Genomic DNA, 194518 nt, shown 5'->3' with positions numbered 1-194518 from the left:
ATTTGTGACGGGCAAGGCTCGCCAGAGAAAGGAGGTTCACCGACGACAGCGCCACCATGACGGTTTCCCCGGTCAGGTGATGCACGGTGAGCGCGGTCGCATAGCCCTCCGCTATCCACAGCCGTTTTCCCGCCTCTTTTTTCCCGTCGAGAATATGACATGCCCCTTTCACCTGCCCCCCTTTCAGGGTGCGCTTGAGACCGTCAGCGTTAATGAGCTGGACGTTAACCAGTGCGCCGCTATCGTCATAAAGCGGGACAACCACATCCCCGGCGCGGTACGTCACACCGCCGGTTTTATGCAGGGTGGTGAGCGTCAGACATTCCCGGTCGGGGAAGCCCTTGCGGGTGAGGTAGGCATTGCCGGTGGCCGGGCGGGCTTTCTCCATCAGTTTTACGGCCAGCGCGGCGGCGGCTTTGCGGTCGGCCTCAGTTTCAGCGTCTGCGGCCACAGTCACCGCCGGGGAAACCGGCGGCAGGTTGCCGGTGACGGCGTTCACCTTCCCGGCCGCCTCTGACGGGGTCACGCCGAACACTTTCTCAACCAGTTTCAGGCCGTCCCCCGCGCCGCACTGGTTACAGAACCACGTCCCGCGCCCCTCTTTATCGTCAAAGCGAAAGCGGTCGGAGCCGCCACACACCGGACAGGCCTGATGGTGGTTTTTAATCACCTTCACACCCAGCGCAGGGAGAATGCGCGGCCAGTGGCCGCACGCCTGTTTTACGGTGTCCGTTACGTTCATTTTCATCGTTACTTTCTCCCTCAGTGCAGTGCCGGTGCGGTGATATGACGGGCGCAGAGTTCATCCATCACGGCCAGCCCGAGAAAGGACAGCGACGGCGCGGCTTTCAATGGTCCGGCTTCCATTAAATCTTCGAGCAGCGCACAGGCAATCTGGCGGCCTTTTTCCTCGCCATGCTGGCGCAGATAGAAGCCCTCCAGCTCGGCGGCAATGGCGCTTTCCAGCGTACTGAGCGTGAGCTGCGGGTAGCGGTGCTGACGTTCGCACAGGGTCAGCCAGGCACAGGCGACCGCCCGGCGGTAAAGTGCAGCGCGCAGAACGGGAGATAATGCGGTTTTCATACACTGCCCTCCCCGGTCAGCCAGCGCTGATTGCAGCGGTCGACCACGCCGTCGAGCCGGGCAGTCATGAGGTAAATCACCGAGGTGAGCTGTAGCTGCTGCGCCGGATTGTGGCGCAAAGAGGTGCAGCCCTGCACCTGCATCAGGTCGCCGACAAGCTGGCCGACATTGCGAAGATGTTCGAGACATTCAAGGTCTGCCCGGCTGATGGTGGGCTGGTTTATATTCTGCGGCCGTTCCGTACTGTTAACAGGCATTATTTCGTCTCCTGAGGACGTGCGTATCCCTGCGCAGATACGCACATTTTATTTTTTGGGTGTCATTTTTAATTACAGATAATGGCGGTAGCTGTTATCCGGTTTTATTTCCGTTTCCGGCCTGAAATTATTCCGCCATTTATGCGCCACCGGCGCCGGGCGTTTAACCGGGGGAATATCGTCAGGATAGTTATCGATATTCCGCGCCCGGTATTGCTGTAATGCCGGGTCAGCCGCTATTTCGCGTAATACGACGTGGCGGTTTTCAGGGTTGCGCTTAAATACATCGGGATGCTCACAGGTAAAGTCCCGCAAAAAACGACCGAGCGGAATTTCTGCCATACGGCCACCGGCAATTATACGAATGAGGATGGTGTAGGTGCGCCGGTACGGATTCCAGACCAGCCCCGGACAGCGGTACGGCATTTCCCACGGAATACCATCGGCCAGCACGCCCGACACCACCACATCAGGAAATCCTGTACAGCGATATGTTTCGCCCGGCTGAGGGAAATCAAACATGGTGCTCCCCTCCGTTTCCCGACGTCGTGGCGAGAAAGTCACGGCACAGGCCTTTGGCCTTGAGTTCTTCGAGCACATGGCTGATGTCCTCATGCACATAACTCAGGATTTGCGGGGTATAAAGCTGGCTGAGTCCGTTGATTTCATGGCGTCGTAAATCACTGCCGAAATACTGCAGGGTTTCACAGGCACGGTTGAGTTTATGGAATGATTCGAGGCTCAGGTGTTCACTGATGGCGTTGAGGTCATCACGACGCGCTGAGACGGTCTGAGGGGTGTTTTTATTATGCATGTGACACCTCCACAACCGGCAGACGGGCGGCAAGGGAAAGCACGTATTCGCGGACAAGGGTGCGGCGGGCGGCCAGTTCGTCACCGGCAACGGTGCGGAGCATACAGATACGGGGCTTACGGTCTGCGCGACGGACGGCGGCAAACACAAAGACAAACTGCGGGTGTGACGGGGTGAGGATCGTAGCCATAAGGCAACCTCCGATGGATAGCTGACAATTGCTATCGCCGGAGTTCTCACGCTCAGTGGCGATAGCCCAGACGGGGGTGAGAATACCGGCTCCATCGAGTACCGGCCAGCCCGAAGGCTGCCCCGCCTGAGCTACCATTGACATGACAGCATAATGTACGAATACGAACAGGGGACAAAGAGTCGCACCTGAACAAATGTTCGCACACCACACCATTATCTGGTGCTCTGTGGCGTTAATTGCGACACAAAAAAAGACGCATGGCGCGTCTGGTATCGCCGATGGATTGCTCGGGTTCTCACGCCCGGTTACCGATTTTGCGGCAACAGCAAAACTGTACCAGGAAACACACAACGGATGCAAGCCAGAAAAAGGGGCTTTGTGAAAACGGCTCTGATTCATGCGTCGTATTTCCGGTTGCGGTGCGCGACACGTTCTTCCATCCACGCCGTGATTTCAGACTGTAGCCAGGCGACATTTTTACCCCCGAGGGAAACCTGCGCCGGGAAAGCGTTACGGGCAATTAAATCGTAGAGCGTGGAGCGGGACAGGCCGCACTGATGAATGACTTCCGGGAGACGTAAAAAACGTTCCTGAGCCGGGGCTGAAACCGGCATCAGGTGCGCGGTGGTGGGGGACGATGGTACTGATGAAACTGTGTGCATAACGCTACCTCGTTAATATCCGCAGAGATCCGGACGTGTCCGTCCGGTATCAGGTAGCGCTCTATTTTGTGAATATTTTTCTTCAATGCAACAGAGGCATGTTGTGTCGTGGAGCAGTTTTGTCTGTTATTTAAGCAGTGACCTGAAAATATGAAAAATAATTGCCACATGACGCGCTGAGAAGTTCATAAATCACAGTTAATTGATATCGCCTATCAATAGATAAAAATATAATTATTAAAACAATGATTCTCTAAAAGGAGCTTGCCGAAACCAGTGAACAGTAGTGAACAGTTGGTGAACACTTCACTCTCAACTGTTCACTCTTTAATTTATTGTTTTACTTATATTTTTATTCTGAGTGAACAGTAGTGAATAGTTATATGTAAAAAAACAAACAGAGAGAGGGGTTTTCCTGCGACCTTTCTCTGGCCAGCCGGGTTTTTAAGTCCTGTTTGTGCCATGTCTGCTACAACGGCAATGAATCGAGTTGTTGTCTGAGGGACGGCAGAATGGCGTCAGGTTGATAACACAGAGAGAACCCGACGATGAAACCAGATTTGTTTACCGCAGTAATGAAAACCATCGGCAGCACGCAGGATGAGAACATCCGCACGGCCATTGACAGCGCACTGGATACCCTTAACGAGAAAGCAAACCAGAACGCAGAGGCCACGATAAATAACGCTCTTGATGCGTTCAGCAAGGCCAAATCCGCGCACACGGAAAATATGCTGAAACTGAATGATATTGATGCCGCCATTACCCGTAGCGAGAAAGAGCGTCAGAACGCCCTGAATGAAAGTGCCGAAGCCGAACAGAACTGGCGTACCCGTTTTCGCGAACTGCGCGGCATGATGACCCCGGAACTGAAAGCCGAACACAGTCAGCGAGTGGCCGGTCGGGAGCTGGCAGAGGAATTCACCGCCCTGATTGATGAACTCAACGATGATAAAGCCAGTACCATGCTGGCCGCCTGTACATCAGGAGATAAGTACGTCGGCACGCATTTTACGGTGTTCTCTGCCTACTCCCGGAATGAGTGGGCGACCGTGATGAAAGACATCCCTCCCTCACTGGTGCGCGCATTTGCGTTACGTCTGCGTGAACTCGAAATGAAGGGAGAAGAACACCCTCACAACGTTCTCATTCAGGAACTGGGGGAGAATGTACTGGCGCAAAGCAGATACTACACATTCAACATGGCGCAGGAGCCGGTAATTTCAAAAATTGGGCTTCACCGTCCGGCACTCACCGGCGTGGATATGAAGCTCTTTAAAAGCCCTGTTCTCAGAATGGCGCGGGCTAAGGAGCTGGCACAGAAGAAAAAATCGCGGGGAGTTAAGCCATGATGCGCTGCCCGTACTGCAAACAGGCTGCCCATGTTCGTACCAGCCGTTACCTGTCGGATAACGTCAAACAGAGCTACCTCCAGTGTGTGAATGTCTTTTGCTCCACGACCTTTCGCACCATCGAGTCTATCGACGAGGTGATACGGCCACCGGCAGAAGAAAAGCCCGAACCACCACAGACAGTACCAGAAACACCGACCCGAATTCTGGACTGCGCCCGGTCATCGCTGCGCCACTGATTCAGGAGAAAAGACAATGGCACGAGCACTACTGGAACAGGCCTTTGAAACCTGTCAGAAGAATAAATCGGACTGGATGAGCAGCAAATCAGCACTGGCACGGGCTGAAATGGCGCTGAAAGAGCTGGAGCTGACCTGTACCCGTTATGAACCGGAGGCTGCACAGGCGCTGCGGGATGATATTGACCTGAAAATATGGGCGGTAAATCAGTCGGCCGGGCAGTACATCCGGTCACATGAGGCCGTGCAGCGTATCAGTATCCGGCGTCAGCTCCACGCTTTTATGCAGGTAAGCGGCGATGCGCTGGCCGCCGCTCTGGCACCGGAATTAATGCATCTCTGCGAACAACCTGACATCGTCAGAGAACGGGCTCTCGACCGGGCGGCCGCCAGTGTTCGCGAAGCGCTGTCCGTTCATGTAACCCGCGGAGGAAATATTGATTACGCAGAGGAAGATTGCGACATTCTGACAACCATCGGTTTCCGGCCTGACAGAGCATCGAGAGACGACAACCGGGCAAAATATACGCCTGAACAGAGTCAGATTTTCATGCGCCGACAGGCCGCGCAGACCCGCAAAAAATCCGCATAAAACGTCCCGAAAATACCCGTCTTTTTAATAAAAATAGCCATGCATGCCTACGCTGCATGGCTTTGCATGTAAAAACCTGAATTTTCCACACCCCGCCGCACCAGTACTGGCGCGGCCTGAGCCACTTCATGCACCTGCATTAAAAGCGCCCCGGGAAGCGGGCAGGCGTGGCGGGGAGAGCATTGCGCGCTGGCCTTCCATCTAATAACTTTGGGTTAAAGTAAGTCACAAGGTCAATGAAAGCTTTGTGAGATACAGATAAGCTATAATTGCTGCGATTGTGAATTAATCAATCGGGATTAGCACCATTTTCTTGTGTAACATAAAAATTTCGGTAAACTCATTCTAAAAACTCGTGAAAAAATAATTATAACTCTATTCTTAGGAGGGTGTATTGTGTTGAATCCTGATGATTTGGATGAGGGTGTTTATCCAGATTGCTACTGGAGTTATATAGGGCAAAAGGATTATTTGAAGCCTAACACATACTTACAAGATGCAATTGATGATTTGAATTCAGGAAGTGAACGCCGAAATATGAATAATGCAGTGCGAAATGCAAAATCGGCATTACATATGAGAGTGGATATTCTTTGTCGAGCTTTTTGTGGCCGCGAATATTTCCAAAGGAATCTAAGGAACTTTCCAAAAAAGATGGATTTCCTAGAGGGAATTGGAATAGTTAGACCTAGAATAATTGATAAAATAAATAAAATAAGAAATGAAATTGAGCACGAGTATCGAGATGCAACTCTTGAGGAAGCAGAGGATTTCATAGATATAGTTTTATTGTTTATGGAAGCAACTAGATATTTAAATTCAAGGTTTCCATGTGAAGTTGACTTCCATGGGTTGGCAGTTTCTGATGAGGTTTATTTAAGGAGAGTAGTATGCAATTGGGAAGGTGGAGAATTACTTTTTTACTATTCAAAGCAAGAGTCACGCCGGCTTGATAACGTGCAAACCTACTCAATAAAAGTGGGTGATTATAGATACGCTCGGTGGGTAAAATTCATTCTAGATCATTGCGATTGATATACTATTTGTCCTAACTCACTAAAATAAGTATTTTAGACCGAGCTAGGCGTAGCCTCGGTCTAAGTGTTATCAATTTGCCAATGCAGCAACTAATCTTGCTAATTCATTGAAATTATTACTGAATTCTTTTCTGTTTTCTTTCATTGTATCCAGTATTACTCCATTTTGCTCTATTTGTGCATCTGAGAGGGCGAATACCGGCGTGCTATGTTTTTGAGATTGAGCAATTAGTGAGTTAAAGTCAGAAATATTCGCCAAATTAAAGGGCTCTTTTGAGGGACAGGCATTTTCAAAATCAGTAACCGAAATTGACATATTGATAGGATTTAAAGCTGGTATTAATGTATTAGTGACCTCATCTTTGATAATATCAATCCATCTTTGAAATGATTTTACTGGTAAATTATTTCTTGGACGATACTTCTGAGATATAAATCCGATGAATTTCGGCGGATCAATAGGGAATGGATATAATATTCCACTATCTCTAAAGTTATTTATCTCGCTGTTCCATCTAGGAAGAACTTTTGCGAGTGACTTTATTGCCTGAGCACAGAAAAAATCTGGTGATGTAGGAACTATAAAATAGTCACTGCACATTAAGAGACATTCATTTAATGCACCAACGCTGGGGCTCATGTCAATAAGGACATAATCAAATTCATGTTTGCGCGCAGTCTCACGCAAAAAAGCTCCGATGCTGCCGGGGATATTTCTAATTGCGGGAATAGCAGCGCTGGTTGTCAGCGCAACTCCAATCTGTGTTTCAATTTCTGATAAATAGATGCTACCACACAATAAACTTAAATTTGGATTTGTTGTGACTAATGGGTCGGATGGTATAACTTTTCCTAAAGAACCATCTACAACAGGTTTGATGCAACTATAAATATCACAGTTTGGATTGTTTTTATAGATTTCATCAAAGTCATCAGTGGTCGAATAGCCCAAAGCTAAGGCTGTCAAATTACATTGTGGATCAGCATCAACTATTAAAACTTTATAGCCAAGATTAGCTAGCATCCACCCCATGTTAAAAGTCGTGGTTGTCTTACTAACACCACCTTTATGATTAAATAAAGATATTATTTTCATTCGAAATCCTTAATAGAAATTATTACTTTAAAAGATAGTTGCTATACCACTGAAGCATTTCCCTTCTTCTTTCAAGGTATTGAGCATGATTATATGTTCCTCGAATACTATTCTTATCAACATGAGCAAGTTGCAACTCAATCCATGCACTATCAAACCCTTGTTCATGCAATATTGTCGACATTGTATGTCTGAAACCGTGACCTGTAGCACGACCTTTATAACCCAGTAGTTCAATTACTTGCGACACACTCTCCTTAGATATTGGTTTGTTACGGTTGTTTCGCCCAATAAAAATGTAAGGATAGTGTCTTGTAATAGGTTTTAGTTGGTTAAAAAGATCAACGACTTGTGTTGATAGAGGGATAATATGGGGTCTGCGCATTTTCATTCGTTCTGCGGGGATTTCCCATAAACCTCTCTCAAGGTCAACCTCATCCCATGCTGCAAAGCGCATCTCTTGAGTTCTCACACCGGTGAGCATAACTATCTTTGTTGCATTTTTCGTTATGATGCTACCGGTATACGCTTCGAGATCCTGAATAAAATGAGGCAATTCTTCGGCAGATAGAAATGGATGATGTTTTTGTTTAGGAACGGCCAGAGCGATGGCTAAATCAGGCGCAGGATTGTATTCAGCGCGGCCAGTTATGATTGCGTAGCGATAAACCTCACCGCACCTCTGACGCACCTTACGTGTTTTCTCTAGTGCCCCACGCTTCTCTATTCGTCGCAATACTTCAAGCAGTTCTAACGGTTTGATTTCACTGATAGGGCGTTTACCAATGAACGGGAACACATCTTGCTCAAATGTCTTAATGATTTCTTCGCGATAGGCCACTGTCCAGCGGTCAGCTTTGTTAGTGTGCCATTCTCGACATATGGTTTCGAATGAGTTCTCTGTTGAGAGTTGCTGTGCCAGTTTTTGGGCTTTACGTTCTCCCACTGGGTCTATGCCGTTTGCTACCTGCTTACGAGCGGTATCGCGTTTCTCACGTGCTTCTGCGAGGCTCACAAGGTTGTAGCTGCCAAATGACATTAGCCGTGCTTTACCGGCAAAACGAAAGCGGAAGCGCCAGCCCTTTGAGCCGTCTGGATTGATGAGTAATGACAGGCCTTGTCCATCGTTCAGTGTGTAGGGTTTGTTTTGGGGCTTTGCTCGTTTAATTTGTATATCTGTTAGTGGCATGTGTATAAGTCAAAAGTGTGTATAAAAAATCTATACACATCACTATACATATTTTTCATGGATTCAGGGAGAGCTTGTCGGACGGTTACGGATGAGTGATTTACTATATGCTTTGAAAATAAAGGATTTTTAGACTTTCTCGGATGGTGACGGAGGAATTTTGGCGGAAGATCACAGGAGTCGAACCTGCCCGGGAACGCTGGCGTCCCCAACTGGATTTGAAGTCCAGCCACCTCACCGGAGATGACGATCTTCCGCGCCTCGATTGCTACATGGAGGCGGGGCGCATTATAGCTACTTCCAAACGTTTCCACACCCCCTCACTCACTTTTTTAACTTCCGTTTCTCTATACCATGACCAGTTTCAAATAAATCCCCGCAAAATCCATTACTTACACTTAGACACATTTTTAGACGCTACGCTGATCACAGAAAACAAGAATCGTAATTTGATAACGAGATATCGGAATACCCGCGCTCACAGGGATGGTTTACAAGAACTGTAACCGGTATCAGGGCGTGTGAAAGTGCTAACAAGGATGCGTAATGAAAAGTGAAATTCTGTCTGTTAAAGAGAAGATTGGCTATGGAATGGGCGATGCGGCTAGCCACATTATCTTCGATAACGTCATGTTATATATGATGTTCTTCTATACCGATATTTTTGGTATCCCAGCCGGATTTGTCGGCACTATGTTCTTACTGGCCCGCGCGCTGGATGCCATCTCAGACCCTTGCATGGGGCTGCTGGCCGACCGTACCCGTTCTCGCTGGGGGAAATTCCGACCATGGGTGCTGTTTGGCGCACTTCCGTTTGGTCTGGTTTGCGTGCTGGCCTATAGCACGCCGGATCTCAGCCTGAACGGCAAAATGATTTATGCCGCAATCACCTACACGCTGCTGACCCTGCTTTATACCGTGGTCAATATTCCCTACTGCGCGCTGGGCGGCGTGATCACTAATGATCCAACGCAGCGTATCTCCCTGCAATCATGGCGCTTTGTGCTGGCGACGGCGGGCGGCATGCTCTCCACCGTGCTGATGATGCCGCTGGTGAATCTGATTGGTGGCGAGGATAAAGCGTTCGGCTTTCAAGGCGGGATTGCGGTGCTCTCCGTGGTGGCGTTCCTGATGCTGGCGTTCTGCTTCTTCACTACCAAAGAACGCGTGGAAGCGCCGCCGAGCACCACCTCTATGCGTGAAGACCTGCGCGACATCTGGCAAAACGACCAATGGCGCATCGTCGGCCTGCTGACCATCCTCAATATTCTGGCCGTCTGCGTTCGTGGCGGCGCGATGATGTATTACGTCACCTGGATTTTGGGTAAGCCGGAGGTGTTTGTCGCCTTTCTCACCGCCTATTGCGTCGGCAACCTGATCGGCTCTGCGCTGGCAAAACCGCTGACCGACTGGAAATGCAAAGTCAGCGTCTTCTGGTGGACCAACGCTGCGCTGGCGGTGGCGAGCCTGGCGATGTTCTTTGTGCCGATGCACGCCAGCATCACCATGTTTATCTTTATTTTTGTCATTGGTGTACTGCACCAGCTCGTTACGCCAATCCAGTGGGTAATGATGTCCGACACCGTTGATTACGGCGAATGGTGCAACGGTAAACGCCTGACGGGGATCAGCTTTGCGGGCACGTTGTTCGTGCTCAAGCTGGGTCTGGCGCTCGGTGGGGCGCTGATCGGCTGGATGCTGGCGGGCGGTGGCTACGACGCCGCAGCGAAAACCCAGAACAGCGCCACCATTAGCATCATCATCGCCCTGTTCACCATTGTCCCGGCGATTTGTTACCTGCTGAGTGCCGTGATTGCCAAACGCTTCTATACCCTGAAAACGCCTTATCTGACGGAAATTATGAGTCAGTTGGCTCAGGGCGCGCGCCGCAACCAGCAGGATTTCACGACGAAAGAATTACAGAACTAAGGAACTGACGATGAAAATTAGCGATGGAAACTGGCTGACCCAACCTGGACTGAATTTAATACACCCAATTCAGGTGTTCGACGTTGAACAGCTGGGTAACGAGATGATTGTCTACGTTGCGCCGCGCGATGTGCGTGAACGTACCTGGCAACTGGATACCCCACTCTTCACCTTACGCTTTTTCTCGCCGCAGGAAGGCGTGGTGGGCGTACGTATGGAGCACTTCCAGGGCGCGCTGGATACCGGCCCGCATTACCCGCTGAACGTGTTGCAGGACGTCAATGTTGAGATGCGAAACACCGCTGAATTTGCCGAACTGAAGAGCGGCAATCTGAGCGTTCGGGTGACCAAAGGTGAGTTCTGGTCGCTGGATTTCCTGCGTAATGGTGAACGTATTACCGGCAGTCAGCTAAAGAATAGCGGTTACGTGCAGGATACCCACAGCGGGCGTAATTATATGTTTGAGCGTCTGGATTTGGGCGTGGGGGAAACGGTGTACGGGCTGGGCGAGCGTTTTACCGCGTTGGTACGTAACGGTCAGACGGTGGAAACCTGGAACCGCGATGGCGGTACCAGTACCGAGCAGTCTTACAAGAACATCCCGTTTTATCTCACCAACCGCGGCTACGGCGTGCTGGTGAACCATCCGCAGTGCGTGTCGTTTGAAATCGGCTCTGAGAAAGTGTCGAAAGTGCAGTTCAGCGTTGAAAGCGAGTATCTGGAATATTTCGTCATCGACGGCCCAACGCCGAAGGCGGTGCTGGATCGCTATACCCGCTTTACCGGCCGTCCGGCGTTGCCGCCAGCCTGGTCGTTCGGTCTGTGGCTGACCACGTCATTCACCACCAATTACGACGAAGCGACAGTGAACAGCTTTATCGACGGCATGGCCGAGCGCAATCTGCCGCTGCACGTCTTTCACTTCGACTGTTTCTGGATGAAGGCCTTCCAGTGGTGCGACTTTGAGTGGGACCCGGTGACCTTCCCGGACCCGGAAGGCATGATCCGCCGCCTGAAAGAGAAAGGGCTGAAGGTGTGCGTATGGATAAACCCCTACATCGGTCAGAAATCCCCGCTGTTCAATGAACTGAAAGCGAAAGGGTATCTGCTCAAGCGGCCGGACGGTTCCCTGTGGCAATGGGATAAATGGCAGCCGGGCCTGGCGATTTATGACTTCACTAATCCACAAGCCTGCGAGTGGTATGCCAACAAGCTGAAAGGTCTGGTGGATATCGGCGTAGACTGCTTCAAAACTGACTTTGGCGAACGCATCCCCACAGATGTTCAGTGGTTTGACGGTGCCGATCCGCAGAAGATGCACAACCATTATGCGTACATCTACAACGAACTGGTGTGGAACGTGCTGAAAGAAACCGTTGGTGAAGAAGAGGCTGTCCTGTTTGCTCGTTCGGCCTCCGTGGGCGCACAGCAGTTTCCGGTGCACTGGGGCGGCGACTGCTACGCCAACTATGAATCGATGGCGGAAAGCCTGCGCGGTGGCTTGTCTATTGGCCTGTCCGGCTTTGGCTTCTGGAGCCACGATATCGGCGGCTTTGAGAATACCGCTCCGGCGCACGTCTACAAGCGCTGGTGTGCGTTTGGGCTGCTCTCCAGCCACAGCCGCCTGCATGGCAGTAAATCCTACCGTGTGCCATGGGCGTACGATGACGAATCCTGCGATGTGGTGCGCTACTTCACCGAACAGAAATGCCGCATGATGCCGTACCTGTATCGTGAAGCAGCGCGCGCTAATGCGCAGGGCACCCCGATGATGCGCGCGATGATGCTGGAGTTCCCGGACGATCCGGCGTGTGATTATCTCGACCGCCAGTACATGCTGGGCGATAGCGTGATGGTCGCGCCGGTGTTTAGCGAGGCGGGCGATGTGCAGTTCTACCTGCCGGAAGGACGCTGGACGCATCTGTGGCGTAATGATGAGGTGTCTGGTAGCCGCTGGCATAAACAGCAGCATGACTTCCTGAGTCTGCCGGTTTATGTGCGTGACAATACCCTGCTGGCGCTGGGTAGCAATAACCAGAAGCCGGACTACGCCTGGCACGAAGGGACAGCGTTCCAGCTGTTCCATCTGCAGGAGGGGCGGGAAGCACTCTGTGAAGTTCCGGCTGCTGACGGCTCGGTTATCTTCACGCTGAAGGCGGTGCGCACGGGTAATACCATCACCGTGCAAGGTAGTGGAGATGCGCGTAACTGGACGCTGTGCCTGCGAAATATTCAGAAAATTGGCGGCATTAAATGCGGTTCGCATATGGGCAGCGAGCTGGGTGTAGTTATTACTCCACAGGGCAGTGAGCTGACGATTACCTTGTAAGCATGTGTCGACGTGGTGCCGGATGCGTCTTATCCGGCCCACGCCGCGAGCAGCGTTCCAGATCTGAAAATCAAAAACATCCCGACTTAAATTTTTACCTCCCCATATTTGCGAGCGCTATCACTCTAATTCCCGCGAAAAATGTGATCTGCGCCGTAAATATCTTACTATTTCCTCTTTTTGTCTTATTTCTGTCCGGAATACAGGACACGATTTAGTATTGTTGGCGCATCGTAGTCCTCTTATATTTATCATCACGGATTACACGTGGAGCATAAATGCTTCTTTATTACCTAAATAATTCGAGTTGCAGGAAGGCGGCGACGCAGCGAATCCCCTGAGCGTACATAAGTACGTGACAGGGGTGAGCGAGGAAAGCCAACGCACATGCAGCTTGAAGTATGACGGGTATAGATATTTAATCTGGTATGTAATAAGGGTAAATAATGCAAATGATTACCTCGCGACAAAACAGATTATTAAAGTTTCTTCTGTCCCGGAAGGAATATGTTACGCTGCTAAAAATTGCCGAATATTTATCTGTTTCAGAGAAAACCGTCCAGCGCGATCTGCGGTTACTGGAACAATGGTTATCGGAATGGAAAATATCCATCGATAAACGTGCCGGTGCGGGCGTGATATTAAGTGCCGATAACATTACTGACCTTTTATATCTGGATCAGTTATTAGGGTCGGAGGGTGATGATGCTGACGGCATGATGAATAATTCACGGCGGGTTAAGATAGCCTCGCAATTATTAAGTGAAACGCCGCATGAAACATCGATCAATAAATTATCCGAACGTTATTTTATTAGTAGTGCATCGATTGTTAACGATCTGAAAGTGATTGAATCGTGGATTACCCCGCTGGGCCTGTCGCTGATTCGCAGCCAGAGCGGCACACACATTGAAGGCAGCGAGAGCGGGGTGCGCCAGGCGATGGCGTCGCTGATTAACGGTGTGATTAACCATAATGAACCTGGAAGCGTGATTTATTCACGACTTGATCCGGGCAGTTATAAAGCGTTAGTGCATTACTTTGGCGAAGAAGACGTTTTATTTGTCCAGACGCTGTTGCAGGAAATGGAGAACGATCTGTGCTGGTCGCTGGGCGAGCCTTATTACGTCAATATCTTTACTCATATTCTGATCATGATGTACCGCATTACGCGGGGCAATGCGCTACCGAGAAAAGAAGAAAGCATCACGTCATGTGATGAGAACATCTTTTCCATTGCCAGTCGCATGATTCAGCATATCGAAAAACGCATTGCCCATCCGCTGCCGGAAGACGAAGTCTGGTTTATTTATCAATATATTATCTCCTCCGGTATGGTGATTGAAGAGCATAACGATGTGAGCGTAATTGGCCATATGCACTCCAGCGACGAAGCACGCTTGATTACCCATCGGCTGATTGCCACCTTCGCCGAAATGGTTGACTGCGATCTTAGCCAGGACACTGCGCTGTATGACGGATTGCTGATCCATATTAAGCCGCTGATTAACCGCCTCAACTACCAGATCCGCATTCGTAATCCGCTGCTGGAGGACATTAAAGGCGAGTTGCAGGACGTCTGGCGTCTGACTCAGTGCGCGGTGAATCGGGTGTTTAGCGGCTGGGGCGAGCGGGCCGTGTCGGATGATGAGGTGGGATATTTAACCGTGCATTTTCAGGCCGCGATGGAGCGTCAGATAGCGCGTAAACGTGTGCTGCTGGTCTGCTCAACCGGTATCGGCACCTCTCACTTACTCAAAAGCCGCATTCTGCGCGCCTTTCCCGACTGGACCATCGTCGGCGTGGTGTCGGCAGGCAGCTTGCCCTCCGTCCTGACGGACGATATTGAACTGGTGGTATCGACGATCAATTTACCTGCCGTTGCCATACCGGTCGTGTATGTCACCGCCTTCTTCAATGATGCGGATATTAAGCGGGTAACAGAAACGGTTATTACGGAAAAATTACATCGGGCGACGTCGCTGGTCGTTGAAAATTAATGTCTGAACTCCATGAGGTATGATTTATGGACATCACGAAAATACTCAATACAAATCGCGTTATTTTGGACATGAAGGCCACAAACAAAACGGAGGTTATTGAGGAACTGACGGATATTCTGCAAAAAGATGGGGCAATTAGCTGTCGGGAAACGTTTATTCAGGATGTCTGGCAGCGTGAATCAGAAGGCTCGACCGGATTCGAAAATCATATTGCGATTCCGCACGGGAAATCCTCGGCGGTGGTCAATACCACGCTGGCGATTGGGCGTACCCGCCAGGATATTCCCTGGGAAACCCTGGACGGCAGCAACGTGCGCTGCATCATTCTGTTTGCCGTACGCCTTGAAGATCAAAACACCACCCATATTCGTCTGCTTTCGCAGGTTGCCGGCGCGTTGGCGGATGACGACATTATTGAACAACTGTTAGTCGAAAGCAGTCCACAGAAAATTATTGAGCTTTTTAGCCAATATGCTGAATCCAATGTCTGCTAAATAATACGTGGAGCATGTTATGAATATTGTTTGTGTTGCCGCCTGTACGGCGGGTATTGCGCACACCTATATTGCCCGTGAGAAGTTAATTAAAGGTGCTAAAGCGCTTGGTCATAATATAAGAGTAGAAACCCAGGGGACTATCGGCACGGAAAACGAACTGCTGACAGAGGACATTTCTTCTGCTGATGTCGTGATTCTGGCTGTGGATGTAAAAATAAAAGGGGAGGAACGATTTTTAAATAAACGTATTGTGCGAGTGAAAACTGAAATTGTCATAAAGTCGCCCATTCAGTTTCTTGAAAAGGTCGAAAAATCATTAGTTAATAATAACCAGTAGCGATCCCCATTCTGGAGGGATTTCACATGAGTGAAAATAAAATTCCGCTATCTCAGGAAATAAAAAGACATTTATTAACGGGGATTTCGTGGATGATCCCGTTAATTGTTGCCGCCGGGATCTGTATTGCTCTCGGGCAAATACTTGGCGGCACTAACGTGGGTGAAAAAACAGGAACCATACCCTGGATGCTCAACCAGATTGGCGGTTGGGGGATGGGGTTAATCGTACCGCTGATTAGCGCGGCGATTGCGTACTCTATTGCTGACCGCCCCGGATTCGCGCCGGGTCTGATTGTCGGCTTTGTCTGCGGTGAAATTCATACCGGTTTTATCGGCGGGATGCTGGGCGGTTTTCTGGTCGGTTATACCGTCCTGCTGCTCAAGCGCTATATCCGTTTGCCGCAGTCGATGCAGGGGTTGATGCCCATCATGGTGCTGCCGGTACTGAGTACCGTCATTGGCGGCCTGTTGATGATGACGCTCATTGGCAAACCGATAGCCTGGCTGCAGGACGCGTTGATTCATCTGCTGGAGTCCATGCAGGGCGGGTCACGCTTTTTAATGGGGGCCATCCTTGGCGCAATGGCGACATTCGACTTTGGCGGACCGGTGAATAAAACCATGTCGCTATTTGCTGACGGCATGTTAGTCAGCGGCGTGTACGGTCCGGAAGCGGTGAAGTTTGTCGGTTCGATAATCCCTCCGTTCGGCATTACGCTCTCCTTTTTGCTGACGCGTCACAAGTACACCCGTGCGGAGCGCGAGGCGCTGAAAGCGGCATTCCCGATGGGGATCTGCATGATTACCGAAGGGGTCATTCCCATTGCGGCGCGCGACCTGCTGCGCGTGGTGGGGTCCTGCGTGGTGGCCTCGGCGATAGCGGGCGGTCTGATTATGGTGTGGGGCGTCGAAAGCCCGGTACCGCACGGCGGCATGTTCGTGGTCCCGCTCTTTACGCATCCGCTGCTGTTTTGCATGGCGCTGGGGATCGGCACGGTGATTTGCGGCGTCATGCTGTCGTTGTGGAAGAAACCGGTGACCGAACGTGACGAAGAGTTTGATGAACTTAGCGATCAAAAGCTGAAAGACGAAGAGATCACCTTCACCCTGGAATAACAGGAGGCCGTATGTTTGCCGATATGAAAAGCATGGTGACGAAAGCCTGGCGCGAGCAGTACGCGCTGCTGGCCATCAACTGTATGAACCTGGAAAGCGCCCGTGCGGCGGTGCGGGTGGCTGAGAAACACCGTGCGCCCATCATTCTGAATCTGTATCAGGGGCATCTGGGCCATTTTCCTGCACCGATAGCGGTGGCGGTCGTCAAAACGCTGGCAGAGGAAGCGTCGGTACCGGTCGCGCTGGCGCTGGATCATGGAAAGGACCCAGTGCGCATTCGCCAGGCTTTTCGCGCCGGATTCAGCGGGTTAATGATCGACGCCTCCGCCTTTGCGCTGGAGGAGAACATTCGCCAGACCCGGGCGGTGGTTGAGCTCGCGACCAGCGTTTCTCTGTGCGTGGAAGGTGAGCTGGGGCATCTGGCCGACGCCCCGCGCTATGATCACGCAGCTAACGCTGATTTGATGACCAAGGCCGCCGATGTGGAGCCCTTTATCCAACAGACCGGTATCGATTTACTGGCGGTCTCGGTCGGCACGGCACATGGCATGTACGCGCCCGGTGTCATACCCGCCATTGATTTCCAGCGACTGGAGGAAATTGCCCGTTTATCAACGGTGCCGCTGGCGCTGCATGGCGGCAGCGGGACGCCGTTTGACCAGCTACAGCGCTGCCCGACGTTTGGCGTCGCCAAGATAAACGTTGGCGCGGCGGTTTTCGAGGCCGGAAAGGCTGCTCTGCTGCATACCCTGTGTCGCGACACATCCGGTGAACTCGTTGATGCCCTGGCCCTGATGGAGCAGGCCTGTGAGGAAGCCATTATTCCGTACCTGCAGGCCAGCGGCGCTATCGACAAAGCCTGATTCGTTTTCTGTAACGCCTTCTATGCCTCTGCGACGACGCACTGGCAGGGCTTTCTACACCCTGAAACTGGAGAATTAACATGTTAGTTTCGATGAAAGAATTACTGCAACCTACCCGTCAGCACGGTTTTGCCATCGGCGCATTCAACGTGGCGGACAGCTGCTTTGTACGTGCAGTAGTGGAAGAAGCGGAAGCAACCAATACCCCGGCGATTATCTCCATTCACCCCAGCGAACATGATTTTGTAGGCGATGCGTTTTTTAGCTACGTCCGTGATATCACTCTGCGCAGCCCGGTTCCCTTTACTCTGCATCTGGACCACGGCGCTTCGGTCGAGCATGTCCTGCGGGCGATTCAGTGTGGGTTTACCTCGGTGATGATTGATGGCTCGCTGTTGCCGTATGAAGAGAACGTGGCGCTGACCCGCGAAGTGGTCAAGCTGGCGCATGCGGTAGGCGTTTCGGTGGAGGGGGAACTGGGTACGATTGGTCAAACCGGGACGTCAGTGGAAGGCGGTGTATCGAAGGTCACTTATACCGATCCTGATCAGGCACAGGATTTTATCGCCCGTACCGGCGCGGATACGCTGGCGGTGGCGATTGGAACTGCACACGGCATCTACCCGAAAGGGATGCAGCCAGAGCTGCAAATGCACATCCTGCGCGAGATTGCCGGGCGAGTGGACATTCCGCTGGTGCTGCACGGAGGTTCCGCGAACCCGGATGCGGAAATTGCCGAATCCGTTACGCTGGGCGTTGGCAAAATCAACATTTCCAGCGATATGAAATACGCTTACTTCCAGAAAGTCCGCGAAATCCTGGCGAAAGAAACCTGGTGGGACCCGAACGTTATTTACCCGGAAGCCATTAGCGCCGCGCGAGATGTGATCCGTCACAAAATGAAACTGTTCGGCTCAACCGGCAAAGCGTCACTTTACTAACAGCATACAGGCGGGGTGACCCGCCTTTTTCGCAACAAGGAAAAGTGGAATGAAGCGTTCACACATTAATTATGCCGTCGATAAAGCGCATGCCATCGCCGAGACTTTTCGGGTTTGCCTGCCTGACTTTGCGTATTTTACGGCTGATGCCTGGCGGCAACAGGATCACACTCTGTGGCGTGAAGTGCTCGATCTCCAACTGGGCTGGGATATAACCGACTTTGGGCGCGGAGATTTTGCGCAAACGGGGCTGACGTTACTGACGTTGCGCAATGGTCAGTTAGGGTCAGCCAGCTACCCCAAACCGTACGCCGAAAAGATGCTGCAGATTCAGCAGGATCAGCAGACGCCATGGCATTTTCATCGCCATAAAATGGAAGATATCGTTAACCGCGGCGGCGGTGATTTATGTATGCAGTTGGCGTGGGCTACGCCTGATGGCGGGTATGATGCCCGGCGCATTGTTGAGGTTAGCGTCGATGGTCAGCGGCGTTCCGTTGACGCTGGCGAGACGCTGGTATTGAAACCGGGGCAGGGGGTATGCCTGCCGCCGCGGTTGTATCATCGCTTTTGGGCGGAGAAAGCGTTCGTGCTGGGCTGGGAGATCTCGATGGTCAATGACGACCTGCATGACAATCACTTCCTTGAGCCAGGCGGTCGCTTCCCGGCGATAGAAGAGGACGAGCCGGTGAAGTGGCTGTTGTGCAGTGAATATGCGCGCTTACAGCGATAAACGGCGACCCGGTCGGCAATTCGCCGCCGGGCCGTCAGATTTTACTGCGCAGCGGGTGGGGCGGTAACTTCACTACCGGATACCACGCCCGCCTGCATGGTTTGCGTTACCTGCTGTTTCTCCACGTTCACCGCATGCAACTTGCCGCTGACCGTTGGCTTGAGTGGCGCATCGGCTTGAATATTGCCGCTGGCGGTAAGCTGGATGTTACCGTCGCCGGAAAGCGGCAGTGCGGGCCATCCCCACTGCTGCAGAATCGTCATTGGCACGCCGCGCCCGTTCAGGCTGACCTGAGTTTGACGCTGAGGCAACTGTGAAATACTGGCAGTGGCCTCCAGCAACCCTTTTTCCGTATAGGCGCTTAGTTCGCTGATATTGATGGTGCTGCTGTTCGCCGTCAGCGCCAGCGAAGGACGACGCACGTCGGTGCGGTTAAAGGTGCCGGCAGCGGCGTTGAGGTTAGCGCTCCCGCTCCAGATCCCCCACTGATTGTTCTGCACCAGCCCGAGGTTAGCACCGTAGCCGTCCAGCGCGGTGAGCTGCCATGGGAAGCTCGGGTCGATATCAATCACCAGATTACGGCTGGCGCTGAATTTCTTCAGCGTCAGGCTGGCTAGCCAGGCTGGTAGAGGTTTCATCCACAGCTGTTTCCAGTTTTCCGGCAGCGTGTACTCCAGACCGGCAATGGCGGCATCATCGAGGACCAGCGCTTTGTTGTTGCGCTGCCAGTTTCCGGATGTTCTGACCATTCCCCCTTCCCAGCGGGTGGTGAACTGACGCAGCGCTATGCCCTGCGGCGAAAACTCGGCGTTCATAATCGGATCGAAAAAGTGCAGAGAGCCGTAGATAAACTCGCTGGCGTTCATCGACAGTTTTCCTTCCTGAGTTTGCCAGTCGTCCTTGCTGAAGGTCATGTTGCGCAAGCTCAGATCGAGATCCGTCACCGCCCAGTCAGGGCCTTGCAGACGGGCATCTGTTACTTCCAGACGACCAATTTGCAGGGAAGGAATAGTGCTTAACGGAGCAAAAAACTCGGCCAGCGATTTATCGCTTTGCAGCCGAATATCGTTCAGGCGCAGATTCTCCACTACCCAACTACCGTCGGCATTGCGTTGTGCCACGCCGGTTAATGCGCCACGCGCCACGTCTGCGCCAATATTGCTCAGCGTCACACGGTCATGGTCAATACTGCCTTCAATCAATACGTTGGTCGTGGGGACGTCGTTCAGCGTCAACGAACTGGCGCTGAGCTGAATTTGCGCTTTACTCCCGAGAATTTTACCCGCCTCAGGACTCCAGGGAATGACTCCGCCGTTAACGCGCTGCGCGCTCAGGGTCCACTCGCTACCGGGACTGTTAAGCGCCATATCTTGCAATTGCAGGCGATCGGCCTGGAACGGCAGCGGCGCAGTTTGCTGGGAAAGATTCAGCGTGCCGTTTTGCAAAAGGATGGTGTCTACGTGCAGCGGGTCGGTGATTTGGCGGCTGCTCAGTCCAATATCGACCGTTTTGGCGACCAGCGTTGCGGGCTGACCATCCCGGCCAAAGGTGACGTTTTCCAGCAGAATATGGGAAGGAGAAGAAAACCGGTGATCGATGGCATCAAATGCCAGATGGTAGCTGCTGTTCTGCGAAACCCAGGCGCTGACGTGCTCTGCGCCCCAGCGGGTTTGCAGTAGAAAATATAAGCCGAGGATCGCCACTGCAAGGGCGATCAGCACGTAAAGAAGCAGCTTTCCAATAAATTTCATGGTCTTCCATCCCGCGAAGTGCACATAGTCAAGTTATGCACGATTTAGGCGCAATGCTCAAGGCGGGAATGGTGAAAGAGCGTTACAGCGGCGTTGATTCAGAATCAACGCCGCATTTTGCTTATTGCTTCTCTGGTGGGAACACCAGATTCAGAACGATAGCGGTAATACCGCCTGCGGCAATGCCGGAAGAGAGCAGGTTTTTCACCCAGTCCGGAGCGAACTGCAGGATCAGCGGCTGCTGGGAAACGCCGAGGCCGACGGCCAGCGACAGCGCGATAATCAGAATTGCGCGGCGGTTCAGCGGTTCGCGGGATACGATACGCACGCCGGATGCCGCGATAGTACCGAACATCACCAGCGTAGCACCGCCGAGTACTGGCTCAGGAATATGCTGTACAAAACCGCTGACCGCCGGGAACAGGCCCAACGCGATCAGCATCAGCGCAACCACAAAACCAACGTAGCGGCTGGCAACGCCCGTTAACTGAATAACCCCGTTGTTTTGTCCAAAACAGGAGTTCGGGAAGGTGTTAAATACGGCTGAAACAAACGAGTTCAGACCGTTCGCCAGTACTCCGCCTTTCAGGCGTTTCATGTACAGCGGACCAGAAACGGGCTGCTCGGAGACATCGGAGGTGGCCGTAATATCACCGATGGTTTCCAGCGAGGTAATCATAAACACCAGCATCAGCGGCAGCAATAAGCTCCAGTCGATACCCAAGCCATAATACAACGGCGTTGGCACCATCAGCAGGTCCTGACTTACCGGCGCGGTATTTTGCGGCAGCATATCCATAAACCACGCCAACAGGTAACCTGCCGCCATCGCAATCACCAGTGACGCAACGCGTAGGTACGGGTTGCGCTGGCGGTTAAGCAGGATAATCAGCGCCAGCACGACGCCTGCCAGCAGTAAATTCTTTGGTGCGCCAAAGGTGTTGTCGCTCATTGCCGCATAGCCGCCGCCAATCGACGTCAGCCCCACCTGAATCAGCGACAGGCCGATAATCATCACCACCACGCCTGAGACCAGCGGGGTAATGATACGACGCGCCAGATGCAGTACGCGTGAGATAACCATCTCAGTGCAGCTTGCCAGCATCAGTGTACCGAACAGCGCCGCCATCATGGTTGGGACATCTGCACCACCGGTTTTTAGCGCTGTACCACCCATAATCAGTGGCGCAACAAAGTTAAAGCTGGTGCCCTGAATGGATAATAGCCCTGAGCCGACCGGCCCCCAGGCTTTGATCTGAATGATAGAAGCCACGCCGGAAGCGAACAGCGACATACTGATAATGTGTTGAGTATCCTGAGCCGGTAAACCGAGCGCCTGGCAAATTAACAGCGCTGGGGTGATTACCGCGACGAACATGGCCAGCAGGTGCTGACAGGCGGCAAACAGGGTCTGGGCTAGTGGGGGGCGATCTTCAAGACGGTAAATCAGTTCACTGTTGTGAGTCTGCGCAACCGGTTGCGCATTTGTTGACTCTACGGCGTTAACGGACATCAGAGGCAATCCCATGGTGGAAAAGCGGTGATTTTATCTGACCATGGCGGAAATGCAAACGTTTGCTACCAGGTGTTCTTAATATTTAAAACGGATAAACAAACATTTTTATATAACTTTTCATGATTTTCTGCTTAAAATCCACACCGAAAACTCAATAAGAGCTAAAAATCGGTCTGGAATGCATCGTGCGTGATTGTGCTAAACGCACTAATGGAGTTGTAAATGTTTTATCTCGATACGTTATCAACGCTGGTTGCGGCAACCCTTGTGTTGCTGCTGGGACGTAAGCTCGTCCAGTCTGTTTCCTTCCTGAAAAAATACACCATTCCCGAACCTGTAGCTGGCGGATTGTTGGTAGCGATTGCGCTGCTGGTACTGAAAAAAAGCATGGGTTGGGAAGTGAACTTCGATATGACCCTGCGCGATCCGCTGATGCTGGCATTCTTCGCCACTATCGGCCTGAACGCCAATATCGCCAGCCTGCGCGCGGGTGGCCGTGTGGTGGGTATCTTTCTGATTGTGGTTGTTGGCCTGCTGCTGATGCAAAACGCCATCGGTATTGGTATGGCGACTCTGCTGGGTCTGGATCCGCTGATGGGTCTGATCGCCGGTTCGATAACCCTCTCTGGTGGGCATGGAACCGGGGCCGCATGGAGCAAGCTGTTTATTGAGCGCTATGGTTTCGCTAATGCGACGGAAGTGGCGATGGCTTGCGCAACGTTTGGCCTGGTGCTGGGCGGATTGATTGGCGGCCCGGTGGCCCGCTATCTGGTCAAACACTCTACCACGCCAGACGGCATGCCGGACGATCAGGCTGTGCCTACCGCATTTGAAAAGCCGGATGTCGGACGCATAATCACTTCGCTGGTGCTGATTGAAACCATTGCGCTGATCGCCATCTGTCTGACGGTGGGTAAAATCGTTGCACAAATGCTGGTCGGAACGGTGCTGGAACTGCCGACTTTCGTCTGCGTGCTGTTTGTTGGGGTGATCCTCAGTAACGGCCTGGCGTTAATGGGTTTTTATCGGGTGTTCGAGCGCGCGGTTTCGGTGTTGGGTAACGTTAGCCTGTCGCTGTTCCTGGCGATGGCGCTAATGAGTCTGAAGCTGTGGGAGCTGGCTTCTCTGGCCCTGCCGATGCTGGCAATCCTGGTTGTGCAGACCATTTTCATGGCGCTGTACGCGATATTCGTCACCTGGCGCATGATGGGTAAGAACTACGATGCCGCCGTGCTGGCAGCCGGACACTGCGGTTTTGGCCTCGGTGCGACACCCACGGCGATTGCCAACATGCAGGCAATTACAGAACGTTTTGGACCATCCCATATGGCGTTTCTGGTGGTGCCGATGGTGGGGGCGTTCTTTATCGATATCGTCAATGCGCTGGTGATTAAGCTGTATCTGCTGCTGCCGATTTTTGCGCAATAATGTCTGTGCGGCGGAGTCACATCCGCCGCCGCTATGAATCTACTATGCGTTGGAGTAGCGCTCGGTTTCCGGCATCCAGCGTTCAATCAGCGCCACAGCCTGTTGCGGGTAACGTTCGTGAATATGACGGGCAATGCGCTGAACTTCCGGGATAATCGCCTGATCGCGCAATAAATCTGCGACTTTGAATTCTGCCGTTCCGGTCTGGCGCGTACCCAACAGCTCGCCGGGCCCGCGGATCTCTAAATCTTTTTGCGCGATCACGAATCCGTCGTTGCTGTCGCGCAGAACCTGCAGACGTTTTTGCGCGGTTTTTGACAGCGGCGATTTGTAGAGCAGGACGCAGTGGGAGGCCACCGCGCCACGACCTACGCGACCACGTAGCTGGTGCAACTGCGCCAGGCCCAAGCGCTCCGGGTTTTCAATAATCATCAGGCTGGCGTTAGGTACGTCTACGCCCACTTCAATCACCGTGGTGGCAACCAGCAGCTGCAATTCGCCCTGCTTAAAGGCCGCCATTACCGACTGCTTCTCTGCGGGCTTCATACGGCCGTGTACCAGGCCAATATTCAGCTCTGGCAGCACCAGTTTAAGCTCTTCCCACGTGGCTTCAGCCGCCTGAGCTTCTAACAAATCAGACTCTTCAATCAGCGTACAGACCCAGTACGCCTGGCGCCCTTCATGGGTACAAGCGTTGCGCACGCGGTCAATAATATCGCTGCGGCGGGTATCCGGAATTGCCACCGTGGTGACCGGCGTACGCCCCGGAGGGAGTTCGTCAATGACCGACGTGTCGAGATCGGCATAGGCGGTCATCGCCAGCGTACGCGGGATTGGGGTGGCTGTCATGATTAGCTGGTGTGGATGGAAACCCTGCTGCTGACCTTTCTCCCACAGCGCCAGGCGCTGATGTACGCCAAAACGGTGCTGTTCGTCGATGATAACCAGCGCCAGTCCGTTGAACTGCACCTGTTCCTGGAAAATTGCGTGCGTGCCGACAATCATCTGCACCTCACCGCTGGCGATAGCTTCCTGCTGTGCCAGGCGCGCTTTGCCTTTCTGTTTACCTGCCAGCCAGCCAACTTCAATACCCAGTGGCGCGAACCAGTTGCGGAAGTTATTGGCGTGCTGTTCAGCCAATAGTTCGGTGGGGGCCATCAGCGCAACTTGCTTACCATGTGCGATGGCACGTAGGGCGGCCAGCGCCGCAACCAGCGTTTTACCTGAGCCGACATCGCCCTGTACCAGACGCATCATGGGGACATCCAGTGCCATATCGCGTTCGATCTCAGCGGTAACGCGGGCCTGGGCGCCGGTGGGTTTAAACGGCAGAGCCGCCAGCAGCTTATCTTTCAGCGCGTTGTTTGCGATCAGCGGCTGGGCGTGGAAACGTTGCGCCCCGGCGCGTAGTGCCAGCATGCTGAGGTTATGCGCCAGCAATTCTTCCAGTATCAGACGTCGCTGTGCTGGATGCTGACCGGTTTCCAGATCGCTCAACTGCAGTGACGGCGGTGGACGGTGCAATGTGCGCAGAGCTTCTGGCAGGCTCATCATACCTTGCAACAACTCTGGCGGCAGCAGTTCGGCAATGGCGCAGGTATTGAGCAGGTCCAGCGCTTGATCGGTCAGTTTGCGCAGCGTGGCCTGCTTCACGCCTTCAGTGGTTGGATACACCGGTGTGAGCGTTTCCTGCAATTCCGGCGTGCTGAGATCGCCCTGCACGCGATACTCCGGGTGGATCATCTCTGCGCCGTATTTTCCGCGTTTGGCTTCGCCATAGGCCAGCACCCGGCGACCGGTGGCGAGACTATTTTTCATTGCGGCGCTGAAGTTGAAAAAGCGCATGGTGAGAATGCCGGAGCCATCACTGATCTGACAGGTCATCATCCGGCGTCCGCCGAAGGTGATATTGCAGTTCAGCACTTCGCCTTCTACGGTGGCGTAAACGCCCGGCAGCAGTTCGCCAATCGGGTACAGGTGCGTGCGGTCTTCGTAACGCAGAGGGAGGTGGAGCAGAAGGTCCTGCACGGTGTGCAGGCCAATTTTCGCCAGTTTACTGCTTTGCGCTGCGCCAACGCCGGTCAGAGAATTGAGTGGGATGGCATCCAGTAAACGGCCTTTCATCGCGTTTATCTCGCAGATTGCATAGCGGCCCACCACGTTGCATCGGCTTCAATTTCGCCCTGCGTGTTTACGTGGGGGTAGGGAAGACCTTTGCGCTTAGCGACATTCGCCAGCACCGGATAACCGCCTTCAAACAGCAAACGCTGCTGCTCATCTTGCGCCAGCATGCTGTTTTCTCGTCGGTACATGCCGGCGTTTTGCCGCTGGCGCTGTGCTTCGTACAGAATCAGCGCGGAGGCGACCGAAACGTTCAGCGATTGCACCATGCCAGTCATGGGAATGATGATGTCCTGATCCGCCAGATCCAACGCTTCCTGAGTGATGCCGGTTTTCTCCTGGCCCATCAGGATGCAGGTGGGGCGCGTGTAATCAATCTCGCGAAAATCTACGGCTTTATCTGACAGATGTGTTGCCAGAACCTGCATGCCCTGGCTTTTTAAATGTGTGACCGCATCGCCAATAGTGCGGTGAGTCTTCACCTGTACCCAACTGTTGCTGCCTGCGGCAGAAGAGGCCATGGTGCGCATACGGCTACCAGGCCAGACGGCGTGGACTTCATGCACGCCGACCGCGTCTGCAGTACGAATGATTGCAGAAACGTTATGAGGTTTGTGGACCTGCTCCATGCAGACGGTCAGATCGGGCTGACGACGTGCGAGCATCTCGCAAATACGTGCATAACGTTGAGTATTCATAAAACGTGTTCTAGTTACGGTTACGGGTGACTTTTATCACGTCCGGCATGACGCGGATTTTGCGCATGATATTCGCTAAGTGCACGCGATCGCGAGCGGTCAGGCGAATAAAGGCGCTATAGACGCGGCCATCTTTCTCTTCCGTATTCAGACTTTGAATGTTGGAGGTGGTCGTGTTGATTGCCGCCGTCAGGTTCGCCAGAGCACCCTGGTGGTTAAACATATCCACCTTAATCTCGGTGATGAACTCCTGCTCTGTCTCTTTATCCCATTCCACCGCCATAAACTTCTCTGGCTCTTTTTGATAGCCACGAATGTTACGGCAGGATTCATGGTGAATCACCAGACCTTTACCCGGACTGACGTGGGCAATGATTGGATCGCCAGGAATCGGACGACAGCATTTCGCGAAGGTGATCAGCACGCCATCTGCGCCTTTGATCGGCAGATGACCGTGACCAGATTGTGCTGGCACGTTTGCCATTGCTTCGCCCTGCTGGAGGTTTTTCGCTACCACCACGCTCATGGCGTTACCCAGACCGATTTCCGCGAGCAGATCGTCAAGCGTGGCGAGCTTCATGCGCTCAAGCTCACGCTGGATGCTCTCTGGCGGGATCTCAGCCAGTTTACGGCTACCGCCTAAGGCATGGTTGAGCAGTCGACGACCCAGACTGACGGAATCATCGCGCTTGAGGTTTTTCAGCAGTTGGCGAATTTTGGCGCGCGCTTTCGAACTGACGACGAAGTTGAGCCACGCTGCATTCGGACGGGCGCCCGGAGCGGTAATAATCTCAACGGTCTGTCCGCTAAAGAGCGGCTGCGAAAGTGGGTAAGGTTGTCTGTCGACGCGTGCGCCGACGCAGGCGTGACCGATATCGGTATGCACGGCGTAGGCGAAGTCGACAGGCGTTGCACCGGCAGGCAGTTCGACAATGCGCCCTTCCGGTGTGAAAACATAAATCTCATCCGGGAAGAGATCAGATTTGACGCTTTCAATAAATTCAAACGAGCTACCGGCGCTCTGCTGCAGTTCCAGCAGGCTTTGCATCCAGCGTTGAGCGCGGATTTGTGCGGTGGTGCTGCTTTCGCCGCCGTGCTCTTTGTAAGCCCAGTGCGCTGCTACACCCATTTCTGCCATCTGGTCCATGTCTTCGGTACGAATCTGTACTTCAACCGGGACGCCGTGAGGGCCGATCATTGAGGTGTGCAAAGACTGATATCCGTTCGCTTTCGGAATGGCGATATAGTCTTTCACGCGACCAGGACGAGGTTTGTACAGGCTGTGCATCTGGCCGAGTACGCGATAACAGGTATCGGAATCATGAACGATAACGCGAAAAGCGTAGATATCCATGATGGAGTGAAAACGCTGCTCTTTGAGCACCATTTTGCAGTAAATAGAGTACAGGTGCTTCTCGCGGCCACTTACGCGACACGGAATGCCTGCCTCCTGTAAACGCCCTTCGATTTCCGAGAGGATTTTTTGGATCATCTCTTTGCGGTTGCCACGAGCGGCTTTAACCACTTCTTTAATCACGCGATAGCGGTTCGGGTACAGCGCTTCAAAACCCAGCTCTTCCAGCTCGGTTTTAATGTGATGAATACCTAAACGGTGTGCCAGCGGACTATAGATTTCGAGGGTTTCACGGGCGATGCGGCGACGCTTGTCCGGGCGTAATGAGCCCAGCGTGCGCATGTTGTGGGTACGGTCAGCGAGTTTGATGAGAATGACGCGGATATCCTGCACCATCGCCATAATCATCTTGCGAAAGTTTTCAGCTTGCGCCTCTTTCTTGTCGCGAAACTTAAGCTTATCAAGTTTCGACACCCCTTCTACCAGTTCAGCAACGCTTTTACCAAAAAGCTGTTCCATGTCCTGGTAGGTGGCAGGGGTATCTTCAATCACGTCATGCAGCAGCGCAGCCATCAGCGTTTCATAGTCGAGTTTCATCTCGGCCAGAATGCAGGCTACCGCTACCGGGTGCGTGATATAGGGTTCACCGCTTGAACGTGTCTGGCCCTCGTGAGCGTCACGTGCAACGAGATACGCCTGCCGAAGACGCTTAATCTGGTCTTCCGGCAGGTAGTTTTGAATCAGTTGATTCAGGCTTTCAAACAGATACAAGGGCGACCCGCTTTGTGATTAACGACGACCTTCAGCAATAGCGGTAACGGCTTGTAATTCAGCGGCTTCCTGCTCTTGCTGTTCCTGGCGCTCACGCACGTCGAGGATCTGGTTGTTGATCAGACCTTCTTCGATTTCGCGCAGCGCGATAACGGTAGTTTTATCGTTTTCTTCCGGTACGAGCGGATCCTTTCCGCCTACCTGCATCTGACGAGCGCGACGCGCGGCGACCAGTACCAGGTCAAAACGGTTACCAATTTTCTCTACAGCGTCCTGAACAGTTACGCGTGCCATACTTAAAATGCTCCACAGGTGAAGAAATGACTGGGCATGATACTGAATGTGGGTTCAGTCTGCCAACAGTTTGCTGATTAAAGCGTCATGACGCTGCTTTTGGCGGCTCATGCGCAGACGTTCGGCGCGAATGATAGTTTTCAAATCGCCCAGGGCGGTATTGAAATCATCATTCACAATAAGATAATCATATTCGGCGTAATGGCTCATTTCTGCAACAGCTTGCGCCATACGTTTTGCGATCACGTCTTCGCTATCCTGACCGCGGCCACGAAGACGGCGATCCAGCTCAATCTTAGATGGCGGCAAAATAAAAATACTGCGCGCATGCGGCATTTTTTGACGAATCTGCTGCGCACCTTGCCAGTCGATATCTAAAAAGACGTCTACGCCGGATGCTAATACTTGCTCAATGGTCTCACGCGAGGTGCCGTAGTAATTACCGAAAACCTCAGCGTGTTCCAGGAACGCGTCTCTGCCAATCATGGTTCTGAATTCGTCATGGTTCACAAAAAAATAGTGTTCACCGTGCACTTCCCCCGGGCGCGGTGCGCGCGTGGTGTGCGAAACAGAAACCTGGGTGTCATACAACGGTTGGGTCTTTAATAAAGCCTGAATCAGGCTGGATTTACCCGCGCCACTGGGGGCAGAAACAATATAAAGCGTGCCTTGAGCCATGAGTATCTTAATGTATGTGATTGTCGAAAGAGAGCCTACATACGGGCTTATTATACACGTAGCCGCTATGTGACGTAGCCCTTGTCACACTTTTTGCGCATGTTTATTGCGTTTTGCGTACCAGTTTCCTGTTTTATCCGCGATTTGCAGCAATTCGTGCAAATGTCAGGAACGTTGCGCGCAGGATGAGTTTTTGCCGCTCTGTTTCCATTTTAATTCGCGTTATATCTGCCGGGAAACGTACTGTTCAGCGGAGATAGCATGGGATTATGGAAATGCATAGGGCTGGTTTTGCTAATGTGGTATCTACCCTCATGGGCGGTATGCCCCGTCTGGTCGCCTGCCAGGGCACAAGAGGAAATTTCACGACTACAGCAGCAGATAACACAGTGGAATGACAGTTACTGGAAACAAGGGGAAAGTGTCGTAGACGACGCCGTTTATGACCAGCTCAATGCGCAGCTCATCCAGTGGCAGCGCTGTTTTGGCGATGAAGCCCCATCAGATCTATCTGCGCCCCCAATAAGTGGAACCGTCTCGCACACCGTTCCCCACACGGGAGTTCGAAAACTTGCCGATAAGCAAGCGCTACAACAATGGATGCATGCTCGTAGCGATCTCTGGGTGCAGCCGAAGGTGGATGGCGTGGCGGTCACGCTGGTTTATCGCAATGGCAATCTGATACGGGCGATTAGCCGTGGTAACGGTCTGAAAGGCGAAGACTGGACGCAAAAGGTTCTTCAGATCCCTTCCGTTCCACGTACTACCAGCGGGCTGCTTTCTAACAGTACGTTGCAGGGGGAGATATTTTTGCAGCAACAAGGGCATATTCAGCAGCAGAGAGGGGGAATGAACGCCCGCTCAAAGGTTGCTGGAATGATGATGCGCCAGAGCAACCCGGAAATGTTACGCTCGCTGGCTATTTTTATCTGGGCCTGGCCTGATGGTCCAGTTGCCATGTCGGAAAGACTTGAGCAACTCACTGCTGCCGGGTTCAGTTTCACGCAACGATATACTCAGGCCGTGAAGAGTGCGGATGATGTCGAGCAGGCGCGCGCCGGGTGGTGGACTTCAGCATTACCTTTTGTGACGGATGGTGTGGTGGTGCGAACGGGAAAAGAACCGCGGGCGCAATACTGGCTACCCGGACAGGGAGACTGGCTGGCTGCGTGGAAATATCCTCCCGTGGCCAGGGTATCTGAGGTGACGGGTATCCAGTTCTCCGTTGGCAAAAGTGGGAAAATTGCGGTGGTTGCATTGCTGGTCCCCGTCATGCTGGATGATAAGCGGGTGCAGCGCGTCAATATTGGCTCAGTACGGCGCTGGAATGAATGGGATATTGCGCCTGGCGATCAGATTCTGATAAGTCTGGCTGGACAGGGGATTCCCCGTATAGATGAGGTGGTCTGGCGCAGCACCCAGCGTAATAAGCCAGCGCCACCTGAGGGGCGCTTCAATTCACTAACTTGTTTTTATGCCACAGCGGAGTGTCAGGAACAGTTTGTTGCCAGGCTCGTCTGGCTGGGGGCCAAAGATGTGCTAGGGCTGGAGGGTATGGGCGAAGCGGGATGGCGGGAGTTACATCAGACGTATCGCTTTGAACATATCTTTTCCTGGCTTGGATTAACGCAGGAGCAGCTACAGTCCACATTTGGCGTGAACAAAGGGGGGAAGCTGTGGCATCAGTTCAATCTGTCACGCCATCTTCCATTTACGCGCTGGGTGATTGCCATGGGAATACCGTTAACACAGGCAACGTTGAATGCCAGTCGGGATGGATCGTGGCAGCAGTTACGGGAACGCAGTGAACAAAGCTGGCGGCAACTTCCTTTCATGGGGGAGCGACGGGCACGACAGGTTATTCAGTGGCTGGAGGATAAAGAGATCACAGCGCTGAGCAACTGGTTAGCTGCTCAGCGGATCACGGGCTTTATGCCTTAATGGCCTTCATGGCGATAGTAAAATACCGGCAGCCCCAACTTCAGGCGCAGCGCCAGCAGTCGGGCGGTAAAGCCAAAGAGCAGGGTAGAGATCACCACCACATCGTGGCTGGAGACATAATGTTGCAGCACGATATACAGCACAGCAGCGGCAAATGAAACGCCGGCATACAGTTCTTTCTGGAATACTAACGGGATGCGTTTGCAGAACATGTCACGTAATACACCACCAAAGACCCCGGTAGTGACCGCCGCGACCACGGCAATAATCGGTCCATGACCCATATCCAGCGCCACCTGGGCGCCAATAATAGAAAAGACCACCAGGCCCAGCGCATCCAGGACGAGGAATATTTTACGCAGATAGGGCATGACGGGGGCAATAATGGTGGTTAGTACCGCAGCGGTCGCCACGATAATGACGTATTCAGGGTGCTTTACCCAGCCGAGCGGATAGTGGCCGAGAAGAATGTCGCGTACCGAGCCGCCGCCAATGGCCGTCGCGGTGGCAATGATAATGACGCCAAATGTATCCATACGACGACGCCCAGCCGCAAGTGCACCGGTCATGGCTTCGGCAGTAATACCAATTAAATATAAAACGTGTAACAGCATGTATTCCCCCTGATTTGCTGGGGCTAAGGTTAACGATTTGTGCGCATTGTCACGATTGAGATTTTCTAAGGTGAAGTGATTTTAATAACTACAGCTAATGTGAGTTTTTTGTAAATGCGTTATGGCATGGGCTTTACTTTATGAATGGTGACAATAAATGATGAGAAAATATAATTCGAACTGGATGGGTCACAACCGAAGTGTTGGGAAAAACACGTAGCCCCGTCGTTTATGGGTGGGCTACGTGGAATGGAGTTTACTCGATATTCTGAATTTGCTCGCGCATTTGCTCGATCAATACCTTCAGTTCAATTGCGGAATTAGTCACCTCGGCATTGATAGACTTGGATGCAAGAGTGTTCGACTCACGGTTGAATTCCTGCATCATGAAGTCCAGACGACGGCCAACAGCCTCTTTTTTCTTCAGAATGTTGTAGGTTTCTTTGACGTGGGCTTCCAGACGATCTAACTCTTCTGCTACATCTATGCGCTGCGCCATCAGCACCAGTTCTTGCTCAAGGCGGTTATTCTCCAGTTGCACCTGGGCGTCTTCCAGTTTGGCTACCAGACGCTCACGCTGCCATTGCAGAATTTCCGGCATATGTGCACGCACTTTAGCGACTTCAGTGCTGACGCCTTCCAGACGCTGCTCGATCAGCGCTTTCAGCGCCTGACCTTCGGTTTCACGCGCGACGATGAAGTCATCCAGCGTACCGTCAAGCGCGGCGAGGATCTCGGCGGCAATGGCGTCCAGATCTTGCTCCTGGGCAGCCATTACGCCTGGCCAGCGCAGGATATCAACTGGGTTAATTTCACCTTCATCACTCTGCATTTTGACCCAGTTAGCAGCGCTAACGAGCTGTTTAGCGAGCTTTTCATTTAGAATCAGCTCGCCCTGGGCGCTGGCATCAGGCTCAAAACGCAGCGTACACTCGACTTTACCGCGCGTCAGACGCGTGCGAATACGTTCGCGAACAACGGGTTCAAGACTACGGAACTGTTCCGGCAGGCGAAAATAAGTTTCCAGATAACGCTGGTTTACCGAGCGCATTTCCCAGGTAGCGCTACCCCATTCACCCTTGATTTCACGCCGGGCGTAGGCGGTCATGCTGCGGATCATAGACGTTCCTGTTTTTAAAGATGAGATGGGAGGATTATAGCCATCCACGTCTTGTCAGGATAGGAATAACAGTCGGAAGTCCGTATAATGCGCAGCCACATTCGTTTCAAGCCGGAGATTTTATCATGCGTCCAGCAGGTCGTAGTGCCAACCAGGTGCGTCCCGTCACCCTGACCCGTAATTATACAAAACACGCTGAAGGCTCCGTGCTGGTCGAATTTGGTGATACCAAAGTGCTGTGTACTGCCTCTATTGATGAAGGCGTACCGCGTTTTCTGAAAGGTCAGGGCCAGGGCTGGATCACCGCAGAATATGGCATGCTGCCACGCGCCACGCACACCCGTAACGCCCGTGAAGCGGCGAAAGGTAAGCAGGGCGGTCGTACCATGGAAATCCAGCGTCTGATCGCTCGTGCGCTGCGCGCCGCCGTTGATCTGAAGACGCTCGGTGAATTCACTATTACGCTGGACTGCGATGTTATTCAGGCAGATGGCGGTACGCGCACTGCATCAATTACCGGCGCATGTGTGGCGTTGGCTGATGCGCTGAACAAGCTGGTTGCGAGCGGTAAACTGAAAACTAACCCGATGAAAGGGATGGTCGCCGCGGTTTCCGTGGGCATTGTGAACGGTGAAGCGCTCTGTGACCTCGAATACGTTGAGGACTCTGCCGCAGAAACCGACATGAACGTGGTGATGACTGAAGACGGACGCATTATAGAGGTGCAGGGTACGGCAGAAGGCGAGCCGTTCAGCCATGAAGAACTTCTCACCCTACTGGCGTTAGCCCGAGGGGGAATCGAATCCATTGTAACGACGCAGAAGGCGGCGTTAGAAAATTGATTTTAAAGGCGACTGATGAGTCGCCTTTTTTTTGTCTGTAATAAAGTGAGATGAGGAGCGAATCCATGAAACCGTATCAGCGCCAGTTTATTGAGTTTGCGCTTAGCAAGCAGGTACTAAAGTTTGGCGAGTTTACGCTGAAATCAGGGCGTAAAAGCCCCTATTTCTTCAACGCCGGGCTGTTTAATACCGGGCGCTGCCTGGCACTGTTAGGCCGTTTTTATGCCGAAGCGCTGATGGATTCCGGTATTGAGTTCGATTTGCTGTTTGGTCCGGCCTACAAAGGTATCCCGATTGCGACCACCACGGCTGTTGCACTGGCGGAACACCACGATAAAGATTTGCCGTACTGCTTTAACCGTAAAGAGGCGAAGACCCACGGTGAAGGCGGTAATCTGGTAGGTAGCGCACTTGAGGGGCGTGTAATGCTGGTGGATGATGTTATCACTGCAGGTACGGCTATTCGTGAGTCGATGGAAATTATTCAGGCTAACGGCGCCACGCTGGCGGGGGTACTGATTTCTCTCGATCGTCAGGAACGCGGTCGCGGCGAGATTTCAGCGATTCAGGAAGTGGAACGCGATTATGGCTGCAAGGTGATTTCTATCATTACTCTGAAAGATCTGATTGCGTATCTGGAAGAAAAACCAGAAATGGCAGAACACTTGGCCGCAGTACGGGCGTATCGCGAAGCGTACGGCGTATAAGAACTGCCGGATGGCGCTGCGCTTATCCAGTCTACGCACCGCAGGGTTCGTAGGCAAAATAGGCGAGGTCGCCATCCAACAACGGTGTTACTGCAATTGAGCGGCAACCAACGGCCAGCGGATGTCGAAATCATCCGTTGGGCGGTATTTAAATTCGCTACGTACAAACCGGGACAGCATACCTTCGCAGAAAGCCAGTAGCTGGCTGGCCAGCAGCGTTTCATCCACGGTGTAGCCTTCACCTTCACGCATTCTTTTTTCTCGCAGAACCTGGCGTAACTGCGCCTCAATTCGCTCAAAAAGCTGGTTAATACGGCCTTGCAGACGGTCTTGCTCGAACATCAACGCGTGTCCGGTCAGAATTCGCGTCAGGCCAGGATTACGTTCACCGAACCCTAAAATCAGCAGTACGATCAGACGCAATCGCGCGTTAGTGTCCTTTTCATCTTTCAAAATCAGATTGATACGGGTAATCAGACTATCTTCGATAAACTCAATCAGGCTATCGAACATGCGGGTCTTGCTGGGAAAATGGCGATACAAGGCCGCTTCGGAAACGCCCACAGAGGCCGCCAGTTTAGCTGTCGTGATGCGTTGGCTACCATCGCTGGACTCAAGCATCAGTGCCAGAGACTGAAGTATTTCTTCGCGACGATTCCTTTTCGCAGTTTGCTTTTCTACCATGTTACAAAATACCCCTGAAAATAAGCTCTTGCCAGGCAGGCATCCACACAGCGACCGCAAACTGGTGTTTGCGGTGTGTTATTGCGTTATTACGCTGTGAGATACTTTTCTGCGGGTTACTTGCGCCCGGAATGGCCGAAGCCACCTTCGCCACGATCGGTGGCTTCGAACTCTTCCACCAAATTAAATTCAGCCTGGACGACCGGTACAAATACCATCTGCGCGATACGTTCGCCCGGTTCAATAGTAAAGTTGTCCTGACCACGGTTCCAGATTGAAACCATCAGCTGGCCCTGGTAGTCGGAATCAATCAAACCGACCAGATTGCCCAGTACGATCCCGTGCTTATGGCCCAGCCCGGAGCGCGGGAGCATCACTGCCGCAAGAGAAGGATCGGCAATGTGGATAGCTAACCCGGTTGGCACCAGCGTTGTTGCGCCAGGCGCCAGTTCTACGGCGTCATCAAGACAGGCACGCAGGTCAAGTCCGGCAGAACCAGAAGTGGCGTACGTCGGGAGCGGAAATTGTTGCCCTACGCGCGGGTCCAGAATCTTAACGTCGATTTTTTTCATCATAACGGGTCACGATCTCGTCGAGTAATAATTGGCCCAGGAGTTCTTTGCGCTCAAGCGGTAAGACTTTATCTCCATCCTGCCAAAAAAGGTGTAATGCGTTGCTGTCGCTGTTAAATCCTTGAGTGGACAGCGAAACGTCGTTCGCACAGATCACATCAAGGTTTTTGCGGATGCGTTTTTGCCGGGCATATTCTTCCACATTATTTGTTTCGGCGGCAAACCCAACGACAAAAGGACGATTAGCATCCAGTGCGGCAACACCAGCGATGATGTCCGGGTTTTTGACCATTTTTACTGTTAATTCATCACCCTGCGTTGCCTGTTTTTTGATTTTTTCACTGGCGACAGTTTCAGCGCGATAATCAGCGACTGCGGCGCAGCCGATAAAAATATGCTGTTGTTGCACCGCAGATTGCACGGCGGCTTCCATTTCCAGCGCGGTCATCACATCAATGCGCTGGACAAAAGGTGGTGTAGGTAACGAAACCGGACCTGATACCAGCGTGACGTTTGCCCCGCGTTTTGCGGCAGCGGCCGCGATAGCAAATCCCATTTTCCCGGAGCTGTGGTTGGAAATATAACGCACGGGATCAAGCGGTTCACGCGTCGGGCCTGCTGTAATCATGATGTTGAGATGTTGCAGATCTTTGACAGGTGAAAAATGTTCTGCCGCCATATCCACAATTGTTAACGGATCCAGCATACGTCCAGGACCGACATCACCACATGCCTGACTACCGCTGTCAGGACCCCAAATGAGCAAACCGCGCGAGGCAAGAATGCCCAGATTGTGTTGGGTAGCGGCGGCGCGGTACATCTGCTGGTTCATAGCCGGCAGCACGGCAACAGGCGCTGGCGTTGCCAGACAGATCGTAGACACCAGATCGTTGGCCATACCTGCGGCAACGCGGGCAATCAGATCTGCCGTCGCTGGGGCCAGTATAACCAAATCGGCCCATTTCCCCAGTTCAATATGGCCCATCGCGGCTTCGGCTGCGGGGTCAAGCAGGCTGTCGGAAACGGGATAGCCCGAAACCGCCTGTAAGCTCAGAGGAGTAATAAACGCTTTTGCTGCTTCGGTCATCGCCACGCGGACGTCTGCGCCGCGTTCCCGTAAACGACGCACCAGCTCAGGGGTTTTGTACGCAGCAATCCCGCCACTGACGCCAAGTACGATTTTTTTACCGGCCAGACTCATCATGATCTTTCCTGTTGGGTTTCACCAGAAGGCGGATATTTTATCACAATCCGCAATGTGTCGTGCTTTTGCCCGCGCTCCAGTTTGCGAGGCTCTACGAAGAAGTGAAAACAGAGCGTCGATTCGCCGCTGGCGTTATGCCATTATGCGGACGCGAAAGGAGGGGAAAAGCATGGAAAATACAGGACGTATAATGCCTCGGGAAAAGCTGTTGGCGCAGGGGGCCAGTTCGCTGACCGACGTAGAGCTACTGGCTCTTTTTCTACGCACCGGGATACTGGGTAAAGATGTGCTTACGCTGGCGAAAGAGATGCTTCAGCATTTTGATTCGCTGTATGGCCTGTTGTCTGCTGATTACATGGATTTCAGCTATGTTCAGGGTATCGGTATCGCGAAGTACGCACAGTTGAAGGGAATAGTGGAGCTGGCAAGGCGCTACTACAACGTACAGGTGATAGAGGAGCGTGCGATACTTAGCCCGGAAATGGCGCGTGAATTTCTGCAAAGCCAGCTTTCGCAAGAGGAACGCGAGATCTTCTATGTGATCTTTATGGATTCTCAACATCGCGTGATTAAACACCGTAAACTTTTTTCTGGAACGCTAAGCCACGTTGAAGTGCATCCGCGAGAAATTGTCCGCGAAGCGATAAAAATGAATGCTTCTGCGGTGATCCTTGCACATAATCACCCTTCGGGGTGTGCAGAGCCGAGCAAAGCAGATAAACTCATCACCGAGCGTGTTGTGAAATGCTGTCAGTTCATGGATATCCGGGTGCTTGATCATCTGGTCATTGGGCGCGGAGAGTACGTTTCTTTTGCGGAACGCGGTTGGATTTAACGCACTTTACGCGATCCATCGGGATCTTTGTCTGTTCGGGACTTGAGCACATCGCTGACTCAGCGTATACTACGCCACCTTTGAGAATCTCGGGTTTGGCATTTGGGCCTGGCAATCGAGAGTTCGCAAATACGCAAAATCATTCTTGTTGCGTCCAATGACGAGGCAACGATGAAAGATTTAGTGTATTGAACTGCGATAACCGGGCTGAGAAGCCTGACGAGGCGCCAATACCCCATACGAAGCTCGAGCTAATTTGATTTTTGGAGAATAGACATGTCCCGAGTCTGCCAAGTTACTGGCAAGCGTCCGGTGACCGGTAACAACCGTTCCCACGCACTGAACGCGACTAAACGCCGTTTCCTGCCTAACCTGCACTCTCACCGTTTTTGGGTTGAGAGCGAGAAGCGTTTTGTCACCCTGCGTGTATCTGCTAAAGGTATGCGTGTTATTGATAAGAAAGGCATCGAAACAGTTCTGTCTGAACTGCGTGCCCGTGGCGAAAAGTACTAAGTACTAAGAGGAAATAAATCATGGCTAAAGGTATTCGTGAGAAAATCAAGCTGGTTTCTTCTGCTGGTACTGGTCACTTCTATACCACCACGAAGAACAAACGTACTAAGCCGGAAAAACTGGAGCTGAAAAAGTTCGATCCAGTTGTTCGTCAGCACGTTTTATACAAAGAAGCGAAAATCAAATAATTTCCGCTTTGATGTAAAGAAAAACCCTGCCTCGGCGGGGTTTTTTGTTTTCTGGCCGTCCCCATATTAATGAGACCTGATACACAGCCGGAGATACTATGCCTGAATTACCTGAAGTCGAAACCAGCCGCCGCGGTATTGAGCCGCATCTGGTGGGGGCAACGATTATGCACGCGACTGTGCGTAACGGTCGTTTGCGTTGGCCAGTATCAGAGGAAATCTATCGTCTGAGTGATAAACCTGTCCTGAGCGTACAGCGGCGCGCGAAATACCTGCTGCTGGAGCTATCAGATGGCTGGGTAATCATTCACCTGGGGATGTCGGGTAGTTTGCGTATCCTTTCTGAAGAGCTTCCGGCAGAAAAACATGACCACGTCGACTTAGTGATGAGTAACGGCAAAGTCCTGCGCTATACCGATCCGCGTCGTTTTGGCGCCTGGCTGTGGACTAAAGAGCTGGATGGGCATAATGTCCTCGCCCATCTTGGCCCTGAGCCGCTGAGCGACGATTTCAATGCTGGTTATCTGCAGCAGAAATGTGCGAAGAAGAAAACTGCGATTAAACCCTGGCTGATGGATAACAAGCTGGTCGTGGGGGTGGGAAACATCTATGCCAGCGAGTCGCTGTTTGCGGCTGGTATCCACCCTGACCGTCTGGCGTCATCTTTGTCGCAGGATGAGTGCGAACTGCTGGTGCGCGTTATCAAGGCGGTTTTGCTGCGTTCTATCGAGCAGGGCGGGACCACGCTGAAGGACTTTCTGCAAAGTGACGGTAAGCCGGGTTATTTTGCCCAGGAGCTGCAGGTCTATGGGAGAGAAGGTGAACCCTGTCGCGTATGCGGCGCGCCAATCATTGCGACAAAACACGCTCAGCGCACAACGTTTTATTGCCGTCGCTGTCAGAAATAACACCATTATCGGCCGGACGTAGCGTATGCCTCATCCGGCCAGACGCATTACTTCAGTTTACTCAATAATGCCTGATGAACGTTTTCCGGCAGAAAGTGCGCTACGTCACCCTGGTGGCGGGCAACTTCTTTCACCAGTGACGATGAGATAAATGACCACTCTTTAGACGGCATCAGAAAGACGCTTTCCAGTTGTGGCATCAGATGACGGTTCATATGGGCCAGCTGCATTTCATACTCAAAATCGGCTACCGCACGCAGGCCACGGATCAGAATGTTAGCCTGATTATCGCGGGCAAAGTTTGCCATCAGGTCGCTGAATCCCAGAACCTCCACATTACCGAGATGCGCCGTTGCCTGTTGTGCCAGCTCAACGCGCTCTTCCAGAGTAAACATCGGTTTTTTACTGGGACTTGCGGCAATCGCCAGGATTACGTGATCGAACATGCTTGTCGCTCGTGTCACGATATCGAGGTGGCCGTTAGTAATGGGATCAAAGGTTCCTGGATAAATCGCCCGTTTTTGCATGACTTGCCTCAATGCGTTTTGGGTGGCAGATAAGGTTCCAGCAGCTGCAGCAGACGCTGAAGCGCGCCCTGATTTTGATACAGAACTTCAACTGCGTGACGGCCATAAAAATTACGATAATCGGCATCGGTCAGTAAAGAAGAGACCTCTTTCACCAGCGTAGTTGCGTCGGTGACGGTGATCAATCCGCTTGCCTGTTCGAGGCGGGCGCAAATATCTTTAAAATTAAAAGTATGTGGCCCCATCAGTACCGGAATGGCGTGCGCCGCGGCTTCCAGTGGGTTGTGTCCACCGCGCTCAACCAGCGAACCGCCAACAAAAGCAAGGTCAGCAATGCCGTACAGCAACATCAACTCGCCCATGGTGTCGCCGATTACGACCTGGGTTCCTGATGATGGAACTTCGCCCGAAGAACGTGTCGTATAGCTTAGCCCAGCCTGGCGTACGAGGTTAATGGCATCCGGGAACCGTTCAGGATGTCTGGGTACCAGAATCAGTAAAAGATTAGGGAACTGGTTTAATAACGCCTGATGGGCGGCAATGATAATGCTTTCTTCGCCGTCGTGCGTGCTGGTTGCAATCCATACCGGGCGGTGAGGTGCCCATTGACGACGCAATGTAATTGCTTTTGCGGCCAGCTGCGGCGTGACGGAAATATCAAACTTCAGGCTACCGGTAACGGTGACCTGATTGCTTCTGGCACCAAGCGTGATAAAACGATCGCCATCTTCTTCGTTCTGGGCGGCAATCAACGTAATTCGGCGCAGTAGCCTGCCAACAAATTTACCTAATTTAGCGTAGCCAGCAGCTGAGCGAGCAGAAAGACGTGCATTGGCAATGACCAACGGAATATGGCGCTTATGCAGTGCTGCAATCAGATTCGGCCACAGCTCGGTTTCCATAATTAACACCAGTTTGGGGTCAACTTTATTCAGGAAACGATTTAGGGCATCCGGTAAATCGTACGGCAGATAAATATGCTGAACGTCAGGGCCAAAAGCGGATTGTACGCGCTCGGAACCGGTTGGCGTCATGGTGGTGACCGTGATCGGCAAGTCGGGGTAACGATGTCGCAGAGCGCGGACTAATGGGATAGCTGCCAGCGTTTCGCCCACGGAAACCGAATGAAGCATGATGCCGCCTGGTTTTAGCGGACGGCGGTAAAAGCCGTAGCGTTCACCCCAGCGTTTACGGTAGGCCGGAGCCTTACGTCCGCGCACCCAAAGCCGTACCCAGATCAAAGGCTGAATAAGGTAGAAAAGGGCGGTGTAAAGCAATTCGAGCATAATGGTAGCTGACTTATGAATGTGCTGGGGATTCTATGTATTTAGCTGTGGCTTTACCATCATTTTTATCCAGGTTGTCTCAAAACGATGGAATTCGTGAGGCATTGTTTTAACCGGTAGCTATTTCAAAAATGTCTATTGGTACATTTACATGACTTAACGTCTTGTGCGGCGTGAGTTTTCTCGTGAATTGCTTCATTTTATATCTTAATGTTTTTAATAGGTTATTTTAAAGTTTGTTCAAAAAATATTCATTTCGGAATGCGTGATAATAAATGATATACTACTGCGCAATTTCAGGTAGCTAGCAGGCAGAAACCTTTCGAAAACATGGGAAGTAATCTTTGGTCGGTTCATGCAAGGATTACATGACTCTGATGTCGCAGATCGGGTATGTCTGGCGACGCGATGCGGATATTAATGCATGAATATTGCTTTTTGTTTGTACAAATATTTTCCCTATGGCGGGTTACAGCGTGATTTCTTGCGGGTAGCGCTTACGGTTGCTGCTCGTGGTCATCATGTCCAGGTGTTTACCCAGTCATGGCAGGGCGAGCGTCCGGAAGGACTGGAAATTATACTCGTCCCCGTCACATCCAGAACGAATCATGGGAAAAACGAGCAATATTATCAGTGGGTTCAGGGTTATTTAAGTCAGCATCCCGTCGATCGTGTCGTCGGGTTTAACAAAATGCCTGGGTTGGATGTGTATTACGCAGCCGACGTTTGCTACGCGGAGAAAGTTGCCCGTGAGAAAGGCTTTTTCTACAAGTTGACGCGTCGGTACCGGCATTACGCTGCATTTGAAAAAGCCGCATTTCAGCAAGGTGCTGGCACCATGCTGTTGATGTTAACCGATAAACAAATTGGTGACTTCAAACATCATTACCAAACTGAGAGCCAGCGTTTTCGTATTCTGCCACCAGGCATCTACCCTGACAGAAAGTATAGTCAGCAACCTGAAAACAGCAGGCAGATTGTCAGAGAAAAAAACGGTATTGGTTTCGATCAGTTCCTGCTCCTGCAGGTGGGTTCTGATTTCAAACGTAAAGGCGTGCCAAGAACATTACAGGCATTGGCTTCGCTACCTGAGGTTATACGTCACCGTACGCGATTGATGGTTGTTGGTCAGGATAAGGCCGATCGTTACCGTTCTCTGGCTTGTCAATTGGGTATCGAAGAACAAGTACAGTTCTTCTCGGGGCGAGATGATGTCGCTGAATTGATGTCTGCTGCTGATTTATTGCTTCACCCTGCTGTTCAGGAAGCTGCTGGTATTGTCTTGTTGGAGGCTGTAGTTGCCGGGCTGCCAGTATTAACTACAGAAGTATGCGGCTATGCGGGTTATATTAATGCCGCCCGATGCGGAGTCGTGATTCCTGAACCTTTTGAGCAGGTAAATCTGAATACAGCACTTTTCGATGCGCTGCAAAATAATGAGCAGAGAAGTCGTTGGGCCGAGAACGCTCGGCATTTTGCTGATACAGAAGATCTCTACAGCCTGGCGGATAAGGCTGCTGATATCATTTTAGGCCTTGATAATGATTGAATTAAAAGAACCATTTGCCACGCAATGGCAAGGAAAAGACCCGTTTACGGAAGTTACAAAGCTGGATGGGGAAGTTTTTCGCGCGCTGGAAACACGGCGTACCCTGCGTTTTGAGATGATGGGTAAGGGTTATTTTCTTAAATATCATCATGGAACCACACTTAAAGAAGTGGTGAAAAACCTTATTTCTTTACGTATGCCAGTACTGGGTGCAGATCGGGAGTGGCTGGCAATTCATCGCTTACAAGAACTCAATGTTGACACAATGACTGGTGTTGCATTTGGGCAGAAAGGACTGAATCCGTTAGCGCGAACCTCATTTATCATCACTGAAGATCTCTCTCCTGCCATCAGTCTTGAAGATTTTTGTGCAAGGTGGGGAATTGAGCGTCCTGATTTTGTATTAAAACGGACCATTATTACCCGCGTGGCTGAAATGGTGGGTAAAATGCATCGGGGCGGAGTAAATCATCGGGATTGCTATATTTGCCATTTCCTACTCCAACAGCCAATGCCGGCAGATGTTGCGGATATCAAACTCTCTGTGATTGATTTGCATCGTGCACAAATACGTCAGCATGTACCGCGACGCTGGCGGGATAAGGATTTGATCGGACTCTATTTCTCTTCACTGGAGATCGGTTTGACGTCCAGAGATATCTACCGTTTTTTACGTGTCTATTTTTCGATGCCACTGCGCGAAATCTTTCGTCAGGAAGTCCGGTTGTTTGAACAGGCTGTCACAAAAGCGCAAAAAATAAGACAAAGAACAATAAGAAAAGCGCTATAAATACCATATGAAGTTTGAGGCTATTTTATTATGAACATTGATTTCCAGAAGCTAATCATTCAAAAACACGTTATCGACAGCTCTGCGCATGAGAAGACTAAAAAACTAAGTGTTGCGTATGGTGTCGATCGTAATTTTTTATTTGGATCCGGCATTTCTATGACCTCAGTATTAGTGAATAATCCTGATATTGATATTCACTTTTATATAGCAACAGACTATATAGATGATGATTATCTGGAGAGCGTAAAACGCCTGACACAAATGTACAGTACGACGGTGACTGTTCTTGTGTTCGATAATGCGGCATTTCGTGAGTTGCCGAGTACGAAAGCATGGACTTATGCAATGTATTATCGTTATTTCGCATTTGAATATTTAAGTACCGAGTTAAGTTCTGTACTGTATCTTGATGCTGATGTCATTTGCAAAGGTTCTCTACGCGAACTTACCGAGGTTAATTTCTGTGGGGAATATGCTGCTGTTATCAATGATATTGATGAAGTGCGTATTCAGTCCGGTAACAGGCTTGGTATTCCTGAGCTGAGTAACGGTTATTTTAATTCTGGTGTGGTATTTGCGAATCTTGGAGTTTGGCGTGAACAGCAGTTGTTGACGAAGGCATTTTCTATCTTAGATAAACGCCAAAAGGAACTTCTGTATTTTGATCAGGATGTTCTAAATATATTATTTGTCGGTAATGTGATTTTCCTGAGACGGGATTTTAACTGCATTTATGGCGTGGATCAGGAACTAAAAAATAAAAACGATAAAATTTACCAGGATTATATTACAGATGATACTGTTTTAATACATTATGTCGGTGTCACTAAGCCATGGCATACTTGGGCAAAATATCCGGTGGCTAAATTCTTCATCGACGCATATAAAAAATCTGCATGGGCAGGAAAGTCTTTATTAAATGCAAACACTGCAAAATTGTATAAGCGTAAATCCCGGCATGAGAGAGTGCAGCGTAAATATATCCGCTCGGTGCTTAGTCATGTTATGTATATAAAGAACAAACTACATAATGCACGGTCTCATTAGTTAATAGAAGTGCAAATAATTTCCAGATAGCATATTAAAAAGGTGTAGTACATGAATTTTGATTGTAATCAGTCTATTAAAGACATCATTGAGGTTTTTGGGGCTCCAGAGACTCAAACCCCACAACTCAATATTGCATGGGGGGTTGATCAAAACTTTATGTTTGGAGCGGCAGTTTCGATGTCGTCCGTTTTACTACATAACAAAGATATCAGCATACATTTTCATCTTTTTACTGATTATCTTGATTCAGATTACCGCAAAAGATTAGAAAAACTAGCAAAGCAGTTTTCGACCAATATAACTGTATATGTGATGGATGCAGAAGGATTAAAGATCCTTCCGTGTGGGAATGCATGGTCACATGCGACCTACTTCAGATTTATCGCGTTTGAGTATCTTAGCGAAAATATTGATAATCTTCTCTATATTGACGCTGATGTTGTATGTAAAGGGTCACTTGTTGAGTTAACACAAATCACCCTGGAACATCATGTTGCAGCGGTTATTCAGGATGTTGAATATAGTCGGGTGTATGCCGCGCAGAGGCTTAATACTCCTGAATTTAACGAACAATACTTCAATGCTGGTGTTATATATGCAAATTTAAAGGAATGGAAAAAACAAAAATTCTTTACTAAAGCATTTTCGATCCTCCTGGATAAGACCAGGAAATTCGCTTTTCTGGATCAGGATGTCTTAAATATAATGTTTTTTGGTAAGACAATTTTTTTACCAAGAATTTATGATGCAATTTACGGAATTAAACAAGAACTTAAAAGTAAGGACACATCAAGTTATAAAGAATATATAACTGATGATACGATCCTTATCCATTATATTGGCGTAACTAAACCCTGGAATTCATGGGCAAATTACCCTTCAGCACAGTTTTTTGTTGATGCCTGGAAAGCTTCACCTTGGACGGATGTTCCATTGCTGCCAGCTAGAACGCCAAAACAGTATAAAAAGAAATCACGTCATGAAAGATTACAAGGGAAGTATTTCAACTCGATAATTAGCTATATTGGTTATTTGCGGGAAAAGTTAAAGAGTAAGTAAAAAAAACTCCCGTAAGGGAGTTTTTTTTAACGTAATTTAGCCTTAAGGTATTTCATATACCATTTGAGAGAAGCGTAGTAATTTCCCTTTTTGGATTCCTGGCGCGAGTAAACCCGGTAATCAGTAGGCCTCATACGCGGAGCATAAGAGCGCATTTCAGCGTCTCGCCATGGTGTGAAGTGATGGTAGAAAAGAAAAAGTTGCTGTGAAAGCCCAGTATGTTCTTTATACCAAGGTTTTCTTCCACCAGTGAAATGAATGATGCGAGGCAAGATATCTTTTTGATAAAAAAAGGTGTCTTTTTGCTGATCTGTGAACCAGTTAAATAAGAAATTCCATCGTTTATCAATAAACTTAACGTTGCCGTCAATTGCGATATTCAGAGCATCTTGGTCAAAATAAGGCAAGGATTTACCTTGTTCAAATAACACTGTATTTGCTTTATTTTCAATATCAAACTTGATCCAATTTTCAATGTTAATATATAAAAAGCCAGCATTAAAATAATGATCAGTACTAAGGCCCAAGCGTTTAGCATTTTTTGTATCATGAATATCGAGGGAGTCGTGGCTGACTGCGCAAATGACGTTGCTGATATCAATGCTGTTAATATCATTGAGCTTATCAAAACATAGTGTATCAGCATCTAAATAGATAAAATGCTCTATTTTATCTTTTAGTAAGCGCGGTACGGCCAGACGCATATAGGTAGAGCGGTTCAGGTGTTTGATTGCAAAGTCATTATTATACTTTTCAATCTCTTCTTTATCGATATTGATAACCTGAATTTTATCACTGGTTGAACGTAGTTTATTGATTTCTTCGTCAGTAACATCATAGACAAAGACGAAAAATGACAGGTCTTGCTCTGGGTTGTTCATTATGACCGACATAATGGACACTGCTACATATTCCAGATAATTGGCATCTGTACAGTAAGCAATATTAATAACGTTATTTTTGCTGTCCATTTATGCTTTCTCATTACCTTTAACATTGTCACTATCATGAAGTACCGTATCGATAGCGTCAATCACGACCTGTTCCGGAATCCAAGTTAGATATTTTTTTGACCGATCGAGTTCATCTCGCGAAGGCATCGGATGGTACTCGCCAGCCCAAATCAATACGGCTTTATCAGACCACGGCTTCCATTGTCGGTAATTGGTGGCGCCAAACAGGCATACCTGCGGTGTCCTTAGCGCTGCGGCCATATGCATAGGTGCAGAATCGACACCAATGTACAAAACAGCATGGTCAATCAACGCGGCCAGTTGCAGAAAGGTCGTTTTACCTGCCAGCGTCAGGTCAGGAGACGATTGACACAGTGCAGCAATACGCTGGACCTGTTGCTGCTCACTCAATGCAGGCCCACAGGTAAGATAAACATGTAAACCACGCTGATGCAGATGGTCTATAACATGAGCGAATTTCTCATCATCCCAGCATTTAAACTCTTGTCTGGCAGTGGGTTGAATAACGACATATTTTTGCGCAGGCAGTGTAGGCAACAGAGATACCAGATGTTGATAATCCTCCTGAAGATAACTCAGTGACATCTCTTTCTTGAGTTCTGCTTCGCTAAACCCAATGCCTTTTAGAATAGATAGGTTTTGTTCAACAATATGCGTCCCAACGGATGGCGTTACTCGCGTAAAAAGTCGGTTCCACTGCTCTTTATCGCGCTTAAAGGCAATTGAAGGAAGGCGTAAAGAGGCGATAAGTGCTCCAATTGGCCATTGTTCTGTGAGGTTAATAATCAAGTCATAGTGATTTTTCTTCAGTTGTTGACGCACTGAAAGATAATTTTTTACTGTTGCCAACAGGCCTTGTTTTTTCTCAATGAGATAAAAATTATTGATATCTTTATGGGCGGCCAGAATTGCTTTGGTATCTTTATAGAGGAGCAGATCGATCTTAGCCTGTGGATAACGAGCCCGAATGCTGGCAATGACGGGCGTGATTAACAGAACATCCCCATAAAACTTGAGCTTGCAAATAAGCACATGGTCAATTTTTTCAAACATGTTAAATTCCTTTTCGAAAAAATAAGCTCTTGCAAGCAGATAATACCTTATATCTCATTTCTGAAATGGAGCGGTCAATATGGGGATATTTCATCTTAAGAATTATTTTTTTATTAACAATTTTTGTGTCACAGGATGCAAGCGCATTATGAATATCATTCAGCATACCTTCACTATAACGATAATAACCTTTTTTCTTGCGTAATAGTTTGCGTCCTTCCAGAAAACAGTTGATGATCATTAGTGTGGCAACAGTACGTTTTGCGTTATTTTTATTTATATAATTATACATTTTCCGCATAGCAAAAAAGATACTATCCGCATCGCTATCAATAATATTCTCGGTAATGCTCTTATCATTTAACCGGTAAAAATATAGTTTATTCTCAATCTTTAATATTTTATGGCATTTAAAGTATTGGAAAGGGCAGAAAATCATGTCTTCATACCGACGATGTTCTTCGAATCGATCGTTACCAATAACGTTACGATGGAAGATTTTTGTCATGAGATGCCATTGTCCTGCCCGGAATATTGGAAGTAGAGGGGTATAATCATCATCCGATAATATAATTTCGTGCTGATTAATATCATTTTTTATACCAGATGAATTCTGATACAGATTGTTCATATCTCTGGTTAGATTAAATTCGAGAATATCATATTTTTCGTCTCTCAATTTAGGAAGAAGGATAGTGAAATAATCTGTGCAGACAATATCGTCACTGTCAATAAACCCAATATATTTCCCTGTCGCATGGGTAAGGCCAACGTTACGAGTGATTGCAACGCCTTGATTTTTTTGGCTAATATACTTAACGTTGTGGCATTTCTGCTCACGATAAAATGCCTTGATACGTTCTTCAGTTAAGTCTGTTGAGCCATCATTAACAATTATTATCTCCACATCATCAGTGATGCTCTGATGGATCGACGCCAACGTCGCCGTGATGAGTTCAGCATTATTGTATGTAGGTATAATAATGCTCAGTAAATAACCTGAAGCGCTATTCATAGCATGATTCTCTCGTTGGATTCGAGCTCAGCACTGCTGCAATACATAACGCCAGCATGCTGCTCAAGGCTTCACCCTTGGCATACAATAATAAATCACTCAAGCCATAGATAGCGATAGCGCCTGAGATGACGAACAATAGAGGACTACGTTGCCAGTAAGCTCTTAAAAACATAGCGGTATAGAGCAAGAGTAGCACAATAACCCCGGAGATGCCCTTTAGCGAAAAGGTATCAATAATTTCGTTATGCAAATGTACGTTAATGAACTTAAGCGTCCCTTGTAGGGAAGTATCCTGGACGGCAAGTCGCTGAATTTCCGCCCCTCGTTGTTCAAGTGACTGCCCCCAGTGATGACCTTTCCCTGCTTCAATTCCTGCCCGTTGCATCGCAAGTCGCGCACCAATAGAGGTATTGCTGTTGTTTTGATTATAAGAGTGCAGATCGATCAGGAAGTTCTGGTAGCGACTTTCAATGACTGGTTTTAAGGGGATCGCAGCAATCCCGACCAGTATTACAAAACCCAGTAGCGCCCTTAACAGTATGTTGTGGTTGTGGCGGTAGTGGATGAAAAATAGTCCGATACTCAGGAGCGGATATACCAAAATCGCAGCCCGAGTTTGTGTGGTGATGATGACCGCCAGTGAGATCAAAAAATGTAACAAGTACAGTGAAACCGTATGTCTCAGGCGCAGATTAATGATCGCTTGCGAGGCTAATAATGCAATTAGTGTCAGAGAGTAAGCCGTGCCGGTTTGATGTTCAAAACCAAGAGCAACGCGGTATCTTAAAGGGTTTTGTGCTCCACTAAGTTGATAACCCGCGAAAAGATACAAACCGATTGCCGTAAGAATCACCCAGATACTGGTCAAGCGGATTTTATTAGCACTTGGTGCTTGTGATGTTAGTATGGTCATCACCAGCGCGGCAAAAATCATCACTTTGCCACCGTTCTGGTATGAACGGTAGGCGCCAGTAAAAGCTGAACCCGGTTGTTTAAATATTTCTACCCATATAATCTGGAGTAACCCGAAGAGCAGCAACATAAAAGGCAAAACCAGGTTTTGTTTGTTACTGCACACATGCTTTATGTTTTTTCCTATAAGCGGCAGAGACAGAGCTGTGGAGAAAATAAATACCTTCAGCGCTTCATCTGGATTGACCAGCACCATCGCAAGGGTTGCCAGGATCCCGGCATAAAATAAGAAGTATATAAAATCGAATGGATTGTTTTTTATACTACAAATAAAGCGAGAAAACATGTGTTGGCGAAGCATGGTTCATCTCTTAAAGTTAAAGCAAATTATTATCAACCAGCGATACGTTGACTAAGCTAGCGTCCAGATCCTGCAATTTTCCGGAATGGCTCAGCTGTGTGTATTGATTCTTCCCATACCCACCAATCAATCCTGGGTCCGTTGGACCGTACAACGTAATATTAGGGCGATCCAGCGCAGCGGTTAAATGACTCAGGCCTGTATCAACCGACACCACAAATTTTGCCCCCGCCAGTACGCGAGCGACCTCTCCCAAAGTCATCCGTGGAAGAACATCAACATAAGAAAAACCATTTGCCAGCCTACGGGCTCGTGCTTCTTCATGAGGAGCACCCCATGGCAGTTTAATACGTATGCCAGCGTTATTTAACAAGCCAATTAGCTCCCGCCAGTTGGCTTCTGGCCAGTGCTTATCATCACGCGTTGTGGCATGCAGAAATACGGCATACTGGCCCTTATCAGCATTACGTTCTTTCAGAAAATGCTGAGCGATAGCGTAATCACCCTGCGACTGGGGCCTGGAATATCCCAGGCTTTTGGCGAACAATTCACGCGTACGTTCTACCGCGTGCTGCTGTTTGGCAATGTGATGTTTGCGATTATAAAACAGGCTCGCCAATGGTTCGCGCGCCGTGCTCCAGTCCATACCATGCTTGATGCCACGTGCCAGACGCGTAACCAACGCCGCGCTTTTAACCAGACCCTGCGCATCAATTATCGCGTCATACTGATGTAAACGCACCGCATCGCGAAAGGCTTTACGCTCGGCTTTAATCGGCGCTGAAAACCAGGCTTTACGCCAGCGGCGGATCGCCACTGGAATAACCCGGTCAACGGCTGCATGCCAGGATGGGATCTGCGCGAAGCCTTCTTCCACTACCCAATCAAATTGAATATCCGGCATGACCTGCTGCGCATCGGTTAATGCCGGTAACGTATGCAGTACATCGCCCATAGACGATGTTTTAACGATCAGTACCCGCATCCGTCAGGCTTCCTCTTGTAACAACAGGTCGTTAAGTTCTTCCAGCACGCGCTGGGGTGTGATGTCAATCAGGCTCTGATGATAGCCTTCTGCTGCATCGCCCTTGCGTACTTTGTGATAACCCGTAATCAAGCGAATCACGCGCGCCTTGTGTGAAAGCGGCGGAGTAAAATCCGGGCTGCTGGGGCCATACAACGCTACCAGAGGTCGATTCAACGCTGCGGCAACGTGCATTAATCCAGAGTCGTTGGTGACCACCGCTTTGCAGGCGGCGAGCAGAATGACGGCCTGCTCCAGCTGTGTTTCGCCCGCCAGATTACGGCACCAGGGCTGCTGATCAACGCTCAGCGTCGCCAGGATCTCATTTCCGGCTTCATGGTCTTTTGCAGAGCCAAAAAGCACAATCTGATGGCCTTCATCGATCAGCTGCTTCGCCAGATCTGCGTAGTGGTAATGTGGCCAGCGTTTCGCTGGACCAAATTCCGCTCCAGGGCAAAAGCCAATGATGGGGCGTTCGGCAGAAAGGGAAAACTGGCGACAGGTCAGGGACTTTTCACCTTCGCTTACCTGCAACTGCGGCCATAGCAGAGGCTGCGGCAAATCTTTAGCTGACAGCATTACGCCTTTATCATAGGCCAGGGCTACATAGCGTTCGACCATCAGCGGCCAGGCATCTTTATCCAACACGCGCGCATCGTTTAGCAGGCCGTAGCGCATTTCACCACGCCAACCGGTACGATGGGGAATGCCAGCAAAGAACGGTACCAGCGCGGATTTAAACGAGTTAGGCAGCACATAGGCGCGGTCATAGCGTTTTTCACGCAGGCTATGACCGAGTTTACGCCGCTCACCGATCTCCAGCGCGCCGTGTCCAAGCGGCATGGCGATAGCTTCGTTAACTTCAGGCATGCGCGATAATAACGGACGGCACCATGCAGGTGCCATCACGTCGATTATCGCCTGGGGATAGCGCGCCTTAAGCGTGCGATAAAGACTTTGCGACATCATCATGTCGCCCACCCAGGACGGGCCTACCACCAAAATTTTCATACTTACGCGTCGCGGTTCAGCCAGGCCATATATTCCGTTACACCTTCAGCAACGGTTTTAAACGGCTTGTCATAGCCCGCAGCGCGCAGATTAGTTAGATCGGCCTGGGTAAACGCCTGATAGCGACCTTTCAGTTTTTCCGGGAATGGGATGTACTCAATGCTGCCTTTTTTGTGGTACGCAAGCGTTGCATCGGCAACGGCCTGGAAAGATTCCGCACGACCGGTACCAAGGTTAAAGATGCCGGAAACCCCGTTTTCCAGGAACCACAGGTTCACCGCAGCCACATCGCCTACGTAAACGAAATCACGCTTGAAGTTTTCACTGCCTTCGAACAGTTTTGGTGTTTCGCCATTATTGAGCTGGGTGTTGAGGTGGAAAGCGACGCTCGCCATGCTGCCTTTATGGCCTTCACGCGGTCCGTAGACGTTGAAATAGCGGAAGCCAACAATCTGAGAATTGGCTTCTGGCAGGATCTGACGAACGTACTCGTCGAACAGGAATTTTGAGTAGCCGTAAACGTTCAGCGGTTTCTCATATTCACGGGATTCGATGAAATCAGAAGTACGACCGCCGTAGGTGGCGGCAGAGGACGCATACAGGAACGGAATTTCACGCTCCAGGCAGTAGTGCAACAGCTCTTTGGAGTATTGATAGTTGTTATCCATCATATACTTGCCGTCCCACTCGGTAGTGGAGGAGCATGCGCCTTCGTGGAAAATCGCTTCGATATCGCCGAAATCTTCTCCGGCCATAATCTGGATCAGGAAGTCTTCCTTGTCCATGTAGTCAGCAATATTCAGATCCACCAGGTTAACAAACTTGGTGCCATCTTTAAGGTTGTCCACCACCAGGATGTCGGTGATGCCTTTATCATTCAATGACTTGACGATGTTGCTGCCGATAAAGCCCGCGCCGCCGGTAACGATGATCATAAATGTAACCTTCGAATTTTGGAGTCAGAGACAATCTCAGACACGAATACTTTCTATCATATCACTACATGGCTCTGGCTTCAGCCATTCACCGATAAGCCGTACGGGTACACGTGATTTATGCTTCATTTTGAAGAAGTGATGATGCGTCATCTCGTATCAGCGTATAGCTTTGGGTAATATGTGCTGAAATTTGCCCAGTCTGGAGAATTGAAATGCGTGGGGATTTTTACAAACAGTTAACGAACGATCTCGAAACCGCACGTGCGGAAGGATTGTTTAAAGAAGAGCGCATTATTACGTCTGCCCAGCAGGCGGATATCACCGTGGCGGACGGAAGCCACGTTATTAACTTTTGTGCGAACAACTATCTGGGGCTGGCTAACCACCCGGAACTGATTGCAGCTGCAAAAGCAGGTATGGATTCTCACGGATTTGGTATGGCTTCGGTCCGCTTTATTTGCGGTACCCAGGACAGCCATAAGCAACTGGAGCAAAAACTGGCGGCATTCCTCGGTATGGAAGATGCCATCCTTTACTCTTCCTGCTTTGACGCCAACGGCGGCCTGTTTGAAACGCTGCTGGGCGCAGAAGATGCGATTATCTCAGACGCGCTCAACCACGCTTCTATCATTGACGGTGTTCGCTTGTGTAAAGCAAAGCGTTTCCGTTACGCCAACAACGACATGGTCGAACTGGAAGCTCGTTTGAAAGAAGCGCGTGAAGCGGGAGCCCGTCATATCCTGATCGCCACCGATGGCGTGTTCTCTATGGATGGTGTGATTGCTAACCTGAAAGGCGTTTGTGACCTGGCGGATAAATACGACGCGCTGGTCATGGTTGATGATTCCCATGCTGTCGGCTTTGTCGGCGAAAATGGTCGTGGCTCACATGAATACTGTGACGTGATGGGGCGTGTGGACATCATCACTGGTACGCTGGGTAAAGCGCTCGGCGGCGCATCTGGCGGTTATACCGCAGCGCGCAAAGAGGTTGTTGAGTGGCTGCGTCAGCGTTCCCGTCCGTATCTGTTCTCCAACTCATTGGCTCCTGCAATTGTTTCTGCCTCCATTAAAGTGCTGGAGATGGTCGAAGCAGGCAGCGAGCTGCGCGATCGCCTGTGGGCGAACGCACGTCAGTTCCGCGAGCAAATGTCTGCCGCAGGCTTTACGTTAGCGGGAGCGGATCACGCAATTATCCCGGTCATGTTGGGGGATGCGGTAGTGGCGCAAGAGTTCGCCCGCGAGCTGCAAAAAGAGGGGATTTACGTTACTGGATTCTTCTATCCGGTGGTTCCAAAAGGTCAGGCGCGTATTCGTACCCAGATGTCTGCGGCGCATACCCCTGAGCAGATTACGCGTGCTGTTGAGGCGTTCACACGCATTGGTAAACAACTGGGCGTTATTGCCTGAGGATGTGAAATGAAAGCGTTATCCAAACTGAAAGCGGAAGAGGGCATTTGGATGACCGACGTTCCTGAACCGGAAGTCGGCCATAACGATTTGCTGATTAAAATCCGTAAAACAGCCATCTGCGGGACTGACGTTCACATTTATAACTGGGATGAATGGTCGCAAAAAACCATCCCGGTACCGATGGTCGTTGGACATGAATATGTCGGCGAAGTTGTTGGCATCGGCCAGGAAGTTAAAGGCTTTAAAATCGGCGATCGCGTTTCAGGCGAAGGTCATATCACCTGCGGGCATTGCCGTAACTGCCGCGGTGGACGTACTCACCTGTGCCGCAATACGACCGGTGTTGGCGTAAACCGTCCTGGCTGCTTTGCAGAGTACCTGGTGATCCCGGCATTTAACGCGTTTAAAATTCCGGACAACATCTCTGACGACCTGGCGTCTATCTTCGATCCGTTCGGTAATGCGGTGCATACGGCGCTGTCGTTCGATCTGGTTGGGGAAGATGTGCTGGTTTCCGGCGCGGGTCCAATCGGTATTATGGCGGCAGCGGTTGCCAGGCACGTTGGCGCACGCCACGTGGTGATTACCGATGTTAATGAGTATCGCCTTGAACTGGCGCGTAAAATGGGCATCACTCGCGCGGTCAACGTGTCGAAAGAGAGTCTGACCGACGTGATGGCTGAACTGGGCATGACCGAAGGGTTTGATGTCGGTCTGGAGATGTCCGGCGCGCCGCCAGCGTTTCGCACCATGCTGGACACCATGAACCACGGTGGCCGTATTGCTATGCTGGGTATTCCACCATCAGACATGTCCATCGACTGGACTAAAGTTATCTTTAAAGGATTGTTTATTAAAGGTATCTACGGTCGTGAGATGTTTGAGACTTGGTACAAGATGGCCGCATTGATTCAGTCTGGTCTGGATTTGTCACCGATCATCACCCATCGATTCTCCATCGATGAATTCCAGCAGGGCTTTGACGCGATGCGCTCGGGCCAGTCAGGGAAAGTGATCCTGAGCTGGGATTAACCCTATCCAATCAGTAGATTCTGCGTATGTCCCTGGGTGTTGATTATCATTACCATCCGGGGCGTTTTTATGCTTGCACGCTCGCTCCTGCCTGGCGCATTTTCTGCTAAAGAATTAATAATTTTTTCTGAAAATCTACCGCTTAATATGCTAAAAAGTGCCGATAACTCTATTGTTTGGCTGGATTTGATATGACCTATATCCCTGGTCTCCTGAGCGTCATTATGCCACTTTACAACACGGGTGAACCGTTCATTGCGTGTATGGATTCGCTGATTGCGCAAACCTGGAAGAACCTGGAGATCATCATTGTTAATGATGGTTCTACGGATAACTCAGCGGACCTTGCTCAGTCTTATGCGGATCGTTACCCGCACGTTCACCTGTTGCACCAGCCCAATGGAGGGGTATCCGCGGCGCGCAATACCGGTATGGAAGTTGCCAGGGGGGAGTACATCGCGTACGTAGACGGCGATGATATTGCCTATCCGGAAATGTATGAGACGCTGATGACTATGGCGCTGAAGGATAATCTGGATGTTGCGCAGTGCAACGCTGATTGGTGTATTGCGGAGACAGGCCACACCTGGGCATCCATTCCTACCAATCGAATTAGTTCTACCGGCGTGATGACCGGGCCAGACTGGTTACGCAAAGCGTTAGCCAGTCGCCGTTGGCGGCACGTTGTCTGGATGGGCGTTTACCGCCATCAGACCATCCGCGACGCAGGACTGACCTTCCTGTCCGGTCTGCACCACCAGGATATTATCTGGACGACAGAGTTTATGTTTAATGCGAAACGCGCGCGTTATACGGAAGTGCCGTTGTATAAATACTTCCTGCACGGCGCGTCCGTCAGCCGCCTGCCACGCACCGGGCTGAAAAATCTCGCCTATCAACGCCACTACATTAAAATTACCCGTCTGCTGGATAAGATGAATCACGACTATGCTGGACGCATTCCAATTTATCCGGAGTTCAAACAGCAGGTGATTTACGAAGCGCTACGCGTTTGTCATTGCATACGTAAAGAGCCGGACGAGAAAATCCGCCAACGGATGATTGCTGAAGTATTCGTATCGGGTATGTTTAAGCGCATGGTGAGCAATATCTGCAGCGTTAAGCTGGGTTATCAGGTGCTATTGTGGGCCATACGCTTTAGTCAGTGGCGCGATAAATCACTGACGCCGCGCCGCCTGGCCCATTTAACGCTGGATATTAAAGAGTAATTATTGCCAGCCCTGCCATTGCAGGCGCATGTACTGCACCAGCGTGCTTTGGGTGATGCTTTCACCGAGCACGCTGAAGAAGCGGCTGGCGTAAACTGGCTCTAACGGCTGCTTCGGTTTGCATAATCTCACCCCGCGGAAAGGATTACGTGGCGCATCAGGTTTACCATTCTTCGGCGGTGTAAGGTTTGGTCTGGAGGTGTCTACCTGTGGTTCATTGAGCAGGCTGCTTGGGCGAACCAGCGTAATGTCCGCAGGCAGGTTATAAAGCATTTGCTGCAGGACGCGAACCGTCGAAGGGTGAGGATGCCCAATGGCAATTGCTGAACCGTTGCGGCGCGCAAGCTCAACGGCACGATTAAACTGACGGCGAATATCGGCTTCGTTTTGCGTGTCATCCAGGAAGACTTTGCGTTTGATAACCTTCACGCCGGTTCCCGATGCTGCGCGCATTGCCTGACTGTTGCCGATGGTCATACTGTCCAGGAAGTAGAGATCGTAGCGTTCCAGCGCCTGCATCACCTTCTGCATGCCGAACAGGCTGGAGGTCATCGCGCTGCCCATATGGTTGTTCAGCCCGACCGCATTCGGTACTTTGCTTACCGCGTCGCGAATAATCCGCTCAATCTCTTCGCTGCTCATTTCCGGGCGCAAAGTATCTTTCTCTAACGGCTGTTTGCTCAGCGGCGCCATCGGCAGATGGATTAAAACTTCATGCCCGCTGTTATGCGCTTTAATCGCCATTTCACGCGCGTGTGGGGCATTAGGCAGAACGGCAACGGAGAGGGTGGAAGGCATCGCCAGAACCTGATTTTCGGTGTGTGGACGATAGCCGAAATCATCAATAACGATGGCAAGTTTGCCAGCAAAAACAGGTGTTGCGAAGGCCAGCACGCTGGCGAGAGAGAATAATAGACGACGAAATTGAGGCAAAACTTATCTTCCCAACCACGGCTGTGGATTGACCGCCTGACCCTGGCGACGAATTTCGAAATAGAGTGCCGGCCTGCCCTGTCCGCCGCTGCTACCCACAAGTGCAATAGGCTGCCCGGCGCGAACCTGCGTACCGACGCTGACCAGCGCGCTCTGGTTATAACCGTAAAGGCTCATATCGCCTTTACCGTGCTCAACGACGACCACCAGACCGTAGCCCTGCAACCAGTCCGCCAGAATGACGCGGCCATCGGCAATGGCTTTAACTTCGGTGCCTTCGGATGCGCCAATAACCATCCCCTTCCAACGTAGCTCACCTTGCAACTGTTCGCCATAACGATGTAGCGTTGGGCCACGAACGGGCCAGAATGCCTGGCCGCGTGGGGAACCTAAACCGCCGGTACGGGACATCAGTGATTTTTCGCTTTCGGTTGGCTTGTAGGTTGAGCCTTTCCGTGACGCATCCTTTTGTTTGTCGCGTACGGCCTGCGCCTCGCGTGCTTCACGTTCCGCACGTGCTTTGGCTGCGGCTTCGGCGCGAGCAATGCTGTTGCGCAGGCGTGATTCGTTGGCGCGCATTTCGCCCAGTTGCTGCTGGCCCTGCTGAATCGATGACTCCAGACCCGAGAGCGTCTTCTTGCGTTCATTACGCGCCTGCTCCAGCTTAGCCTGCTGAGCGCGCTGTTCGTACAGCAACGTCTGCTGTTCGCTCTGCTTATCTTCCAGCTCGGCTTTTTGCGAGTCGACTTCTTCGCGGGTTTGTTTCAACTGCGCGATGGTTTCCTGCCGCGCCTGGTTCAGATAGCCGAAATAGGCCTGCAGGCGTTGCCCGCGCTGGCTCTCTTCCCCGCTCAGAATGAGCTGAATACCGGTGTGTTCGCCCTGGCGAAACGCTGCGTCAAGTTGGGCTGCCAGGCTACGCTCTTGCGCAGCCCGCTGTTTTTCCAGCTTCGCGAGGGCGGCATTCATTTCAGTGATTTGCGCATTCAGCTGCGCCAGCGAGTTTTGCGTTTCGCGAAGTTGCCTGGCGGCAACGGCGATGGCCTGTTCCTGAGCTTTAAGTTGAGCGAGGAGAGTGGAGCGTTGTTGTTGTTGTTGGCGTACCGCGCGTTCTTTTGCCGCGATATCAGCCTGAATAGATTTGAGCTGATCGCGCTCGTCCGCGTGGGCGGAAAAGGCGCACAGCAATACGCCAGCGCTAAGCGCGCTGGCGTAGAACAAGGGCCTGACTGAAAGCTTTTGCAGTTTCACGGCCCAAGTGATGGTATTAATCGCCTTTCCCCTCATGGGGAGGGATTATTCCACGATGAACAGCGGCTTACCAGTCATCTCTTGCGGGATTTCCATACCCATCAGCGTCAGCATCGTCGGGGCGATATCAGAAAGTTTGCCGCCTTCAACTGCTTTGACGTTTTTACCACCGACATAAATCAGCGGAACGGGCAGGTTGGTGTGTGCTGTATGCGCCTGACCGGTGGACGGATCGCGCATTTGCTCTGCGTTACCGTGGTCCGCGGTGATCAGCAGTTGGCCGCCAACGGATTCAACCGCTTTAGTCACCTGCTCAACGCAGTGATCCAGCGCTTCAACCGCTTTAACCGCAGCTTCCATCACCCCGGTGTGACCAACCATGTCGCCGTTCGGGTAGTTACAAATGATGGTGTCGTATTTTCCACTCTGAATCGCAGCAACCAGCTTCTCGGTCAGCTCAGCAGAGCTCATTTCCGGCTGCAGATCGTAGGTCGCGACTTTCGGCGAGTTGATCAGGATGCGATCTTCGCCTTTGAACGGCTCTTCTACGCCGCCGTTAAAGAAGAAGGTCACGTGGGCATATTTTTCAGTTTCGGAAATACGCAGCTGCGTTTTGTCATTCTTCGCCATCCACTCGCCAAGGGTGTTGGCCAGAGACGCTGGTGGGTAAGCAACAGCAGTTTTGATGTCGGCTGCGTATTCGGTCAGCATCACAAAGTTGAGGTTAACGACTTTCTTACGGGCGAAGCCGTCGAAGTCTGCGTTAACAAACGCACGGGTGATTTCACGCGCACGGTCAGCACGGAAGTTCATGAAAATCAGCGTATCGCCGTCTTCCATGGCGGCTTCAGCCTGGCCTTCAGCACGGATCACGGTCGCTTTCACGAATTCGTCGTTTTCGTCGCGGGCATAAGCAGCCTGCAGGCCTTCAACAGCCGTAGCGAACTGGAACTCGCCTTTTGCCAGCGTCATCAGGTCATAAGCCTGTTCAACGCGATCCCAACGGTTGTCGCGGTCCATGGCGTAGTAACGACCGATGATGGACGCTACGCGGCCTTTGCCCAGCGCGGCAAATTTCTCTTCGAATTTCTGCAGCGAATGTTCAGCGCTGCGCGGCGGGGTATCACGGCCATCAAGGAAAGCGTGCAGATAGATTTTCTCAGCACCGCGTTCAGCTGCCATTTCGACCATCGCCATGATGTGATCTTCGTGGCTGTGAACGCCGCCAGCAGAGAGCAGGCCCATGATGTGAACCGCTTTGCCGCTATTTTTTGCCTGGTCGACCGCATCGGTCAGCACTGGGTTAGCGAAGAAAGTCCGTTCTTTAATTTCAACATCCAGACGGGTCAGGTCCTGATACACGATGCGGCCCGCGCCCAGGTTGACGTGACCCACTTCGGAGTTGCCCATCTGGCGATCGGGCAGGCCGACTTCCAGGCCAGAGGCATCAATCAGGGTATGCGGACGTTTTGCCCACAGAGCATCCATTACCGGGGTTTTGGCATTAAAGATGGCGTTATCCTGGCTGTCTTCACGATAGCCATAGCCATCCAGAATCACCAGTACCATAGGTTTTTTAGAAACCGACATTGCGACAACCTCACACTCAATAGACAAAAATAATTGCGTAATTTTACTACAGCTGAATCGATAAAATAGCCCCAGAAGATCAAATAATCGACCAGAGCGTGTCGCAGAGGGCGCGGATTTACGTTTTTTTTTCCGTAGCGCCCCGCAAAAATGCAATCCAATGCACGCTCTGGCTGTATTTGCGCCAACGCGCAGGTATACTCCTTTCCTGGTTTTTTAATCACTAAGTCGGGAGTTGTTACCCCCCATGCAAGAAATTATGCAATTTGTTAGTCGCCACCCTGTATTGAGTATCGCCTGGATTGCGTTACTGGCGGCTGTATTATTTACCACGTTTAAGAGCCTGACTTCGAAAGTGAAGGTAATTACGCGCGGAGAAGCCACTCGTCTTATCAACAAAGAAGATGCGGTGATTGTGGATTTACGTCAGCGCGACGACTTCCGCAAAGGTCATATCGCGGGCTCCACTAACCTGCTGCCGAGCGAAATCAAAGCCAACAATTTTGGCGAGCTGGAAAAACACAAAAACAAACCTGTTATTGTGGTTGATGGCTCTGGTATGCAGTGCCAGGATTCAGCAACTGCGCTGATTAAAGCCGGTTTTGAGCAGGTATCTGTACTGAAAGACGGCGTAGCGGGCTGGAGTGGCGAGAATCTGCCACTGGTTCGCGGCAAGTAATTTACCCGTCTTCTTTCATGCCGCAGGGTAAAAGAACACTGGAGATAAGTCATGGCCAATATTGAGATCTATACCAAAGCGACCTGCCCGTTTTGCCATCGCGCAAAGGCGCTGTTGAACAGCAAGGGTGTGAGTTTCCAGGAACTTCCGATTGACGGCGATGCCGTGAAGCGTGAAGAGATGATCAAGCGCAGTGGCCGTACAACGGTTCCGCAGATTTTTATTGATGCACAGCACATTGGTGGTTGTGACGACTTGTATGCGTTGGATGCACGTGGTGGACTGGATCCACTGCTGCGTTAAGGCGTACCGAAGTATTTAAAGGACAACACTAAAGGGTTTTCTCAACATGTCAGAACAAAATAACACTGAAATGGCTTTCCAGATCCAACGTATTTATACCAAGGATGTGTCTTTCGAAGCGCCAAATGCACCACATGTTTTCCAGAAAGATTGGCAGCCAGAGGTTAAACTGGATCTTGATACCGCATCTACCCAACTGGCAGATGATGTGTATGAAGTAGTGCTGCGTGTCACCGTAACGGCTTCTCTGGGTGAAGAAACTGCGTTCCTGTGTGAAGTTCAGCAGGGCGGTATTTTCTCCATCAGTGGTATTGAAGGGACTCAGATGGCGCATTGCCTTGGTGCATACTGCCCGAACATTCTGTTCCCGTATGCCCGCGAATGCATCACCAGCCTGGTTTCACGCGGTACATTCCCGCAACTGAACCTTGCGCCGGTCAACTTTGATGCGCTGTTCATGAACTATTTACAGCAGCAGGCTGGCGAAGGTACTGAAGAACATCAGGATGCCTGATGAACCAAAGTAATGCTTCAATGACTGTGATTGGTGCCGGCTCGTACGGCACCGCTCTTGCCATCACCCTGGCAAGAAATGGCCATCAGGTTGTCCTGTGGGGCCATGATCCGAAACATATCGCGACCCTCGAGCACGATCGCTGCAACGTCGCGTTCCTCCCTGATGTGCCTTTTCCCGAAACGCTGCGCCTGGAAAGTGATTTAGCCACTGCGCTGGCCGCCAGTCGTAATATTCTGGTGGTGGTGCCTAGCCACGTCTTTGGCGAAGTGCTGCGCAACATCAAACCGCTGATGCGTCCTGACGCGCGTCTGGTCTGGGCGACAAAGGGTCTGGAAGCGGAAACGGGACGCCTGCTGCAGGACGTCGCGCGTGAAGCGCTGGGGAATTCTATTCCACTGGCGGTTATCTCCGGTCCGACGTTCGCCAAAGAGCTGGCGGCGGGCATGCCGACGGCGATTTCTCTGGCCTCGACGGACGACACCTTTGCTGACGATCTCCAGCAGTTGCTGCACTGCGGCAAGAGCTTCCGCGTTTACAGCAATCCGGATTTCATTGGCGTGCAGCTTGGCGGCGCGGTGAAAAACGTTATTGCGATTGGCGCGGGGATGTCTGACGGCATCGGTTTCGGCGCGAATGCGCGAACCGCATTGATCACCCGTGGACTGACCGAAATGTCTCGCCTTGGCGCGGCGTTGGGTGCCGATCCTGCCACCTTTATGGGGATGGCGGGTTTAGGCGATCTGGTGCTGACCTGTACCGACAACCAGTCGCGTAACCGTCGTTTTGGCATGATGCTCGGCCAGGGGATGGACGTGCAGGGGGCGCAGGACAAGATTGGTCAGGTGGTTGAAGGCTACCGCAATACGAAAGAAGTTCGTGAATTGGCGCACCGTTTTGGTGTTGAGATGCCAATAACCGAGGAAATTTATCAAGTATTGTATTGCGGAAAAAACGCGCGCGAGGCAGCATTGACGTTATTAGGCCGTGCACGCAGGGACGAGCTGAGTCGCCACTAGCTGTAAGGAACTGTTGAATATAACGACCCGACCCGCGAAGAACGGGTCGGTCGTTTTGCTATCTTCTGGAGTACGCAATGCCGTGTGAAGAACTGGATATCGTCTGGAAAAACATTAAAGCGGAAGCCCGGGCACTGGCGGAATGTGAGCCAATGCTGGCCAGTTTTTACCACGCAACGCTGCTCAAGCATGAAAACCTCGGCAGTGCGCTGAGCTATATGCTGGCGAATAAACTCGCTTCTCCGATCATGCCCGCCATTGCCATTCGCGAAGTCGTGGAAGAGGCCTACGCGGCCGATCCTGAAATGATTGCCTCAGCGGCCTGTGATATTCAGGCGGTACGCACGCGTGATCCGGCTGTCGATAAATATTCCACCCCACTTCTGTATCTGAAGGGCTTTCATGCGCTTCAGGCCTACCGTATCGGTCACTGGCTGTGGCATCAGGGGCGTCAGGCGCTGGCGATCTTCCTGCAAAATCAGGTGTCCGTTAGCTTCCAGGTAGACATTCATCCGGCGGCAAAAATTGGCCGTGGGATTATGCTCGATCACGCCACTGGTATTGTGGTCGGTGAAACTGCCGTGATTGAAAACGACGTCTCTATTTTGCAATCCGTCACGCTGGGCGGGACCGGTAAAGCCGGCGGTGACCGTCATCCGAAAATTCGTGAAGGCGTGATGATTGGCGCGGGAGCAAAAATTCTCGGCAACATTGAAGTCGGGCGCGGCGCGAAGATTGGCGCAGGTTCCGTCGTTTTACAGCCGGTACCCCCGCATACCACTGCAGCAGGCGTTCCGGCACGCATCGTCGGCAAGCCTGACAGCGATAAGCCGTCCATGGATATGGATCAGCATTTCAACGGGATACATCATACTTTTGAGTATGGAGATGGTATCTGATTTCGAGCTATCTTACCTGGCAGATTGAACCTGAGCTGTGCTCGTCATCCTCACGTATTGCGTGTACGCTCCGGTGACTGTGCGCAGTCCGTGTTCAATCTGTCTGCGCCGATAACGCTCGAAATGAATTTCATCAAATTAATGTAGGTCGGATCAGGCGCTAGCCGCTATCCAACAATCATCAGCTACGCAGTACCGCGCCCGGATACCCTAGCTGGCGCCAGGCCTCATACACCACCACCGACACCGCATTTGACAGGTTCATGCTGCGACTGTCTGGCATCATCGGAATACGAATTTTTTGTTCGGCCGGCAGCGCGTCAAGGATGCTGGCTGGCAGACCGCGTGTTTCCGGACCAAACATCAGATAATCCCCGTCCTGATAGCATACCGCGCTATGCGCTGGCGTACCTTTGGTGGTCAGAGCAAACAGGCGCTGCGGATGTTCTGCGGCGACGAAGGCGGCGTAATCAGGGTGGCGTAGCACGGCGGTAAATTCATGGTAATCCAGCCCCGCGCGACGCAGGCGCTTGTCGTCCCAGGTAAAGCCCATTGGCTCTATAATATGCAGACGAAAGCCGGTGTTGGCGCAAAGACGGATAATATTGCCGGTATTTGGCGGGATTTCTGGTTCGAATAAAACGATGTTAAGCATACTGCCCCCTTGATAACGGGGGGCAGAATAGCAGAAAGAGCGGGTACTATGCGACGGTCAGCGTCTGCGGTTTATAGCGTTGCAGCTTGTAAATTGTCGCGGCAGCAGCGACCAGGGCCGGAAGGCTGAGGAACATTAAGATACTGTCTGCCTGCCATTGCAGGGAAAGCAACTGGGCGCTCATCATCGTTCCGGCTACGCCGCCGAAGCGGCCCACGCCCTGCATCCAGGCAATGCCCGTCGCACGGCAGTGGGTTGGATAAAACGTGGCGGCCAGCGTCTGCAGCCCGGACTGCGCGCCGTTCATGGTAATCCCCATCAGGAAGATCAGTGCGCCGAACAAGATGATGTGGTTATGTTCAAACCCGAGAGCGAGGGCAAACAGCATCGTCAGAATGAAGCCGAGTGAGACCACTTTATGGGCTTCCCAGCGGTCCATTAACCAACCGGCCAGCAGGATCCCCGCCGTACCGCCAAAGGTAAACAGCGATGTCAGCCAGGCGGATTCGGCCAGCGGATAGCCCATTCCCAGCATCAGCGTTGGCATCCAGCTCAGCAGCACGTAATAGATAACCAGCCCCATAAAGTAGGTCATCCAGAGCATCAGCGTACCCGGCAGCCAGGGCATACTAAATAACTGTGCCACGCTGCTTTTTTTGACCGTGATACGGTCTTCATCCAGATAAAACTGGGTAACCTGTTCCAGACTTCCCGACATAAAACGTTGAGCAATGCGTTTAATCTGTGCAACCCCTTTACCGCGGTGAACCAGATACTTAACCGACTCCGGCAGGAACAGCACCAACAGTACGGTGAGGACCAGTGGGGCGATCGCACCAGCAAGCAGAACACTGTGCCAGCCGTAGTTGGGGATCAGCCAGGAGGAGATCACGCCGCCGCCCGCAGCCCCTAATGGAAAGCCACAGTACATGGTGTTAATCGCCATTGAACGACAGCGTTTCGGGGCGAATTCTGACACCAGGGTGATGGCATTGGGCATTGCCGCGCCAAGCCCAAGCCCGGTGAGAAAGCGCCAAAACGTGAGCATATTCAGCGTCTGGGCATAGGCGGTTCCCAGACTGGCGAGGCCAAAGAACAGACAGGAAAAGACCAGGACGCGCTTACGACCCATACGATCGGAAATCGGTCCGGCCAGCAGGGCACCAAATGAGAGGCCCAATAGCGCGGCGCTTAACACCGGTCCAAGATCTTGTTTCTTGATGCCCCAGTCGGCTGAAAGCGTGGGGGCAATATAGCCCATCGCCGCCGTATCGAAGCCGTCAATGGCTAAAACCAGAAAACCCAGGACAATAATGACCCAGTGGAAACGCGAAAAAGCACTGTCATCTATCGCCTGCTGGATATTCACTTTTCCGGAATAAGCCATGTCACCCTCGCCAGTTATGATGATTGTTATATGTATAAAATGCTGTTGTATTAGCTTGTCTATACATTTGGCAGGTGGATAAAAAGTTGTCAAATATATTGGTTGTAAATGTTAACTAGTCGTTATTTTTGGATAAAAAATGGTCGGGCTGAAAACAGACCGACCATTCAGAAAATGGGGTTTACGGGGATGTTGTTACGCTGCGCTACCCTGGACCAGAGGTGCCAGCGCGGCAGGCAGGCTCTTACCCAGTTCCTGTACCAGCGAATCACGGCTGATTTCGCTAATCGACTTCGCACCGGTCAGGGTCATCGCCACCTTCATCTCTTTCTCGATCAGGTTCAGCAGATTCGCCACACCGGCCTGGCCGTGGGTCGCTAGCGCGTACAGATAAGCACGCCCCAGCAGCACGCTATCCGCGCCCAGCGCTATCATGCGTACAACGTCCAGACCATTGCGGATCCCGCTATCAGCCAGAATGGTGATATCGCCTTTCACCGCATCGGCAATGGCGGGCAGCGCACGAGCTGAAGACAGCACGCCATCTAACTGACGGCCACCGTGGTTAGAGACAACGATGCCATCCGCGCCAAAGCGTACGGCGTCGCGGGCATCTTCAGGATCGAGGATCCCTTTGATCACCATCGGACCATCCCAGAATTCACGGATCCACTCGAGGTCTTTCCAGGAAATCGACGGATCGAAGTTATTCGCCAGCCAGCCGATGTAATCTTCAAGGCCGGTGGGTTTGCCAAGATAAGTCGAAATATTGCCTAAATCATGCGGGCGACCGTTCAGACCAACGTCCCATGCCCACTGTGGATGAGTGACTGCTTGCCAGTAGCGCCGCAGTGCCGCATTTGGGCCGCTCATACCGGAATGGGCATCACGGTAGCGTGCGCCAGGCGTTGGCATATCGACGGTAAAGACCAGCGTGGAGCAACCCGCCGCTTTGGCGCGCTCCAGTGCGTTACGCATAAAACCGCGATCGCGCAGAACATACAGCTGGAACCACATCGGACGCTTGATGGTCGGGGCGACTTCTTCAATCGGACATACGGACACTGTGGAAAGCGTAAACGGAATGCCTTTGGCATCAGCGGCGGCGGCGGCCTGAACCTCGCCCCGGCGTGCGTACATGCCGCATAAGCCGACAGGCGCGAGGGCTACCGGCATGGAGAGTGTTTCGTTGAACAGCTTGGTTTCCAGGCTCAGGTCGGACATATTCTTCAGTACGCGCTGGCGCAGCGCCACCTCTGACAGGTCTGCCACGTTACGGCGCAAGGTGTGCTCGGCATACGCCCCGCCGTCAATATAGTGGAACAAGAAGGGGGGCAGGATGCGCTGGGCTGCGGCGCGATAGTCGCTGGCTGCTGAAATAATCATGTGTTGTTCTCCCTGCTATTCTCACCAGGATCACCGGGCAGGCGAGTAATACGCGCCTGCCGGGCCTGATCTTCGTCAAATCGTTTAATTGTGGTGTGGACAAAACTGAGGTGCGCCATCATGGCCTTACGCGCCCCGTCGGCATCCCCGGCAACAATGGCGTCCAGCACGGCCTGATGCTGCGCCGTCAGTTGAGAAAATACGGGCGGTACCAGGTACATACGTTGGCGGCTCTGTTTTACCGAAGACTGCAGGACGTCGAAGAAACCGCGCATGGTCTGCAACAGCACCACGTTGTGCGAGGCTTCCGCAATGGCGAGATGAAAACGAACGTCAGCCTGCGAGGCGAGATCCGGATCTTCGCTTTGCGTGGCCTCGAAACAGAGCCTGATTTTCTCTTTATCCGCGGCGGTGGCCCGCATGGCTGCGTGCCAGGCGGTACTGGCTTCGATGGCGTGGCGGGCCTCCAGAATATCGAAACTGTAATCAGGATCGTCAGCCAGCAGGGTTTTCAGCGGCTGAACGATGTTTTGTTCAGACCAGGCCTCATGCTGCCAGCGGATAAACGTCCCGCCGCCACGACGGCTAATCAGTACGCCTTCACTGACCAGCTTTGCTAACGCCTCGCGCAGCGAGTTACGCGATACGCCGAGCTGTACGGCCAGTTGGCGCTCAGCGGGCAACTTCATGCCCGCCTCCAGCTGTTGTTCTTCAATCAGCGCCCGCACACGAGATGCGACTTCGTCTGACAGGCGTCTGGGCATCACTATCATGGAATCATCCAGGTTAAGACATAGGCCTGCAGCGTGGTAATCACACCCACCATGCAGGTGAAAATCAGGCTGTGTTTCACGGTAAAGCGGAACAGGTCAGACTCTTTCCCCACTAATCCCACTGCCGCACAGGCGATAGCGATAGATTGCGGCGAGATCATCTTGCCGGTCACGCCGCCGGTGGTATTTGCCGCCACCATCAGCACATCCGAAACGCCGATTTGCTGAGCAGCCGTAGCCTGCAGGGCGGCAAACAGTGCGTTTGATGAGGTGTCGGACCCGGTCAGAAATACCCCCAGCCAGCCGAGGAACGGTGAGAAGAAGGTAAACGCGCTGCCGGTGTGTGCCAGGGCCAACGCCAGGGTTGATGAAAGCCCGGAGTAGTTTGAGATAAACGCGAATGCCAGCACCATTCCGATGGAGTAAATAGGTAATGCCAGATCTTTCAGCGTGCTGCCAAAAGTCTGCAGCGCTGCGGACGGCTTCATCTTCAACCAGACGATAGACAGCAGGGCGGCAAACAAAATCGCGGTACCGGTCGCGGAGAACCAGTCAAATTTATACACCGCCGCGTAGGCTGTGGCTTCGTGTACAACCGGCGGCATACGGGCAACCAGCTTATCGAGGAACGGAACCGGAATATTGACCACCCAGTGGTACATCGCGCCGCCTGGCGCAAACAGCGCTTTAAACGGCGGTACGCTCCACAGCGTGACGGTGGCGGTCAGGAACAGGAACGGAGACCAGGCGCGGACCACCTGTCCAGCGGTATAGTGGGTGCGAGCCAGCGTCTGATCGACCTGTGAAGCGCCCATATCGCCAAAGCGGAAGATGCGTACCGGCTGCCAGCGTTTCAGGAACAGCGTCAGGCAGACCAGCGAAACCAGAGACGAGATAATGTCCGGCAGTTCTGGCCCGATAAAGTTAGAGCTGAGGTACTGCGCGATAGCAAACGAGCCGCCAGCGACCATCACCGCAGGCCAGGTCTCTTTTACGCCGCGCCAGCCATCCATAATCGCCATAATCCAGAACAACACGATAATGGTCAGGAACGGTAACTGACGGCCCACCATCTGACCAATCTCGAAGCTATCCAGCCCGGTAACCTGACCGGCAACCAGAATCGGAATGCCCATTGCGCCAAAAGCGACCGGAGCGGTGTTTACGATCAGGCACAAACCTGCCGCGTACAGAGGATTAAAGCCCAGACCAACCAGCAGTGCAGCGGTAATCGCTACCGGAGCGCCAAATCCTGCCGCCCCTTCGAGGAATGCCCCAAAGGAGAAACCGACAATCAGCATTTGCAGACGTTGGTCCGGGGTAATCGAGAGTATTGAGGAGCGGATGATGTCGAACTGCCCGGTTTTCACCGAGATTTTATAGACGAATACCGCGGCGATAATGATCCAGGCAATTGGCCACAAACCATAGAAGAAGCCGTACACCACGGAAGCCAGAGCGTGATCGACCGGCATTTTGTAAAACAGCAGGGCGACCGTCAGAGCGATCACCACCGTCCATGACGCCGCAACATAGCCTTTCAGCTTGAGCTTAATCAGGGCGAAGAAAAAGAACAGGATAGGGAGCGATGCGATCAGACTGGAAAGCCAGATGTTACCGGCCGGGTCGTAGTTCTGTTGCCAGAGATTCATTGCAGGTCTCCTGGGGGCCGCCGACATAATGGAATGAGTCTGTGCTCATCTCCTGGTCACATTATGTGTAAAAGTGGCCCTGCCAATATTGTTGTGTAGGGGTAATGACAATGAATGGTTAATCAAATGTTATTTATTGGCAACGGTATTGTACTCACATTTTAATGAAATGTGAGGTGCTGGTAGGATCTGGCTAAAATTGGTAGGGCCAATTGCGGGTGAGGACAACAAAGAGAAGTGAAAAGGCAATGGCATGATGCCATTGCCTTTGATGTCGGGAGTATTGTTACTTCATTACCACTGGAAGCCAGCACCAATGGCTGCAGAGTAATCGCCCTGGCTGTTACTGGTTCCTTGCAATTTATAAACCCAGCCCCCGCTTTCACTCACCATAGACACGCCGAGTGCGACGGCACTTTCACCATTAAACGTACCCCCAGCAATCGAGGTCATGTTGGCTCCCGGTGCGTAAGCTTGTGGAAGACCGGCCATGGCCATTGCTGAGGCAATACCGCCGCTCATCTTGTTTTCTACTCCTTTGATTTTACTGTTCATTTCACCCATTTTTTGATCGGTATAGGTGTTTGCTTCTTCTACGCTGCGTTTCAATTGCGCATAGTTCACCGCATCCGTATCGTTCACCGCCGCTGAAACAGCGCCGATCCGAGTGGTACCGCCACTCCCGTCTCCCAGGTTGAGCACACTGTAGTTAACCGAGCCATCGGTATTGGTTTCATAACGAACGGAACCTGCTTCTGAGGCTTTCAGTTGCGCCACATTAACCGCGTCAGTGTTGTTCACCCCTGCGGCAACATTGGTAATACGACGTTGTTGAGTAGAAGAGCCGACAGACACCGTATTAGCTTCATCTGCGACGGAATTTGTGCCTAGCGCCACGCTGTTTTCAGCAGCCGCAATAGATCCGGAACCCATCGCGACGCTGTCTGCACCCTGGGCATTTGCATCGGCACCTGTTGAACTGGTCTTGAAGTATTTGGTGCTCCCCGTAGTGACAATATCGCCGACAGAGTTTTCGATATTGGTGACGCGAGTATCAAGGTTGCTAACCTGGGTATTCAGGTTATTGATGCTTTCGGTATTTGCGGCAACACGGCTGTCAGTGACTTTCAATTGACCAACGTTTACGGCATCGGTGTCTGCGCTTCCTGCTGCAACATTGGTGATCTGCCGCTGGCCATCGCCACTGCCTACAGAAACTTCGCCCACTGACGTTTGTGGCGTATCCATGTTGTAAGCGGTATAGCTGCTTTGTGCGCCGACGGTGGTTTGTGAATTGCTGCCGAGCGCGATGCTGTTGGCGTGATTTACCTGTGCGTTTGAACCAATGGCAATGCCGTTGAAGGCAGATTGATCTACGACTGCGCCATAGCCAATACCGACTCCCGAATCGCCATTGACGATGGTTTTCGCGCCGACGGCTATCGCGTTTTCACCCACCGCCAGGGAATCTTCCTCATCCGAGTTAGCGTGGAAATATTGTGTCGACGTCGTGGAAACGGCGGCGATAGCATTTTGTAACTGACGAACTGTTACCGCATCTTGCGCTTCAGAGCCGTCCGCAACGTTGGTAATTTGACGATAGCTTTCTCCATCCGTCCCCAATGACAACGCGCCCAGCAACTCTCTGTCTGTTGTATCGTAACCAATGACGACGCCATCGCTTGTTACGCTCGTTGCTTGTATGCCGGTTGTAATAGCGCGGTTAGAGCTGGAGCCACTGCCCAAGGCGATGCTGCCCTCAATGCTGCTGCTGCTGTTTTCTCCAAGCGCCAGACTCGAAGCACCGGATGCGACGGCGTTGTAACCCACTGCTGTTGCGCCCTCACCCGTTGCGTATGCATCCTGGCCTTCAAGCCCGTTATCGTTCGTGCGGATGTATTTCACGCCGGTACCATTTTCCGTGATATAGGTTTCGCTGGTATCACCGGTTATTTGGTTAATAGATTCATTATACTGAGAAATCAGCATGTTAGTTTTATGGAGCTGAGAGCCATTAACGGCGTCAGTACTGTCACTGGCGATTTCACCTGCTGCTACATTGGTTATCTTATTGGTACCGCTGGTACCGTGGCTGGCGCTGAACGCACCCTCTTCGTCATCCCAGCTCAGTGCATCGGTACCAAGGTTGGTGATGGACGTATTGATATCCGCAATAGCAGAGGTGTTTTGATCTACTTTCTGGTTGGTTTCATACAACTGTGAGCCGTTTACCGCGTCTGTACTGTCCTCAGAAAGCTCCCCGGTGGCGACATTGGTTATTTTACTGGTACTTCCACCGTGGTTTGCGCTAAAAGCCCCGATGTCTTCGTCCCATAACAGAGCATTATCAGTGAGGCCGGTAATGGACGTATTAATGTCGGTGACAGAAGTATTCAGGTTCTCAATTGCGGTGCTGTTCTGAGATATGTTGGTGGTATTGGCGGCGATATCGGTCGTGTTCTGATCCACTTTTTCATTGGTTTCGAACAGCTGCGAACCGTTAACCGCGTCGGTGCTGCTCTCAGAAAGCTCCCCGGCGGCGACATTGGTGATTTTGTTTGCCGTACTACTTCCGTGGCTGGCGGAGAACGAATTGGTTGCCTCATCCCAGCTCAGTGCATCGGTACCAAGATTGGTGATCGTCGTATTAATATCTGCAATATCTGATGTGTTTTGATCTACCTTCTGGTTGGTTTCATACAACTGTGAGCCGTTCACCGCGTCTGTACTGTCCTCAGAAAGTTCCCCGGCGGCGACATTAATGATTTTGCTGGCGCTTCCCGCGTGGTTAGCGCTGAATGCTCCAGAGTCAGCATCCCACAGCAGGGCATCATCGGTTAGCGTGGTAACTGAGTTGCTCAGGTTATTGATATTGGTGGTGTTGGTGGCGATATCAGTGGTGTTCTGAGACACATTTTCGTTGGTGGCAAACAACTGGGAGCCGTTAACGGCATCGGTGCTGTCTGCGGCCAGAGTGCCTGCCGCCAGATTGGTGATCTTGCTGGCGCTTCCCGCGTGGTTAGCGCTGAATGCGCCAGAGTTAGCATCCCACAGCAAGGCATCATTGGTGAGCGTGGTAACAGAGTCGCTCAGGTTATTGATATTGGTGGTGTTGGTGGCGATATCAGTGGTGTTCTGATTGATGCTGGTCGTATTAGCGGCGATATCGGTTGTGTTCTGGTTAATGCTGGTCGTATTAGCGGCGATATCAGTAGTGTTCTGATCCACTTTCTCATTTGTATCAAACAACTGGGAGCCGTTAACGGCATCGGTGCTGTCTGCGGCCAGGGTGCCTGCCGCCAGATTGGTGATCTTGCTGGTGCTTCCCGCGTGGTTAGCGCTAAAGGCACTGGTGCTGTCATTCCACAACAGCGCGTCTTCGGTTAATCCTGCGACAGAGGCACCTGTGTTAATGATAGAAGTGTTAAGTGCACTTAATGCACTGCCTACGTTATTGTAGATGCCTGTGCCTACCTCGTAGAGGGGAGCATTCACTGTACCATCAGAATTAACGGAAGCCCCTCCGCCGAGTCGGTTGGCGACGGATTGACTTAAAGAATGAATTTGCGCACCTGTGACGGCATCAGTACTGCTGGAATTGATGTCGCCTTTAGCAACATAGGTGATCTGCCGTTGAGTGGTGCTGTTACCCACGGCGACGGAATTGTCTTCCAGGGCGGTAGAGCCTGTGCCAAGGGCAACTGAGCTGGTGCCTATCGCTTTTGCGCCATTACCAAATGCAGTGCTGTCGTCACCGCTCGCAGTGGATTGATTACCTAATGCAACCGATTTTGCACCGCTCGAATTGGCATAAACACCCATTGCCATCGAATAATCTCCACTGGCTGAGGAAGAGGCTCCCATTGCAATGGCCCGGTCACCGGCAGAAACCGATTTTACGCCAAGCGCTAGCGAAGAGTCGCCGGAGGATTGGCTGTATGAACCAATGGCGGTACTCCATTTCCCCATCGCATCGGCCTTATAACCCATCGCGGCGCTTGCGCCATCTTCGCTGGTGTAAGTATTGGCTGTGGCATTGGTACCAATTGCAACCCACCCTGTTCCCGTTGTACCTGATACGGTAACACCGCTTCCGGTATCGTTCCCCGCGTTGGCCAGCGCATCCGCTGAGACCATAATACTGCCAAGACCGATGAGTGCGGAAACAGCCAGCTTTTTGCGACCGCTTTTTTTGCCGTGGCTTTTTGCGGTTTCGCTGGTGACAATAAATGTTCCCGTAGCGGCATTCCAGATGACTTTAAATATTTTGTTCATGGATAAGTGCTTTCCTTTTATAAAATAGTTGTATCAATGGCTATTATTTTTTTGATTTCTTTTTTGTATCTTTAATAGGTTGTATGCTGTCAAAAATAACATTTTTCATGTTAATGCCTATTTTTAGATACTTAAGATTATTGGGCGATACGCCTTTTAATGTCAGCGTGACGTTTGTCCATGCTCCCGGTAAGAGTTCTATTGTCGAATCCATTTGCGTGTTGAGCAGGAGCTGTTTCCAGCGAGGCAGATCTTTTGCCTCGGAAGGTTTTTTCGTACCCCATGTCATATTAAACGCCAGGTTTGATACGGGAATGCTGAGTAAGTTAACCAAATCAAGATGAATAACACTCCCATCATCTATTGGCTCAATAGATAGAATACGCCCGGCTAAGCCGATATTGCCGTTGTTAATAATAAAATAGTGCGTTTGTGATGGGTCCAGTTCTGTGTAGTCGAATAGCCGTTGTTTGCGTTCAATGCGTCCAACGACTTCGGCGACCTTTTGTGTCGCGTTAATAATCGTAGTTTGTTGTTTTTCTAGTAAATTTATCTTTTCTTCTTGTTCTTTTTGTTGTTTTTTTAGTTCTTCGACAAGGTGTTTATCTGCAAAGTAATCACAACCCGATAACAAGAATGTGAATCCCAAAACAAGCAGCGGAACAAATTTTCCATTATTGTTCATATAAAATATCCTTATTTATAATTTATATGGTGTAAATAGTTGTCTGTTATTTATACAGCTAACTCACCATTCTGCGGGCATTGCCAATAACCCATTAACGTATGGTTATAATGAAAATATTCATTGCTTATATGAAATTTTGAAAATACCCAATATTATTTATTAATTACCCATAGCAATGCCTTATAAAAATATAATCATAATATTTATATATAGGGGCATTGTTTTATAGATGATAATGTTATTTAATTTTGTGGGTCAATTATATTCTGCGGGTCATGAAAAAAGAGGATGGAAAAATTCATTGTATAAATACAAACAGACATGATGGTGGGATTTTTTTTCTGAAAAGCAGAGATTGCCGTTAAAAATGAACTTGTATATAAGCGGTGTAAATATTTACAAGAAAAAATTCGGAATATAGCCCGATGCTCTCAAGCCACCCGCCGTTCGACGGGTGTCTTGAGAGCCTGTGATGCGGGAGTGCTTAGAACTCGCTCTTCGCGAAGCCCGTCATCTCTTTCAGGCCCATTTCACGGCCAAGCTCGGTCATCGGGTGAACGACGATCAGGCCGCGCACGCTCTTCTTCAGCTTGCCCATGTCGGCCTGTTCTTTTTTGGTGATAGCACGACGGAAAGGAAGTTTCGCCAGCTTTTGCGCTTCTTTGCTCAGCTTCTGGCCGTGGACGTCACGCAGACGCGCGATCTCGGTTTCCAGCGTTTCTTTCTCTTGCTCCAGCTCGGCATATTTGTCGGCGGCTTCAACCAGGGACAGGTCTGCCTGCTGGTGGCGGATAGCGTCCAGACGATCGCTCAGGCGTTTAATTTCGTTTTTTTCGACTTCTTTCATAGGATAGCTTCTGATAAAAATAGGATGAATATCCTATAGTATGCGCGCAGAGCGGGATTATTCACAACTAATCGAAGATAAATAATCAAATGCTGCAAGTATTATTCAGCTAATGAAAATACTACTGTTTTGATTAATAAGGAATTTTAAGTGATAAGGTCGGCCGTAGTGCTTTTTATTGACGGGTTCATAGTGAAGCACGTTTTCCTCAATATAATCGCCCAACCGATCCTAAACTTAAATGAGCAACCGCGCAGGCTGAGCGCGGTTAATACATGGAGGAGGGAAGATTATGGCGAAAATAGGTGAGAACGTTTCGGCCCTTATTGATAAGACGGTCGATTTTATGGCTTCAAGCCAGGCTTTTCGCGAATATCTGAATAAAACACCACCGCGCAACGTTGTCCCTACTGAAATACCGCAGGAGAATGCGCAGCTGTATCTGCAACGTCTGGCGTATTATCGGCAGCTGTATCGACCGCAGCAGGAAGAGAAGTAAGCCTGCAGGGTCTTATTTTTGAAAGGCTTTTTTTAAGCTGATTTTAGAAATCAGCTCGGTCAGGGAAAGTACCATCGTGGAGCGTACCATCTGCTGGTAGCGCTGAATCTGCATTGCGTGCAAACCTGAGTCTGAGGTATCAAACTGCGGTGGCGGCGGGAGTGCCGTCACGCAGTGGAGTTCGCCAAACGGGCCAAGAATTTCGTCGTCGGTGAACGCGTATTCATTACCGTCATGGTTTAACTCTTCCCGCAGCGCCATCAGAAGCTCCGCATCTTCATACTCCGGCCGGCTGAGTACGCCCAGACCGTAAATTAGCTTCAGACGAACGGAAAGATCGCCCAGCGGACCGTCGCCGTCGAGCAGGGGTTCTACGGCATATTTTACCGCATAGTCGTCTTTGCGAAATACCTGAAGCACAAGGATATTCACCGCTTCGGTGAGCAGTTCTACGGCGGTGATGAGGAAGCTGCGTACGGTTTTGCCAGCATTCAGACGCTCAAGCACACGATTTTCAAAGGCCTGCGTTTGTTCCATTATTGCCTGCATATCTGACAATCTGTCATTTGGGCGCAGGCTGACCTGCGCCACATTCTCTATCATTTGGTTGCGTTATATGCGTTAACCGCCTCCGCCACCACATCACTGTTGGCATCCAGACCGGAAACCTGCGCCAGCGCGGCCTGTGGACCTTTTTCGTCAATCAGCGCGGCCAGTTCCTGGGCCTGCGGATCTTCTTCACTGCGATAGTGCATCGCTGCAGCAATACCGGTGACCAGATTCGCGTGCGGCAAGCCATACTCCAGCGTGCCTAGCAGCGGTTTAATCAGACGGTCGCCCGCGCTCAGTTTACGCAGCGGCTGACGCCCCACGCGCTCAACGTCATCTTTCAGATACGGGTTTTCAAAGCGACCGAGGATTTTCTGAATGTATGCCGCATGTTTTGCAGCATCAAAGCCATAGCGTTTGATCAGTACCGCGCCGCTCTCTTCCATCGCACCTTTTACCACTGCACGGATTTTCTCGTCGAGAATCGCGTCACGGATGGTCTGATGACCGGTCAATTTTCCGAGGTACGCGGTTATAGCATGCCCGGTGTTCAGCGTGAAGAGTTTACGTTCGACAAATGCCATCAGGTTATCAGTTAATTCCATTCCCGGGATGTTAGGCAGTTCGCCTTTGAACTGTGTTTTGTCGACAATCCACTCACTGAAGGTTTCGACGGTGACTTCCAGCGGATCGTTGGTCGCAGAAGCCGAAGGGGGAACAATGCGGTCCACGGCGGAATCGACGAAGCCAACATGTTCTTCAACCCAGGATTTGTCTTCATCTGCCAGCGCGTTCATAACGTGGCCTTTCAACTGGGTGGTTCCGCGCACCATGTTTTCACAGGCGATAATATTCAGCGGAGTGGCGATGCCCTGCGCCTTGCGTTTAACCAGCCCTTTGGCGATGGCCGGAGCGATACGCTCAAGCACGACCGGACCGACGGCGGTAGTGACTAAATCTACGTGGGCAATCAGGTCGACAACATCATCGCCGATGCTGCTCACGGCGTTGACGCCGGAAACGGTATCAACCTGCTCGTTTTCACCCACCACATGAACCTGATAGCTATGACGGGCATTCAGGGCATCGAGCACGACCTGGTTTACATCCGCGAACGTCAGTTGTATCCCCGCGTCCGCCAGCAGTTTGCCGATAAAGCCACGACCGATATTACCTGCGCCAAAATGTAATGCTTTCATAGTATTAACCTTCATTAATGTTTTTACCCAAGAGGGCTGGGGTGAGGCGTTTCCCTCAACCTAACCCTCTCCACAAGGGAGAGGATATCGCCTTCATATTTCGAACTGCAGATGCGTTGGCTCTCCTCGCTCACCCCAGTCACGTACTTATGTACGCTCCTGGGGATTCGCTGCGTTGCCGCCTTTCTGCAGCTCGAACTATTTTGGAGATACTTAATGGTTAAGCTTTTTTACCAGCCAGCAGTTCCAGAACTTCATCCACGCTGGTGGTATGGGCCAGACGTTCGATCACGGATTCGTCATCCAGAGCGTTGGTCAGGCTGGTGATCACCTGGATATGTTCATTGTTACGTGCGGCGATACCAATGACCAGGCGGGCAATATCGTCTTCTTCTTCACCGAAGCGCACGCCTTCCGGGTACTGGCAGAACACCACGCCGGTTTTCAGTACGCGGTCTTTGGCTTCAACCGTACCGTGCGGCACTGCGATGGACTCACCGAGGTAAGTCGGGGTTAGTTTTTCGCGGTCCAGCATTGCCTCGACGTATTCTGGCTCAACGTAGCCGCCTTTCACCAGTTGCTCACCGGCAAAGCGAATCGCTTCTTCTTTGTTAGTGGCTTTACGGCCGAGGAAGATATTCTCCGCACCCAGTTTGAACAGGTGGGTATCACCCTCTTCAAAGCTGTCTTTCAGGTGATCGCGGACTTTCTCTTCGTTCACGTTGTGGCGCTGTGCAGCAACCAGACGTTCGGTCAGGCTGGCGTACAGGCCGCTGTCGAGGAAGTTGGTCAGCGAAATGTGTTGTGCCTGAGGCACCTGGCGCATCGCACGTTCGGTCAGGTCACGGTGAGTAATGACCAGATCGACATCCGGCGGCAGATTGTTAATCGCGCTGTTGGTGACGGAAATCTGAGACAGACCGGCATCCTGCACTTTCTTGCGCAGTACGCCCGCCCCCATGGCGCTGGAGCCCATACCCGCATCGCAGGCAACGATGATTTTACGCACATGGCTCAGGTCGTTAGTCACGTCGCCAGCCGCCAGCGGAGATGCACCTTTGGATTCCGCTTTCATGTCGTGCATACGACGAGTAGCGGCATCAATGTCATCATCTTCTTTCACTTTGCTGGTTTTCAGCAGAATGGCTGAGACGACAAAGGAGACAGCCATTGCGGCACAGATAGCAGCGATGTTCGCGAAGTAAGCACCCTTCGGCGTCATTGCCAGTACGGCCAGGATAGAACCCGGAGAAGCCGGAGAAACCAGGCCGCCGTTCAGGATAGTCAGGGTAAATACGCCAGTCATACCGCCGAGGATAACGGCCAGGATCAGACGCGGGTTCATCAGCACGTACGGGAAGTAAATTTCGTGGATACCACCCAGGAAGTGGATGATAGCCGCGCCGCCTGCAGACTGCTTAGCGCTGCCGCGACCGAAGAACATGTATGCCAGCAGAACGCCCATACCCGGACCCGGGTTAGCTTCAATCAGGAAGAAGATGGATTTGCCCATCTCGTGGGACTGCTGAATACCCAGCGGTGAGAAAATACCGTGGTTGATGGCGTTGTTGAGGAACAGGATTTTCGCCGGTTCAACGAAGATAGACGCCAGCGGCAGCATGTCATGGACAACCATGAAGTTAACGCCTGCCGCCAGGATTTTGGACAGTGCTTCAACCAATGGGCCAATGCCAAGGAATGCCAGAATGGCGAGGATCATCCCGATGATGCCTGCGGAGAAGTTATTCACCAGCATCTCAAAACCGGACTTGATCTTACCGTCTACCCAGTTGTCGAAATGTTTGATAGCCCAGCCGCCCAGCGGACCTGCGATCATCGCGCCGAGGAACATTGGCATATCGGCACCGACGATAACGCCCATGGTGGTGATAGCACCCACCACGCCGCCACGCTCGCCGCCAACCAGCTTACCACCGGTATAACCGATCAGCAGCGGCAGCAGATAGGTGATCATTGGGCCGACAAGCTTCGCCAGCGTTTCGTTCGGCAACCACCCTGTCGGAATGAATAATGCGGTGATAATACCCCACGCGATAAACGCGCCGATATTTGGCATCACCATGTTACTGAGGAATCGACCAAAGCTTTGCACTTTGATCTTAATATCGGATGACATAAAAACACCCCTTCTTATGTTTGCTGTCGCGCAGGCTAAAAGCCCGAGGTTTGTTAATGTAGCGGCAGGAGGTAGCCGGACCCTGTAGATACTGCGAAATCTGGCACTGAATCGTTCAACTGTCCAGTCGACGACTTTTTATGTGACGTTTGTCACGTAAATATAGGGTGTATGGCGTTAGTTAATGTGATTTTCATCACAAAATATCGGTACAAAAAAACATCACAGGTCAAGAATTGGCTAAAAATGGGCGTTAAGTGTGAAGTTATTCACGTTTTTGCTTTGGCTGTTTGTTGGATATTTGTGATCTACTTCGCAATAAATATTTGTCTGGATTTCTCCTGGTGTGATCTGGAGCGGATTCTGTTTCATCACCTATTTCTTGCAACTACCCCGCAAGCCATCAACCTGAAAATTTATACCCTGGTGGTATGGCGGAAATGGCTAACTGCAATTATGTTCAAATTACCAGCCATGACTCCTTTCGGCTGCCTTCAATTGAAAGCTCTGATTAGCGTGAATACGAGGCGGGTATGTTTCTAAACTATTTCGCGTTAGGTGTGCTGATCTTCGTTTTTCTGGTTCTGTTTTACGGAATCATCGCCATCCATGATATTCCCTATAACATGGCTAAGAAGCGCAACCATCCCCATGCCGATGCCATCCATACGGCGGGTTGGGTGAGCTTATTTACGCTGCATGTTATTTGGCCCTTCCTGTGGATCTGGGCCACGCTCTATCAGCCAGAACGAGGCTGGGGAATGCAGTCACACATCACGCCGTCCGGGAAGGAACCTGACCCTGAAATTGCCGCGCTGGCCGCGCGCATCACCCAGTTGGAAAATAGACTGGATGGGGAGAAAAAAAACGATAACTCCACCTTTCCGGAGATTTGATCATGGACTTGTTGATTGTCCTGACCTATGTGGCATTCGCCTGGGCCATTTTTAAAATATTCCGTATTCCGGTAAATCAATGGACGCTTGCTACCGCCGCATTAGGTGGGGTGTTTATTGTGGCGGGACTGATTTTATTAATGAACTATAACCACCCGTATACCTTTACGGCGCAAAAGGCGGTTATTTCAATTCCTGTTACCCCACAGGTCACCGGAATTGTTAGTGAAGTGACAGATAAAAATAATCAGCTGATTAAAAAAGGCGAGGTGTTATTTAAACTCGATCCCGTTCGTTATCAGGCGCGGGTCGACAGGCTGCAGGCCGACCTGGTGACCGCTACGCACAACATCGACAATATGAAAGCGCAGCTGTCTGAAGCCGTAGCCAATACCACCCGCGTTTCCGCTGAACGAGATCGCCTGTATAAAGATTATCAACGCTATTTGAAGGGTAGTCAGGCGAAGGTTAATCCATTCTCTGAAAGCGACATCGACAATGCCCGGCAAAACTATCTGGCGCAGGATGCGCTGGTCAAAGGCTCCGTTGCTGAACAGACGCAGATTCAGAGCCAGTTAGACAGTATGGTCAATGGAGAGCAATCTCAGGTTGCGTCTCTGCGCGCCCAGCTCGCTGAAGCCAAATACAATCTTGAGCAGACTATCGTACGTGCGCCCAGCAACGGTTATGTAACACAGGTGCTTATCCGGCCCGGGACCTATGCCGCCGCGCTGCCTCTGCGCCCGGTGATGGTATTTATTCCGGAACAAAAACGGCAAATCGTGGCGCAATTCCGCCAGAATTCGTTGCTGCGCCTTAAACCGGGTGATGAAGCGGAAGTGGTCTTCAACGCGCTGCCAGGCCAGGTATTCTCCGGCAAGCTTACCAGCATTCTGCCGGTTGTTCCGGGCGGTTCTTATCAGGCGCAGGGAGCATTACAGTCCTTAACGGTGGTGCCGGGTACCGATGGCGTGCTGGCCACGATTGAGCTGGCTCCCAATGCCGATGTGGATGCGCTGCCGGACGGTATCTATGCCCAGGTGGCGGTCTATTCCGACCATTTCGCTCATGTTTCAGTGATGCGTAAAGTGCTGCTGCGCATGACCAGTTGGATGCATTACCTTTATTTGGATCATTGAGACCGTCATCACCTGCCATTTGCACTGACCTGAGCCATACTGATATTTTTGTTGGCAAAAAGGACCCGGCATGAAACTCATTGGCAGCTATACCAGCCCTTTTGTGCGTAAAATTTCTATACTGTTACTGGAAAAGGGCATCACCTTCGAATTTGTAAATGAACTCCCCTATAACGCAGATAGCGGCGTGGCACGCTATAACCCGTTAGGAAAAGTGCCCGCGTTGGTTACCGATGAGGGCGAGTACTGGTTTGACTCTCCGATCATCGCGGAATACATAGAACTGCTGGATATTGCGCCAGCGATGCTGCCGCGTGAACCACTGGCGGCGCTGAAGGTACGCCAGTTGGAAGCGCTGGCCGATGGCATTATGGATGCCGGTTTAGTCTCGGTACGCGAACAAGCTCGCCCCGTCGCACAGCAGTCAGAAACCGAACTGTTACGCCAGCGAGAGAAGATTACCCGTAGTCTGGATATGCTGGAAGGTTATCTGGCGGAGGGTACGCTGAAAACGGATACGGTTAACCTGGCAACCATTGCGATTGCCTGTGCCGTCGGTTATCTCAATTTCCGTCGGGTTGCGCCCGGCTGGTGTGTTGATCGCCCGCGTCTGGTCAAACTGGTGGAAACGCTCTTTCAACGCGAAAGTTTTGCCCGTACGGAACCGCCAAAGGCTTGATACACATTATACTCGCCTGAGCAAAGTCACGGTACAATCCTTGCTATATCGATATCCCTCTCCACGGTGGAGAGGGCCACCAACAGCCAGGCCCTTTCATGACAACCGACATGCGTTCACTCTACAGCCAGCTTCCTGCGATCGATCGTTTATTGCGCGATAGCGCCTTCCCAGCTTTACGTGAGTCTCACGGTCATACCCGGGTGGTTGACCTGCTGCGTCACATGCTCGACGAAGCCAGAGAAGCTATTCGCGACACGCACGCGCTCCCGGCATGGTGTGAGGACTGGGCGCAAGAGGCCTGCGCCCGGCTGGAACGAGAATCGCAAAGTGCGCTGCGTCCGGTGATTAACCTGACCGGAACGGTGCTGCATACCAATCTTGGTCGCGCATCGCAGGCCGAAGAAGCGATCGAGGCGGTGGTGCAGGCGATGCGCACGCCGGTGACGCTGGAATACAGCCTGGATGATGCCGGGCGTGGGCATCGGGATCGGGCCCTGGCGGATTTACTCTGCCGTCTGACGGGGGCGGAAGACGCCTGTATCGTCAATAACAATGCGGCAGCGGTTTTGCTGATGCTGGCGGCCACAGCTAACGGCAAAGAGGTGGTCGTTTCACGCGGAGAACTGGTAGAAATTGGCGGCGCATTTCGTATTCCGGACGTGATGTGTCAGGCCGGATGTATTCTGCGCGAAGTGGGTACCACCAACCGGACCCACACGAAAGATTATCGTCAGGCGGTAAATGAAAACACCGGTCTGCTGATGAAAGTGCATACCAGTAATTACAGCATCGAAGGCTTTACGAAGTCGGTGGATGAGGCAGAGCTGGCTACTATTGGCAAGGAGTTGGATGTTCCGGTAGTGGCGGATCTCGGCAGCGGCTCGCTGGTCGATCTCAGCCAGTATGGATTACCGCAGGAGCCGATGCCGCAACAGCTGATTGCCGCTGGCGTCAGCCTGGTGAGCTTCTCTGGCGATAAATTACTGGGAGGGCCGCAGGCAGGGATTATTGTCGGTAAAAAAGAGATGATCGCGCGCTTACAGAGCCATCCGCTGAAACGTGCATTACGGGCTGATAAAATGACGCTGGCTGCGCTGGAAGCGACGCTGCGGCTCTACCTGCACCCGGAAGCGCTGGCAGCGAAGTTGCCGACGTTACGCCAGCTCACCCGCTCGCAGGAGGCTGTCCACGCGCAGGCACAACAATTACAGGCACGGCTTGCTGATCATTACGGCGACGAATTCGCCCTGAACGTTATGCCTTGTTTATCGCAGATAGGCAGCGGTTCGCTACCTGTTGATAGGCTGCCCAGCGCGGCATTAACCTTTACGCCACATGACGGGCGCGGTAGCCGCCTCGAAGCACTGGCCGCCCGTTGGCGTGCGCTGCCCGTGCCGATCATTGGGCGAATTTATGATGGTCGCTTATGGCTGGATCTGCGCTGCCTTGAGGACGAGACCCGGTTTATGGAGATGATGCTGAAATGATTATTGCAACCGCCGGACACGTTGACCACGGAAAAACAACGTTATTACAGGCGATTACCGGCGTGAATGCCGACCGTTTGCCGGAAGAAAAAAAGCGCGGCATGACCATCGATCTCGGTTATGCCTACTGGCCGCAGCCGGACGGAAGGATTCTGGGATTTATCGATGTTCCCGGACACGAAAAGTTTTTGTCCAACATGCTGGCGGGTGTCGGCGGGATCGACCATGCGCTGCTGGTGGTGGCGTGTGATGACGGCGTGATGGCGCAAACGCGTGAGCATTTGCAAATTCTGCAACTGACGGGCAATCCGCAGATCACCGTGGCGCTCACGAAAGCCGATCGCGTGGATGACGATCGCATCAACGCGGTACGTACTGAGGTGCATACTGCGCTTGAGAACTATGGATTCGCCGATGCGGTTCTGTTCGTGACGGCTGCCAGTGAAGGTCGTGGAATCGAAGAACTGCGCGATCATTTACAGCAATTAACGTCGCGCGAGCATGCCCGCGATTGCAGCTTTCGCCTGGCGATTGACCGTGCCTTTACGGTCAAAGGCGCGGGTCTGGTGGTGACCGGGACGGCGCTTAGCGGTGAGGTGACTGTTGGTGACACGCTGTGGCTCACGGGCGTCAACAAACCGATGCGCGTACGTAGCTTGCATGCGCAAAATCAGGCCACCGATCGCGCGCAGGCGGGGCAACGTATTGCGCTGAATATTGCCGGTGATGCACAAAAAGAAGAGCTTAACCGCGGCGACTGGCTGCTGTCCGATGCACCGCCAGAGGCGTTTACCCGCGTGATTGTCTCTTTAGAGCATGCCGCGCCGCTGATGCAGTGGCAACCGCTGCATATTCACCACGCGGCCAGCCATGTCACCGGGAGAATCTCGCTGCTTGAAGGGACGCTGGCGGAACTGGTGTTTGATACACCGCTCTGGCTCGCCGATAACGACCGTCTGGTGCTACGCGATATTTCGGCCCGCACGACGCTGGCTGGCGCGCGCGTGGTAACGCTCAATCCGCCGCGTCGCGGGAAGCGTAAGCCGGAATATTTGCAGTGGCTAGCAGCGCTGGAGAAGGTACAGAGTGACGGCGAAGCTCTGGCGCTACATCTGACGCGCGGGGCGGTGAATATTCCTGACTTCGCCTGGGCGCGTCAGCTCAACGGCAACGGTATGCGTCCGTTGATTGAGCTGCATGGCTTTATTCAGGCGGGATACAGTCTGTTGAATGCTGCCGTTGCAGCGCGCTGGCAGCGGAAAGTCCTTGATACGCTGGCGACGTACCACGAGCAGCACCGTGATGAACCAGGACCTGGGCGAGAACGCCTGCGCCGTATGGCTTTGCCGATGGAAGACGAAGCGTTGGTCCTGCTGCTGATTGAAAAGATGCGTGAGAGCGGCGCCATCCATAGCCATCATGGCTGGCTGCATTTGCCGGATCATAAGGCCGGTTTCAGCGAAGAGCAGCAGGCTATCTGGCAAAAAGCAGAACCGCTTTTTGGCGATGAGCCGTGGTGGGTGCGCGATTTGGCAAAACAGACGGGCACAGATGAGCAGATGATGCGTGTGGCGTTACGACAAGCAGCGCAGCAGGGCATCATCACCGCGATCGTCAAAGATCGCTATTACCGTAACGATCGGATTGTGGCCTTTGCCAATATGATCCGCGAACTGGATCAGGAGAAAGGATCGACCTGTGCTGCCGATTTCCGCGACAGGCTTAACGTTGGACGCAAATTGGCTATCCAGATTCTGGAATATTTTGACCGCATTGGTTTTACGCGTCGACGGGGAAATGATCATTTATTACGCGATGCTTTGTTGTTTCCCGAAAAGTAATGAAACAATTAATTCAGGAATTAAATGAATTAATACAAAATAAATATTGATTGAAATAAGCACATTAGATTATGAACCTAATGTGCTTTTTAATTGTGGGTGTTATTAAAATAACAACCACGATCATATTTTGTTGGATATTTCACTCGTATGCTTCCTGACTCTTTAGAGTAATTAAGGATCGTACAATGGCTGCTTCAACATTTTTTATTCCTTCCGTGAATGTAATCGGCGCTAATTCATTAAAAGACGCAATGAATACAATGGCGGAATATGGTTTTCGTCGTACGCTGATTGTCACGGATGCCATGCTGACAAAATTAGGTATGGCTGGCGAGATTCAAAAAGCATTACAGGAACGTGATATTTTCAGCGTAATTTTCGACGGTACGCATCCTAATCCCACGACCAGTAACGTCGCTGCTGGCCTGCATATACTGAAAGAAAACGAATGTGATAGCGTTATTTCCCTCGGCGGCGGTTCTCCGCACGATTGTGCGAAGGGCATTGCGCTGGTGGCGGCTAACGGCGGCGATATTCGCGATTACGAAGGTGTGGACCGTTCTGCAAAACCACAGCTGCCGATGATCGCCATTAACACCACCGCGGGCACGGCATCTGAAATGACCCGTTTCTGCATCATTACCGATGAAGTACGCCACATTAAAATGGCGATTGTGGATAAGCACGTTACGCCGCTGCTGTCCGTTAATGACTCCTCGCTGATGGTCGGCATGCCGAAGTCCCTGACAGCGGCAACCGGTATGGATGCGCTGACCCACGCCATTGAAGCCTACGTGTCTATTGCTGCAACGCCGATTACCGATGCGTGCGCGTTGAAAGCGGTCACCATGATTGCGGAAAACCTGCCGGTCGCCGTTGCAGATGGCAGCAATGCTCAGGCGCGCGAAGCCATGGCTTACGCGCAGTTCCTCGCGGGCATGGCTTTTAACAACGCTTCTCTTGGTTATGTGCACGCAATGGCGCACCAGTTGGGCGGCTTCTACGATCTGCCGCACGGTGTATGTAACGCAGTGCTGCTGCCGCATGTGCAGGTCTTCAATAGCAAAGTGGCGGCCGCTCGCCTGCGTGATTGCGCTGCTGCAATGGGCGTGGACGTTGCTGGCTTGAGCGCAGAGCAAGGGGCGGAAGCCTGCATCGCGGCGATCCGCGAACTGGCGCAGAAAGTGAATATCCCGGCCGGTCTGCGTGAGTTGAACGTGAAGGAAGAGGATATTGCCGTACTGGCGACCAATGCCCTGAAAGATGCCTGCGGTTTCACTAACCCGATTCAGGCGACTCATGAAGAAATCGTGGCGATTTATCGCGCAGCCATGTAATTCGTGATACCTGTCGTAAAGCAGTAAATGGCTGGCGAATAATTCGCCAGCCCCGTCTACCCTTGTAGTACCCCTACAGCAAGGAGACGGTCATGACCAATAACCCCCCTTCAACGCGTATTTATCCCGGCGAGTATGGTTACCCTCTGAAGTTAAAAGCCCGATACGATAACTTTATCGGCGGTGACTGGGTTGCCCCGGTGGACGGCGAGTATTACCAAAACCTGACGCCGGTAACCGGGCAATTACTGTGCGAAGTGGCCTCTTCCGGCAAAAAGGATATCGATCTGGCACTGGATGCCGCGCACAAAGTAAAAGACAAGTGGGCACAGACATCCGTGCAGGACAGGGCAGCGATACTGTTCAAAATCGCCGATCGTATGGAGCAAAACCTGGAACTGCTGGCGACGGCAGAAACCTGGGATAACGGTAAGCCCATCCGCGAAACCAGCGCGGCAGATGTTCCGCTGGCGATTGACCATTTCCGCTATTTCGCTTCCTGTATTCGTGCGCAGGAAGGGGGAATAAGCGAGGTTGATAGCGAGACCGTGGCTTATCACTTCCATGAACCTCTTGGCGTGGTAGGGCAAATTATCCCGTGGAACTTCCCGCTGCTGATGGCCAGCTGGAAGATGGCGCCCGCGCTGGCGGCGGGTAACTGCGTCGTGCTTAAACCCGCGCGCCTCACGCCGCTGTCCGTGCTGTTGCTGATGGAAGTCATCGGCGATCTGCTCCCGCCAGGCGTGGTAAACGTGGTAAACGGTGCGGGTGGGGAAATCGGTGAGTATCTGGCGACGTCTAAGCGCATTGCGAAAGTGGCGTTTACCGGCTCAACGGAAGTTGGGCAGCAGATCATGCAATACGCCACGCAGAACATTATTCCCGTCACGCTGGAGCTGGGTGGGAAATCGCCCAATATCTTCTTCGCTGATGTGATGGATGAAGAAGATGCGTTTTTTGACAAAGCGCTGGAAGGTTTCGCGCTGTTTGCCTTCAATCAGGGTGAAGTGTGTACCTGTCCGAGCCGTGCGTTAGTACAGGAATCTATTTACGAACGTTTTATGGAAAGAGCTATTCGCCGGGTGGAGAGTATTCGCAGCGGCAACCCGTTAGACAGCGTGACGCAAATGGGTGCGCAGGTCTCGCATGGTCAACTGGAAACCATTTTGAATTACATCGATATTGGTAAGAAAGAAGGGGCTGATGTTCTCACCGGCGGGCGGCGCAAGCAACTGGATGGCGACTTAAAAGAAGGTTATTACCTCGAACCAACCATTCTGTTTGGCAAGAACAACATGCGGGTTTTCCAGGAAGAGATCTTCGGGCCCGTGCTGGCCGTCACGACCTTTAAAACCATGGAAGAGGCGCTGGAAATCGCCAATGACACCCAATATGGGCTTGGCGCTGGTGTCTGGAGCCGTAACGGAAATCTGGCGTACAAGATGGGCCGTGGGATTCAGGCGGGGCGTGTATGGACCAACTGTTACCATGCTTACCCGGCCCATGCGGCATTCGGTGGCTATAAGCAGTCGGGCATCGGGCGCGAGACGCATAAGATGATGCTCGAGCATTATCAGCAAACCAAATGTCTGCTGGTGAGCTACTCGGATAAACCGCTGGGACTATTTTAATTTCTCATCACTTATTGCCCGGTTTTGCGCCGGGCATATCTTTATTCTGCAGTTATATATAAACCCATATATCGTTATATAAATAAGACGATTGCATCCAATCTGGTCATTCCACTACTATTATCAACTCTATTGTGTAAATCAAATTGCAGCCGAATTTTTAATTTAAATCCCTGAGGCAAATATGTTCCTTAATTATTTTGCATTAGGAGTGCTTATTTTTGTATTCCTGGTCATTTTTTACGGGATTATTATTCTGCATGATATTCCCTATCTCATTGCAAAGAAACGTAACCATCCTCACGCTGACGCAATACATGTCGCGGGCTGGGTGAGTTTGTTTACCTTACATGTCATGTGGCCCTTTTTATGGATCTGGGCAACGCTTTATCGCCCGGAACGCGGGTGGGGCATGCAAAGCGCGGATTCTTCCCTGATCCAGTTGCAGGCCAGGGTTGCCGATCTGGAAAAGAAACTGGGTGAGGCGAAGACCTCTCCGGCGGAGTAATATCGATGGATTTATTGATCGTTCTGACCTATGTGGCGTGCGCATGGTCAATATTTAAGATTTTTAAAATTCCTGCCAATAAATGGACAGTACCCACTGCAGCATTGGGCGGTATATTCATTGTTTGCGGGCTTATATTACTGATGAATTATAACCATCCGTATACATTTAAGGCGCAAAAGGCAGTAATTTCTATTCCCGTAGTACCGCAGGTCACGGGGGTCGTGACGGAAGTGACGGATAAGAAGAATACGCTGATCAAAAAAGGTGAGGTACTGTTTAAACTTAATCCGGGACGTTATCAGGCACGAGTTGATCGCCTGAAAGCTGATATTGTCACCGCACAACATAAAGAGCAGGTGCTGGTGGCGCAGTTAGACGAAATGCAAGCCAACACGCAGCGGGCAAAGGCTACGCGTGACAAGCTAGCTAAAGATTACCAGCGCTATGCGCAGGGGAGTCAGGCGAAGGTCAATCCTTTTTCTGAACGCGATATCGATGCGGCGCGGCAAAACTATCTGGCGCAGGAAGCAGCGGTGAAATCCTCCGTTGCGGAACAACAGCAAATCCAGAGTCAGTTAGACAGCCTGGTGCAGGGTGAGAATTCGCAAATTGCCAGCCTGAAAGCGCAGTTAGCCGAAGCGGAGTTCAACCTGGACCAGACAGTGGTTCGCGCGCCCAGCGATGGTTACGTTACGCAGGTGCTGATGCGACCGGGAACCTATGCCGCCGCGCTGCCTATGCGTCCGGTGATGGTGTTTATCCCTGATCAAAAACGGCAAATTATCGCCCAGTTCCGGCAAAACTCGTTGCTGCGATTGGAGCCAGGCGATGAAGCTGAAGTGGTGTTTAACGCCCTGCCGGGTAAGGTTTTCAGCGGCAAACTGGCTGCCATCAGTCCGGCCGTACCGGGGGGAACATACCAGTCGAATGGGGCGCTGCAATCCTTAAATTCTACGCCCGGATCGGAGGGGGTGATCGCCACGATTGAGCTGAATGATAATGTGGATGTGAACGCTCTGCCTGATGGGATTTATGCGCAGGTCGCGGTTTATTCTGATCACTTCACCCATGTGTCAGTGATGCGTAAGGTTCTGCTGCGTATGACCAGTTGGGTGCATTATCTGTATCTCGATCACTAGGCGCAGGCTATTTTGCTTACCATTTTGAACCTGGTACCCTAATTCGCTTATTCAGGCTGCTGTTCCAGCGCCTGAGTAAGTTGCTGGCGGATCTCTGCCAACATCTCATCAAGAATAAACTGTACCCGCCATGGCTGATATTCACGTTTGCGGAAAATCACCACCAAATCCAGCCACCATTCATGTTGTTCTGAGAAACATGGAACCAGCGACCCGGATTCAATATCTTTTTGGATACTCGCATTTGGCGCAAAAACAATGCCCAGATGGTTACGTGCCAGCGCCAGTGCAGACTGTGTATTGTCGCAGACATAATTTCCGGTCACCCGATAATCGTGCATCTCCTTGCCTCCGGCAGAAGTGAAACGCCAGATATTAGCCTCATCTATCATCATGGAATCAATCAGGATACAGGAATGTTCTTCCAGTTCATCAGGGCTACTAATAGGATGTGCTTTGATATACTCAGGGCTGGCAAAAGCCGTCACCGCATATTTAGTAATGAAACTGGCAACCAGAGATTCATCTTTAGGATGCGCATAGGTAATTAAAATATCACAATCTTCAGGGAAGTCGACACCTTCAAAAAATGCCTTTCGTTCCAGGTTACATGTTTTAAGTGAGAGGCTAATTCCACCGATATCCTGAATTTTTGCGATCACATGTTGCGATAAATAAGCAATTATGCCCGTCGGTGCATATACGGTCACCCGGCCACGTTTTTCGTGCTTATAATCAGCAATGAAATTATTGAGCTGATCGTTTCTGTCCAACATGTCATTGATGTAAGGAAGCAGCGCTGTACCAAACGGTGTAAGGGTGAGCTGTCGAGTGGTGCGATCAAATACCTTTAGTCCAACTTTGGATTCAAAATCAGCAAGATACTTACTAACGTTGGCTTGTGCGATGCCGAGAACCGTAGCGGCATGACTGATGTTTTCACTGGCAGCAATTACCGAAATAATCTTCAGTTCCCGGTGTTTGAGTTGTAATTTGTTCATCGCCAAACCCAATATATATATGTTTGTATATATTACTATATAAATATGAATCTTGCACCGATGAAATTGTAAGCATTATTATGCACGCGTTTTGTATCTTATTTTAAAATGGAATGTGGGCATGTTAATTAAACGCAATATTGTGGCGCTATTCGCCTTTTCATTTATGGCGAGCGCAACTGCCGCGGAATTTTCTATTGGCGGCGGCGCTGTATATAACGAATCTCCTTATCGTGGATATAATGATAACGTTCACGCAGTACCGCTTGTCAGTTATGAAAGTGAATCATTTTATTTTAGGCAAACAACGTTAGGTTATATTCTTTCAAAAAATGAAAGTAATGAATTTAGCATTACTGCCTCGTACATGCCGCTTGAGTTTGATCCGGGTGATAACGACGATCAAGCGATGAAGCAATTGAACAAGCGTGACGCAACCGCGATGGCGGGTGCTGCATGGTATCACCATGAGAAATGGGGCAGCGTGAAAGTCTCCGCAGCAGCGGATGTGCTGGACAACAGCAACGGTTGGGTTGGGGAAATGTCTCTGTTTCGCCAAATGCCGATGGGCAAGCTGACGCTGACGCCGGCGATTGGCGTGCTCTACTATGACGAAAACTTCAACGAATATTACTACGGCATCTCTGGCAATGAATCCCGCCGTAGTGGGTTATCAAGTTACTCCCCTGGCGATAGCTGGACACCGTATGTTGGCCTGTCCGCTAAATACGCATTGACCAGCAATCTGACGCTGCTGGCCAGCGCCAACTATAGTGCGCTGCCAGATGATATTAAAAATAGCCCGATGGTTGACCGTGATGACAGCTTTACCTTTATGTCCGGTCTGACCTGGCGTTTCTGATTCTCACCCGTTTGTCCTCAGGGAGGAGGGCAATCTTTTCAATGTGATAGACCGGATAAGACCCGAAGCATCGTCATCCGGCTCATTTCCAATGAACTGGGCTTTACCGCTCGCGATTAGGCGGATCGCCATAGTTGTTCAGGCACCTGACAATATTTAACCGTTTCCCCTGTCCGATCAAGGCGTCAGGGGCAACCTCTCTGGCACTCTGTGGTTTTCACGCAGACGGAGGGAGCAATGAACGAGTTTATTATGGCGGATGCGGCAAAATGTATTGGGTGTCGTACCTGCGAAGTTGCTTGCGTCGTCGCGCACCAGCAAAACCAGGACTGCGCGTCGGTCTCTTCCACTGCGTTTACCCCGCGCATCCGCGTGATCAAAGACGACGCCTTTACGACGGCAGTCGCCTGCCATCAATGCGAGGACGCTCCCTGTGCAAATGTCTGCCCGACGCACGCAATTCGTCGTGAACATGGGCATATCTTCGTTGAACAGGCGCGTTGTATTGGCTGTAAAAGTTGTATGCTGGCCTGCCCATTTGGGGCAATGAATGTCGTCGCCCGCTCGTCACGGGTGCAGGCGATAAAGTGCGATTTATGCTGGTATCGTGATGCGGGACCCGCGTGTGTCGAAGCCTGCCCGACCAGCGCGTTGCAGTGTATAGATGCCGTCAGTATTCAGCGCCAGCGTCTGTGTTCACTACCACAGTAATGTGAGTCCCGACCTGTGGTTAGGTCGGGACTTGCGTTAGCCTTCCTGCCAGGCGCGTTCGATCTCTTCAGCCAGAATCTTCACTCCAGCTTCGATTTTCTCCGGTTCTGGCACGTAGTTCATCCGCATACACTGATGCGTATGCGGCCAGGGTTTATCCAGACCCGGGAAGAAGTAGTCACCAGGAACCATCAGCACGCCGCGCGCTTTCAGACGCTGATACAACAGTTCGGTACTGATAGGCAAATCTTTGAACCATAACCACAGGAAAATCGCGCCCTCCGGTTTATGAATAAGGCACCGATCTTCAGATAAATGGCGGCGAATGATCGCAATCGTCTCCTGAACGCGCTGATAATAAAACGGCTTAATCACCGTCTCGGACAGACGCAGAAGGTCGTTGCGCTTAATCATTTCGCACATGATTGCAGGACCCATTCCGCCAGGCGCGAGGCTGATAATGCCGTTCATGTTGGTGATGGCGGTGATGATTTTTTCATTCGCGATAATGATGCCGCAGCGGGAGCCTGGCAGACCCAGCTTGGAAAGGCTCATGCACAGCACAATGTTGGGATTCCACAGCGGGCGCGCTTCGCTAAAGATGATGCCGGGGAACGGTACGCCATAGGCGTTATCAATCACCAGCGGGATCCCATGCTGGTTGGCCAGCCGGTCCAGCTTCATCAGCTCTTCATCGGTGATCACGTTGCCTGTCGGGTTTGTCGGACGTGACACGCAGATCATGCCCGTCTCTTCACCGATGTGCAGGTGTTCAAAATCAACGTGATACTTAAACTGACCTTCTGGTAACAGTTCGATGTTTGGACGCGCGGAGACAAAAAGATCCTCTTCCAGCCCGGAATCAGCATAGCCAATGTATTCCGGAGCTAACGGGAACAACACTTTTTGCGTTGTTCCGTCGGCGCGGCGTCCGGCGAACAGATTGAATAAGTAGAAAAATGCGCTCTGACTGCCATTTGTCAGTGCAATATTTTGTGGCTCGATATCCCAACCCTGCTTCTCACGTAGCAGTTTCGCCAGCTCAGTCAGCAGCTCGGTTTTACCTTGTGGACCATCGTAATTGCAAAGCGCATCAGTGGCTTTGCCGTTTTCCAGCATATCTGCCAGCAGAGATTGAAAGTAATTTTGCATCTCTGGAATTTGCGCCGGATTGCCGCCACCGAGCATGATGGCGCCTGGGGTGCGTAAACCGTCGTTAAGGTCCTCCATCAGGCGTGTGATGCCTGAATGGCGGGTAAATTTGTCGCCAAAAAGTGAGAATGTCATAGCAGGTGGTCTGTCGAACTGAGTAGTAAAGTGGCTAACCATAGCGCTACCCATGGCAGGGTGCAAATCAGGGGTAGCAGGCCGGATTGAGATTTTGTGCTACTGATTTTTATTTGGCTGGTTTTTAATGTTGAGTAAGGCTTCCCGCTGCGTGCACAGCGAGAAGCCTGCCGGGATCAGGGCTGACCGGCCCACACCACCATCACCTTATCGTCGCCATGCTCACGAATAAATCCGTATCCCTGCGTCAGCGGCAGCGTGATTTGTTTACCGGCGCCAATGGCGGGATGTCTGGCCCTGAACTGACTGATTCGCTGCCAGTGGGCGACGCTGGCGGCAGATTTCCCGGTCACATCCTGCCAGTTCATCTCTGAGCGCGTACCCTGTAATGGGTCTGAGCCGGTTGGGCCAAAGGGGCGGGCCGACTCGTCGCCATAAAAGAGTTGAACCGCGCCAGGTGCCAGCAGCAATAGCTCGGCGGCGTTGTCTCCACCTTCGCGGAACAGACGTGTATCGTGCGAGGAGAGATAGCTCAGGACGTTGAAGTCCTGCAATTTATCCGCCATCTGCTGCCAGGTGGGGTCCATATTTGCCAGACAATCGACGGCCTTTGCCGCCTGCTCCTGGTAGTCGAAATTGATCATCGCATCGAAGCCGTGACGGTAATAGTCGCTTTGCATCACACCGTGACCCCAGGCCTCGCCGGTCATCCAGAAGGGGTTATCATCCAGCGCTTTTTCCGGATTGGCTTTCTTCCATTCGACCAGCGCCGCGCTGGCTTGTGTTTTTAGCTGCTGCCAGGCGGGAAGCTCGACGTGTTTAGCGGTGTCGACCCGAAAGCCGTCAATCCCATAATCACGCACCCACTGACTGAGCCAGTGCGTCAGATAATCCCGGGGCGTGTAACCGGCGATGGCTTTGGCGTGCGTATCCGGCTTGTGCTGATAAAAGTTTGGCAGCCCGGAAGGCGTGGTGGATTCGGTTTTCAGATCGGGCAGGAAAGCCAGCGACATCGTCAGGTCGTCAAAGCCAGGATTGTCGTAATCGCCAATATCGGTGCGGACCCAGTTTTTTCCCCACCATTTTTCCCAGCCAGCTTTATCGCTAAAGTTGATGTAATCATTGAAACTGTGCCAGCTTTGCCCGGCGGCTGGTTGCCAGTCCGTCCAGCGTTCCCCGAGCGTTTTTTTCAGTTCATCGCCCGATAGGTACAGTGCCCCAAACTGATACTCCTGCATATCCGCCAGCGTGGCGTAGCCGGTATGGTTCATCACCACATCAAACAAGACACGGATGCCGCGCTGGTGTGCGCCATCAACCAGCGCGCGCAGGTCCGCTTCGTTTCCCATATTGGCGTCAAGCGTGGTCCAGTCCTGGGTGTAGTAGCCGTGGTAAGCGTAGTGGGGGAAGTCCCCTTTGGCGCCACCGCCGACCCAGCCGTGGATTTGCTCAAACGGCGCGCTGATCCACAGGGCGTTGACGCCTAACTGTTGCAGGTAGTCGAGTTTGCTGGCGAGCCCGCGCAAATCGCCACCGTGGAAAGTGCCAATTTCCTGCATGCCGTCGTTGCGACGCCCATAGCTGTGGTCGTTACTCGGATCGCCATTCACAAAGCGGTCCGTCAGGACGAAATACACCGTGGCGTTATGCCAGTCGAAAGCGGCGGGGGCATCGGTTTCCGCCCGTTCCAGTAGCAACAGCCCGTTACTGGTTGCGGCGGGCTGTAGGGTAATCGACCCGTTTTTTACCGTTGCCGTTTGCTGGCTGTAGAAATCACGCACCACGGCACCTTCCGGGAAGGTCAGGCTCACGTCCAGCGTTAATGGTGAACCGTCCCATTTCGGGCATTGGCGAATCTGGGTGGTGACGGTGTCCTTAGCACTTTTTACCAACAGCATCAGCGTTGGCGTACCGGAGCGGGTATCGATTTCCAGCGTGTAATCGCCGTCTTTGAATAAACGCCACTGTGGCGGCGTGCCTTCACAAGGTTTTAGCGACAGCATCTGGTTGAGTTTTATCGCATCAGCAGGCTGCCAGCACTGTTGGTCAAAATTCAGGGTTAAAGGACGGGTACCCTTCGTCAACGCTGCATGGCTGACGAATTTACCCGTACCTTCCGCTTCGAAGGTGGGAAGTCCTTGAGACGTCCATGATGAGGCGATGGCAATGCCGGGCATTAGCGCCAGCGCAACGGCGGCAAGTTTCATAGTGCTGTCCTTGATGCTGCGATTTTCGCCAGTTTGCCAGTGAAATCAGGCCGGAAACTCCTCCTTTGAGTTGATTCCGCCAGGAGGAGAAGTGAGGGTGAGCGATCGCGCGCAAAAAATGAACTTATTTTGCGATAACCTCCACATTTTCTTCGAATTAATGGCACCCAGAACTGTTAATACGTGACATAGTTTCAGAATTGGACTATTCCTGAGGGTGCTCTTGACGGCTATTTTTGATATGATTTGAGATTCATCTCTCATTTTTGTGAAAAATATAAGGTGTTGGAATGTATAAATCCGACCAGGAGACCTAATGATATTGACTCCCATTCGACGATATGGGGCAATGATTCTTATGTTACTCACCGTTGCATTTTCGGGTGAGGTGCTGGCAAAGACACACACGGCGACAACGAGTCACAAGCCCCAGATAACCAAGGCAAGTAATAAACAGGTTAGCAGTAAACAAGAGTATTCTCGCAATAGTGCAAAGAGTAGTTCACTTCCTGATTTGCGAAAATACCCTTCCGGAACACCAAGGAAAAAAGCGTTTCTCCGGACAGTTATGCCTTATATTACCAGTCAAAATGCTGCCATTACGGCGGACCGTAACTGGCTGATTTCAAAACAGTACCAGAACCGCTGGTCACCGACTGAGCGTACGCGTATGAAAGACATCGCGAAGCGCTACAAGGTGAACTGGTCTGGTAACACGCGTAAAATTCCGTGGAATACGCTGCTTGAGCGTGTAGACATTATCCCGACCAGTATGGTGGCAACCATGGCTGCGGCAGAAAGCGGCTGGGGTACGTCGAAGCTGGCGCGGAGCAACAACAACCTGTTTGGCATGAAATGTGGCAAGGGTCGTTGTAACAATGCACCGGGTAAGGTGAAAGGCTACTCACAGTTTGAATCAGTGAAAGAGTCGGTGAATGCTTACGTCATTAATTTGAATACGCATCCGGCCTACTCTTCCTTCCGTAAGTCACGTGCGCAGTTGCGTAAAGCCGATCAGGAAGTCACCGCCACCGCGATGATCCATAAGCTGAAGGGTTATTCCACTAAGGGACAGAGTTATAACAACTATCTGTTCGCAATGTATCAGGACAACCAGCGTTTAATCGCCGCGCATATGTAATTTCGAGTGCCGGATGGCGACTTCGCCCTCCGGCTATCATCCTTATAGCAACACTTCACTGTTCACATCGCGATACTCTTTTGGCGTCGTGTCGTACTCTTTCTTGAATACCGAATAGAAATACTGCAGAGATGGGTAGCCGCACATCTGTGAAATTTCGTTGATTGAAAGCGTGGTAGAAATCAACAGGCTGCGCGCCTTTTCCAGCTTTTCGGCATGAATCACGGCGTGAATGGTCTCTCCGACCTCTTCTTTAAAGCGCTTCTCCAGATTCGAACGTGAAATCCCTACTGAGTCCAACACTTGATCAACCTTGATACCTTTGCAGGCATGGTTGCGAATGTAATGCATCGCCTGAATAACGGCAGGATCGGTAAGTGAACGATAATCTGTAGACTGACGCGCAACAACGCGTACAGGAGGAACCAGAATGCGCTGTAAGGGTATCTCTTCGTGAGCCAGCAGGCGGTGGAGTAGTTTGGCTGCCTGATATCCCATCTGTCTGGCCCCCTGAGCGACGGAGGACAAGGCGACTCGTGACAGGTAACGGGTCAGCTCTTCGTTATCGATACCAATGACGCACAGTTTTTCCGGTACCGGAATATGCAGATGTTCACAGGCCTGCAGAACGTGCCGCGCACGTGCGTCGGTGACGGCGATAATCCCAGTTTGTGGAGGTAAGGTTTGCAGCCAGTCCGCCAGCCTATTTTGCGCGTGCTGCCAGTTCTCCGGCGCGGTTTCCAGCCCCTGATAGACGACGCCGCGGTACTTCTCTTTGGCAACCAACTGGCAAAACGCATATTCACGTTCTGCGGCCCAGCGTTTACCGCTTGAAGCCGGAAGACCATAAAACGCAAAGCGGTTAATCCCTTTCTCTTTCAGATGCAGGAAAGCGCTTTCTACCAGCGCGTGGTTGTCGGTGGCAATGTAATGTACTGGTGGATAATCTTGCTGCAGATGGTAGGAACCCCCAACGCCAATGATCGGAACATCCACATCGACAAGTAATTGCGCAATATCATCATCGTCATAATCGGCAATAACGCCGTCGCCTAACCACTCTTTAATGTTATCAATGCGAGCACGAAAATCTTCTTCTATGAAGATATCCCACTCCGATTGCGACGCTTGCAGATACTCGCCAACCCCTTCAACCACCTGACGGTCGTAGGCTTTATTGGCATTAAATAACAACGTAATACGATGACGTTTATAAAACATGGTTCTTTTCCTGCTGAATCATGTAGAAAAGACAATGCCGGTTGCATTTACCGGCATTGAGATACACCCACTTCTTAAATTCAGGAACGACGTTTGGTTGCTGAGTCCATCCATACCGCCAACAACAATATCGCTCCTTTCACTATGTATTGCCAGAAGGTGGGGACGTCCATCATACTCATTCCATTATCGAGAGAAGCCATAATAAATGCGCCCATGACGGCGCCGGCAACACTCCCGACCCCTCCCGCCAGGCTGGTTCCCCCGATGACACATGCGGCAATGGCATCCAGTTCTGCAATGTTCCCTGCGGAAGGGGAACCTGCGCCAAGCCGGGAGCTAAGAATGAGCCCGGCAATGGCGACCATCAAACCATTAATAGCGAAGACGGCAAGTTTGGTGCGTTCAACGTTGATACCTGAAAGGCGGGCGGCTTCCAGGTTCCCGCCAATGGCGTAAATTCTCCGACCGAATGCAGTGCGCGTGGCCATAAACATCCCACCGAGCAGCAGCAGCGTCAGCAGCAGGACGGGCGTTGGAACACCACGATAATCGTTTAATAGCCAGATTGCCCCTAAGACGACAATGGCTGTGAATGCCTGGCGACCCACAGCCGACGTTGATGCGGGAGTGGCAAGGCCTAACGCCTGGCGACGCATACGGCCTCGCCATTGCCAGCCAACAAACGCCATTAAGCCGAGAGCACCGATGACAAAGCCTGTGCCATCAGACAAGTAGCTCTGACCAATCTGAGACATTGCTGCGCTGGTGGGGGATACGGTGGTGCCGTTGGTGATGCCAATCAGAATACCGCGGAAAGCCAGCATTCCCGCAAGGGTGACGATAAACGACGGAACCTTGCGGTAAGCAACCCACCATCCATTCCATGCCCCGAGGAGCAATCCCAGAGTCAGGGTTACGATCACCGTCAGCGGTAAAGGCCAGCCTAGCCAAACATCACAGATCGCCGCTACGCCGCCCAATAATCCCATCATGGAACCGACAGAGAGATCGATTTCAGCGGAAATGATCACAAACACCATACCCACGGCAAGAATACCGGTAATCGCAGTCTGTCGAAGCAGGTTCGAGACATTACGTGCGCTCAGGTATGCGCCATCAGTGGTCCACGTGAAAAACAGCATAATCACGATAATCGCCGCAATCATGACGAAGACTTGCAAGTTAAGCGATTTTATTGCTGGGAAACCACCTGTGATAGAGGGAGAAAGTTTCGCTTCAGACGGATTGTTTTTCGACATGATGTTCGCTCCTTAATGCGGCTTCCATCACCTGCTCCTGAGTCAGGTTATGATTTACCAGGTTAGCTTTCAGTTTTCCTTCATGCATCACGAGGATGCGATCGCTTAGTCCGAGCACTTCAGGTAATTCAGAGGAGATGACAATCACGGCAATGCCTTCCTGGACGAGCTGGTTGATGAGTTTGTAGATTTCATATTTGGCGCCGATATCAATACCCCTGGTGGGTTCATCAAGAATGAGAATCCGGGGATTTAACAGGAGGCAACGCGCGAGAATCGCTTTTTGCTGATTCCCTCCGCTCAGACGCCCGATCGCAAGGTCGGGAGACGATGTTTTTACTTTGAGCTGTTGAAGCGATTCCAGAATGCATTTTTGTTCAGCGGCATCATCAAGATGGCTCATGCCCCCGGTAAATTTATCGAGTGCAGCCAGCGTGATATTTTTCCCCACAGCCATCACCGGAACAATGCCATCTTTTTTTCTGTCTTCAGGCACCATGGCGATGCCATGAGCAATAGCTTGCTGGCAGTTATGGATATGCACCTGAGTGCCTTCAATAAAAATCTTTCCCTCCCAACGACCAGACCAGACGCCAAACAGACACTGTACGGCTTCGGTACGTCCTGCACCGACGAGTCCGGCAATGCCGAGAATTTCGCCCTGCTTGAGTGAGAAAGAAATGTCGTTGACGCGTTTTATATGGCGATTGACGGGATGCCAGGCTGTCAGATTCTCAACCCGTAAAATCTCTTGTCCCGTGGTATGAGGCTCGCTGGGGTAAAGTGCGGTGAGCTCACGACCAACCATCATGGTGATAATATCGTCTTCAGTCATGTTGGTTGCATCGCGTGTGCCGATGTGTTTACCGTCGCGAATAACGCAAATGGTATTCGAGATGGCCTTAACTTCATTCAATTTGTGTGAAATATAAATGCAGGCGATATCATGCTGTTGTAGGTCACGTATAATATTCAGCAGTATTGCAGTTTCCTGCTCGGTGAGGGAGGCCGTTGGTTCATCCAGAATAAGTAAGCGGACCTGCTTATTCAGCGCTTTTGCAATTTCTACCAGCTGTTGTTGCCCTAATCCTAAATCGCCCACGCGCGTATCTGGCGAAATAGACAAACTGACCTGATCGAGTAATTTTTGACAGCGTAACGTCATCATCTCGTAATCAAGAACGCCGTTACGGGTCATTTCGTTACCGAGGAAAATATTTTCCAGTATTGTTAACTCTTTTACCAGGGCTAATTCCTGGTGGATGATCGCAATACCCTTACGTTCGGTATCACGAATATGGCTGGCACGGATGGCTTCGCCAGCAAAAATGATCTCGCCTTCGTAGGTTCCATGCGGGTAAATTCCGCACAGAACTTTCATTAGCGTCGATTTACCCGAACCATTTTCACCGCATAATGAAATGATTTCGCCAGCATTGATCCTAAGGCTAACGTTATCAACCGCCTTCACTACGCCGAATGTCTTGGTAATGTTTTTCATTTCAAGAAGATATGGCATAACTGCTCCACATAAGCCAATAAGAGAACCCTGCGTGGACATTCACGTTTATCCGTGGCGAATTTGACACCACGTTTTATTGCCCTCTGATTTGCAGAGGGCACATGGCTTACAGATCGCTTTTCTTGTGGAATCCGTCTTTAATGACGGTCTCGTTAATATTGTCTTTGTTAACATCAATAGGTGTGAGTAGTCGGGAAGGGACATCTTTCAGGCCATTATTCAGCGAAGTATCTGCTTTAGGCTGTTGATCATTTCCCAGTTCGACGGCGATTTCCGCAGCGGTATTTGCGAGCAATGTAATAGGTTTATAAACCGTCATGGTTTGAGTCCCGGCGACAATGCGCTTGATGCCTGCAAGGTCTGCATCTTGTCCGGAAATAGCGACTTTTCCTGATAATCCTTGCGCACTCAGCGCCTGAATCGCACCGCCAGCTGTGGCGTCATTTGAGGCAACTACTGCATCAATTTTGTTATTGTTGGCGGTTAGCGCATTTTCCATAATCTTCAACGCATTCTCCGGTAACCAGCCGTCAACCCATTGATCGCCCACTACCTTAATTTTTCCGCTGTCGATATACGGTTTTAATACTTTCATTTGTCCAGCGCGGAACAGCTTCGCGTTGTTATCAACGGGCGAGCCACCCATCAGGAAATAATTCCCTTCGGGGACAATATTGACTAATGATTGAGCCTGTAATTCACCTACTTTTTCATTATCGAAAGAGATATAAAAATCGATGTCAGCATCATTGATCATGCGATCGTAAGCCAGCACCTTGATCCCTTCTTGTTTTGCTTCTTTGATAACATTGCTTAATACCTGGCCGTTGTAAGGGATTATCACAAGGACATCCACGCCCCGGTTTATCATGTTTTCAATCTGCGACATTTGGGTTTCTTCATTACCATTCGCCGATTGTACAAATACTTTCGCACCAAGCGATTCAGCTTTGTTGACGAAAATATCGCGATCTTTCTGCCAGCGTTCCAGGCGGAGATCATCAATCGCCATACCGATTTTTACTTCTTTGGCATGACCTGCGACGCTGGTGAGTAAAAGGGATGTGCAAACAGCAAGTAAAATGTTCTTCATCTTCATAATCGTGATGCCTTTTGTAGGGGGGGAACAGCAGTAAAAGTAACAATCACAGCATAAGACGTAGCAGAGTTTTAACAGGTAACGGCGGGAAGGCAATTATAGATTTTTATCTTCCAATTACGTTTTTTGGTTTATTTCTTGATTTATGACCGGGATCGTATTTTAAATGATTCGTTACCTGGGTTGCATTTAAGTTTGATAGGTAAAATTTTTTAAATTAGTCAGATTTTATTTTGAGAAGTAGCGCACACTTGTGAATTATCTCAATGGCAGTATGAAATAACATAATTGAGCAATAGGTGGGGAGTGCCCAATATTACGACATTATCCATCACCCGCCGCATTACCTGATTATGGAGTTCATTATGCCAGCCTATTTTGACCAGCTTGAGCGCGTTCGTTATGAAGGTACCAAATCAACTAATCCATTAGCATTTCGCCACTACAACTCTGATGAGTTAGTGTTAGGCAAGCGTATGGAAGATCACCTGCGGTTTGCTGCCTGCTACTGGCACACTTTCTGCTGGAATGGTGCAGATATGTTTGGTGTTGGTGCATTTAATCGCCCGTGGCAGCAGCCCGGTGAAGCGCTGGAATTAGCGAAGCGCAAGGCGGACGTGGCGTTCGAGTTTTTCCACAAGCTGAACGTGCCCTACTACTGCTTCCATGACGTAGATGTCTCGCCGGAAGGCGCGTCGCTGAAAGAGTACAAAAACAATTTTGCGCAGATGGTTGATGTACTGGCGGCAAAACAGGAACAGAGCGGCGTGAAGCTGCTGTGGGGAACGGCAAACTGCTTCACCAACCCACGTTACGGCGCGGGCGCGGCCACGAACCCGGATCCGGAAGTGTTCAGCTGGGCCGCCACTCAGGTGGTTACGGCTATGGATGCCACGCATAAATTAGGCGGTGAAAACTACGTTCTGTGGGGCGGTCGTGAAGGCTATGAAACGCTGCTGAATACCGATCTGCGGCAGGAACGTGAGCAAATTGGTCGCTTCATGCAACTGGTCGTGGAACACAAACACAAAACCGGTTTCCAGGGCACTTTGCTTATCGAGCCGAAGCCGCAGGAACCGACCAAGCACCAGTACGATTACGATGCGGCGACCGTATACGGATTCCTCAAGCAGTTCGGTCTGGAAAAAGAGATCAAACTGAATATCGAAGCCAACCACGCCACGTTGGCGGGTCACTCATTCCATCACGAAATCGCCACTGCTATCGCGCTGGGTCTGTTTGGCTCTGTCGATGCCAACCGTGGGGACGCGCAACTGGGCTGGGATACTGACCAGTTCCCGAACAGCGTAGAAGAGAATGCGTTGGTGATGTACGAAATCCTGAAAGCCGGCGGCTTCACCACCGGTGGCCTGAACTTCGATGCCAAGGTTCGTCGTCAGAGTACCGATAAATACGATCTGTTCTATGGTCATATTGGCGCGATGGATACCATGGCGCTGTCGCTGAAAATTGCGGCGCGTATGATTGAAGACGGTGGTCTGGATCAGCGCGTGGCTAAACGTTATGCCGGTTGGAATGGTGAGCTGGGCCAGCAAATTCTGAAAGGGCAGATGACGCTGACGGAAATTGCGCAGTACGCTGAACAACACAACCTGGCGCCAGTGCACCAGAGCGGTCATCAGGAATTGCTGGAAAATCTGGTGAACCATTATTTGTTCGACAAATAACGGGTCTGAGCATGTCCGTAAGCCCGGTCAGCTCGCGCTACCGGGCCTTTCTTTAAGGAACGATGCCCTATGTATATCGGGATAGATCTTGGCACATCAGGCGTAAAGGCCATTCTGCTCAACGAGCAGGGCGAAGTGGTCGCTTCGCAAACAGAGAAACTCACCGTCTCGCGCCCGCACCCGTTATGGTCAGAACAAGACCCAGACCAGTGGTGGCTGGCAACGGATCGCGCTGTGAAAGCCCTGGGTCGGCAGCATTCACTTCGCGAGGTGAAAGCGTTGGGGATTGCCGGACAGATGCACGGCGCGACGCTACTGGATGAACAACAGAAGGTATTGCGCCCGGCTATCCTGTGGAACGATGGTCGCTGCGCCGAAGAGTGCGTCATGCTGGAGAGCCTGGTTCCGCAGTCTCGTACCATCACCGGCAACCTGATGATGCCTGGCTTTACCGCGCCAAAGCTGCTGTGGGTACAGCGCCACGAACCGGAGATTTTTAGCCGGGTTGATAAAGTCCTGCTGCCGAAAGATTACCTGCGCCTGCGTATGACCGGCGATTTCGCCAGCGATATGTCTGATGCGGCTGGTACCCTGTGGCTGGATGTTGCGAAGCGTGACTGGAGTGATGTCATGCTGGAAGCCTGTAAGCTGACTCGTGCGCATATGCCTGCGCTCTATGAAGGCAGTGAGATTACCGGAACATTGTTGCCAGCAGTCGCCAGGGCCTGGGGAATGCAGGAGGTTGCGGTGGTCGCCGGAGGTGGGGATAACGCAGCGGGGGCGGTTGGCGTGGGCATGATGAATGCCGGTCAGGCGATGCTATCGCTGGGTACTTCCGGGGTCTATTTTGCGGTCAGCGACGGCTTTCTCAGCAAACCGGAAAGCGCGGTCCATAGTTTTTGCCATGCCTTGCCTGAACGATGGCACCTGATGTCCGTGATGCTAAGTGCGGCATCCTGCCTGGACTGGGCGGCAAAATTAACCGGACTGGCGAGCGTTCCTGCGTTGATTGCCGCAGCGCAACAGGCGGATGAACACGCTGAGCCGGTCTGGTTTTTACCCTATCTGTCCGGTGAACGTACGCCGCACAACAACCCGCAGGCAAAGGGCGTATTTTTCGGTCTGACGCATCAGCATGGTCCGGCGGAGCTGGCTCAGGCGGTGTTGGAAGGCGTTGGTTTTGCATTGGCTGAGGGTATGGACGTGGTACATGCCTGCGGCGTGCAGCCCTCCAGCATTACGCTGATTGGCGGCGGGGCGCGCAGCGAATACTGGCGTCAGATGCTGTCTGACATCAGCGGATTGCAGTTGGATTACCGTACCGGCGGCGATGTTGGTCCTGCTCTCGGTGCGGCGCGTCTGGCGCAAATTGCCATTAATCCGCAGCAGCCATTATCAGACCTTCTACCTCAGCTTACGCTGGAGCAGGCGCATTATCCTGATGTCGAGCGCCATGCCCTTTACCAACAGCGTCGGGAAACCTTCCGCCGAATCTATCAGCAATTACACCCGCTGATGTCCTGACCCTAAATCCCCTCTGGTAAACAGAGGGGATTTATCAAATATATATTTCAATCTAATTAATAATTGGCGCGCATGAATTTATTCTGAAAGTCCGGCGTAGTGACCTTTTCTGTGTTGTCTTTAGCGGGTTATTCATATTGTATCCATGATGGATAAGGAGGTCCCAATGAAGACGACAAGGCTGTTGCCATGGATATTATTCTTCTCTGGTGCATTTATTTACGTTATTGGCTTATGGCGGGCATGCCCGTTATTGAGTAGCAAAGGCTATTTTTTCGCCGTGCTGATGACGGGAATGTTTGTGACGTACGTTTATCAGCGTGCAGAAAATCTCAATCAGAACGATGAACACTTCGCCTCTGTATGTCAGATGGTGGCACTCATCACGGTAGGGGTGCTGTTGGTGGGCGTATTGAATGTCCCATTATCACCCCTCGAAAAGGGGCTGTTCCCGCTGGCATTCATCGTATGTTTACTGGGGCAAGTTTTACTCATGCGTTCAGCAGAATATTTATCTAAAGGACCGGAACTCTAAATGGAAAACAGGACATCAACTTATTCACCGGCATTTAGTATTGTGTCATGGGTCGCGCTTCTCGGCGGCATTGTGGTTTATCTGCTGGGATTGTGGAATGCCGATATGCAGTTGAACGAAAAGGGGTATTACTTTGCTGTTTTGGTGCTTGGTTTGTTTTCTGCTGCGTCGTATCAAAAGACGGTACGGGATAAATATGAGGGGATCCCGACTACGCCGATTTACTACATAACCTGTCTTGCCGCGTTTATTATTGCGGTTGCATTGTTGGTTATCGGTTTGTGGAATGCCACGCTGCTGCTAAACGAGAAAGGGTTTTACGGCCTGGCCTTCTTTTTAAGCCTGTTTGGTACCGTTGCGGTGCAGAAAAATATCCGTGATAGTGACTTTGAGCATCCAAAAGAAACGCTGGCAGTCGCAGACGATTTTACGGAGTGATCGTATGCCCTCGATGGTTACCGATCGAGGGCTTTTATTGTTAGCTCACCAGTCTGCGCGTATCGATGCGCTGCAACAATACAGACAACAGTAAACTTCCCGCCAGCGTGGCGCTAAAAATCCATAGCATATCCAGCGGCGGCCAGTTTTTGAGTTCTACACCGTTGGTGCGTAGCGCGTGAATGATCAGCGCATGAAAGCCATAAATGCCCAGGGAGTGGCGGGAAATAAGGCCCAGTACCGGCAGAGTGCGCGTACTGAGCGTATTTTTGACCAGCGTCAGGAGGGAGGCAGCACAAATAAACACCGCCGGGCCGCAATAGAGATACCAGGTATCGGCAAAATTGCCTCGCCAACGCAGTTCATGCAACGTGCCTCGAGAAATAATAAACACTGCGGTGATAAACAACGCCGCACAGAGCCAGGTAAGCGCGCGCTTGTGCGTATCCATCATACCAATCGCTCGGCCTAGCATACCGTACACGATGTAGTAGAACGTGTCGCCACTGATGTACAGGTTGATGGGAAGCCACTCAAAACCGCCAATTTTTTGTGAGACGGTATTGGGATTGGCAATCACCCCAATCACCACCATAAGCGCCAGCAGCATCTTGCCGCTGATATTTTTTACCTGTATCAGCGGGGAAACCAGGTAGATTACGGCGATCGCGAAGAAAAACCACAGGTGATAGAACACCGGCTTTTGCAGCAGGTTTTTCAGCGACAGCTCAGCGTTGATCGAGGTAAACAGCAGGATGTAGGCCAGCGCCACGCTGCTGTAAAACAGGATGCAGAGCGCAATGCGCATGAAATGGCGCGGTTTGGCGCTGCGCTCGCCAAAAAACAGATAGCCCGAAATCATAAAGAACAACGGGACGCTGACGCGAGAGGCTGAATTGAGCACATTGGCCAGATCCCAATTCAACGGGCTGACGCTTTGCGCATTGGTGATGTACCAGGTCGTGGTGTGGATCATCACAACCATGAGACAGGCTATCCCGCGCAGGTTATCAATCCAGAATATTTTGGGCTGCATCAGTTCCTCTGTATCCATTAAAAAAAGTCTGACCGAAAATTTGCGAGCGTAGCTCACTGGAAAAATCCGAGATCTTACGCTAAAGCTTGAGATGGTCTGATGAGATTCTCAAAATAGCATCCGTTTCCAGACACTTAATAATAAGACTGACCAGCAAACCAGGCGGTAATAAAATGATGATGAAGTATTTCTTTTCCGCGATCGTTACCCTTTTACTGGTTGCGTGCGCCGACACCCAGCCGCCTGCACCCGCGCAGAAGGCGCAAAAGATCAAAGTCAGTGCAACACGTTCGCTGGATATGGAGTCACTGTGTAAAAATGAGGCGGCACAAATCTACAACACTGGTGTGCAGAAAATTGATATCTCCGGTCTGGAACAATTTCAGGGCAGCTATGAGATGCGTGGTTCTACCTTCCGTAAAGAGAGTTTTGTCTGCTCTTTTGATGCAGACGGGCAGTTTTTACACCTTTCCATGCGCTAAGTTCCCCCTTTTTCCCGTTTCGTACTGTATATCTTGCAGCCAGCGGGTATACTGACCGCTTCCTTTAAATCCACACGTATCCAGCACGAAATAATATGCAAAAGTTTGATACCAGGACCTTCCAGGGCTTGATCCTGACCTTACAGGATTACTGGGCTCGCCAGGGCTGCACCATCGTTCAACCATTGGACATGGAAGTCGGCGCGGGGACATCTCACCCAATGACCTGCCTGCGGGCGCTGGGGCCGGAACCGATGGCGACTGCTTATGTGCAGCCTTCTCGTCGTCCGACCGACGGCCGCTATGGCGAAAACCCGAACCGCTTACAGCACTACTATCAGTTCCAGGTAGTGATTAAGCCGTCTCCGGACAACATTCAGGAGCTGTACCTGGGTTCTCTGAAAGAGCTGGGTATGGACCCGACCATTCACGATATCCGTTTCGTGGAAGATAACTGGGAAAACCCAACGCTGGGTGCCTGGGGTCTGGGTTGGGAAGTGTGGCTGAACGGCATGGAAGTCACGCAGTTCACCTACTTCCAGCAGGTTGGTGGTCTGGAATGTAAACCAGTGACCGGGGAAATTACCTACGGTCTGGAACGTCTGGCTATGTACATTCAGGGCGTAGACAGCGTTTACGACCTGGTCTGGAGCGACGGCCCGCTGGGTAAAACCACTTACGGCGACGTGTTCCATCAGAACGAAGTGGAGCAATCCACCTACAACTTCGAATACGCCGACGTGGACTTCCTGTTCACCTGCTTCGAGCAGTACGAGAAAGAAGCGCAGCAGTTGCTGGCGCTGGAAAATCCGCTGCCGCTGCCTGCGTATGAACGTATTCTGAAAGCCGCCCATAGCTTCAACCTGCTGGATGCGCGTAAAGCCATCTCCGTCACCGAGCGTCAGCGCTATATCCTGCGTATTCGCACCCTGACCAAAGCAGTGGCAGAAGCTTACTACGCTTCCCGTGAAGCCCTTGGCTTCCCGATGTGCAACAAAGACAAATAAGAGGCGGCCATGTCTGAGAAAACTTTTCTGGTGGAAATCGGCACTGAAGAGCTGCCACCAAAAGCACTGCGCAGCCTGGCTGAGTCCTTTGCTGCGAACTTTACCGCGGAGCTGGATAATGCTGGCATCGCGCACGGCAACGTGGAGTGGTTCGCCGCGCCGCGTCGTCTGGCGTTGAAAGTCGCTGCCCTGGCTGAAGCGCAACCCGACCGTGAAGTAGAAAAACGCGGCCCGGCTATCGCCCAGGCGTTTGACGCCGAAGGTAAACCGAGCAAAGCGGCCGAAGGTTGGGCGCGTGGCTGTGGCATCACGGTTGATCAGGCTGAGCGTCTGACCACCGACAAAGGCGAGTGGCTGCTGTATCGCGCGCATGTGAAAGGCGAAAGCGCTGAAGCGTTGCTGCCGAATATGATCGCCACCTCACTGGCGAAGCTGCCGATCCCGAAACTGATGCGCTGGGGCGCGTCTGACGTTCACTTCGTGCGTCCGGTTCACACCGTGACGCTGCTGCTGGGCGACAAAGTTATTCCGGCAACTATTCTGGGTATTCAGTCTGATCGCGTGATCCGCGGGCATCGCTTTATGGGCGAGCCGGAGTTCACCATCGATAATGCCGATCAGTACCCAGAAATTCTGCGTGAGCGCGGCAAAGTGATTGCGGATTACGCTGAGCGTAAAGCCAAAATCAAAGCCGATGCCGAAGACGCGGCGCGTAAAATTGGCGGCAACGCCGATCTGAGTGAAAGCCTGCTGGAAGAAGTCACCTCGCTGGTGGAATGGCCGGTCGTGCTGACCGCGAAGTTCGAAGAGAAATTCCTCGCTGTTCCGTCCGAAGCGCTGGTACACACCATGAAAGGTGACCAGAAGTACTTCCCGGTATACGCGAACGACGGCAAACTGCTGCCGAACTTTATCTTCGTTGCCAACATCGAATCTAAAGACCCGCAGCAAATCATCTCCGGTAACGAGAAGGTGGTTCGTCCGCGTCTGGCGGATGCCGAATTCTTCTTCAATACTGACCGTAAAAAACGTCTGGAAGACCATCTGCCGCGTCTGCAAACCGTGCTGTTCCAACAGCAACTGGGTACGCTGCGCGACAAAACTGACCGTATCCAGGCGCTGGCGGGCTGGATTGCTGGTCAGATTGGCGCTGACGTTAACCACGCAACGCGTGCTGGCCTGCTGTCCAAGTGCGACCTGATGACCAACATGGTCTTCGAGTTCACCGATACTCAGGGCGTGATGGGCATGCACTACGCGCGTCACGATGGTGAAGCGGAAGATGTCGCTGTGGCGCTGAACGAGCAGTATCAGCCGCGTTTTGCCGGTGATGACCTGCCATCTAATCCGGTTGCCTGTGCCGTGGCGATTGCCGATAAGATGGACACACTGGCGGGTATCTTCGGTATCGGTCAGCATCCAAAAGGCGACAAAGACCCGTTTGCGCTGCGTCGTGCCGCGCTGGGCGTACTGCGTATCATCGTTGAGAAGAACCTGAATCTGGATCTACAAACGTTGACCGAAGAAGCGGTTCGTCTGTATGGCGACAAGCTGACTAACGCCAACGTGGTGGATGATGTGATCGACTTTATGCTCGGTCGCTTCCGCGCCTGGTATCAGGATGAAGGTTACACCGTCGATACCATTCAGGCAGTACTGGCGCGTCGTCCGACTCGTCCGGCTGATTTCGACGCACGTATGAAGGCGGTTTCGCACTTCCGTACGCTGGAAGCCGCGTCCGCGCTGGCTGCAGCGAACAAGCGTGTATCGAACATCCTGGCGAAGTCTGAAGAGACGCTGAATGACCGCGTAAATTCGGCAACGCTGAAAGAGCCGGAAGAAATTGCGCTGGCGCTGCAGGTTGTGGTGCTGCGCGATAAGCTGGAGCCTGTCTTTGCAGCTGGTCGTTACCAGGAAGCGCTGGTTGAGTTGGCGGAACTGCGTGAACCGGTTGATGCGTTCTTCGAGAAAGTGATGGTCAACGTGGAAGATAAAGATCTGCGTATTAACCGTCTGTCTATGCTCGCAAAACTGCGCGAACTGTTCCTGCGCGTAGCGGATATTTCTCTGCTGCAGTAACGCTCCTGAACTGACTTAGAAAAAGCCGGATAAGCATTGTGCCATCCGGCTTTTTTGTATGTAGTTAGCGCAGCTGTAATTTTGTCAGACAGGTCTGGCTGTCTTCCATCGTCTTGATGGGATACTCCGCCGTTTTACCGTTGTAACTTACCGCGATTGTGCCTGCCATATTGCGCGGTAGCCATACCCCGACAAAGCCATTTCGACCACTCTTCATCACTTTTTGTACCACCACCTCACCCTTGTTATCCGTCACTTTGACATTGAATGCCTTCTCCGGCATTTCGCCCTGGCAGCCAGAAAGGCTGTGGTTGAAGCAAGGATGTGTTTGCCATTCATAGGGGGCAAATGACAGATAGAACTTGTCACCGAGCGGTAGGGTATAAATCTGATCGCCCGAAGAGAGCTTCAGTTCGGTACTGGTGATAGATGCTGAGTACGGCAGCGGGCGGTTCTGTGGCGACTGGTCAATGGTCTCGACGATTTGCTCGACGGATTTACCGCTGAGCCCGTGTTCCGCCAGAAAAGCAGCTTCCGGAGTTGCTGCGAACGCGCTACCGGTTGTGAGCAAACCTAAAACCAGCAGCAGTGAGGATTTCGACATAACTTCAATTCCTTGTGAATATTGTGGAATACAGACTGGCTCACTATAAAGCTTGCCCTTAGGGAAAGGTCAAAGGGAGGACGGGTAAAGTAATGCAAAGAAGCGTTTGGGCGGGGAGTCTTGCGAAGTACAGATAAAAAAAATCCCCGCCGTTTGGCAGGGATTCAGAATTTTGAGCTTTTTAAGCTTACAGGCTGGTTACGTTGCCAGCTGCCGGGCCTTTAGCGCCGCTTTCGATGGTGAAGGAAACTTTCTGACCTTCGTCCAGAGATTTGTAGCCATCGTTCTGGATAGCAGAGAAGTGTACGAACACGTCTTTAGAGCCATCGTCAGGAGTGATGAAGCCGAAACCTTTGTCAGCGTTGAACCATTTTACGATACCAGTCATTTTACCGGACATAGTGTATTACCTTTTAAAAAATAAGTGTGCCTTTCGGCGATATGGCGTGCTTTACAGATTTTTTAACAGTAAAGGAAATGCTCACTACGAAGGGTATCAACGATAACTCTTGAAGGGACTTGCCTTACTAACTGCTGTAATGGTCTGTACGTCAAACCGTTGAGGGCATTAACTCATTTTACGCATGTGGATGCAACTACTATTTTCTTTTTTGTGGATAACCCCCTTAAGGGAACGGCCCTTTTACAGGGCCGTTCATAAGTAAAATTGAAAAATAGTTCAATCCATCAGTTGCTTACTTAATCTTGGGTCTGCCTGAATCAGGCGCATTAACTTCAATTCGGTATTGGAAGGCTTTACGCGTTTAGACTCCCATTCATGAATCGTCGCGACCGTCACGCCCATCACCCGGGCAAAATCATCTGTTTTTAAACCTGTCCCTCGTCGTAGCTGTTCAAATTCGGTGAAAGGGTTGGTTTTTTGCGTCAGAGTAACCGTCTGCGATACATCTTTAAAAACAATCTGCTCCAGACTGCTCAGCAGTTCAAACATAGGATCTTTGTATTCCATTGAGAACTCCTACAAATCACACAGCGGGATCGTGAATTTCATCGAAGCTCATTAAGAGTAGTCGGAAAAAATGAAGCCGGATTTTAGGTTTGTGTGATGGATTCGTTTCAGCGGATCGTAGTCGACAATCTTTTGCAGGCTAACGAACTGATAAAGGTCGGGATCTGCGAACGATCGATCCCAATTGTAAAGATGACTAAAATATGACGTCGTGTGGTAAATGGCGCATTGTTTAGCAAAACGATGGGTGGCGGGAGCGGTTATTTTCCCCCACAAGATTACGCGGAAAGGGTATCTTGCGGGGCTGACCTGGACTATCCTTGTCAACGTCAGGCACGCGGGTGTCGTTGTGCGCATTTTTGGGTGAAAGGAGTATTAAAATGGCGACAGGTAAGTCCTGCTCTCGCTGGTTTGCGCCTGTTTTGGCGCTCTTAATGGTAGTTGGCCTGAGTGGGTGTTTTGATAAAGAAGGCGATCAACGCAAAGCGTTTATCGATTTTCTGCAGAATACTGCAATGCGTAGCGGAGAGCGTTTACCAACGCTGACCGCCGATCAGAAAAAACAGTTTGGCCCGTTTGTGTCCGATTACGCGATTCTGTATGGCTATTCGCAGCAGGTTAATCAGGCAATGGACTCCGGTCTGCGCCCGGTGGTTGATAGCGTAAATGCGATTCGTGTTCCTCAGGATTATGTGACTCAGCGCGAACCGCTGCGTCAGGCAAATGGTGCGCTGGGCGTGTTAGGGCAACAGTTGCAGAATGCGAAACTGCAGGCAGATGCTGCGCATGGCGCGCTGAAGCAGGGCGAGGATCTGAAGCCGGTCTTTGACCAGGTCTACAATAAAGTCGTCACTGTACCTTCAGAGGCGCTACAGCCGCTGATCCCTGCCGCGCAAATCTTCACGCAGCAGTTAGTGCAGGTCGGTGATTTTGTGGCACAGCAGGATACGCAGGTGAGCTTTGTCGCTAACGGTATCCAGTTCCCAACTTCACAGCAGGCAAGTCAGTACAACACGCTGATTGGCCCGTTGGCCTCTCAGCATCAGGCATTTAATCAGGCCTGGACTGCTGCGGTGAATGCCGCTCAGTAATGAAGGCGATGTAATACATAAAAGGCCGGGTAAGCGTAAGCGCTACCCGGCCTTTTGTTTATGGCGCGACCTGCGGGTTCACGCAATTCTTCTCAACGCGTCCTTGCAGCGCATCGATTAAGTTATCCACCGCACAGGCCGCCATGTTATAGCGCGTTTCATGCGTCGCTGAACCTATGTGCGGTACGGCTACCACGTTTGGCAGCGCCAATAACGGTGAGTCTGCCGGTAATGGCTCCTGCTCAAACACATCCAGGCCTGCGGCATGAATTTCCCCGCTTTGCAGGGCGGTAATCAGCGCTTTTTCATCGACCACTGGCCCACGCCCGGCGTTAATGAAAATGGCGGAGGACTTCATTTTGGCAAACTGTTCGGTACTAAACAGATGATGCGTTTCTGCGGTTAACGGCAGGATCAGGCAGACAAAATCGGACTCCTGCAACAGCGTATCGAGGTCGCAGTAACGCGCGTTGAAGCGTTCTTCCGCCTCCTGGTGATGACGGCGCGCGTTATAAAGAATCGGCATGCTAAAACCAAAATGCGCGCGTTGCGCCAGCGCCAGACCGATACGGCCCATGCCGACAATCCCCAGCGTTTTGTGGTGTACATCCGTACCAAACCAGTCCGGCCCGATACTTTTGGTCCACTCGCCAATTTTCACCCGTTCAGCAACTTCTACCACGCGGCGAGCGGTGCTTAACACCAGCGCCATTACCGTATCGGCGACAGTTTCCGTCAGCACGGTTGGCGTGTGCATCAACAGCACCTTGCGCGCGTTGAGGGCATCGACGTCGAAGTTGTCATAGCCTACGGAAATCGTGGATGTCGCACGTAGCCTGGGCATTTTCTCCAGTAGGGCGGTATTGACGGCTTCACTGGAACCCAGCATACCTTCCGCGTTGGCAAAAGCCTCGGCGTGCTGTGCGACCGTTTCCGGGCGCAGGTTAGGCACATGAGTCACAGTAAAATGCTCTTCCAGGCGATGCAGTAAATCGTCAGGTAACGCTTTATAGAGAATAATGGCCGGCTTCATGCGAATCTCCGTAAGTTAAAATTTAAGCGTGGCGTGCGCCAATAGGTAATTGCTGATTATTAGCAGGCTTAACAATTAAAGTTAGCCATACTGAGACAAAAAGCGCTACCCCCATAAAAATGTACGAGGCGGATGGGCTGCCGGTTGCGCCATTGAGGTAGCCGACAAACCATGAACCAAAGAATGAGCCTAGCGCGCCCATGCTGTTAATCAGCGCCATTGCACCCCCGGCGACGTTGCGCGGCAGCATTTCCGGGATGATGGCGAAGAAGGGGCCATATGGGGCGTACATTGCCGCACCCGCAATAACTAACAGCGTGTAAGAAATCCAGAAGTGGTCTGCACCCACGGCCCAGGAGCCGATAAAAGCGAAAGCGGCTATCAATAATAGCGGCCAGACAAACAGTTTACGGTTTTGCAGCTTATCGGAGGCCCAGGAGACGAGGATCATCGCCGCCGTCGCCGCCAGATAAGGTACGGATGACAGCCAGCCAACCTCTACCATGCCCAGATTTGCGCCGCCGTTGCGGATAATCGACGGTAGCCACAGGACAAAACCATAGACGCCAATACTCCAGGCGAAATACTGCATGCACAGCAGGATGACGTTACGTGAGCGGAAGGCCTCGCTATAGTTACGCACGGCTTTGATGCCTTGCTGCTCTTTTTCCAGTTGCGCCTGAAGGGCGGCTTTTTCAGATTCTGACAGCCAGCCGACCTGAGACGGTTTGTCTTTTACCAATACCCACCAGCAGAACGCCCAGATGATGGCCGGGAAGCCCTCGATGATAAACATTTCCCGCCAGCCCAGCGCCTGGATCAGATAACCGGAAACCACAGACATCCACAGGACGGTAACCGGGTTACCGAGGATCAGGAAAGTGTTAGCGCGCGAGCGCTCGGATTTCGTAAACCAGTTGCTGATATAAATCAGCATTGCGGGCATCACCGCGGCTTCAACGACGCCAAGAATAAAGCGGATGGCGGCAAGCATTGGAATATTGCTGACCATACCGGTTAACGACGCGCATGCGCCCCAGAGGATCAGACAGACAAAAATCAGTTTTCGTACGCTGCGCCGTTCTGCGTAAATTGCGCCTGGGATCTGAAAGAAGAAATAGCCGAGGAAAAACAGAGCGCCCAGCAGGGAAGAGATCCCTTTGGTAATGCCGAGGTCCTCGTTGATACCGGCGGCGGAGGCGAAGCTGAAGTTCGCACGGTCAAGGTACGCCAGGCTATACGTGATAAACACGATTGGCATAATGTACCACCAGCGTTTTGCTGCATTAGTTGAGCTATTCATAGACTGCCCTCTGGTTATGCTGATACGCCGCCTCTGTATGTAGGGTACAGAGACAGAGTTGGCCGGGAGTTTATTCCCCTAATTGTTCACGTGTGGGTAATCCTTCGCTGTCGCCCTGAACCTGAATGGCCAGTGCGCCGATTTTATTGCCGCGGGTCACCGCCTGATGCAGCGAACGGCCTTCCAGCAGGGCACTGATAACGCCCACGGCAAAGCCATCGCCTGCGCCGACCGTATCGACCACGTTGTCGACTTTTACCGGTGCAACGCAACCCTGTTCACCGCTGGCTGTTTTGTACCAGGCACCATCAGCCCCGGTTTTGATGATCACGGCCTTCACCCCGTGGCGCAGATAAAAGTCGGCGATGGCTTCAGGCGTCTGTTGGCCGGTTAAAATCATCCCCTCTTTTAATCCAGGTAAAACCCAGTCAGCCTGGAATGCCAGCCGGTTCAGTTTTTCCACCATCTCGGCTTCGCTTTTCCACAGCACCGGACGCAAATTTGGGTCGAACGAGATGGTCTTCCCCTGGGCTTTCAGCGTGCGGGCGGTGTGCGCCAGTAGTTCATAGGAGCTGGCAGAAAGCGCTGCCGCCACGCCGCTCAGGTGCAAGTGGCGCGCGCTGGCGAAATAGTCCTCGTGATAATCCTCAACGCTGAGGTGGCTGGCGGCGGAACCTTTGCGGAAATACTCCACAATGGGATCGGTTCCATTTTCGACCTTAGATTTAAGCTGAAAGCCGGTAGCGTAACGCCCGTCCTGGGTAACTCCCTGCGCATCTATCCCTTCTTTTTCCAGCGACTTAATGATAAAACGACCAAAACTGTCGTTGCCTACGCGGCTCACCCAGCCGACCTTCAGGCCCAGACGAGCAAGACCGGTCGCCACGTTGAGTTCAGCGCCTGCAACGCGCTTGATAAACTGCTCTACATCCGTCAGTTCGCCGGTTTGCGTGGCGACAAACATCGCCATCGCTTCACCAATAGTGACCGCATCCAGTGAATTTTTCATGTGTTACTCCTCGCGTAACAGCTCGACGTAGTGGCGGGTAACCGCCGTCAAATCCTGCCCTTCCAGGGGGAACTCAATACCGCGCGGAACATCGTTGGGCAGCGTTTTTAACAGCGCCAGCCAGCGTGAATCTGCTTCATCAGGCGGTACGGCACGGTAGCTATCGCGATGCGTAACTGCGGCTTTGACATGGATATATCCGACGGTTGGCGCCAGGTTCTGCGCGGCCTGTTCCGGGGAGTCGCCAACCCACAGCCAGTTGCCCATATCGAAAGTCAGAGATATCGGCAGGTTTTGCGTCTGACAGGCTTCATTAAAGCGTTGCATCGGCTGCAGGCGTCCGCAGGCGGTCTGATCGTTTTCCACAACCAGCTCCATGCCGCTGTTGTCCAGCCATTCACGTAAATCGTCGAACTGTTCGGTATGGGAAAAATGACCGAGAGAGACTTTTAACCACAGCGCCTGTAGGGCCTGCGCTTCTTCGAGGAGCTGCGGAAGTCGGGGATTCAGGTTCCCATCCTCAAGGAATAACGGTTCAGGCGCTGAATAACAGGCCAGCAGGCCGAAGAGTTCGATTGCAGAGGCCATTGTGGACAGCGTTTTCAGCTCGGCGTCGGTTAATAACTCGCGGCGGATTTCGACGCCGTCAGCACCGGCTTCGGCAATGATGGGCAACATTGCCGTTTGCCCGCCTGCGGCCCGCACCTGGTCGTAGCCGTAGGCGGCGGTAACCACCATAATTTTTCTTTTCATGGAAACTCCAGACTAGCATTCTTGTTATAACGCTAGATGGAACCGGTTCCAAAGAAAAGCTCATGATGTCGAATTTATGATCACCATCACGAAGGAAATTTAACGGGCGGTTGAGCCGCGCACGATCAGCTCGCCGGAGAATACCTGTTCCTGAATGGCAGCAGAACCGCCATCAATTCGGCGTACAACCTGCTCAACGGCGGTGTAGCCAATCTGCCATGTGGGTTGTTTCAACGTGGTGATACCGACGCCCGCCAGCTCCGCCCATTCCAGTTCGTCAAAACCGAGCAGGCCGATATCGCTGCCCCAGTTAAGGCCAATGCGCTTCAGGGCGCGGGCAACCTGCAGTGTGAGAGCGCCGTTGGCAGAGATAACGGCTTTGCGCATCCCCCGATGCTGCTGGTGAAACTGGCGCAGCGTGTCATCCAGTTGCGTATTGTCCGTTAGCGGGACTTCGGCATTTTGCGCGATAACGCCGGGGTACTGTGCGAGCGTAACGCGAAAAGCGCTCAGGCGTTCGCGGCGGGTATTCACCATGCCCAGCGGTTCGCTGAGGAACAGGATGGCTTCGAAACCTTGCTCGACCAGATGTTCAGTGGCAACCGTTGCCGCCTGGGTGTTATCCAGCCCGACCATATCACAGGCAAAATCGGGGATTTTACGGTCAATCAGTACCATCGGTAGCGCAGACTGTTGCAGGCGGTTCAGCCCCTCTTCGCGCATTCCAACGGCGTTGACCACAATCCCTTCGACCTGGTAGCTGCGCAGCAGGTCGAGATAATGCAGCTCCTGATCCACTTCGTTGTTGGTGTTACACACCAGCGGGGTAAAGCCCTTATCGCGACAGGCGGCTTCAATCCCGCTTAACACGTTGACGGAGTAGGGATTAGTAATATCGGCGATGATCAGACCAATCAGACGGGTACGACCGTGTTTCAGGCCTCTTGCCATCAGGCTGGGACGGTAGTCGAGATCGGCAATGGCTTGTTCAATGCGGGCCAGTAGCGCGTCGGAAAGCAGGTGCTTTTCACCGTTGAGGTAGCGTGAAATGCTGGTCTTGCCGGTTTTTGCGGCTTTCGCCACATCGCTGATGGTTGCCCGTGTTGATTTGCTCATCGCTGATTTCCCTAAATTTGGTGACAACACCTTAACGCGAAAATCAACGATGGCAAGTGCTTCATGCCGGATAAGACGCTGCCATTATCCGGCACAAAACGTTACTGGAGCGGGCTTAAGGTGATCTCTACGCGGCGGTTTTGTGCTTTACCTTCCGCCGTGCTGTTACTGGCGATCGGGTTTGCCGGGCCCATACCCTGAGTGCGGATACGGTTAGCGGCGACGCCTTGAGTGATTAAGGCGCTGGCCACGGAGTCCGCGCGCTGCTGCGACAGGCGCATATTCAGATCCTGACTGCCGGTGCTGTCGGTGAAGCCGAGCACGTTGACGGCGGTTTTATTGTACTCTTTCAGTACCATTGCCACGCCGGTCAGGGTGTTGGCACCCGCAGGTTTCAGATTGCTGCTGTTGCTGTCGAAGGTGACGTTATTTGGCATATTCAGGATGATGTTATCGCCACTGCGCGTCACGCTGACGCCCGTTCCCTGCATTTTGTCGCGCAGTTTTGCTTCCTGCACGTCCATGTAATAGCCGACACCGCCGCCAACGGCCGCGCCAGCCGCCGCACCAATCAGCGCGCCTTTGCCGCGATCTTTCTTCGAAGAAGAGAGTGCGCCAATACCCGCGCCAATGCCGGATTTACCCGCTTCGCGTTCTCCGGTGTAAGGGTTTGTTGTGCAGCCAGAAACCGCCAGGGCGCCGCTCACGATGGCAGCAATAACAAAAACACGTTTCTTCATCTTAATTCCTTAATGACTTTTTCTTCTTTGCCACAGCGACCGTGGCGGTTGATTATGACGTGTGAACATGAAGAAAATTCCAGGGAACACTCTGAAATTTGTAAGTAACATTGAACGGCATAATAAATAAGCCGTCACATCGCATTCAGGAGCGCCATCTTGGCTAATTCACCCGCACATTACTCGGTGTTAACCGCCGCCCACTGGGGACCTATTCTCGTCGAAACCGATGGCGAGACGGTTTTCTCCTCTCGCGGCGCGCTGCCCACCGCCCATCCCAACTCTTTGCAAACCGTGGTGCGCGACCAGGTACACAGTAAAACGCGGGTACGTTTTCCCATGGTGCGTAAAGGCTTTCTCGCCTCGCCGGAGAATCCGCAGGGGGTGCGCGGGCAGGATGAATTTGTTCGTGTCAGTTGGGACGACGCGCTGAATCTTATCCATACGCAGCATAAACGCATCCGTGACAGCTACGGCCCGGCCTCGATTTTTGCCGGTTCCTACGGCTGGCGTTCCAACGGCGTGTTACACAAAGCCGCAACCCTGTTACAGCGTTATATGGCGCTGGCGGGCGGTTATACCGGGCATCTGGGGGATTACTCGACAGGCGCTGCGCAGGCCATCATGCCGTACGTGGTGGGCGGTAACGAAGTTTACCAGCAGCAGACCAGTTGGCCGGTGGTGCTGGAGAACAGCGAAGTGGTGGTGTTATGGAGCGCCAATCCGCTGAATACCCTGAAAATTGCCTGGAACGCCTCCGACGAGCAGGGCCTCGCTTACTTTGAGGCACTGCGTGGCAGCGGGAAGCGGTTGATCTGTATCGATCCGATGCGATCGGAAAGCGTCGATTTCTTTGGCGAGAAGATGGAATGGATCGCTCCGCATATGGGGACCGACGTGGCGCTGATGCTGGGTATCGCGCATACGCTGGTGGAAAACGGCTGGCACGACGCGGACTTTCTCGCCCGGTGTACGACCGGATATGACCGTTTTGCTGACTATCTGCTGGGCAAATCTGACGATGTTGCAAAAACGGCAGAATGGGCCGCTGAAATTTGTGGCGTTCCGGCGACGAAAATACGTGAACTTGCGGCGATATTTCACAAAAATACCACCATGCTGATGGCGGGATGGGGTATGCAACGCCAGCAGTATGGCGAGCAGAAACACTGGATGATTGTCACGCTGGCCGCCATGCTCGGGCAAATCGGGACGCCTGGCGGCGGCTTTGGGCTGTCGTACCATTTTGCCAACGGCGGCAACCCAACGCGCCGTGCTGCGGTGCTGGCTTCAATGCAGGGCAGCGTTAAAAACGGTACCGACGCGGTAGATAAAATCCCGGTGGCGCGAATTGTTGAAGCGCTGGAGAACCCGGGTGGTTTTTATCAGCACAACGGTATGGACCGCCATTTCCCGGACATCCGTATGCTGTGGTGGGCGGGCGGCGCTAACTTCACCCATCATCAGGACACCAACCGCCTGATCCGCGCCTGGCAAAAACCGGAGCTGGTGGTTATCTCGGAGTGTTTCTGGACAGCCGCAGCGAAGCATGCCGATATCGTGCTGCCGGCGACGACGTCCTTTGAGCGTAATGATTTGACCATGACCGGCGATTACAGCAACCAGCATCTGGTGCCGATGAAGCAGGTTGTATCGCCGCAGGCTGAAGCGCGAAATGATTTTGATGTCTTTGCCGAGCTGAGTGAACGCTGGGAGAAGGGCGGATATGAGCGATTTACCGAAGGCAAAAGCGAGCTGGAATGGCTGGAGACTTTTTACAACATTGCCGGGCAGCGTGGGGCTAGCCAGCAGGTGACGTTGCCGCCATTCACCGAGTTTTGGCAGCGGAATGCGCTGATCGAAATGCCAGAAAACGCCGCCAGCGCGGAGTTTATCCGTTTCGCGGATTTTCGCCGCAACCCACAGGCGCATCCGCTGAAAACGGACAGCGGTAAAATTGAAATCTACTCCGCGAGGATTGCCGGTTACGGTTACGCGGACTGTGCGGGGCATCCGATGTGGCTGGAGCCGGATGAGTGGTTCGGTAACGCCGAGCCGGGCCAGTTACAGCTGCTTTCCGCCCATCCGGCGCACCGTTTGCACAGTCAGCTAAATTACAGCGCGTTGCGCGAACAGTATGCGGTAGCGGATCGTGAGCCCGTCACGATTCATCCGCAGGATGCCAAAGCGCGCGGTATTGCGGATGGCGACACGGTCAGGGTGTGGAACCAGCGTGGGCACGTTCTGGCGGGAGCGGTCGTGACGACGGGAATTAAATCCGGTGTCATCTGTATTCATGAGGGCGCCTGGCCTGATTTGGATCTCGCTGCCAACGGTATTTGTAAAAATGGCGCCGTCAACGTGCTGACCAAAGATCTCCCCAGCTCGAAGCTGGGGAATGGCTGTGCGGGCAACACTGCGCTGGCGTGGCTCGAAAAATACAGCGGACCAACGTTGACGCTTACGGCGTTTGATCCGCCTGCCAGCCCATAATCCACGTAGGATGGTGAGTCTCTTCCTGCCATGCGCCATCTTCAATGCGAAAACCCAGCGCATGGTAGAAGTTCACCGCTGATTGATTCTTCTGGTAGACCTCGAGGCTGAGTAACGAAAAGCGCTGCTGTACATGCTGCACCAGCGCTTTGCCGATCCCGCTTCTGATGGCGGCAGGCGCGACGAACAGCGCGCCGAGAAAGCGGTCGTCAATGACGCTGGCAAAGCCTTTGAGCACCCCTTCTTCTTCCCATACCCAGGTTTGTGCGGCTGGCAGATAAACATCCCGCACGATGGATTCACTTTCGCGCCAGTAGCGTTCTTCGATAAACGGATGGGCATGGATCGTGCTTTCCATCCACAGCGCCAGAATCGACGGTAGATCGTCAGCCTTTGATTCACGAATCATGTTGTTCTCCCGGGTAACAGATACAGCTGGTGACATGGTCATTGACCAGGCCGCATGCCTGCATAAAGGAGTAACAGATGGTGGTGCCGACAAACTTAAATCCGCGTTTTTTTAACGCTTTAGACAGTGCATCTGACGCAGGTGTAGAGGTGGGGATATCGCTCAGGTTGGCGGCGCGGGTCAGTTGCGGTTGGTTATCAACAAACGACCAGACGAACTCGCTAAACGATTCTCCGTTTTGCGCCATGGTCAGAAAGGCGCGAGCGTTGCCGATAATGGCCTGAATTTTTCCTCGATGGCGAATAATGCCGGCATCCAGTACCAGTCTTTCCACATCTTCTTCGGTCATGGCCGCCACTTTTTCCGGGTCAAAATGGTGGAAGGCGTGGCGATAATTTTCCCGTTTCTTTAGCACGGTGATCCACGATAAACCGGCCTGTTGGCCTTCCAGACAGATCATTTCGAACAGCTTGTTGCCATCTGTTTCGGGGACACCCCATTCCTTGTCGTGGTAGGCAATGTAAAGTGGGTCCTGACTGACCCATCCGCAACGCTGCATATTCTTCCTCGCTGTTTTTACTGGCGTAAAAATTTCATTCGGCCCGCCTTGACGCGCCAGCTAAAAAGACAATATTTAATACAGGGCCTGATGGGCCCGATATCCTTCACACAATGACAATAATATCGCCGAATTCGGCTCTTTTCTGGAGTCGCGTTGATGATTATAAGAAACAGTAGTGGTCGCCAAAGGTTAACTCTGGCGAGCGTCGTAGTTTGTGCGCTGTTCATCAATACAGCATATGGCTGGCAACAAGAATATATCGTTGATGCGATGTCAGGGCATACGGCTGAACGTTATACATGGGACAGCGATCACCAACCACGTTATAACGACATTCTGGAAGAACGTATTCGCTCCACTCAAAACGTGGCGGGTCCCGTGGTGAATCTGGCGGATGAAACGCCTATGGATGCGACCAGCGGCATGAGTATGGGCTGGAACTTTCCGCTTTCAAGGCAGGTGATGACCGGTCCGGTGGCTGCGCTGCATTATGACGGTTCGACTACGTCTACTTACAACGAATTTGGCGATAGCGTGACGTCGGTAACGCAGAACGATCCGCTGTGGCATGCCAGCGTCAGCACGTTAGGCTGGCGAGTCAATTCTCAGTTCGGTGATGTGCGACCGTGGGCGCAAATCAGCTATAACCAGCAGTTTGGCGAGAATATCTGGAAAGCGCAGTCGGGCCTCAGTCGCATGACGGCGGCGGGTCAAGACGGTAACTGGCTGGATGTTACCGTTGGCGCAGATATGCTGTTGAACCGGCACATGGCGGCTTACGCGGCGCTTTCGCAGGCGGAAAATAGCGCCAATAACAGCGACTATATGTACACCATGGGAGTGAGTGCTAAATTTTAACGCAAAAAATCATCAGCTAAACATCTCTGTTACATATTAAGATCAACAATCACACGCCCCTCAGCGATAGCGTGTACTAACTCTTACGATAAAATTCAGTAACCCGACTTTTTGTCTCGTCATTCATTCCGCATTCCAGGCATTTCATTCCGTCCTGGCGGCATTTCATGCCGTTTTCTCCTGGCCATAAAAGCGCTTCGGTATGGTTGTTGGCAGAGAATTTCCCATTTTGCTTATGCAGGAAGACTGCCATGAAAACTTCTGATTATCAGCGTACTCGCTGGCTAACACTGATCGGCACGATTATTACCCAATTTGCTTTAGGTTCTGTTTATACCTGGAGCCTGTTTAATGGCGCGCTCTCTTCTAAGCTCGATGCGCCGGTAAGTCAGGTGGCATTTTCCTTTGGCCTGCTGAGCCTCGGGCTGGCGATTTCCTCTTCCGTTGCCGGCAAGCTGCAGGAACGTTTTGGCGTGAAACGCGTCACCATGGCCTCCGGTATTTTACTCGGCGTCGGTTTCTTCTTAACCGCCCATTCCAACAGCCTGATTATGCTGTGGCTGAGCGCCGGTGTGCTGGTTGGTCTGGCGGATGGTGCAGGTTACCTGTTAACGCTTTCCAACTGCGTAAAATGGTTCCCTGAGCGTAAAGGGCTGATTTCCGCCTTTGCCATCGGTTCTTATGGCCTTGGCAGCCTCGGTTTTAAATTTATCGACAGCCAACTGCTGAGCACCGTGGGCCTGGAAAAAACCTTCATGATTTGGGGCGCAATCGTACTGGTGATGATCGTCTTTGGCTCCACGCTGATGAAAGATGCGCCGAATCAGGAAGTGAAAGCGAAGAATGGCGTAGTTGAGAACGACTACACCCTGGCGCAATCCATGCGCAAACCGCAGTACTGGATGCTGGCAGTCATGTTCCTGACAGCGTGTATGAGCGGTCTGTACGTCATTGGCGTGGCGAAAGATATCGCACAAAGCCTGGCGCATATGGATGTGGCGACGGCGGCGAATGCGGTTACCGTCATTTCTATCGCGAACCTGTCGGGTCGTCTGGTGCTGGGGATTCTGTCCGATAAAATCTCCCGTATTCGCGTGATCACCATTGGTCAGGTCGTTTCGCTGGTCGGTATGGCTGCACTGTTGTTCGCGCCGCTGAATGACGTAACCTTCTTTATGGCTATTGCCTGTGTCGCATTTAACTTTGGCGGCACCATCACCGTATTCCCGTCACTGGTCAGCGAGTTCTTCGGTCTGAATAACCTGGCTAAAAACTACGGTGTTATTTACCTGGGCTTCGGTATCGGTAGCATTTGCGGTTCCATTATCGCCTCGCTGTTTGGCGGGTTCTATGTGACCTTCTGCGTCATCTTTGCGCTGTTAATCATTTCGCTGGCGCTTTCTACCACTATTCGTCAGCCACAACGTAGCGTCTATACCGAGGCGCACGCCTAAATCTATTAGTAGTATGATTAATACCTGGCGCATATATTTACAAAAATTTATGCGCCATTTTCATTCTCTATAAGCACTTTTGCTCCCTCCTGTGGTCTACTTACCCGCGCCCGTAGACATTTCACCTCTGCTGTTGTCGCATTTTTCCTCTGTCAGGTCTGATTGATCGCTGCTCAGGGTTTTTTATCCCGATTTCCAGGGTTTGTTTGCATGAGATACATTAAGTCGATGACGCAGCAGAAACTCAGTTTCTTGCTGGCAATCTATATCGGTTTGTTTATGAACTGTGCTGTATTTTTCCGTCGTTTTAGCGGATATGCGCACGATTTTACCGTCTGGAAAGGACTTTCCGCGGTTGTTGAATTGGCCGGCACTGTGCTGGTGACCTTCTTTTTACTACGACTTCTCTCTTTGTTTGGCCGCCGCGCCTGGCGTGTCCTGGCAACCTGTTTGGTGCTGTGTTCTGCCGGCGCCAGTTATTATATGACCTTCCTGAACGTGGTAATTGGTTACGGTATTATCGCCTCCGTAATGACCACGGATATTGATTTATCCAAAGAAGTCGTCGGCTGGCATTTCATCGTGTGGCTGGTTTCGGTCAGTATTATTCCCTTGGTGCTGATTTGGAGTAACCGCTGCCGCTACACGTTGATGAGACAAATTCGTACGCCGGGCATGAGGTGGCGTAGCGTAGCGGTGGTTTTGTTAGCTGGCCTGATGGTATGGGTACCCATTCGCCTGCTGAGCATGCAACAGAGAAGCGTGGAGCGAGAAACTGGTATCGATTTACCCAGCTATGGCGGGGTTGTGGCGAACTCTTACTTGCCGTCAAACTGGCTCTCTGCGCTGGGTTTGTACGCCTGGGCACAGGTGGATGAATCCTCAGACAACAAATCGCTGATGAACCCGGCGAAGAAATTTACCTATGTTGAGCCTAAGAACCTCGACGACACCTATGTGGTCTTTATTATCGGCGAAACCACCCGCTGGGACCATATGGGGATTTTTGGCTATGAGCGAAATACCACGCCAAGGCTCGCCCAGGAGAAAAACCTGGCCGCGTTCCGTGGATATTCCTGTGACACGGCGACCAAGCTTTCGCTGCGCTGTATGTTTGTGCGTGAAGGTGGGGCGGAAGAAAACCCGCAGCGTACCCTGAAAGAACAAAATGTCTTTTCCGTGCTCGGTCAGTTAGGGTTCAAGACAGATCTCTACGCGATGCAAAGCGAGATGTGGTTCTACAGCAATACCATGGCGGAGAACATCGCTTACCGAGAGCAGATTGGCGCAGAGCCGCGTAACCGTGGCAAGAACGTTGACGATATGCTGTTGATTACCGAAATGCAGCAGTCTCTGCAACCGAATGACGATGATGGCAAACGTCTGATTATTCTGCATACCAAAGGTTCGCATTTTAACTACACGCAGCGCTACACCCGCGACTATGCGCAGTGGAAGCCGGAGTGTGTCAATGTGGATAGCGGTTGCTCGAAAGCCGAGATGATTAACTCTTTTGATAACTCGGTAACCTATGTTGATCACTTTATTACCAAAGTGTTTGATCAACTGCGGGATAAGAAAGCGATAGTGTTCTACGCCGCCGATCACGGTGAGTCGATTAACGAGCGTGAGCACCTGCACGGTACGCCGCGTAAAATGGCTCCGCCAGAGCAGTTCCGCGTTCCTATGCTGGTGTGGATGTCAGATAAATATCTGGAAGACCCAGACCATGCGAAGGCGTTTGCACACCTGAAGCAAGAAGCTGATATGAAGGTGCCGCGTCGTCATGTGGAACTGTACGACACTATCTTGGGTTGCCTCGGTTATACCTCGCCAAATGGCGGTATTAACGAGAATAACAACTGGTGCCGTATCCCGGACGCGAAGAAGGTTACGGCTCAGTAATTGGGCTGCTGACTTTCTCGCCGATCAAATGGCATTTTGATACTAAGGGATTGACGGGGGCGCGGCTGAGCAGTAAGATGCGCCCCGCATTCGGTGATTGGCGCAGCCTGGTAGCGCACTTCGTTCGGGACGAAGGGGTCGGAGGTTCGAATCCTCTATCACCGACCAAATTCAAAACCCTGCTCAACGAGCAGGGTTTTTTGCATTAGTGGCGAGTAATCCTCTCTCACCGACCAAAATTGACCTTCCTTTTATCTACAAAAATTGTGCACCACTTCCCACTGACTGTTAACGATTCTGTGACATATTCCATTGCCTTTTTTTATATTTGCTTGAAACTTTTTTTGCGCTACTTATGGCTGAACCTGGCATTTTCCGCTGTGCGCTTTAGCGTTCATGGCATTAATCGCTCAGATATGCAGCATTAATTTAGAAAGTTTTAATAATTTGCATAAATGTTAATCACCAAATGTTGCGAAATATGAAGATGTTTATTCTGGCATAGTGCGCGTAGCACAAATTTCCCTGCTGAAAATGTCCTTCTGCACTTTTTTTAATCTTTGTTTGCGAATTCTCACCGTTGGTGTAAATCACGGTTACCTGTATTGACGTTTTCACATTCTGTTGACAGATTGTAGGGCATGAGGGGCATTTCATGGAGAATCCGCACTGCAACTCAGTCGCTTATGTGAACGGAATCCCTATCCTCTTAACGCCGACCCGGCCGGGTAAAAACAAAAAAGGCCAGGCGGTGCAAACCCACTGCAAAGGGTAAAACAACAAACATCACATTTGGAGCAGAAGAATGAGTATTTCCTTGAAGAAGTCAGGGATGCTGAAGCTTGGTCTGAGCCTGGTGGCTATGACCTGCGCCGCAAGCGTACAGGCTAAAACTCTGGTTTATTGTTCAGAAGGATCTCCTGAAGGCTTTAACCCACAGCTTTTCACCTCTGGCACGACCTATGATGCCAGCTCCGTGCCGATCTATAACCGCCTGGTCGAGTTCAAAACCGGTACAACTGAAGTGATCCCGGGCCTTGCTGAGAAGTGGGAAATCAGCGAAGACGGTAAAACCTATACCTTCCACCTGCGCCAGGGCGTGAAGTGGCAGGACAACAAAGATTTCAAACCGACGCGCGATTTAAACGCCGATGACGTGGTGTTCTCTTTCGATCGTCAGAAAAATGCCCAGAACCCGTACCACAAAGTCTCTGGCGGTAGCTATGAATACTTCGAAGGGATGGGTCTGCCAGATCTGATCTCCGAAGTGAAAAAAGTGGACGATAAAACCGTTCAGTTCGTGCTGACTCGCCCGGAAGCGCCTTTCCTGGCTGACCTGGCGATGGACTTCGCTTCTATTCTTTCCAAAGAATATGCAGACAACATGCTGAAAGCCGGCTCCCCGGAGAAAGTGGATCTGAACCCAATTGGGACCGGTCCGTTCCAGCTGCAGCAGTACCAGAAAGACTCCCGTATTCTGTATAAAGCATTCGAAGGTTACTGGGGTACCAAGCCACAGATTGACCGTCTGGTCTTCTCCATTACGCCTGACGCTTCCGTGCGTTACGCCAAACTGCAGAAGAACGAGTGCCAGGTGATGCCGTACCCGAACCCGGCAGATATCGCGCGCATGAAGCAGGATAAAAACATTAACCTGATGGAGCAGGCCGGTCTGAACGTTGGTTACCTTTCTTTCAACACCGAGAAGAAACCGTTTGATGACGTGAAAGTCCGTCAGGCGCTGACCTACGCGGTGAACAAAGAAGCCATCATTAAAGCGGTATATCAGGGCGCTGGCGTTGCCGCGAAAAACCTGATCCCACCGACCATGTGGGGCTATAACGACGACGTTAAAGACTACACCTACGATCCTGAAAAGGCTAAAGCGCTGCTGAAGGAAGCGGGTCAGGATAAAGGCTTCACCGTTGAGCTTTGGGCCATGCCGGTACAGCGTCCTTACAACCCGAACGCCCGCCGTATGGCGGAAATGGTTCAGGCTGACTGGGCGAAAATTGGCGTTCAGGCCAAGATTGTGACCTACGAGTGGGGCGAATATCTGAAACGCGCCAAAGCGGGTGAGCATCAGGCGGTGATGATGGGTTGGACCGGTGACAACGGGGATCCGGACAACTTCTTCGCCACCCTGTTCAGCTGTGCGGCAGCGAAAGACGGTTCCAACTACTCTCGCTGGTGCTACAAGCCGTTTGAAGATCTAATCCAGCCGGCGCGTGCGACCGACGATCACAACAAACGTATTGAACTGTACAAGCAAGCTCAGGTTGTTATGCACGATCAGGCCCCGGCTCTGATTGTTGCTCACTCCACCGTGTATGAACCAGTGCGTAAAGAAGTGAAAGGCTATGTGGTTGATCCATTAGGCAAACATCACTTCGAAAACGTCTCTGTCGAATAATTAAAAGCAAGCCAGGCAGCGCTACGGACCGTTAAGTCGGGTCACCGTAGCGCCACCTGACAGTAATGCTTTATCTCCCTCTCGCTGGAGGGGGAGATAAGATTTGTGAGCAATACAGATTCACGGTTCCAGGCCGTGCGTCATTAGAGAGAATCCGGGTTATGTTGCAGTTCATTCTCCGACGTTTGGGACTCGTCATCCCCACGTTTATCGGTATCACTCTTCTCACCTTTGCTTTCGTTCATATGATCCCCGGCGATCCGGTAATGATCATGGCGGGTGAGCGTGGAATTTCCCCTGAGCGTCATGCTCAACTGTTGGCTGAACTCGGTCTGGATAAACCGATGTGGCAGCAGTACCTCCATTACATCTGGGGGGTTATGCATGGTGATTTAGGTATCTCGCTGAAAAGCCGATTACCGGTGTGGGAAGAGTTCGTTCCTCGCTTTAAAGCAACGCTGGAACTTGGCGTCTGCGCGATGATTTTCGCCGTTGCGGTGGGTATTCCGGTGGGTGTACTTGCTGCCGTTAAGCGCGGCTCCATTTTCGATCACACTGCCGTTGGCCTGGCGCTGACGGGTTATTCCATGCCGATTTTCTGGTGGGGCATGATGCTGATCATGCTGGTTTCCGTGCAGTGGAACCTGACGCCGGTTTCCGGTCGGGTGAGCGACATGGTGTTCCTTGATGATTCCAATCCCCTGACCGGTTTTATGCTGATTGACACCGCCATTTGGGGTGAAGAGGGCAACTTTATCGATGCGCTGGCGCATATGATCCTGCCGGCAATGGTGCTTGGTACCATTCCTCTGGCGGTAATTGTGCGTATGACTCGTTCATCGATGCTGGAAGTACTGGGTGAAGATTACATTCGTACCGCACGCGCCAAAGGCCTGACCCGTATGCGCGTCATCATCATTCACGCTCTGCGTAACGCGATGCTGCCCGTTGTGACCGTTATCGGCCTGCAGGTCGGTACGTTATTGGCTGGGGCGATCCTGACCGAGACTATTTTCTCGTGGCCGGGACTGGGACGCTGGTTGATCGATGCGCTACAACGCCGTGATTATCCAGTGGTACAGGGCGGGGTACTGCTGGTCGCGACGATGATTATCCTCGTCAACCTGCTGGTAGACCTGCTGTACGGCGTGGTGAACCCGCGTATTCGGCATAGGAAGTAAGGGGCCATCATGTCACAGGTTACTGAAAATAAAGTTATTGCTGCACCGGTGCCCATGACCCCGCTGCAGGAGTTCTGGCACTATTTTAAACGCAACAAAGGTGCGGTTGTTGGGCTGGTGTACGTTGTCGTGATGATCCTGATTGCGGTCTTTGCCAACGTCCTCGCGCCGTACAACCCGGCAGAGCAGTTCCGCGATACGCTGCTGGCTCCTCCTGCGTGGCAGGAAGGCGGTACCATGGCGCATCTGTTTGGTACTGATGATGTGGGCCGCGATGTGCTGTCCCGCCTGATGTACGGTGCGCGTTTGTCTCTGTTGGTCGGCTGTCTGGTGGTGGTGCTCTCCCTGCTGATGGGCGTGATTCTCGGGCTGATTGCCGGTTACTTTGGCGGGATTGTCGATAACGTCATCATGCGTGTGGTCGATATCATGCTGGCACTGCCGAGCCTGTTACTGGCGCTGGTGCTGGTGGCGGTATTTGGGCCCTCGATTGGCAATGCCGCGCTGGCGCTGACGTTCGTGGCATTGCCGCACTATGTGCGTCTGACGCGCGCCGCCGTCCTGGTGGAGGTTAACCGCGACTACGTTACCGCATCCCGCGTGGCCGGAGCCGGTGCGATGCGCCAGATGTTCGTCAATATTCTTCCTAACTGTCTTGCGCCGCTGATTGTTCAGGCGTCGCTTGGCTTCTCTAACGCCATTCTCGATATGGCTGCCCTCGGCTTCCTGGGGATGGGCGCACAGCCGCCTACGCCGGAATGGGGCACCATGCTCTCTGACGTGTTGCAATTTGCCCAAAGCGCCTGGTGGGTCGTGACCTTCCCGGGGCTGGCAATCCTGCTGACGGTGCTGGCATTTAACCTGATGGGTGACGGTCTGCGTGACGCGCTCGATCCCAAACTGAAGCAGTAAGAGGTTCGAGATGGCGTTATTAAATGTAGATAAATTATCGGTGCACTTCGGCGATGTGGGGTCCGAATTCCGTGCCGTAGACCGCATTAGTTACAGCGTGAACCAGGGTGAAGTGGTTGGCATTGTAGGGGAATCCGGTTCTGGTAAGTCCGTCAGCTCGCTGGCGATCATGGGACTGATTGACTACCCAGGCCGCGTTATGGCCGAAAATCTGGAGTTTAATGGTCGTGACCTGAAGCGCATCTCTGAGAAAGAGCGTCGCCAGTTAGTGGGCGCGGAAGTGGCGATGATCTTCCAGGACCCGATGACCAGCCTTAACCCGTGCTACACCGTCGGCTACCAGATTATGGAAGCCATTAAGGTGCACCAGGGCGGCAACAAAAAAACGCGTATTCAGCGGGCGATTGACCTGCTGACGCTAGTGGGGATCCCCGATCCGGCCTCGCGTCTGGATGTCTATCCGCACCAGTTGTCTGGTGGGATGAGCCAGCGCGTGATGATCGCGATGGCGATTGCCTGTCGTCCAAAGCTGTTGATTGCCGACGAACCGACAACGGCGCTGGATGTGACCATTCAGGCGCAGATCATCGAGCTACTGCTGGAATTGCAGCAAAAAGAGAACATGGCGCTGGTCTTAATCACGCACGACCTGGCGCTGGTGGCCGAAGCGGCGCACAAGATCATTGTGATGTACGCCGGGCAGGTAGTGGAAACCGGGGCCGCGCAGGATATTTTCCGCGCGCCGCGTCATCCGTATACCCAGGCGTTGCTGCGCGCGTTGCCGGAGTTCGCTCAGGATAAAGCGCGTTTGGCTTCGTTGCCGGGCGTGGTGCCTGGTAAATATGACCGCCCGACCGGTTGTTTACTGAACCCGCGCTGCCCCTATGCGACTGACAAATGCCGCGCTGAAGAACCTGAACTGAACCTGCTGGAAGGCGGTCGTCAGTCGAAATGCCACTACCCACTTGATGATGCCGGGAGGCCTGGGCTATGAGTACGCAAAAGGCCGCTTTGCCACAGCCGCTGTTGCAGGCAATTGACCTGAAAAAACACTACCCGGTGAAGAAGGGGATGTTCGCCCCGGAACGCCTGGTGAAAGCGCTGGACGGCGTCTCCTTTACCCTGGAACGCGGCAAAACCCTGGCGGTGGTAGGCGAGTCGGGCTGTGGGAAATCCACCCTTGGTCGCCTGCTGACGATGATTGAAGTCCCGACCGGCGGCGAGCTGTATTACCAGGGGCAGGATCTGCTTAAGCATGACCCGCAGGCGCAGAAGCTGCGCCGGCAGAAAATCCAGATTGTGTTCCAGAATCCTTACGGTTCCCTGAACCCGCGCAAGAAAGTAGGGCAGATTCTGGAAGAACCGCTGCTGATCAACTCCACGCTAAGCAAAGAGGAGCGTCGTGAAAAAGCGCTGGCGATGATGGCGAAAGTGGGGCTGAAAACCGAGCACTACGACCGCTATCCGCATATGTTCTCCGGCGGTCAGCGTCAGCGTATTGCCATCGCTCGCGGGCTGATGCTTGATCCAGACGTGGTGATTGCCGACGAACCGGTCTCGGCGTTGGACGTTTCTGTTCGTGCGCAGGTGCTGAACCTGATGATGGACTTGCAGCAGGAACTGGGGCTGTCATACGTCTTTATCTCGCATGACCTGTCGGTGGTAGAGCACATTGCCGATGAGGTGATGGTGATGTATTTAGGCCGCTGCGTGGAAAAAGGAACGAAGGATCAGATCTTCAATAATCCGCGTCATCCGTATACGCAGGCGCTGCTCTCCGCGACGCCACGCCTGAACCCGGACGATCGCCGCGAGCGTATCAAGCTGACCGGTGAGCTGCCAAGCCCGCTGAATCCACCGCCGGGCTGTGCGTTCAATGCCCGCTGCCGTCGGCGTTTTGGTCCGTGTACCCAGCTTCAGCCGCAGCTGAAGGATTACGGTGGACAACTCGTGGCCTGTTTCGCTGTAGACCAGGATGAAAATCCACAGCAATAAACGTGGGTTATGACCTGATAACCGGAGCCTTGTGCTCCGGTTTTTTTTATATTTTGTTTTTACGTCCACAATGTGAGTCCTCTGGCAGAACATTATTCCACAGCGTCTAAAATGTAGTCAGATTTCCTCTCGTCACAGAAATATCTATTTCGCAGTTGCTAACTGTCAGGAGCAAATGTGGTCACGATACGCTGGGATATTAAAACAATTGATCGTCTGTCGATGGTTGAGGATGTCCTGAAGGAATTTTCCTGCTGCGATATCAATATCATCTCTATGAAAGTCACGCCTGGACGGATCCTGATTAAATCCTGGTGCCGTCAGTTACAGGATATTTCCTGCGTGCAATCCTGTTTAGGCCGGCGCGCCGATATTATTAACGTCGCTTACCTGTGTGAAGAGATAAGCGAACTGTCAACGCCTGAGCCGGAACGCCCGCGCTATTTCTCTGACATTATTTGTAGCAGCCAGAGCATGCACTCGCTTATCGAAAAGGCGATAAAAATTGCCGACAGCAAATATACCGTTTTGATCCGCGGCGATACGGGTACTGGCAAAGAACTGCTTGCCCGGGCTATCCATAATTCCGGGCAGCGACGTTTTTATCCGTTTATTCCTGTCAACTGCTCTGCGCTACCTGAGTCGTTGATGGAGAGTGAATTCTTTGGCTATGAGAAAGGAGCTTTTAGCGGTGCAGATTGTAAAGGCAAAAAAGGGCTGTTTGAAATGGCCGATAAAGGCACCCTTTTTCTCGATGAATTTGGTGAAATGTCGCTGAGCTTACAGGCTAAATTACTGCGCGTACTTCAGGATGGCGGGATCCGTCGCGTTGGCGGGGCGCAAATTATTCCGGTCAATGTGCGCATTATTGTGGCAACCAACGCCAATCTGGAAGAGATGGTGGAACAACGTCTGCTGCGCGCCGATCTCTATTACCGCATCAATGTACTTTCACTGACCATTCCGCCCCTGCGGGAGCGCCCGCAGGATATCAGCCTATTGATTCGCCACTTTGTGCAGAAATACGCGAAGGAATTCCAACGACGGATCATTCTGGATAAAGCCTGCTTTGATACCCTGCATCATCACACCTGGCCGGGAAACGTTCGCGAACTGGAAAATACCATCATTCGCCTGATGCTGATGGCGGAATCCGATGTCATTACGCGGGAAGAATTAGGGATGGTGAATTTGCCTGCCGTTGAGCTGACGCCGACAGAGCGTCCTTTTAAAGAACAGGTTTTGTGTGCTGAACGCCAGCTTATTGAACAGATGGTGGAAGAGAATGTGTCGTCGCGGCATATCGCTAAAGCGCTGGGGGTGTCACATACCACGGTACTGAATAAAATTCGCAGCTATCAACTGGAGAGTGTGAGTTAAGCGCCGTCAGTGACTGACGGCGCTGTAAACGGATTATTCAATCAGCTTCAATAATGGCGACAGGCACAGCAGGATCCCGTACAACAGGATTAGCCAGGTTTTCAGCCCGCGTAGTTTTTCCAGTTGCGTTACTTTATAAATCAGGAAAAACGGAATAATACACGACACAATCCCGTAAAGTGGGCTACCCAACTGGAAGAACACCAGTACCGATACACGAAATGACACCCAGATTACCAGGGTGATAACAATAAAGGTGCAAATACCCAGCGTAAGCACCAGGGGATTAATTTTCTCCACATCAATAACGCGGCTCAGAACATTAAGAATAATACCCTTAATCGCCTCGTGGAACCCCAGATAAATACCAAAGAATGCGGTTAATACGGCGAAGATATTTAGCACCGTTGAGGTGATATGAATAATTTGCCCAGGAATGACTTGCGCTGCCAGCGCCAGTGCGGAAATATTTTGTTCGAAGGCCGAAACGGCCTCTTCATGACTAATAGAAAAGGTAAAAGAGAATGAGAAAAACAGAATGACCGCAATCAGCGTAATGTAACTGATGCGATGTGTGCGTATTGCCATGCGGGTGGCCAGAACCCGGTCCGCTACCCGCTTGCGGTAGGCGATGTTCATTGGGTTCAATACCTGAATAAACACCGCCGAGAAGAAGCAGAATGGGATGGTCAGCAGCACGTCGCGAAAGAAGACCGATGCTTCAGGGAATGCGCTGATATTAGAGAAGTTCCAGTGCGGAACCATCGCAAAACCAAACACGATGATGATCCCCACTTTGACTACCACCATCGGGCCGGAGATTTTAAACAGCAGCTTTTCTCCCCCGGAAGCAATGGCCACCAGCACGGCAAAAATGGCCACTTTATAGATTATCGATTGTGAAAGATCGGCATCGGTTAAGCCGAAGGTTTTGATATATGAGGCACTGTCAAAAACCACGGATAAGGAATAGATAAATATGCCGTGAATAATCATCAAAAAATAGATGACGCCAAGAAATACACCCCAGTTTTTTCCCAGGTAATGACTGATAATATCGGTATAGTCATTACAAGTTTCACTTTCTGATAATGTTTTTAAATAAATATCCTGCACAATATAGGTTGCTGGATAGGCAATAATAAAGGCGACGATAAATACCCAAATGCCTGTTAAGCCTATTTGTACCGGCATCAGTACCGTTCCGGCACCAATTGCCATACCGATACACAGTAATACCCAGCCAAAGTCGTATTTCGTAAACGGTATTTTCTTTGAGAATGGTACGGTGGTTGCTGTATTGTTGCTTAGTTGTAATGTGTCGTCCTGCATAGAACCCCCTGCCCAAAATACGCGCTCTCCCCGAAACAGGATTGCGCGTATTACCAGACTGTTGTGCCTTGATTCTCAACAACCTGAACCGATCGGCGTCGGTTCAGGTCATAATGGTCAGAATGTTGCCTTTCTGATGGCGTGTTCAAGGTCGTTAATAATATCTTCTGGATCTTCAAGACCCACAGAAAGACGGATAAGCCCGTCGGTAATACCTGCTTTAAGCCGTTCCTCTGGCGCAACGGGCGAATGTGTCATAGACGCTGGGTGCTGAATGAGGGTTTCGGTATCACCGAGACTGACCGCGAGGAGGCACAATTCTACAGAATTGATCATCCGTCTGCCAGCCTCGAGGCCGCCGGCGATTTCGAAGCTGATAATTCCTCCTGGCAGGCTCATCTGTCGCTGGCCCAGCTCATACTGCGGGTGTGAAGATAAGCCAGGATAATAAACGCGGGTAATGGATGGATGCCCCTCGAGGAAGCGGGCGATTTTCAATGCGTTTTCACAGTGGCGTTCCATACGTATACCCAGTGTTTTAACGCCGCGTAGAGTCAGCCACGCATTGAAAGGACTCATGCAGCCGCCGGTGATATCTTTCAGACCAACAAACCGCGCCTGGTCAATAAACTCCTGCTTACCAACAATGATCCCGCCAATCACGTCTCCGTGACCGTTGATATATTTAGTGACGCTGTGTACCACAATATCCGCGCCTAACTGTAAAGGCTGCTGGCAGTACGGTGACATAAAGGTGTTATCCACCACCAGCAATGCGCCTTGTTGATGGGCGATACCGGCTACCGTTTCAATGTCGACCAGCGACAGCGTCGGGTTAGCGGGCGTTTCGATATACACTACTTTGGTTTCCGGGCGCATGGCGGCGCGGATTTCTTCAGGCTTTGCCGCATCGACGAAGCTGACGTTAATCCCAAACTTCGGCATGCTGTGCGACAAAAACGCGTGGGTGCAGCCGTAAATCGCGCTGGCGGAAACGATATGGTCGCCCTGCTGGCACAACGTCAGCAGCGTGGTGGTGATGGCAGAAATACCGGATGCGGTTGCCAGCCCGGCTTCACCTCTTTCCAGTACCGCCAGCTTTTTCTCCAGCGCATCGGTGGTGGGGTTACCCAAACGGGTGTAAATGTACCCGGACTCCTCGAGCGCAAAGCGGGCGGCACCTTGTTCGGCGCTGTCAAAAACAAACGTTGAAGTCTGGAAAATAGGCGTACTGAGCGCGCCAGTAGAAGGGTCGGGTTGTTGCCCCGCGTGAACGATCTGGGTGTTGAATCCGTAAGTACGACAGTCAGACATGATATCTCCTTTGATTCGGAACAGAACAGCTCACAGTCAAATAGCAATCGCTGTGCCAGAAAATGAAAGTATAGATATCAATGAGATATGTCTTTTTCTGTATTGAGGAGCGGCAGGAATGTTGCCAACTGGCAAGAATCTTTCCAGCGTAATGGTGAGAAAACAGGTGAAATGCGAGGCGCTACGCAGAGCCGTATATTGCGCAGTGATATGGCAAGTAGGCTACCGTAGAATCAGCGGCAAGCCGGGAATTCCCGGTGAGGCGCAATGTTGCGGGGGCTTGATCCCCGGCGGCATCGGTTGCTGGAAAGAGAAAACCCCCGCACGTTGTTAGGTATAAACCTGGCAACAAGACGGGGGCTAACTTGACTCCAGACAAGTTAAGAATAGCCGCGAACAGTTGCCATTGCAACACAGGCGGCTATATGACGCTCGCACAGTTAGGCGTGGCCTTCTGGCACGATTTAGCGGCTCCGATCATCGCTGGCATTATTGCCAGCCTGATTGTGAGCTGGCTGCGTAACAGGAAGTAATGCATCTTGCGGGCGTCTGTCTGCCGTGATGGCAACATGCGCCCGAACCAGGCCGCAGGGGGGAACCTTGCGGCCTTTTTCGGCTTAAATGCAGATAAATCTCGTCGCCAGGTGCCTATCCTGTCGGGATAATGCATGCTGGGAAGTTTTCAGATACCGCCTCTCTTAATACCGCTACGATCGGGTATACTCTGACGGCAGTTTCGTCTATCCGTGGAGAGTCAGTTTGCGTGTCAGTCGCTCGTTAACAATTAAGCAGATGGCAATGGTTGCGGCTGTTGTCATGGTGTTTGTATTTATTTTTTGTACCGTTTTGTTGTTCCATCTGGTCCAGCAGAATCGCTACAACACGGCTACGCAACTGGAAAGTATCGCTCGCTCCGTCCGTGAGCCTCTGTCGGGCACGATCCTGAAAGGGGATATTCCCGAAGCAGAAGCTATTTTAAGAAGTATTCGACCAGCAGGCGTGGTCAGCCGCGCCGATGTGGTGCTTCCCAATCAGTTTCAGGCACTGCGGATGAGCTTTATTCCTGAACGCCCGGTTCCGGTTACTGTGACTCGCCTGTTTGAACTTCCGGTACAAATTTCGCTGCCGGTCTATTCTCTTGAGCGTTCAGCGAATCCGCAACCGCTGGCGTATCTGGTGCTGCAGGCAGATTCGTACCGTATGTACAAGTTCGTGATGAGTACGCTCTCCACGTTAGTGACCATTTACTTACTTCTCTCGTTAATACTCACGGTAGCCATCTCATGGTGTATTAACAGATTGATTTTGCATCCATTACGTAAAATAGCGCGTGAGCTGAACGACATTCCCCAGCAGGATCTGATTGGCTATCAGCTGGCATTGCCGCGTCTGCATCAGGACGACGAGATTGGCCTGCTGGTGCGTAGCTACAACCTCAATCAGCAACTGATTCAGCGCCGCAGTGAAGAGCAAAGCGACCATTCAATGCGGTTCCCGGTTTCTGAGCTGCCCAACAAGTCGTTTCTGATGGCGCTGCTGGAGCAGGTTGTGAACCGCCAGCAGACAACGGCGTTGATGATTGTCACCTGCGAAACCCTGCGTGATACCGCGGGTGTGTTATCCGAGACCCAGCGGGAAATCCTGCTGCTTACGCTGGTTGAAAAGCTGAAGTCAGTATTGGCCCCCAGAATGGTGCTTACCCAGGTGAGCGGCTATGACTTTGCCATCATCGCACATGGTGTGAAAGAACCCTGGCACGCTATTACGCTAGGTCAGCAAGTGCTCACTATCGTTAACGAGCGATTACCGATTCAGGGCATTCAACTCCGTCCAACATGCAACATTGGGGTGGCGATGTTTAATGGCGATTTGACCGCAGAACAGCTTTACCACCGCGCACTCTCAGCCGTGTTAACGTCGCGTCACAAGGGTAAAAACCGGATTCAGTTCTTTGACCCGTTGCAGATGGAAGAGGCGCAACAGCGTTTGACGGAAGAGAACGATATTCTTACCGCGCTGGATAACCATCAGTTTGCGCTCTGGATGCAGCCGCAGGTGGAGATGTCCAGCGGTAAAGTATTGAGCGCAGAAGCATTATTGCGAATGCAGCAGCCAGACGGAAGCTGGGAGTTGCCAGAAGGGTTAATCGACAGGATTGAGTCCTGTGGCCTGATGGTGACGGTCGGTTACTGGGTGCTGGAGGAGACATGCCGCCAGCTGTCAGCCTGGCAGGAACGCGGCCTGATGCTGCCGCTCTCGGTGAACCTGTCTGCGCTGCAGCTGATGCACCCGAGTATGGTGTCGGATCTGCTGGAGTTGCTAAACCGCTATCGCATCAAGCCTGGGACGTTGATTCTGGAAGTGACCGAAAGCCGGCACATTGATGATCCTAATGCCGCTGTGGCTATTTTACGCCCGCTGCGCAACGCGGGCGTGCGTATCGCGCTGGACGATTTTGGTATGGGGTATGCGGGCCTGCGGCAGCTGCAGCACATGAAGTCGCTCCCGGTGGATGTACTCAAAATCGATAAGATGTTTGTCGATGGCGTCCCTGAAGATTGCAGCATGATCTCCGCCATCATCCAGTTAGCACATAGCCTCAATTTGCAGATGATCGCTGAGGGCGTCGAAACCGAAGCGCAACGCGAATGGTTATCACAAGCGGGGGTAGAAGTGGCACAAGGGTTCCTGTTTGCCCGGCCGGTTCCGGCGAATATCTTCGAAGAACGTTATCTGACGCCGAAAAACGCTGATTACAAAAGTTAAAAAAGGTCTCGCTTGTGCGAGCCAGCTCAAAATTTTTAACATTTCTGTATCAATTATGATCCAGGCGCATTTCTGTCATGTTGTGTGGGTGTTACTTTAAGGCCGCAGGTTAAACAAAACCTTACAAGACCTGTGGTTTTTACTTTAAGGACACCCTATGAAAACCTCTATATTCAAAAGCCTTTACTTTCAGGTCCTGACAGCAATTGCCATAGGTATCCTCCTTGGCCATTACTACCCTGAATTAGGCGCCCAAATGAAGCCACTTGGTGATGCTTTCGTGAAGCTCATCAAAATGGTCATCGCACCTGTCATCTTCTGTACTGTCGTAACCGGCATTGCAGGCATGGAAAGTATGAAAGCCGTAGGCCGCACCGGTGCGGTTGCACTGCTTTATTTTGAAATTGTCAGTACGATTGCGCTGATCATCGGCCTTATCATCGTCAACGTGGTGCAACCCGGTGCCGGTATGAACGTCGATCCGGCGACGCTGGATGCCAAAGCGGTTGCGATTTACGCCGAACAGGCAAAAGACCAGGGGATCGTAGGCTTCCTGATGGATATTATCCCGGGTAGCGTCATTGGCGCGTTCGCCAGTGGCAACATCCTGCAGGTATTGCTGTTTGCGGTTATGTTTGGTTTTGCGCTGCATCGTTTGGGTAGCAAAGGCCAGATGATTTTCAACGTGATTGAAAGCTTCTCGCAGGTTATTTTTGGCATCATCAACATGATCATGCGCCTTGCGCCGATCGGTGCTTTCGGTGCCATGGCCTTTACCATCGGTAAATATGGCGTCGGGACGCTGGTGCAGTTGGGTCAGTTGATCATCTGTTTCTACATTACCTGTATTCTGTTTGTGGTTGTGGTGTTGGGCTCGATTGCGCGCGCAACCGGCTTCAGCATTTTCAAATTCATCCGCTATATCCGTGAAGAACTGCTGATCGTTCTGGGCACCTCTTCTTCCGAGTCCGCGCTGCCGCGTATGCTCGATAAGATGGAAAAACTGGGCTGTCGCAAGTCGGTTGTCGGGTTGGTTATACCCACGGGCTACTCGTTTAACCTTGATGGGACATCAATCTATCTGACGATGGCGGCGGTGTTTATCGCTCAGGCCACCAACAGCCATATGGATATCTTCCATCAGATAACCCTGCTGGTGGTGCTCCTGCTCTCTTCAAAAGGTGCTGCGGGTGTGACCGGGAGTGGCTTCATTGTTCTGGCCGCGACTATCTCCGCTGTGGGCCATTTACCGGTTGCTGGTCTGGCGCTGATTCTCGGTATTGACCGCTTTATGTCTGAAGCCCGTGCGCTGACTAACCTGGTCGGTAACGGTGTGGCAACTGTTGTAGTAGCGAAATGGGTGAAAGAACTGGACCATAAAAAGCTGGATGATGTGCTGAATAATCGTGCGCCGGATGGCAAAACGCACGAAATATCCTCTTAATCTCTCCACTTATGCCCGTAGTCCCTTCCAGGACTGCGGGCGTTTGCGCATAATTAACCCCTGTGCCTGAAACCGCCGATTCGGCGGCGTCGGGATTTTTTCACTTCCTCCGTGACATTTTTATGTTCTTGCGGTCTAACACGAAGTGTTTTTAACGTCATATTCAGAGAGTCCTCTCGCGGGCTGTCTTTTTATTTCCAGGATAGTTGATCAGGGGTTCACATGCAGGGCACAAAAATTCGACTTTTAGCGGGCGGCTTGCTGATGATGGCCACTGCCGGCTATGTGCAGGCAGATGCGCTCCAGCCTGACCCGGCGTGGCAACAGGGCACGCTGGCAAATGGGTTACAGTGGCAAGTTTTAGCCACTCCCCAGCGCCCCAGCGACCGTATTGAGGTTCGCCTGCTGGTCAATACCGGTTCACTCACCGAAAGTACACAACAGAGTGGTTTCAGCCATGCGATCCCGCGTATCGCGCTGACGCAAAGCGGTGGCCTCGATGCTACGCAAGCCCGTTCTCTGTGGCAGCAGGGGTTCGATCCCAGTCGTCCCATGCCGCCCGTTATCGTTTCCTATGATTCCACGCTGTATAACCTCAGTCTGCCTAACAGCCGCAACGATCTGCTGAAAGAGTCACTTTCTTATCTGGCGAATATTTCCGGTAATCTGAGCATCACCCCTGAGTCGGTCAATCATGCGCTGAGTAGCGAAGATATGGTTGCAACCTGGCCGTCAGATACCAAAGAGGGATGGTGGCGCTATCGTCTGAAGGGATCGACGCTGCTGGGTCACGATCCTGCCGATCCGCTGAAAACGCCTGTTGATGCGACGAAAATCCAGTCCTTCTACCAGAAATGGTATACCCCGGATGCGATGACGCTGATTATCGTCGGTAACGTAGATGCGCGCAGCGTGGCTGATCAAATCAATAAAACCTTTGGCGAATTAAAAGGTAAACGTGAAACGCCTGCGCCGGTACCCACGCTCTCTCCGCTGCGTGCAGAGGCCGTAAGCATAATGACCGATGCGGTACGTCAGGATCGCCTGTCTATTATGTGGGATACGCCGTGGCAGCCGATCCGTGAATCTGCCGCGCTGTTACGTTACTGGCGCGCTGATTTAGCCCGTGAAGCGTTGTTCTGGCACATTCAGCAGGAGCTCACCAAAAACAATGCCAAAGACATTGGCCTTGGCTTTGACTGTCGGGTGCTGTTCCTGCGCGCGCAATGTGCCATTAACGTTGAATCACCGAACGGTAAGCTGAACGCGAACCTCAGCACGGTTGCGCGTGAGCTGGCCAAAGTGCGCGATAAGGGGCTGCCGGAAGAAGAGTTTAATGCGCTGGTGGCGCAAAAGAATCTGGAACTGCAGAAGCTGTTTGCCACCTATGGTCGCACCGATACCGATATTTTGATCAGCCAGCGTTTGCGCTCGCTGCAAAACCAGGTCGTAGATATTGCGCCTGAACAGTATCAGCGTTTACGTCAGAGCTTCCTGAACAACCTGAGTGTTGAGATGCTGAATCAGGACCTGCGTCAGCAACTGTCGCAAGATATGGCGTTAATTCTGTTGCAGCCGAAGGGTGAGCCTGAATTCAATATGAAGGATCTGCAGGCGACGTGGGATAGCATTATGGCGCCGGTTACCGCCGCGGCAACGTCGGTAGAAACGGATGAATCACATTCTGAAGTGACGGACATCCCGCCGGTGCAATAAGGGAATCGTGACCTGCAGGCCGGACGCGACGTTAACGTCTAATCCGGCCTGCCAGAACGCCAGATTATTGCGGCATGGCGTCGCGAGGAATAATCGCCCCGCGATGCTGAATAACGGTGCTTGCCGTCAGGTGCCCACGTTTTGCGGCATCAGCGGCATCGCCACCGGTCAGACGTACCGCCAGATACCCGGCGCTGAAGGAGTCTCCCGCAGCGGTCGTATCGATAACCTTCTCTTTCGGTAGTTTTACGGCCGGAACGTCGATGAGTTCTTCGCCTGCGATGGAAACCAGGCAAGAGTCTGCACCGCGTTTCACAACCACTTCCTGTACGCCAGCCGCGTGAGTACGGGCAATCACCTCGGCAACCGGTTTTTCACCCCACAGCGCGTCTTCATCATCCAGCGTCAGAAACGCGATATCGGTGCATTCCAGCATTTGCTGATACACCTGCTGGGTCTCTTCTTTACTGCTCCACAGACGTGGGCGGTAGTTATTGTCAAAAATGACCTTTCCACCGTTGGCGCGGCATTCTTGCAGCAGCGACAGCAGCTTGTCACGACTTGCCGGGCTTAAAATAGCCAGGCTGATTCCGCTCAGATACAGATAGTTAAATGTCGCCAGTTCTTCGCAAATAGCGGCGGACTGTTCGCTCTCAAGCCAGAATTTAGCAGCGGCTTCATTACGCCAGTAATAGAAGGTGCGCTCGCCGGTGCTATCGGTTTCAATGTAATAAAGGCCCGGCAGACGGTTTTCCATGCGTTGGGTTAATGAGGTATCCACATTTTCGCTCTGCCAGGATTCCAGCATTTGTTGGCTAAAACTGTCGGTACCCAGCGCAGTCACATAGTGTACGGAAAGTGCCGCAGCATCGACCTGACGGGCGATATAAACGGATGTATTCAACGTGTCGCCACCGAATCCGCGCTGAACGTCAGCGCCTTTCTGTGACAGTTCAATCATGCATTCGCCAATCACGGCAATCTTTCTGGACATAGTCGTAACCTGCTCTGAAAAAAATTAGCGTTAGTGTGCGCTGTGGGTGTTAAGTGGTCAACTATATTAAAACATCGTTCCATTATTTTTTTGAGCCAGCACGTGTTCTGCGTCGTTTTTTGCCGCTTAGTTTCTATTTTGCGTAGGGCTGAACGTAAAGTTCTTCGCCTGAGCGCCGATAACCTTTGACGAGTCCGGTCAGTCACACTCTTATTTACAGGACATCTCAGATGATAAAGCAGGTTACCCAGCAGCTAATTACGCTCGATGCGAGTATTGAAAACTTGCAGGAGAGACGCTATTGGCTGCAGTGCGAGCGTGCTTACACCTACCAGCCGATTTATCAGACCAACGGACGGCTGATGGCCGTTGAGCTGCTGACCGTCGTGAGCCATCCTGAAAACCCCTCCCAACGTATCGCACCAGACCGCTATTTCGCCGAAGTGGCCGTACGACATCGTGTAGATGTGGTGAAAGAGCAGCTTGTACAGCTTGAACAAAAAGGGGCGTTTTTCAAAGCCCACGATCTGCTGGCATCCGTGAATGTCGACGGGCCAACGCTGATTGCAATGCGCCAGGATCCCGAAATCCTGAAAATCATCGAATGTCTGCCGTGGCTGCGCTTTGAACTGGTGGAGCATATTCGCTTGCCGAAGGGATCGTCGTTCGCCTCAATGTGCGAGTTTGGCCCGCTCTGGCTGGATGATTTTGGTACCGGAATGGCAAACTTCTCGGCTCTGAGCGAAGTGAGTTACGACTATATCAAAGTGGCGCGGGATCTGTTTGTCATGCTGCGCCAGACGCCGGAGGGCCGCAATCTCTTTACGCTGCTGTTACAGCTAATGAACCGCTATTGCCGCGGTGTGATTGTCGAAGGCGTTGAAACGCTGGAAGAGTGGCGTGATGTGCAAAACTCGCCGGCTTTCGCTGCGCAAGGCTATTTTCTCTCTCGTCCAGTGCCTCTGGATACCCTTGAAGACGTGATTCTGTCGCTTTGATAAGGATGTAGAACGCCTCCTTTTCCTCTGCTGGACTATCTTTAGGACAGGCAAGGAAGAAAGTAAGGAGGTTAAACATGACGAGAACAGGCAAAATAACCACTTCAGTAATAGGGGTTTTCTTGTTGTTGATCGTCGTACTCATCATCGTGATTGCGACATTTGACTGGAACCGGCTCAAACCGACCATCAACCAGAAAGTCTCTACAGAACTCAACCGTCCCTTCGCCATACGGGGTGACCTGGGCGTGGTTTGGGAACGCCAAAAACAGGAAACCGGCTGGCGTAGCTGGGTTCCGTGGCCGCATGTTCATGCTGAGGATATCATCCTCGGCAACCCGCCGGGCATTCCTGACGTCACCATGGTGCATCTCCCGCGCGTTGAAGCCACGCTCGCCCCACTGGCATTGCTGACAAAAACCGTCTGGCTCCCGTGGATCAAGCTGGTAAAACCCGATGCACGGCTTATCCGCCTGTCGGAGGAAAACAATAACTGGACCTTTAACCTGGCAGGGGATGAAAACCGCGATCCCAATGCGCCGCCATCAGCCTGGTCTTTCCGGCTGGATAACATTCTGTTCGACCAAGGGCGCATCGCCATTAACGATAAGGTGACGAAGTCAGAGATTGAGATCCTGGTCGATCCGCTGGGTAAGCCGTTGCCCTTTAGCGAAGTGACTGGCGCAAAAAGTAAAGAGAGCAACGCCCACATTGAGGACTACGTGTTTGGTCTGAAAGCGCAAGGCCGATATAACGGCGAACCGCTAAGCGGTCGCGGGAAGATAGGCGGAATGCTGGCGCTGCGCGGTGAAGGAAACCCTTTCCCGATTCAGGCTGATTTCCGTTCGGGTAATACGCGTGTGGCGTTTATCGGTACGATAAACGATCCGATGAATATGGGCGGGGCTGATCTGCGGCTTAAATTCTCGGGAGATTCGCTAGGGGATTTGTACGATTTGACCGGCGTGCTGCTCCCGGATACGCCGCCGTTTGAAACCGACGGACATCTGGTCGCGAAAATTGACCCGGAAAAATCCTCTGTTTTTGATTACCGCGATTTTAATGGCCGAATTGGCGACAGCGATATTCACGGAACGCTGGCCTATACCACCGGTAAGCCGCGCCCAATGCTGAAAGGGGATGTTGAGTCACGCCAACTGAGGCTGGCTGATTTGGGGCCGCTGATCGGTGTGGATTCAGGCAAAGGGGCCGAGCGGGCCAAACAATCTGAACAGCGCAAAGGTGAGAAGAGCGTCCAGCCCGCGGACAAGGTCTTGCCGTATGACCGTTTTGAAACCGACAAATGGAACGTGATGGACGCTGACGTACGTTTCAAAGGACGGCGTATTGAGCACGGCAGTAGCCTGCCAATCAGCGATCTCTCCACCCATATCATCCTGAAAAATGCCGACCTGCGCCTGCAGCCGCTGAAATTTGGCCTCGCGGGAGGCAGCATTGTCTCCAGCATCCATCTGGAAGGGGATAAAAAGCCGATGCGGGGGCAGGCGGACATCCAGGCTCGCCGCCTGAAGTTAAAAGCGCTGATGCCGGATGTGGAGGTGATGCAGAAAACGCTCGGTGAAATGAACGGTGACGCCAGGTTTAGCGGGAGCGGAAACTCGGTAGCGGCGCTGCTTGGTAACAGCAATGGCAACCTGAAGCTGCTGATGAACGACGGTTTGATCAGCCGGAATCTGATGGAAATTGTTGGCTTGAATCTGGGCAACTATCTTGTTGGACAGATATTTGGTGATGACGAGGTGCGGGTGAACTGCGCGGCGGCGAATCTGGATATTGTTAACGGCGTAGCCCGCCCACAGATTTTTGCCTTCGACACGGAAAACGCGGTCATTAATGTCACTGGTACGGCGAGTTTTGCGTCGGAGCAACTGGATTTAACCATCGATCCGGAGAGCAAAGGCATTCGTATTATTACCCTGCGTTCGCCGCTGTATGTTCGCGGCACCTTTAAGAATCCGCAGGCCGGCGTGAAGGCCGGGCCGCTGATTGCGCGCGGTGCGGTTGCTGCCGCGCTGGCAACGTTAGTGACGCCCGCGGCGGCCTTGCTGGCGCTGATTTCACCTTCTGAAGGAGACGCTAATCAATGCCGGACCATTTTGTCGCAAATGAAGAAGTGATTTTTGCCGTTGTCGGATGGCGCTAACGCTTCGCTTCTGCGGCCTACATTTCATGCTCAACGTAGGCCGCAGACGGTGGTTACAGCCAAAAAATCACAATGACTGATGGCGGGTTTCGTGGGTTAACAGCAGCGCAATCAGCGTTAACGCCGCCATTGATGCCAGATACGTACCGACCGCCGCCAGGCCGTAATTCGCCTGCAGCCATGCGGCAATGTAAGGGGCAACGGAAGCACCAAGAATCGACGAAACGTTGTACGAGAACGACGCCCCCGTGTAGCGCACTTCGGTCGGGAACAGCTCCGGCAGTAGCGCGCCCATCGGACCAAATGTCAAACCCATCAGGCTCAAACCAAGCAACAGGAAGGCGAACACCAGCACCGGATTGCCAGAGCCGAGCAGCGGTTTAAAGGCAAACAGCGCAAACAGAATAATAAGCGTGGTGATAATGAGCATGCTCTTGCGACGACCAAACGCATCGGCCAGCAGGCCCGCCACCGGCACCATGACGCCAAAGCCAATAACCGCCATCATCAGCATCCACAACACTTCATTACGCGGCAGGCCAAGCCCTACAGGCGCCGCGGCGGTGCTGAACGTCATGGAATAGACGGTCATGATATAGAACAGCGTATAGGTCGCCAGCATGATGAACGTGCCGAGGATCGTCACGCGGACATGTTTTGTCAGCAGGGTACCCAGCGGGATTTTCACCTGTTTTTTCGCCGCTGCCACTTTGGCAAAGACCGGGGATTCATGCAGCGAAACGCGAACGTACAGACCGATAATCACCAGCACCGCAGAGAAGATGAACGGTACGCGCCAGCCCCAGCTCATAAACTGCTCGTCGGTCAGCAGCCAGGAGAGCAGCAGGAAAGTGCCGTTGGCGAAGAAGAAGCCGATAGGTGCGCCCAACTGCGGGAATGATCCGTACAGCGCGCGTTTACGCGGCGGTGCGTTTTCCGTCGCCAGTAACGCCGCGCCGCCCCATTCCCCGCCCAGTCCTAAACCCTGACCAAAACGCGCCAGCGCCAGCAGCAGCGGGGCGAAAATACCGATAGTTTCATAGCCCGGCAGCAGGCCAATGACAACCGTCGAGATCCCCATAGTGAGCAGTGAGGCAACCAGCGTGACTTTACGCCCTACGCGATCGCCAAAATGCCCGAACACAGCAGAACCGATAGGCCGTGCCACAAAGGCGATAGCAAAGGTGGCAAGGGACTGCAGCGTTGCCGCGGTCGGATCCCCCTGCGGGAAGAAGATATGGGGGAACACGATCACCGCGGCGGTGGCGTAGATATAGAAGTCGAAGAACTCAATGGCAGTGCCAATGAGTGAGGCGACGACAACTTTATTGCGCGAGTTGACCGGGGTGTGTTCCTGTTCGTTGTCGAGCGTTGTGGCTGTTGCTTGCATAATATTTTCTTATTTTTGGTCGAACGAAAGGTCATATTACGCACAGCAAAAGAGACATTTCAATCTGTAACAAACCTTGCGATCGGTCAAAAATAGAGCAAAAAGGGGATAATTTTTAGGCTGGAGATTTCACTTCCATGAAATGCTTCACATAATTTAAAACTTGGATGATAAAACTGGTTTTTGGTTAAACAAAAGTTACGGGCTGGATTTTAATTCTGATAATGCGCAGGATTTCGACGTAAGCATTGGGTTGGCCGGATAAGCGCAGCGTTATCCGGCAGTTAACAAAGATTAGCGGTGGGTTTTCCCCGGCATACGCGGGTCGTCTTTGTATTCTGCTGTGGCAATCCAGGCAGCGCAAAACAGAGTCAGACGGGCGAAGAAGTAGAAGAACGCCATCAAGCCAAGTACTGAACCAAACGCCGCGCCTGACGGCGATTGCACCAGTGATGGCAGCGTGTACGTCATGATCATTTTGATGACTTCAAACCCCAGTGCCGCGATAAACGTGCCGCGAATGAGCGCTTTTTTGCGCGGTCGGTGACGCGGTAGCCGCCAGAAAATCCAGAAGAACAGCAAGTAGTTGGCGAAAATAGAGATGGTCAGGCCGATCAGCCGCCAGGCGGGCTTCAGCCATTCGATGCCGTCGAGATACAGCGCAGAGATAATCATCTGCTGGGCGGAACCGGCGATGGAGGTAATGGACAGCGTAACAATCAGCGCAATCAGTAAGCCAATCAATGAGACAAAATCACGTAGATATTTGACCCAAATTTTTTCCTGATCCTGTGGGGTCCGCTCCCAGACATCCCGCGACTGGGCACGAATAGCTTCGCGCAGGTTTCCCATCCAGTTAATTCCGGAATAGAGCGCGATGGCAAGACCCACCAGACCGACGGTGGTGCGTTGCTGAACGGCGGTATTGATGGTGTTTTTCAGCGTGGAGGCGAGCGTCGGATCGCTGACGTTGAGCAGGATTTTGCTGAAGATATCCTGCAACAGCGTAGGGTGCGAAGCGAGAATAAAACCCGCGGCGGCAAACGACACCATCAGGATAGGGATCATCGACAGAAACGAGAAGTAGGTAATGGCGGCGCCAAACTGATTTCCCATACGATCGTTAAATCTCTCCGCGGCGCGAATCAGATGGGCAATCATGGGCTGGCGTTGAATTTTATCGGCGAAGGTCAGGGCGGTTTTCAGCGCCTGGTTGGTCTTACCGTTGGTTTCTGTATTTTTACGCTCCAGGGTCTCAATTTTTGGGATTGGTGCGTGCTCAAGTTCCTGAATGGGGCGTTTAATCTCTTTTTCCTGCGTCATCAGGGCAGTAATCCTTGTTCTGTTCATTCTCAGGACAGTATAGCTTGTCAGTCCACATAGTCTTTCATCACGCCGGTCAGCCATTCCATAAACAGATGTACGCGGCGGGAGAGGTTACGGCGATGCGGATAGAGCAATGAAACCGGTAATGGTTCGGCGCGATATTGCGGCAATACTTCAATCAGCGTACCGGCGCGCAGGGCATCACGCACGCCCACGCGCGGTACCTGAATAATGCCCAGACCGGCAAGACATGCTGCATGATACGTTTCGGTACTGTTCACCGTCAGCATGCCGCCGGTTTTAACCCATTTAGCACCGTTGTCTGTCGCCACTTCAAAGCCTTGCGCACGTGTTCCCAAATTGACTGAGTAGTGCACCACCGCATGCGAGGCTAAATCCTCCAGGCTTTCTGGATAACCAAATCGGGCGAGGTATTGCGGGCTGGCGCAGTTAATCTGCGTGAGTTTCCCCAGCGGGCGCGCAATCAGCCCTGAATCTTTCAGCGTCCCCACGCGTACCACACAGTCGAAGCCTTCGCGGATCAGGTCCACCAGGCGGTCGCTGCTGCTAAGTTCGAGCTCAAGCCCCGGATACTGATGCAAGAAGGCCGGTAAGCGGGGCATCACCAGATTTCTCGCCACACCAACCGGCATATCGACGCGCAGCTTGCCGCTGATGCTGGCCGGGTCGTGATGGAATAGCCCATCCAGTTCATCGAGATTGCTCAACAAATCTTTCGCTCGTTCGTAATAGATCATGCCGTCTTGCGTGAGCTGAACGCGGCGGGTTGTGCGGTGCAACAACTGTGTGCCCAGGTGATTTTCCAGGGCCTGGATTTGACGCGATACGCTACCTTTAGGAAGTCCGAGGGTGTCTGCCGCGCGCGAAAAGCTCTCCAGTTCTGCGACGCGGATGAACAACTGCATTGCGTGAATTTTATCCATTCTCATGCCCTATTGTTGTTCTAAATGAAACAGTAATGCGCAGTTAGCGGTATTTATTGTTTTTCTACCACCTAATAAGCTTTGTCTCAATCTTCACAACACCTGAAATGAGGTTTCTTATGACGCAACGTATCGCATTGGTGACCGGCGGCGGCCGTGGACTCGGTAAAAACGCGGCGCTAAAGCTGGCGAGTAAAGGCATTGGTGTCATCCTGACGTGGAACAGCAATGAAAAAGAAGCGCAGCAGGTTGTAGATGAAATTCGCCAATCTGGCGGTAAAGCTGCAGCATTACCGTTGAACGTCGGAAATATTTCCACTTTCCCTCAGTTTGTCAAACAGGTGCAGGAAACCCTACAAACGCACTGGCAAAGCGACACCTTTGATTATTTATTGAACAATGCCGGAGTTGGCATTAACGCGCCTTATCCGGCGTTCACTGAAGCGCAATTTGACCAGCTTTTGGACATCCATTTTAAAGGACCTTTTTTCCTGACACAGAACCTGCTGGCGCTGATCAACAACGGCGGACGCATTCTTAATGTCTCGACCGGATTGTCGCGCTTTGCGCTACCGGGTTACAGCGCTTACGCTGCCATGAAAGGGGCGATGGAGGTGTTAACCCGTTATCAAGCGAAAGAGCTGGGAGAGCGCGGCATTACGGCGAATATTATTGCGCCTGGGGCAATCGAGACGGATTTTAGCGGCGGAAACGTGCGGGATAATGCGCAATTGAATGCCTATATTGCATCGCAGACGGCGCTGGGGCGTGTTGGGTTACCGGACGATATTGGCGACGCCATTGCTGCGTTGCTCAGCGATGAGCTGGCCTGGATGACGGCACAGCGTATCGAAGTCTCTGGCGGGATGTTCCTGTAAACGACTGCCTCTTACTTAGCCTTTTGAGCAAGAGAAAACCGGCGCGCCATCAGAAGTCAAAATATAGCTGGTGGCGTTTGCCGGAATTATTTGGAATCTGATACCGCAATCGCGGTGCTGAAAGAGATCGGGGATAAACGTTCTGAAGAGTTCATTCTTCTTCGGGAGTGGATTTGTTGTATCAGAAACCATGATCACCTCCCCATTCTCATGCCAGAGTGATCATTTAATGCGATATTTTGTTTTGTAACATATTTGTCTGTTATCGTGAGTTCCTTATTTTTAGCTAAGAATATAAACTCCGGGTTATTAATATTAGTAATCCAGGTCTGAACATCAAATATTAAGGATTTTCTGAATATTTGACCCCGATTTTGATCCTTTGTGTGATTCTTTGGTTTCAGCTGTAACTATTTATAACGTCTGCTTCTTTCTTCTCCGTCTATCGGTAAAATGGCCTCCGCCAAATGGTGACTTCATATTTTGCCCCTCGGATAATACCCTTCCGCGTGTTAAGGCTAATATCTTATTCAGACGGAGATAAATAATGCAGTTAATAATGTTTGACAGGCAGTCAATATTTATTCATGGAATGAATGTAATTTTGCAAGAGCGTATTCCAGGAGTGAATGTTCAGGGTGTCAGTCAGGCAGATGATCTTTGGCGGACGCTGGAAGAGAATCCTGATGCACTGGTAATGCTGGATGGAGATTTTGACGCTGAGTTCTGCCGTAGCTTGCTGCAACAGATAGCAGAGCGCTTTGCGAAGGTAAAAGTGCTGGTAACCGCAACGGACTGCCGTAAAAAATGGCTACAGGAAGTCACGCAATTAAACGTGCTGGCCATTGTTCCGCGCGATTCTGATGCGGAAACCTTCACGCTGGCACTCAATAGCGTCGCGATAGGTATGATGTTTATCCCCAGAGATTGCATCACAGCGACCGAATGTGGCGGGCAAAATATCAGATTGCTCAGCGCGCGTCAGCGGGAGATTCTGACGATGCTGGCCGCCGGAGAATCTAATAAACAAATTGGTCGATTATTAAATATCAGCACCGGAACGGTAAAAGCCCATCTTGAATCGCTGTATCAGCGCCTGGAGGTAAAAAACCGTACGCAGGCGGCAATGATGCTAAACGACACCCTATAATGGGAAAATATTTCATAGTCAGACTGTTTCTGGCTGTGAAATAGCCCCCGGCCAGAATTCAGCAGTGCAAAACCGGCTAATCCCCACGCTGAGCATCCATGCAATTAACGCTTCCTGTTGAAACCGATCTTGTATTTGCGGCATTTCCTTATGGATGAATGCCTCGCAGATATTTATATCCGCGAGCAGCAATGTTTCGGCCTGCATCAGCATAATTGGGGCATCAAAGGATTCATCTGCGGTGATTTCGTGCCCGTAGCCAATGACCCAGATCCCCTTTTTGTCCTGATACTTTTCCAGCGACAGGCCCTGCCATTGCTTAATAAATGCGATACAGGCGGGCGTGAAATGCGTCGAATGCAGCGGCATAATAATCTCTGTACAAAGAGACCTATTTTAAGAAACACACCCCGTTACGCCAGCCGCCATCCAGCCATTTTTTACAGCAAAACGCCTGATGGCGCGGGCGGCTGATATTCATGTTTTAACAGGCCGAAAATCCAGTCATCATGCCAGGTTTGATGTAGCCAGTAGCTTTCTCGCAGCGTGCCTTCGAGAATGAACCCGACCTTTTCCAGTAGACGCCGTGAGGCATCGTTTCCTGCAGTGACGCAGGCCGTCAGTCGGCGTAGTCCTCCGGCGGTAAACGCATAATCGCAAACGGCATGCAGGGATTCAGCGCCATAACCTTTGCCCTGCGCCTCGGGAGTGAGCAGAAAGCCGACCTCGGCACATTCATTTTTATCCTGAATATATCCGGTTACCCCAAGCGGTACGCCCGATGCCTTATCGCACAGGACCAGGCACAGCCAGTGTGGACTGCCGGGAGACCATTCAGGCAAGCGGGAGTCAAAGACTGTCCGTATCTCCTCTTCGGTACGCGAGTCAGCGACAAAGCGCATCACATCTGCGTTCTGCTGTAACGTTAAGAAAAACGCCCAGTCGTCATGTGTGAGCGGGCGGCAGATCAAACGCGAGGTTTTCAGTACAGGCACAGGCTTATCTCCAGAATAATTTTCAATGATTGTGTGGAAGTCACTGTAAAACATATTTATTTGCTATATGAATGTGTTTTAGTCTGTGGCGGCACAGCGCTGCATTTAAAAAAGATAACTACACACCATTGTGAGGCCGCACTTTTTGGGTCCTTTTAGGGAAGATAATGACCAATAGCGCGTTACAGGCGACATGTACACCCTTCGAACATTGTTTGGGGATAATCCGGCAGGCCTCGGTAGAAATTTTGCTGATGCTTGGCGTGCGCGTCGCAGAGGGTAAAGATCCACGCTGGTTTCTCGAGCAGCTTGACCAGGCGCGATTGAATCTGGGAGGTTGGGGTGTTGTCGCCAGGCGGTTGCAGATGAATGACGCGCAATTGAGTCAGTTCACGTTGCGGCTACGCCATCTTCAGCAGAGCGTGCCGCAATATGAAAATGGCCAGGACGTCAGTGAAAACCAGCTGATTTCTGCGCTGCGCTTTGTCGCTTCTCTGGAACAGTTGCGCCAGCAACAGCCCCTCCTGAAGTATCCAACCGAGATTGAACGTGCAGAGCCGGATGCGCAGATGCGGGCGCAGCGTCAGCTTCGCGCAATAGAATTAACCCTCAAATCGCTGATTGCGCGGGTATGGCCGGATCAACATCCGCTCAACAGCTTCCTGAAACAGCACTTTGGCGGTGAACGTCTGCGTCGCTGGTTGAAGCTGGGGGAAAGTCGGGATGCGCTGGACGGCATGATGTTTAGCGAACTGGCGCTGATGGTTGTCGATAAGAAGTTATTCGTTCGGCATTTTAGCGAGATTTTTAACGACACCTCGGTGCTCATGTCGTTTGTTGAGCCACGTATCACGCTGAGGATGTTCCTGGATGACTGCCGCCTGGCCCGTAACTGCGTTATCGCGCAGCAGCCGCTAACCTCAGTACAGCTGCTGTTGCTGGATTGCCAGTACCGACAGATTACTTACCCTGTGCAGCGGGCATTTGAAGAACGGCGTACGCGCATTAATCCTGCGTCGTATCTGGCGTCCGATGAGGCGACGGTTCGCCAGTTTTGGGAAAACGCAAAGCAAAAAGACGAGCAGGCGGGGGGCGATAAACAGGAAATCGCAGACAGTATCGATCCGCCTGAGAAGCGGGCCAGGCGCACGGCGGAAGAACGTGAACAGCTGATTTCCGGCATGTTGTGGGTAGCGGTCGGTGTGATGGTGCTGGTGATTTCGCTGGGCGCGTTCTGGTTATTCACTTCGCCAGCGCCACAAGCGTCTTCCGGGCTATCCGTTGAAATCGTGCAGGAGGAGCCACGGCGTGATGCCCCTGGTGCGCGGGAGTCGGTGACCCGAATGGGCATCACCTGGGATGCCTTTAACATGCGCGCGGCTATCGAGCGCAACGACACCCGTGTGACGTCACTTTTCCTGCAGGGCGGGATGGACTGGAAGCTGGCGTGGACGGAGCAGGCATTCTCGGCAGGCAATACCGAGGTGTTGAGGCTGCTGCTGCGTTACCCTTCGCAGATGAGTGAGAGTAAGCCATGTCGGCAGTTTATGACCACGGTCAGCCATGCGATGGCGAATGGGGCGTCACTCACATCGCTGCATAAAAGCTATCTGCAAAGTTTTTGCTCGGTGCCGGCGGTTGTCGCGCGTCAGCAGTATGACCTTGAACAGGCCGAGCTACGCGTTCGCGCGCAGCCGAGCCCAGAGAACAAGAAATGGCAAAAAATTCACGCCGAACTATACGATGCGATTAACTGACGGTCTGATAATTCAGACTGTCAGCTGCTAGGGTTCGCCATACAGACCGATGAGTCGGCGCACCACGCCATTGGTCCAGCCAAAGCCGTCCTGTAACGGATATTCTCCGCCGCCGCCTTCGCGCGGCGCGGCGTCGGCGATGTGGTATTTTTCGATAAGCTTGTGGTGTTCCTGATAAAAGAGATTCACCGTTTTCAACCAGTTACGGGCAATTTCATCCCCGAGATGGTCGTCGCCGTAAAGTTTGAAACCTTGGATCGCCATCCATTGCAGCGGCGCCCAGCCGTTGGGTTTATCCCATTGCTCACCCGTTTCATGCTCCGTGGCTAAAATCCCTCCGGGGGTTAGCAGGCGACTGCGGACCGCATTGGCAAGTCGGTCGGCTTGTTCATGCGTTGCCATGCCGACATACAGCGGCACAATACTGGCGGCAGAGAACAGGGCCATTTGTTCGCGCCGCCAGTCGTAATCGCGATAGCAGCCGTTTTCATCGTCCCAGAGATAGCGATTCACCGCATCGCGGCGGTCATTGGCTTTCTGGCGAAACTGCGCTTCAGTTTCTTTGTCGCCTTTCAGTGCGGAAATATTGGCGATAGTGCTCTCCAGCTTGTAGAGGAACGCGTTCAGGTCAATAGGGATGAACTGAGTGGTGCGTATGCTGGCAAGACGGCCTGCATCGCGTAGCCAGCGCGAGGAGTAATCCCAGCCGGAGGCCGCGCCCGCGCGCAAATCCCGATACACTTCATTGGGTGGGCGACCCGAATGCTTGGCGGTCTCGACGTCTTCAAGCCACGACTCATCGCGCGGCGTATCACGATCGTCCCAATAGCGGTTGAGCAGGGAGCCGTCCGACATTCTGATCACGTGACGGTAGGCCTGGTTGAGTACCAGGGAATCTGCGCCATCCATCCAGAACGCGTACTCCATTTTTAGATGATCAAGGTAACGACGTGCGCCGCGTACGCCATCCTCTTCAAACAGTTCGACCATTAGCGCAAAGACTGGCGGCTGCGAGCGACTCAGGTAGTAAGTACGGTTACCGTTCGGGATGTGACCATAGTTTTCAATCATCCAGGCAAAGTTATCCGCCATACATTTCAGCAGATCTTCGCGACCGCTCTCCGCCAGACCCAGCATGGTGAAGTAGGAATCCCAGTAGTAGGTTTCACTAAAACGTCCGCCGGGCACAATATATGACTGCGGTAACGCCAGCAGCGAGGACCAGGGAATGTGGTCCTGTGGTTCGCGCGTCAGCACTGGCCACAGTTGATCGATATGCTCTTTCAGCGAATTTGCCGGGTCAGAAACATATTCACTGGAGGGCGTTTCCGGGAGCCAGAAGTGGTTCTCGACGAAGCGTCGCAGATCAAAGTCGCGGTGGCGTTTAACCTTGCGATAGCGGATCAAAATATCCAGCGGATCCATTTTCGGCGCACAGTCGGGGAAGGTTTTGCTATCGGCAAACAGTTTCGACGACTGAACGTGTTCGAACAGCTCGAGGTAACGATCGGCGGGAGTTAACGCATCTGAGGCGGGTAACCCTTCAATCATCTCCGGTTCAGGCTCCGCTTCAATCATTTCATCCAGCTTTAACTCGCACGGATCCATTTCATAAAGCAGATCGATGTCGATCGTCATTTCTTCAGAAGGGGCGTGGGGTAGTTTCTGGTTGAGCATAATGCGAAAGACCTCCGATGGACGTTGAAAGATTAAGGCTATTGCCCGCTCGTCAATTAAGCGTAGACATTCGCTTCGGTATCTGGTGAGTAAAGCGTGCGGTCGATCACATTTTAGTGCTGCGTAATATCCAAAAAATAAATCTATCCCAATGAAAATAATGAATAATTCCGAATTCTGCACAACCTGAGGATATTCCATTTTCAGAACATTCGATTGCAACGAGGTGTGAACAAAACCTGGTAACGTTTAACTCTATAATAGGCACAGGCTATTCTATCGATAGTTCTCCTCCATGTAATTGCTTGATACTTATCAAAATAGTAATCCCCTCATTTCCTATGATGGTCAGGTCTGACAAAGACTGTCTATTAATTATTCTAATTTTCTGGGTCACAATAACTCACAACGGTGAGGGTAAAATAATGAAAATCATTACCCGTCTTACCGTGATTGCCATAGCTGGCGTCGCGATTTGTTATTTTGGATTATCCGGTTATGTGTGGTATCACGATAATCAACGGAGTAAACAGGCTGATGTTCAGGCCTCTACGCTGGAAGAAAATAATAAAGTACTAGGGTTCTTACGTGAAAAAGGATGCGATTATTGTCACACTCCTTCGGCTGAATTACCTTTCTATTCTTCTTTTCCCGTCGCTAAGCAGTTGATGAATTACGATATTCAACTGGGATACAAATCATTCAATCTGGAGGCCGTTCGTGCGGCGCTGGTCGCGGATAAACCCGTTTCGCAAAGCGATCTGAATAAAATTGAGTGGGTGATGCAGTACGACACCATGCCGCCGACGCGTTATACCGCATTGCACTGGGCTGGCAAAGTAAGCGATACGGAGCGAGCAGAGATCCTGGGCTGGATTGCGAAACAGCGTGAGCAGTACTACGCCAGTAACGATACTGCCACGCAGCATCGTAATGAACCTGTACAGCCGATACCGGAAAGCATCCCGACCGATGCCCGCAAAGTAGCGCTTGGTTTTACGCTTTACCATGATCCGCGTATTTCCGGCGACAGCACGATTTCTTGCGCGCACTGTCACGCCCTGAATGCGGGCGGCGTGGATGGCCGGAAAACGTCAATCGGTGTCGGCGGCGCGGTTGGCCCTATCAATGCGCCAACGGTATTTAACTCGGTCTTTAACGTTGAGCAATTCTGGGATGGCCGTGCGCCAACACTGCAGGCGCAGGCCGGTGGCCCACCGTTGAACCCTATCGAAATGGCGTCTAAATCCTGGGATGAAATTATCCAGAAACTGGACAAGGATCCGCAACTTAAGCAAGAGTTCATTGCCGTTTATCCGCAGGGATTCAGTGGGGATAATATTACCGATGCGATTGCTGAGTTTGAGAAAACGCTGATTACGCCAAATTCGCCGTTTGATAAATGGCTGCGTGGTGATGAAGCGGCCTTAACCGCTCAGCAAAAACATGGCTATCAGTTGTTTAAAGATAATAAGTGCGCGACCTGTCATGGCGGTATTATTTTAGGCGGACGTTCATTTGAGCCATTGGGGCTGAAAAAGGACTTTAATTTCGGCGAGGTCACTGCTGCAGATATTGGCCGCATGAACGTCACCAATGAATTACGTGACAAGCTGCGTCAGAAAGTCCCTGGATTGCGTAACGTTGCGCTGACTGCGCCTTATTTCCATCGCGGTGATGTGCCTACGCTCGACGGCGCGGTAAAACTTATGCTGCGTTATCAGGTGGGTAAAGAACTACCGCAGGAAGATATCGACGATATCGTGGCATTCCTCGAAAGCCTTAATGGGGTATATACACCGTATATGCAGGGTAAATAATGTCTCTCAGGTCCAGATTCGGACGTAAAAAAACCGACTTCACGTCGGTTTTTTTACGCTTCAGCCCGAGTTGGTGGTTCTGGCCGAAGTGAGAGTTCCATCATCTAACGCTTCAATCGTATTACCTTACCGGTAGTATTGCAAGAATACGCTGGTTGTTTTGATTAAAATAACTGTATACTTATCCAGTTAGCTCTGAAGCATTTTCATTCCGGACGCGCGCTAAACGCTTTCTAAGTCCTGATCGGCTGTACGGGTGGTGCCGTTGGCCGATGCTCTGGCCGGAGTGAGAGTTCCATCATCTAACACTGGGACATGCGCCGTGACAGGCAATGGATGAGTAAGCGGATGCATTCTCACTCCATCTGATGGAGAAAACGGGTGATTGATAAAGCAATCATCGTTCTGGGAGCGTTAATCGCGTTGCTGGAGCTGATCCGCTATCTGCTGCAACTGCTGAACTGATAGCGGAAACGTAACTAAGGGCAAAGAGCTAACCCCTCTTTGCCCTTTAACATTCCTGAAGCGCGATTAACGCATGGTCACGAACTCTTCAGATGCCGTTGGGTGAATGGCAACGGTGTTATCAAAGTCTTTCTTGGTTGCGCCCATTTTCAGAGCGACCGCGAAGCCTTGCAGCATTTCATCCATCCCAAAACCAATGCCATGAATACCGACAATCTTCTCTTCCGGACCGACGCAAACCAGCTTCATGCGGCACGGCTGACGGTGGGTGGTGACAGCGGTATACATCGCGGTAAACGATGATTTATACACTTTCACCTGATCATCGCCGTGCTGTTCGCGAGCCTGCTGCTCGGTCAGGCCCACGGTACCAATAGGCGGATGGCTGAAGACCACGGTCGGGATGTTGCTGTAGTCCAGATGTTCGTCCGGCTTATTGTTAAACAGACGCTCGGACAGACGACGGCCCGCGGCAACGGCAACCGGCGTCAGCTCAACGGCCCCGGTGTTATCGCCGACGGCATAAATACCCGGCACGCTGGTGTTCTGGAATTTATCAACGACGATGTAGCCTTTTTCGTTGGTTTTCACGCCAGTAACCGCCAGGTTGAAGTTGTCGGTGGCAGGTTCACGACCGATCGCCCAAATCAGGCAATCTACCGTTTCGCTACGACCATCTTCCAGTTGCAGGGTCAGGCTACCATCAGCGTTTTTAACGACCGCTTTTGGTATCGCGTGAGTATGCAGAGTCGGGCCTTCGGCGTTCATCACCTCAACGAGCGTGTCGACGATCATCGGGTCGAAGCTGCGCAGCGGCGCGTGTTTACGCACGAACAGATGCGTTTCTGCGCCCAGACCGTTAATTACGCCCGCCAGTTCAACGGCGATGTAGCCTGCGCCAACAACGGCCACGCGTTTTGGCAGCGCGGGCAGCTCAAAGAAACCGTCGGAGTCGATACCGTATTCCACACCCGGAATGCTCGGATGGCTCGGGCGACCACCGGTAGCAATCAAAATATGATCGGCAGTAATGGTTTCACCGTTCACTTCAATGGTTTTGGCATCCACAAAGCGGGCAAAGCCTTTAATCACATCGACATTATTTTTGCCCAGCACGTTGTCGTACGAGGTATGAATGCGATCAATATAAGCGGTACGCGTGGCGATCAGTTTATCCCAATCGAACTTATTGATGGTGGTGTCGAAACCGTAGTCCGGCCCGTACATGTGGATTGCTTCGCGGACCTGTGCGGCATGCCACATCACTTTTTTCGGTACGCAGCCAACGTTAACGCAGGTGCCGCCTAGCTCTTTGGCTTCAATCAGCGCGCATTTCTGGCCGTACATTGCTGCACGGTTAATGGAGGCAATACCGCCGCTGCCGCCGCCAATAGCGATGTAATCATAGTGCTTGGTCATGACCGCTCCTTCATGTTCATTGTAGGGCGGAGAAGCGTTACGCCATCCGCCAAAATATTCGCGATTGTATACCTGAAATTAAAAGGTTCCACCGATGACTGCGATTACTCCGGCACGATCCAGCTTACCGACGTATGACCGGTTCCTGCCGGAACCAGTTTGCTGTGCAACCACGGCAGGACACTTTTCATCTGCTGCTCCAGCTTCCACGGCGGGTTTATTACAATCATACCGGACGCCGTCATGCCGCGCTGATCGCTGTCCGGACGCACCGCCAGCTCAATCTGCAGAATTTTGCGGATACCGGTGTCTTCCAGGTCGTGGATCATGCGTTTGATTTGCTGGCGCAGAACTACCGGATACCACAGCGCATAGGTGCCGGTTGCGAAACGCTTATAGCCTTCGTTAATACCGGTCACCACCGCCTGGTAGTCGCTTTTGATTTCGTAGGGGGGATCGATAAGGATCAGCCCGCGACGGGAAACCGGCGGTAATTTTGCTTTTAGCTGCTGATAACCATCGGCTTTGGCCACGCGTGCGCGCTCATCTTTCTGGAATTCGCCGCGCAGCAAAGGAAAGTCGCTCGGGTGCAGTTCCGTTAATTGCAGGCTGTCCTGTTCTCGCAGCAGCTGGCGAGCAATTAACGGAGAGCCGGGGTAATAGCGCAACTGGCCGCTACGGTTGAAGTGCTTCACCACGCCAATGTAGGGTTCCAGTTCGGCAGGCAAATCGTCCTGCTGCCAGATACGGGCGATCCCTTCCAGATATTCACCGGTACGTTCGGCATGCTCACTGCTCAGCTGATAACGGCCTGCGCCAGCATGGGTATCCAGATAGAGAAACGGTTTTTCTTTCTCTTTAAGCGATTCGATGATCAGGCTCTGGACGGTGTGTTTAAGGACGTCGGCGTGGTTGCCAGCGTGATAACTGTGGCGATAACTCAGCATGGGTAAACGTGTTCCAGGTTATAAACGTAGGCCCGAAAACAGCGCAATATCGGGCGAAAATAAAGCGTATCACCACAGTATACAGAAAAGTCGTCACTGCCGCGAAAGCGCAACGCCTGGCATTGAAATCCTCTACACTTAACCCCATTGTACAAATTAATATGCACAGCGCCGGATACGCGCTTCATTCACTCTTTTCAACAGGACCGCGCTAATGACCAATCCATTGCTGACCCCCTTCGAACTGCCGCCATTTTCTAAAATTCAGCCTGAGCACGTCGTGCCTGCCGTGACTAAGGCGCTGAACGATTGCCGCGAAAACGTTGAGCGAGTGGTTGCGCAGGGCGCGCCGTACACCTGGGAAAATCTTTGCCAGCCGTTGGCGGAAGTTGACGATGTGCTGGGGCGTATTTTCTCTCCGGTTAGCCACCTGAACTCGGTGAAGAATAGCCCGGAATTGCGCGAAGCCTACGAACAAACGCTGCCGCTGCTGTCTGAATACAGCACCTGGGTTGGGCAACATGAAGGTCTGTACAAAGCGTACCGCGACCTGCGTGACGGCGATCATTACGCCACCCTGAACACCGCACAGAAAAAAGCGGTCGATAACGCGCTGCGCGATTTTGAGCTTTCTGGTATTGGTCTGCCGAAGGAAAAACAGCTGCGCTATGGTGAGATTGCCACACGCCTGTCTGAGCTGGGCAATCTCTACAGCAATAACGTCCTCGATGCCACGATGGGCTGGACTAAGCTGGTGACTGATGAAGCGGAACTCTCCGGCATGCCGGAAAGCGCGCTGGCGGCTGCAAAAGCTCAGGCTGATGCTAAACAGCAGGAAGGCTTCCTGTTAACGCTGGATATCCCAAGCTACCTGCCGGTAATGACCTACTGTGATAACCAGGGGCTGCGTGAGGAGATGTATCGCGCTTACTCCACTCGCGCGTCTGACCAGGGGCCAAACGCTGGTAAATGGGACAACAGCCCGATAATGGAAGAGATCCTCGCGCTGCGCCACGAGCTGGCACAGCTGCTGGGCTTTGAAAGCTACGCTTTTAAATCTCTGTCCACCAAAATGGCGGAAAACCCGCAGCAGGTACTCGACTTCCTGACGGACCTGGCGAAACGTGCTCGTCCTCAGGGCGAGAAAGAGTTGGCTCAACTGCGCGCCTTCGCGAAAGCAGAATTTGGTGTCGATGAGCTGCAGCCGTGGGATATCGCTTACTACAGCGAGAAACAAAAACAGCACCTCTATAGCATCAGCGACGAGCAGCTGCGTCCATACTTCCCGGAAAACAAAGCCGTTAACGGCCTGTTTGAAGTGGTTAAACGTATTTACGGCATTACCGCTAAAGAGCGCACTGATGTTGACGTCTGGCACCCGGAAGTACGTTTCTTCGAACTGTATGACGAAAACAACGAACTGCGCGGCAGTTTCTATCTTGATCTGTATGCCCGTGAACATAAACGTGGCGGGGCGTGGATGGACGACTGCGTCGGCCAGATGCGTAAAGCCGACGGTACGCTGCAAAAGCCTGTTGCCTACCTGACCTGTAACTTTAACCGCCCGGTGAACGGTAAACCCGCGCTGTTTACCCACGATGAAGTGATCACCCTGTTCCACGAGTTCGGCCACGGTCTGCACCATATGCTGACCCGTATCGAAACCGCCGGTGTTTCAGGTATCAACGGCGTGCCGTGGGATGCGGTCGAACTGCCGAGCCAGTTTATGGAAAACTGGTGCTGGGAGCCCGAAGCGCTGGCATTTATCTCTGGTCACTTTGAGACCGGTGAGCCGCTGCCCAAGGAGTTGCTGGATAAAATGCTGGCGGCGAAAAATTACCAGGCGGCGCTGTTTATTCTGCGTCAACTGGAATTTGGCCTGTTTGATTTCCGTCTGCACGCGGAGTTTAACCCACAGCAAGGGGCGAAAATCCTCGAAACGCTGGCGGAAATTAAAAAGCAGGTCGCCGTGGTGCCGGGCCCAACGTGGGGCCGCTTCCCGCATGCCTTCAGCCACATTTTTGCTGGTGGCTATGCGGCGGGTTACTACAGCTACCTGTGGGCTGACGTGCTGGCGGCGGATGCATTCTCTCGCTTTGAAGATGAAGGGATTTTCAACCGTCAAACCGGACAATCGTTCCTCGATAACATTCTCACCCGTGGTGGTTCTGAAGAGCCGATGGAACTGTTCAAGCGCTTCCGTGGCCGTGAGCCGCAACTGGATGCAATGCTGGAGCATTACGGGATTAAAGGCTGATTATTCACGTGAAAATCTGCTTAGTAGATGAAACAGGCGCCGGAGACGGCGCCTTATCTGTTCTTGCCGCCCGCTGGAATCTTACGCACGATGAAGATAACCTGATGGCGCTGGTGATGACACCGGAACATCTGGAACTGCGCAAACGTGATGAGCCCAAACTCGGCGGTATCTTCGTGGATTTCGTTGGCGGTGCGATGGCCCATCGGCGCAAATTTGGCGGTGGTCGCGGCGAAGCGGTGGCGAAGGCGGTTGGCATTAAAGGCGATTACCTGCCGGATGTGGTTGATGCGACTGCAGGGCTGGGGCGCGATGCGTTTGTGCTGGCCTCAGTAGGCTGCCGCGTGCGAATGCTGGAACGTAACCCGGTCGTGGCGGCGCTGTTGGATGATGGCCTGGCGCGAGGGTATGCTGACCCGGAAATCGGTCCGTGGCTGCAGGAACGTTTACAACTGATCCACGCCTCAAGCCTGACGGCGTTAACCGATATCACCCCGCGTCCGCAGGTGGTGTACCTCGACCCGATGTTCCCGCATAAGCAGAAAAGTGCGCTGGTGAAAAAAGAGATGCGCGTGTTTCAGTCGTTGGTGGGGCCGGACCTGGATGCGGATGGGCTGCTGGAGCCTGCACGTCAGCTAGCCACTAAACGTGTGGTAGTGAAGCGCCCGGATTACGCACCGCCGCTGGCGGATGTCGCCACGCCGAACGCGGTAGTTACGAAAGGGCATCGGTTTGATATTTACGCGGGGACCGCGTAGTTTGTAGGCCGGATAAGGCGTTAGCCGCTATCCGGCATTACTGCTTAAACAAACGGTGCGTATGGGTCAGCCATCTCAAATGCGACGGCTCTTTCCGCTTTCGGCGGATAAATCAGTTCACTGACAATCGATACTTTCAGTTTCTTCGCTTCTGCGCGAGTGAGTTTGACCTGCTGATCCCATCCTTCGGTATACACCGCACCCCACGCGCCGAGATCCAGACAGGTGACGTACATCTCCTGACGGTACGGTGAAGGTTCTACACCCAGCAGGCTTGCAGCGGCGTTATTACCGGCAAATTTACCCAACAAAATAGCGTGCTGGCAGGTCATTAACGCATGGTTGCCTTTGTCATCGGTGGCGGCGTAGGCCACATCGCCAGTGGCGTAGATATCATCATGACCCACGACCTGCAGATTGGCATTCACATGCAGGCGGCCCTGTCGATCGCGCGGGGCGTTAATCTGTGCTGTCAGGCTATTGGCCTGCACGCCGACGGTCCAGATAACTGTTTGAGAGGCAATAACCTGCCCATCTTTCAGCGTTACGCCCCCGGCATCCACGCTTTCTACTTCTGCATTTACCAACCATTCGATGCCCAGTTCAGCGGAGGCTTTGATTATCACGTCGCGTAATTCCTGGCTCCAGCGCCCGGCAGGCTGAGCACCGCGCTCAACTACGACCACTCTGGTCTTAGCATCGGCACCCAGAATCTCACGCAGACGACCAGGTAATTCCAGCGCCATCTCAATCCCGGTAAAGCCGCCGCCACAGACCACCACCGTATTGCGAGTCTCACTTTCCGGCTGTAATGCCAGGTCTGTAATGTGCTGCTCCAGTGCGGTGGCGCTCTCGAGCTGGTCGAGGTCAAACGCATGCTCGGCTGCACCGACAACGGCGTCACGGTTAACGTGACTCCCGCTGGCGAGTACCAGGCGGTCGTAGCGGCGCAGATGAATTTCACCGTTGGCATCTTTCCAGCTCACCTCTTTAGAGTCCGGGATGATCTGCTCGACGTGACCTTGCAGGAAGTTGACGCCGGTAACGTCAAACAAGGGTTGCAGCGGGGCGACCAGGGTTTGTACGGCGCGTTCATAAAAGCGTGGGCGGACACGCAGCTCTGGCTGTGGTGCAATTACTGTAATATCAATGGCCTGCTGATGTTTATCCGCCAGTCGTGCGGCGCTTAATGCTGCCCACATACCGGCAAAGCCGGCGCCCACGATCAGAATTCGTTTACGCATTGGGGGGTTCTCTCTGGTGACTACGAATAATTTACTCGGATTTTATTTGTCGTAGTTAAGAATTGCAATGCGATCAGGATCCTTTTTGTCCTGATGTCGTAGGGTTTTTGATTATCTATTTGATAAATACATGATTAAAGTTTTTATATAAATATGGTTTGTGCTGCTGTCTGGAATGAATGAGACGAAAAAGCTACAATTAACTCAGATTCATTTTGGCTGAGATAAGAGAATGGCATTTTACAGTTCCGGGGTTGAGTACGGCATTCATAGCCTGATGTGTATGGTCGACAGCAAGGGCGACGCGCGGGATATGAGCGTGCGGGAAATTGCCGAGCTGCAAAGCGTGCCGTACGACTACCTGGCGAAAATTTTCACCCGTTTGTCGAAAGCGGGCCTGGTGCGCAGCATTGAGGGAAAGGGCGGCGGTTTCCAGTTGGCTAAACCTGCTGAACACATTACGGTGCTGGACGTGGTGAATGCCATTGATGGCGATAAGCGCATCTTTGAGTGTCGTGAAATTCGCCAGCGGCTGGCGGTATTTGAGGAGCATCCGCCGGAGTGGGCCTGTGAAGGCATTTGTGGTGTGCGCTCGGTAATGGATATGGCTCAGCAGCGAATGGAAGAAGCGCTCGGTCAGCATACGATTCTGGATTTGGCGCGCAAAATGTACCGCAAAGCGCCGGACACTTTTGTGGTCGAAGTTCAGGAGTGGATTAACGCGCGCAAAGGGTAGCGATTGAAAATGCCCGGTGCTCATCCTCGGTGAGAAGCGCTTTCCGCTGGCGTGATAAGACCGAAGTCTTAATCAACGCAATATCGTTCATGGTCATGTCCATTCATGATTACCTGTTTGTATAAACTACGCTCTTACAATGCAGGACTTAAAAGGCAAAAAAAACCGCGATGTGACTCGCGGTTAATGTTAAAAAAAGCTTATTTACTGCTATCTGGCGTATTAATCATTCGGTTCAGCCAGGGCACCATAATCGCCATCACCACCGTGACAGCCAGGGTGACCAGGCCTATCTTACTGAAGACGTTGGTGTAGATAGGCAGCGTTTGCAGCGGGTCGGTGATGTTCTCCGGTACGGCAGTAAACGTGGCGACATACCCGCCCATCAGGAAGGCGGCGGCTTGCGTCAGGAACCACATCCCGAGAATAAAGCCCATCAGGTGCTGCGGCACGAGAGCGGCGACCATCGCCAGTCCCAGGGCACTAATCAGCAGTTCACCCAGGCTCTGGAACAGATATACCAGCACGATAAACCACGGCGACGTCAGCCCCTGCGCATCCGCAAACCACATCCCGGCAGCGGCTGCCGTCAGGAAGCCCAACGAGCACAGGAACATACCGAGTGTAAATTTCATCGGCATAGTCAGGTCTTTGCCTTTGTTTCCCAGACGGGTATAGATCGCGGCCAGTACCGGACTTGCCAGCACCACCCAGAACGGGTTCAGCGCCTGGAAGCTCACTGGGTTAATGGCGAAACCGAGAATTTCATGGTGCACGTTATTGATAGCAAAGAAGTTCAGCGATGTCGGCATCTGCGCGTACAGCACGTAGAACACAACCGCTTCCAGCATCAGGATGAAGGCCACGAACATCTTGTTGCGCCCGGTTTTATCCAGTTTGAATGCCTGACGGAAGAAGATGATAGTCACGGCAATCGACAGGACGATCAGCACCAGGTTGGCAATCTGCACGTTGTGCATCAGCCAGGCGCAGATAAATACCATCACTACCGTACCGGCCAGCACGTACAGCAGATTACGGAAATTCAGTGGCTTATGGTCTGGCTCAGAACCGATATTTTTTACCATCCCACGGCAGGCAAAGTAGACCAGCAGCGCGACAATAAGCCCGGCCCCGCACAGGTTGTAGGTCACCGCGTAGCCAAACTTATCGGCAATCACCGGCGCCAGCGACAGCGACAGCAACGAACCGATGTTAATCGACATATAAAACAGGGTGAAAGCACCGTCCAGACGGGCGTCTTTTGGTGGATAGCATTTTGACAACAGGCTTGCCGGGTTGGCTTTAAACAGCCCGTTACCGACGGCAATGGTACCCAAAGCAATAAAGATCAGATCGGGCTTGAGCAGCGACATCCCGGTCATGAAGTAGCCGATTGCCAGCACAATGGCACCGAGAACCAGCGTGCGCTTGGTGCCTAACAGGTGGTCGCCGACGTAGCCGCCGATCGAGATCAGGCCGTAGACCAGCGCAGCAAAGGCACCAAAGGTGACAAATGCCTGTTCCTGTGAAAATCCTAGCTGCTTAACAAAGAATACCGCCAGGATGCCCTGAACGCCGTAATAGCCAAATCGTTCCCATAATTCTACAAAGAAGATCATGAAGAACGGACGAGGTTGCTGCAGCAAGCCCGTAGGTGCAGTTTTATTCATATTCCATCGCCTTTCAAAGCCATCCCGAAAAGTATGAACGCGTATGCTTAAACGCGCCGAAAAAGTCTTATTTTGTTATAGACTGCGGCTATTGGCCGCGAGAGTAGAGTATTATAGAGATGGTTTTCGATCCAATTAGTTGATCACACTAATTATGATTTGTTTGTTGGATTGATGTACTAATTGTGTCCGAATGATAAAAACAAAAACGCCCGCACAGGCGGGCGTTTACAGGCTTAACTACTTGCAGCAGGCCGGGCTATATCCCGGCGGCAAGCATTTTATGCTTCTTCGTCGTCACGCAGCGGAACAATCAACATGTCGACGTGGACGGTGTTGATCAGTTGGCGCGCGGAGGACATCAGTTTGCTCCAGAAATCCTGGTGGTGACCACAAACGACCAGATCCATGTCGTATTTTTTGATGGCATCAACCAGAACCTGACCCAGGTCGCCGCTACCGCTCAGGGTTTCGGTGATTGGGTAGCCTGCGTTGGTGGACAGCTCGGTTAACGCGTGGTGGGTTTCTTCAGAAATGCGTTTCTGCATGTCGCCCAGATTCACGTCGATAAGGCCGGTGTACAGGTCGGAATAGTTTACGTCAACGTGGATAAGGGAAACTTTAGCATTGTAAGGCCGCGCCATAGAGACCGCTTTTTCAACCAGAACTTTGCTTTCCGGAGAAAGATCAACCGCGATAAGAATGTGTTTATAAGCCATAGTGTTACTCCTTCCATAAGTTGTCGATGACTAGCCTGCTGGCGTTTCTCTGCCGCCGCGTCATCCGCGTCCTGCGAACCTTGTGCGCGGGGCTAGCCCAGTCGTAAAAACGTACCATATAAGGACTATCCTTACATTATAGCGACCAGAATAATCCGTCAATCCGCCTTGCTTGCCAAGCAGTTAAACAAATTTTTTAGTTAATTGCATTGATAGCGATTAACCTTCTGGCAAAAAAATTAACTAATCTCCTACACTATCTAGAGGGGCGTTCGAATGCGTGATACTAATACGAACGGTTTCTTCAGTACTCTTCACTGAATGGTTTGGCAGGGTATCGGGGAGCGGTAGTCCCGGAAAGGAGTTCCGTGGGCGGGTCGCCGGGGAGGGGGTATGATAAGCACCATTGCATTGTTCTGGGCTTTATGTGTCGTTTGCATTGTTAATATGGCGCGCTATTTTTCTTCGCTACGCGCACTGCTAGTAGTACTTCGTGGTTGCGATCCATTGCTTTACCAGTATGTAGATGGAGGGGGCTTTTTTACCTCGCATGGGCAACCGAACAAGCAGATGCGTCTGGTGTGGTATATCTACGCTCAGCGTTACCGCGATCATCATGATGATGAATTTATTCGCCGCTGTGAGCGGGTTCGCGGTCAGTTCATTCTCACCAGCGCGCTATGCGGCCTGGTGCTAATCAGCATGGTTGCGCTGATTATCTGGCACTGATTCCAACGACAGATACAAAAAAAGCGGGCCAGTTTCCTGACCCGCTTTTTTACCGCGCATTCTCTTAGATAAGCTTCAGGGAGAGCCAGTACAGCCCGCCGGAAAGAAGAATTGCTGCTGGCAGGGTGAAGACCCAGGCCATCAGAATGCTGGTCACCGTTTTACGCTGCAAACCGCCGCCATCAACAACCATCGTTCCCGCAACGGAAGAGGAGAGAACGTGTGTGGTGGAAACGGGCATACCGGTGTAGCTGGCAAGACCGATAGAGACTGCGGCGGTCATCTGCGCCGACATCCCCTGGGCATAGGTCATGCCTTTCTTACCGATTTTCTCACCGATGGTGGTTGCCACGCGACGCCAGCCAATCATCGTACCAATACCCAGCGCCAGTGCGACGGCCATAATGATCCAGATAGGCGCGTACTCAATGGTGCTCAGCATGTCAGATTTCAGTTTCTTCAGCAGACGCTGATCGTCAGCGCTTACGCCAGGCAGCTTAACCACTTTATCGGTGGTATCAGAGATGCACAGCATAATACGGCGCAACTGACCACGCTGTTCGACGCTTAACTTGTCGTAGGTTTCCAGATTCGCCAGCATACCTTTCGCACGTTCCAGCGCGTTGATGGTATTCGCCGGGTGGCAATGGAACTCGGTCGGCGTCGCTGGTGCCGCATCCGTCGGGGACGGAATCAGCTGGTCTACGCCTGTGGCCTGTTTAAGCAGGTCAGGGCGCTGCTGGAAGAAGACTTCGACGTTATTGATTGCATCGCGGGTACGGGTAATTTCGTAACCGGAAGCATTCATATTCACCACGAAACCTGCTGGCGCTACGCCAATCAGCACTAGCATCACCAGACCAATGCCTTTCTGACCATCGTTCGCGCCGTGAGAGAACGCCACGCCGATAGCGGAGAGGATCAGTGCAATACGCGTCCAGAACGGCGGCTTTTTCTTTCCGTCTTTCTTTTCACGTTCTGCCGGCGTCAGGTGGATACGGGCACGTTTTTTCGTACCGCTCCAGTAGCGACGCAGAATGAAAATAAGACCACCTGCAACCACCAGACCGACAATAGGTGAGATGATAAGCGAGGCAAAAATACCGATAACTTTCGGGATGTTAAGTGCATCCACCACCGAGGTGCCGTTCATCAGCGCATTGGTTAAACCAATACCGATAATGGCGCCAATCAGCGTGTGGGAGCTGGATGCAGGCAGACCAAAGTACCAGGTACCCAGGTTCCAGATAATTGCCGCCAGCAACATGGAGAACACCATGGCGAGGCCATGTGACGATCCCATATTAAGCAGCAGATCCGTTGGTAACATATGCACGATGGCATACGCCACGCTGAGACCACCCAGCAAAACACCAAAGAAGTTGAACACCGCAGCCATGACCACCGCCAATTGCGAACGCATTGCACGGGTATAGATCACAGTTGCGACAGCATTGGCTGTATCATGGAAGCCATTAATTGCTTCGTAGAACAGCACGAAAGCCAGAGCAAGCAATAGTAAAAGCCCGGTATGTAAATCCAGGCCAGCAAACAAATGTAGCATAGGACGTTACGCCATTTTGAGGACATGAACGCGGCGCATTATCAGTGACTTTGGCGGCGCGGGCAAAGTGAAATATAGAGTTTTTTTGATTTGTCTCCTGCTTTGTTTTACACCACTAAAGAATTATCCTATATATTTCAGATAAATACCCTTTATCGGTAGTTTGGTGCTGGTGCGACCACTGAGGAATCTTTACAATTCACTCCCGCTTTTTAGAGAGGATCGCAACGTGGAAAGGTTTGATACCGTTATTATAGGCGCTGGCGCAGCGGGTATGTTTTGTGCCGCGCAGGCAGGACAAGCAGGTAGTCGCGTACTGCTGATTGATAATGGTAAAAAGCCCGGGCGCAAGATTCTCATGTCTGGCGGGGGTCGCTGCAACTTTACCAACCTTTATGTCGAGCCGGCTGCGTATTTGAGCCAAAACCCGCATTTTTGCAAATCGGCGCTGGCGCGTTATACACAGTGGGATTTTATCGATCTGGTGGGTAAGCACGGTATTGCCTGGCATGAAAAAACGCTAGGCCAGCTTTTCTGCGATGATTCCGCCCAGCAAATTGTCGATATGCTGGTGGATGAGTGTGAAAAAGGTAACGTAACTATGCGGTTACGTAGCGAAATCCTGAGCGTTGAGCGAGATGGTGACGATTTTATCCTGGAATTGAATGGGATGAGTGTCGGCACGAAAAAGCTGGTTATCGCCTCCGGTGGTCTCTCTATGCCGGGTCTGGGCGCGACGCCGTTTGGTTATAAAATTGCGGAACAGTTCGGCCTGAACGTTTTGCCTACGCGCGCAGGGCTGGTGCCTTTCACCTTACATAAGCCGCTACTGGAGCAGCTTCAGGTGCTCTCTGGCGTATCCGTTTCTTCCGTTATCACCGCCGAGGACGGCACCGTATTTCGTGAAAATCTGCTCTTTACGCACCGCGGGCTTTCTGGCCCGGCCGTGCTGCAAATTTCCAGTTTTTGGCAGCCAGGTGAATTTGTCAGCATTAATTTGTTGCCGGATGTTGACCTCGCGAGCTTCCTCGATGACCAACGTAGCGCACACCCTAATCAAAGCTTAAAGAACACCCTGGCAATGCAGTTGCCAAAGCGTCTGGTGGAATGCTTACAGCAGTTAGGGCAAATCCCGGATGTCTCGCTGAAGCAGCTTAATGTGCGCGATCAGCAAACGCTGGTTGAGACGCTGACCGAGTGGCGGGTGCAGCCGAACGGTACGGAAGGGTATCGTACCGCTGAAGTCACGTTGGGCGGCGTCGATACCAACGAGCTGTCATCGCGCACGATGGAAGCGCGCAAAGTACCGGGACTCTACTTTATCGGCGAAGTCATGGACGTCACCGGCTGGCTGGGCGGCTATAACTTCCAGTGGGCGTGGTCGAGCGCCTGGGCATGCGCGCAGGATTTGGCTCCTGCCTGACCGTGGTGCCCGACAACCTGGGCTGCCGGGCGTTATCATTAGTTCAGACCAAGAAAATACTGGGCGATTTTAAAGTAGATAATCAACCCGGTACCGTCGATAAGCGTGGCGATAAACGGGGCGGAAACCACGGCGGGATCAATGCCGATACGCTTGAGCACCATGGGGATCACTGATGACACCACGGCGCTCCACAACGTAATGCAAACCAGAGTCAGGCTGACGATTAGCGTGATTTCCACTCCGATACCCATCATCCACGCGCGCAAGCAGCCTGCCAGACCCAGCGTCAGGGCGATCAGCAGCGAAGTTGAAACTTCTTTGCGGATCACCCGACCCATATCGCGCAGCCGCACTTCTCCCAGCGCCATTGAACGTACCAGCGTTGAGGTGATCTGCGTACCGCTGTTGCCGCCAGTACCAATTAATAGTGGAATAAAAAAGGCCAGTGCAATAGCAGATTCCAGCGCCTCTTCAAAATGTTGAAGAACGCTGCTGGTATAGGCTTCTGCGACAAAAAGTAGCAGTAGCCAGACAGAACGTTTTTTCCACAATGTCCACGGGCTAATCTCCAGGTAGGGTTTTTCCAGCGGCAACGTTGCCCCCTGAAGCTGAACATCTTCGGTAACATCATCTTCCTGTAGATGAGCGATCTCTTTTTCCATCAGACAACCGACCAGCTCACCTTTCTCAACGACAGCCACCAGATCGAGTTCGCGTTCGGCTAACTCGGCAACGACCTGTGCCCGTTCATCATCAGGCTTTACATGAAACAAACAACTGTCCGTAAGATGGTTGATGCTCAGCGATGTATCTTTTTCCTGCAATAAGCGCTTGATGGATAACACCCCGCGCAGCGCTTTTCCAGCCACAACAAAGACCTGGCCTGGAATATCATCCGTTGTGAGCTGGGAGACAAAGTATTCACGAGCGCCGTTCACGCTGAGATGATCCGGCAGGGTAATAAAATCGGTGCGCATATATTGCGCGATAGCATCGCCATTGAAATCCGGCATAGGATGATGGGCGGCGCAGAGTGGCATAGATGACATGGTGTAATTCCCTATAAAAATCTCTCATAGGGGCGAACAAGACAGGGTTAGCGCAGGCGGATCCCTACGTCCTGGTTTTAGCACTGAACAACGTATCTGCCCGATGGTGAAATCGTCAGAAGTTACCTTGGCAACACCTTGATTCGATGGATGCCTGTATTTCCCTGAGTGGCCTCTCTCGATACCAGCAGGGCGGTAACTTGTATTTGTACAGGAGCCTCGCCATAACGAGATCGGTAAATGAGCCACTATTATAGCGATGTCTAATTATTGATTATGTTTATAGTTGTGAATGTTTATCAATCGTTGATATACGAAATATTCCCTGTGCCAGAGCGCGATAGGGCTGAAGTGGAAACTACAACCGAATAGACATATTGAATCCAGGTGTTAGTATTCAATAGATAGCAGTTATGAGTATGCGTGTTTCATTTCCGGCCAGGAACGCTGATGATGACAACATTACTACCCGATTTCACAGCATTTTCGTCATTCACTTCCTGCGCGGCGCAGGTTGCCTTAACGCCTGTCCGCTCTCTGGCCATAGTTTCTTATTCCTTCTCATCCCGGATGGAATCTCCCGCTGAATAGCTATTCAGCGGGCTTTGTGACACGCATCGTTTGATAACAGGGATTACGGCGGGTCGAATATGGATAAGTTTAAGCGTCATGTGATGTGGTGGGGGGCGGGCACCCTGGTCGTGGTGGTTGCGATAGCATGGTGGATGCTCCGTCCTGCCGGAATACCGGAGGGGTTCGCAGCCAGCAACGGCAGAATTGAAGCCACCGAAGTGGATATTGCTACCAAGATTGCCGGGCGAATTGACACGATCCTTGTGTCGGAAGGGCAGTTCGTTCGTCAGGGCGAGGTGTTGGCGAAAATGGATACTCGCGTGCTGCAGGAGCAGCGGCTGGAAGCGATCGCGCAAATCAAAGAGGCCGAAAGCGCGGTGGCGGCGGCGCGAGCGCTGCTGGAACAGCGGCAAAGTGAAATGCGCGCCGCGCAGTCGGTAGTAAAACAGCGCGAGGCGGAGCTGCAGTCGGTTTCTAAACGCCACGTGCGTTCCCGTTCGCTATCCCAGCGTGGGGCCGTGTCTGAGCAACAACTGGATGACGATCGGGCCGCGGCAGAAAGCGCACGTGCGGCGCTGGAATCCGCAAAGGCGCAGGTCTCAGCGGCAAAAGCCGCAATTGAAGCCGCTCGCACCAGCATCATTCAGGCGCAAACCCGCGTAGAAGCCGCGCAGGCCACCGAACGTCGTATTGCGGCTGATATTGATGACAGTGAGCTGAAAGCCCCGCGCGATGGTCGCGTGCAGTACCGCGTTGCTGAACCGGGTGAGGTGCTTTCTGCGGGTGGGCGCGTCCTGAATATGGTCGATCTCAGCGATGTCTACATGACGTTCTTCTTGCCTACCGAACAGGCTGGCTTACTGAAGATTGGCGGCGAAGCGCGCCTGGTGCTGGATGCCGCACCGGATCTGCGTGTTCCGGCGACCATCAGCTTTGTGGCAAGCGTCGCGCAGTTCACACCGAAAACGGTTGAAACCAGCGATGAGCGGCTGAAGCTGATGTTCCGCGTTAAAGCGCGTATCCCGCCAGAGCTGTTGCAGCAGCATCTCGAGTACGTGAAAACCGGTCTTCCGGGCATGGCGTGGGTGCGTATCGATGAAAATCGAGCCTGGCCTGACGACCTGATGGTGAGGTTGCCGCAATGACGCATCTGGCGCTGGTTCCCGTTCCTCCCGTGGCGCACCTTGACGGCGTGAGTCAGCATTACGGGAAAACGGTAGCGCTGAACAATATCACGCTGGATATCCCCGCCCGCTGTATGGTGGGGCTGATTGGCCCGGATGGCGTCGGAAAATCAAGCCTGCTGTCGCTCATCTCCGGCGCGCGAGTCATTGAACACGGTAACGTGATGGTGCTGGGCGGCGATATGCGCGACCCGAAACATCGCCGGGATGTCTGCCCGCGCATTGCCTGGATGCCGCAGGGGCTGGGGAAAAACCTGTACCACACGCTGTCGGTGTATGAGAACGTCGATTTCTTTGCCCGGCTGTTTGGCCATGACAAAGCGGAGCGCGAAGCGCGGATTACCGAGCTGCTGAACAGCACCGGACTGGCGCCGTTTCGCGATCGTCCGGCCGGGAAACTCTCGGGTGGGATGAAGCAAAAGCTGGGGCTGTGCTGCGCGTTGATCCATGACCCGGAACTGTTAATTCTCGATGAACCTACCACCGGGGTCGACCCGCTGTCCCGCGCCCAGTTCTGGGATCTGATTAACAGCATTCGCCAGCGGCAGACCAACATGAGCGTGCTGGTTGCGACCGCCTACATGGAAGAAGCCGAGCGCTTTGACTGGCTGGTGGCGATGAACGCCGGGGAGGTGCTGGCCACCGGGAGCGCGCAGCAGCTACGCGAAAAAACCAACTCCGACACGCTGGAGCAGGCGTTTATCGCGCTGTTACCCGAAGCCCAGCGTCAGGCGCATAAGCCAGTGGTGATCCCGCCGTATCACGCTGAGCAGGAAGAGATTGCCATCGAGGCGAAAGATCTGACCATGCGCTTCGGCAAGTTCGTGGCCGTTGACCACGTTAACTTTCGTATTCCGCGCGGGGAAATCTTCGGTTTTCTCGGCTCCAACGGCTGCGGTAAATCCACTACCATGAAAATGCTCACCGGGCTGCTACCCGCAAGTGAAGGTGAGGCGTGGTTGTTTGGGCAAGCGGTTGACCCGAAGAATATCGATACCCGCCGCCGGGTAGGCTATATGTCGCAGGCGTTTTCGCTCTACAGCGAGCTGACCGTACGGCAAAACCTCGAGCTACACGCACGGTTGTTCCATATCCCCGAAGCAGAAATCCCGGGGCGGGTACAAGAGATGAGTGAGCGCTTTTCGCTGACCGATGTCGAAGACGCGTTGCCCGGCGCGCTGCCGTTGGGGATCCGTCAACGCCTGTCGCTGGCGGTGGCGGTGATCCATCGCCCGGAGATGCTCATTCTCGATGAACCAACCTCCGGGGTCGATCCGGTGGCGAGAGACATGTTCTGGCAACTGATGGTCGATCTGTCGCGTCAGGATAAAGTGACCATTTTTATCTCCACCCATTTTATGAACGAAGCGGAGCGCTGCGACCGCATGTCGCTGATGCATGCCGGAAAAGTCCTGGCCAGCGGTACGCCGCAGGAGCTGGTGAAACAGCGTGGTGCCGCCAGTCTGGAAGAAGCGTTTATCTCCTGGTTACAGGAAGCGGCAGGTCCGGCGCCGGAGGCTCAGTTACCGCCAGCCAATGTCCCGGCAGTGCATGAAAACAGTCAGCCGCCGCACCAGGGATTTAGCCTGCGGCGCTTGTTCAGCTACAGCCGCCGCGAAGCGCTGGAGCTGCGACGTGACCCGGTACGTTCAACGCTGGCGCTGATGGGCACGGTGATCCTGATGCTGATCATGGGCTACGGCATCAGCATGGATGTGGAAAACCTGCGTTTTTCGGTGCTCGATCGTGACCAGACAGTCAGCAGCCAGGCGTGGACGCTGAATCTGGCGGGATCGCGCTATTTTATCGAGCAGCCGCCGCTCACCAGTTATGACGAGCTGGACAAACGGATGCGCTCGGGCGAAGTCGCGGTAGCCATAGAGATCCCGCCAAATTTTGGCCGCGATATCGCGCGTGGAACGCCGGTGAAGATTGGCGTCTGGGTCGATGGCGCAATGCCGAGCCGTGCGGAAACGGTCAGAGGTTACGTGCAGGCGATGCACCAGACCTGGCTGCAGGATGTGATGGCGCGTCAGCCAAATACCAGCGGGCAAAACGGACTGATGACCATTGAAACTCGCTATCGTTACAACCCGGATGTGAAAAGCCTGCCAGCGATTGTTCCGGCGGTGATCCCGCTGCTGTTGATGATGATCCCCTCCATGCTCAGCGCTCTGAGCGTGGTGCGTGAGAAAGAGCTGGGGTCGATTATCAACCTGTACGTGACGCCCACTACCCGCAGCGAGTTTTTACTCGGCAAACAGTTGCCTTACATCGTGCTGGGCATGCTGAACTTCCTGCTGCTGTGCGCGCTGTCGGTGTTTGTATTCGGCGTCCCGCATAAGGGGAGTTTTGTGACCCTGACGCTGGCCGCGCTGCTGTACGTCACCATTGCCACCGGGCTGGGATTGTTAATTTCCACGTTTATGAAAAGTCAGATCGCCGCCATTTTTGGTACGGCGATTATTACGCTGATCCCGGCGACGCAGTTTTCCGGGATGATCGACCCGGTCGCCTCGCTGGAAGGGCCGGGACGGTGGATTGGCGAAATTTACCCGACCAGCCATTTTCTGACCATCGCGCGCGGGACGTTCTCTAAAGCGCTGGATCTGACCGATCTCTGGCCGCTGTTTATTCCGCTGGCGGTAGCCATTCCAGTGGTCATTGGTCTGAGCGTATTACTGCTGAAAAAACAGGAGGGGTGATGCGCCGATTACGGAATATTTATAACCTCGGCATCAAAGAGTTACGCAGCCTGCTGGGTGACAAAGCGATGCTGACGCTGATCGTCTTCGCCTTCACGGTCTCGGTTTACTCTTCTGCGACCGTTCTGCCTGGGTCGCTGCACCTGGCGCCGATTGCCATTGCCGATATGGACCAGTCGCAGTTGTCGAATCGCATTGTGAACAGTTTTTATCGTCCGTGGTTTTTACCGCCGGAGATGATTACCGCCGATGAGATGGATGCCGGGCTGGATGCCGGGCGCTATACCTTCGCCGTGAACATTCCGCCTGATTTTCAGCGCGATGTACTGGCCGGACGGCAGCCGGATATCCAAGTTAACGTCGATGCCACGCGGATGAGCCAGGCCTTTACCGGCAACAGCTATATCCAGAATATCATCAGTGGCGAGGTGAACAGCTTTGTGTCGCGTTACCGCGATAACAGCGAGCTGCCAGTGGCGCTGGAAATGCGTATGCGCTTTAACCCCAATCTGGAACCCGCCCGCTTTGGCGCGGTGATGGCGATTATCAACAACATCACCATGCTGGCGATTGTGCTTACCGGGTCGGCGCTGATTCGCGAGCGTGAGCACGGGACCATTGAGCACCTGCTGGTGATGCCGGTGACGCCGTTTGAAATCATGATGGCAAAAATCTGGTCGATGGGGCTGGTGGTGCTGGTGGTTTCCGGTCTGTCGCTGATGCTGATGGTAAAAGGTGTGCTTGGCGTACCGATTGAAGGCTCGATACCGCTGTTTATGCTGGGAGTGGCGCTGAGCCTGTTCGCCACCACATCAATCGGCATTTTTATGGGCACGCTGGCGCGCTCCATGCCACAACTGGGGCTGCTGATGATTCTGGTACTGCTGCCGTTACAGATGCTCTCCGGCGGCTCTACACCGCGTGAAAGCATGCCGCAGGCGGTGCAGGACATTATGCTGACGATGCCGACTACCCATTTTGTTAGCCTTGCGCAGGCGATACTTTACCGCGGCGCAGGGTTTAACATTGTCTGGCCGCAGTTCCTGACGCTGCTGGCGATTGGCAGTACGTTCTTCGTGATAGCGCTGCTGCGTTTCAGAAAGACGATTGGCACGATGGCGTAAATATTATTGCCGGAAGGCGGCTGCGCCTTACCCGGCCTACAAACGGGAATGAATGTAGGCCGGGCAACAAAACAAGCAATTACTCTTCTTTCGGCAGGCACTGCAGATGACCGTGGCGCACGCCGCGCTGGGAAATCACGTCATCGGCAAAATGCTGCACATCGCCCATGTCACCTTTTAGCACAGCGATTTCCAGACAGTCGTCATGGTTGATGTGCACGTGCAGCGTGGCGACTGATAAATCGTGGTGGTGATGTTGGGTGGAAACAATACGGCTCGCCAGGTCACGCTTCTCATGCTCATAAACATACGAGAGCACTGCGAATCCCTGAGTGCCGTGCTCCTGGGTGGTTTCCTGCGCCAGTGCGCCGCGCAGAATATCGCGGATCGCTTCGGAACGGTTGTTATAGCCACGGCGCTGGCTCAGGCTGTCGAGCGTTTCCAGTAAATCGTCATCGAGGGTAATGGTGACTCGTTGCATCTGCAATTAACCTTTCATGTGGCGCGTGGGCGCACAGGGAGTAAGGGGAATAGCGTATTTTGTAACACACGTCCGGCATCCGGGGAAAAGGTTAATGCTCTCGCAATAAACGCAGCAGGGTTGTTACCTGTTCATCCAGCGGCGCGAGCGTGTCTTTGACGATCAGATGCAGCGGGGTGGCACGGCGAGCGCCATGGCTTAACGGCAGCGGTCGTAATAGCCCCTGCTCAAGCTGCTGCTGAATTCGCTCCTCAGGCAACCAGCCGTAACCGACCTGATACATCACCGCCTCAATCGCGGCATCAATGGTCGAGAAGGTCCAGGCATCGCGCACCGCTTGCTGCGGGTTGTCGCGATCGGCAATGCGAATCAGCGGCCACGCGCGTAACGCGTCTTCATCCAGCGGCGCATCCAGCATGCAGAGCGGGTGATCGCGGTGGGCAACGGCCACGAAGTCAATATTCATCAGCCATTCGCCGCGGCCGGTGATATCCTGGCGTCGGGTCAGGACCATCACGTCCGCATCGGCATGCGCCGCCAGTCGATCGTCAGCATTCTCCAGCACTTCGGTCAAACGTACCTGCGTCTGCGGCCACGCCAGCTGAAACTGCTTGAGGATCGCGAACAGGCGTTTGCGTGGGAAGATGCTATCTACCATGAAATCCAGCCGCGTTCGCGTACCGTTTTGCAACGTTGCTGCCCGGGTTTCCACCCATAAAAAGGCCTTCAGTAACGGTTTGACCTGTCCCAACAGTAGCTCTCCCGCAGGGGTTAATACCGCCCTGCGACCTTCCGGCGTCAGCAGCGTCACGCCAAGCCGCTCCTGCAGTAGCGCCAGATTGTAGCTCACCGAAGACTGGCTACGGTTGGTCTCTTCCGCAGCTTTAGCAAAGCTGCCCAGCTCCACGACTTTCTCCAGTAAGGCCCATTGCTCCAGCGTTGTCTTGTGCATAACTCATCTAAAAATTGAATGAATATGATGTAAACATAGCGTTATTCATCCAATTTTTGAAGCGGTAAGATCCTCGCATCAAGTAAGAGGAGAACGAATATGAGCACTTTTGATAAACATGATTTGAGCGGCTTTGTCGGCAAGCATCTGGTCTATACCTACGATAATGGCTGGAATTACGAGATCTACGTGAAAAACGACACCACTCTGGATTACCGTATTCACAGCGGCATTGTGGGGAATCGTTGGGTGAAGGATCAGCGGGCGTACATTGTGCGGGTTGGCGAGAGTGTTTATAAAATTTCATGGACCGAACCGACCGGGACCGACGTCAGCCTGATCGTAAATCTGGGCGACAAACTCTTTCACGGCACCATCTTTTTCCCACGCTGGGTGATTAACAATCCGCAAAAAACGGTCTGTTTCCAGAATGACCATATTCCGCTGATGATGTCATATCGCGATGCGGGTCCGGCATATCCAACTGAGGTGATTGACGAGTTTGCGACCATCACCTTCGTGCGTGACTGTGGGGCGAACAATGACAGCGTTATTGCCTGTGCGGCCAATGAATTGCCGGAAAACTTCCCGGAAAATTTACGCTAAGGCTTCCAGACGCTGCACGGCGTCGGCGGTCAGAGTAAACGGCGTGGGGGTACACACCGCCAGGCTCAGGGTATCGAGCTGGCACTGGCTGACCGAGAGTGAGGAGGTTAGCGCGGTGCTGTCGACGCTGACAATTTGCCAGGCGCTGCCGCCACGCTGTTTCACGATAGCTTCTTTACGCGTCCAGATGCGCCAGAACGCCGCCAGCTGTTGCTCCGGGTGTTCGGCCTCAATTTCGGCATGTTCCCTGAGACTGAACACCGTATTTGCCAGCGTCTGCCAGTTATCGCGCGGGCGAACGACCTCAATATCACAGCCGACTTCCCCTTCGTCGCTGAGCAGCAGGGCAATATCATCACCGCTGTGGCTGAGATTGAACCACAGCGGTGTGTCGGCGGAAAAAGCCGGTTTTCCTTGCTCGCTGTAGACGATGTCCGGTAATGGCGAAAGAGTATGGGAAAGCAGCACGCGACCTGCCAGCCAGCGCGCACGACGAGCGCCTTGCGGGGCCTGCTCACGCAGTGCGGCAGGCAGTGCGCCAGCGCTTAAAACAGAAACTTTCCCAAGAACGATCCGGTACATATCAGGGCTAACCTTTAGTAATAATGGGGTTGTTTACCATTCTATACATGCTGTTTGCAAGTTTATCCAGGTAATCGGGTTTTGGGTCTGCCGGGTCCCAGCAAAATTGCCAGTTTGCTACCGCCTGTGGTGGTTTCCATCCAGATTTTACACACGCTGGTTAACGGCACGGAGAGCAGCATACCTACCGGACCAAGCAGCCATCCCCACACCAACAGAGAGAGAAACACGATTAGCGTCGATAATCCCAGCCGGTGCCCCATCATGCGGGGCTCGAGGATGTTGCCAATTACCATATGCACCACCAGAAACAGCGCCCCAACCAGCACACATTCGTAAACGCCGTTGAACAGCAGCGCCTGGATCATGGGTGGAACGGCGGAAATGACCGAGCCAATGTTGGGCACGTAGTTTAGCAGGAATGCCAGCACACCCCACATCAGAGCAAACTGAATCCCCATTAGCGCCAGTCCCAGCCAGACGATGACACCGGTCCATAAGCTGAGCAACGTTTTCAGCGCCAGATAGTGAGAAACACCTTTCAGCGCCCGATGGAGCCCCGCAATATGGATTTGGGGGTTGTTCAGCGCAAAGCGCAGCTTATAGGGGACATGACGCACCTCAAACAACATAAAGACCACCGTCATCACCAGCAGAACGACGCTGGCCATGGCACCGGAAAGACTTGTCATCAGCGTGGTTGTGAAGGTCATCAGCTTGTCGGAGTCCATACGTTGCAGCATGCGCTCCGGGGACATATGCAGATTCAGAAAAGGCACCATCTCTTGCAGATACAGAACCTTGCGCGTCAGCTCCTTGTTGTATTTTGGCAGCATGGCCATGAATTCAGTAATGGATGACGCCAGAACACCGATTAACGCCGTAAGAACGATCAGCATCACCACCACGACTAACGTTATCGCGACCGGCCGACGTACACCCCGGCGAATAAACCAGGTGACCAGCGGATTCAATACAATGGCAAAAAAAAGGGCCAGCAGAAGCTGTACGATGATATCCGCCGCGGCATGAATACCCGCGAGGATCACCACCAGAGCGGCCAGTTTGAGCAGAATGTGCAAACCCGTTTTATCGGGCTGGGCGGTTGTCATGTCGTCTTCCTGTTTGCGTTTTTGCATTAAGTGTAGCGGCTGGCTTGCGACTGATATTCCTAAACTGACTACTGATTTCTGCCCGGCAACATGGTAGAAATGAAACACTGTTGTGAAAACGTGGTGATCCTCCATGCCCGAACCCGTCGCTGAACCGACGCTTAGCGGTTTACGCCTTAATCTGCGTATTGTCTCTGTGGTGATGTTTAACTTCGCCAGCTACCTGACCATTGGTCTGCCGCTCGCTGTATTGCCAGGCTATGTCCATGATGTGATGGGATTTAGCGCTTTTTGGGCAGGGCTGGTCATCAGCCTGCAATATTTCGCTACGCTGCTGAGCCGTCCACATGCCGGTCGCTATGCCGACCTGCTGGGGCCAAAGAAGATTGTGGTATTCGGACTGTGTGGCTGTTTTTTAAGTGGTCTGGGCTACTTCCTGGCGGGCTTCACGAATGGCTGGCCGCTGGCCAGCCTGCTGCTGTTATGCCTGGGGCGCGTGATTCTAGGGATCGGGCAAAGCTTTGCCGGGACTGGCTCTACGCTGTGGGGGGTTGGGGTCGTTGGTTCAATGCATATCGGACGGGTGATTTCGTGGAACGGCATCGTGACCTATGGCGCGATGGCGATAGGCGCTCCGCTGGGCGTTCTGTTTTATGCCTGGGGTGGCTTACAGGGACTGGCGCTAACCGTGATGGGCGTGGCGCTGTTGGCAATACTGCTGGCGCTCCCTCGTCCGGCGGTGAAGGCCAGCAAAGGCAAACCGTTACCGTTTCGCGCGGTGCTTGGGCGTGTCTGGTTGTACGGCATGGCGCTGGCCCTGGCCTCAGCCGGATTTGGCGTGATCGCCACTTTCATTACCCTGTTTTATGATGCCAAAGGCTGGGACGGTGCCGCTTTCGCGCTGACGCTTTTTAGCTGCACGTTTGTGGGGACCCGCCTGTTATTCCCAAATGGTATCAACCGTTTAGGTGGACTAAATGTGGCGATGATCTGCTTTAGCGTCGAGATTGTTGGGCTGCTGCTGGTCGGGATGGCTTCCATGCCGTGGATGGCGAAAAGCGGCGTCCTGCTGGCCGGTGCAGGGTTCTCGCTGGTGTTCCCGGCGCTGGGCGTGGTGGCGGTAAAAGCCGTCCCGCAGCAAAATCAGGGCGCTGCGCTGGCGACGTATACAGTGTTTATGGATTTATCACTGGGAGTTACGGGGCCGCTGGCCGGGCTGGTCATGACGTGGGCGGGCGTGCCGGTTATCTATCTGGCGGCGGCAGGGCTGGTGGCGGTGGCGTTATTGCTGACCTGGCGATTAAAAAAACGGCCTCAGGTGGTGTCACCGGAGGCCGAGTCATCGTCTTAACCGTTACTGGATAACCAGCGTGTTAATGATGTTTTCTGCGGTAGTCTGCGCTTTTTGCTGATCGTCAGCAGGCAGCGTGATTTGCAGAGTCAGCAGTTGGTTATCGACTTTACCCAACACCACGGAAGAGTAAGCGGTCTGGCCTTTGGCCGAGATGATGCTGTCTAACTGCTGCAGCGTGTGGCCTTTCAGCTCAATAGATTTATTGGTGACGACCTGCAACTGCGGGTCGCGGCTACGCTGCTGATCTTCCAGGCGTTTTGCCAGCACAGCCAGGTCTTCGTTGGTATTGTCGCCAACAATCACAATCACCGCTTTCTGGCCGGTTGCGTCAGAATAAACGTGCATATTGTTCGCCTGGGTGCCCAGTTTGCCGCTCTGATCGGTCATATCCGCTGGCAGGGAAAAACTGAGTTTACCGTCCAGCAAGCTGACCGGTTGTCCGGTGGCGCTACTTTCTGCGGCAGCACCCTCTGCTGGCGCTTTTGTATCGCTATTATCACAGGCCGCAAGCCCCATAACCAGCAGGCCAATACCGACATATTTAACCAGATTGCGCATTGACTTCTTCCTTTCGATAAACGGCCATAACGGCTCATTCGTCCATCTTATCACAACTCGGAAAATGAACCTTTAACTCGTCTGCAATGCAGCGATTTCGGATTTATCTGCCAGCCTTTTCAGTAACATATTCAGCAGCACGCCGTACATCGGCAGGAAGAAAATAATGCTGATCAGCACTTTGAAGCAGTAGTCAACCAGCGCGATTTCCATCCAGTGCTCGGCCATAAAGGCATCTGGGCTGCGCCAGAAAGCGATAAAGAAGAAGGCTAACGTATCGCTGATGTTGCCAAACAGCGTGGAAGCCGTTGGCGCCAGCCACCAGCGACGGTTCTGACGTAGGCGGTTAAAGACATGCACATCCAGAATTTGACCCAGCGCGTAAGCCATAAAGCTGGCGGCGGCGATACGGGCGACAAACAGATTAAAGTGCAGCAGTGCGCCGAATCCCTGCCACGATCCCATATAGAACAGTGATGAAACGACATAGGAGATCAGCAGCGCGGGGATCATTACCGCAAAGATGATACGTCGTGCCAACGGTGCGCCAAAAATACGCACGGTCAGATCGGTCGCGAGGAAAATAAACGGAAAGCTGAAAGCGCCCCATGTGGTATGGAAACCAAAAATGGAGATCGGTAGCTGCACCAGATAGTTGCTGGAGGTGATCACCAGCAGATGAAATAGCGATAGCCAAAACAACGCTTTTACGCGTTGAGATTGTGTAAACGGAGTCATATTGTGACCTTTTTGTTGGATGGGGTGAGGGAACCCAATAAAAAACCGTCGCATGATACTGCTTTAAGAGCACATTGCAATGGTTGTTTTTCACGCAATCGTTAACCTGATTGGCTTACGCCACAACAGAGCGTAAAATAACGCCGTTTTTGAATGAACGAGACTACGATGAGCGATCTGTTTACCTCTCCCGACCATACTCTTGATGCCCAGGGGCTGCGCTGCCCGGAACCCGTAATGATGGTGCGTAAAACCGTGCGCGGCATGCAGGCGGGTGAAACGCTGCTGATTGTCGCCGACGATCCGGCGACAACCCGTGACATTCCCGGCTTCTGTACCTTTATGGAGCATGAGCTGGTAGCAAAAGAGACCGATTCTCTGCCGTACCGCTATCTGGTGCGCAAAGGCCAGTAATCTCAGCCGGATGGCGCTAATGCAACTGCCGTCCGGCACAGACGCATTATCCTTTACGTAGTAACCGCAGCGCGTTAGCGGTCACCAGTACCGTCGCCCCCGTATCTGCCAGCACCGCCAGCCACAGTCCGGTTATCCCGAGCAGCGTGGTGACGAGGAAAATCCCCTTCAGGCCTAGCGCAATCGCAATGTTCTGGCGAATATTGGCGTGGGTGGCGCGGGCTAACTGAATCATTTGCACCAGACCACGCAGGCGGTTGTGGGTCAGGGCGGCATCGGCGGTTTCCAGGGCGACATCGGTCCCGCTTCCCATCGCAATGCCAATGGTGGCTGCTTTCATTGCCGGAGCGTCGTTGATGCCGTCGCCGACCATCGCCAGCGGCGACTGTTGGTTAAGATGGGTAACGGCCTGTACTTTATCTTCCGGTAATAGACCCGCTTTGAATTCGAGACCCAATTCACTGGCAATAGCTGCCGCCGCTCGTGGGTTATCGCCCGTCAGAATCACCCCTTTCACGCCAATCTGATTAAGCTCGCTGATGGCGCTACGGGCGTCGTCGCGCAGCGTGTCCTGTAGAGCCAGCACGCCGAGAACGGCATCGTTACGCAGCACCAGCACCACCGTTTGACCCGCGCTTTCCAGCTCGCTTATCTGCCCGGCAAAAGCATCGGCAGGCTGCTTACCGGCGGCGCAAATCAGCACGCGTTCACCGTTGACCAGTGCTTCAATGCCAGAGCCAACCAGCGCCCGCTGATCTTTTGCGACAGGGATAGTCAGTTCGCGCGTTTGGGCTTCCCGAACAATCGCCTGCGCCAGCGGGTGCGTCGCGCCTTGCTCTACTGCTGCCGCCAGCGCCAGCAGTTCTGCCTCGCCAATACCGCTTGCCGGGTGAATCGCCGTGACGCGCGGTTTACCGACGGTCAGGGTGCCGGTTTTATCAAACGCGACCTGCGTTACCCTACCCAACTGCTCCAGCGCGGCCCCGCCTTTGATTAACGCGCCACGACGCGCCGCGGCGGCAAGGCCAGAGGTAATGGCTGCGGGTGTGGAAATCACCAGCGCACATGGACAGCCAATCAGCAGCAGCGTCAGCCCTTTATAAATCCACTCCTGCCAGGATGCGGCAAACAGCAGCGGTGGTACAAGGGTGACCAACAACGCAACCGCCATAATGGCTGGGGTGTAAATCCGGCTGAAACGGTCAATAAAGCGCTCAATGGGGGCGCGGCGTTCTTCCGCTTCTTCAATCAATTTCAGAATACGGTCAATGGCGCTGGCACCCGGTTCGGAGAGTACTTCCAGCGTTACCAGACGGTCCACGCTGGTGGCGCCCGCCGGGACTTTCTCGCCGGTGGCGCGCTCAACCGGTATCGATTCGCCGGTCAGGGCGCTTTCATCAAAGCTGGCAAATCCGGAGACCAGCTTGCCATCGGCAGGTAAACGCCCACCCGCGGCAACCTCGATAACATCGCCTGGCTGGAGAGTATTGATAGCAACCTCTTCGCGCTCGCCGTTACGCAGGCGCGTGGCGGTTTCCGGCTTGAGCGCCATCAGTGCGCTGACCCCTTTACGGGCGCGGCTGGCGGCCCATCCTTCCAGGCGTTCGCCAATTAAAAACAGCAGCAGCACCATGGCGGATTCTGCCGTCGCGCCGATAAACAGTGCGCCAATGGCAGCCACGCTCATCAACGTTTCAATGGCAAAGTAGCTGCCGGTTTTCATCAGACGCAGGGCCTGACGGGCAATGGGATACAGACCTACCAGAGTGGTGGCGATAAATGCTATCTGGCCAAAGGGGTGATTGAACTGCTCCAGCCCCCAGCTAATCGCCATCATGATAATCAGCGAAATCAGCGGCAGGTTCTCTTTAAACCGCGACTCGGGGGCGGCGTCTGGCGCTTGCTCATCGCGCAGGGTATAGCCTGCCTTTTGCACTGCGCTTTCAACTTGCAGGCGGATATCAGAATCCGCGTCGACTACCAGTTTTTCGGTGGCGAACAGAACCTGGACCTGGTTGACGCCGTTGACCTGGCGGACCGCATTCTCCACTTTTCGGGCGCAGGCTGCACAGTCCATGCCTGCCACTTTCCAGGAGTAGCGGGTACCCATTACGGTACCGGATACGGGTGGTGGGGTGGAGCAACTTCCTTCGCAGCAGCAGTCGTCAGCCTTTTGTGGCGCAGGCGCTAGCTTGAAAGAAGAAAATTGTGGGGCTTTTTTGCCACTGGAATCGGGTGTCGACATGGCATCCTCCGGTTGATAATCATTTCATATTAACCGGAGGATACACTCTGGAGTCGACTCCAGAGTCAAGCGTTTTAAAGATACAACGAACGAACAATCAGGAAATGTCCGGCGAAGTAGCAGGCGGCAGCAATTGCGTTATCGGCGCGGAAGCGGCGACGGTAATGGCTACCCAGCCAGACAATGTTGCCGATAAACAGGAGTGATGCGCCCATAAAGGCCGACAGCGCCGGAGCGGTCGGGCGGAAGAACCACAGCTCACCAGCCATCCAGACCATCATCAGCGTGATACCAATAAAGGTACAGATAGCGATGCGTAGCTCTTCCAGACGCGTCCAGATCACGGCAATCAGCAACGCCCCCAGCACCACCAGCACCAACGGCAAAGGCCAGAAGAACGACAGCGTCATTTGGCTGGCGAAGTAAATGGTATACAGCAGATGCGACAGGAAGAATGCCCCCACGGCATACAAAAGGCGTTGGCGCGGTAACAGCGTCAGCGCATCGCCCAGCAGCGAGGCAAGCAGGCCAGCCAGCACCAGATAGCTGACAGCATTAAACATTGGCGCCTGCCAGGCCAGCAGCGCCAGCAGGAGTAAGGTTAGGGGTTTAAAGACCCAGCGTTGCCAGGCGGGCCCACGATAGGAAGCATCCACGAACAACCATGCGGAAAGGCAGACAGCGATAAACGACCAAAGCATCTTAGTTCCTTGAATTCGTTATTTTTTCGTAAGCGGGGTGCTCACGGCTCTACTGTTCAGTGTAGAGGTCGACACTGCCAGATGACAACACCATAACAGGCAATGTATGCTTATTTCCGCATTTTCTGATGGGTTAATAATATGAGCAAACCACCACTTTTCTTCATTGTTATCATTGTATTAATCGTTGTTGCTGCGTCGTTTCGCTTCGTTCAGCAGCGGCGTGAAAAAGCCGATAATGATACTGCGCCGTTAGTGCAAAAGCAGGTGGTGGTGAGTAACAAACGGGAAAAACCGCTTAACGATCGGCGATCCCGCCAGCAGGAAGTGAGCCCGGCGGGGACCAGCATGCGCTATGAAGTCAGTTTTAAGCCACAAAGTGGCGGCTTCGAGCAGACGTTTCGTCTGGATGCCCAGCAGTACCATGCGTTAACGGTCGGGGATAAGGGAACGCTGAGTTATAAAGGTTCGCGTTTTGTTGATTTTACAGTGAACGCTAAGGTTTCATCTGACTGATGCCGGATGGCGGCTTACGCTTTGTCCGGCCTGGAGATTTTGTCGCCCCGGCCTGCTAAGCGCCGCCGGGCGAAAAGATCACAGTTACTTTTTCAACTGATCTTTAATCTTCTTCTGCCAAACCAGTAACTCAAAGACGCCGAACAGAAAAATACGGATTTTCTCTCCGCGGGTCATCTGCGGGCCATCTTTAGGCATGGTGCTTTTTAACAGCGCCAGTTGCATGCCATGCATCAGCACCATAAAAATCAGTGCGACGTTAACGAAGATGTTAAGCGGGCGTGGAAAGGGTTGGAAAATATTGAGTAGTAAAAATGCCCAGACGCACAACATCAGCAGGCGTCCCAGGTTAATCAGCATCGTGTTCTCCTCGTGCTTCTCGTTGGTAAAGGCGATAGGCGACCTGTCCGGCGACTTTTTCGCGGTACAGCGACCAGTTCACCGGAACCGGCGGCAAACCGTTTTCTACTTCGCTTTCAACGTAAATATACGCTTCATTTGCCAGCCAGCCATGAGTTTCCAGAAGAGTTAATGTTTCTTCCAGTAATCCTTTGCGAAACGGCGGGTCAACAAACACCACGTTATGCGGCGTACCCGTCTGGGCCAAAAATGTCAGGGTATTGGTGTTGACGACCCGGGCATGGGGGGCTTTCAGCGTGGCGAGATTGTTTTGTAGCTGCTGTGATACCGCGCGATCCATTTCCAGAAGCGTCGCATTTGCCGCATAGCGAGAGAGGGCTTCCAGCCCCAGCGCGCCGCTGCCGGCGAAGCAGTCCAGGCAGTGAGCATCGACCATTACCGGGGCCAGCCAGTTAAATAAGGTTTCGCGTACGCGGTCGGTGGTTGGGCGCAGACCGGGACTATCCGGCACCGGGAGTTTACGGCCACGCCATTGACCACCAATAATGCGGATCTGGCCGCTACCAGAGTGATTCGGTTTTTTCATTTCAATTATTGCTCAATCCGCTGCTGACGTGTCATTCCAGGCGGTGATGTGAGTTAAGTTAACCCGTCGCCTTTCAAGTTACCTCTTCGTTGGCTGCACTTACTCACCCGAATCACTTACTAAAAGTAAGCTCATCGGGATTCGTGCGCTTGCCGCCTTGACGTAACTCGAAATTCATTGGGTATAAGTGATAGACTATTTCATCATTTTTTTAGCTGCTATGTACATAGCGTTGACGCTGTGCCATGAAGCAACAGCGGGGGAGTGTAGTCGCAAATGGCGAAAGAGAAAAAACGTGGCTTTTTTTCCTGGCTGGGCTTTGGTCAAAAAGAGCAGGCACCGGAAAACGAGACAGAATTAAAAAACGAAGAACAACAACCGGTTGCTGAAGAAACTACCGTCGTTGACGAACAGCCGCACGCCGAGGAAACCCGTAGTGAGGCGGAAACGGAAGCTTTTGCAGCTGAAGTTGTTGAAGTGACTGAACAGGTTGCGGAAATCGAAAAACTGCAGTCGGAAGCAGAACCTGTTGCCGAACAACCGCAGCCGGAGATTGAGCGGGTTGCTGAACCCGCTGCTGAACCCGTAGTGGAAACGCCAGCGGCGACGGTTATCGAACGCGAAGAATTGCCGCTGCCGGAAGAGGTGAAAACCGAAGAGGTTTCTGCCGAAGAGTGGCAGGCCGAAGCGGAAACCGTGGAAATCGTTGAGGCGGTTGAAGAGGAAGCCGAAAACGAACCGCACCTGACTGATGAAGAGCTGGAAGCGCAGGCGCTGGCTGCTGAGGCAACTGAAGAAGCCGTGATGGTGGTGCCGGTAGAAGAACCTGCCGTAGAAGCACCGACAGAAGAAGAGGGAGTCCAGGAGCAGGAAAAACCAACGAAAGAAGGTTTCTTTGCGCGTCTGAAACGCAGCCTCCTGAAAACAAAAGAAAACCTTGGTTCCGGATTTATCAGTCTGTTCCGTGGTAAAAAGATCGACGATGATCTGTTTGAAGAGCTGGAAGAGCAACTGCTGATCGCCGACGTGGGCGTAGAAACGACCCGCAAGATTATTGCGAATCTGACGGAAGGTGCCAGCCGTAAGCAGCTCAAAGACGCGGAAGCGCTGTACGGCCTGTTGAAAGAAGAGATGGGCGAGATTCTGGCGAAGGTGGAAGAACCGCTGAATGTTGATGGCAAGACGCCGTTTGTTATCTTAATGGTTGGCGTCAACGGCGTGGGTAAAACCACCACTATCGGAAAGCTGGCGCGTCAGTTTGAGCAGCAGGGTAAATCGGTGATGCTGGCGGCGGGCGATACCTTCCGTGCGGCGGCGGTAGAGCAGCTGCAGGTCTGGGGTCAGCGTAACAACATCCCGGTGATTGCTCAGCATACCGGCGCGGATTCCGCGTCCGTCATCTTTGATGCTATCCAGGCGGCGAAGGCGCGTAATGTAGATGTGCTGATCGCTGATACCGCAGGGCGTTTGCAGAACAAATCGCACCTGATGGAAGAATTGAAAAAAATCGTTCGCGTCATGAAGAAGCTCGACGAAGATGCGCCACATGAAGTTATGCTGACTATCGACGCCAGCACCGGGCAGAATGCGATAAGCCAGGCCAAACTGTTCCATGAAGCCGTGGGCTTAACCGGTATCACCCTGACTAAGCTGGACGGTAC

Annotated in this window: 177 protein-coding genes, 2 tRNA genes and 1 riboswitch (1 of these 180 running past the window's edge); of the genes, 89 read left to right on the top strand and 90 right to left on the bottom strand. The window is 52.2% G+C overall.

Features of this window, described 5'->3' with window-relative positions:
- The 7 genes from OGV75_RS23515 to OGV75_RS23485 form a co-directional block, all read right to left on the bottom strand.
- A partial coding sequence (locus OGV75_RS23515) for a primase-helicase zinc-binding domain-containing protein (RefSeq protein WP_286480454.1) occupies positions 1 to 748 on the bottom strand: 748 nt, incomplete at its 3' end.
- Positions 749 to 762: 14 nt separating this feature from the next.
- Positions 763 to 1083 (bottom strand): DUF5375 domain-containing protein, encoded by a 321-nt coding sequence (locus OGV75_RS23510; RefSeq protein ID WP_016151192.1) that lies wholly within the window; start codon positions 1081 to 1083, stop codon positions 763 to 765.
- A complete protein-coding gene (locus OGV75_RS23505) occupies positions 1080 to 1340 on the bottom strand; it encodes a hypothetical protein (RefSeq protein ID WP_052160487.1) in 261 nt (86 codons plus the stop codon). Before OGV75_RS23505 ends, OGV75_RS23510 begins: the two co-directional genes overlap by 4 nt.
- Positions 1341 to 1412: 72 nt before the next feature.
- Complete coding sequence (locus tag OGV75_RS23500; protein WP_155107262.1) at positions 1413 to 1862, bottom strand: hypothetical protein; 450 nt, start codon at positions 1860 to 1862, stop codon at positions 1413 to 1415.
- Positions 1855 to 2154 (bottom strand): derepression protein, encoded by a 300-nt coding sequence (locus OGV75_RS23495; protein ID WP_096879244.1) that lies wholly within the window; start codon positions 2152 to 2154, stop codon positions 1855 to 1857. The genes OGV75_RS23500 and OGV75_RS23495 overlap by 8 nt, the downstream gene beginning before the upstream one ends.
- On the bottom strand, positions 2147 to 2746 hold the full coding sequence (locus OGV75_RS23490) for a host cell division inhibitor Icd-like protein (RefSeq protein WP_096879243.1): 600 nt from the start codon (positions 2744 to 2746) through the stop codon (positions 2147 to 2149). The genes OGV75_RS23495 and OGV75_RS23490 overlap by 8 nt, the downstream gene beginning before the upstream one ends.
- Positions 2743 to 3009, bottom strand: a complete 267-nt coding sequence (locus OGV75_RS23485; RefSeq protein ID WP_096879252.1) for a helix-turn-helix transcriptional regulator — start codon at positions 3007 to 3009, stop codon at positions 2743 to 2745. The genes OGV75_RS23490 and OGV75_RS23485 overlap by 4 nt, the downstream gene beginning before the upstream one ends.
- A 548-nt stretch (positions 3010 to 3557) precedes the next feature.
- Between OGV75_RS23485 and sid the strand changes: the two genes are divergently transcribed.
- From sid to OGV75_RS23465, 4 genes are all read left to right on the top strand, one after another.
- The gene (gene sid / locus OGV75_RS23480) at positions 3558 to 4361 is read left to right on the top strand and encodes a capsid size-determining scaffold Sid (RefSeq protein ID WP_155107261.1); all 804 of its coding nucleotides are present in this window, start codon (positions 3558 to 3560) and stop codon (positions 4359 to 4361) included.
- Positions 4358 to 4600, top strand: a complete 243-nt coding sequence (locus tag OGV75_RS23475) for an ogr/Delta-like zinc finger family protein (protein WP_200082724.1) — start codon at positions 4358 to 4360, stop codon at positions 4598 to 4600. The genes sid and OGV75_RS23475 overlap by 4 nt, the downstream gene beginning before the upstream one ends.
- 16 nt (positions 4601 to 4616) lie before the next feature.
- Positions 4617 to 5192 (top strand): phage polarity suppression protein, encoded by a 576-nt coding sequence (locus OGV75_RS23470; RefSeq protein WP_286481341.1) that lies wholly within the window; start codon positions 4617 to 4619, stop codon positions 5190 to 5192.
- 396 nt (positions 5193 to 5588) lie between these two features.
- Complete coding sequence (locus tag OGV75_RS23465) at positions 5589 to 6227, top strand: hypothetical protein (protein ID WP_087897310.1); 639 nt, start codon at positions 5589 to 5591, stop codon at positions 6225 to 6227.
- Positions 6228 to 6299: 72 nt separating this feature from the next.
- Here the strand turns inward: OGV75_RS23465 and OGV75_RS23460 are convergent, their stop codons facing one another.
- The 3 genes from OGV75_RS23460 to OGV75_RS23450 all read right to left on the bottom strand — a co-directional run bounded on the left by OGV75_RS23460 (position 6300) and on the right by OGV75_RS23450 (position 8770).
- Positions 6300 to 7325: a ParA family protein gene (locus OGV75_RS23460; protein ID WP_286481340.1), complete on the bottom strand. Its 1026-nt coding sequence runs from the start codon at positions 7323 to 7325 to the stop codon at positions 6300 to 6302.
- A gap of 22 nt (positions 7326 to 7347) precedes the next feature.
- Positions 7348 to 8514 carry a tyrosine-type recombinase/integrase gene (locus OGV75_RS23455; protein ID WP_286481339.1) on the bottom strand — a complete coding sequence of 389 codons (1167 nt, stop codon included), beginning with the start codon at positions 8512 to 8514 and terminating at the stop codon, positions 7348 to 7350.
- Positions 8515 to 8675: 161 nt separating this feature from the next.
- Positions 8676 to 8770: transfer RNA gene (locus OGV75_RS23450), tRNA-Sec, on the bottom strand.
- A gap of 290 nt (positions 8771 to 9060) precedes the next feature.
- On the opposite strand from OGV75_RS23450, the gene OGV75_RS23445 reads away from it, so the two are divergent.
- From OGV75_RS23445 to OGV75_RS23405, 9 genes are all read left to right on the top strand, one after another.
- Positions 9061 to 10443 carry a glycoside-pentoside-hexuronide family transporter gene (locus tag OGV75_RS23445; protein ID WP_016155017.1) on the top strand — a complete coding sequence of 461 codons (1383 nt, stop codon included), beginning with the start codon at positions 9061 to 9063 and terminating at the stop codon, positions 10441 to 10443.
- A gap of 10 nt (positions 10444 to 10453) precedes the next feature.
- Positions 10454 to 12772 (top strand): alpha-xylosidase, encoded by a 2319-nt coding sequence (gene yicI, locus OGV75_RS23440; protein ID WP_286481337.1) that lies wholly within the window; start codon positions 10454 to 10456, stop codon positions 12770 to 12772.
- 446 nt (positions 12773 to 13218) lie between these two features.
- On the top strand, positions 13219 to 14772 hold the full coding sequence (locus OGV75_RS23435) for a BglG family transcription antiterminator (protein ID WP_101700449.1): 1554 nt from the start codon (positions 13219 to 13221) through the stop codon (positions 14770 to 14772).
- A 26-nt stretch (positions 14773 to 14798) separates the two neighbouring features.
- Positions 14799 to 15269, top strand: coding sequence for a PTS sugar transporter subunit IIA (locus tag OGV75_RS23430; protein ID WP_003842172.1), 471 nt, complete (start codon positions 14799 to 14801; stop codon positions 15267 to 15269).
- 19 nt (positions 15270 to 15288) lie between these two features.
- Complete coding sequence (locus OGV75_RS23425; RefSeq protein ID WP_114681584.1) at positions 15289 to 15609, top strand: PTS fructose transporter subunit IIB; 321 nt, start codon at positions 15289 to 15291, stop codon at positions 15607 to 15609.
- Between the two features lie 26 nt (positions 15610 to 15635).
- Positions 15636 to 16727, top strand: a complete 1092-nt coding sequence (locus tag OGV75_RS23420; RefSeq protein WP_286481334.1) for a PTS fructose transporter subunit IIC — start codon at positions 15636 to 15638, stop codon at positions 16725 to 16727.
- Between the two features lie 11 nt (positions 16728 to 16738).
- The gene (locus OGV75_RS23415; RefSeq protein ID WP_286481333.1) at positions 16739 to 17590 is read left to right on the top strand and encodes a class II fructose-bisphosphate aldolase; all 852 of its coding nucleotides are present in this window, start codon (positions 16739 to 16741) and stop codon (positions 17588 to 17590) included.
- An 80-nt stretch (positions 17591 to 17670) separates the two neighbouring features.
- Positions 17671 to 18531, top strand: coding sequence for a ketose-bisphosphate aldolase (locus tag OGV75_RS23410; protein WP_016155012.1), 861 nt, complete (start codon positions 17671 to 17673; stop codon positions 18529 to 18531).
- Between the two features lie 49 nt (positions 18532 to 18580).
- Positions 18581 to 19264: a D-lyxose/D-mannose family sugar isomerase gene (locus tag OGV75_RS23405; protein WP_065554401.1), complete on the top strand. Its 684-nt coding sequence runs from the start codon at positions 18581 to 18583 to the stop codon at positions 19262 to 19264.
- 41 nt (positions 19265 to 19305) lie between these two features.
- Here OGV75_RS23405 and OGV75_RS23400 read toward each other — a convergent pair whose 3' ends face one another.
- Both OGV75_RS23400 and xanP read right to left on the bottom strand, forming a co-directional pair.
- On the bottom strand, positions 19306 to 21015 hold the full coding sequence (locus OGV75_RS23400) for an AsmA family protein (protein ID WP_181220985.1): 1710 nt from the start codon (positions 21013 to 21015) through the stop codon (positions 19306 to 19308).
- 121 nt (positions 21016 to 21136) lie between these two features.
- On the bottom strand, positions 21137 to 22528 hold the full coding sequence (xanP, locus tag OGV75_RS23395; RefSeq protein WP_003024026.1) for a xanthine/proton symporter XanP: 1392 nt from the start codon (positions 22526 to 22528) through the stop codon (positions 21137 to 21139).
- A gap of 225 nt (positions 22529 to 22753) precedes the next feature.
- Here xanP and gltS point away from each other — a divergent pair, with 225 nt between their 5' ends.
- Positions 22754 to 23959 (top strand): sodium/glutamate symporter, encoded by a 1206-nt coding sequence (gene gltS / locus OGV75_RS23390; RefSeq protein WP_016155009.1) that lies wholly within the window; start codon positions 22754 to 22756, stop codon positions 23957 to 23959.
- A 42-nt stretch (positions 23960 to 24001) separates the two neighbouring features.
- On the opposite strand, the gene recG is transcribed toward gltS, so the two are convergent.
- Genes recG through gmk form a run of 5 tightly spaced genes read right to left on the bottom strand, consistent with a single transcriptional unit; the run spans position 24002 to position 29875 of the window.
- Positions 24002 to 26083 carry an ATP-dependent DNA helicase RecG gene (gene recG / locus OGV75_RS23385; RefSeq protein WP_286481332.1) on the bottom strand — a complete coding sequence of 694 codons (2082 nt, stop codon included), beginning with the start codon at positions 26081 to 26083 and terminating at the stop codon, positions 24002 to 24004.
- Between the two features lie 5 nt (positions 26084 to 26088).
- Positions 26089 to 26778 (bottom strand): tRNA (guanosine(18)-2'-O)-methyltransferase TrmH, encoded by a 690-nt coding sequence (gene trmH, locus OGV75_RS23380; RefSeq protein ID WP_286481331.1) that lies wholly within the window; start codon positions 26776 to 26778, stop codon positions 26089 to 26091.
- A 10-nt stretch (positions 26779 to 26788) separates the two neighbouring features.
- Positions 26789 to 28903 carry a bifunctional GTP diphosphokinase/guanosine-3',5'-bis pyrophosphate 3'-pyrophosphohydrolase gene (gene spoT, locus OGV75_RS23375; protein ID WP_047358799.1) on the bottom strand — a complete coding sequence of 705 codons (2115 nt, stop codon included), beginning with the start codon at positions 28901 to 28903 and terminating at the stop codon, positions 26789 to 26791.
- An 18-nt stretch (positions 28904 to 28921) separates the two neighbouring features.
- Entirely contained in the window at positions 28922 to 29197 is a 276-nt protein-coding gene (rpoZ, locus tag OGV75_RS23370) for a DNA-directed RNA polymerase subunit omega (protein ID WP_000135058.1), read from the bottom strand.
- A 54-nt stretch (positions 29198 to 29251) separates the two neighbouring features.
- Complete coding sequence (gene gmk, locus OGV75_RS23365) at positions 29252 to 29875, bottom strand: guanylate kinase (protein WP_053388718.1); 624 nt, start codon at positions 29873 to 29875, stop codon at positions 29252 to 29254.
- A 261-nt stretch (positions 29876 to 30136) separates the two neighbouring features.
- Here gmk and ligB point away from each other — a divergent pair, with 261 nt between their 5' ends.
- Positions 30137 to 31816: an NAD-dependent DNA ligase LigB gene (gene ligB / locus OGV75_RS23360; protein WP_200014303.1), complete on the top strand. Its 1680-nt coding sequence runs from the start codon at positions 30137 to 30139 to the stop codon at positions 31814 to 31816.
- On the opposite strand, the gene OGV75_RS23355 is transcribed toward ligB, so the two are convergent.
- Together OGV75_RS23355 and OGV75_RS23350 are read right to left on the bottom strand one after the other, a co-directional pair.
- The gene (locus OGV75_RS23355; RefSeq protein WP_003024049.1) at positions 31813 to 32430 is read right to left on the bottom strand and encodes a trimeric intracellular cation channel family protein; all 618 of its coding nucleotides are present in this window, start codon (positions 32428 to 32430) and stop codon (positions 31813 to 31815) included. The genes ligB and OGV75_RS23355 overlap by 4 nt on opposite strands.
- Positions 32431 to 32686: 256 nt before the next feature.
- Entirely contained in the window at positions 32687 to 33550 is an 864-nt protein-coding gene (locus tag OGV75_RS23350) for a YicC/YloC family endoribonuclease (RefSeq protein ID WP_019078038.1), read from the bottom strand.
- 125 nt (positions 33551 to 33675) lie between these two features.
- Here OGV75_RS23350 and rph point away from each other — a divergent pair, with 125 nt between their 5' ends.
- Complete coding sequence (gene rph / locus OGV75_RS23345; RefSeq protein ID WP_016154991.1) at positions 33676 to 34392, top strand: ribonuclease PH; 717 nt, start codon at positions 33676 to 33678, stop codon at positions 34390 to 34392.
- Between the two features lie 65 nt (positions 34393 to 34457).
- Positions 34458 to 35099 carry an orotate phosphoribosyltransferase gene (pyrE, locus tag OGV75_RS23340; protein WP_016157763.1) on the top strand — a complete coding sequence of 214 codons (642 nt, stop codon included), beginning with the start codon at positions 34458 to 34460 and terminating at the stop codon, positions 35097 to 35099.
- A gap of 87 nt (positions 35100 to 35186) precedes the next feature.
- Here pyrE and slmA read toward each other — a convergent pair whose 3' ends face one another.
- The 3 genes from slmA to coaBC all read right to left on the bottom strand — a co-directional run bounded on the left by slmA (position 35187) and on the right by coaBC (position 37556).
- The gene (slmA, locus tag OGV75_RS23335) at positions 35187 to 35783 is read right to left on the bottom strand and encodes a nucleoid occlusion factor SlmA (RefSeq protein WP_016154989.1); all 597 of its coding nucleotides are present in this window, start codon (positions 35781 to 35783) and stop codon (positions 35187 to 35189) included.
- A 116-nt stretch (positions 35784 to 35899) separates the two neighbouring features.
- Positions 35900 to 36358, bottom strand: a complete 459-nt coding sequence (gene dut / locus OGV75_RS23330) for a dUTP diphosphatase (protein ID WP_016154988.1) — start codon at positions 36356 to 36358, stop codon at positions 35900 to 35902.
- Positions 36336 to 37556 carry a bifunctional phosphopantothenoylcysteine decarboxylase/phosphopantothenate--cysteine ligase CoaBC gene (gene coaBC / locus OGV75_RS23325; RefSeq protein ID WP_088583168.1) on the bottom strand — a complete coding sequence of 407 codons (1221 nt, stop codon included), beginning with the start codon at positions 37554 to 37556 and terminating at the stop codon, positions 36336 to 36338. The genes dut and coaBC overlap by 23 nt, the downstream gene beginning before the upstream one ends.
- A 172-nt stretch (positions 37557 to 37728) precedes the next feature.
- Between coaBC and radC the strand changes: the two genes are divergently transcribed.
- From radC to mutM, 4 genes are all read left to right on the top strand, one after another.
- Positions 37729 to 38394 (top strand): RadC family protein, encoded by a 666-nt coding sequence (radC, locus tag OGV75_RS23320; protein ID WP_016154986.1) that lies wholly within the window; start codon positions 37729 to 37731, stop codon positions 38392 to 38394.
- A gap of 276 nt (positions 38395 to 38670) precedes the next feature.
- Positions 38671 to 38907, top strand: a complete 237-nt coding sequence (gene rpmB / locus OGV75_RS23315) for a 50S ribosomal protein L28 (RefSeq protein WP_003024071.1) — start codon at positions 38671 to 38673, stop codon at positions 38905 to 38907.
- Positions 38908 to 38927: 20 nt separating this feature from the next.
- Positions 38928 to 39095, top strand: a complete 168-nt coding sequence (rpmG, locus tag OGV75_RS23310; protein WP_003024094.1) for a 50S ribosomal protein L33 — start codon at positions 38928 to 38930, stop codon at positions 39093 to 39095.
- Between the two features lie 98 nt (positions 39096 to 39193).
- Entirely contained in the window at positions 39194 to 40003 is an 810-nt protein-coding gene (mutM, locus tag OGV75_RS23305; protein ID WP_019078041.1) for a bifunctional DNA-formamidopyrimidine glycosylase/DNA-(apurinic or apyrimidinic site) lyase, read from the top strand.
- A gap of 47 nt (positions 40004 to 40050) precedes the next feature.
- Here mutM and coaD read toward each other — a convergent pair whose 3' ends face one another.
- Together coaD and waaA are read right to left on the bottom strand one after the other, a co-directional pair.
- The gene (gene coaD / locus OGV75_RS23300; RefSeq protein ID WP_016154984.1) at positions 40051 to 40530 is read right to left on the bottom strand and encodes a pantetheine-phosphate adenylyltransferase; all 480 of its coding nucleotides are present in this window, start codon (positions 40528 to 40530) and stop codon (positions 40051 to 40053) included.
- An 8-nt stretch (positions 40531 to 40538) separates the two neighbouring features.
- Positions 40539 to 41816 (bottom strand): lipid IV(A) 3-deoxy-D-manno-octulosonic acid transferase, encoded by a 1278-nt coding sequence (gene waaA, locus OGV75_RS23295; RefSeq protein ID WP_103284427.1) that lies wholly within the window; start codon positions 41814 to 41816, stop codon positions 40539 to 40541.
- A 424-nt stretch (positions 41817 to 42240) separates the two neighbouring features.
- Between waaA and OGV75_RS23290 the strand changes: the two genes are divergently transcribed.
- Genes OGV75_RS23290 through OGV75_RS23275 form a run of 4 tightly spaced genes read left to right on the top strand, consistent with a single transcriptional unit; the run spans position 42241 to position 46267 of the window.
- Positions 42241 to 43365: a glycosyltransferase family 4 protein gene (locus OGV75_RS23290; protein WP_286481330.1), complete on the top strand. Its 1125-nt coding sequence runs from the start codon at positions 42241 to 42243 to the stop codon at positions 43363 to 43365.
- On the top strand, positions 43358 to 44155 hold the full coding sequence (gene rfaP, locus OGV75_RS23285) for a lipopolysaccharide core heptose(I) kinase RfaP (RefSeq protein ID WP_046275762.1): 798 nt from the start codon (positions 43358 to 43360) through the stop codon (positions 44153 to 44155). The genes OGV75_RS23290 and rfaP overlap by 8 nt, the downstream gene beginning before the upstream one ends.
- A 30-nt stretch (positions 44156 to 44185) precedes the next feature.
- On the top strand, positions 44186 to 45205 hold the full coding sequence (locus OGV75_RS23280) for a glycosyltransferase family 8 protein (RefSeq protein WP_142418057.1): 1020 nt from the start codon (positions 44186 to 44188) through the stop codon (positions 45203 to 45205).
- Between the two features lie 51 nt (positions 45206 to 45256).
- Entirely contained in the window at positions 45257 to 46267 is a 1011-nt protein-coding gene (locus OGV75_RS23275; RefSeq protein WP_046275760.1) for a glycosyltransferase family 8 protein, read from the top strand.
- A gap of 26 nt (positions 46268 to 46293) precedes the next feature.
- On the opposite strand, the gene OGV75_RS23270 is transcribed toward OGV75_RS23275, so the two are convergent.
- From OGV75_RS23270 to rfaD, 7 genes are read right to left on the bottom strand one after another with little or no spacing between them, the layout of a single operon-like run.
- Positions 46294 to 47238: a glycosyltransferase family 8 protein gene (locus tag OGV75_RS23270; protein ID WP_286481328.1), complete on the bottom strand. Its 945-nt coding sequence runs from the start codon at positions 47236 to 47238 to the stop codon at positions 46294 to 46296.
- Positions 47239 to 48294, bottom strand: coding sequence for a lipopolysaccharide core heptosyltransferase RfaQ (rfaQ, locus tag OGV75_RS23265; RefSeq protein WP_046275758.1), 1056 nt, complete (start codon positions 48292 to 48294; stop codon positions 47239 to 47241). It abuts the gene before it with no gap.
- 1 nt (position 48295) lies between these two features.
- Positions 48296 to 49309: a glycosyltransferase family 2 protein gene (locus OGV75_RS23260; protein WP_142418060.1), complete on the bottom strand. Its 1014-nt coding sequence runs from the start codon at positions 49307 to 49309 to the stop codon at positions 48296 to 48298.
- Positions 49302 to 50585, bottom strand: coding sequence for an O-antigen ligase family protein (locus tag OGV75_RS23255; RefSeq protein WP_176442211.1), 1284 nt, complete (start codon positions 50583 to 50585; stop codon positions 49302 to 49304). Before OGV75_RS23255 ends, OGV75_RS23260 begins: the two co-directional genes overlap by 8 nt.
- A gap of 16 nt (positions 50586 to 50601) precedes the next feature.
- Positions 50602 to 51570: a lipopolysaccharide heptosyltransferase RfaC gene (gene rfaC, locus OGV75_RS23250; RefSeq protein WP_047358803.1), complete on the bottom strand. Its 969-nt coding sequence runs from the start codon at positions 51568 to 51570 to the stop codon at positions 50602 to 50604.
- Positions 51571 to 51573: 3 nt separating this feature from the next.
- Positions 51574 to 52620: an ADP-heptose--LPS heptosyltransferase RfaF gene (gene rfaF / locus OGV75_RS23245; protein WP_046275755.1), complete on the bottom strand. Its 1047-nt coding sequence runs from the start codon at positions 52618 to 52620 to the stop codon at positions 51574 to 51576.
- A 2-nt stretch (positions 52621 to 52622) separates the two neighbouring features.
- Positions 52623 to 53555, bottom strand: a complete 933-nt coding sequence (rfaD, locus tag OGV75_RS23240; RefSeq protein ID WP_003827312.1) for an ADP-glyceromanno-heptose 6-epimerase — start codon at positions 53553 to 53555, stop codon at positions 52623 to 52625.
- Between the two features lie 215 nt (positions 53556 to 53770).
- Between rfaD and kbl the strand changes: the two genes are divergently transcribed.
- From kbl to OGV75_RS23225, 3 genes are all read left to right on the top strand, one after another.
- Complete coding sequence (kbl, locus tag OGV75_RS23235; protein WP_046275754.1) at positions 53771 to 54967, top strand: glycine C-acetyltransferase; 1197 nt, start codon at positions 53771 to 53773, stop codon at positions 54965 to 54967.
- 9 nt (positions 54968 to 54976) lie between these two features.
- Positions 54977 to 56002, top strand: a complete 1026-nt coding sequence (tdh, locus tag OGV75_RS23230) for an L-threonine 3-dehydrogenase (RefSeq protein ID WP_046275753.1) — start codon at positions 54977 to 54979, stop codon at positions 56000 to 56002.
- Between the two features lie 191 nt (positions 56003 to 56193).
- Positions 56194 to 57231: a glycosyltransferase gene (locus OGV75_RS23225; RefSeq protein WP_046275752.1), complete on the top strand. Its 1038-nt coding sequence runs from the start codon at positions 56194 to 56196 to the stop codon at positions 57229 to 57231.
- On the opposite strand, the gene OGV75_RS23220 is transcribed toward OGV75_RS23225, so the two are convergent.
- From OGV75_RS23220 to gpmM, 3 genes are read right to left on the bottom strand one after another with little or no spacing between them, the layout of a single operon-like run.
- Positions 57232 to 58164 carry a divergent polysaccharide deacetylase family protein gene (locus OGV75_RS23220; protein WP_047358804.1) on the bottom strand — a complete coding sequence of 311 codons (933 nt, stop codon included), beginning with the start codon at positions 58162 to 58164 and terminating at the stop codon, positions 57232 to 57234.
- A gap of 3 nt (positions 58165 to 58167) precedes the next feature.
- Complete coding sequence (gene envC, locus OGV75_RS23215; RefSeq protein WP_230330234.1) at positions 58168 to 59427, bottom strand: murein hydrolase activator EnvC; 1260 nt, start codon at positions 59425 to 59427, stop codon at positions 58168 to 58170.
- Between the two features lie 33 nt (positions 59428 to 59460).
- The gene (gene gpmM / locus OGV75_RS23210; RefSeq protein ID WP_016154967.1) at positions 59461 to 61005 is read right to left on the bottom strand and encodes a 2,3-bisphosphoglycerate-independent phosphoglycerate mutase; all 1545 of its coding nucleotides are present in this window, start codon (positions 61003 to 61005) and stop codon (positions 59461 to 59463) included.
- 247 nt (positions 61006 to 61252) lie between these two features.
- Between gpmM and OGV75_RS23205 the strand changes: the two genes are divergently transcribed.
- The 5 genes from OGV75_RS23205 (at position 61253) to cysE (ending at position 64419) form a co-directional block, all read left to right on the top strand.
- A complete protein-coding gene (locus OGV75_RS23205) occupies positions 61253 to 61684 on the top strand; it encodes a rhodanese-like domain-containing protein (protein ID WP_005120473.1) in 432 nt (143 codons plus the stop codon).
- A gap of 51 nt (positions 61685 to 61735) precedes the next feature.
- On the top strand, positions 61736 to 61987 hold the full coding sequence (gene grxC / locus OGV75_RS23200) for a glutaredoxin 3 (protein ID WP_003024152.1): 252 nt from the start codon (positions 61736 to 61738) through the stop codon (positions 61985 to 61987).
- Positions 61988 to 62033: 46 nt separating this feature from the next.
- Positions 62034 to 62501: a protein-export chaperone SecB gene (gene secB, locus OGV75_RS23195; protein WP_003024155.1), complete on the top strand. Its 468-nt coding sequence runs from the start codon at positions 62034 to 62036 to the stop codon at positions 62499 to 62501.
- Positions 62501 to 63520, top strand: coding sequence for an NAD(P)H-dependent glycerol-3-phosphate dehydrogenase (gpsA, locus tag OGV75_RS23190; RefSeq protein ID WP_016154966.1), 1020 nt, complete (start codon positions 62501 to 62503; stop codon positions 63518 to 63520). The genes secB and gpsA overlap by 1 nt, the downstream gene beginning before the upstream one ends.
- 77 nt (positions 63521 to 63597) lie before the next feature.
- On the top strand, positions 63598 to 64419 hold the full coding sequence (cysE, locus tag OGV75_RS23185) for a serine O-acetyltransferase (protein WP_016154965.1): 822 nt from the start codon (positions 63598 to 63600) through the stop codon (positions 64417 to 64419).
- A 181-nt stretch (positions 64420 to 64600) separates the two neighbouring features.
- Here the strand turns inward: cysE and trmL are convergent, their stop codons facing one another.
- The 8 genes from trmL to OGV75_RS23145 all read right to left on the bottom strand — a co-directional run bounded on the left by trmL (position 64601) and on the right by OGV75_RS23145 (position 76082).
- Positions 64601 to 65074: a tRNA (uridine(34)/cytosine(34)/5-carboxymethylaminomethyluridine(34)-2'-O)-methyltransferase TrmL gene (gene trmL, locus OGV75_RS23180; protein ID WP_016157744.1), complete on the bottom strand. Its 474-nt coding sequence runs from the start codon at positions 65072 to 65074 to the stop codon at positions 64601 to 64603.
- 46 nt (positions 65075 to 65120) lie between these two features.
- Positions 65121 to 66461, bottom strand: coding sequence for an MFS transporter (locus OGV75_RS23175; RefSeq protein ID WP_016154963.1), 1341 nt, complete (start codon positions 66459 to 66461; stop codon positions 65121 to 65123).
- Positions 66462 to 66656: 195 nt separating this feature from the next.
- On the bottom strand, positions 66657 to 67847 hold the full coding sequence (gene lldD / locus OGV75_RS23170; protein ID WP_016154962.1) for an FMN-dependent L-lactate dehydrogenase LldD: 1191 nt from the start codon (positions 67845 to 67847) through the stop codon (positions 66657 to 66659).
- Entirely contained in the window at positions 67844 to 68620 is a 777-nt protein-coding gene (gene lldR, locus OGV75_RS23165; protein ID WP_003024170.1) for a transcriptional regulator LldR, read from the bottom strand. Before lldR ends, lldD begins: the two co-directional genes overlap by 4 nt.
- Positions 68617 to 70272 carry an L-lactate permease gene (gene lldP, locus OGV75_RS23160; RefSeq protein WP_053388712.1) on the bottom strand — a complete coding sequence of 552 codons (1656 nt, stop codon included), beginning with the start codon at positions 70270 to 70272 and terminating at the stop codon, positions 68617 to 68619. Before lldP ends, lldR begins: the two co-directional genes overlap by 4 nt.
- A 294-nt stretch (positions 70273 to 70566) precedes the next feature.
- On the bottom strand, positions 70567 to 74547 hold the full coding sequence (locus OGV75_RS23155; protein ID WP_286481325.1) for an ESPR-type extended signal peptide-containing protein: 3981 nt from the start codon (positions 74545 to 74547) through the stop codon (positions 70567 to 70569).
- Positions 74548 to 74590: 43 nt separating this feature from the next.
- Entirely contained in the window at positions 74591 to 75232 is a 642-nt protein-coding gene (locus OGV75_RS23150) for a SadB/YajI family lipoprotein (protein ID WP_047358810.1), read from the bottom strand.
- A 487-nt stretch (positions 75233 to 75719) separates the two neighbouring features.
- Positions 75720 to 76082 (bottom strand): YibL family ribosome-associated protein, encoded by a 363-nt coding sequence (locus OGV75_RS23145; RefSeq protein ID WP_016154959.1) that lies wholly within the window; start codon positions 76080 to 76082, stop codon positions 75720 to 75722.
- Between the two features lie 292 nt (positions 76083 to 76374).
- Between OGV75_RS23145 and OGV75_RS23140 the strand changes: the two genes are divergently transcribed.
- Positions 76375 to 76581, top strand: coding sequence for a hypothetical protein (locus OGV75_RS23140; protein WP_016154958.1), 207 nt, complete (start codon positions 76375 to 76377; stop codon positions 76579 to 76581).
- A 12-nt stretch (positions 76582 to 76593) separates the two neighbouring features.
- Here the strand turns inward: OGV75_RS23140 and mtlR are convergent, their stop codons facing one another.
- The 3 genes from mtlR to mtlA form a co-directional block, all read right to left on the bottom strand.
- A complete protein-coding gene (mtlR, locus tag OGV75_RS23135) occupies positions 76594 to 77184 on the bottom strand; it encodes a mannitol operon repressor MtlR (protein ID WP_005120486.1) in 591 nt (196 codons plus the stop codon).
- Complete coding sequence (mtlD, locus tag OGV75_RS23130; protein WP_047415823.1) at positions 77181 to 78329, bottom strand: mannitol-1-phosphate 5-dehydrogenase; 1149 nt, start codon at positions 78327 to 78329, stop codon at positions 77181 to 77183. The genes mtlR and mtlD overlap by 4 nt, the downstream gene beginning before the upstream one ends.
- A gap of 220 nt (positions 78330 to 78549) precedes the next feature.
- Positions 78550 to 80466, bottom strand: a complete 1917-nt coding sequence (gene mtlA / locus OGV75_RS23125; protein ID WP_016154956.1) for a PTS mannitol transporter subunit IICBA — start codon at positions 80464 to 80466, stop codon at positions 78550 to 78552.
- Positions 80467 to 80999: 533 nt separating this feature from the next.
- On the opposite strand from mtlA, the gene OGV75_RS23120 reads away from it, so the two are divergent.
- From OGV75_RS23120 to OGV75_RS23080, 9 genes are all read left to right on the top strand, one after another.
- Positions 81000 to 81362: a DUF3302 domain-containing protein gene (locus tag OGV75_RS23120; RefSeq protein ID WP_016154955.1), complete on the top strand. Its 363-nt coding sequence runs from the start codon at positions 81000 to 81002 to the stop codon at positions 81360 to 81362.
- Positions 81363 to 81364: 2 nt separating this feature from the next.
- Positions 81365 to 82501 (top strand): HlyD family secretion protein, encoded by a 1137-nt coding sequence (locus tag OGV75_RS23115; RefSeq protein ID WP_016157740.1) that lies wholly within the window; start codon positions 81365 to 81367, stop codon positions 82499 to 82501.
- Between the two features lie 70 nt (positions 82502 to 82571).
- Positions 82572 to 83180 carry a glutathione S-transferase gene (locus OGV75_RS23110; protein WP_101700432.1) on the top strand — a complete coding sequence of 203 codons (609 nt, stop codon included), beginning with the start codon at positions 82572 to 82574 and terminating at the stop codon, positions 83178 to 83180.
- Positions 83181 to 83278: 98 nt separating this feature from the next.
- Positions 83279 to 84670, top strand: coding sequence for an L-seryl-tRNA(Sec) selenium transferase (selA, locus tag OGV75_RS23105; protein ID WP_016154951.1), 1392 nt, complete (start codon positions 83279 to 83281; stop codon positions 84668 to 84670).
- A complete protein-coding gene (selB, locus tag OGV75_RS23100) occupies positions 84667 to 86511 on the top strand; it encodes a selenocysteine-specific translation elongation factor (RefSeq protein WP_016157738.1) in 1845 nt (614 codons plus the stop codon). Before selA ends, selB begins: the two co-directional genes overlap by 4 nt.
- Positions 86512 to 86699: 188 nt before the next feature.
- Positions 86700 to 87851, top strand: a complete 1152-nt coding sequence (yiaY, locus tag OGV75_RS23095; protein WP_286481317.1) for an L-threonine dehydrogenase — start codon at positions 86700 to 86702, stop codon at positions 87849 to 87851.
- A 92-nt stretch (positions 87852 to 87943) separates the two neighbouring features.
- Positions 87944 to 89482, top strand: coding sequence for an aldehyde dehydrogenase AldB (aldB, locus tag OGV75_RS23090; RefSeq protein WP_019078065.1), 1539 nt, complete (start codon positions 87944 to 87946; stop codon positions 89480 to 89482).
- Between the two features lie 184 nt (positions 89483 to 89666).
- Positions 89667 to 89990 carry a DUF3302 domain-containing protein gene (locus OGV75_RS23085; protein WP_016154947.1) on the top strand — a complete coding sequence of 108 codons (324 nt, stop codon included), beginning with the start codon at positions 89667 to 89669 and terminating at the stop codon, positions 89988 to 89990.
- Positions 89991 to 89995: 5 nt separating this feature from the next.
- Positions 89996 to 91132, top strand: a complete 1137-nt coding sequence (locus tag OGV75_RS23080; protein WP_016154946.1) for an HlyD family secretion protein — start codon at positions 89996 to 89998, stop codon at positions 91130 to 91132.
- Positions 91133 to 91179: 47 nt separating this feature from the next.
- Here OGV75_RS23080 and OGV75_RS23075 read toward each other — a convergent pair whose 3' ends face one another.
- Positions 91180 to 92133, bottom strand: a complete 954-nt coding sequence (locus tag OGV75_RS23075) for a LysR family transcriptional regulator (protein ID WP_115190065.1) — start codon at positions 92131 to 92133, stop codon at positions 91180 to 91182.
- Positions 92134 to 92254: 121 nt separating this feature from the next.
- On the opposite strand from OGV75_RS23075, the gene OGV75_RS23070 reads away from it, so the two are divergent.
- A complete protein-coding gene (locus OGV75_RS23070; protein ID WP_016154944.1) occupies positions 92255 to 92995 on the top strand; it encodes a MipA/OmpV family protein in 741 nt (246 codons plus the stop codon).
- Between the two features lie 237 nt (positions 92996 to 93232).
- Positions 93233 to 93706 (top strand): 4Fe-4S dicluster domain-containing protein, encoded by a 474-nt coding sequence (locus OGV75_RS23065; protein ID WP_286481315.1) that lies wholly within the window; start codon positions 93233 to 93235, stop codon positions 93704 to 93706.
- 36 nt (positions 93707 to 93742) lie between these two features.
- On the opposite strand, the gene avtA is transcribed toward OGV75_RS23065, so the two are convergent.
- Entirely contained in the window at positions 93743 to 94993 is a 1251-nt protein-coding gene (gene avtA, locus OGV75_RS23060; protein WP_353622584.1) for a valine--pyruvate transaminase, read from the bottom strand.
- 176 nt (positions 94994 to 95169) lie between these two features.
- Entirely contained in the window at positions 95170 to 97200 is a 2031-nt protein-coding gene (malS, locus tag OGV75_RS23055; RefSeq protein WP_286481311.1) for an alpha-amylase, read from the bottom strand.
- A gap of 316 nt (positions 97201 to 97516) precedes the next feature.
- Here malS and OGV75_RS23050 point away from each other — a divergent pair, with 316 nt between their 5' ends.
- Positions 97517 to 98341, top strand: a complete 825-nt coding sequence (locus tag OGV75_RS23050; RefSeq protein ID WP_016154930.1) for a protein bax — start codon at positions 97517 to 97519, stop codon at positions 98339 to 98341.
- 42 nt (positions 98342 to 98383) lie between these two features.
- On the opposite strand, the gene xylR is transcribed toward OGV75_RS23050, so the two are convergent.
- The 4 genes from xylR to xylF all read right to left on the bottom strand — a co-directional run bounded on the left by xylR (position 98384) and on the right by xylF (position 103445).
- A complete protein-coding gene (xylR, locus tag OGV75_RS23045) occupies positions 98384 to 99562 on the bottom strand; it encodes a D-xylose utilization transcriptional activator XylR (RefSeq protein WP_016154929.1) in 1179 nt (392 codons plus the stop codon).
- An 80-nt stretch (positions 99563 to 99642) separates the two neighbouring features.
- Positions 99643 to 100824 carry a xylose ABC transporter permease XylH gene (xylH, locus tag OGV75_RS23040; protein ID WP_016154928.1) on the bottom strand — a complete coding sequence of 394 codons (1182 nt, stop codon included), beginning with the start codon at positions 100822 to 100824 and terminating at the stop codon, positions 99643 to 99645.
- Positions 100802 to 102343 (bottom strand): xylose ABC transporter ATP-binding protein, encoded by a 1542-nt coding sequence (locus OGV75_RS23035; RefSeq protein ID WP_286481309.1) that lies wholly within the window; start codon positions 102341 to 102343, stop codon positions 100802 to 100804. The genes xylH and OGV75_RS23035 overlap by 23 nt, the downstream gene beginning before the upstream one ends.
- 109 nt (positions 102344 to 102452) lie before the next feature.
- Entirely contained in the window at positions 102453 to 103445 is a 993-nt protein-coding gene (xylF, locus tag OGV75_RS23030) for a D-xylose ABC transporter substrate-binding protein (RefSeq protein ID WP_016154926.1), read from the bottom strand.
- A gap of 365 nt (positions 103446 to 103810) precedes the next feature.
- On the opposite strand from xylF, the gene xylA reads away from it, so the two are divergent.
- The 4 genes from xylA (at position 103811) to yiaA (ending at position 107630) form a co-directional block, all read left to right on the top strand.
- Positions 103811 to 105133, top strand: a complete 1323-nt coding sequence (gene xylA / locus OGV75_RS23025) for a xylose isomerase (protein ID WP_016154925.1) — start codon at positions 103811 to 103813, stop codon at positions 105131 to 105133.
- A 69-nt stretch (positions 105134 to 105202) separates the two neighbouring features.
- Positions 105203 to 106657 carry a xylulokinase gene (gene xylB / locus OGV75_RS23020; RefSeq protein WP_286481307.1) on the top strand — a complete coding sequence of 485 codons (1455 nt, stop codon included), beginning with the start codon at positions 105203 to 105205 and terminating at the stop codon, positions 106655 to 106657.
- 166 nt (positions 106658 to 106823) lie between these two features.
- The gene (gene yiaB, locus OGV75_RS23015; protein WP_103283330.1) at positions 106824 to 107192 is read left to right on the top strand and encodes an inner membrane protein YiaB; all 369 of its coding nucleotides are present in this window, start codon (positions 106824 to 106826) and stop codon (positions 107190 to 107192) included.
- Positions 107193 to 107630 (top strand): inner membrane protein YiaA, encoded by a 438-nt coding sequence (gene yiaA, locus OGV75_RS23010; protein WP_142418069.1) that lies wholly within the window; start codon positions 107193 to 107195, stop codon positions 107628 to 107630.
- Between the two features lie 40 nt (positions 107631 to 107670).
- On the opposite strand, the gene OGV75_RS23005 is transcribed toward yiaA, so the two are convergent.
- Positions 107671 to 108666 carry an acyltransferase gene (locus OGV75_RS23005; RefSeq protein ID WP_046275799.1) on the bottom strand — a complete coding sequence of 332 codons (996 nt, stop codon included), beginning with the start codon at positions 108664 to 108666 and terminating at the stop codon, positions 107671 to 107673.
- Positions 108667 to 108839: 173 nt separating this feature from the next.
- On the opposite strand from OGV75_RS23005, the gene OGV75_RS23000 reads away from it, so the two are divergent.
- The 3 genes from OGV75_RS23000 (at position 108840) to glyS (ending at position 112234) form a co-directional block, all read left to right on the top strand.
- On the top strand, positions 108840 to 109148 hold the full coding sequence (locus tag OGV75_RS23000) for a YsaB family lipoprotein (protein WP_016154920.1): 309 nt from the start codon (positions 108840 to 108842) through the stop codon (positions 109146 to 109148).
- A 95-nt stretch (positions 109149 to 109243) separates the two neighbouring features.
- Positions 109244 to 110155, top strand: coding sequence for a glycine--tRNA ligase subunit alpha (gene glyQ / locus OGV75_RS22995; protein ID WP_001168551.1), 912 nt, complete (start codon positions 109244 to 109246; stop codon positions 110153 to 110155).
- A 9-nt stretch (positions 110156 to 110164) separates the two neighbouring features.
- On the top strand, positions 110165 to 112234 hold the full coding sequence (glyS, locus tag OGV75_RS22990) for a glycine--tRNA ligase subunit beta (RefSeq protein WP_016157728.1): 2070 nt from the start codon (positions 110165 to 110167) through the stop codon (positions 112232 to 112234).
- A gap of 64 nt (positions 112235 to 112298) precedes the next feature.
- Here the strand turns inward: glyS and cueP are convergent, their stop codons facing one another.
- From cueP to OGV75_RS22975, 3 genes are all read right to left on the bottom strand, one after another.
- A complete protein-coding gene (gene cueP, locus OGV75_RS22985) occupies positions 112299 to 112838 on the bottom strand; it encodes a copper-binding periplasmic metallochaperone CueP (protein ID WP_046275781.1) in 540 nt (179 codons plus the stop codon).
- A 187-nt stretch (positions 112839 to 113025) separates the two neighbouring features.
- Positions 113026 to 113238 (bottom strand): transcription antiterminator/RNA stability regulator CspE, encoded by a 213-nt coding sequence (gene cspE / locus OGV75_RS22980; protein WP_000014594.1) that lies wholly within the window; start codon positions 113236 to 113238, stop codon positions 113026 to 113028.
- A gap of 279 nt (positions 113239 to 113517) precedes the next feature.
- On the bottom strand, positions 113518 to 113808 hold the full coding sequence (locus OGV75_RS22975; protein ID WP_016154916.1) for an HTH-type transcriptional regulator: 291 nt from the start codon (positions 113806 to 113808) through the stop codon (positions 113518 to 113520).
- A gap of 380 nt (positions 113809 to 114188) precedes the next feature.
- Between OGV75_RS22975 and OGV75_RS22970 the strand changes: the two genes are divergently transcribed.
- On the top strand, positions 114189 to 114899 hold the full coding sequence (locus tag OGV75_RS22970) for a DUF3053 domain-containing protein (protein ID WP_016154915.1): 711 nt from the start codon (positions 114189 to 114191) through the stop codon (positions 114897 to 114899).
- 58 nt (positions 114900 to 114957) lie between these two features.
- Here OGV75_RS22970 and ghrB read toward each other — a convergent pair whose 3' ends face one another.
- From ghrB to OGV75_RS22940, 6 genes are all read right to left on the bottom strand, one after another.
- A complete protein-coding gene (gene ghrB / locus OGV75_RS22965; RefSeq protein WP_286481304.1) occupies positions 114958 to 115932 on the bottom strand; it encodes a glyoxylate/hydroxypyruvate reductase GhrB in 975 nt (324 codons plus the stop codon).
- A 22-nt stretch (positions 115933 to 115954) separates the two neighbouring features.
- Complete coding sequence (locus tag OGV75_RS22960; protein ID WP_003827389.1) at positions 115955 to 117235, bottom strand: MFS transporter; 1281 nt, start codon at positions 117233 to 117235, stop codon at positions 115955 to 115957.
- A 70-nt stretch (positions 117236 to 117305) separates the two neighbouring features.
- Positions 117306 to 118244 carry a sugar kinase gene (locus tag OGV75_RS22955; RefSeq protein WP_016154913.1) on the bottom strand — a complete coding sequence of 313 codons (939 nt, stop codon included), beginning with the start codon at positions 118242 to 118244 and terminating at the stop codon, positions 117306 to 117308.
- A 3-nt stretch (positions 118245 to 118247) separates the two neighbouring features.
- On the bottom strand, positions 118248 to 118997 hold the full coding sequence (locus OGV75_RS22950; RefSeq protein WP_016154912.1) for a sugar phosphate isomerase/epimerase family protein: 750 nt from the start codon (positions 118995 to 118997) through the stop codon (positions 118248 to 118250).
- Positions 118998 to 119096: 99 nt separating this feature from the next.
- The gene (locus tag OGV75_RS22945) at positions 119097 to 120113 is read right to left on the bottom strand and encodes a LacI family DNA-binding transcriptional regulator (protein ID WP_047415862.1); all 1017 of its coding nucleotides are present in this window, start codon (positions 120111 to 120113) and stop codon (positions 119097 to 119099) included.
- 101 nt (positions 120114 to 120214) lie between these two features.
- Positions 120215 to 120853 carry an OmpA family lipoprotein gene (locus tag OGV75_RS22940; RefSeq protein WP_047501340.1) on the bottom strand — a complete coding sequence of 213 codons (639 nt, stop codon included), beginning with the start codon at positions 120851 to 120853 and terminating at the stop codon, positions 120215 to 120217.
- 159 nt (positions 120854 to 121012) lie between these two features.
- Between OGV75_RS22940 and OGV75_RS22935 the strand changes: the two genes are divergently transcribed.
- Positions 121013 to 123346 (top strand): molybdopterin guanine dinucleotide-containing S/N-oxide reductase, encoded by a 2334-nt coding sequence (locus OGV75_RS22935; RefSeq protein ID WP_286481302.1) that lies wholly within the window; start codon positions 121013 to 121015, stop codon positions 123344 to 123346.
- Here OGV75_RS22935 and OGV75_RS22930 read toward each other — a convergent pair.
- Positions 123315 to 123755 (bottom strand): N-acetyltransferase, encoded by a 441-nt coding sequence (locus tag OGV75_RS22930; protein WP_016157718.1) that lies wholly within the window; start codon positions 123753 to 123755, stop codon positions 123315 to 123317. The genes OGV75_RS22935 and OGV75_RS22930 overlap by 32 nt on opposite strands.
- Positions 123745 to 124314, bottom strand: a complete 570-nt coding sequence (gene tag / locus OGV75_RS22925) for a DNA-3-methyladenine glycosylase I (protein ID WP_047358205.1) — start codon at positions 124312 to 124314, stop codon at positions 123745 to 123747. Before tag ends, OGV75_RS22930 begins: the two co-directional genes overlap by 11 nt.
- A 159-nt stretch (positions 124315 to 124473) precedes the next feature.
- Between tag and OGV75_RS22920 the strand changes: the two genes are divergently transcribed.
- The 10 genes from OGV75_RS22920 to OGV75_RS22875 all read left to right on the top strand — a co-directional run bounded on the left by OGV75_RS22920 (position 124474) and on the right by OGV75_RS22875 (position 136415).
- Positions 124474 to 125175 carry an autotransporter outer membrane beta-barrel domain-containing protein gene (locus OGV75_RS22920; RefSeq protein ID WP_016157717.1) on the top strand — a complete coding sequence of 234 codons (702 nt, stop codon included), beginning with the start codon at positions 124474 to 124476 and terminating at the stop codon, positions 125173 to 125175.
- Between the two features lie 251 nt (positions 125176 to 125426).
- Positions 125427 to 126629, top strand: coding sequence for an L-lactate MFS transporter (locus OGV75_RS22915; RefSeq protein WP_016154906.1), 1203 nt, complete (start codon positions 125427 to 125429; stop codon positions 126627 to 126629).
- Between the two features lie 210 nt (positions 126630 to 126839).
- Positions 126840 to 128534, top strand: coding sequence for a kdo(2)-lipid A phosphoethanolamine 7''-transferase (eptB, locus tag OGV75_RS22910; RefSeq protein ID WP_047358204.1), 1695 nt, complete (start codon positions 126840 to 126842; stop codon positions 128532 to 128534).
- Between the two features lie 91 nt (positions 128535 to 128625).
- Positions 128626 to 128702, top strand: a tRNA-Pro gene (locus tag OGV75_RS22905).
- A 637-nt stretch (positions 128703 to 129339) separates the two neighbouring features.
- Positions 129340 to 130947, top strand: a complete 1608-nt coding sequence (gene dppA, locus OGV75_RS22900; protein WP_016154904.1) for a dipeptide ABC transporter periplasmic-binding protein DppA — start codon at positions 129340 to 129342, stop codon at positions 130945 to 130947.
- Positions 130948 to 131108: 161 nt separating this feature from the next.
- Entirely contained in the window at positions 131109 to 132128 is a 1020-nt protein-coding gene (gene dppB, locus OGV75_RS22895; RefSeq protein WP_016154903.1) for a dipeptide ABC transporter permease DppB, read from the top strand.
- A gap of 9 nt (positions 132129 to 132137) precedes the next feature.
- Positions 132138 to 133040 (top strand): dipeptide ABC transporter permease DppC, encoded by a 903-nt coding sequence (gene dppC / locus OGV75_RS22890; protein WP_016154902.1) that lies wholly within the window; start codon positions 132138 to 132140, stop codon positions 133038 to 133040.
- 10 nt (positions 133041 to 133050) lie between these two features.
- On the top strand, positions 133051 to 134034 hold the full coding sequence (gene dppD / locus OGV75_RS22885) for a dipeptide ABC transporter ATP-binding protein (RefSeq protein ID WP_019078085.1): 984 nt from the start codon (positions 133051 to 133053) through the stop codon (positions 134032 to 134034).
- On the top strand, positions 134031 to 135035 hold the full coding sequence (gene dppF / locus OGV75_RS22880; RefSeq protein WP_003827418.1) for a dipeptide ABC transporter ATP-binding subunit DppF: 1005 nt from the start codon (positions 134031 to 134033) through the stop codon (positions 135033 to 135035). Before dppD ends, dppF begins: the two co-directional genes overlap by 4 nt.
- Positions 135036 to 135212: 177 nt before the next feature.
- A complete protein-coding gene (locus OGV75_RS22875) occupies positions 135213 to 136415 on the top strand; it encodes a sigma-54 interaction domain-containing protein (protein ID WP_016157713.1) in 1203 nt (400 codons plus the stop codon).
- A 33-nt stretch (positions 136416 to 136448) separates the two neighbouring features.
- On the opposite strand, the gene OGV75_RS22870 is transcribed toward OGV75_RS22875, so the two are convergent.
- Both OGV75_RS22870 and megL read right to left on the bottom strand, forming a co-directional pair.
- Entirely contained in the window at positions 136449 to 137747 is a 1299-nt protein-coding gene (locus tag OGV75_RS22870; RefSeq protein ID WP_019078087.1) for an SLC5/6 family protein, read from the bottom strand.
- Positions 137748 to 137864: 117 nt separating this feature from the next.
- Positions 137865 to 139061 carry a methionine gamma-lyase gene (gene megL / locus OGV75_RS22865; protein ID WP_003023295.1) on the bottom strand — a complete coding sequence of 399 codons (1197 nt, stop codon included), beginning with the start codon at positions 139059 to 139061 and terminating at the stop codon, positions 137865 to 137867.
- A gap of 425 nt (positions 139062 to 139486) precedes the next feature.
- Here megL and OGV75_RS22860 point away from each other — a divergent pair, with 425 nt between their 5' ends.
- The 4 genes from OGV75_RS22860 to OGV75_RS22845 all read left to right on the top strand — a co-directional run bounded on the left by OGV75_RS22860 (position 139487) and on the right by OGV75_RS22845 (position 144987).
- Complete coding sequence (locus OGV75_RS22860) at positions 139487 to 139594, top strand: type I toxin-antitoxin system toxin Ldr family protein (RefSeq protein WP_016154898.1); 108 nt, start codon at positions 139487 to 139489, stop codon at positions 139592 to 139594.
- A 226-nt stretch (positions 139595 to 139820) separates the two neighbouring features.
- The gene (gene hmsP / locus OGV75_RS22855) at positions 139821 to 141827 is read left to right on the top strand and encodes a biofilm formation regulator HmsP (protein ID WP_032931922.1); all 2007 of its coding nucleotides are present in this window, start codon (positions 139821 to 139823) and stop codon (positions 141825 to 141827) included.
- A 157-nt stretch (positions 141828 to 141984) separates the two neighbouring features.
- Positions 141985 to 143271, top strand: a complete 1287-nt coding sequence (gene dctA, locus OGV75_RS22850) for a C4-dicarboxylate transporter DctC (protein WP_003023301.1) — start codon at positions 141985 to 141987, stop codon at positions 143269 to 143271.
- Between the two features lie 222 nt (positions 143272 to 143493).
- On the top strand, positions 143494 to 144987 hold the full coding sequence (locus tag OGV75_RS22845) for a M16 family metallopeptidase (protein WP_047358202.1): 1494 nt from the start codon (positions 143494 to 143496) through the stop codon (positions 144985 to 144987).
- A gap of 64 nt (positions 144988 to 145051) precedes the next feature.
- Here OGV75_RS22845 and kdgK read toward each other — a convergent pair whose 3' ends face one another.
- Positions 145052 to 145981: a 2-dehydro-3-deoxygluconokinase gene (kdgK, locus tag OGV75_RS22840; protein ID WP_286481299.1), complete on the bottom strand. Its 930-nt coding sequence runs from the start codon at positions 145979 to 145981 to the stop codon at positions 145052 to 145054.
- A 230-nt stretch (positions 145982 to 146211) separates the two neighbouring features.
- Between kdgK and pdeH the strand changes: the two genes are divergently transcribed.
- Both pdeH and OGV75_RS22830 read left to right on the top strand, forming a co-directional pair.
- Positions 146212 to 146979 carry a cyclic-guanylate-specific phosphodiesterase gene (pdeH, locus tag OGV75_RS22835; protein WP_016157708.1) on the top strand — a complete coding sequence of 256 codons (768 nt, stop codon included), beginning with the start codon at positions 146212 to 146214 and terminating at the stop codon, positions 146977 to 146979.
- A gap of 77 nt (positions 146980 to 147056) precedes the next feature.
- Positions 147057 to 149117, top strand: a complete 2061-nt coding sequence (locus OGV75_RS22830) for an AsmA family protein (protein WP_286481297.1) — start codon at positions 147057 to 147059, stop codon at positions 149115 to 149117.
- 93 nt (positions 149118 to 149210) lie between these two features.
- Here OGV75_RS22830 and OGV75_RS22825 read toward each other — a convergent pair whose 3' ends face one another.
- The 3 genes from OGV75_RS22825 to OGV75_RS22815 all read right to left on the bottom strand — a co-directional run bounded on the left by OGV75_RS22825 (position 149211) and on the right by OGV75_RS22815 (position 152803).
- Entirely contained in the window at positions 149211 to 150533 is a 1323-nt protein-coding gene (locus OGV75_RS22825) for an MFS transporter (RefSeq protein ID WP_003023312.1), read from the bottom strand.
- A gap of 294 nt (positions 150534 to 150827) precedes the next feature.
- Positions 150828 to 151856, bottom strand: coding sequence for an inner membrane protein YhjD (gene yhjD / locus OGV75_RS22820; RefSeq protein WP_016154892.1), 1029 nt, complete (start codon positions 151854 to 151856; stop codon positions 150828 to 150830).
- A gap of 47 nt (positions 151857 to 151903) precedes the next feature.
- A complete protein-coding gene (locus tag OGV75_RS22815; RefSeq protein WP_016157706.1) occupies positions 151904 to 152803 on the bottom strand; it encodes a LysR family transcriptional regulator in 900 nt (299 codons plus the stop codon).
- A 119-nt stretch (positions 152804 to 152922) separates the two neighbouring features.
- Here OGV75_RS22815 and OGV75_RS22810 point away from each other — a divergent pair, with 119 nt between their 5' ends.
- Positions 152923 to 153681: an SDR family NAD(P)-dependent oxidoreductase gene (locus OGV75_RS22810; RefSeq protein WP_016157705.1), complete on the top strand. Its 759-nt coding sequence runs from the start codon at positions 152923 to 152925 to the stop codon at positions 153679 to 153681.
- Positions 153682 to 154228: 547 nt separating this feature from the next.
- Entirely contained in the window at positions 154229 to 154831 is a 603-nt protein-coding gene (locus tag OGV75_RS22805; RefSeq protein ID WP_047415886.1) for a helix-turn-helix transcriptional regulator, read from the top strand.
- 18 nt (positions 154832 to 154849) lie between these two features.
- On the opposite strand, the gene OGV75_RS22800 is transcribed toward OGV75_RS22805, so the two are convergent.
- Together OGV75_RS22800 and OGV75_RS22795 are read right to left on the bottom strand one after the other, a co-directional pair.
- Entirely contained in the window at positions 154850 to 155200 is a 351-nt protein-coding gene (locus OGV75_RS22800) for a glycoside hydrolase family protein (RefSeq protein WP_016154888.1), read from the bottom strand.
- A gap of 71 nt (positions 155201 to 155271) precedes the next feature.
- Positions 155272 to 155826, bottom strand: a complete 555-nt coding sequence (locus OGV75_RS22795; protein WP_181598766.1) for a GNAT family N-acetyltransferase — start codon at positions 155824 to 155826, stop codon at positions 155272 to 155274.
- A 167-nt stretch (positions 155827 to 155993) separates the two neighbouring features.
- Here OGV75_RS22795 and OGV75_RS22790 point away from each other — a divergent pair, with 167 nt between their 5' ends.
- Positions 155994 to 157583 (top strand): STY4199 family HEPN domain-containing protein, encoded by a 1590-nt coding sequence (locus OGV75_RS22790; protein ID WP_286481294.1) that lies wholly within the window; start codon positions 155994 to 155996, stop codon positions 157581 to 157583.
- A 27-nt stretch (positions 157584 to 157610) separates the two neighbouring features.
- On the opposite strand, the gene OGV75_RS22785 is transcribed toward OGV75_RS22790, so the two are convergent.
- Positions 157611 to 159260: an alpha,alpha-trehalase gene (locus OGV75_RS22785; protein WP_016154885.1), complete on the bottom strand. Its 1650-nt coding sequence runs from the start codon at positions 159258 to 159260 to the stop codon at positions 157611 to 157613.
- A gap of 425 nt (positions 159261 to 159685) precedes the next feature.
- Between OGV75_RS22785 and OGV75_RS22780 the strand changes: the two genes are divergently transcribed.
- Positions 159686 to 161080 carry a cytochrome-c peroxidase gene (locus tag OGV75_RS22780; RefSeq protein WP_016154884.1) on the top strand — a complete coding sequence of 465 codons (1395 nt, stop codon included), beginning with the start codon at positions 159686 to 159688 and terminating at the stop codon, positions 161078 to 161080.
- A gap of 381 nt (positions 161081 to 161461) precedes the next feature.
- Positions 161462 to 161545: a damage-inducible type I toxin DinQ gene (gene dinQ, locus OGV75_RS22775; RefSeq protein WP_003837776.1), complete on the top strand. Its 84-nt coding sequence runs from the start codon at positions 161462 to 161464 to the stop codon at positions 161543 to 161545.
- A gap of 66 nt (positions 161546 to 161611) precedes the next feature.
- On the opposite strand, the gene gorA is transcribed toward dinQ, so the two are convergent.
- Both gorA and OGV75_RS22765 read right to left on the bottom strand, forming a co-directional pair.
- Entirely contained in the window at positions 161612 to 162964 is a 1353-nt protein-coding gene (gene gorA / locus OGV75_RS22770; RefSeq protein ID WP_016154882.1) for a glutathione-disulfide reductase, read from the bottom strand.
- 104 nt (positions 162965 to 163068) lie between these two features.
- Positions 163069 to 163911, bottom strand: coding sequence for a 23S rRNA (adenine(2030)-N(6))-methyltransferase RlmJ (locus OGV75_RS22765; protein WP_286481292.1), 843 nt, complete (start codon positions 163909 to 163911; stop codon positions 163069 to 163071).
- A 214-nt stretch (positions 163912 to 164125) separates the two neighbouring features.
- Here OGV75_RS22765 and prlC point away from each other — a divergent pair, with 214 nt between their 5' ends.
- Positions 164126 to 166168, top strand: a complete 2043-nt coding sequence (gene prlC / locus OGV75_RS22760) for an oligopeptidase A (RefSeq protein WP_019078097.1) — start codon at positions 164126 to 164128, stop codon at positions 166166 to 166168.
- 8 nt (positions 166169 to 166176) lie between these two features.
- A complete protein-coding gene (gene rsmJ, locus OGV75_RS22755; RefSeq protein ID WP_047358192.1) occupies positions 166177 to 166926 on the top strand; it encodes a 16S rRNA (guanine(1516)-N(2))-methyltransferase RsmJ in 750 nt (249 codons plus the stop codon).
- A gap of 44 nt (positions 166927 to 166970) precedes the next feature.
- Here rsmJ and OGV75_RS22750 read toward each other — a convergent pair whose 3' ends face one another.
- Positions 166971 to 168170, bottom strand: coding sequence for an NAD(P)/FAD-dependent oxidoreductase (locus OGV75_RS22750; RefSeq protein WP_279266730.1), 1200 nt, complete (start codon positions 168168 to 168170; stop codon positions 166971 to 166973).
- Positions 168171 to 168402: 232 nt separating this feature from the next.
- On the opposite strand from OGV75_RS22750, the gene OGV75_RS22745 reads away from it, so the two are divergent.
- Complete coding sequence (locus tag OGV75_RS22745) at positions 168403 to 168906, top strand: RrF2 family transcriptional regulator (protein ID WP_016154877.1); 504 nt, start codon at positions 168403 to 168405, stop codon at positions 168904 to 168906.
- Positions 168907 to 169106: 200 nt separating this feature from the next.
- On the opposite strand, the gene dtpB is transcribed toward OGV75_RS22745, so the two are convergent.
- Positions 169107 to 170579 carry a dipeptide/tripeptide permease DtpB gene (gene dtpB, locus OGV75_RS22740; RefSeq protein ID WP_019078104.1) on the bottom strand — a complete coding sequence of 491 codons (1473 nt, stop codon included), beginning with the start codon at positions 170577 to 170579 and terminating at the stop codon, positions 169107 to 169109.
- Between the two features lie 281 nt (positions 170580 to 170860).
- A complete protein-coding gene (gene uspA / locus OGV75_RS22735; protein WP_003023368.1) occupies positions 170861 to 171298 on the bottom strand; it encodes a universal stress protein UspA in 438 nt (145 codons plus the stop codon).
- 393 nt (positions 171299 to 171691) lie between these two features.
- On the opposite strand from uspA, the gene uspB reads away from it, so the two are divergent.
- Positions 171692 to 172027: a universal stress protein UspB gene (gene uspB / locus OGV75_RS22730; protein WP_003023371.1), complete on the top strand. Its 336-nt coding sequence runs from the start codon at positions 171692 to 171694 to the stop codon at positions 172025 to 172027.
- A gap of 64 nt (positions 172028 to 172091) precedes the next feature.
- Here the strand turns inward: uspB and pitA are convergent, their stop codons facing one another.
- A complete protein-coding gene (gene pitA, locus OGV75_RS22725) occupies positions 172092 to 173591 on the bottom strand; it encodes an inorganic phosphate transporter PitA (protein ID WP_016154875.1) in 1500 nt (499 codons plus the stop codon).
- A 229-nt stretch (positions 173592 to 173820) separates the two neighbouring features.
- Here pitA and OGV75_RS22720 point away from each other — a divergent pair, with 229 nt between their 5' ends.
- Positions 173821 to 175014 (top strand): BaiN/RdsA family NAD(P)/FAD-dependent oxidoreductase, encoded by a 1194-nt coding sequence (locus OGV75_RS22720; protein ID WP_047415901.1) that lies wholly within the window; start codon positions 173821 to 173823, stop codon positions 175012 to 175014.
- 38 nt (positions 175015 to 175052) lie between these two features.
- Here OGV75_RS22720 and OGV75_RS22715 read toward each other — a convergent pair whose 3' ends face one another.
- Positions 175053 to 176066: a magnesium transporter gene (locus OGV75_RS22715; protein WP_046274494.1), complete on the bottom strand. Its 1014-nt coding sequence runs from the start codon at positions 176064 to 176066 to the stop codon at positions 175053 to 175055.
- Positions 176067 to 176121: 55 nt separating this feature from the next.
- Positions 176122 to 176305: riboswitch (M-box (ykoK) riboswitch) on the bottom strand.
- Between the two features lie 411 nt (positions 176306 to 176716).
- Between OGV75_RS22715 and OGV75_RS22710 the strand changes: the two genes are divergently transcribed.
- The 3 genes from OGV75_RS22710 to OGV75_RS22700 are packed head-to-tail and all read left to right on the top strand — an operon-like array spanning position 176717 to position 181652.
- On the top strand, positions 176717 to 177784 hold the full coding sequence (locus tag OGV75_RS22710) for an HlyD family secretion protein (RefSeq protein ID WP_286481289.1): 1068 nt from the start codon (positions 176717 to 176719) through the stop codon (positions 177782 to 177784).
- Positions 177781 to 180528, top strand: a complete 2748-nt coding sequence (rbbA, locus tag OGV75_RS22705) for a ribosome-associated ATPase/putative transporter RbbA (RefSeq protein ID WP_103283352.1) — start codon at positions 177781 to 177783, stop codon at positions 180526 to 180528. Before OGV75_RS22710 ends, rbbA begins: the two co-directional genes overlap by 4 nt.
- Entirely contained in the window at positions 180528 to 181652 is a 1125-nt protein-coding gene (locus tag OGV75_RS22700) for an ABC transporter permease (RefSeq protein ID WP_016157684.1), read from the top strand. Before rbbA ends, OGV75_RS22700 begins: the two co-directional genes overlap by 1 nt.
- 79 nt (positions 181653 to 181731) lie before the next feature.
- On the opposite strand, the gene nikR is transcribed toward OGV75_RS22700, so the two are convergent.
- A complete protein-coding gene (gene nikR, locus OGV75_RS22695; protein WP_005121550.1) occupies positions 181732 to 182133 on the bottom strand; it encodes a nickel-responsive transcriptional regulator NikR in 402 nt (133 codons plus the stop codon).
- Positions 182134 to 182224: 91 nt separating this feature from the next.
- A complete protein-coding gene (locus OGV75_RS22685) occupies positions 182225 to 183085 on the bottom strand; it encodes a LysR family transcriptional regulator (protein ID WP_103928725.1) in 861 nt (286 codons plus the stop codon).
- Between the two features lie 99 nt (positions 183086 to 183184).
- On the opposite strand from OGV75_RS22685, the gene OGV75_RS22680 reads away from it, so the two are divergent.
- Positions 183185 to 183691, top strand: a complete 507-nt coding sequence (locus OGV75_RS22680) for a phenolic acid decarboxylase (RefSeq protein ID WP_019078109.1) — start codon at positions 183185 to 183187, stop codon at positions 183689 to 183691.
- Here OGV75_RS22680 and acpT read toward each other — a convergent pair.
- Both acpT and OGV75_RS22670 read right to left on the bottom strand, forming a co-directional pair.
- The gene (acpT, locus tag OGV75_RS22675; RefSeq protein WP_115190084.1) at positions 183683 to 184273 is read right to left on the bottom strand and encodes a 4'-phosphopantetheinyl transferase AcpT; all 591 of its coding nucleotides are present in this window, start codon (positions 184271 to 184273) and stop codon (positions 183683 to 183685) included. The genes OGV75_RS22680 and acpT overlap by 9 nt on opposite strands.
- Positions 184274 to 184335: 62 nt before the next feature.
- Positions 184336 to 185385: an AI-2E family transporter gene (locus OGV75_RS22670; protein ID WP_286481286.1), complete on the bottom strand. Its 1050-nt coding sequence runs from the start codon at positions 185383 to 185385 to the stop codon at positions 184336 to 184338.
- 133 nt (positions 185386 to 185518) lie between these two features.
- On the opposite strand from OGV75_RS22670, the gene OGV75_RS22665 reads away from it, so the two are divergent.
- Positions 185519 to 186736, top strand: coding sequence for an MFS transporter (locus OGV75_RS22665; RefSeq protein WP_047358184.1), 1218 nt, complete (start codon positions 185519 to 185521; stop codon positions 186734 to 186736).
- Between the two features lie 3 nt (positions 186737 to 186739).
- Here the strand turns inward: OGV75_RS22665 and OGV75_RS22660 are convergent, their stop codons facing one another.
- Together OGV75_RS22660 and OGV75_RS22655 are read right to left on the bottom strand one after the other, a co-directional pair.
- Entirely contained in the window at positions 186740 to 187297 is a 558-nt protein-coding gene (locus OGV75_RS22660) for a DcrB family lipoprotein (protein WP_016154847.1), read from the bottom strand.
- A gap of 72 nt (positions 187298 to 187369) precedes the next feature.
- Entirely contained in the window at positions 187370 to 188035 is a 666-nt protein-coding gene (locus OGV75_RS22655; protein WP_016154846.1) for a 7-cyano-7-deazaguanine/7-aminomethyl-7-deazaguanine transporter, read from the bottom strand.
- Positions 188036 to 188203: 168 nt separating this feature from the next.
- Here OGV75_RS22655 and tusA point away from each other — a divergent pair, with 168 nt between their 5' ends.
- The gene (tusA, locus tag OGV75_RS22650; RefSeq protein WP_003827551.1) at positions 188204 to 188449 is read left to right on the top strand and encodes a sulfurtransferase TusA; all 246 of its coding nucleotides are present in this window, start codon (positions 188204 to 188206) and stop codon (positions 188447 to 188449) included.
- Between the two features lie 46 nt (positions 188450 to 188495).
- Here tusA and zntA read toward each other — a convergent pair whose 3' ends face one another.
- Positions 188496 to 190694 carry a Zn(II)/Cd(II)/Pb(II) translocating P-type ATPase ZntA gene (gene zntA / locus OGV75_RS22645; protein ID WP_286481284.1) on the bottom strand — a complete coding sequence of 733 codons (2199 nt, stop codon included), beginning with the start codon at positions 190692 to 190694 and terminating at the stop codon, positions 188496 to 188498.
- Positions 190695 to 190768: 74 nt separating this feature from the next.
- Positions 190769 to 191395 (bottom strand): lysoplasmalogenase, encoded by a 627-nt coding sequence (locus tag OGV75_RS22640; RefSeq protein WP_016154844.1) that lies wholly within the window; start codon positions 191393 to 191395, stop codon positions 190769 to 190771.
- A gap of 141 nt (positions 191396 to 191536) precedes the next feature.
- Here OGV75_RS22640 and OGV75_RS22635 point away from each other — a divergent pair, with 141 nt between their 5' ends.
- Entirely contained in the window at positions 191537 to 191911 is a 375-nt protein-coding gene (locus OGV75_RS22635; RefSeq protein ID WP_016154843.1) for a DUF2500 domain-containing protein, read from the top strand.
- An 84-nt stretch (positions 191912 to 191995) separates the two neighbouring features.
- On the opposite strand, the gene OGV75_RS22630 is transcribed toward OGV75_RS22635, so the two are convergent.
- Both OGV75_RS22630 and rsmD read right to left on the bottom strand, forming a co-directional pair.
- On the bottom strand, positions 191996 to 192271 hold the full coding sequence (locus OGV75_RS22630; protein WP_016154842.1) for a DUF1145 family protein: 276 nt from the start codon (positions 192269 to 192271) through the stop codon (positions 191996 to 191998).
- Complete coding sequence (rsmD, locus tag OGV75_RS22625) at positions 192261 to 192857, bottom strand: 16S rRNA (guanine(966)-N(2))-methyltransferase (protein ID WP_016157666.1); 597 nt, start codon at positions 192855 to 192857, stop codon at positions 192261 to 192263. The genes OGV75_RS22630 and rsmD overlap by 11 nt, the downstream gene beginning before the upstream one ends.
- Positions 192858 to 193133: 276 nt before the next feature.
- Between rsmD and ftsY the strand changes: the two genes are divergently transcribed.
- Positions 193134 to 194518: the 5' portion of a signal recognition particle-docking protein FtsY gene (gene ftsY, locus OGV75_RS22620; RefSeq protein WP_094168852.1), read on the top strand. 142 nt of this gene lie beyond the right edge of the window; only the first 1385 of its 1527 coding nucleotides appear in the window; its start codon is at positions 193134 to 193136; its stop codon lies off the right edge, out of view.

Source organism: Citrobacter sp. Cb028 (assembly GCF_030336705.1).
GTDB lineage: Bacteria > Pseudomonadota > Gammaproteobacteria > Enterobacterales > Enterobacteriaceae > Citrobacter > Citrobacter braakii.
Note: the sequence above shows the minus strand (reverse complement) of the source record. Positions and strands in the feature narration are given on the sequence as shown.

Excerpts from the sequence above, each read along its gene's own strand:
- OGV75_RS23510 (WP_016151192.1), bottom strand. The coding sequence starts at position 1,083 with ATGAAAACCGCATTATCTCCCGTTCTGCGCGCTGCACTTTACCGCCGG.
- OGV75_RS23505 (WP_052160487.1), bottom strand. The coding sequence starts at position 1,340 with ATGCCTGTTAACAGTACGGAACGGCCGCAGAATATAAACCAGCCCACC.
- OGV75_RS23500 (WP_155107262.1), bottom strand. The coding sequence starts at position 1,862 with ATGTTTGATTTCCCTCAGCCGGGCGAAACATATCGCTGTACAGGATTT.
- OGV75_RS23495 (WP_096879244.1), bottom strand. The coding sequence starts at position 2,154 with ATGCATAATAAAAACACCCCTCAGACCGTCTCAGCGCGTCGTGATGAC.
- OGV75_RS23490 (WP_096879243.1), bottom strand. The coding sequence starts at position 2,746 with ATGAATCAGAGCCGTTTTCACAAAGCCCCTTTTTCTGGCTTGCATCCG.
- OGV75_RS23485 (WP_096879252.1), bottom strand. The coding sequence starts at position 3,009 with ATGCACACAGTTTCATCAGTACCATCGTCCCCCACCACCGCGCACCTG.
- sid (WP_155107261.1), top strand. The coding sequence starts at position 3,558 with ATGAAACCAGATTTGTTTACCGCAGTAATGAAAACCATCGGCAGCACG.
- OGV75_RS23475 (WP_200082724.1), top strand. The coding sequence starts at position 4,358 with ATGATGCGCTGCCCGTACTGCAAACAGGCTGCCCATGTTCGTACCAGC.
- OGV75_RS23470 (WP_286481341.1), top strand. The coding sequence starts at position 4,617 with ATGGCACGAGCACTACTGGAACAGGCCTTTGAAACCTGTCAGAAGAAT.
- OGV75_RS23460 (WP_286481340.1), bottom strand. The coding sequence starts at position 7,325 with ATGAAAATAATATCTTTATTTAATCATAAAGGTGGTGTTAGTAAGACA.
- OGV75_RS23455 (WP_286481339.1), bottom strand. The coding sequence starts at position 8,514 with ATGCCACTAACAGATATACAAATTAAACGAGCAAAGCCCCAAAACAAA.
- OGV75_RS23445 (WP_016155017.1), top strand. The coding sequence starts at position 9,061 with ATGAAAAGTGAAATTCTGTCTGTTAAAGAGAAGATTGGCTATGGAATG.
- yicI (WP_286481337.1), top strand. The coding sequence starts at position 10,454 with ATGAAAATTAGCGATGGAAACTGGCTGACCCAACCTGGACTGAATTTA.
- OGV75_RS23435 (WP_101700449.1), top strand. The coding sequence starts at position 13,219 with ATGCAAATGATTACCTCGCGACAAAACAGATTATTAAAGTTTCTTCTG.
- OGV75_RS23430 (WP_003842172.1), top strand. The coding sequence starts at position 14,799 with ATGGACATCACGAAAATACTCAATACAAATCGCGTTATTTTGGACATG.
- OGV75_RS23425 (WP_114681584.1), top strand. The coding sequence starts at position 15,289 with ATGAATATTGTTTGTGTTGCCGCCTGTACGGCGGGTATTGCGCACACC.
- OGV75_RS23420 (WP_286481334.1), top strand. The coding sequence starts at position 15,636 with ATGAGTGAAAATAAAATTCCGCTATCTCAGGAAATAAAAAGACATTTA.
- OGV75_RS23415 (WP_286481333.1), top strand. The coding sequence starts at position 16,739 with ATGTTTGCCGATATGAAAAGCATGGTGACGAAAGCCTGGCGCGAGCAG.
- OGV75_RS23410 (WP_016155012.1), top strand. The coding sequence starts at position 17,671 with ATGTTAGTTTCGATGAAAGAATTACTGCAACCTACCCGTCAGCACGGT.
- OGV75_RS23405 (WP_065554401.1), top strand. The coding sequence starts at position 18,581 with ATGAAGCGTTCACACATTAATTATGCCGTCGATAAAGCGCATGCCATC.
- OGV75_RS23400 (WP_181220985.1), bottom strand. The coding sequence starts at position 21,015 with ATGAAATTTATTGGAAAGCTGCTTCTTTACGTGCTGATCGCCCTTGCA.
- xanP (WP_003024026.1), bottom strand. The coding sequence starts at position 22,528 with ATGTCCGTTAACGCCGTAGAGTCAACAAATGCGCAACCGGTTGCGCAG.
- gltS (WP_016155009.1), top strand. The coding sequence starts at position 22,754 with ATGTTTTATCTCGATACGTTATCAACGCTGGTTGCGGCAACCCTTGTG.
- recG (WP_286481332.1), bottom strand. The coding sequence starts at position 26,083 with ATGAAAGGCCGTTTACTGGATGCCATCCCACTCAATTCTCTGACCGGC.
- trmH (WP_286481331.1), bottom strand. The coding sequence starts at position 26,778 with ATGAATACTCAACGTTATGCACGTATTTGCGAGATGCTCGCACGTCGT.
- rpoZ (WP_000135058.1), bottom strand. The coding sequence starts at position 29,197 with ATGGCACGCGTAACTGTTCAGGACGCTGTAGAGAAAATTGGTAACCGT.
- gmk (WP_053388718.1), bottom strand. The coding sequence starts at position 29,875 with ATGGCTCAAGGCACGCTTTATATTGTTTCTGCCCCCAGTGGCGCGGGT.
- ligB (WP_200014303.1), top strand. The coding sequence starts at position 30,137 with ATGGGATTATGGAAATGCATAGGGCTGGTTTTGCTAATGTGGTATCTA.
- OGV75_RS23355 (WP_003024049.1), bottom strand. The coding sequence starts at position 32,430 with ATGCTGTTACACGTTTTATATTTAATTGGTATTACTGCCGAAGCCATG.
- OGV75_RS23350 (WP_019078038.1), bottom strand. The coding sequence starts at position 33,550 with ATGATCCGCAGCATGACCGCCTACGCCCGGCGTGAAATCAAGGGTGAA.
- rph (WP_016154991.1), top strand. The coding sequence starts at position 33,676 with ATGCGTCCAGCAGGTCGTAGTGCCAACCAGGTGCGTCCCGTCACCCTG.
- pyrE (WP_016157763.1), top strand. The coding sequence starts at position 34,458 with ATGAAACCGTATCAGCGCCAGTTTATTGAGTTTGCGCTTAGCAAGCAG.
- slmA (WP_016154989.1), bottom strand. The coding sequence starts at position 35,783 with ATGGTAGAAAAGCAAACTGCGAAAAGGAATCGTCGCGAAGAAATACTT.
- dut (WP_016154988.1), bottom strand. The coding sequence starts at position 36,358 with ATGATGAAAAAAATCGACGTTAAGATTCTGGACCCGCGCGTAGGGCAA.
- coaBC (WP_088583168.1), bottom strand. The coding sequence starts at position 37,556 with ATGAGTCTGGCCGGTAAAAAAATCGTACTTGGCGTCAGTGGCGGGATT.
- radC (WP_016154986.1), top strand. The coding sequence starts at position 37,729 with ATGGAAAATACAGGACGTATAATGCCTCGGGAAAAGCTGTTGGCGCAG.
- rpmB (WP_003024071.1), top strand. The coding sequence starts at position 38,671 with ATGTCCCGAGTCTGCCAAGTTACTGGCAAGCGTCCGGTGACCGGTAAC.
- rpmG (WP_003024094.1), top strand. The coding sequence starts at position 38,928 with ATGGCTAAAGGTATTCGTGAGAAAATCAAGCTGGTTTCTTCTGCTGGT.
- mutM (WP_019078041.1), top strand. The coding sequence starts at position 39,194 with ATGCCTGAATTACCTGAAGTCGAAACCAGCCGCCGCGGTATTGAGCCG.
- coaD (WP_016154984.1), bottom strand. The coding sequence starts at position 40,530 with ATGCAAAAACGGGCGATTTATCCAGGAACCTTTGATCCCATTACTAAC.
- waaA (WP_103284427.1), bottom strand. The coding sequence starts at position 41,816 with ATGCTCGAATTGCTTTACACCGCCCTTTTCTACCTTATTCAGCCTTTG.
- OGV75_RS23290 (WP_286481330.1), top strand. The coding sequence starts at position 42,241 with ATGAATATTGCTTTTTGTTTGTACAAATATTTTCCCTATGGCGGGTTA.
- rfaP (WP_046275762.1), top strand. The coding sequence starts at position 43,358 with ATGATTGAATTAAAAGAACCATTTGCCACGCAATGGCAAGGAAAAGAC.
- OGV75_RS23280 (WP_142418057.1), top strand. The coding sequence starts at position 44,186 with ATGAACATTGATTTCCAGAAGCTAATCATTCAAAAACACGTTATCGAC.
- OGV75_RS23275 (WP_046275760.1), top strand. The coding sequence starts at position 45,257 with ATGAATTTTGATTGTAATCAGTCTATTAAAGACATCATTGAGGTTTTT.
- OGV75_RS23270 (WP_286481328.1), bottom strand. The coding sequence starts at position 47,238 with ATGGACAGCAAAAATAACGTTATTAATATTGCTTACTGTACAGATGCC.
- rfaQ (WP_046275758.1), bottom strand. The coding sequence starts at position 48,294 with ATGTTTGAAAAAATTGACCATGTGCTTATTTGCAAGCTCAAGTTTTAT.
- OGV75_RS23260 (WP_142418060.1), bottom strand. The coding sequence starts at position 49,309 with ATGAATAGCGCTTCAGGTTATTTACTGAGCATTATTATACCTACATAC.
- OGV75_RS23255 (WP_176442211.1), bottom strand. The coding sequence starts at position 50,585 with ATGCTTCGCCAACACATGTTTTCTCGCTTTATTTGTAGTATAAAAAAC.
- rfaC (WP_047358803.1), bottom strand. The coding sequence starts at position 51,570 with ATGCGGGTACTGATCGTTAAAACATCGTCTATGGGCGATGTACTGCAT.
- rfaF (WP_046275755.1), bottom strand. The coding sequence starts at position 52,620 with ATGAAAATTTTGGTGGTAGGCCCGTCCTGGGTGGGCGACATGATGATG.
- rfaD (WP_003827312.1), bottom strand. The coding sequence starts at position 53,555 with ATGATCATCGTTACCGGCGGCGCGGGCTTTATCGGCAGCAACATCGTC.
- kbl (WP_046275754.1), top strand. The coding sequence starts at position 53,771 with ATGCGTGGGGATTTTTACAAACAGTTAACGAACGATCTCGAAACCGCA.
- tdh (WP_046275753.1), top strand. The coding sequence starts at position 54,977 with ATGAAAGCGTTATCCAAACTGAAAGCGGAAGAGGGCATTTGGATGACC.
- OGV75_RS23225 (WP_046275752.1), top strand. The coding sequence starts at position 56,194 with ATGACCTATATCCCTGGTCTCCTGAGCGTCATTATGCCACTTTACAAC.
- gpmM (WP_016154967.1), bottom strand. The coding sequence starts at position 61,005 with ATGTCGGTTTCTAAAAAACCTATGGTACTGGTGATTCTGGATGGCTAT.
- OGV75_RS23205 (WP_005120473.1), top strand. The coding sequence starts at position 61,253 with ATGCAAGAAATTATGCAATTTGTTAGTCGCCACCCTGTATTGAGTATC.
- grxC (WP_003024152.1), top strand. The coding sequence starts at position 61,736 with ATGGCCAATATTGAGATCTATACCAAAGCGACCTGCCCGTTTTGCCAT.
- secB (WP_003024155.1), top strand. The coding sequence starts at position 62,034 with ATGTCAGAACAAAATAACACTGAAATGGCTTTCCAGATCCAACGTATT.
- gpsA (WP_016154966.1), top strand. The coding sequence starts at position 62,501 with ATGAACCAAAGTAATGCTTCAATGACTGTGATTGGTGCCGGCTCGTAC.
- cysE (WP_016154965.1), top strand. The coding sequence starts at position 63,598 with ATGCCGTGTGAAGAACTGGATATCGTCTGGAAAAACATTAAAGCGGAA.
- trmL (WP_016157744.1), bottom strand. The coding sequence starts at position 65,074 with ATGCTTAACATCGTTTTATTCGAACCAGAAATCCCGCCAAATACCGGC.
- OGV75_RS23175 (WP_016154963.1), bottom strand. The coding sequence starts at position 66,461 with ATGGCTTATTCCGGAAAAGTGAATATCCAGCAGGCGATAGATGACAGT.
- lldD (WP_016154962.1), bottom strand. The coding sequence starts at position 67,847 with ATGATTATTTCAGCAGCCAGCGACTATCGCGCCGCAGCCCAGCGCATC.
- lldR (WP_003024170.1), bottom strand. The coding sequence starts at position 68,620 with ATGATAGTGATGCCCAGACGCCTGTCAGACGAAGTCGCATCTCGTGTG.
- lldP (WP_053388712.1), bottom strand. The coding sequence starts at position 70,272 with ATGAATCTCTGGCAACAGAACTACGACCCGGCCGGTAACATCTGGCTT.
- OGV75_RS23155 (WP_286481325.1), bottom strand. The coding sequence starts at position 74,547 with ATGAACAAAATATTTAAAGTCATCTGGAATGCCGCTACGGGAACATTT.
- OGV75_RS23150 (WP_047358810.1), bottom strand. The coding sequence starts at position 75,232 with ATGAACAATAATGGAAAATTTGTTCCGCTGCTTGTTTTGGGATTCACA.
- OGV75_RS23145 (WP_016154959.1), bottom strand. The coding sequence starts at position 76,082 with ATGAAAGAAGTCGAAAAAAACGAAATTAAACGCCTGAGCGATCGTCTG.
- OGV75_RS23140 (WP_016154958.1), top strand. The coding sequence starts at position 76,375 with ATGGCGAAAATAGGTGAGAACGTTTCGGCCCTTATTGATAAGACGGTC.
- mtlR (WP_005120486.1), bottom strand. The coding sequence starts at position 77,184 with ATGATAGAGAATGTGGCGCAGGTCAGCCTGCGCCCAAATGACAGATTG.
- mtlD (WP_047415823.1), bottom strand. The coding sequence starts at position 78,329 with ATGAAAGCATTACATTTTGGCGCAGGTAATATCGGTCGTGGCTTTATC.
- mtlA (WP_016154956.1), bottom strand. The coding sequence starts at position 80,466 with ATGTCATCCGATATTAAGATCAAAGTGCAAAGCTTTGGTCGATTCCTC.
- OGV75_RS23120 (WP_016154955.1), top strand. The coding sequence starts at position 81,000 with ATGTTTCTAAACTATTTCGCGTTAGGTGTGCTGATCTTCGTTTTTCTG.
- OGV75_RS23115 (WP_016157740.1), top strand. The coding sequence starts at position 81,365 with ATGGACTTGTTGATTGTCCTGACCTATGTGGCATTCGCCTGGGCCATT.
- OGV75_RS23110 (WP_101700432.1), top strand. The coding sequence starts at position 82,572 with ATGAAACTCATTGGCAGCTATACCAGCCCTTTTGTGCGTAAAATTTCT.
- selA (WP_016154951.1), top strand. The coding sequence starts at position 83,279 with ATGACAACCGACATGCGTTCACTCTACAGCCAGCTTCCTGCGATCGAT.
- selB (WP_016157738.1), top strand. The coding sequence starts at position 84,667 with ATGATTATTGCAACCGCCGGACACGTTGACCACGGAAAAACAACGTTA.
- yiaY (WP_286481317.1), top strand. The coding sequence starts at position 86,700 with ATGGCTGCTTCAACATTTTTTATTCCTTCCGTGAATGTAATCGGCGCT.
- aldB (WP_019078065.1), top strand. The coding sequence starts at position 87,944 with ATGACCAATAACCCCCCTTCAACGCGTATTTATCCCGGCGAGTATGGT.
- OGV75_RS23085 (WP_016154947.1), top strand. The coding sequence starts at position 89,667 with ATGTTCCTTAATTATTTTGCATTAGGAGTGCTTATTTTTGTATTCCTG.
- OGV75_RS23080 (WP_016154946.1), top strand. The coding sequence starts at position 89,996 with ATGGATTTATTGATCGTTCTGACCTATGTGGCGTGCGCATGGTCAATA.
- OGV75_RS23075 (WP_115190065.1), bottom strand. The coding sequence starts at position 92,133 with ATGAACAAATTACAACTCAAACACCGGGAACTGAAGATTATTTCGGTA.
- OGV75_RS23070 (WP_016154944.1), top strand. The coding sequence starts at position 92,255 with ATGTTAATTAAACGCAATATTGTGGCGCTATTCGCCTTTTCATTTATG.
- OGV75_RS23065 (WP_286481315.1), top strand. The coding sequence starts at position 93,233 with ATGAACGAGTTTATTATGGCGGATGCGGCAAAATGTATTGGGTGTCGT.
- avtA (WP_353622584.1), bottom strand. The coding sequence starts at position 94,993 with ATGACATTCTCACTTTTTGGCGACAAATTTACCCGCCATTCAGGCATC.
- malS (WP_286481311.1), bottom strand. The coding sequence starts at position 97,200 with ATGAAACTTGCCGCCGTTGCGCTGGCGCTAATGCCCGGCATTGCCATC.
- OGV75_RS23050 (WP_016154930.1), top strand. The coding sequence starts at position 97,517 with ATGATATTGACTCCCATTCGACGATATGGGGCAATGATTCTTATGTTA.
- xylR (WP_016154929.1), bottom strand. The coding sequence starts at position 99,562 with ATGTTTTATAAACGTCATCGTATTACGTTGTTATTTAATGCCAATAAA.
- xylH (WP_016154928.1), bottom strand. The coding sequence starts at position 100,824 with ATGTCGAAAAACAATCCGTCTGAAGCGAAACTTTCTCCCTCTATCACA.
- OGV75_RS23035 (WP_286481309.1), bottom strand. The coding sequence starts at position 102,343 with ATGCCATATCTTCTTGAAATGAAAAACATTACCAAGACATTCGGCGTA.
- xylF (WP_016154926.1), bottom strand. The coding sequence starts at position 103,445 with ATGAAGATGAAGAACATTTTACTTGCTGTTTGCACATCCCTTTTACTC.
- xylA (WP_016154925.1), top strand. The coding sequence starts at position 103,811 with ATGCCAGCCTATTTTGACCAGCTTGAGCGCGTTCGTTATGAAGGTACC.
- xylB (WP_286481307.1), top strand. The coding sequence starts at position 105,203 with ATGTATATCGGGATAGATCTTGGCACATCAGGCGTAAAGGCCATTCTG.
- yiaB (WP_103283330.1), top strand. The coding sequence starts at position 106,824 with ATGAAGACGACAAGGCTGTTGCCATGGATATTATTCTTCTCTGGTGCA.
- yiaA (WP_142418069.1), top strand. The coding sequence starts at position 107,193 with ATGGAAAACAGGACATCAACTTATTCACCGGCATTTAGTATTGTGTCA.
- OGV75_RS23005 (WP_046275799.1), bottom strand. The coding sequence starts at position 108,666 with ATGCAGCCCAAAATATTCTGGATTGATAACCTGCGCGGGATAGCCTGT.
- OGV75_RS23000 (WP_016154920.1), top strand. The coding sequence starts at position 108,840 with ATGATGATGAAGTATTTCTTTTCCGCGATCGTTACCCTTTTACTGGTT.
- glyQ (WP_001168551.1), top strand. The coding sequence starts at position 109,244 with ATGCAAAAGTTTGATACCAGGACCTTCCAGGGCTTGATCCTGACCTTA.
- glyS (WP_016157728.1), top strand. The coding sequence starts at position 110,165 with ATGTCTGAGAAAACTTTTCTGGTGGAAATCGGCACTGAAGAGCTGCCA.
- cueP (WP_046275781.1), bottom strand. The coding sequence starts at position 112,838 with ATGTCGAAATCCTCACTGCTGCTGGTTTTAGGTTTGCTCACAACCGGT.
- cspE (WP_000014594.1), bottom strand. The coding sequence starts at position 113,238 with ATGTCCGGTAAAATGACTGGTATCGTAAAATGGTTCAACGCTGACAAA.
- OGV75_RS22975 (WP_016154916.1), bottom strand. The coding sequence starts at position 113,808 with ATGGAATACAAAGATCCTATGTTTGAACTGCTGAGCAGTCTGGAGCAG.
- OGV75_RS22970 (WP_016154915.1), top strand. The coding sequence starts at position 114,189 with ATGGCGACAGGTAAGTCCTGCTCTCGCTGGTTTGCGCCTGTTTTGGCG.
- ghrB (WP_286481304.1), bottom strand. The coding sequence starts at position 115,932 with ATGAAGCCGGCCATTATTCTCTATAAAGCGTTACCTGACGATTTACTG.
- OGV75_RS22960 (WP_003827389.1), bottom strand. The coding sequence starts at position 117,235 with ATGAATAGCTCAACTAATGCAGCAAAACGCTGGTGGTACATTATGCCA.
- OGV75_RS22955 (WP_016154913.1), bottom strand. The coding sequence starts at position 118,244 with ATGAAAAATTCACTGGATGCGGTCACTATTGGTGAAGCGATGGCGATG.
- OGV75_RS22950 (WP_016154912.1), bottom strand. The coding sequence starts at position 118,997 with ATGAAAAGAAAAATTATGGTGGTTACCGCCGCCTACGGCTACGACCAG.
- OGV75_RS22945 (WP_047415862.1), bottom strand. The coding sequence starts at position 120,113 with ATGAGCAAATCAACACGGGCAACCATCAGCGATGTGGCGAAAGCCGCA.
- OGV75_RS22940 (WP_047501340.1), bottom strand. The coding sequence starts at position 120,853 with ATGAAGAAACGTGTTTTTGTTATTGCTGCCATCGTGAGCGGCGCCCTG.
- OGV75_RS22930 (WP_016157718.1), bottom strand. The coding sequence starts at position 123,755 with ATGATTCGTGAATCAAAGGCTGACGATCTACCGTCGATTCTGGCGCTG.
- tag (WP_047358205.1), bottom strand. The coding sequence starts at position 124,314 with ATGCAGCGTTGCGGATGGGTCAGTCAGGACCCACTTTACATTGCCTAC.
- OGV75_RS22920 (WP_016157717.1), top strand. The coding sequence starts at position 124,474 with ATGATTATAAGAAACAGTAGTGGTCGCCAAAGGTTAACTCTGGCGAGC.
- OGV75_RS22915 (WP_016154906.1), top strand. The coding sequence starts at position 125,427 with ATGAAAACTTCTGATTATCAGCGTACTCGCTGGCTAACACTGATCGGC.
- eptB (WP_047358204.1), top strand. The coding sequence starts at position 126,840 with ATGAGATACATTAAGTCGATGACGCAGCAGAAACTCAGTTTCTTGCTG.
- dppA (WP_016154904.1), top strand. The coding sequence starts at position 129,340 with ATGAGTATTTCCTTGAAGAAGTCAGGGATGCTGAAGCTTGGTCTGAGC.
- dppB (WP_016154903.1), top strand. The coding sequence starts at position 131,109 with ATGTTGCAGTTCATTCTCCGACGTTTGGGACTCGTCATCCCCACGTTT.
- dppC (WP_016154902.1), top strand. The coding sequence starts at position 132,138 with ATGTCACAGGTTACTGAAAATAAAGTTATTGCTGCACCGGTGCCCATG.
- dppD (WP_019078085.1), top strand. The coding sequence starts at position 133,051 with ATGGCGTTATTAAATGTAGATAAATTATCGGTGCACTTCGGCGATGTG.
- dppF (WP_003827418.1), top strand. The coding sequence starts at position 134,031 with ATGAGTACGCAAAAGGCCGCTTTGCCACAGCCGCTGTTGCAGGCAATT.
- OGV75_RS22870 (WP_019078087.1), bottom strand. The coding sequence starts at position 137,747 with ATGCAGGACGACACATTACAACTAAGCAACAATACAGCAACCACCGTA.
- megL (WP_003023295.1), bottom strand. The coding sequence starts at position 139,061 with ATGTCTGACTGTCGTACTTACGGATTCAACACCCAGATCGTTCACGCG.
- OGV75_RS22860 (WP_016154898.1), top strand. The coding sequence starts at position 139,487 with ATGACGCTCGCACAGTTAGGCGTGGCCTTCTGGCACGATTTAGCGGCT.
- dctA (WP_003023301.1), top strand. The coding sequence starts at position 141,985 with ATGAAAACCTCTATATTCAAAAGCCTTTACTTTCAGGTCCTGACAGCA.
- OGV75_RS22845 (WP_047358202.1), top strand. The coding sequence starts at position 143,494 with ATGCAGGGCACAAAAATTCGACTTTTAGCGGGCGGCTTGCTGATGATG.
- kdgK (WP_286481299.1), bottom strand. The coding sequence starts at position 145,981 with ATGTCCAGAAAGATTGCCGTGATTGGCGAATGCATGATTGAACTGTCA.
- pdeH (WP_016157708.1), top strand. The coding sequence starts at position 146,212 with ATGATAAAGCAGGTTACCCAGCAGCTAATTACGCTCGATGCGAGTATT.
- OGV75_RS22830 (WP_286481297.1), top strand. The coding sequence starts at position 147,057 with ATGACGAGAACAGGCAAAATAACCACTTCAGTAATAGGGGTTTTCTTG.
- OGV75_RS22825 (WP_003023312.1), bottom strand. The coding sequence starts at position 150,533 with ATGCAAGCAACAGCCACAACGCTCGACAACGAACAGGAACACACCCCG.
- yhjD (WP_016154892.1), bottom strand. The coding sequence starts at position 151,856 with ATGACGCAGGAAAAAGAGATTAAACGCCCCATTCAGGAACTTGAGCAC.
- OGV75_RS22815 (WP_016157706.1), bottom strand. The coding sequence starts at position 152,803 with ATGGATAAAATTCACGCAATGCAGTTGTTCATCCGCGTCGCAGAACTG.
- OGV75_RS22810 (WP_016157705.1), top strand. The coding sequence starts at position 152,923 with ATGACGCAACGTATCGCATTGGTGACCGGCGGCGGCCGTGGACTCGGT.
- OGV75_RS22805 (WP_047415886.1), top strand. The coding sequence starts at position 154,229 with ATGCAGTTAATAATGTTTGACAGGCAGTCAATATTTATTCATGGAATG.
- OGV75_RS22800 (WP_016154888.1), bottom strand. The coding sequence starts at position 155,200 with ATGCCGCTGCATTCGACGCATTTCACGCCCGCCTGTATCGCATTTATT.
- OGV75_RS22790 (WP_286481294.1), top strand. The coding sequence starts at position 155,994 with ATGACCAATAGCGCGTTACAGGCGACATGTACACCCTTCGAACATTGT.
- OGV75_RS22785 (WP_016154885.1), bottom strand. The coding sequence starts at position 159,260 with ATGCTCAACCAGAAACTACCCCACGCCCCTTCTGAAGAAATGACGATC.
- OGV75_RS22780 (WP_016154884.1), top strand. The coding sequence starts at position 159,686 with ATGAAAATCATTACCCGTCTTACCGTGATTGCCATAGCTGGCGTCGCG.
- gorA (WP_016154882.1), bottom strand. The coding sequence starts at position 162,964 with ATGACCAAGCACTATGATTACATCGCTATTGGCGGCGGCAGCGGCGGT.
- OGV75_RS22765 (WP_286481292.1), bottom strand. The coding sequence starts at position 163,911 with ATGCTGAGTTATCGCCACAGTTATCACGCTGGCAACCACGCCGACGTC.
- prlC (WP_019078097.1), top strand. The coding sequence starts at position 164,126 with ATGACCAATCCATTGCTGACCCCCTTCGAACTGCCGCCATTTTCTAAA.
- OGV75_RS22750 (WP_279266730.1), bottom strand. The coding sequence starts at position 168,170 with ATGCGTAAACGAATTCTGATCGTGGGCGCCGGCTTTGCCGGTATGTGG.
- OGV75_RS22745 (WP_016154877.1), top strand. The coding sequence starts at position 168,403 with ATGGCATTTTACAGTTCCGGGGTTGAGTACGGCATTCATAGCCTGATG.
- dtpB (WP_019078104.1), bottom strand. The coding sequence starts at position 170,579 with ATGAATAAAACTGCACCTACGGGCTTGCTGCAGCAACCTCGTCCGTTC.
- uspA (WP_003023368.1), bottom strand. The coding sequence starts at position 171,298 with ATGGCTTATAAACACATTCTTATCGCGGTTGATCTTTCTCCGGAAAGC.
- uspB (WP_003023371.1), top strand. The coding sequence starts at position 171,692 with ATGATAAGCACCATTGCATTGTTCTGGGCTTTATGTGTCGTTTGCATT.
- pitA (WP_016154875.1), bottom strand. The coding sequence starts at position 173,591 with ATGCTACATTTGTTTGCTGGCCTGGATTTACATACCGGGCTTTTACTA.
- OGV75_RS22715 (WP_046274494.1), bottom strand. The coding sequence starts at position 176,066 with ATGTCATCTATGCCACTCTGCGCCGCCCATCATCCTATGCCGGATTTC.
- OGV75_RS22710 (WP_286481289.1), top strand. The coding sequence starts at position 176,717 with ATGGATAAGTTTAAGCGTCATGTGATGTGGTGGGGGGCGGGCACCCTG.
- rbbA (WP_103283352.1), top strand. The coding sequence starts at position 177,781 with ATGACGCATCTGGCGCTGGTTCCCGTTCCTCCCGTGGCGCACCTTGAC.
- OGV75_RS22700 (WP_016157684.1), top strand. The coding sequence starts at position 180,528 with ATGCGCCGATTACGGAATATTTATAACCTCGGCATCAAAGAGTTACGC.
- nikR (WP_005121550.1), bottom strand. The coding sequence starts at position 182,133 with ATGCAACGAGTCACCATTACCCTCGATGACGATTTACTGGAAACGCTC.
- OGV75_RS22685 (WP_103928725.1), bottom strand. The coding sequence starts at position 183,085 with ATGCACAAGACAACGCTGGAGCAATGGGCCTTACTGGAGAAAGTCGTG.
- OGV75_RS22680 (WP_019078109.1), top strand. The coding sequence starts at position 183,185 with ATGAGCACTTTTGATAAACATGATTTGAGCGGCTTTGTCGGCAAGCAT.
- acpT (WP_115190084.1), bottom strand. The coding sequence starts at position 184,273 with ATGTACCGGATCGTTCTTGGGAAAGTTTCTGTTTTAAGCGCTGGCGCA.
- OGV75_RS22670 (WP_286481286.1), bottom strand. The coding sequence starts at position 185,385 with ATGACAACCGCCCAGCCCGATAAAACGGGTTTGCACATTCTGCTCAAA.
- OGV75_RS22665 (WP_047358184.1), top strand. The coding sequence starts at position 185,519 with ATGCCCGAACCCGTCGCTGAACCGACGCTTAGCGGTTTACGCCTTAAT.
- OGV75_RS22660 (WP_016154847.1), bottom strand. The coding sequence starts at position 187,297 with ATGCGCAATCTGGTTAAATATGTCGGTATTGGCCTGCTGGTTATGGGG.
- OGV75_RS22655 (WP_016154846.1), bottom strand. The coding sequence starts at position 188,035 with ATGACTCCGTTTACACAATCTCAACGCGTAAAAGCGTTGTTTTGGCTA.
- tusA (WP_003827551.1), top strand. The coding sequence starts at position 188,204 with ATGAGCGATCTGTTTACCTCTCCCGACCATACTCTTGATGCCCAGGGG.
- zntA (WP_286481284.1), bottom strand. The coding sequence starts at position 190,694 with ATGTCGACACCCGATTCCAGTGGCAAAAAAGCCCCACAATTTTCTTCT.
- OGV75_RS22640 (WP_016154844.1), bottom strand. The coding sequence starts at position 191,395 with ATGCTTTGGTCGTTTATCGCTGTCTGCCTTTCCGCATGGTTGTTCGTG.
- OGV75_RS22635 (WP_016154843.1), top strand. The coding sequence starts at position 191,537 with ATGAGCAAACCACCACTTTTCTTCATTGTTATCATTGTATTAATCGTT.
- OGV75_RS22630 (WP_016154842.1), bottom strand. The coding sequence starts at position 192,271 with ATGCTGATTAACCTGGGACGCCTGCTGATGTTGTGCGTCTGGGCATTT.
- rsmD (WP_016157666.1), bottom strand. The coding sequence starts at position 192,857 with ATGAAAAAACCGAATCACTCTGGTAGCGGCCAGATCCGCATTATTGGT.